This window comes from Zoogloea sp. JDB1, assembly GCF_056724025.1.
On record NZ_CM161496.1, the window covers coordinates 3,337,501 to 3,565,909 of the forward strand.

194 protein-coding genes, 4 tRNA genes, 2 rRNA genes, 11 pseudogenes and 3 other annotated features (2 of these 214 running past the window's edge) are annotated in these 228,409 nt (G+C 63.9%); of the genes and pseudogenes, 119 read left to right on the forward strand and 92 right to left on the reverse strand.

What is annotated here, in order from left to right:
• Positions 1–964: ribosomal RNA gene (locus tag AC1PPK_RS15015) — 23S ribosomal RNA — on the forward strand (it extends 1,919 nt beyond the left edge of the window).
• A 116-nt stretch (positions 965–1,080) separates the two neighbouring features.
• Positions 1,081–1,193: ribosomal RNA gene (gene rrf / locus AC1PPK_RS15020) — 5S ribosomal RNA — on the forward strand.
• A gap of 257 nt (positions 1,194–1,450) precedes the next feature.
• Here the strand turns inward: rrf and AC1PPK_RS15025 are convergent.
• Positions 1,451–2,673, reverse strand: a protein-coding gene (locus AC1PPK_RS15025; protein WP_481113787.1) for an IS3 family transposase whose coding sequence is annotated in 2 segments (ribosomal slippage) — positions 1,451–2,391 and positions 2,391–2,673 — 1,224 coding nt in all. Because the reading frame shifts where the segments join, the coding sequence is not laid out codon by codon here.
• Positions 2,279–2,395 (reverse strand) — a sequence feature (AL1L pseudoknot). (Overlaps the previous gene by 117 nt.)
• 51 nt (positions 2,674–2,724) lie before the next feature.
• On the opposite strand from AC1PPK_RS15025, the pseudogene AC1PPK_RS15030 reads away from it, so the two are divergent.
• Positions 2,725–2,862 (forward strand): annotated as a pseudogene (locus tag AC1PPK_RS15030) (transposase); the annotation flags it as partial.
• A gap of 146 nt (positions 2,863–3,008) precedes the next feature.
• Here the strand turns inward: AC1PPK_RS15030 and lysA are convergent.
• Complete coding sequence (gene lysA, locus AC1PPK_RS15035) at positions 3,009–4,259, reverse strand: diaminopimelate decarboxylase (protein ID WP_481113849.1); 1,251 nt, start codon at positions 4,257–4,259, stop codon at positions 3,009–3,011.
• Between the two features lie 18 nt (positions 4,260–4,277).
• Here lysA and AC1PPK_RS15040 point away from each other — a divergent pair, with 18 nt between their 5' ends.
• The 5 genes and pseudogenes from AC1PPK_RS15040 to AC1PPK_RS15060 form a co-directional block, all read left to right on the forward strand.
• Positions 4,278–5,261, forward strand: a complete 984-nt coding sequence (locus AC1PPK_RS15040) for a LysR family transcriptional regulator (RefSeq protein WP_481113850.1) — start codon at positions 4,278–4,280, stop codon at positions 5,259–5,261.
• A gap of 23 nt (positions 5,262–5,284) precedes the next feature.
• Positions 5,285–5,554 (forward strand): annotated as a pseudogene (locus AC1PPK_RS15045) (transposase); the annotation flags it as partial.
• A gap of 221 nt (positions 5,555–5,775) precedes the next feature.
• Positions 5,776–6,798, forward strand: a complete 1,023-nt coding sequence (locus AC1PPK_RS15050) for an IS110 family transposase (RefSeq protein WP_481113851.1) — start codon at positions 5,776–5,778, stop codon at positions 6,796–6,798.
• Between the two features lies 1 nt (position 6,799).
• Positions 6,800–7,126, forward strand: a complete 327-nt coding sequence (locus AC1PPK_RS15055; RefSeq protein WP_481118273.1) for a hypothetical protein — start codon at positions 6,800–6,802, stop codon at positions 7,124–7,126.
• Between the two features lie 3 nt (positions 7,127–7,129).
• A pseudogene (locus AC1PPK_RS15060) lies at positions 7,130–8,046 on the forward strand (transposase); the annotation flags it as partial.
• A gap of 484 nt (positions 8,047–8,530) precedes the next feature.
• On the opposite strand, the gene AC1PPK_RS15065 reads toward AC1PPK_RS15060, so the two are convergent.
• A tRNA-Leu gene (locus AC1PPK_RS15065) sits at positions 8,531–8,615 on the reverse strand.
• Between the two features lie 141 nt (positions 8,616–8,756).
• Between AC1PPK_RS15065 and AC1PPK_RS15070 the strand changes: the two are divergent.
• A pseudogene (locus AC1PPK_RS15070) lies at positions 8,757–9,512 on the forward strand (IS110 family RNA-guided transposase); the annotation flags it as partial.
• An 8-nt stretch (positions 9,513–9,520) separates the two neighbouring features.
• Here AC1PPK_RS15070 and AC1PPK_RS15075 read toward each other — a convergent pair.
• A protein-coding gene (locus AC1PPK_RS15075) for an IS5 family transposase (protein WP_481113852.1) occupies positions 9,521–10,272 on the reverse strand; the annotation gives its coding sequence in 2 pieces (ribosomal slippage) (positions 9,521–9,945 and positions 9,945–10,272; 753 coding nt in all).
• A 607-nt stretch (positions 10,273–10,879) separates the two neighbouring features.
• Between AC1PPK_RS15075 and hemB the strand changes: the two genes are divergently transcribed.
• Positions 10,880–11,890 (forward strand): porphobilinogen synthase, encoded by a 1,011-nt coding sequence (gene hemB, locus AC1PPK_RS15080; RefSeq protein WP_481113853.1) that lies wholly within the window; start codon positions 10,880–10,882, stop codon positions 11,888–11,890.
• Positions 11,891–11,910: 20 nt separating this feature from the next.
• Here the strand turns inward: hemB and AC1PPK_RS15085 are convergent, their stop codons facing one another.
• The 7 genes from AC1PPK_RS15085 to AC1PPK_RS15115 all read right to left on the reverse strand — a co-directional run bounded on the left by AC1PPK_RS15085 (position 11,911) and on the right by AC1PPK_RS15115 (position 16,992).
• The gene (locus AC1PPK_RS15085; RefSeq protein WP_481113854.1) at positions 11,911–12,411 is read right to left on the reverse strand and encodes a C40 family peptidase; all 501 of its coding nucleotides are present in this window, start codon (positions 12,409–12,411) and stop codon (positions 11,911–11,913) included.
• A 25-nt stretch (positions 12,412–12,436) separates the two neighbouring features.
• Positions 12,437–12,874, reverse strand: coding sequence for a D-aminoacyl-tRNA deacylase (dtd, locus tag AC1PPK_RS15090; protein WP_481113855.1), 438 nt, complete (start codon positions 12,872–12,874; stop codon positions 12,437–12,439).
• Positions 12,871–13,578, reverse strand: a complete 708-nt coding sequence (locus AC1PPK_RS15095) for an SIMPL domain-containing protein (protein WP_481113856.1) — start codon at positions 13,576–13,578, stop codon at positions 12,871–12,873. Before AC1PPK_RS15095 ends, dtd begins: the two co-directional genes overlap by 4 nt.
• A 139-nt stretch (positions 13,579–13,717) precedes the next feature.
• A complete protein-coding gene (locus AC1PPK_RS15100; RefSeq protein WP_481113857.1) occupies positions 13,718–14,518 on the reverse strand; it encodes a DUF2189 domain-containing protein in 801 nt (266 codons plus the stop codon).
• A 55-nt stretch (positions 14,519–14,573) separates the two neighbouring features.
• Positions 14,574–15,416, reverse strand: a complete 843-nt coding sequence (locus AC1PPK_RS15105) for an alpha/beta fold hydrolase (protein ID WP_481113858.1) — start codon at positions 15,414–15,416, stop codon at positions 14,574–14,576.
• Positions 15,417–15,430: 14 nt separating this feature from the next.
• Positions 15,431–16,735 (reverse strand): O-acetylhomoserine aminocarboxypropyltransferase, encoded by a 1,305-nt coding sequence (locus tag AC1PPK_RS15110; protein WP_481113859.1) that lies wholly within the window; start codon positions 16,733–16,735, stop codon positions 15,431–15,433.
• 32 nt (positions 16,736–16,767) lie between these two features.
• Positions 16,768–16,992 (reverse strand): DUF465 domain-containing protein, encoded by a 225-nt coding sequence (locus AC1PPK_RS15115; RefSeq protein WP_481113860.1) that lies wholly within the window; start codon positions 16,990–16,992, stop codon positions 16,768–16,770.
• A 168-nt stretch (positions 16,993–17,160) separates the two neighbouring features.
• Between AC1PPK_RS15115 and AC1PPK_RS15120 the strand changes: the two genes are divergently transcribed.
• Both AC1PPK_RS15120 and greB read left to right on the forward strand, forming a co-directional pair.
• Complete coding sequence (locus AC1PPK_RS15120; RefSeq protein WP_481113861.1) at positions 17,161–17,394, forward strand: DUF3567 family protein; 234 nt, start codon at positions 17,161–17,163, stop codon at positions 17,392–17,394.
• Between the two features lie 97 nt (positions 17,395–17,491).
• Positions 17,492–18,046 carry a transcription elongation factor GreB gene (gene greB, locus AC1PPK_RS15125; RefSeq protein WP_481113862.1) on the forward strand — a complete coding sequence of 185 codons (555 nt, stop codon included), beginning with the start codon at positions 17,492–17,494 and terminating at the stop codon, positions 18,044–18,046.
• 47 nt (positions 18,047–18,093) lie between these two features.
• On the opposite strand, the gene AC1PPK_RS15130 is transcribed toward greB, so the two are convergent.
• Positions 18,094–19,806, reverse strand: coding sequence for an ATP-binding protein (locus tag AC1PPK_RS15130; RefSeq protein ID WP_481113863.1), 1,713 nt, complete (start codon positions 19,804–19,806; stop codon positions 18,094–18,096).
• A gap of 171 nt (positions 19,807–19,977) precedes the next feature.
• Between AC1PPK_RS15130 and htpG the strand changes: the two genes are divergently transcribed.
• Complete coding sequence (gene htpG, locus AC1PPK_RS15135) at positions 19,978–21,894, forward strand: molecular chaperone HtpG (RefSeq protein ID WP_481113864.1); 1,917 nt, start codon at positions 19,978–19,980, stop codon at positions 21,892–21,894.
• 151 nt (positions 21,895–22,045) lie between these two features.
• Here htpG and AC1PPK_RS15140 read toward each other — a convergent pair whose 3' ends face one another.
• From AC1PPK_RS15140 to glcD, 5 genes are all read right to left on the reverse strand, one after another.
• Complete coding sequence (locus AC1PPK_RS15140; RefSeq protein ID WP_481113865.1) at positions 22,046–22,492, reverse strand: universal stress protein; 447 nt, start codon at positions 22,490–22,492, stop codon at positions 22,046–22,048.
• A gap of 14 nt (positions 22,493–22,506) precedes the next feature.
• Complete coding sequence (locus AC1PPK_RS15145) at positions 22,507–24,168, reverse strand: L-lactate permease (RefSeq protein WP_481113866.1); 1,662 nt, start codon at positions 24,166–24,168, stop codon at positions 22,507–22,509.
• Between the two features lie 80 nt (positions 24,169–24,248).
• Positions 24,249–25,466, reverse strand: coding sequence for a glycolate oxidase subunit GlcF (gene glcF / locus AC1PPK_RS15150; RefSeq protein WP_481113867.1), 1,218 nt, complete (start codon positions 25,464–25,466; stop codon positions 24,249–24,251).
• Between the two features lie 39 nt (positions 25,467–25,505).
• Positions 25,506–26,573, reverse strand: a complete 1,068-nt coding sequence (glcE, locus tag AC1PPK_RS15155; RefSeq protein WP_481113868.1) for a glycolate oxidase subunit GlcE — start codon at positions 26,571–26,573, stop codon at positions 25,506–25,508.
• Complete coding sequence (glcD, locus tag AC1PPK_RS15160) at positions 26,573–28,072, reverse strand: glycolate oxidase subunit GlcD (RefSeq protein ID WP_481113869.1); 1,500 nt, start codon at positions 28,070–28,072, stop codon at positions 26,573–26,575. The genes glcE and glcD overlap by 1 nt, the downstream gene beginning before the upstream one ends.
• Before the next feature lie 222 nt (positions 28,073–28,294).
• On the opposite strand from glcD, the gene glcC reads away from it, so the two are divergent.
• On the forward strand, positions 28,295–29,110 hold the full coding sequence (glcC, locus tag AC1PPK_RS15165) for a transcriptional regulator GlcC (protein WP_481113870.1): 816 nt from the start codon (positions 28,295–28,297) through the stop codon (positions 29,108–29,110).
• A gap of 37 nt (positions 29,111–29,147) precedes the next feature.
• On the opposite strand, the gene AC1PPK_RS15170 is transcribed toward glcC, so the two are convergent.
• The 3 genes from AC1PPK_RS15170 to hemP form a co-directional block, all read right to left on the reverse strand.
• Entirely contained in the window at positions 29,148–29,807 is a 660-nt protein-coding gene (locus AC1PPK_RS15170; protein ID WP_481113871.1) for a TetR/AcrR family transcriptional regulator, read from the reverse strand.
• A gap of 177 nt (positions 29,808–29,984) precedes the next feature.
• Complete coding sequence (locus AC1PPK_RS15175; RefSeq protein WP_481113872.1) at positions 29,985–30,215, reverse strand: (2Fe-2S)-binding protein; 231 nt, start codon at positions 30,213–30,215, stop codon at positions 29,985–29,987.
• Between the two features lie 202 nt (positions 30,216–30,417).
• The gene (gene hemP, locus AC1PPK_RS15180; protein ID WP_481113873.1) at positions 30,418–30,693 is read right to left on the reverse strand and encodes a hemin uptake protein HemP; all 276 of its coding nucleotides are present in this window, start codon (positions 30,691–30,693) and stop codon (positions 30,418–30,420) included.
• Between the two features lie 135 nt (positions 30,694–30,828).
• On the opposite strand from hemP, the gene AC1PPK_RS15185 reads away from it, so the two are divergent.
• Complete coding sequence (locus AC1PPK_RS15185) at positions 30,829–32,736, forward strand: ATP-binding cassette domain-containing protein (protein WP_481113874.1); 1,908 nt, start codon at positions 30,829–30,831, stop codon at positions 32,734–32,736.
• 6 nt (positions 32,737–32,742) lie between these two features.
• On the opposite strand, the gene AC1PPK_RS15190 is transcribed toward AC1PPK_RS15185, so the two are convergent.
• Entirely contained in the window at positions 32,743–33,630 is an 888-nt protein-coding gene (locus tag AC1PPK_RS15190) for an HDOD domain-containing protein (RefSeq protein ID WP_481113875.1), read from the reverse strand.
• 150 nt (positions 33,631–33,780) lie between these two features.
• Between AC1PPK_RS15190 and AC1PPK_RS15195 the strand changes: the two genes are divergently transcribed.
• The 5 genes from AC1PPK_RS15195 to AC1PPK_RS15215 all read left to right on the forward strand — a co-directional run bounded on the left by AC1PPK_RS15195 (position 33,781) and on the right by AC1PPK_RS15215 (position 39,436).
• On the forward strand, positions 33,781–34,788 hold the full coding sequence (locus tag AC1PPK_RS15195) for an oxidoreductase (RefSeq protein ID WP_481113876.1): 1,008 nt from the start codon (positions 33,781–33,783) through the stop codon (positions 34,786–34,788).
• A gap of 27 nt (positions 34,789–34,815) precedes the next feature.
• Complete coding sequence (locus tag AC1PPK_RS15200; protein ID WP_481113877.1) at positions 34,816–35,997, forward strand: GGDEF domain-containing response regulator; 1,182 nt, start codon at positions 34,816–34,818, stop codon at positions 35,995–35,997.
• Between the two features lie 84 nt (positions 35,998–36,081).
• Positions 36,082–37,977: a propionate--CoA ligase gene (locus AC1PPK_RS15205; RefSeq protein ID WP_481113878.1), complete on the forward strand. Its 1,896-nt coding sequence runs from the start codon at positions 36,082–36,084 to the stop codon at positions 37,975–37,977.
• 71 nt (positions 37,978–38,048) lie between these two features.
• Positions 38,049–38,444, forward strand: coding sequence for a hypothetical protein (locus AC1PPK_RS15210; protein ID WP_481113879.1), 396 nt, complete (start codon positions 38,049–38,051; stop codon positions 38,442–38,444).
• Positions 38,441–39,436, forward strand: a complete 996-nt coding sequence (locus tag AC1PPK_RS15215) for a CapA family protein (protein ID WP_481113880.1) — start codon at positions 38,441–38,443, stop codon at positions 39,434–39,436. Before AC1PPK_RS15210 ends, AC1PPK_RS15215 begins: the two co-directional genes overlap by 4 nt.
• Here the strand turns inward: AC1PPK_RS15215 and moeA are convergent.
• The 6 genes and pseudogenes from moeA to AC1PPK_RS15245 all read right to left on the reverse strand — a co-directional run.
• Entirely contained in the window at positions 39,433–40,680 is a 1,248-nt protein-coding gene (gene moeA / locus AC1PPK_RS15220) for a molybdopterin molybdotransferase MoeA (protein ID WP_481118227.1), read from the reverse strand. The genes AC1PPK_RS15215 and moeA overlap by 4 nt on opposite strands.
• 510 nt (positions 40,681–41,190) lie before the next feature.
• Positions 41,191–41,595, reverse strand: coding sequence for a hypothetical protein (locus AC1PPK_RS15225; RefSeq protein ID WP_481113881.1), 405 nt, complete (start codon positions 41,593–41,595; stop codon positions 41,191–41,193).
• Between the two features lie 6 nt (positions 41,596–41,601).
• The gene (locus AC1PPK_RS15230; protein WP_481113882.1) at positions 41,602–42,012 is read right to left on the reverse strand and encodes a tellurite resistance TerB family protein; all 411 of its coding nucleotides are present in this window, start codon (positions 42,010–42,012) and stop codon (positions 41,602–41,604) included.
• A gap of 46 nt (positions 42,013–42,058) precedes the next feature.
• A complete protein-coding gene (locus AC1PPK_RS15235) occupies positions 42,059–42,487 on the reverse strand; it encodes a hypothetical protein (RefSeq protein WP_481113883.1) in 429 nt (142 codons plus the stop codon).
• Positions 42,484–44,124 carry a hypothetical protein gene (locus tag AC1PPK_RS15240; protein WP_481113884.1) on the reverse strand — a complete coding sequence of 547 codons (1,641 nt, stop codon included), beginning with the start codon at positions 44,122–44,124 and terminating at the stop codon, positions 42,484–42,486. The genes AC1PPK_RS15235 and AC1PPK_RS15240 overlap by 4 nt, the downstream gene beginning before the upstream one ends.
• A 16-nt stretch (positions 44,125–44,140) precedes the next feature.
• Positions 44,141–44,764: pseudogene (locus AC1PPK_RS15245) on the reverse strand (IS110 family RNA-guided transposase); the annotation flags it as partial.
• A 129-nt stretch (positions 44,765–44,893) separates the two neighbouring features.
• On the opposite strand from AC1PPK_RS15245, the gene AC1PPK_RS15250 reads away from it, so the two are divergent.
• From AC1PPK_RS15250 to AC1PPK_RS15265, 4 genes are read left to right on the forward strand one after another with little or no spacing between them, the layout of a single operon-like run.
• Positions 44,894–45,643 carry a TetR/AcrR family transcriptional regulator gene (locus tag AC1PPK_RS15250; RefSeq protein ID WP_481118228.1) on the forward strand — a complete coding sequence of 250 codons (750 nt, stop codon included), beginning with the start codon at positions 44,894–44,896 and terminating at the stop codon, positions 45,641–45,643.
• Positions 45,624–46,943 carry an ABC1 kinase family protein gene (locus tag AC1PPK_RS15255; RefSeq protein ID WP_481113885.1) on the forward strand — a complete coding sequence of 440 codons (1,320 nt, stop codon included), beginning with the start codon at positions 45,624–45,626 and terminating at the stop codon, positions 46,941–46,943. Before AC1PPK_RS15250 ends, AC1PPK_RS15255 begins: the two co-directional genes overlap by 20 nt.
• Before the next feature lie 13 nt (positions 46,944–46,956).
• Complete coding sequence (locus tag AC1PPK_RS15260; protein WP_481113886.1) at positions 46,957–47,379, forward strand: hypothetical protein; 423 nt, start codon at positions 46,957–46,959, stop codon at positions 47,377–47,379.
• Positions 47,380–47,423: 44 nt separating this feature from the next.
• Complete coding sequence (locus AC1PPK_RS15265; protein WP_481113887.1) at positions 47,424–48,140, forward strand: transglutaminase-like domain-containing protein; 717 nt, start codon at positions 47,424–47,426, stop codon at positions 48,138–48,140.
• A gap of 34 nt (positions 48,141–48,174) precedes the next feature.
• Here the strand turns inward: AC1PPK_RS15265 and AC1PPK_RS15270 are convergent, their stop codons facing one another.
• On the reverse strand, positions 48,175–48,468 hold the full coding sequence (locus AC1PPK_RS15270) for a hypothetical protein (RefSeq protein ID WP_481113888.1): 294 nt from the start codon (positions 48,466–48,468) through the stop codon (positions 48,175–48,177).
• Between the two features lie 569 nt (positions 48,469–49,037).
• The gene (locus AC1PPK_RS15275; protein ID WP_481113889.1) at positions 49,038–49,376 is read right to left on the reverse strand and encodes a hypothetical protein; all 339 of its coding nucleotides are present in this window, start codon (positions 49,374–49,376) and stop codon (positions 49,038–49,040) included.
• 896 nt (positions 49,377–50,272) lie between these two features.
• Between AC1PPK_RS15275 and AC1PPK_RS15280 the strand changes: the two genes are divergently transcribed.
• Positions 50,273–51,256 (forward strand): IS5 family transposase, encoded by a 984-nt coding sequence (locus AC1PPK_RS15280; protein WP_481113890.1) that lies wholly within the window; start codon positions 50,273–50,275, stop codon positions 51,254–51,256.
• Between the two features lie 136 nt (positions 51,257–51,392).
• Here the strand turns inward: AC1PPK_RS15280 and AC1PPK_RS15285 are convergent, their stop codons facing one another.
• Positions 51,393–52,193 (reverse strand): FRG domain-containing protein, encoded by an 801-nt coding sequence (locus tag AC1PPK_RS15285; protein ID WP_481113891.1) that lies wholly within the window; start codon positions 52,191–52,193, stop codon positions 51,393–51,395.
• Positions 52,194–52,403: 210 nt separating this feature from the next.
• Between AC1PPK_RS15285 and AC1PPK_RS15290 the strand changes: the two are divergent.
• Positions 52,404–52,993, forward strand: a pseudogene (locus AC1PPK_RS15290) (transposase).
• A 12-nt stretch (positions 52,994–53,005) separates the two neighbouring features.
• On the opposite strand, the gene AC1PPK_RS15295 reads toward AC1PPK_RS15290, so the two are convergent.
• The 3 genes from AC1PPK_RS15295 to AC1PPK_RS15305 all read right to left on the reverse strand — a co-directional run bounded on the left by AC1PPK_RS15295 (position 53,006) and on the right by AC1PPK_RS15305 (position 56,817).
• Positions 53,006–54,561, reverse strand: a protein-coding gene (locus tag AC1PPK_RS15295; RefSeq protein WP_481113585.1) for an IS3 family transposase whose coding sequence is annotated in 2 segments (ribosomal slippage) — positions 53,006–54,132 and positions 54,132–54,561 — 1,557 coding nt in all. Because the reading frame shifts where the segments join, the coding sequence is not laid out codon by codon here.
• Positions 54,562–55,410: 849 nt separating this feature from the next.
• The gene (locus AC1PPK_RS15300; RefSeq protein ID WP_481113892.1) at positions 55,411–55,899 is read right to left on the reverse strand and encodes a hypothetical protein; all 489 of its coding nucleotides are present in this window, start codon (positions 55,897–55,899) and stop codon (positions 55,411–55,413) included.
• Between the two features lie 297 nt (positions 55,900–56,196).
• Entirely contained in the window at positions 56,197–56,817 is a 621-nt protein-coding gene (locus AC1PPK_RS15305; RefSeq protein ID WP_481118229.1) for a transposase, read from the reverse strand.
• Positions 56,818–57,040: 223 nt separating this feature from the next.
• Between AC1PPK_RS15305 and AC1PPK_RS15310 the strand changes: the two genes are divergently transcribed.
• From AC1PPK_RS15310 to AC1PPK_RS15345, 8 genes are all read left to right on the forward strand, one after another.
• On the forward strand, positions 57,041–57,514 hold the full coding sequence (locus tag AC1PPK_RS15310; protein ID WP_481113893.1) for a 4Fe-4S dicluster domain-containing protein: 474 nt from the start codon (positions 57,041–57,043) through the stop codon (positions 57,512–57,514).
• 10 nt (positions 57,515–57,524) lie between these two features.
• Positions 57,525–59,372, forward strand: a complete 1,848-nt coding sequence (locus AC1PPK_RS15315; protein WP_481113894.1) for an aldehyde ferredoxin oxidoreductase family protein — start codon at positions 57,525–57,527, stop codon at positions 59,370–59,372.
• Positions 59,373–59,483: 111 nt separating this feature from the next.
• Positions 59,484–60,770, forward strand: a complete 1,287-nt coding sequence (locus tag AC1PPK_RS15320) for an NAD(P)/FAD-dependent oxidoreductase (protein ID WP_481113895.1) — start codon at positions 59,484–59,486, stop codon at positions 60,768–60,770.
• The gene (locus AC1PPK_RS15325) at positions 60,767–61,018 is read left to right on the forward strand and encodes a MoaD/ThiS family protein (RefSeq protein WP_481113896.1); all 252 of its coding nucleotides are present in this window, start codon (positions 60,767–60,769) and stop codon (positions 61,016–61,018) included. The genes AC1PPK_RS15320 and AC1PPK_RS15325 overlap by 4 nt, the downstream gene beginning before the upstream one ends.
• 3 nt (positions 61,019–61,021) lie before the next feature.
• Positions 61,022–61,333, forward strand: a complete 312-nt coding sequence (locus AC1PPK_RS15330; RefSeq protein ID WP_481113897.1) for a hypothetical protein — start codon at positions 61,022–61,024, stop codon at positions 61,331–61,333.
• 18 nt (positions 61,334–61,351) lie between these two features.
• Positions 61,352–62,056, forward strand: coding sequence for an ABC transporter permease (locus tag AC1PPK_RS15335; protein WP_481113898.1), 705 nt, complete (start codon positions 61,352–61,354; stop codon positions 62,054–62,056).
• The gene (locus tag AC1PPK_RS15340; protein WP_481113899.1) at positions 62,053–62,808 is read left to right on the forward strand and encodes an ATP-binding cassette domain-containing protein; all 756 of its coding nucleotides are present in this window, start codon (positions 62,053–62,055) and stop codon (positions 62,806–62,808) included. The genes AC1PPK_RS15335 and AC1PPK_RS15340 overlap by 4 nt, the downstream gene beginning before the upstream one ends.
• A complete protein-coding gene (locus AC1PPK_RS15345; protein WP_481113900.1) occupies positions 62,790–63,605 on the forward strand; it encodes an ABC transporter substrate-binding protein in 816 nt (271 codons plus the stop codon). Before AC1PPK_RS15340 ends, AC1PPK_RS15345 begins: the two co-directional genes overlap by 19 nt.
• Positions 63,606–63,611: 6 nt before the next feature.
• Here AC1PPK_RS15345 and AC1PPK_RS15350 read toward each other — a convergent pair whose 3' ends face one another.
• Complete coding sequence (locus AC1PPK_RS15350; RefSeq protein WP_481113901.1) at positions 63,612–64,220, reverse strand: xanthine phosphoribosyltransferase; 609 nt, start codon at positions 64,218–64,220, stop codon at positions 63,612–63,614.
• Positions 64,221–64,277: 57 nt separating this feature from the next.
• Positions 64,278–65,618, reverse strand: a complete 1,341-nt coding sequence (locus AC1PPK_RS15355; protein WP_481113902.1) for a TAXI family TRAP transporter solute-binding subunit — start codon at positions 65,616–65,618, stop codon at positions 64,278–64,280.
• A 263-nt stretch (positions 65,619–65,881) separates the two neighbouring features.
• Between AC1PPK_RS15355 and atzF the strand changes: the two genes are divergently transcribed.
• The 14 genes from atzF to AC1PPK_RS15425 all read left to right on the forward strand — a co-directional run bounded on the left by atzF (position 65,882) and on the right by AC1PPK_RS15425 (position 78,122).
• Positions 65,882–67,708, forward strand: coding sequence for an allophanate hydrolase (gene atzF, locus AC1PPK_RS15360; protein WP_481113903.1), 1,827 nt, complete (start codon positions 65,882–65,884; stop codon positions 67,706–67,708).
• Between the two features lie 25 nt (positions 67,709–67,733).
• Complete coding sequence (locus AC1PPK_RS15365) at positions 67,734–68,858, forward strand: BMP family ABC transporter substrate-binding protein (protein ID WP_481113904.1); 1,125 nt, start codon at positions 67,734–67,736, stop codon at positions 68,856–68,858.
• Positions 68,859–68,861: 3 nt separating this feature from the next.
• Complete coding sequence (locus tag AC1PPK_RS15370) at positions 68,862–69,908, forward strand: ABC transporter permease (RefSeq protein WP_481113905.1); 1,047 nt, start codon at positions 68,862–68,864, stop codon at positions 69,906–69,908.
• Positions 69,901–70,836 carry an ABC transporter permease gene (locus AC1PPK_RS15375; RefSeq protein ID WP_481113906.1) on the forward strand — a complete coding sequence of 312 codons (936 nt, stop codon included), beginning with the start codon at positions 69,901–69,903 and terminating at the stop codon, positions 70,834–70,836. Before AC1PPK_RS15370 ends, AC1PPK_RS15375 begins: the two co-directional genes overlap by 8 nt.
• A gap of 31 nt (positions 70,837–70,867) precedes the next feature.
• Positions 70,868–71,551: a biuret amidohydrolase gene (gene biuH, locus AC1PPK_RS15380; protein ID WP_481113907.1), complete on the forward strand. Its 684-nt coding sequence runs from the start codon at positions 70,868–70,870 to the stop codon at positions 71,549–71,551.
• Positions 71,552–71,555: 4 nt separating this feature from the next.
• On the forward strand, positions 71,556–73,145 hold the full coding sequence (locus AC1PPK_RS15385; protein WP_481113908.1) for an ABC transporter ATP-binding protein: 1,590 nt from the start codon (positions 71,556–71,558) through the stop codon (positions 73,143–73,145).
• Between the two features lie 13 nt (positions 73,146–73,158).
• The gene (locus tag AC1PPK_RS15390; RefSeq protein ID WP_481113909.1) at positions 73,159–73,839 is read left to right on the forward strand and encodes a cysteine hydrolase family protein; all 681 of its coding nucleotides are present in this window, start codon (positions 73,159–73,161) and stop codon (positions 73,837–73,839) included.
• Positions 73,836–74,219 carry an oxalurate catabolism protein HpxZ gene (gene hpxZ / locus AC1PPK_RS15395; RefSeq protein WP_481113910.1) on the forward strand — a complete coding sequence of 128 codons (384 nt, stop codon included), beginning with the start codon at positions 73,836–73,838 and terminating at the stop codon, positions 74,217–74,219. The genes AC1PPK_RS15390 and hpxZ overlap by 4 nt, the downstream gene beginning before the upstream one ends.
• A 4-nt stretch (positions 74,220–74,223) precedes the next feature.
• Positions 74,224–74,958, forward strand: coding sequence for a GntR family transcriptional regulator (locus AC1PPK_RS15400; RefSeq protein WP_481113911.1), 735 nt, complete (start codon positions 74,224–74,226; stop codon positions 74,956–74,958).
• A 108-nt stretch (positions 74,959–75,066) separates the two neighbouring features.
• Complete coding sequence (locus tag AC1PPK_RS15405) at positions 75,067–76,041, forward strand: tRNA dihydrouridine synthase (RefSeq protein WP_481113912.1); 975 nt, start codon at positions 75,067–75,069, stop codon at positions 76,039–76,041.
• Positions 76,042–76,050: 9 nt separating this feature from the next.
• Positions 76,051–76,746, forward strand: a complete 696-nt coding sequence (gene trmB, locus AC1PPK_RS15410) for a tRNA (guanine(46)-N(7))-methyltransferase TrmB (protein ID WP_481113913.1) — start codon at positions 76,051–76,053, stop codon at positions 76,744–76,746.
• Entirely contained in the window at positions 76,743–77,456 is a 714-nt protein-coding gene (locus AC1PPK_RS15415; protein ID WP_481113914.1) for a UPF0149 family protein, read from the forward strand. The genes trmB and AC1PPK_RS15415 overlap by 4 nt, the downstream gene beginning before the upstream one ends.
• Before the next feature lie 3 nt (positions 77,457–77,459).
• Positions 77,460–77,792 carry a YkgJ family cysteine cluster protein gene (locus AC1PPK_RS15420; protein ID WP_481113915.1) on the forward strand — a complete coding sequence of 111 codons (333 nt, stop codon included), beginning with the start codon at positions 77,460–77,462 and terminating at the stop codon, positions 77,790–77,792.
• Positions 77,793–77,888: 96 nt separating this feature from the next.
• On the forward strand, positions 77,889–78,122 hold the full coding sequence (locus AC1PPK_RS15425; protein ID WP_481113916.1) for an RNA-binding S4 domain-containing protein: 234 nt from the start codon (positions 77,889–77,891) through the stop codon (positions 78,120–78,122).
• 179 nt (positions 78,123–78,301) lie between these two features.
• Here the strand turns inward: AC1PPK_RS15425 and AC1PPK_RS15430 are convergent, their stop codons facing one another.
• Positions 78,302–78,685, reverse strand: a complete 384-nt coding sequence (locus AC1PPK_RS15430; RefSeq protein ID WP_481113917.1) for a YchJ family protein — start codon at positions 78,683–78,685, stop codon at positions 78,302–78,304.
• Positions 78,686–78,876: 191 nt separating this feature from the next.
• Here AC1PPK_RS15430 and AC1PPK_RS15435 point away from each other — a divergent pair, with 191 nt between their 5' ends.
• The 4 genes from AC1PPK_RS15435 (at position 78,877) to AC1PPK_RS15450 (ending at position 86,435) form a co-directional block, all read left to right on the forward strand.
• Complete coding sequence (locus AC1PPK_RS15435; RefSeq protein ID WP_481113918.1) at positions 78,877–81,423, forward strand: sensor histidine kinase; 2,547 nt, start codon at positions 78,877–78,879, stop codon at positions 81,421–81,423.
• A gap of 7 nt (positions 81,424–81,430) precedes the next feature.
• A complete protein-coding gene (locus tag AC1PPK_RS15440) occupies positions 81,431–81,817 on the forward strand; it encodes a response regulator (RefSeq protein ID WP_481113919.1) in 387 nt (128 codons plus the stop codon).
• 216 nt (positions 81,818–82,033) lie between these two features.
• Entirely contained in the window at positions 82,034–84,643 is a 2,610-nt protein-coding gene (acnB, locus tag AC1PPK_RS15445) for a bifunctional aconitate hydratase 2/2-methylisocitrate dehydratase (RefSeq protein WP_481113920.1), read from the forward strand.
• A gap of 166 nt (positions 84,644–84,809) precedes the next feature.
• The gene (locus tag AC1PPK_RS15450) at positions 84,810–86,435 is read left to right on the forward strand and encodes a methyl-accepting chemotaxis protein (protein WP_481113921.1); all 1,626 of its coding nucleotides are present in this window, start codon (positions 84,810–84,812) and stop codon (positions 86,433–86,435) included.
• Positions 86,436–86,611: 176 nt separating this feature from the next.
• Here AC1PPK_RS15450 and AC1PPK_RS15455 read toward each other — a convergent pair whose 3' ends face one another.
• Positions 86,612–87,493 (reverse strand): LysR family transcriptional regulator, encoded by an 882-nt coding sequence (locus tag AC1PPK_RS15455; protein ID WP_481113922.1) that lies wholly within the window; start codon positions 87,491–87,493, stop codon positions 86,612–86,614.
• Between the two features lie 157 nt (positions 87,494–87,650).
• Between AC1PPK_RS15455 and AC1PPK_RS15460 the strand changes: the two genes are divergently transcribed.
• Positions 87,651–88,799 carry an FIST N-terminal domain-containing protein gene (locus AC1PPK_RS15460; protein ID WP_481113923.1) on the forward strand — a complete coding sequence of 383 codons (1,149 nt, stop codon included), beginning with the start codon at positions 87,651–87,653 and terminating at the stop codon, positions 88,797–88,799.
• A complete protein-coding gene (locus AC1PPK_RS15465) occupies positions 88,792–89,940 on the forward strand; it encodes a histidine kinase (RefSeq protein WP_481113924.1) in 1,149 nt (382 codons plus the stop codon). The genes AC1PPK_RS15460 and AC1PPK_RS15465 overlap by 8 nt, the downstream gene beginning before the upstream one ends.
• Here the strand turns inward: AC1PPK_RS15465 and AC1PPK_RS15470 are convergent.
• Together AC1PPK_RS15470 and AC1PPK_RS15475 are read right to left on the reverse strand one after the other, a co-directional pair.
• Complete coding sequence (locus AC1PPK_RS15470) at positions 89,897–92,551, reverse strand: sensor domain-containing diguanylate cyclase (RefSeq protein WP_481113925.1); 2,655 nt, start codon at positions 92,549–92,551, stop codon at positions 89,897–89,899. The genes AC1PPK_RS15465 and AC1PPK_RS15470 overlap by 44 nt on opposite strands.
• Before the next feature lie 120 nt (positions 92,552–92,671).
• On the reverse strand, positions 92,672–93,619 hold the full coding sequence (locus AC1PPK_RS15475; RefSeq protein ID WP_481113926.1) for a TetR/AcrR family transcriptional regulator: 948 nt from the start codon (positions 93,617–93,619) through the stop codon (positions 92,672–92,674).
• Positions 93,620–93,952: 333 nt separating this feature from the next.
• Between AC1PPK_RS15475 and AC1PPK_RS15480 the strand changes: the two genes are divergently transcribed.
• The 12 genes from AC1PPK_RS15480 to AC1PPK_RS15535 all read left to right on the forward strand — a co-directional run bounded on the left by AC1PPK_RS15480 (position 93,953) and on the right by AC1PPK_RS15535 (position 109,025).
• Positions 93,953–94,987, forward strand: a complete 1,035-nt coding sequence (locus tag AC1PPK_RS15480; protein ID WP_481113927.1) for a branched-chain amino acid ABC transporter permease — start codon at positions 93,953–93,955, stop codon at positions 94,985–94,987.
• Positions 94,984–96,837, forward strand: coding sequence for a branched-chain amino acid ABC transporter ATP-binding protein/permease (locus tag AC1PPK_RS15485; protein ID WP_481113928.1), 1,854 nt, complete (start codon positions 94,984–94,986; stop codon positions 96,835–96,837). Before AC1PPK_RS15480 ends, AC1PPK_RS15485 begins: the two co-directional genes overlap by 4 nt.
• Entirely contained in the window at positions 96,837–97,595 is a 759-nt protein-coding gene (locus AC1PPK_RS15490; protein ID WP_481113929.1) for an ABC transporter ATP-binding protein, read from the forward strand. The genes AC1PPK_RS15485 and AC1PPK_RS15490 overlap by 1 nt, the downstream gene beginning before the upstream one ends.
• 108 nt (positions 97,596–97,703) lie before the next feature.
• Entirely contained in the window at positions 97,704–98,846 is a 1,143-nt protein-coding gene (locus AC1PPK_RS15495) for an ABC transporter substrate-binding protein (protein ID WP_481113930.1), read from the forward strand.
• Positions 98,847–98,862: 16 nt separating this feature from the next.
• Positions 98,863–100,731 (forward strand): feruloyl-CoA synthase, encoded by a 1,869-nt coding sequence (locus tag AC1PPK_RS15500; protein WP_481118230.1) that lies wholly within the window; start codon positions 98,863–98,865, stop codon positions 100,729–100,731.
• 40 nt (positions 100,732–100,771) lie between these two features.
• Positions 100,772–101,542 carry a crotonase/enoyl-CoA hydratase family protein gene (locus AC1PPK_RS15505; protein ID WP_481113931.1) on the forward strand — a complete coding sequence of 257 codons (771 nt, stop codon included), beginning with the start codon at positions 100,772–100,774 and terminating at the stop codon, positions 101,540–101,542.
• Entirely contained in the window at positions 101,539–102,798 is a 1,260-nt protein-coding gene (locus AC1PPK_RS15510; protein ID WP_481113932.1) for a thiolase family protein, read from the forward strand. The genes AC1PPK_RS15505 and AC1PPK_RS15510 overlap by 4 nt, the downstream gene beginning before the upstream one ends.
• A 50-nt stretch (positions 102,799–102,848) precedes the next feature.
• On the forward strand, positions 102,849–103,616 hold the full coding sequence (locus AC1PPK_RS15515) for an SDR family NAD(P)-dependent oxidoreductase (RefSeq protein ID WP_481113933.1): 768 nt from the start codon (positions 102,849–102,851) through the stop codon (positions 103,614–103,616).
• A 10-nt stretch (positions 103,617–103,626) separates the two neighbouring features.
• A complete protein-coding gene (locus tag AC1PPK_RS15520) occupies positions 103,627–104,046 on the forward strand; it encodes an acyl-CoA thioesterase (RefSeq protein ID WP_481113934.1) in 420 nt (139 codons plus the stop codon).
• Between the two features lie 204 nt (positions 104,047–104,250).
• The gene (locus AC1PPK_RS15525; protein WP_481113935.1) at positions 104,251–105,597 is read left to right on the forward strand and encodes a porin; all 1,347 of its coding nucleotides are present in this window, start codon (positions 104,251–104,253) and stop codon (positions 105,595–105,597) included.
• A 58-nt stretch (positions 105,598–105,655) separates the two neighbouring features.
• Entirely contained in the window at positions 105,656–107,443 is a 1,788-nt protein-coding gene (locus tag AC1PPK_RS15530; RefSeq protein ID WP_481113936.1) for an acyl-CoA dehydrogenase, read from the forward strand.
• A gap of 13 nt (positions 107,444–107,456) precedes the next feature.
• A complete protein-coding gene (locus AC1PPK_RS15535) occupies positions 107,457–109,025 on the forward strand; it encodes an acyl CoA:acetate/3-ketoacid CoA transferase (protein WP_481113937.1) in 1,569 nt (522 codons plus the stop codon).
• Here AC1PPK_RS15535 and AC1PPK_RS15540 read toward each other — a convergent pair.
• The 6 genes from AC1PPK_RS15540 to AC1PPK_RS15565 form a co-directional block, all read right to left on the reverse strand.
• Positions 109,022–109,642 (reverse strand): DVUA0089 family protein, encoded by a 621-nt coding sequence (locus AC1PPK_RS15540; RefSeq protein ID WP_481113938.1) that lies wholly within the window; start codon positions 109,640–109,642, stop codon positions 109,022–109,024. The genes AC1PPK_RS15535 and AC1PPK_RS15540 overlap by 4 nt on opposite strands.
• 160 nt (positions 109,643–109,802) lie before the next feature.
• A complete protein-coding gene (locus AC1PPK_RS15545; protein ID WP_481113939.1) occupies positions 109,803–110,417 on the reverse strand; it encodes a LysE family transporter in 615 nt (204 codons plus the stop codon).
• A gap of 55 nt (positions 110,418–110,472) precedes the next feature.
• On the reverse strand, positions 110,473–110,736 hold the full coding sequence (locus AC1PPK_RS15550) for a PAAR domain-containing protein (RefSeq protein WP_481113940.1): 264 nt from the start codon (positions 110,734–110,736) through the stop codon (positions 110,473–110,475).
• Positions 110,737–110,761: 25 nt separating this feature from the next.
• Positions 110,762–111,931 (reverse strand): hypothetical protein, encoded by a 1,170-nt coding sequence (locus AC1PPK_RS15555; RefSeq protein ID WP_481113941.1) that lies wholly within the window; start codon positions 111,929–111,931, stop codon positions 110,762–110,764.
• 302 nt (positions 111,932–112,233) lie between these two features.
• A complete protein-coding gene (locus AC1PPK_RS15560; RefSeq protein WP_481113942.1) occupies positions 112,234–114,387 on the reverse strand; it encodes a T6SS effector phospholipase Tle3 domain-containing protein in 2,154 nt (717 codons plus the stop codon).
• Positions 114,388–114,405: 18 nt separating this feature from the next.
• Positions 114,406–117,129, reverse strand: coding sequence for a type VI secretion system Vgr family protein (locus AC1PPK_RS15565; protein ID WP_481113943.1), 2,724 nt, complete (start codon positions 117,127–117,129; stop codon positions 114,406–114,408).
• Between the two features lie 165 nt (positions 117,130–117,294).
• Here AC1PPK_RS15565 and AC1PPK_RS15570 point away from each other — a divergent pair, with 165 nt between their 5' ends.
• The 3 genes from AC1PPK_RS15570 (at position 117,295) to AC1PPK_RS15580 (ending at position 120,691) form a co-directional block, all read left to right on the forward strand.
• Positions 117,295–118,200: a LysR family transcriptional regulator gene (locus tag AC1PPK_RS15570; RefSeq protein WP_481113944.1), complete on the forward strand. Its 906-nt coding sequence runs from the start codon at positions 117,295–117,297 to the stop codon at positions 118,198–118,200.
• Between the two features lie 144 nt (positions 118,201–118,344).
• On the forward strand, positions 118,345–119,535 hold the full coding sequence (locus AC1PPK_RS15575) for a 4-hydroxybenzoate 3-monooxygenase (RefSeq protein WP_481113945.1): 1,191 nt from the start codon (positions 118,345–118,347) through the stop codon (positions 119,533–119,535).
• A 235-nt stretch (positions 119,536–119,770) separates the two neighbouring features.
• On the forward strand, positions 119,771–120,691 hold the full coding sequence (locus tag AC1PPK_RS15580; protein WP_481113946.1) for a helix-turn-helix domain-containing protein: 921 nt from the start codon (positions 119,771–119,773) through the stop codon (positions 120,689–120,691).
• On the opposite strand, the gene AC1PPK_RS15585 is transcribed toward AC1PPK_RS15580, so the two are convergent.
• Complete coding sequence (locus tag AC1PPK_RS15585; RefSeq protein ID WP_481113947.1) at positions 120,651–121,004, reverse strand: Rieske 2Fe-2S domain-containing protein; 354 nt, start codon at positions 121,002–121,004, stop codon at positions 120,651–120,653. The genes AC1PPK_RS15580 and AC1PPK_RS15585 overlap by 41 nt on opposite strands.
• A gap of 223 nt (positions 121,005–121,227) precedes the next feature.
• Here AC1PPK_RS15585 and AC1PPK_RS15590 point away from each other — a divergent pair.
• The 8 genes from AC1PPK_RS15590 (at position 121,228) to cydX (ending at position 126,115) form a co-directional block, all read left to right on the forward strand.
• A tRNA-Arg gene (locus tag AC1PPK_RS15590) sits at positions 121,228–121,304 on the forward strand.
• Between the two features lie 87 nt (positions 121,305–121,391).
• Positions 121,392–121,468: transfer RNA gene (locus tag AC1PPK_RS15595), tRNA-Arg, on the forward strand.
• 88 nt (positions 121,469–121,556) lie between these two features.
• Positions 121,557–121,633, forward strand: a tRNA-Arg gene (locus AC1PPK_RS15600).
• A 153-nt stretch (positions 121,634–121,786) separates the two neighbouring features.
• Positions 121,787–122,800: a YeiH family protein gene (locus AC1PPK_RS15605; protein WP_481113948.1), complete on the forward strand. Its 1,014-nt coding sequence runs from the start codon at positions 121,787–121,789 to the stop codon at positions 122,798–122,800.
• A 306-nt stretch (positions 122,801–123,106) separates the two neighbouring features.
• Positions 123,107–123,289 carry a cytochrome oxidase putative small subunit CydP gene (gene cydP, locus AC1PPK_RS15610; protein WP_481113949.1) on the forward strand — a complete coding sequence of 61 codons (183 nt, stop codon included), beginning with the start codon at positions 123,107–123,109 and terminating at the stop codon, positions 123,287–123,289.
• A complete protein-coding gene (locus AC1PPK_RS15615) occupies positions 123,279–124,832 on the forward strand; it encodes a cytochrome ubiquinol oxidase subunit I (protein ID WP_481113950.1) in 1,554 nt (517 codons plus the stop codon). Before cydP ends, AC1PPK_RS15615 begins: the two co-directional genes overlap by 11 nt.
• An 11-nt stretch (positions 124,833–124,843) precedes the next feature.
• On the forward strand, positions 124,844–125,986 hold the full coding sequence (gene cydB / locus AC1PPK_RS15620) for a cytochrome d ubiquinol oxidase subunit II (protein WP_481113951.1): 1,143 nt from the start codon (positions 124,844–124,846) through the stop codon (positions 125,984–125,986).
• 12 nt (positions 125,987–125,998) lie between these two features.
• On the forward strand, positions 125,999–126,115 hold the full coding sequence (cydX, locus tag AC1PPK_RS15625; RefSeq protein WP_481113952.1) for a cytochrome bd-I oxidase subunit CydX: 117 nt from the start codon (positions 125,999–126,001) through the stop codon (positions 126,113–126,115).
• 17 nt (positions 126,116–126,132) lie between these two features.
• Here the strand turns inward: cydX and AC1PPK_RS15630 are convergent, their stop codons facing one another.
• From AC1PPK_RS15630 to asd, 7 genes are all read right to left on the reverse strand, one after another.
• Positions 126,133–127,377 (reverse strand): cystathionine gamma-synthase family protein, encoded by a 1,245-nt coding sequence (locus AC1PPK_RS15630; protein WP_481113953.1) that lies wholly within the window; start codon positions 127,375–127,377, stop codon positions 126,133–126,135.
• A gap of 181 nt (positions 127,378–127,558) precedes the next feature.
• Positions 127,559–128,902 carry an MFS transporter gene (locus AC1PPK_RS15635; protein ID WP_481113954.1) on the reverse strand — a complete coding sequence of 448 codons (1,344 nt, stop codon included), beginning with the start codon at positions 128,900–128,902 and terminating at the stop codon, positions 127,559–127,561.
• A 95-nt stretch (positions 128,903–128,997) separates the two neighbouring features.
• Positions 128,998–129,636 (reverse strand): maleylacetoacetate isomerase, encoded by a 639-nt coding sequence (gene maiA / locus AC1PPK_RS15640; RefSeq protein WP_481113955.1) that lies wholly within the window; start codon positions 129,634–129,636, stop codon positions 128,998–129,000.
• Positions 129,637–129,639: 3 nt separating this feature from the next.
• A complete protein-coding gene (locus AC1PPK_RS15645; protein ID WP_481113956.1) occupies positions 129,640–130,350 on the reverse strand; it encodes a fumarylacetoacetate hydrolase family protein in 711 nt (236 codons plus the stop codon).
• A gap of 35 nt (positions 130,351–130,385) precedes the next feature.
• A complete protein-coding gene (locus AC1PPK_RS15650; RefSeq protein WP_481113957.1) occupies positions 130,386–131,441 on the reverse strand; it encodes a cupin domain-containing protein in 1,056 nt (351 codons plus the stop codon).
• 34 nt (positions 131,442–131,475) lie between these two features.
• Complete coding sequence (locus tag AC1PPK_RS15655) at positions 131,476–132,678, reverse strand: 3-hydroxybenzoate 6-monooxygenase (RefSeq protein WP_481113958.1); 1,203 nt, start codon at positions 132,676–132,678, stop codon at positions 131,476–131,478.
• A 128-nt stretch (positions 132,679–132,806) separates the two neighbouring features.
• Positions 132,807–133,679 (reverse strand): archaetidylserine decarboxylase, encoded by an 873-nt coding sequence (gene asd / locus AC1PPK_RS15660; protein WP_481113959.1) that lies wholly within the window; start codon positions 133,677–133,679, stop codon positions 132,807–132,809.
• Positions 133,680–133,735: 56 nt separating this feature from the next.
• Here asd and AC1PPK_RS15665 point away from each other — a divergent pair, with 56 nt between their 5' ends.
• On the forward strand, positions 133,736–135,394 hold the full coding sequence (locus tag AC1PPK_RS15665) for an aminotransferase class III-fold pyridoxal phosphate-dependent enzyme (protein ID WP_481113960.1): 1,659 nt from the start codon (positions 133,736–133,738) through the stop codon (positions 135,392–135,394).
• A gap of 50 nt (positions 135,395–135,444) precedes the next feature.
• Here the strand turns inward: AC1PPK_RS15665 and AC1PPK_RS15670 are convergent, their stop codons facing one another.
• Positions 135,445–136,038 carry a hypothetical protein gene (locus AC1PPK_RS15670; protein WP_481113961.1) on the reverse strand — a complete coding sequence of 198 codons (594 nt, stop codon included), beginning with the start codon at positions 136,036–136,038 and terminating at the stop codon, positions 135,445–135,447.
• 236 nt (positions 136,039–136,274) lie between these two features.
• On the opposite strand from AC1PPK_RS15670, the gene AC1PPK_RS15675 reads away from it, so the two are divergent.
• On the forward strand, positions 136,275–137,054 hold the full coding sequence (locus tag AC1PPK_RS15675) for a glycine-rich domain-containing protein (protein ID WP_481113962.1): 780 nt from the start codon (positions 136,275–136,277) through the stop codon (positions 137,052–137,054).
• Between the two features lie 83 nt (positions 137,055–137,137).
• On the opposite strand, the gene AC1PPK_RS15680 is transcribed toward AC1PPK_RS15675, so the two are convergent.
• Both AC1PPK_RS15680 and AC1PPK_RS15685 read right to left on the reverse strand, forming a co-directional pair.
• Positions 137,138–137,605 carry a cyanophycin metabolism-associated DUF1854 family protein gene (locus tag AC1PPK_RS15680; protein WP_481113963.1) on the reverse strand — a complete coding sequence of 156 codons (468 nt, stop codon included), beginning with the start codon at positions 137,603–137,605 and terminating at the stop codon, positions 137,138–137,140.
• 10 nt (positions 137,606–137,615) lie between these two features.
• Positions 137,616–139,934: a cyanophycin metabolism-associated ABC transporter gene (locus AC1PPK_RS15685; protein ID WP_481113964.1), complete on the reverse strand. Its 2,319-nt coding sequence runs from the start codon at positions 139,932–139,934 to the stop codon at positions 137,616–137,618.
• A gap of 227 nt (positions 139,935–140,161) precedes the next feature.
• Here AC1PPK_RS15685 and AC1PPK_RS15690 point away from each other — a divergent pair, with 227 nt between their 5' ends.
• Both AC1PPK_RS15690 and cphA read left to right on the forward strand, forming a co-directional pair.
• The gene (locus AC1PPK_RS15690) at positions 140,162–142,357 is read left to right on the forward strand and encodes a cyanophycin synthetase (protein ID WP_481113965.1); all 2,196 of its coding nucleotides are present in this window, start codon (positions 140,162–140,164) and stop codon (positions 142,355–142,357) included.
• A 73-nt stretch (positions 142,358–142,430) separates the two neighbouring features.
• Positions 142,431–145,007, forward strand: coding sequence for a cyanophycin synthetase (gene cphA, locus AC1PPK_RS15695; protein ID WP_481113966.1), 2,577 nt, complete (start codon positions 142,431–142,433; stop codon positions 145,005–145,007).
• Between the two features lie 33 nt (positions 145,008–145,040).
• Here the strand turns inward: cphA and AC1PPK_RS15700 are convergent, their stop codons facing one another.
• The 9 genes from AC1PPK_RS15700 to AC1PPK_RS15740 all read right to left on the reverse strand — a co-directional run bounded on the left by AC1PPK_RS15700 (position 145,041) and on the right by AC1PPK_RS15740 (position 158,321).
• Positions 145,041–146,561 carry a glycerol-3-phosphate dehydrogenase/oxidase gene (locus tag AC1PPK_RS15700; protein WP_481113967.1) on the reverse strand — a complete coding sequence of 507 codons (1,521 nt, stop codon included), beginning with the start codon at positions 146,559–146,561 and terminating at the stop codon, positions 145,041–145,043.
• On the reverse strand, positions 146,558–148,048 hold the full coding sequence (gene glpK, locus AC1PPK_RS15705; protein ID WP_481113968.1) for a glycerol kinase GlpK: 1,491 nt from the start codon (positions 148,046–148,048) through the stop codon (positions 146,558–146,560). Before glpK ends, AC1PPK_RS15700 begins: the two co-directional genes overlap by 4 nt.
• A 90-nt stretch (positions 148,049–148,138) precedes the next feature.
• Positions 148,139–149,107, reverse strand: a complete 969-nt coding sequence (locus AC1PPK_RS15710; protein ID WP_481113969.1) for a metallophosphoesterase — start codon at positions 149,105–149,107, stop codon at positions 148,139–148,141.
• A 27-nt stretch (positions 149,108–149,134) separates the two neighbouring features.
• Positions 149,135–149,965, reverse strand: a complete 831-nt coding sequence (locus AC1PPK_RS15715) for a hypothetical protein (RefSeq protein ID WP_481113970.1) — start codon at positions 149,963–149,965, stop codon at positions 149,135–149,137.
• Positions 149,966–150,105: 140 nt separating this feature from the next.
• The gene (locus AC1PPK_RS15720; RefSeq protein ID WP_481113971.1) at positions 150,106–152,088 is read right to left on the reverse strand and encodes a sigma-54-dependent Fis family transcriptional regulator; all 1,983 of its coding nucleotides are present in this window, start codon (positions 152,086–152,088) and stop codon (positions 150,106–150,108) included.
• A 431-nt stretch (positions 152,089–152,519) separates the two neighbouring features.
• On the reverse strand, positions 152,520–153,023 hold the full coding sequence (locus AC1PPK_RS15725) for an acetone carboxylase subunit gamma (protein ID WP_481113972.1): 504 nt from the start codon (positions 153,021–153,023) through the stop codon (positions 152,520–152,522).
• 23 nt (positions 153,024–153,046) lie between these two features.
• Positions 153,047–155,371 carry a hydantoinase B/oxoprolinase family protein gene (locus AC1PPK_RS15730; RefSeq protein ID WP_481113973.1) on the reverse strand — a complete coding sequence of 775 codons (2,325 nt, stop codon included), beginning with the start codon at positions 155,369–155,371 and terminating at the stop codon, positions 153,047–153,049.
• Positions 155,372–155,400: 29 nt separating this feature from the next.
• A complete protein-coding gene (locus AC1PPK_RS15735; RefSeq protein WP_481113974.1) occupies positions 155,401–157,548 on the reverse strand; it encodes a hydantoinase/oxoprolinase family protein in 2,148 nt (715 codons plus the stop codon).
• 251 nt (positions 157,549–157,799) lie between these two features.
• On the reverse strand, positions 157,800–158,321 hold the full coding sequence (locus AC1PPK_RS15740; RefSeq protein WP_481113975.1) for a hypothetical protein: 522 nt from the start codon (positions 158,319–158,321) through the stop codon (positions 157,800–157,802).
• 887 nt (positions 158,322–159,208) lie between these two features.
• On the opposite strand from AC1PPK_RS15740, the gene AC1PPK_RS15745 reads away from it, so the two are divergent.
• The 4 genes and pseudogenes from AC1PPK_RS15745 to AC1PPK_RS15760 all read left to right on the forward strand — a co-directional run.
• A complete protein-coding gene (locus AC1PPK_RS15745) occupies positions 159,209–163,063 on the forward strand; it encodes an nSTAND3 domain-containing NTPase (protein WP_481113976.1) in 3,855 nt (1,284 codons plus the stop codon).
• A 261-nt stretch (positions 163,064–163,324) separates the two neighbouring features.
• Positions 163,325–164,017 (forward strand): annotated as a pseudogene (locus AC1PPK_RS15750) (ISAs1 family transposase); the annotation flags it as partial.
• Between the two features lie 53 nt (positions 164,018–164,070).
• Positions 164,071–165,293, forward strand: a protein-coding gene (locus AC1PPK_RS15755) for an IS3 family transposase (RefSeq protein ID WP_481113787.1) whose coding sequence is annotated in 2 segments (ribosomal slippage) — positions 164,071–164,353 and positions 164,353–165,293 — 1,224 coding nt in all. Because the reading frame shifts where the segments join, the coding sequence is not laid out codon by codon here.
• Positions 164,349–164,465 (forward strand) — a sequence feature (AL1L pseudoknot). (Overlaps the previous gene by 117 nt.)
• Before the next feature lie 42 nt (positions 165,294–165,335).
• Positions 165,336–165,764, forward strand: a pseudogene (locus AC1PPK_RS15760) (ISAs1 family transposase); the annotation flags it as partial.
• A gap of 108 nt (positions 165,765–165,872) precedes the next feature.
• Here the strand turns inward: AC1PPK_RS15760 and AC1PPK_RS15765 are convergent.
• Complete coding sequence (locus tag AC1PPK_RS15765; protein WP_481113977.1) at positions 165,873–166,604, reverse strand: hypothetical protein; 732 nt, start codon at positions 166,602–166,604, stop codon at positions 165,873–165,875.
• 659 nt (positions 166,605–167,263) lie between these two features.
• A complete protein-coding gene (locus AC1PPK_RS15770) occupies positions 167,264–168,418 on the reverse strand; it encodes an SH3 domain-containing protein (protein WP_481113978.1) in 1,155 nt (384 codons plus the stop codon).
• Between the two features lie 630 nt (positions 168,419–169,048).
• Between AC1PPK_RS15770 and AC1PPK_RS15775 the strand changes: the two genes are divergently transcribed.
• Both AC1PPK_RS15775 and AC1PPK_RS15780 read left to right on the forward strand, forming a co-directional pair.
• On the forward strand, positions 169,049–169,315 hold the full coding sequence (locus AC1PPK_RS15775) for a hypothetical protein (protein ID WP_481113979.1): 267 nt from the start codon (positions 169,049–169,051) through the stop codon (positions 169,313–169,315).
• A gap of 296 nt (positions 169,316–169,611) precedes the next feature.
• Positions 169,612–169,965: pseudogene (locus tag AC1PPK_RS15780) on the forward strand (transposase); the annotation flags it as partial.
• A gap of 154 nt (positions 169,966–170,119) precedes the next feature.
• On the opposite strand, the gene AC1PPK_RS15785 reads toward AC1PPK_RS15780, so the two are convergent.
• Entirely contained in the window at positions 170,120–170,890 is a 771-nt protein-coding gene (locus tag AC1PPK_RS15785) for a helix-turn-helix transcriptional regulator (protein ID WP_481113980.1), read from the reverse strand.
• Between the two features lie 91 nt (positions 170,891–170,981).
• Here AC1PPK_RS15785 and AC1PPK_RS15790 point away from each other — a divergent pair, with 91 nt between their 5' ends.
• Both AC1PPK_RS15790 and AC1PPK_RS15795 read left to right on the forward strand, forming a co-directional pair.
• Positions 170,982–171,749 (forward strand): class I SAM-dependent methyltransferase, encoded by a 768-nt coding sequence (locus tag AC1PPK_RS15790; protein ID WP_481113981.1) that lies wholly within the window; start codon positions 170,982–170,984, stop codon positions 171,747–171,749.
• Between the two features lie 445 nt (positions 171,750–172,194).
• Positions 172,195–173,460: a hypothetical protein gene (locus tag AC1PPK_RS15795; protein WP_481113982.1), complete on the forward strand. Its 1,266-nt coding sequence runs from the start codon at positions 172,195–172,197 to the stop codon at positions 173,458–173,460.
• Here the strand turns inward: AC1PPK_RS15795 and AC1PPK_RS15800 are convergent.
• The 9 genes from AC1PPK_RS15800 to AC1PPK_RS15840 form a co-directional block, all read right to left on the reverse strand.
• Entirely contained in the window at positions 173,448–173,840 is a 393-nt protein-coding gene (locus AC1PPK_RS15800; protein ID WP_481113983.1) for a hypothetical protein, read from the reverse strand. The genes AC1PPK_RS15795 and AC1PPK_RS15800 overlap by 13 nt on opposite strands.
• Positions 173,841–173,855: 15 nt before the next feature.
• The gene (locus AC1PPK_RS15805) at positions 173,856–174,545 is read right to left on the reverse strand and encodes a hypothetical protein (RefSeq protein WP_481113984.1); all 690 of its coding nucleotides are present in this window, start codon (positions 174,543–174,545) and stop codon (positions 173,856–173,858) included.
• A gap of 75 nt (positions 174,546–174,620) precedes the next feature.
• Positions 174,621–175,733, reverse strand: coding sequence for a TIGR03118 family protein (locus AC1PPK_RS15810; protein WP_481113985.1), 1,113 nt, complete (start codon positions 175,731–175,733; stop codon positions 174,621–174,623).
• Positions 175,734–175,843: 110 nt separating this feature from the next.
• Positions 175,844–176,509, reverse strand: a complete 666-nt coding sequence (locus AC1PPK_RS15815; protein WP_481113986.1) for a TorF family putative porin — start codon at positions 176,507–176,509, stop codon at positions 175,844–175,846.
• Between the two features lie 73 nt (positions 176,510–176,582).
• Positions 176,583–177,797 carry a S8 family peptidase gene (locus AC1PPK_RS15820; protein ID WP_481113987.1) on the reverse strand — a complete coding sequence of 405 codons (1,215 nt, stop codon included), beginning with the start codon at positions 177,795–177,797 and terminating at the stop codon, positions 176,583–176,585.
• Positions 177,794–178,417 (reverse strand): zf-HC2 domain-containing protein, encoded by a 624-nt coding sequence (locus AC1PPK_RS15825; RefSeq protein WP_481113988.1) that lies wholly within the window; start codon positions 178,415–178,417, stop codon positions 177,794–177,796. The genes AC1PPK_RS15820 and AC1PPK_RS15825 overlap by 4 nt, the downstream gene beginning before the upstream one ends.
• Positions 178,414–179,016 carry an RNA polymerase sigma factor gene (locus AC1PPK_RS15830; RefSeq protein WP_481113989.1) on the reverse strand — a complete coding sequence of 201 codons (603 nt, stop codon included), beginning with the start codon at positions 179,014–179,016 and terminating at the stop codon, positions 178,414–178,416. The genes AC1PPK_RS15825 and AC1PPK_RS15830 overlap by 4 nt, the downstream gene beginning before the upstream one ends.
• Before the next feature lie 158 nt (positions 179,017–179,174).
• Complete coding sequence (locus AC1PPK_RS15835) at positions 179,175–179,702, reverse strand: hypothetical protein (RefSeq protein ID WP_481113990.1); 528 nt, start codon at positions 179,700–179,702, stop codon at positions 179,175–179,177.
• Positions 179,703–179,711: 9 nt separating this feature from the next.
• Entirely contained in the window at positions 179,712–180,050 is a 339-nt protein-coding gene (locus AC1PPK_RS15840) for a hypothetical protein (RefSeq protein ID WP_481113991.1), read from the reverse strand.
• 659 nt (positions 180,051–180,709) lie between these two features.
• On the opposite strand from AC1PPK_RS15840, the gene AC1PPK_RS15845 reads away from it, so the two are divergent.
• Genes AC1PPK_RS15845 through AC1PPK_RS15865 form a run of 5 tightly spaced genes read left to right on the forward strand, consistent with a single transcriptional unit; the run spans position 180,710 to position 185,513 of the window.
• A complete protein-coding gene (locus AC1PPK_RS15845) occupies positions 180,710–181,723 on the forward strand; it encodes a sulfate ABC transporter substrate-binding protein (RefSeq protein ID WP_481113992.1) in 1,014 nt (337 codons plus the stop codon).
• Positions 181,723–182,559: a sulfate ABC transporter permease subunit CysT gene (cysT, locus tag AC1PPK_RS15850; protein WP_481113993.1), complete on the forward strand. Its 837-nt coding sequence runs from the start codon at positions 181,723–181,725 to the stop codon at positions 182,557–182,559. The genes AC1PPK_RS15845 and cysT overlap by 1 nt, the downstream gene beginning before the upstream one ends.
• The gene (cysW, locus tag AC1PPK_RS15855) at positions 182,559–183,452 is read left to right on the forward strand and encodes a sulfate ABC transporter permease subunit CysW (protein ID WP_481118231.1); all 894 of its coding nucleotides are present in this window, start codon (positions 182,559–182,561) and stop codon (positions 183,450–183,452) included. Before cysT ends, cysW begins: the two co-directional genes overlap by 1 nt.
• 4 nt (positions 183,453–183,456) lie before the next feature.
• Positions 183,457–184,566: a sulfate/molybdate ABC transporter ATP-binding protein gene (locus AC1PPK_RS15860; RefSeq protein ID WP_481113994.1), complete on the forward strand. Its 1,110-nt coding sequence runs from the start codon at positions 183,457–183,459 to the stop codon at positions 184,564–184,566.
• Positions 184,566–185,513: a CysB family HTH-type transcriptional regulator gene (locus AC1PPK_RS15865; protein WP_481113995.1), complete on the forward strand. Its 948-nt coding sequence runs from the start codon at positions 184,566–184,568 to the stop codon at positions 185,511–185,513. Before AC1PPK_RS15860 ends, AC1PPK_RS15865 begins: the two co-directional genes overlap by 1 nt.
• A 72-nt stretch (positions 185,514–185,585) precedes the next feature.
• Here the strand turns inward: AC1PPK_RS15865 and AC1PPK_RS15870 are convergent, their stop codons facing one another.
• From AC1PPK_RS15870 to AC1PPK_RS15880, 3 genes are all read right to left on the reverse strand, one after another.
• Entirely contained in the window at positions 185,586–186,248 is a 663-nt protein-coding gene (locus AC1PPK_RS15870) for an RBBP9/YdeN family alpha/beta hydrolase (RefSeq protein ID WP_481113996.1), read from the reverse strand.
• A gap of 169 nt (positions 186,249–186,417) precedes the next feature.
• Complete coding sequence (locus AC1PPK_RS15875; RefSeq protein ID WP_481113997.1) at positions 186,418–187,677, reverse strand: putative Na+/H+ antiporter; 1,260 nt, start codon at positions 187,675–187,677, stop codon at positions 186,418–186,420.
• A gap of 71 nt (positions 187,678–187,748) precedes the next feature.
• A complete protein-coding gene (locus tag AC1PPK_RS15880) occupies positions 187,749–187,997 on the reverse strand; it encodes a hypothetical protein (protein WP_481113998.1) in 249 nt (82 codons plus the stop codon).
• A gap of 189 nt (positions 187,998–188,186) precedes the next feature.
• Here AC1PPK_RS15880 and AC1PPK_RS15885 point away from each other — a divergent pair, with 189 nt between their 5' ends.
• From AC1PPK_RS15885 to AC1PPK_RS15910, 6 genes are all read left to right on the forward strand, one after another.
• Entirely contained in the window at positions 188,187–188,987 is an 801-nt protein-coding gene (locus tag AC1PPK_RS15885; RefSeq protein ID WP_481113999.1) for an MOSC domain-containing protein, read from the forward strand.
• 196 nt (positions 188,988–189,183) lie between these two features.
• Complete coding sequence (locus tag AC1PPK_RS15890) at positions 189,184–190,152, forward strand: cytochrome c3 family protein (RefSeq protein ID WP_481114000.1); 969 nt, start codon at positions 189,184–189,186, stop codon at positions 190,150–190,152.
• Positions 190,145–190,759: a cytochrome b/b6 domain-containing protein gene (locus AC1PPK_RS15895; RefSeq protein ID WP_481114001.1), complete on the forward strand. Its 615-nt coding sequence runs from the start codon at positions 190,145–190,147 to the stop codon at positions 190,757–190,759. The genes AC1PPK_RS15890 and AC1PPK_RS15895 overlap by 8 nt, the downstream gene beginning before the upstream one ends.
• A gap of 47 nt (positions 190,760–190,806) precedes the next feature.
• On the forward strand, positions 190,807–191,157 hold the full coding sequence (locus tag AC1PPK_RS15900) for a c-type cytochrome (RefSeq protein WP_481114002.1): 351 nt from the start codon (positions 190,807–190,809) through the stop codon (positions 191,155–191,157).
• 79 nt (positions 191,158–191,236) lie between these two features.
• Positions 191,237–192,220: a DmsE family decaheme c-type cytochrome gene (locus tag AC1PPK_RS15905; protein ID WP_481114003.1), complete on the forward strand. Its 984-nt coding sequence runs from the start codon at positions 191,237–191,239 to the stop codon at positions 192,218–192,220.
• Positions 192,221–192,235: 15 nt separating this feature from the next.
• On the forward strand, positions 192,236–194,365 hold the full coding sequence (locus AC1PPK_RS15910; RefSeq protein ID WP_481114004.1) for an MtrB/PioB family decaheme-associated outer membrane protein: 2,130 nt from the start codon (positions 192,236–192,238) through the stop codon (positions 194,363–194,365).
• A gap of 101 nt (positions 194,366–194,466) precedes the next feature.
• Here AC1PPK_RS15910 and ettA read toward each other — a convergent pair whose 3' ends face one another.
• Complete coding sequence (ettA, locus tag AC1PPK_RS15915) at positions 194,467–196,131, reverse strand: energy-dependent translational throttle protein EttA (RefSeq protein ID WP_481114005.1); 1,665 nt, start codon at positions 196,129–196,131, stop codon at positions 194,467–194,469.
• A gap of 70 nt (positions 196,132–196,201) precedes the next feature.
• On the reverse strand, positions 196,202–197,956 hold the full coding sequence (locus AC1PPK_RS15920; RefSeq protein WP_481114006.1) for an ABC transporter transmembrane domain-containing protein: 1,755 nt from the start codon (positions 197,954–197,956) through the stop codon (positions 196,202–196,204).
• Between the two features lie 94 nt (positions 197,957–198,050).
• Between AC1PPK_RS15920 and AC1PPK_RS15925 the strand changes: the two genes are divergently transcribed.
• Together AC1PPK_RS15925 and AC1PPK_RS15930 are read left to right on the forward strand one after the other, a co-directional pair.
• On the forward strand, positions 198,051–198,452 hold the full coding sequence (locus tag AC1PPK_RS15925; RefSeq protein WP_481114007.1) for an MAPEG family protein: 402 nt from the start codon (positions 198,051–198,053) through the stop codon (positions 198,450–198,452).
• A 4-nt stretch (positions 198,453–198,456) separates the two neighbouring features.
• Complete coding sequence (locus AC1PPK_RS15930; RefSeq protein WP_481114008.1) at positions 198,457–199,497, forward strand: extracellular catalytic domain type 2 short-chain-length polyhydroxyalkanoate depolymerase; 1,041 nt, start codon at positions 198,457–198,459, stop codon at positions 199,495–199,497.
• A 52-nt stretch (positions 199,498–199,549) separates the two neighbouring features.
• Here AC1PPK_RS15930 and AC1PPK_RS15935 read toward each other — a convergent pair whose 3' ends face one another.
• Positions 199,550–200,326 carry a ferredoxin--NADP reductase gene (locus AC1PPK_RS15935; protein WP_481114009.1) on the reverse strand — a complete coding sequence of 259 codons (777 nt, stop codon included), beginning with the start codon at positions 200,324–200,326 and terminating at the stop codon, positions 199,550–199,552.
• A gap of 101 nt (positions 200,327–200,427) precedes the next feature.
• On the opposite strand from AC1PPK_RS15935, the gene AC1PPK_RS15940 reads away from it, so the two are divergent.
• Both AC1PPK_RS15940 and AC1PPK_RS15945 read left to right on the forward strand, forming a co-directional pair.
• Positions 200,428–201,354 carry a LysR family transcriptional regulator gene (locus AC1PPK_RS15940; RefSeq protein WP_481114010.1) on the forward strand — a complete coding sequence of 309 codons (927 nt, stop codon included), beginning with the start codon at positions 200,428–200,430 and terminating at the stop codon, positions 201,352–201,354.
• Between the two features lie 82 nt (positions 201,355–201,436).
• Positions 201,437–203,224, forward strand: a complete 1,788-nt coding sequence (locus tag AC1PPK_RS15945) for a M61 family metallopeptidase (protein WP_481114011.1) — start codon at positions 201,437–201,439, stop codon at positions 203,222–203,224.
• A gap of 22 nt (positions 203,225–203,246) precedes the next feature.
• Here the strand turns inward: AC1PPK_RS15945 and AC1PPK_RS15950 are convergent, their stop codons facing one another.
• The 4 genes from AC1PPK_RS15950 to lexA are packed head-to-tail and all read right to left on the reverse strand — an operon-like array spanning position 203,247 to position 207,421.
• The gene (locus tag AC1PPK_RS15950; protein ID WP_481114012.1) at positions 203,247–204,599 is read right to left on the reverse strand and encodes an MATE family efflux transporter; all 1,353 of its coding nucleotides are present in this window, start codon (positions 204,597–204,599) and stop codon (positions 203,247–203,249) included.
• A gap of 36 nt (positions 204,600–204,635) precedes the next feature.
• Positions 204,636–206,093 (reverse strand): Y-family DNA polymerase, encoded by a 1,458-nt coding sequence (locus AC1PPK_RS15955; protein WP_481114013.1) that lies wholly within the window; start codon positions 206,091–206,093, stop codon positions 204,636–204,638.
• A complete protein-coding gene (imuA, locus tag AC1PPK_RS15960; protein ID WP_481114014.1) occupies positions 206,029–206,793 on the reverse strand; it encodes a translesion DNA synthesis-associated protein ImuA in 765 nt (254 codons plus the stop codon). Before imuA ends, AC1PPK_RS15955 begins: the two co-directional genes overlap by 65 nt.
• A gap of 25 nt (positions 206,794–206,818) precedes the next feature.
• On the reverse strand, positions 206,819–207,421 hold the full coding sequence (gene lexA, locus AC1PPK_RS15965; RefSeq protein WP_481114015.1) for a transcriptional repressor LexA: 603 nt from the start codon (positions 207,419–207,421) through the stop codon (positions 206,819–206,821).
• Between the two features lie 400 nt (positions 207,422–207,821).
• Between lexA and AC1PPK_RS15970 the strand changes: the two are divergent.
• The 5 genes and pseudogenes from AC1PPK_RS15970 to AC1PPK_RS15990 all read left to right on the forward strand — a co-directional run.
• Positions 207,822–208,322, forward strand: a pseudogene (locus AC1PPK_RS15970) (peroxiredoxin); the annotation flags it as partial.
• Positions 208,288–208,767: an FKBP-type peptidyl-prolyl cis-trans isomerase gene (locus AC1PPK_RS15975; RefSeq protein WP_481114016.1), complete on the forward strand. Its 480-nt coding sequence runs from the start codon at positions 208,288–208,290 to the stop codon at positions 208,765–208,767. The pseudogene AC1PPK_RS15970 and the gene AC1PPK_RS15975, both read left to right, overlap by 35 nt.
• A gap of 99 nt (positions 208,768–208,866) precedes the next feature.
• Complete coding sequence (locus AC1PPK_RS15980) at positions 208,867–210,882, forward strand: ABC transporter ATP-binding protein (protein ID WP_481114017.1); 2,016 nt, start codon at positions 208,867–208,869, stop codon at positions 210,880–210,882.
• An 876-nt stretch (positions 210,883–211,758) separates the two neighbouring features.
• A complete protein-coding gene (locus tag AC1PPK_RS15985) occupies positions 211,759–212,103 on the forward strand; it encodes a GFA family protein (protein WP_481114018.1) in 345 nt (114 codons plus the stop codon).
• A 105-nt stretch (positions 212,104–212,208) separates the two neighbouring features.
• Positions 212,209–212,733, forward strand: a complete 525-nt coding sequence (locus tag AC1PPK_RS15990) for a P-loop nucleotide/nucleoside kinase family protein (protein WP_481114019.1) — start codon at positions 212,209–212,211, stop codon at positions 212,731–212,733.
• Positions 212,734–213,448: 715 nt separating this feature from the next.
• Here AC1PPK_RS15990 and AC1PPK_RS15995 read toward each other — a convergent pair.
• A protein-coding gene (locus AC1PPK_RS15995; protein WP_481113787.1) for an IS3 family transposase occupies positions 213,449–214,671 on the reverse strand; the annotation gives its coding sequence in 2 pieces (ribosomal slippage) (positions 213,449–214,389 and positions 214,389–214,671; 1,224 coding nt in all).
• Positions 214,277–214,393: a sequence feature (AL1L pseudoknot), on the reverse strand. Its footprint overlaps the gene before it by 117 nt.
• 156 nt (positions 214,672–214,827) lie before the next feature.
• Positions 214,828–215,435: pseudogene (locus AC1PPK_RS16000) on the reverse strand (transposase).
• Positions 215,436–215,637: 202 nt separating this feature from the next.
• On the opposite strand from AC1PPK_RS16000, the gene AC1PPK_RS16005 reads away from it, so the two are divergent.
• The 6 genes from AC1PPK_RS16005 to AC1PPK_RS16030 all read left to right on the forward strand — a co-directional run bounded on the left by AC1PPK_RS16005 (position 215,638) and on the right by AC1PPK_RS16030 (position 221,549).
• A complete protein-coding gene (locus AC1PPK_RS16005; RefSeq protein ID WP_481114020.1) occupies positions 215,638–216,267 on the forward strand; it encodes a DUF6928 family protein in 630 nt (209 codons plus the stop codon).
• A gap of 352 nt (positions 216,268–216,619) precedes the next feature.
• Positions 216,620–218,086, forward strand: coding sequence for a group II intron reverse transcriptase/maturase (gene ltrA, locus AC1PPK_RS16010; RefSeq protein ID WP_481114021.1), 1,467 nt, complete (start codon positions 216,620–216,622; stop codon positions 218,084–218,086).
• 535 nt (positions 218,087–218,621) lie between these two features.
• Positions 218,622–219,158: a GrpB family protein gene (locus AC1PPK_RS16015; protein ID WP_481114022.1), complete on the forward strand. Its 537-nt coding sequence runs from the start codon at positions 218,622–218,624 to the stop codon at positions 219,156–219,158.
• Positions 219,159–219,309: 151 nt separating this feature from the next.
• Positions 219,310–219,819: a transposase gene (locus tag AC1PPK_RS16020; protein WP_481114023.1), complete on the forward strand. Its 510-nt coding sequence runs from the start codon at positions 219,310–219,312 to the stop codon at positions 219,817–219,819.
• Positions 219,820–220,488: 669 nt separating this feature from the next.
• Positions 220,489–220,779, forward strand: coding sequence for a hypothetical protein (locus AC1PPK_RS16025; protein WP_481114024.1), 291 nt, complete (start codon positions 220,489–220,491; stop codon positions 220,777–220,779).
• 18 nt (positions 220,780–220,797) lie between these two features.
• A protein-coding gene (locus tag AC1PPK_RS16030; protein WP_481113852.1) for an IS5 family transposase occupies positions 220,798–221,549 on the forward strand; the annotation gives its coding sequence in 2 pieces (ribosomal slippage) (positions 220,798–221,125 and positions 221,125–221,549; 753 coding nt in all).
• Positions 221,550–221,977: 428 nt separating this feature from the next.
• Here the strand turns inward: AC1PPK_RS16030 and AC1PPK_RS16035 are convergent.
• Positions 221,978–223,675 carry a transglycosylase SLT domain-containing protein gene (locus AC1PPK_RS16035; RefSeq protein WP_481114025.1) on the reverse strand — a complete coding sequence of 566 codons (1,698 nt, stop codon included), beginning with the start codon at positions 223,673–223,675 and terminating at the stop codon, positions 221,978–221,980.
• A 213-nt stretch (positions 223,676–223,888) separates the two neighbouring features.
• Between AC1PPK_RS16035 and AC1PPK_RS16040 the strand changes: the two genes are divergently transcribed.
• On the forward strand, positions 223,889–224,845 hold the full coding sequence (locus tag AC1PPK_RS16040) for a diguanylate cyclase (protein WP_481114026.1): 957 nt from the start codon (positions 223,889–223,891) through the stop codon (positions 224,843–224,845).
• Positions 224,846–224,853: 8 nt separating this feature from the next.
• Here AC1PPK_RS16040 and gloB read toward each other — a convergent pair whose 3' ends face one another.
• Complete coding sequence (gloB, locus tag AC1PPK_RS16045; protein WP_481114027.1) at positions 224,854–225,615, reverse strand: hydroxyacylglutathione hydrolase; 762 nt, start codon at positions 225,613–225,615, stop codon at positions 224,854–224,856.
• A 36-nt stretch (positions 225,616–225,651) separates the two neighbouring features.
• Here gloB and AC1PPK_RS16050 point away from each other — a divergent pair, with 36 nt between their 5' ends.
• The 3 genes from AC1PPK_RS16050 to dnaQ are packed head-to-tail and all read left to right on the forward strand — an operon-like array spanning position 225,652 to position 227,601.
• Positions 225,652–226,422, forward strand: coding sequence for a class I SAM-dependent methyltransferase (locus AC1PPK_RS16050; RefSeq protein ID WP_481114028.1), 771 nt, complete (start codon positions 225,652–225,654; stop codon positions 226,420–226,422).
• Positions 226,409–226,879 carry a ribonuclease HI gene (gene rnhA, locus AC1PPK_RS16055; protein ID WP_481114029.1) on the forward strand — a complete coding sequence of 157 codons (471 nt, stop codon included), beginning with the start codon at positions 226,409–226,411 and terminating at the stop codon, positions 226,877–226,879. Before AC1PPK_RS16050 ends, rnhA begins: the two co-directional genes overlap by 14 nt.
• Positions 226,876–227,601 (forward strand): DNA polymerase III subunit epsilon, encoded by a 726-nt coding sequence (dnaQ, locus tag AC1PPK_RS16060; RefSeq protein WP_481114030.1) that lies wholly within the window; start codon positions 226,876–226,878, stop codon positions 227,599–227,601. Before rnhA ends, dnaQ begins: the two co-directional genes overlap by 4 nt.
• Positions 227,602–227,682: 81 nt before the next feature.
• Here the strand turns inward: dnaQ and AC1PPK_RS16065 are convergent, their stop codons facing one another.
• Positions 227,683–228,409, reverse strand: partial view of an NAD(P)/FAD-dependent oxidoreductase gene (locus AC1PPK_RS16065; RefSeq protein ID WP_481114031.1) — the 3' portion only. The gene runs 380 nt beyond the window's last position; only the last 727 of its 1,107 coding nucleotides appear in the window; the start codon falls outside the window, past its right edge; the stop codon is at positions 227,683–227,685.

Sequence of the window (228,409 nt, forward strand, 5' to 3'; positions counted from 1 at the left end):
CTTGTCGGGTAAGTTCCGACCTGCACGAATGGCGTAACGATGGCCACACTGTCTCCTCCTGAGACTCAGCGAAGTTGAAGTGTTTGTGAAGATGCAATCTCCCCGCGGCTAGACGGAAAGACCCCATGAACCTTTACTGTAGCTTTGCATTGGACTTTGACGGGACTTGTGTAGGATAGGTGGGAGGCGATGAGACTGGGACGCTAGTTCCAGAGGAGCCGTCCTTGAAATACCACCCTGGTGTCGTTGAGGTTCTAACCTAGGTCTGTGAATCCAGATCGGGGACCGTGCATGGTAGGCAGTTTGACTGGGGCGGTCTCCTCCCAAAAGGTAACGGAGGAGTACGAAGGTCACCTAGGTACGGTCGGACATCGTACTGATAGTGCAATGGCAAAAGGTGGCTTGACTGCGAGACCGACAAGTCGAGCAGGTGCGAAAGCAGGTCATAGTGATCCGGTGGTTCTGTATGGAAGGGCCATCGCTCAACGGATAAAAGGTACTCTGGGGATAACAGGCTGATTCCGCCCAAGAGTTCACATCGACGGCGGAGTTTGGCACCTCGATGTCGGCTCATCACATCCTGGGGCTGTAGCCGGTCCCAAGGGTATGGCTGTTCGCCATTTAAAGTGGTACGTGAGCTGGGTTTAAAACGTCGTGAGACAGTTTGGTCCCTATCTGCCGTGGGCGCTGGATATTTGAGGGGGCCTGCTCCTAGTACGAGAGGACCGGAGTGGACGGATCTCTGGTGTACCGGTTGTGACGCCAGTCGCATCGCCGGGTAGCTAAATCCGGAAGAGATAACCGCTGAAAGCATCTAAGCGGGAAACTCGCCTCAAGATGAGATATCCCTGGGAACTCGATTCCCCTGAAGGGTCGTTGAAGACCACGACGTTGATAGGCTGGGTGTGGAAGCGCAGTAATGCGTTAAGCTAACCAGTACTAATTGCCCGTGAGGCTTGATCCTATAACCTTGCAAAATGCAAGGCGAACACCGCGCAAAGCGCAGTCACATACCCCAAAGAACACTTCTTCCCTTTGACGCTTCGACCGCGAAAACGCGGCAAGCGGTACAAGTTATAGTCTGACGACCATAGCGTCTTGGAACCACCCCTTCCCATCCCGAACAGGACCGTGAAACAAGACCGCGCCGATGATAGTGCACAACCGTGCGTGAAAGTAGGTCATCGTCAGACTTACCCATCAAAGCCCCCGCGCACTACTGCGCGGGGGCTTTATGTTTTTAAAGCTCCGAAACAAAGCACCCTCAAAGAAAAAACATCTCCTCCGTAAGCGTAAGCCCCCGGCCATCCCATCTTCCGCCAGACCCGTAGCTCGCTAAACACGTCATCAGCGGTTCACTTGCGTTCGTCTCCTTGAACCCTACCTGACGGAGTCTCGCTCCGCCGTTTCCTGAATCGCCCCGGGTTTCGCGGAGGCCATTTGGTTTAAGTCAGGCCATGACAGCCTGAGCGGTTTGACTGCGGTGATAGTTTGCCTCAGCTTCAGCCGGCGGCATGTAGCCAATAGGGGCGAGCAGCCGATGATGGTTGAACCAGGCCACCCACTCGAGGGTTGCCAGTTCCACCGCTTCAGCGCTTTTCCAGGGCCCGCGACGATGGATCAACTCTGCTTTGTAGAGTCCGTTGATCGTCTCGGCCAAGGCGTTATCGTAGCTGTCCCCCTTGCTGCCAACCGACGTCTCGATGCCCGCCTCGGCGAGTCGCTCGGTGTAGCGGATGGACACGTATTGCGACCCTCTATCCGAATGATGGATCAGGGCATCCCGCTGGGGCTGGCGTGCCCATAAGGCTTGCTCCAGTGCGTCCAGCACGAACTCGGTGTGCATGGAGCGGCTGACGCGCCAGCCGACGATGTAACGGGCAAACACATCGACGACGAAGGCGACGTACACGAATCCCTGCCAGGTCGAGACATACGTGAAGTCCGAGACCCAGAGCTGATTCGGGCGCTCGGCCACGAACTGCCGATTGACCCGGTCCAGCGGACAGGGCACAGCGGGATCGGCGCGGGTCGTGCGGACGGCGCTTCCACGCCGGGCGCCGACAAGTCCCTCGGCCCGCATCAAACGCTCGACGGTGCAGCGAGCCACCTCGATGCCTTCCCGCTGCAACTGCCGCCACACCTTGCGCACGCCATACACCCGCAGATTGGCCTGCCAGACCCGCTGGATATCCCCGATCAAGCGTTCGTCGCGCAGCGCCCGGGCGCTACGCAGATCAGGGTTGCGCCGACGTGCCGCCCGGCGTCGATACGCCGACGGGGCAACCTGCAAGACCTTGCAGATCGGCTCGACCCCGAGACGCTCCCGGTGCATGTCGATGAAGTCGTGGGTCACTTGTTGCGGCGGTCGAGCTCCGCCTGCGCGAAATATGCGCTAGCCAGGCGCAGGATCTCGTTGGCCCGTTTCAGCTCCCGAACCTCCCGCTCCAGTTCCTTGATCCGTGCGGTCTCGGCACTGCTGACCCCGTCCCGCTGTCCGGTATCCCGCTCGTGCTGCCGAACCCAGGCGTGCAGTGTCTGGGCCGTGCAACCGATCTTCGCTGCAATCGACTGGATCGCTGCCCATTGCGACGGGTGCTCACTGCGCTGCTCGAACACCATCCGCACTGAACGCTCACGTACTTCCGGGGCGTATTTCGTTGTCTTTTTCATGGCTCCATCTTCTCAAGAGTAGGAGCCTCCGCGAAACCCGGGGCGATTCAATACAAGAATCGCAACTTGATCGAGCGCTTTTTCTGCCGCATCAAGCAATTTCGCCGCGTCGCCACACGTTACGACAAACTCGCCGAACGCTTCGCCTCTTTCGTCGCAATCACTGCCGCCGTCATATGGCTGGCATGATTGTCAACAGACTCTAGCGCAGTGTGCGCAAGGAGTAGAGCAGGTTGTGTGTGGTTCGCACGGGTGGCGCCAAGAACCATGTCGCAATCAGTCAAAACGTTCTACCGCCGCCTCAGGTTACGTTGCCAAGGCCATTGTGTGCTGCCTTACACCGCCTCCAGCGCGAGCAACTCAGCAACCGTCTGCCTTCGTCGAATAAGCCGGGGCTCACCATTTTCCATCAGCACTTCGGCAATCAGCGGGCGCGCGTTGTAGTTCGATGACATGGAGGCGCCATACGCACCGGTGTCGTGCAACACCAGCAGATCTCCCACCTGCGCCTGCGGCAAGGATCGGTGCAACACCACGCCACCGTCTCCCTGCGTAAACACATCTCCCGACTCGCACAGAGGTCCGGCAACCACCGTGTCAAACTGCAGGCCATTAACCGCTGTGCCATCAGAGTGGATCAACTCCATGCCGTGGTAGGCGCCGTATAGGGCCGGGCGAGCCAGATCACTGAAGCCGGCGTCCACCATCACAAAATGGTTGGCGCCCTGTTGCTTCGTGGCGCGTACCTCGGTGACCAGCACGCCGGACTCGGCCATTAAATAGCGGCCCGGTTCTATTTCCAGTTTCACTGGGTGCTCCAGCAGTTGTTCCACGGCATGGCGCGCTGCATCCCATAATGAAAAGTAGTGGGCCGTATCAATCGTGGGTTCACCGGCCTGGTAGGGAACGGACAGACCGCCGCCCGCGGAGATGGCGTGCAGGTCCAAACCCTGCGCATTCACTACCTTTACCAGCTTCAGCATGGCACCGCACACTTCCTGCAAGTGCGCGTAGTCCACGCCTGAGCCGATGTGCATGTGCAGGCCCTGCAAGGCCAGGCCGTTGGACTTGATCTTTTCGCAGGCGCGTACTAGGTCGCCATGCCAGATGCCATGCTTGCTATGCTCGCCACCGGTATTTGTTTTCTTGGAATGGCCATGCCCGAAACCTGGGTTGATGCGTAGCCACACCGGGTGCCCCGGGTTGACCGCACCCAATTGGTCCAGCATGTCCATGGAGCCGCAGTTCACGGGAATATTGAGTTCCACCACGCGCGCAAGCGTAGCGCGGTCCAGCAGATCGGCCGTGAACACGATGTCTGCGTGCCCGTTGTGCAAGCTCGGCGTAAAACCACCAGCCAACGCGCGTTCGATTTCACCCAAAGACACCGAGTCCACCGCTGCGCCCTGTTGCTTCATGAGGCGAAGGATGTGTGTATTGGAGTTGGCTTTCTGAGCGAAACGCACTACGTCAAACAACCGCAGAGCGGCAATTTGGCGCGTAATGGTGTCGGCATCATAAATCCACAGCGGGGTGCCGAACTGCTGGGCCAAAGGAGCGATGGTGGCGGGAGTAAAAGGGTTCATGAGGGGATGATCCCCTGCATGGTCAATTCAATCAATGCTATTCTTTTTGTGAGGCTATTCAATATTGATATGAATTTAACTCATCGCCAGCTGACGATGTTTCGCGCCATCATGCTGCACGGCAACCTGGGGCGTGCCGCTGACGCGTGCGCGTCAAGCCAGCCCACTTTGAGTCGCGAGCTGGGGCGTCTGGAGCAGTTACTGGGGTTTAACCTTTTTGACCGGGTGCGGGGCCGATTACGCCCTACCGTGCGGGCACTTGCGCTGATGCAGGAAGTAGAGCGCTCGTTTATAGGCTTGGAACAGATCGCAGCGCGCGCCACCGAATTGCGCACGCAAGCGACAGGTCGCTTGCGCATTGCGTGTTTGCCGGCATTGGCCCATGCCTTGGTACCCCGCGCACTGGTATATCTCTCACATGCACATCCTGAACTAGGAGTCAGCGTGCATCCCTTAGAGTCGCCCTGGCTGGAGCAAGCCATGAGTGAACAGCGTTTTGACCTGGGACTGAGTGAAACCCAAGAGGCACCTGCTGGAGTTGCCTTGCAGCCCTTACTGAAAGTCAATGAAGTGGCTGTTTTGCCACGTGATCACAGCCTGTGCAGCAAGGCGCGACTGCAACCACGCGACTTTACAGGCGAGCGCTTTATCAGTCTCGCGGTTGGCGACCCGTATCGAACCGCCATTGATGCGATGTTCGAGGACGCTAAAGTACATCGCGCAACCCTGCTTGAAACCACGAGCGCAGTGGCCGTCTGCGCCATGGTGCGTCAGGGCCTGGGCGTTGCCATCGTAAACCCGTTCACTGCACTGGAACTCAGCGGACCGGACCTCGTAGTGCGGCCGCTTACCGTTGCCATCGGTTACCAGGTGAATATGCTTCTTCCGGAAATCGCAGCTCCGCACCCCCTGCAGGGCGTTCTCGCAGACACCGTCCGCAAAGCCTGTGCCGCCTTGAACTGTAGTGGTCCAATCCCCCCAGACACCCCGATAGGCGGATGATGTCCCCTTTCGAGGAAACACCGATGAAACGCAGTCGTAGAACCTTTGAACCGAGCTTCAAGCTCGAAGTCGTCAACACCGTCAAGAACCAGGGCCTCTCGGTCAGTCAGGTTACCAAAGATATGAACCTGACTGAATCCATCGTGCGGCGCTGGGTTCAGCAGGTGGACGAAGAACTGGCCGGGCGCCCCGGGAAGGGTTTGCTGCTCACGCCCGACCAACAGCGCATCCGACAGCTTGAGGCCCAACTGCGCCAACTCAAGGAAGACAATGAGATCCTAAAAAACGTCTTTCGCGGCGGCGCCCCGTCCCGATGGAAAGAAACACGGGGGATGCCTACACTGGCCTGAGCCAGACCGTGGCCGTCAGCTTTTGGAGGCTTTCGTCCCCGTCAAAAAACTTGGCCCGTGGGGAATCAGCGGACCCAGCTGTGGTGGCGCCTCTCGTGCGACCCCGTTTAGGAAATTGATTTGAACCGCTCCCCTGTCTGGCGCCTTGCCTACAGGAGGTTGCCATGTCCAAGAAAGCCAAGGCGCTCGGCTTGCCCATCGTCAATGACCGGGCGGCGGGCATCGACATCGGCTCGCGCATTCAGGTCGCGGCCGTACCGCCGGAGCTGAGCGACGATCCGGTGCGAACATTCCAGAGCTTCACGGGCGACATTGAACGCATGGCCGATTGGCTGGTAGCGCTGGGGATCAAGACGGTGGCGATGGAGTCCACGGGCGTTCACTGGATTCCCGTGTATGAAGTCCTTGAAGATCGCGGACTGACGGTAGTGTTGGCCAACGCACGCGACTGCAGGGCTGTGCCTAGACGCAAGAGCGGCGTCAATGACGCCCAGTGGCTGCAACGACTACATGCCTGTGGCCTGCTGCGTGCCAGCTTCCGGCCGACGCGCGAGATTGCGGCATTGCGTGCCTACATGCAGATCCGCGAGCGGCATCTCGAATACGCCGCGGCGCACATGCAGCACATGCAAAAGGCGCTAATCCACATGAACCTGCAGCTGCACCACGTCATCAGCGACATCAGTGGAGTGACCGGGCTGAGGATCGTACGCGCCATCGTTGCCGGCGAGCGCGATCCCGACGCCCTCGCGAGCCTGCGTGATGTCCGGTGCCGCGAAAGCAGGGAAACGATTCGCGCGGCCATGGTGGGTAACTACCAGCCCGAGCATGTGTTCGCGCTGTCCCAGCGCCCTGACATTGTTCGACTTCTACCAAGATCGGATTGCAGACTGCGATGCGCAGATCGAACGTACGCTGCAGATGTTGTGCGCAGACAACGTCGTACCCTTCGAGCCCTTGGCCAAGCCACGCCATCGCACCAAGCAGATCAACGCCCCGAAGTTCGATGCGCGAACTTTGCTGTACCAACTTACGGGCATGGACCTGACCCGCATCCATGGGATCAGGCCGAGCGTGGCGCTGGCCTTGATTGCCGAATGCGGAACGGACATGAGTCGATAGCCCACGGAGAAGCACTTCACATCGTGGCTGACGCTGTCACCGGGCTGCAAGATCAGTGGCGGTAAGGTGCTGTCGTCACGCACCCGCAAAAGCAACAGCCGGGTGGCTGCTCGACTGCGGTTGGTGGTCACCACCGTAGGGCGCACCGAAACCGCGCTTGGGGCGTTCTACCGTAGGTTGGCATCGCGTATCGGCAAGGCGAAGGCTCTGACGGCCACGGCGCGCAAGATTGCCGTTCTGTTTTACCGGGCGATGTGCTTCGGAATGCAATACGAAGATCCTGGCGCCGAGCATTACGAGCAGCGCTACCGTGAGCGGGTCCTCAAGCAGTTGCAATGTCGCGCCGCCCACTTCGGTTTCTCCCTGAAGCCAGTCGAGGTGGGTGTTTCTTAGGAAGTCCGGAACATTGAAGCCGCCCGGCACGCCGGGGCGCGTCTTGACGCGGCCTGCAAGGTGGCGGGCATCACGCTGTGTACGCTGCAGCGCTGGAAATGTGGAGATGGCCTCGCGTGCGGTGACCTCAGACCAGCAACCTTGCGCCCCCGGCCTGCCCATGCGCTCACCGAGGCGAAGCGGGCCAGACGACGCATCGGGGGCGCGCTAAAGCCCCCGCAGCCTCCCGCCCGCCGAGCACCCACATCGCCACTGCACCGCGCCAGGTGTGGTGCTGGGACATGACCTATCTGCCGGCCACGGTAGCCGGGCGCTGGTTCCATCTGTATCTGATCCTGGATCTCTACAGCCGCAAGATCGTCGGCTGGGAGGTGCACGGCACCGACGCCGCCGAACACGCCGCCCATCTGGTGCGTCGCACGGCGCTGGCCGAAGGGATTGCCGCCCTGGCGGACAAGCCCATCCTGCACGGCGACAACGGCGCGACGCTCAAGGCCACCACGGTGCTGGCGATGCTCCACTGGCTGGGTATCAAGCCTTCCTACTCGCGGCCCCGGGTCAGCGATGACAATGCTTACGCTGAAGCGCTGTTCCGCACGGCCAAGTACCGGCCCGCGTTTCCGGCAAGGGGATTCGAGGATCTGGAAGCCGCCCGATCCTGGGTCAGCGGTTTCGTGCAGTGGTACAACGTCGAGCACCGCCACAGCGGCATCCGCTACGTGAGCCCGGCCCAGCGCCATGCGGGCGAGGATCACGCGATCCTGGCGGCGCGTCACGCACTCTATGCCCAGGCCCGAGCGCGCCATCCTGCGCGCTGGACGGGCAATACCCGGGACTGGTCACCCATCACCGTGGTGACTCTCAATCCCGAGCGAGACGTAGTTGTTGCCATGGGGAATAAACAGCAAAGAGCTGCATGAATCAGGCGACAACTAGCTTGACGCGCGCCGCAGGCCCTAATTGCTTGCTTCGGCTCGCTGTGTGCATGCGCCGTTCCTGCTGCGCTCGGATAACGGCCTGCGCTTCACCGCAGCTACACAGCACTGGTCAAAAGCTATGGCCTGAAGCAGGAGTTCCTACCCCTCCTTACACCCCGCAGCAGAACGGGCTGGTGGCGCGGATCATCCGCCCTCGAGGAGCAATGCATCCACCGGCACCACTTTGAAACCCTACAACACGCGAGCTGCGTGATCGGCGGCTGGATCCTGTTCTACAACCGCCAGCGGCCCAGCAGGCTCTGGATATTAAGACACCCGCTAAGGCATCCGCTTTAGCGGCATGACCTGTGCTTGATTTGCCGGGGCTAATAAAGAGAATGCCCTCGTCACGACAATCGCGTGCGATCAGCGCGCTTGAGTTTCAAGCCACAACCCGTCCCCAGGTTGGGGTAATTTCGCTCCCAATTGGTGCGGGGCAAGGGACTCGAACCCTCACGCCTTGCGGCGCTGGAACCTAAATCCAGTGCGTCTACCAATTCCGCCAACCCCGCAATTCAGGGCCGGGAGTGTATCCGAAGGTATTCGTAAGTGCAAATGCCAACTTTGTGGGTTGGTAGTTATCGGAATCAATGAAATGGGCGCCTGCATCCGATACGGCATTGCAGTGCCAGAGTGGCAGCGCGGATTACTGAGCGCGCAAGTTTGAGGGCTTCGGGCATACCGCCAAACCGATGTTGCCGCAATTCGTGAGGCCACACGTGAAGAGCAACAAGAACGATGCGGCAGATGCCGAGGCAATCTGCGAAGCGGTCGCCAGGCCAAACATGCGCTTTGTCCCTATAAAAATGCGTCGAGCAGCAGGCGGTGCTCTCGCTCCATCGGGTTCGCCAAGGCTTCATTGTCGCACGCACCGCCTCAGCCAACCAGATCCAGGGATTGCTGGTCGAGTTCGGTCTGGTGCTTCCAACAGGACTCTGTGCGTTACGCAAACAGCTACTGGTGCTTCTGGACGGCGTCGGTGATCAAGTGTCAGAAGTGTTCCGGCGCCTGCACGAACATCTGGTGGAACTGGACCGACAGGTTGGCGAACTCGAGGTGCAGATCATGCAATGGCACCGTAGCTGGATCCAGAGTCTGCGCTTGGAGGAGATCCCAGGTGTCGGACCGCTGACCGCCACTGCGCTGATAACCTCGATTGCGGATGCCCCCAGCGATACGGTCAGCAACTGACCGTATCGCTGGGGCTTGCCCCATGCCAACATTCCAGCGGCGGTAAGCCGACACTGCTGGGCATCAGCAAGCGCGGCGATGTGTATCTGTGAACCTTGCTGATCCACGGTACTCAGGCCGCTCTGTCGGCTGCAAAGTGACACGCAAAGTTGAATTCCTGGCTCGGCAAGTTGTTTGAGCGACGAAATCCGAATGTGGCCGCCGTCGCCCTAGAGTCTGTTGACAATCATGCCAGCCATATGACGGCGGCAGTGATTGCGACGAAAGAGGCGAAGCGTTCGGCGAGTTTGTCGTAACGTGTGGCGACGCGGCGAAATTGCTTGATGCGGCAGAAAAAGCGCTCGATCAAGTTGCGATTCTTGTATTGATGACGATCGAAATGGCGTTGGACACGGCGATGGCTGCGCGGCGGGATGACGGCCTCGATGCCTTGATCGGCGAGATGCCGGAGGATGGCATCGGTGTCGTAGGCCTTGTCCGCACTGAGCGACGCGGGCTGTAGCCCCCCCAGCAGGGGCAGAGCCTGTGGGCTGTCGCCGGCTTCGCCGCCGGTTAAACAGAAGCGGGCGAGCGATCCGAGCCCCTCCACCAGGGCGTGAATCTTTGTACTCAATCCGCCGCGGGATCGCCCGAGCGCTTGATCGCCTTTTTTTTGAGTGCGCCGGCTGCATGCTGGTGGGCACGCACAATCGTGCTGTCGATGAAGACCTCTTCAAAATCCGCATCCTGGGCCAGCTGGGCGAAAACACGATGCCACACGCCGCTGCGCGACCAGCGCGCAAAGCGCTGATAGACACTATTCCAGGGGCCGAACTGCGGGGGCAGATCGCGCCACGGACTGCCTGTCCGAGCAATCCATAACACCGCCTCAACAAACAGCCGGTTATCTGCCGCCGTGCGCCCTGGATCGCTGGCCTTGCCTGGCAGCAACGCGGCTATCCGCTCAAACTGATCGTCACGCAACCACACACGTACCATCCTGACTCTGCCGAAAAGTCAGGATATGACCACAACTTGCCCGCAGTGAACAGCCCCTCGGCAAGTCATTGAATGTGCACGGCGAATTGACAAGCACACGCCATCGGCATTTGCAGAACAGTAATTGTCAACAGACTCTAGGGCGGAACTGGCTCAAGGGATCGGAAGGCGATGTGCTGCACCCGGTACTGTGTGCTGCCAGGTACAACCTGCGCTGGCTGATGCGGGCGGTGGTCAGCGGCGAGCGTTCCAGCCCGCCAGGCAGGTTGCTGGATGTGGCGAATTGAATATTTCAGGGGCGACTAGATATGTTCTTAAGTGATAGCTGTGTTGGTGAGCGAGAAGATATGTCAGCTGTTGGGCTTCGGCTTAGAATTCTGTTTGTTCAGGCGGAGCCGCGCCTCAAGGCAGAATCTGGGTGCGTGGCGAAATAAAAAACCCCCGGCAAGGGGAGCGCCGGGGGTCGAAAAATGCCTTGCTTGCTCAAGGCACCCGCTCAGGGAGGTATAGCGGGAGACGGTTCAGCACCATCTGTTTATTAGTGTAGAGGCCGGGGGAGAAAGTTCCTGCGGCATTTCGTTTCTGGATGTAAGTACTTGAGATCTTTATGAGACCAGTTCAGTCTGTATTTCCGGCAATCCGAATGCGTCGCATGCGAAGGGATGAGTTCTCCCGCAAGCTCATGCGTGAGCATCGCTTGTCCGCCGACGATTTGATCTACCCGGTCTTTGTGCTGGAAGGGCAGGGCATCGCACAGCAGGTGGCATCAATGCCTAGCGTGTCGCGCATGTCGCTCGACAATCTCCTGCGTGTTGCCGAAGAGGCCGTTCAGCTGGGCGTGCCGGCGCTGGCATTGTTCCCAGTCATTGAGGACGGCAAGAAGAGCCTGGGCGCGGAGGAGGCCTTTAACCCCGACGGCCTGGTGCCCCGCGTTGTCAGCGAGCTGAAGCGTCGTTTTCCCGAACTGGGTATTATTACCGACGTGGCCCTCGACCCGTATACGGTTCATGGTCAGGACGGCCTCATCGACGCGAACGGTTATGTGCTCAACGACGAAACGCTGGAAGTGCTCGCCCGTCAAGCGCTGTGCCACGCGCAGGCCGGGGCTGACGTGGTGGCGCCGTCGGACATGATGGACGGCCGGATCGCCCGTATCCGCGCCGAGCTGGACGGCGCGCAGCAGATCTACACGCGCATCCTGGCCTACTCGGCCAAATATGCGTCGAGCTTCTATGGGCCGTTCCGCGATGCGGTCGGTTCTGCTGGCAATCTTGGCAAAGGCAACAAATACACCTACCAGATGGATCCAGCCAATTCGGACGAGGCCATCCGCGAGGTGGCGCTTGATATCGCCGAAGGTGCCGACATGTTCATGGTCAAGCCCGGTATGCCTTACCTGGATATCGTGCGGCGCGTGAAGACGGAGTTGAAGGTGCCGACCTACGCCTACCAGGTGAGTGGTGAGTACGCGATGCTGAAGGCGGCGGCGGCCAATGGCTGGCTGGACGAGAAGGCTTGCGCGATGGAGTCGCTGCTGGCATTCAAGCGGGCTGGTGCCGACGGCATCCTGACCTATTACGCGCTGGATGCTGCGCGCTGGTTGAAAGAGAGCGAGTAAGTGCCGGTGCCCGGAGGGCGTTAGCTCCCGGGCATCAGGGTCCGGGCGCCTTCGAAGCGTTCCGCGAAGTAGCGGTTGTCGAGACGGTCCACGCGGACCTTTCCCTTGCTGCTGGGGGCATGGATGAACTTGCCGTCACCGAGATAGATGCCCATGTGGGAATAAGAGCGGCCAAGGGTGTTGAAGAACACCAGGTCGCCTGGCTGGATGGCACCGGATGAAATGGGGCGCGTACGCTCGGCGATGCCGGCCGCGTTGTACGGCAGTTTGCGTCCACTGACCTGTTCGACGATGTAGCTGACCATGCCGCTACAGTCGAGCCCGGCGGACGGGTTCTTGCCTCCGAAGCGGTAACCGGTGTCGAGCAACCCCAGTGCGTAGAGCACGACCTCCTGGGCATCAGTGGACTGGGACAGGGTGATCCAGTTGCGGTTTGTCGGGGCCGACGGCCGGGAGTAAGGCGAGGACGAATCCAGTGGTCGCTGCGGCGTCTGGCTGCAGCCAGCGAGTACGGCGAGCACGAGAAGCAGGCAGGGGTATGCCCGTTCAGGCGATGAGGCGAAAGGTAACCGGGCCATTGTTAACTAGGGATACGTGCATGTCTGCCCCGAACTCGCCGGTTTCCACGCAAGCATGGCGGCTGCGAGCCAGGGTCACGACTGCATTGAAAAGTTCTTCGGCGACGTCGGGTGCGGCGGCGGGCGTGAAGCTGGGGCGGGTTCCCTTGCTCGTGTCGGCCGCCAGCGTGAATTGGGATACGAGCAGCAGGCCGCCCCCTGTGTCCGTAAGAGAACGGTTCATTCGCCCTTCGCCATCGGGAAAGACGCGATAGCTCAGCAGGCGCTCCACCATCCGATGGACGTTGGTCAACGTGTCTGCTTTCTCAACGGCGACCAGGGCGAGGAGTCCCGGACCAATCGTCCCCACGGTACGCTCCTCCACCGTCACGCGGGCTTCCAGGACGCGTTGAATCAGCGCGATCATTCCAGAAGTTCGATCTGCCCGTTGACTGATACGCTGACTGCACTGTCGCCGGCTTCGATAGGCGCAGGCACGGCTTCGGCGGCCATCATGCTGGAGCTACGGGCGAGCGGCATGATGGGCTTCTGCTGGATGCCGCCGGTGTTGACCGAGAGGTGCTTGATCTTCCACTTCTTGTTGAGCGTGCTTGCGACCAGTCTTGCCCGTGCTTCGAAGGCAGTGAGTGCATCCACGATGGCCTGCTCTCCGATCTTCTTCCATGTTTCGGCGGAAGGGGCGGCATTCAGCCCGCCGATGACCATGCTTTGCTGGAGCCTGCCGAGGAGTTCAGAGAGGGCCGCAGAGTCATTGGCCTCGAGGAGAAGCGTCGAGCGCATCCGCCAGGCTTCGATATTACGCACGTTCTTGCCATAGACAGGGTAGGTCATGTTGCCTCCGGTGCGAACCTTCACTGCCTGGTAATTGCGGGCCGTCTGCAGCGCTTGGGCGACGACCGAATTCACCTTGCGGGCCAGTTCTCCAGGGCTGGTCTCGGTGGTTTCGTAATAGACCTGGGCCCGGAACTGGTCGTTGGGGGCAGGACGGCTCGCCTCGACCGCGATATCTGCTGTCGGCAATGCCGGAGGCGTGCTTCCGTCGGTCGCTTGAGCCGAGGCAATAGAGAAAAACAGGGCCAGGCCTGCGGGAAATAAACAGGTTATGCGCACGGGAATATTCTCCGGCCACGATTGAATGGTAAGAAATCCCGGCTATTTCGCCACAGGCCAGACCGATTGGCAAAGCCCGTGTGCTTGTTCAGCACTGACAATGGCGGAGAGTGTCGCTGAAAAGCACAGGGTTCGCGTGTCAGCTGTGCGGCAGGGGCGCCACCAGTTGTCGGTAGGCGTGCCACGTGGCATGCCCGACGATGGGCATCAGTACGACGAGGCCAAGGTGAAAGCTCAGGAAACCCAGGATGGTCAGGCTGACGATCAGCGCAGCCCAGATGAGTAGCGGAAGCGGATTGAGGGCCAGGGCCCGGATGCTGGCGATCATCGATGTGACCGCGTCCTGGTTGCGGTCGAGCATCAGCGGAATGGACACCACGCTGACCGCAAACACGAGCAACGCAAAGATGGAGCCGACGCCGAAATAGACCAGCAAGAAGTCAAGGTTCTCGAAGGACAACACCTGCCCGAGAAAGCCGGACAGATTCGGGAGCTCCTGAGTATAGAAGATGGCGAAGATTACAAGGGATGCGCGCGCCCAGATCAGGAAGATGACGGTCAGCACAGCGGCAAAGACAGCCAGGTTGCCGGCATTGCGGCGCCACACCATCAGGGTCGGGGTCAGCGCGCATTGCTCGCCGAGTTCCCGGCGTCGAGAGAGTTCATAGAGCCCCATTGCAAAGAACGGGGCGAGGAGGAGAAAGCCGGTGGAGACCGCGGAGGTGTATTGGTAGGCGTGCTCGAAGACGAAGGTCAGCAGCAAGCCCATGGCTGCAAAGCAGAATCCGTAGAACAGGCTGGCGACAGGGCAGGCCTTCAGATCTCCGAAGCCCTGCGCTATCCACTGGAATGGCGCACCTGCACTGATTGTGCGTAAGGTTGGAAAGGGCAGCGCAGCGGCGGCCTGTTCGTCGTCCGGGGGGATGTCATGCTGAGCCATGCTTTGTCTCCGTTATGGTTATTGGAACTCAATGGCCTGCAGCAAACGGATCAGTTCATGTTGGGGGCTGTCCGGTTGCGTGGGAAGAATTGACAAAGGCCCACAAGGCATCGAGCACTTGACCGGGGGCTTCGGACATCATCGCGTGGCCGGCGTCCGGCAGCACGACCCTGGTGAGCGGGATATCCTTGTCGAAGGCCGCGGCGAGCGGTGCGATGGCCTTGGGAGGCGTCATCCGGTCCTGAGCCGAACTCAGCAGTAGGGTTGGACAGCGAACCTGTGCCGCGGCGTCGAAGCCCGCAGCATAGGCATTGCACGCAGCCATGTCGGTATGCAGCACGCCCGGCGCCTGGCGCTGCATCAGGCGCTCATTGAGTGCGGTGAGGTTCATGCCGGGAATGCTGCTGGCACCAGTCTGGCTGTGTGGCGCGAAGGACCATTGGTTGATCAGTGCATGGGCCTTGTCCCGGTTCGACAGTGTGGCATCCAGCAGGGCGGGGGCTACCGGCATCGGGGCAACGGCGCCGACAAGAGCCAGTCGGCTTACCAGTGCGGGAGCCGTGGCGGCTACCTGCAGCGCGATCAATGCCCCCATGCTGTGACCGATTACGACGGGACGCTCAGTGCCGAGCTTGTGCGCCAGGGTAAGGATCCACCGGGCCAGGCCTTCAATGCTCTCCAGCGCGGGGCCGTTGGTGCGGCCATGGCCGGGCAGGTCAGGGGCAATGACATTCCAGCCGTGGTGGGCAAAGTAGCGGGTCTGCAGCGTCCACACACTGTGGTCGTGCCCGGCGCCATGGATGAACAGGGCTGTGGGGCGGTCGCGCTCCAGGCGCTGGCCGCCGGTGTAGCAGAAGGTGATGTGGTCGGTCAGATGACCGGACAGGTTGAGTCTCATGCGTGCTTCCGGAATCAGGCCAGGACTTTCTGGACGGCGTACAGCGCACGGTCCACATCTTCGATCAGGTCGGACACACTTTCGAGACCGACGGAGAGGCGGATCGTTCCTTCCGTGATGCCCGCCGACAGTAGTGCATTGCGCGACATGCGGAAATGCGTGGTGCTGGCCGGGTGAATGGCAAGTGATTTTGCGTCGCCGACATTGGCCAGGTGGGAAAATACCCTGAGTGTCTCGATGAACGCTGCGCCTGCCTTGCGCCCGCCCTTGAGGCTGAAGCTGAACACGCCACCACAGCCCTTCGGCAGCAGTTGTGCCGCCAGTTGATGGTCGGGATGGCTATCGAGCTCGGGCCAGGAGACGGATTCCACCAGCGGCTGGGCTACGAGATGGGAGACCAGCGCCCGCGCGTTGGCCACGTGGCGCTCCATCCGCAAACCCAGGGTTTCCATGCCCTGCAGGATCTGGAAGGCATTCATCGGCGACAGGCAGGCGCCGAAGTCGCGCAGGCCTTCCCGTCGTGCGCGCAGCAGGAAGGCGGCAACGGGGGACTCCTCAGCGAAGTCCATGCCATGGAAGCCTTCATAGGGTTCGGTGAGCGTCGGGAAATGGCCGCCGGAGGCCTCCCAGTTGAAGTTGCCGCCATCGACCAGTAGGCCGCCAATCGCAACCCCGTGGCCGCCGAGGAATTTGGTGGCGGAATGCACAACCAGGTTGGCGCCGAGATCCAGCGGACACTGCAGCATCGGAGTAACCAGCGTGGCATCCACCAACAGGGGAATACGCGCGTCACGGGCGATCTGTGCCAGTTCAGGGATGTCGAGCACTTCCAGGCCCGGGTTGCCGATCGCTTCGCCGAACAGCAGGCGGGTTTCCGGACGGATGGCCGCCCGCCAGCCCTGGTGATCGCCGGGGGCGACGAAGGTGGTTTCAATGCCGAAGCGGGGCAGCGTGTAGGCAAGCAGGTTGTTGGAGCCACCATACAGCGCGCGGGACGCAACGATGTGGCCACCGCTGCCCATCAGCGTCGTGATGGCCAGCAGCAACGCTGCCTGACCACTCGCGCAGGCAATCGCGCCGATGCCGCCGTCGAGGGCGGCGATGCGCTCCTCCAGCACCGCATTGGTGGGATTGGAGATACGCGAATAGACATGCCCGGCCCGTTCCTGGTTGAACAGCGATGCGGCGTGCTCACTGTCCTCGAAAACGTAGCTGGTGGTGAAGTGGATCGGGGTGGCCCGGGAATGATGAACGGGGTCGGGCGTCTGGCCAGCGTGCAGGGCCAGTGTGTCGGCCCCGGCATTGCGGTGAATGGACATGCGGTATCTATTCTGGGATGGGAGGGCTGGTCTCAGGCCGGTTCGTCCGGGTCGATGAGGCGCTGGATGATGGCAATCCGGTCCTTGACCAGCAGTTTGCGTTTCTTGAGGCGACGCAGCAGCAATTCGTCGCCCGGAGGGGGGGCCGACGAGATCTGGGAGATGACCGCGTCGAGGTCTCGATGCTCTGTGGTCAGGGTCGCCAGCCGGGATGCGAGGCTGGTAACGTCGGCGCTGGGTTCGTTGCTGTCGTTCATGCCTTGTCTGAATGAGGTAAGCGCACGGCTGCGAGCGGTTTCGATGGAATCTTAGGCTCGGGGGGCGGGAATTACAACGGCGTTGGGGAACTTGAAGTGCCGGAATGTGTTCCCATCTTCAGTAGCACGATGCCCAAAAGGCAAAACCTAGCTATCGGGAGGCCTGTCATGAACGTGGTGCTCAACAATCCTGTCCTGTATGTAGTCGATTACCCCAACCTCGATGCGGTCGAGGTGATCGACAAGCGGCGTGGCCTCGGTGCCTTGTTCCGCGACGAGGCGGCCCAGCGCTTCCGTCGGGAACTGCGCGACGTGGCGTCGTCGGCCACCGAAATGGACGATTTCGAAGTCTGGATCGCTGACTACGGTTCGCTGATGAACCAGCCGGCGATTTACCACTGACGCGTTCCTGATGCAGGGTGGGTCGGGAGGAGTCGCTTGCCAGTAAGGCAGGCGGCTCCTACTATTGCCCACCGTTTTGTTTCCGGAGTGTTTCAGGGTGAATAAGGCCTTCGTCAAGGAAAGCGACCAGGACGAGGACGACGAGTCCGCTCCCGGTGTGCCCAGCCTGCCGCCCGGTACCCGCAACTACATGACCCGCAACGGTTTCGAGCGGCTCAAGGCTGAGCTCGATGAACTCGTTCGCGATGAGCGCCCCAAGCTGGTCGAGACGGTGCGCTGGGCCGCGTCCAACGGCGACCGTTCGGAGAACGGCGACTACATCTACGGCAAGAAGCGCCTGCGGGAGATCGACCGTCGTATCCGTTTCTTGATAAAGCGTCTGGAAGGTGCCACGGTGGTCACACCGTCCGAGCAGGAGAATACCGAGCAGATTTTCTTCGGCGCGACGGTCACTGTCTGTGATGTGGACGGTGACGACGAGAAGACCTACCAGATTGTCGGTGTGGACGAGGCGAATGCCTCCGAAGGCCGAATCAGTTGGATTGCGCCATTATCCCGCGCCTTGCTGAAGGCCCGGGAAGGGGATGTGGTGCGCTTCGCCAGCCCGGCGGGTGTTCGCGAAATCGAAGTGGTGGAAATCCGCTACGAGTGAGGCTGGGGCTGCCTCTATCTATATGAAGGCGATGGCGGTAGTGGTGCTTACCCCATCTGCTTGATGCGCGGGCGGCGGACAATGGCCGGGCTGCGCGGGAGCGTGAAGAAGACCGTCGTGCCGGCGCCCGGCGCCGACTCGACCCAGATCGTCCCGCCGTGGCGTTCGATGATGCGGCGTACGCTGGCCAGGCCGATACCCGAACCTTCGAAGCCGCCCCGTGCATGCAGTTGCTGGAAGGGCTCGAAGAGCTTGCCAGCATGGGCCATGTCGAAGCCGATCCCGTTGTCGGTCACATAGAAGAGTTGTTCCTCCCCGTGGGGTCGGCCGCCGACCTGGATGATCGCCGGGGCGCTGTCGCGGGAAAACTTCCAGGCGTTGCCCAGCAAGTTCTGCAAGGCATTGCGGATCAGTGTTGGATCGGCGTCGATGCTGAGCGCGTCTTGAACGTGGAACTGCACCGGGCGCCCCGGTGTGGTGGTGGCCAGTTCATCGAGAATCTCCCGCGCAATGGCGCTCACGTCGGTCGGTGCGATCTTCAGCGCTTGCCGCGACACGCTGGCGAGTTTCAGCAGGGCGTCGATGAGTTCCCCCATCCGCAGACTGGCCCGGCCGAGGCGGGCGATGTAGTCGCGTCCAGTTGCATCGAGGCGTTCGCCGTAATCCTCGGCCAGCGCATGGGCAAAGCCGTTGATTGCGCGCAGTGGCGCACGCAGGTCATGGGAGATTGAATAGCTGAAGCTCAGCAGCTCCCGGTTGGACTGTTCCAGTTCTTCGGTGCGCTGGCGCACCCGTTCCTCCAGCGATGCATTCAGTTCGGCAAGGGCCTCGCGTTCGGCGTCGCGCAGGCTGGCGACGCGGTGCAGGCTGAAGGCCAGCGCGCCGAGGAGGGTTAGCATCAGGCTGGCCGCGGCCACGATGTAGCGCCGATGGATGTAGAAGTCGGTCAGCGCGACTTCGACGGGCCGGCTCGCTGCGATGATCAGCGGGCGGTCGGCCAGACGGCGGTAGGCACGGATGCTGTCCACCGGGTCCGTGTCGCTGGCGCCGGTCAGCACGAGGCTGCGGGCGTCGGCGGCCGTGCCAGGTGATGGCCACGTGGCCGTGGTGCCGATCAGTGCATCATTTTTGGGGTGATGGATCAGTACGACCTGTCGGCTGGCGTGGATCACGAGGATTGTGTCCCGGTCGGATAGCCCCAGCTCCCGGTATACGGCCCCGAAATAGGCATGGTTGATGGCCGCGCCGGCGGTTCCGAGGTATTTGCCGGCCGCATCGAAGATCTGGCGGGTCAGCGGGGTGCTGACGCGGCTGCCGACCTGGTTATGTCCGGGGCTGCCGATATCGAAACCATCCTTCAGTACTGGCGGCATGCCCGGCTTGTCTGGAGCAGCCCCTTCCTGCTCGGTAGGCTCCAGCTCGCGGGCGTCTGCAGCAAGGCGTCCGTCCTCGCGCTCGACGAACAGGGTCTCGGCTTCCGGCAGGTGGGGGGCGCGCTGCCGCAGCAAGGCCTGCAGCTCCCCCTGGCCGAAGGCGTCGATGCCGCCGCGCAGTGCAACCAGGCCGGCAATTTCGTTGATGGCGCCCTCCGCCTCGCCAAAGGTGCGCGCGATGTGTTCCTCGAGCACGCGGGTCAGGCTCAGTAGCTCGGACTCCGAGCGTCGCAGCACCTGGTCGTGGTCATAACGGATGAGCGAAGTGGTGACGCCGACGATGAGGGTGGCGAGCAGCGCGAAGGCGATCCAGATGGCCAGTCGCAACCAGCGCAGCGAACTTGCCGCGACGGGGGGATCTGCCCGGGACGCTGCGGGCTGCGACGATGAAAGCGCTGAGGTGGGCAATCGGGAGTGTTCCATCCGTTGGCAGGGACTTGAAAGTCAGCGGGGCATACCCATATGGGGATCGTTAACGGTTCTTATGGAGCAAGCTTTATGACTGTCGATACGTCCGCGCAAACCTTGAACTTCCAGGCTGAGGTCAAGCAACTGCTGCACCTCATGATCCATTCTCTGTATTCGAACCGGGAGATCTTCCTGCGGGAGCTGGTTTCGAATGCCTCCGACGCCTGTGACAAGCTGCGTTTCGAAGCCCTCGAGAACGGTGGGCTGTTCGAGAACGATGCCGAGTTGAAGATCCGCGTGGGCTACGACAAGGCGGCCCGCACGTTGACCATCGTCGACAACGGCATCGGCATGAGCCGTGACGAGGTGGTAACCAACCTGGGCACCATCGCCAAGTCCGGCACCAAGGAATTCTTCGGCAAGCTGACCGGCGACCAAAAGAAGGACGCCCACCTGATCGGCCAGTTCGGCGTCGGTTTCTACTCCGCCTTCATCGTCGCCGACAAGGTCACCGTGCGTACCCGTCGCGCCGGCCTGGGCGCCGATGCCGCGGTGCTATGGACTTGTTCGATGACCGGCGACACCGCCGGCGAATATACCGTCGAAGCCATCGAGAAGGCCGGCCGCGGCACCGAGATCACCCTGCACCTGCGCGAAGACCAGGACGATCTGCTGTCCAGCTGGAAGCTGCGCTCGATCATCCAGAAGTACTCCGACCACATCCTGCAACCCATCGTGATGAAGAAGGAGCAGTGGGACGAGGAGAAGAAGGAGCAGGTCCTCACCGACGAAGACGAGACTGTAAACAAGGCCAACGCCCTGTGGGCGCGCGCCAAGTCGGACATCACCGACGAGGAATACACCGAGTTCTACAAGCACGTCGGCCACGACTACGAAGAACCGCTGGCGTGGACCCACGCCAAGGTCGAAGGCCGCCACGAGTACACTCAGCTGCTTTACGTGCCCGGCCACGCCCCCTTCGACATGTGGGACCGTCAGGCCCGCCACGGCGTCAAGCTCTACGTGCGCCGCGTCTTCATCATGGACGACGCCGAGAAGCTGATGCCCATGTACCTTCGCTTCGTGCGCGGGGTGGTGGATTCCAACGACCTGCCGCTCAACGTGTCCCGCGAGATCCTGCAGGAATCCAAGGACATCGACACCCTGCGCGCCGGCTGTACCAAGAAGGTGCTGAGCCTGCTTGAAGACCTCGCCGAGAATCAGAAGGACAAGTACACCACCTTCTGGAAGGAGTTTGGCCAGGTACTGAAGGAAGGGGTCGGCGAGGATCACGCCAACAAGGACAAGATCGCCGGCTTGCTGCGCTTTGCTTCCACGCATGCCGACACCACCGAGGAAGTCGTGTCGCTGGCCGACTACATCGGCCGCATGAAGGAAGGCCAGGACAAGATCTATTACGTCACTGCCGACAGCTTCAATGCTGCCAAGAACAGCCCGCATCTGGAGATCTTCCGCAAGAAGGGCATCGAGGTGCTGCTGCTTTCCAATCGTGTCGACGAATGGGTGGTCGGCAACCTGACCGAGTTCGACGGCAAGCAACTGGCCTCCGTCGCCAAGGGCGGCCTCGACTTGGGCAAGCTGGAAGACGAAGCGGAGAAGGCCGCCGTCGAGAAGGAAACCGGCGAGCTGAAGGATCTGCTCGACAAGATGAAGACCAGCCTCGGCGACAAGGTGAAGGAAGTCCGCGTCACCCACCGCCTGACCGATTCGCCCGCCTGCCTGGTGGCCGACGAGCACGACATGGGGATGAACCTGGCGCGCCTGATGAAGGCTGCCGGCCAGAACATGCCGATCTCCAAGCCGATCCTCGAGATCAACCCGGCCCACCCGGTGGTGCTGCGCCTCAAGTACGAGGACAAGCAGTTCGAGGACTGGGCCGCGGTGCTGTTCGACCAGGCCCTGCTGGCCGAAGGCGGCACGCTGGACGATCCGGCGAGTTTCGTGAAGCGCATCAACCAGCTGATGCTGGCGATGAACGCTGCGTGATGAGTGGGGCGGAATCGTTCCGCCCGCCGAGGGGGCTGAATACGTGACGGGCGACTGAGTTCGTTCCCACGGAGGCAGTTTCCGATTGCTTCATCAGAAATATGGCGGGCCGCAAGGCCCGCCATATTTCTGCCTCGAGCCCGTGAAGGACTTAGCGCACCAGCAGTAGCGAAGTCTTCGCCAGCCGGGTCAGATTCTCCGCGACGCTGCCAACCAGCAGGCGGTCCATGCCGTGGCGGCCATGGGTGCCGGCGACAATCAGGTCGGCGCCCCAGTTCCGGGCTGCGTTGACGATCTGTTCGGCGGTCCGCTTGTTTTCCGACTCGATCAACAGGCGCTCGGCGGTGATGCCGGCGGCGGTGGCCTTGGCAACTGCCTCGTCCAGCACCGGACCGGCGACCTGGCGCATCTCATCCTTGATCTTGTCGGCGTCGATAAAGGTACCGATGCCCATCGCGTGCTGGACCAGCGGCGCCTCGTCGAGGGCGTGGGCCACGCACAGGGTGGCGCCGGACAGCTTGGCCAGCTGCACGGCTTCGTCGAGGGCCTTGCGGGCGGTGTCGCTGCTGTCGATGGCAACCAGAATGCGCTTGTACATGAGGACTCTCCCGATCACTTGATGACGAGGGCGCTGAATGGCCAGACGTAGGCCTGCAGCGTCACGAAGATACCCACCAGGCAGGCGAGGGCGATGGAGTGGAAGAACACGTAGCGCAGGATGTCACCTTCGTGGTTGAACCAGCGCGTTGCCGTCGAAGCCACCACGATGGACTGGGCGTCCACCATTTTGCCCATCACGCCGCCGGCACTGTTGGCCGCTCCCATCAGATTGGGGCTCAGGCCGAGCTGTTCCGCCGCAACCTTCTGCATGCCGCCGAAGAGCACGTTGGAGGCTGTGTCGGAGCCAGTCAGCGCGACGCCGAGCCAGCCCATCAAGGTCCCGAAGAAGGGATACAGCACGCCGGTGGAGGCGAAGGCCAGGCCCAGCGTCGTGTCGAGGCCGGAATAACGGGTCAGCGTGCCGAGAGCCAGCATCAGCACGATGGTGATCAGCGAGTAGCGGACCAGCCAGATCGTCTTGCCGTAGGTGCGCAGCAGCGGCAGTGGGTTGTACTTCATTGCGAGGCCACCGACGATGGCTGCCACGAAGATGCCGGTACCAGTGGCGGACAGCAACCCGAAGACATATTCCGCGCCTTCCTTGGTCGGTGTGGCAACGACCGGCGGAACCTTCTCGATCAGCTTGTGCAGACCTTCGATCGGGAACTTCGGGGCGTAGATGCCGTTGAAGTAGGCCTTCACGGCCGGCAGCCCCCAGATGAAGACGAACACCGTCAGGATGAACCAGGGCATCCAGGCGCGCACCACATCGCCGCTGGCGTGGCGGGCGATCGGCGTGGTGGGGGTAGCCTTGCCGCCGTCCTCCTCATGGCCGCGCAGGGAGGTGGAACGCCAGATCTCGGTGGGCTGCCAGACCTTCATGAACAGCACCAGGCAGATCATCGAGCACATCGCGGCGATGACGTCCACCAGCTCCGGGCCGAAGAAGTTGGAGACGATGAACTGCGGGATCGCGAAGGTGACGCCTGCGACCAAGATGGCGGGCCAGATCTGCAGCATCCCCTTGCGCCCGGCGAAGGCCCAGATCAGCCAGAACGGGATAAGCACCGAGAAGAACGGCAGCTGGCGGCCGACCATCGCCGACACGGCCATCACATCATAGTTGTGGACCTTGGCCAGCGTAATGATCGGTGTGCCGAGGGCGCCGTAGGCTACTGGGGCGGTGTTGGCAATCAGGGACAGGCCGGAGGCGGCCAGGGGCGAGAAGCCGAGGCCGATCAGGATGGCCGCGGTTACCGCTACTGGTGTGCCGAAGCCTGCCGCACCTTCGAAGAAAGCGCCGAAGGCGAAGGCGATCAGCAGCAGTTGCAGGCGCCGGTCTTCGGTGATGCCGGCGATGGAGTCCTGCAGGATCTTGAATGATCCGTTCTGCTCGGTGAGCTGATGCAGGAAGATGATGTTAAGCACGATCCAGCCGATCGGCAGCAGGCCAGTGAGGCCGCCCAGGAAGGCCGCCTTGCCGGCCATTTCGGCCGGCATGCCGTAAGCAAAGATGGTGATCAGCAGTGCGCTGGCTAGGCCGGCCGCTGCTGCAATGTGGGCCTTCAGGTGCAAGAAGCCGAGGCCAATCAGCATGACCGCTACCGGGATTGCAGCGACCAGCGTACTCAGCAGCATGCTGCCGAGCGGGTCGTACGTCTGTTGCCAAACCATGGTTTTGTCTCCTCTTTTTGGTGTGGTACTGCGGGTGCTGCAAGTCCGGCCGGACTCCGGCGGCGGCGCCGGGTTTGGGTTCAGGGCAGGGCGTCCTCGACGATCTCGATCCAGTGGCGGACCTCGGTGCGTCCGGCGCCATCCAGATGCATCTGGCAGCCGATGTTGGCGGTGGCGATCAGTTGTGGCTTGCCGCTCTCCAGCGCGTCCATCTTGCGGTCGCGCAACTGGCGGGACAGCTCGGGCTGGGTGATTGAGTAGGTGCCGGCGGAGCCGCAGCACAGGTGTCCATCGGGCACGGCGGTGAGTGAGAAGCCAACGCGGCGCAGTACGCTTTCCACGGCGCCGCCGAGCTTCTGGGCGTGCTGCAGCGTGCACGGGCAGTGGAAGGCGAGGCGCTTGTCGGCGCGTACGCCGAGCTTTTCCAGCGGCTCGCGGGCGAGTATCTCGACTAGGTCTTTGGCCAGTGCGCTGACCCGCGTGGCTTTGTCCCGGTAGGCCGGGTCGTCACGCAGCAGGAAACCGTATTCCTTGACGAAGGCGCCGCAGCCGCTGGCGGTCTGCACGATGGCTTCGGCACCGGCCTCGATGGCCGGCCACCAGGCATCGATGTTGCGGCGAGCCCGCTCCAAGCCTGCGTCCTGGGCGTTGAGGTGGTAATCCACGGCGCCGCAGCAGCCGGCCTCCGGCGCCGGCTGGATGGAAATCCCCAGGCGGTCGAGGATGCGCGCCGCGGCGGCATTGGTATTGGGCGATACGCCGGGCTGCACGCAGCCTTCGAGCATCAGCACGACGCGGCTGTGCCGCGTGGTGGGGCGGGGCTTGGGGGCGTACTGGTGGCGGGGCAGCTTGTCGGCCACCGCGGCCGGCAGGAAGGCACGCAGCGCCGAGCCGATGCCGAGGGCGGCCTTGACGCGCCCCGGGTTGGGGACGATTGCGCGCAACGCCAGGTTGCGCAGGCGCTCGCCGGTGCCGCGCGGCACCAGTTCCTCGACGGTGGCGCGGCCGATGTCGAGCAGCTTGTGGTATTGCACGCCGGACGGGCAGGTGGTTTCGCAGTTGCGGCAGGTGAGGCAGCGGTCCAGGTGGGTGCGGGTGCTCTCGCTGACCTCGCCTGTCTCGAACATCTGCTTCATGAGGTAGATGCGGCCGCGGGGACCGTCCAGCTCGTTGCCGAGGAGCTGGTAGGTGGGGCAGGTAGCATTGCAGAAGCCGCAGTGCACGCAGCTCCGCAGCACGTTTTCGGCCACTTCGGCCCCGTAGCGGTGACGGGCCGCTTCGCTCAGGTTGGTTTGCATGGCGTGTCTGGTCCGGAAATGGGGAAGGCGCGGTGGCGCTTACAGCCTGGCGTACATGCGGCCGGGGTTGAAGATGCCCTGCGGATCGAGTTGGGCCTTGAGCTGACGGTGATAGCGCATCAGCGCGTCGGGCAGCGGCGGCAGCGGGCCGTCGGTGACGCCGGGCGTGTAGCAGTCGGCGTGGCCGCCGGACGATTCGGCGAGGGTGCGCAGTTGCACGGCTTCGGCCGTCGACTTGAGCCACACCTGGGCGCCGCCCCAGTCGATCAGCGCGTCGCCCGGCAGATCGGCCGGCGTGCGGTTGTTGCCCACCGCCAGGCGCCACAGGGGGCGCGGGTCCTTGAAGAAACCGAGCTGGTGGTTGCGCAGCGCATCCCAGAAGTCCGCCGACACTTCTTCGCCACCAAGGAGTTCGCGAGCTGCCTTCACGGAGCTCTCGCCGCCCTCCAGACGCAGCAGCGTGGTGCCGCCGTCCTGGCAGGCGCCGCCGATCGGCAGGGACTGCTGGCCCCATTCGGCGAACTTGCGCAGTGCCCGTGGGCGGTCCATCTCGAGGCGCAGCGTAAGGCTGGCTCGGGGTTTGGGCAGGACCTTGAAGGACACTTCGGTGATCAGGCCGAGGCAGCCGAGGGTGCCGGTCATCAGGCGGGAGACGTCGTAGCCGGCCACGTTCTTGATGACCTCGCCGCCGAAGCGCAGATGCTTGCCGTGGCCGGTGACGATGCGGCAGCCGAGCACGAAGTCGCGCACCGAGCCAACCCATGGGCGGCGCGGGCCGGACAGGCCGGCGGCGACCATGCCGCCGACGGTGGCGCTGCCGGTGAAGTCGGGTGCCTCGCAGGGCAGCATCTGGCCGCCGGCGTCGAGGGCTGCGTTGAGTTCTGACAGCGGCGTGCCGGCGCGGGCGGTGATGACCAGTTCGGCCGGATCGTAGCTGACGATGCCCCGGTGGCCGCGGACGTCCAGTGGTGTGCCGGTCACCGGGCGGCCGTAGAAGGCCTTGCTGCCGCCTCCGGTGATGGAGAGTGGCGTACCGGCCGCCAGGGCGGCCTGGACCTGGGTCAGCAGGGCTTCGGCCTGATCGGCGTCGTGGGTGGGCTCGCTCATCAGAAACGCTCCAGTTCGGGGAAGGGCAGGTGGCCGTGGTGGACGTGCATCGCACCGAACTCGGCGCAGCGGTGCAGGGTCGGGATGTTCTTGCCGGGGTTGAGGAGGCCGGAGGGGTCGAAGGCTGCCTTCACTGCGTGGAAGAAGGTCAGCTCGTCACTGTTGAACTGCACGCACATCTGGTTGATCTTCTCGCGGCCGACGCCGTGTTCGCCGGTGATGGTGCCGCCCACCGCGACGCACAGTTCGAGGATCTTGCCGCCGAGCGCTTCGGCTCGCTCGAATTCGCCGGGCTGGTTGGCATCGAAGAGGATCAGCGGGTGCATGTTGCCGTCGCCGGCATGGAACACGTTGGCGACCCGCAGGCCGTATTCGACCGACAGCTCGGCGGTGCCCTTCAGCACTGCCGGCAGCTGCTTGCGCGGGATGGTGCCGTCCATGCAGTAGTAGTCCGGCGACATGCGGCCGACGGCCGGGAAGGCGTTCTTGCGACCGGCCCAGAACTTGATGCGCTCGGCCTCGTCCCGCGCCAGCTGCACGTCGGTGGCGCCGGCAGTGGCGAGTACCGTCCGCACGCGCTCGATGTCGTCCTGTACGTCGGCGTCGACGCCGTCCAGTTCGCACAGCAGGATGGCCTCGGCATCGACCGGGTAGCCGGCGTGGATGAAGTCTTCGGCGGCCTGGATCGCCAGCTTGTCCATCATCTCTAGACCGCCGGGGATGATGCCGGCGGAGATGATGTCGGCCACCGCCTTGCCGGCCTTTTCGACGGAGTCGAAGCTGGCCATCAGCACGCGGGCAACCTGGGGCTTGGGCAGCAGCTTGACAGTGACTTCGGTGACGACACCGAGCAGGCCTTCCGAACCGGTGAATAGCGCCAGCAGGTCGAAGCCGGCGGCGTCCAGCGCATCACTGCCGAAGGTGACGCGTTCGCCTTCGATGGTCAGCACTTCCACCTTCAGCAGGTTGTGCACGGTCAGGCCGTACTTGAGGCAGTGCACGCCGCCGGCGTTCTCGGCCACGTTGCCGCCGATGGAGCAGGCGATCTGCGATGACGGGTCCGGCGCGTAGTAGAGGCCGAAGGGTTCGGCGGCCTGGGAGATGGCCAGGTTGCGCACACCGGGCTGGACGCGGGCGAAGCGGCCTTCCGGATTCACTTCGAGGATGCGGTTGAAGCGCGCCATCACCAGCAGCACGCCCTGTTCCAGTGGCAGCGCGCCGCCGGACAGGCCGGTGCCGGCACCGCGGGCGACCACCGGCACGTGCATGCGGTGGCATAGCTTGAGCAGGGTTTCCACCTGGTCGAGGCGCTCGGGCAGCACGACCAGCAGCGGCGTGGTGCGATATGCGGACAGGCCGTCGCACTCGAAGGGCTTGAGGTCTTCGCGGGTATGCAGGATCTCCAGATTGGGCATGGTGGCGCGCATCGCGGCCAGCAGTTCGGCGCGGTCCACGTGATGGAGTTCGCCGTCGATCTTTTCGTCGTAGAGGATGTTCATGGCAGGCGGCCTTGACGGTTCCGGTTCGGTTTTGCGCTCATCTCGGGGCGGCTACATGGCTCGGCCGAGTGCTCGGGATGGGCGATACTAGGTTTCGAAGACACTGAAAACAAAGCACTTTTAAAGTGGTCGTACCAGTTTTTTTGAATACATGATTTCCCTTATTGAAAGATAAATCCTTTGAATTCAATGTGATTGAGTAATCAGGGGAGACATGTTGCAGTGCCTGAATCAACTGGTACGACCACTTTGAAAAACGTCGCCGGCGACCCTTTTGAGGTCGCAGAACGCAAGCAGGTGGCCGATTTGGTCGCCGAGCGGATCGAGCGGCTGATCATCGACGGCATCCTGAAGGTGGGGGAGTTGCTGCCGTCGGAGCGGCGCCTGTGCGAAAAGCTGGGCACGTCGCGGACGGCCCTGCGGGAGGGGCTGCGCGTGCTGCGCGGACTGGGCATCATCGATACCCAGCACGGGCGTGGGTCCTATGTGGCGCGCCTGTCCGCCGATCGGGACATGACGCCGCTGATGCATCTGTTCAATTCCCAGCCGCGGACCTTGTACGATCTGCTGGAGGTACGGGTGATCCTGGAGAGCGAGGCGGCGCGTCTGGCTGCGCAGCGCGGGACGCCGGCGGATTTCCTGCTGATCCGGCGGCGCTACGAGGAACTACAAAGCCTGCAGGTGCAGGGGGAAGGGGTGACGCTGGAAGAGCGTGCCCGCGCGGACCATGCCTTTCATCGGGCTATCAACGATGCTTCGCATAACCCGGTACTGGTGCATACGCTGCAGTCCCTGTCGGACCTGATGCTTAGCAGCGTGCTGGCGTCGGTGAGCAATCTCTATCACCGTCCAGTCCACAAGCGGATGCTGGATCGCCACCACGAGCGGATCTACCGGGCGGTGATCGACAGGGATTCCGACAAGGCTTACCGGGCTGCCTGCGCGCACATCAACAGCTTGCGCGATACGTTTCTGGAGATCGAGCAGGAAGAGCAGCGGCTGGTGCGGGCGTCGATGCGGCTGGGGGCTGATCGCTAGGACGCACGTCCGTTGGCGGGTGGTCAGCGCCCGCTGGTCAGGCCGCTTGCGGATGTGGAGTCAGCAGTTCGCACAGCATGTCCACGTGGGTGCTGCGCGCCTCGCGCGACTGGATCGGCACGACGGCGGCTGCCGAGAGTTGCTGGAACAGTTGATGAATGACCGGCGACAGGATCAGCCAGGGGTGATGGACTACGGTGCTGTCCCGGCACAGGCCGCGCTCCACGCAGCGGCGCAGCAGGCTGCCCAGCTGCACGTGCAGGTTGTCCACGGTGTTCTGCCGCCACAGGGTCACGATGTCGGGTAGGCGGTGGCCTTCGGTCAGCAGCAAGCGGGCGGTGGCGCGCAGGGTGGCGTCGCCCAGGTGGGTGTGCAACTGGTCAACCAGCTGTTCGACCAGGCTGCGGATATCGGTGGCGGATTCCAGCAGCGCGTCCACGTCCAGCGTCGGGGCTGTCAACGAGCGGCGCAGCAGTGCTTCGAAGACTGCATCCTTGCCGGAGAAGTGAGCGTAGAAGCCTCCCTTCGAAAGGCCAGCCCGGTTGGCGATGTCGTCGACGCGCGTGGCGCTGTAGCCGTGGGCCGAAAATTCTGCCAGGGCTGCGTCGAGGATCAGGGGGATTCGGGTGGCGGGGGTGAGGCGCTTGCGCGGATGGCTGGCGCCAGTGTCGTTACTGGGTGTGTTGCCGGTGGGCATGTCGCTGGGCCCGGATGAAATTTGATGGGCCCATAAAGATAACCGATATACCCCTCGGCGGCTACGGGGTTTATGCGATCCGCTTAAAAACTTTTTGGTCGTCAGGTGCAGCGAGACGCCTTGAAGGCCGATTTGTGCGTCCGCCCAGATGAGCCAGGCGGCGCGGCGAAGCCGGACTCAGGCGGCGATCAGCAACTGCGGGTAGGCGGAATCGGCAACGCTGCTGCATGCGGAGGCACAAGCCTGCTCCACGGCGCCATCGAGACACTGCTTGGCGCACTGGGCGCAACGTCCACATTCCTCGGTCACGCCAAGCTGCTGCCGCAGGTCGCGCAGACGCCGCGCTCCGCCCTGAACGGCGGTTTCGATGTGCTTTTCAGTCACGGCACGACAGATGCAAACGTACATTGTCTTCTTTCCTTCACACCCGGATTGCGGGTTGCTCAGACGATCGGATAAAGGCGCAACACGAGGCTGGCTGCCGCAACACACCCCGCAAGCCCAACGCACAAGAGGGCTGCAAGGCCAGTGGCAGACAGTGGGCGCTGGCCGGTGGGTTCGGTCCAGTGGCCGGGGAGACCATCGTGGTGGCGGAGTCGGGCGGATGTCGTCATTTCGTCAGTATCAGTTTGCCGGCACGTGTGGCTCGAAGTGCATAAATCATGCCTTCATGCTCGATGAACACGCAGTTGCGGTCGTTGAAGAGATCCTTGCTCCGGATCGGCACCTCGAACTGGCCTACATCGGCTTCGAGGGCTGCGTCGCAAGACGGGTGCTGGGCCGGAGCGTTAAGATTTTCCACTTGGACACGAATGCTAATGAGAACGGTTCCTATTAAATATCTGAGAATCGTTTTCGTCAACAGGCTTGTGAAGAAAATCTGCATTACGCGGTTTCTGCGTCGCATCGCGAACAGCGACCGTGGGGTTTCCGTGCTGTCGGAGCCGGTCGTTTCGGTGGCGGAGGGCGGCGGCGGGGTAGAATCCAGCCCCTTCCGCAGTCTTGATTACTTATTTGCACCATGCCGCTGATCACCCTTGACGATGCCTGCCTCGCCTTCGGCCACGTTGCCTTGCTTGATAAGGCCAGTTTCCAGCTCGACCCCGGCGAGCGGGTTGCACTGATCGGCCGTAACGGTAGCGGTAAATCAAGCCTGTTGAAGGCGCTGGCCGGGCAGGCCATGCTGGACGACGGGCGCCTGTGGCGGCAGCCGGGCGCGCGTATCGCCTATGTGCCCCAGGAGGCGGACTTCCCGCTGGAGCGTACGGTGTTCGAGACCGTGGCCGATGGCCTGGGCGACGTGGCCCGCCTGCTGGTGGACTATCACGAGGCCATGCTGGCTGTGGCTGACGACGCCAGCGCGGCCAACCTGGCGCGGCTCGAAGAACTGCAGCACCGCGTCGAGGACGCCCAGGCCTGGCGCCTGGAGCAGCGTGTCGAACAGATTCTGGCCCAGCTCAAATTGTCGGGCGAAGCGATCGTCGGCAGCCTGTCCGGCGGCGGTATCAAGCGCGTGGCACTGGCCCGGGCGCTGGTGGGCGAGCCGGAAATGCTGCTGCTCGACGAGCCGACCAACCACCTGGACATCGACGGCATCCTGTGGCTCGAAGAACTGATCCGCGATTTTCCGGGCGCGGTGGTGGTCATTACCCACGACCGGGTCTTCCTGAACCATGTGGCGACGCGCATCGTCGAGCTGGATCGCGGCATCCTGAGCAGCTTTCCCGGCCGCTTCAGCGACTACCAGACGCGCAAGGCCGATCAGCTGGATGCGGAAGACAAGGCCAATGCCCGCTTTGACAAGCTGCTGGCGCAGGAAGAGGTGTGGATTCGCAAGGGCGTCGAAGCGCGGCGGACCCGCAACGAAGGCCGCGTGCGGCGCCTGGAGGCCCTGCGCCGCGAGCGCAGCGCCCGCCGTGACCGTTTTGGTAACGTCAAGCTGGCGCTGGACCGGGGCGAGAGCAGCGGCCAGCTGGTGGCCGAGCTGACCCATGTGAACAAGCGCTTCGGCGAGCGGCAGATCGTCCGCGATTTCTCGACGCGCATCCTGCGCGGCGACCGCATCGGCCTGATCGGCCCCAACGGCGCGGGCAAAACCACGCTGTTGAAGCTGATCCTCGGTGAGCTCGAAGCGGATGACGGTACGATCAAGCGGGGCACGCGCCAGACGGTAGCCTACTTCGACCAGCTGCGCGCGCAGCTCGACCCCGAGGCGCCGCTGACCGAGGTCATCAGCCCGGGTTCCGATTATGTGGAAATCGCTGGCCACCGCACCCACGTCATCGGCTACCTGGAGGATTTCCTGTTCTCGCCGCAACGGGCCCGTTCGCCGGTCAAATCCCTGTCGGGTGGTGAACGCAACCGCCTGCTGCTGGCCCGCCTGTTTGCCCGTCCGGCCAATGTGCTGGTGCTTGACGAGCCGACCAACGACCTGGACATCGAAACCCTCGACCTGCTCGAAGACCTGCTGGCCCAGTACGACGGCACCGTGTTCCTGGTCAGCCACGACCGGGCCTTCCTCGACAACGTGGTGACACAGGTGATCGCCGCGGAGGGCAACGGCAACTGGAAGGAATACGCCGGCGGTTACGAGGACTGGCTGCGCGTGCGTCCCGCGCCCGAAGGCGCCAAACCGGCTGCCGCACCCAAGCCGGTCCAGCCGAAGAAGGAGGAACCCAAGCCGCAGGCAGCGAAGCCGGCCAAATTGAGTTGGAAGGAACAGCGGGAACTGGAAGCCTTGCCGGACCGCATCGCGGCGCTGGAGGAGGAGCAGGGCACCATCCAGGCCCGCCTCAACGACCCGGCCATTTACCGGGACGCCCCGCAGGAGGTGCCGGCCCTCAATACCCGTCTGCAGGTGCTGGAGGGTGAGATCGAGGCTGCCATGCTGCGCTGGGAGGAACTGGAGTCCCGCGGCGCCGGCAAGTGAGCGCGCTCAGAGGGGCGGCGGCATTGCCCCGAGCGGATCGCCGCCCGCCGCGAGCAGGGGCTCCACGGCTTCGTGCGGCACGGACAGCCGGCTGAGCAGTGTCTCCCGATTGATGTGCAACAGCTCGGTGATCGCGCTGAGGTCGTCGGGAATGGCCGGATCGTCCCACCCCTGCGCCGTGTGGCGGGCCAGGCTGTTGGCCAGTTGAACGGTACGCACGCGCGGATTCTCGATCTGCCGCTCGTCCAGCATGGACACCAGCAGTTCCGGCAACCGCCAGTGATGGACCAGGGCCAGCTGCAGCTCGCGCGCCGAGAAGTTGAAGATCGACTTCTGGGCGGATGAGGAGCGCAGGCTCCGGTCGATGTGCTGCATCTCGTACACCTGATAGGTCAGCTTTGGCGCCAGAGACCAGCACAGAATCTCCGTGCCCTCGGCGAGCAGCGCGGCGACGGTGATCTCATCCACGTCCAGGTCATGGCGCACGATGGCCCAGTCGCGCGCGTAGCGGGCGGCCCGGCGGGCCCGACTGATCACCTTGAGCACGCCGACAAGAGCCTTCGGATACGCAGCGAGCTGGTCTTCAATTGTCGGCAGGTCGGAGAACTGACGCAGGAAGGGCGAGATGCCCATCATCATGATCGCCCGCTCGACGGTGGTGATGTCGTGATTCTGCCGGGAGCGTCGGTTTTCCTCGAGGTGGATCAGCACGCGCAGCGTCATCATTGGATCGCTCAGCACCAGCGCGGCGACCGTGCGGCCGTTGATGTGATCCTCCCTGCTACGCATCGTCTGCAGTTCCTTGACCGTGTGCTTGAGGACAGGCAGGGGCTGTTGGCTGAAGAACGCGATGTAGGCGTCCAGGGTCTCGAAGGGGACGTTGATCAGGGCCATGTCGGTGCTCCTGCGGGCGATGAATCCATTTACGGCATTTTGCATGCGGTATTGAGGCGTGGCGCGGCTGGGCGTCAAGTTGGCAGGGCTATAATCGACCGATAACCAACATGAGGCGCCATTCCGGTGTCCGGCAACGAGGAGAAACGCATGACCGTCACCCTTTCCCCCTTCAAGGCCTATGTGATCCGCCAGGACGAGAACCGCAAGGTTTCCGCCGCGATGGAAGCCCTCGCCGCCGATGCGCTCGACGCAGGCGAGGTTCTAATCAAGGTGGCCTATTCCAGCGTGAACTACAAGGACGCCCTGGCTGCGACGGGCGCCGGCAAGATCATCCGTCGCTTCCCTTGCATCGGCGGCATCGACCTGTCGGGTACGGTGGTGGAAAGCAGCGATCCGCGCTTCAAGGCGGGTGACGAGGTCATCGCGACCAGTTTCGACATCGGCGTGGCCCATCACGGCGGTTACGCGGAATATGCGCGGATCCCGGCCGGCTGGGTTGTGCCGTTGCCCGCCGGCTTGAGCCTCTTCGATGCGATGGCCCTCGGCACCGCCGGCTTCACGGCCGCGCTGGGCATCGTGCGCATGGAGGACAACGGCCTGCGTCCAGAGAACGGCCCGGTGATCGTCACCGGAGCCAGCGGCGGCGTCGGTGGCCTGGCCATCGACATGCTGGCCGGGCTCGGCTACCACGTGGTCGCGCTGACAGGCAAGGCGCATGAAGAGGCCTATCTCAAGGACCTCGGGGCCGCCGAGATCCGCCTGCGCGACACCATCGACCCGGCCAAGACGCGCCCCCTCGACGCCGGCCTGTGGGCCGGTGCGGTGGACAACGTGGGCGGTGACATCCTGACCTGGGTGTTGTCTACGATGAAACAGGCCGGCACGGTGGCGAGCATCGGCAACGCCCAGAGCATCGCCCTCAACGCCACGGTGTTTCCGTTCATCCTTCGTGGGGTCAGCCTGCTCGGCGTGGATTCCGGCTACATCGGCTTCCCGACCCGCAGCACTGTCTGGCAGCGCCTGGCGTCCGACCTCAAGCCGCGCCACCTTCACGAGATGACCCGGACGGTGCCGTTTGCCGATCTGCCCGGCGTCTTCGACGACTTCATCGCCGGCAAGGTCAAGGGGCGCACGGTGATTGCCGTTAACCCTTAAAGATTCATTCATCCAGCGAGTCCCAGCATGAGCGACGACAGCGAGCAGACCCTGCCACGGGTCTTGATCATCGACGATTCCCGGATGGTGCGGGCTTCCATCATCCGGCACATAAGGGACCGCTTCGAGGTGCGCGAGGAGGCTGACGGTGAAGCCGGCTGGCAGACCCTGATGGTCGATCCGACCATCCAGGCCGTCATCACCGACATCGGTATGCCCAACCTGGACGGCTACGGTCTGCTGGAGCGCATCCGCGGCTCGCGCATCTCGCGCATCAACACCTTGCCGGTGGTGGTGATCTCCGGCGACGACGAGCCCGATGTGCGCGTCCGCGCCAAGAGCGCGGGCGCCACCGACTTCATCTCCAAGAGCATCGGCAACGTGGAGTTGCTGGCCCGCCTGGAGGCGCTGACCCAGCTCGCCCGCACCCAGCGGGACCTGGAAGAGAGCCGGGCTGCGTTGGCCAGTGCGAGCCCGGTGGACCCCAGCTCCGGCCTGGCCACGCCGTCCTACCTCCATTACCACGCGGCGCAGGAACTCTCTCTGGCCCAGCGCCGCCACGCCGATGTATCGGTGATGGTCATCGAGATCGACCATTTCGACGCGCTGGTGGCCCGTTACGGCGCCCACGTGGCACAGCTGGTCAACCGCAAGCTGTCGAAGATCCTCGCCACCAAGCTGCGCCAGGAAGACACCGTCGCCGAACTCGCACCGGCGCGCTTCGCGGTGGTGTCGCCGAGCACCAACATGAACGGGGCCTGCGCGTTTGCAATGCGCCTGCGGACGGCCTTCGACCATATTGTGATGACCTACCGGGAGGAGCGCATCCGCATCCAGATCACCATCGGTCTGGCCGCGACGACCCCCGGCGCCGTGCAGACCGTCAGCCACCTGATCGGCGTGGCGATGGAGCGCATTGCCAGCGGGCGTGCCGCCGGCGGCAACCGGGTGGTCGGTGCCGACGGCGAAGTCACGCAGGACATGGTTGTCGAACAGCCCGTGCGTGCACAGGTCAGCATCGACCAGCTCCTGGCGCGCCTGCGTACCACCGGATTGGACGCAAGCCTGCGCAAACAACTTCCCGATGCCATACGGACGCTCTTACCGCTGCTGGAATTGATAGAATCCGAGCTTCCTTCCGGCCTGCCGCTGGCAGCCCTCGCCCGCGCCGCAGAAACCGGATCGAAGATGGAACAGAAAAACGACTAAGGGACAGACGCTGCAACGGGCGGACGTACTGCTCCCACAAATATGAAAATGGTTTGGACTATTCAAGAATAGGGAGAGGATCCGATGGCTACATACAAGGAATTTCACAAGCGCTCGATCGAAGACCGCAATGGCTTCTGGGGCGAGCAGGCCGAGCTGGTGCACTGGAACAAGCAGCCCAGCCAGATCTACGATTTTTCCAACCCGCCGTTCGTCAAGTGGTTCGTCGGCGGTGAGACCAACCTCTGCTACAACGCGGTAGACCGTCACGCCGAGACCCATCCGGATCGCAAGGCGCTGGTCTTCATCTCCACCGAAACCGACCAGGAAAAGGTCTACACCTTCTCCGAGCTGCGCACCGAAGTCATGCGCATGGCGGCGATCTACCAGAGCCTCGGCGTCAAGAAGGGCGACCGCGTGCTGATCTACATGCCGATGATCGCCGAAGCTTGCTTCGCGATGCTGGCGTGTGCGCGCATCGGCGCGATCCACTCGGTGGTGTTCGGCGGTTTCGCTTCCCACTCCCTCGCAACCCGCATCGACGATGCCAAGCCGACCGTCATCGTGTCCGCCGACGCCGGCATGCGCGGCGGCCGTCCGGTCCCCTACAAGCACCTGCTCGACGAAGCCATCAGTCTGGCCGAACACAAGCCCGCCAGCGTGCTGATGGTCAACCGTGGCCTCGACAAGGACATGGCCATCGTCGAAGGCCGTGACGTCGACTACGCCACCCTGCGCGAGCAGCACCTCAATGCCGAGGTTCCGGTGACCTGGCTCGAATCCTCCGAACCCAGCTACATCCTGTACACCTCCGGTACCACCGGCAAGCCGAAGGGCGTGCAGCGCGATACCGGCGGCTACGCCGTGGCGCTGGCCGCGTCCATGAAGCACATCTACTGCGGCAACGCGGGCGAGACCTTCTTCTCCACCTCCGACATCGGCTGGGTGGTCGGCCACAGCTACATCATCTACGGCCCGCTGATCGCCGGCATGGCCACCGTGATGTACGAAGGCACGCCGCTGCGCCCCGACGCCGGCATCTGGTGGAAGATCTGCCAGGATCACGAAGTCACCGTGATGTTCAGCGCGCCGACCGCGATCCGCGTGCTGAAGAAGCAGGACCCGGCCTTCCTCAAAAAGTATGATCTCTCCAAGCTGCGCACCCTGTACTGCGCCGGCGAGCCGATGGACGAAACCTCCCACCAGTGGATGATGGACGAGCTGGGCATCCAGGTCATCGACCACTACTGGCAGACCGAAACCGGCTGGGCGATGCTGTCCCTGATGCCCGGCGTCGAGCACCACGAAGTGCAGCTCGGCTCCCCCGGCTTCCCGGTGTATGGCTACGACGTGCGCCTGTTCCGCGATGACGGTTCCGAGTGCGGCCCCAACGAAAAGGGCATCGTCGGCGTCGTGCCGCCGCTGCCGCCCGGCTGCCTGTCCACCGTGTGGGGCGACGACAAGCGCTTCGTGTCCACCTACTTCACGCTGTTCCAGGAGCCGCTGGTCTACTCCAGCTTCGACTGGGGCATCAAGGACGACGCCGGCTACTACAAGATCCTCGGCCGTACCGATGACGTGATCAACGTCGCCGGCCACCGCCTGGGCACCCGTGAGATCGAGGAAGCGGTGCAGTCCCATCCCGCCATCGCCGAAGTGGCGGTGGTTGGCGTGGCCGACCAGCTCAAGGGCCAGATGCCGATGGCCTTCGCCGTGGTCAAGGACCCGGCCATCATCGACACCCCGGAAAAGGTCGCCGAGCTCGAGAAGGCCGTCATGAAGATCGTCGACGGCAGCCTCGGTGCCATCGCCCGTCCGGCACGCGTGCACTTCATCTCCGGTCTGCCCAAGACCCGCTCCGGCAAGATGCTGCGCCGTTCCATCCAGGCGCTGGCGGAAGGCCGCGATCCGGGCGATCTGACCACCATCGAGGATCCTTCGACCCTCGAACAGATCAAGGCGGCCCTGGGCGCGAAGTAAGCCTGGCCTGCAGTTGATCCATGGAGCCGACCGGTCATCAGCCGGTCGGCTTTTTTATTCACGGGTGCCCCATGCGTTTTCCGTTCATCCTGATGTTCGCCGTCGTGCCGCAGCTGGCCATTGCCGCGCCACGCATCGTGTGCCACGCCGAGTACGACGGCACGCCCCAGGACGTTTCATTCGCGGCGGCGAGCACGCCCTACACCGTGGCGCCGCGTCCGATCTACGACGATTTCCAGCTGCGCGTGGTCCTGCGCGACAAGCCCGCCGATCTGGCCGGCGTGCGAATCCAGGTGTTCTGGAACCGCAAGGACGAGCCGGTGATGATCCAGGAGGCTCGCTATCCGTGGCCACCACGGCCGGTGGGGCAGCGCTACGGTTTCACCGGGCTGCAGCGTATCTACGAACCGTACCGTGATGGCGAACTGAGCTACTGGTGCGAAGTGACGAAGGAGGGCACGCGATGAAAAAGTGGCTGGCATCCGCCGCCGTACTGGTGGGCCTGTGTGGCGTAGGGCTGCGCGCGCAGGCCGAAGAACTGCGCATCCTGTTCGCCGGCGACATCATGCTCGCCGACGGACCCGGCAAGGCCATTGCCGCGGGGCGCGATCCGCTTGCCGCGGTGGCGCCACTGCTGGCCGGCGCGGACTACCGCATTGGCAACCTGGAATGCGCGGTGGCGAAGGATGGCGTACCGATGGCCAACAAACCCTACGTTTTCCGCGCCGAGCCGGATGTGGTCAAGGTGCTGCAAGGGCGCTTCGACGCGGTGGCGGTGGCCAACAACCATGCCGGCGATTTCGGCAAGGCGGCCTTCGTCGAAACGATGGATCACGTCGCGGCGGCAGGTATCAAAGTGGTCGGCGGCGGCCGCAATCTCGTCGAGGCACACAAACCCCTGTGGATCGAGGCCAAGGGCCTGCGCATCGCGATCCTCGCATACAACGAATTCAAGCCGCGCTCCTTCGAGGCCGGCGCCGCCACGCCCGGCATCGCATGGAGCGAGGACAGCGAGGTGATCTCGGACATCCGTGCCGCCAAGCGGGCCGGCGCGGACCTGGTGATCCCCTTCATGCACTGGGGCTGGGAGTACGAGCCGGAACCCGGCGAGCGGCAGCGGCGGCTGGCGCGCCGGATGATCGATGCCGGCGCGGCGGCGGTGGTCGGCGGCCATCCCCACGTCACGCAGGGGGCGGAGGTCTACAAGGGGCGGCCGATCATCTACAGCCTCGGCAACTTCGTCTTCGACGGCTTCGATTTCCCGGAAGCCCAGACCGGATGGCTGCTGCAGTTCAGCGTGGATCGCCACGGCGTACGGCGCTGGCACACGGTGGAGGCGCACATGGACGGAGAAGGCCTGCCCACACTGGCGCCCGATGCGCTGACCCCCTGCGGTTCGCGGGGCGACCGCCACATACGCCAGTGCCGCGGCGGCGGTGAACTGGCCGCAAAACCCTAAACCAGCCCGTCGAACAGCTGGACGTGGACCGCGTCGCCGGCCGCCACGTCGCCCTGGTTCTCGTCCAGCACGATGAAGCAGTTGGCCTCCGACATGGAGCGCAGGATGCCCGAGCCCTGTTTGCCGGCGGGGCGGACCTTCCATTCGCCGGCTTCCTCGAACAGGCGGCCGCGCAGGAACTCCCGGCGGTTCGCCAGCTTGCGGATCGCCTCGCTGCAGATCACGCGGGTCAGTGGGCGTTCCGGCAGCGGATCGAGGCCGGCGATCTTCAGCAGCGCATCGACGACGAACTGGTAGTAGGTGACCATCACCGCCACCGGGTTGCCCGGCAGGCCGAACATCCAGGTCTCGCCGATGCGTCCGAAGGCCATCGGCCGGCCGGGCTTGATGTCGATTTTCCAGAAGCTCACTTCGCCAAGGCGCTGCATCAGCGCGCGGATGAAGTCCGCCTCGCCGACCGACACGCCGCCGGTGGTCAGCACCACATCGGCACAGGCCGCCGCGTTGCGGAAAGCGGTTTCGAGGGCCTCCGGCTGGTCCGGGACGACGCCCATGTCCACGATGTCGCAACCCAGCTTGGCGAGTGCTCCGTACAGCGTATAGCGGTTGGAGTCATAGACTTCGCCCGGCGCCAGCGGCCGGCCGATGCTGGCCAGCTCGTCGCCGGTGGAGAAGAAGGCCACCCGCAGGCGCCGATGGACGCTGACCTCGGCCAGCCCGAGGGAGGCCACCAGCCCCAGCTCGGCCGGGCCGACGAGCTTGCCGCGGGGCAGGGCGACGGCGCCCTCGGCCAGGTCTTCGCCGGCCCGCCGCACGTTCTGGCCACGGCGGATGCCGGGCGGCACCACGATCGCGTTGCCGTCCCGGCGCGCCACCTCCTGCACGACGATGGTGTCGGCACCGAGGGGCATCACCCCGCCGGTCATGATGCGCACCGCCTGGCCGGGGCCGACGAGGCCGGAAAAACCACGGCCTGCCAGCGCGGTGCCAACCACCTGCAAACTTACGTCGGCATCGGCCTTCAGATCGTCGGCGCGTACCGCATAGCCGTCCATCGCCGAATTGTCGTGGGCCGGCACATTGCACGGCGCCACCACGTCTTCGGCCAGGATGCGCCCGAGGGCGGCGCGGATTGCCACGCGCTCCCAGCCGGCTAGCGGCTGGACGCGTCCGAGGATGATGCGCCGAGCCTCGGCGGCGGTGATCGACTTGCGGCTGTCGGAGCCGCTACAGCCTGCGTTCATGTCCATCGCGCATCTCCTGCTGGGGAGGTGAAATTAATAGCACATTGGATGGCTGCGTGACCATGCGGCGTCGCGCAAGGATTTTTTCATATGAAAAAAATTTTCTGTCGGCTGAAAAAATCGATTTTTCAGGCGAAAAAATGATCGGGTGGCGTCACTGGAGAGCTTTGTCATATGACGAAATGCCCGAGCGCCGCCGCTTGATTGATTTTTCTTCGTAACGGAATCGTCTGGCGGCGTGAAAAAACCATTATTCCGTGCCGCTGGAGGATTCTGTGGCGTGAAGAATGGCTTCTGCTATATGAAAAATCGGGATTTTCACGTGAAAAAATGAATATTTGGCACCACTGAATCATTCCGTGGTGCCGGAGAATGTTCTTTTCACGAGGTACAAGCTGCGTGGGCGGCCGTCAGGACAGTCCGGATACGCAGGGCATCCGGCGGAATTGGGCCTATCTCCACGCCCCGCCCGAAGGGTTGACGATCCCCATCTGCGTAAATAGTGTCCGTTTAGAACAGCTTTCTTGTCAGCGAAAAATACAATTTATCCGCATCTTCAGCGGTCTGAGTAAATCCCAACTTTGTGAGCCACCTTATCCCTCGCGCATCATTTTTCTTGGCTTCCGAATTGACCACTCCGTATTTTTCGAGAGCAGGGTACAGAATGGATCGGATGTAAGGTCTCGGATTCCACTGTTTTTGGTACTCTGGTGCAATAGATGTGTGTATCTCGGCATCTCTTTGGATTATCGCGCCAACAACAGCACCAGAAAGAAAAACAGGGTGGATTAACCAGCCTTGTCTTTCAAGCTCTGAAAGCACTAGCTCCGCTGGGCAGGTTGCCTCGGACCCTTTTAGTAGTTGCTCAACTGCTAAGATCCGGACATCTTTTAAGGAGTCCTGGTGCGCAGCCATCGAATTTCAAGATGAAGTAGAAAGCCCGGCAAGATTAAACCCCTTGAAGTACAAAGGCAGCATTTCTCTCATCCATGACGTTGCTTCGGCAATGTAAGATGCGTCTAAGCCAAATCGAGTCCCAATTTTATTAATCAAGAGCTCTTCGTTTTTGTGATATTTGTTATCGGATAGGACTAAACCAAGCGTTTCAAGGAATACGACACGCCGAGTAATTTCGCTCTTTTCAGAGAATGAATTAAGGATTTCATCCTCGTCAAGAGTAGGGGCAAAATCCGTGGGGAGGCCCATGAGCGTGCAATAGCCACCAATTAACGCTTGCTCGCTTTCGTGAATTTCGTCGTCGCAACGCGCAGCAATCATAAGCAGAGAAAGAAGGCTTTCTTTTTCTTGATATGTCAGCAAAGGAAAAAACAAGATGGTCGCCTCGTCAGATTACGGAAAAGTAGGGCCGCGATGAAAATTAAATTTCCAGAACACCACTGCCGCTCTCAAAGAGTCGCCCAACTTCCGCGACACCGTTGAGGGGATTGGTGGCTACGATTCCTTGAATCGTACTCAATGCTTCAGTTGCCACCGAATCCTGATTGTTCTCCATAGCCTTGTCCAGTCTCAATAAGACCTCTTCGATAGTTTCTTTTCTCAGTCCGAATTCTCTTGCTAAGTGAGCTTCTAACAGCTCCTTCTTTGCGTCGATTGCAACCTGAAACTTATGCAGATCCGCAGATATTGCATGTCTCTTTGTCTCCTCTTGCTCTTTTGCAAGCGCGTATTCCTTTTTAGCGTCCAGAATAGCCTTGGCAAGATCCAAAAGGCCTGCGCTTTCATTGCCCGATGGCGCCTTCCCCTTTTGGGGCGCGGGGCGATTCTTAATCGTCTTGAGTTCGTTCATGCTACGCCATCCAATTTAGAGTCAGTGGCAATGTGCCTCAAAGCGGCCTCGGACTCGTCACTGGGATGCCCTGAGTCATCGAAGACTTTTACTCTCATCAAGTTTGCAAGTTCGCGGACGAAGTGTGCACAAAGTGCGATGGTATTCTTGTCGGCAGTGCTGCAAGCGTTGTAATCAACGTTTCCGTGGGCGTCTTTGTTGGCGTTGTAAGCCTCGTAAAGGCGTGGGAGTATGTTGCTCGAACAGATGGATGATAGTTTTACCAAGGCTCCTTCAATTTCACCGATCCGTTGATCGATGCCATTGCGCAGGATGGATATCTGGTAACTGGCTTTGCCAATTTCCTTCTTCGTATTAGCGTAGTGTTCGTGCGCTTCTGTTAGAGCCTTTTCGGAATTTTTTGCGTAATTCCAAGACAATACGATTGCAGCAGGAAAAACTGTAATACCCCCGAGTACGGCATTCCCGAGTGCCATTCCGCCACCGCCTGCAGCTAGCGATCCACCTCCAAGGGCAGCTAAGGTCGCATTTGTCGCAGCGGCGCCACTCAACGAAGAGATCGCTGTTCCCGTAGACGCGATGCCGAACTGCGCCATGAAAGCGAGCGATCCAGTGGACGCTGCCTGCATCAAGCTCATACCCTGATCGAGTTGATTGAGCAGATCTTTGGCAGAAAGAGTAGCCTTTTCAAGTTTTTTAACTTCAGCCTTGGTGAACAGCTTGTCGAGATCCGTATCATCAAGAAAGTCAGTAGACTTTTCTTTAGATTGAGTAATCCTTTTAAAGACGTCGATAGCAAGGGTGATCTGCTCGGAATAAATGGCAAGCTTCACAATGTTGAGCTTTTCGAGCTTTGAAACGGTATCTGCCTTTTTTGCATCGAGTTCATCCATAATTTCCGCGAACTCGGATTTTGCCTTGCTAATTAATTCGTCGGCTTCGTCGAAGTTATTGAATGCGGTGACGATATTTGAGCCGGTATAAGCAGTAGCGCCAACAATAGCTGCTGCAACACCCTCTGTCCCCAGGAAGCCTACCGTTGTACTCACAGCGCTAGCTGCAAGCGCTCCTGCAGAGGATGCCGCGGTAGTAACGGCGGTCCCGACTGCCGTACCGGCAAGGGTCGAACCGGCAGCACCAACTGCTGATGTAACAGCTGCGGCAGCTTCCAGGGCCGCAGCACCTGTAGCCGTACTCCCAATAGCAGTTGCAGCGGCCGATCCGGCCGTAGTGATAAGACCTGTTGCCGCAGAACCAACCGTTGTAACGCCGGCACCAACAGATGCGGCTGCGCCAACAATTGTGGATGCGGCAGCGGAGGCTGCGCTCCCTACGGCAGTGCTGCCAATTGCGGCACCCGCGACTGACGCTGCTCCAGCAACAGCGCTTCCAGCGGCTGCCGCAGCTCCGGCAGCCGCTGTACCTGCCGCCGCCGCTGCTCCACCTACGGTTGCTGCGGCGCCAGCTACGGCCGTGCCAGCTGCTGCTGCACCTGATCCGATCGCAGCCACAATAGGCCCCAAGACAGCGATGACTGGCATACCCACTTCTCCTATTTTGTTTTTGAGAGCGAGATGATTGTATGCCGATCCGCTTCTGACCCTGCGCAAAGTAGTTCCATCTGTGATTATTTTCATATCGCATTCACCCCTCTGTCGCCTTGCCACCGTTGGAGTGCTGCCGTGGGACAAGCCCCAGCCATGCGGCCAGTTGTCGGCCGTTCTTGAAGCTGTGCGCATCCGTGATCGAGGTCACCAGTGCCGTGGCCGTCAGCGGTCCAACGCCCGGAATCTTCTCGAGGCGCTGACTCTGGATGCAGCGGCGGTGCCATTGCCGGATCTGTACCTCGAGTTCGCCAATCTGCCGGTCCAACTCCGCTAGGTGTTCGTGCAGGCGTCGCACCAGACGCCGGAACGCGTCTGGCACCTGATCACCGACACCATCAAGAAGTACCAGTAGCTGTTTGCGCAACGCGCAGAGTCCTGCGGGAAGCACCAAGCCGAACTCGGCGAGCAAGCCCCGGATCTGGTTGGCCTGGGCAGTGCGTGCGACAACGAAGCCTTGGCGAACCCGATGCAGTGAGAGCACCGCCTGCTGCTCGACGCTTGCGACAGGGACAAAGCGCATATTTGGCCGGGAGACCGCTTCGCAGATTGCCTCGGCATCCGCCGCATCGTTCTTGTTGCCCTTCACATTGGGCTTTACGAACTGCGGGGACATCAGCCTGACGGTATACCCGAAGCCCTCAAACGTGCGCGCCCAGTAACGTGCGCTTCCCGTTTGCCAGTTATTTCGATCCAGCCCAGCTTTTCGGGAACGGGGGGACTTGTTAAAGTGAAAATGCAGTTTACAAATTCGTATTTGATGTTAGTTTACGAATAGTGATTTCACTTTAGAGTGGCCGTGATGAAGATCAATGAGCAGGAAAAGGAACGAACCCGGGAGCGGATCCTGGAGGCGGCGGTCGATGTGGTTAGCGCCAAGGGCTTCCGCGCGGCGTCGATGCGCGAGATCGCGCAGCGGGCCGGGGTGGGCGATGCCACCATCTACAATTATTTCCCTAGCAAGGAAAAACTGGTCTATGGCTACTGCGAGCAGGTGCAGCGGCGAGTGATGGCCGGCTTGCAGGGGATTGCCGATTTCCACGAATACTCGCTGGTCGAGCAGTTGCAGCAGCTGGTCGATCTGGAACTGCAAACCTGGCTGCCAGCGCGCGAATTCCTGCGCGAGGTGTTCGAGCTCAGTTTTCAGGCGCCGGGTGCTGCACACGAGCTGCTGGCGGTAAGCCGCCAACTCAACCAGCACATGGTCGTCGACCTGCTCGACGCCGCCATCGAGGCCGGCGAGATTCCGGCGCAGCCCTACAGCGAATTGCTGCCGCGCCTGTTCTGGGATTTTCAGACCGGCATCCTTGCCTACTGGCTGAAGGACGATTCGGAAGGCTTCGCCAACACCACGCAACTGCTCGATCGCAGCATGGAAATTGTCGGCGGCATCCTGCATCTGGGGCTGATCGGCAAAGCCTTCGATCTCGTCTCCTTCCTTTTCCGCAGCCATGTGCTGAGCCATCTGGAGAGCTTTGCCAGCCTGCGTCAGGCGGCAATGGCGACGAAACGGCGCTTCATGGCCGGCAGCGATGAAACCCGCCCTGCCTGAGGGGCGCCTGGCGCGCGCCGGGGTGGCCGGCAAGGCGGCGGTAAAGGTTGGCCTGGGCCACCTCGGCCACGGTCTGAAGCGGCCTTTCCTGTCGCCGGCGCAGCAGGCGGAGGAGCGCACCGCGCTCGACGAGCGGCATGCCCGCGTGCTGTTCGAGGCGCTGACCCAGTTGCGCGGCACGGCCTTGAAGGCGGCGCAGATGCTGGCCATGGAGGTGGAATTGCTGCCGGAGGCTTACCGCCGCGAACTGGAAAAATCCTGCCACCAGGTGCCGCCGCTCAACCGCGTGCTGGTGCGCAAGGCCTTGCAGCAGGCGTTTGGACAGGCCCCGGAAGTGCTTTTCGCCCAGTTCGAGAGCGAGGCTTTTGCCGCCGCCAGTCTCGGGCAGGTGCATCGCGCCCGGCTGCACGACGGCCGGGCGGTGGCGGTGAAGATCCAGTATCCCGGCATCCACGTCGCCATCGACAGCGACATGACCCTGTTGCGCCAGTTGGCGCGCGGCTTGCCCAATGCCGCACTGATCCAGCAGTCGCTGGAAGAAATCCACGCCCGCCTGCGCGAGGAAGTTGATTACCGGGCGGAAGCGGCGCAGACGGCGTGGTTCGCCGAACGCGCGGCCGGCGACGGCATTGCGCTGGTGTCGCCGGTCCCGGAACTATGCAGCGAACGCGTGCTGACCACGGAAATGGCCGACGGACTGCACCTCGATGCCTGGCTGGCCGGCCAACCGTCGCAGGCGGCGCGAGACCGCGCCGGGCAACAGTTCTACGACTTCTTCGTCGATTCCACCCGGCGTCTGCACCGTCTGCACGCCGACCCCAATCCCGGCAATTACCTGTTTCACCCCAATGGTAGCGTGACCGTCATCGATTTCGGTTGCGTGCGCGAGATTTCGCCCGTGTTTGCCGAAGCCCTGCCTCAACTGCTGCAGGCCTATGCCAACGACGATTCCACGGCGCTGTTCGCCACCTATCGCCGGTTGGGTATGGAACACCGCGGCGATCATGATCAGGTCTATCGCGACATCCTGCGCCCCTTCGGCACCTGGCTGCTCGAACCGATGCAGGCCGAGAGCTACGACTTCGCCACCCATGCCGACTACACCTGGCACGGCCAACAGCTCATGCACAAAATGAGCGGCCTCAAGGGCCTGGACCGGCTGGCCGACGAATTCATCTATTTCGACCGCACCTTTTACGGCCTGTGCAAGCTGTTCGAGCGCCTTGGCGCTCGCGTGCGCATGCGCCATCACTGGTTTGCCGGGGAGAGCGGGGCGCTTGCAGCGTCCGCGGTTGTTTAGCGAGGGTTTTGCCATGTACAACATCTGGCTGATCGGCGGCGCCGTTCTCAGTGGTATTGCCGCGCTGCTGCATGTCCTCATCGTCTGGGGCGGAGCCCCCTGGTATCGCTTTTTCGGGGCCGGCGAGGACATGGCCAGCGCCGCAGCAGCCGGCCAGCTTTATCCGGCTGTCGTCACGCTCTGCATCGCTCTGGTGCTAAGTGCCTGGGCGGCCTATGCTCTGGCCGGAGCTGGCGTTCTAACGGCGCTGCCCAGGCAGAAAGCGGCGCTGGTGGCGATTACCGCCATCTATCTGATGCGCGGCCTCGCCATCCTGCCCTTGCTGGTTTTTGCCAGCCAGCAGGCGACGCCGTTTCTGGTGTGGAGTTCGCTTATCTGCCTTGGCTACGGCATCGTGCATCTAATCGGCGTCGCCCAGGTGTGGACGCGGTTGTGAATCGGCTCGCCATCCGTCGCGCGCCTTGGGTGGCAGTGGGTTGAATGCGCATCCCGGATGTCCTTGAGACCTTGCAGGGGCAGGGCGCCTTTCGTTCGGAAGAGGCGGCCTGTGTCGCCATCCACGATTTCGTGCGCGATGAAATCGCCTTCGGCTTTACTGCCGGCTTTGAAGGCGTCACGCCCGACCACACCTTGGCGCTTCGGCGCGGTCACTGCAATGCCCAGGGCGACCTGTTCTGTGCCTTGCTGCACGCCGCCGGCATTCCGGCCAGGCTGCGCTTCGTGGCGCTCGACAAGCGTGTGCTGTTCGGTGCTGTACCTTTGCCGGTCTACTACTGTCTACCGGCGAGACTGTTTCACGCCGTCAGCCAGGTGCGGGTGGCCGGGCGTTGGTGGCATACCGACAGCTATCTCTTTCAGCCGGCAATGCTGCATCTTCAGAAACAGCGTCTGGCCGAATCGGGGTTGGCCGTCGGTTTCGGCCTGACAGCCGCCGCCAGCGGCGACTGGGACGCCCGGCAGGACAGTTTTTCCCAGGCAAATGCCGGCGACCTTGACGACAGCAACCCGGTCTTTGCCACGCTGGCCGAAGCATTGGCCGCCCGGGCCGGCAACAACCGCCTGCTCGGCATTCATTTCAATCGCTGGCTTTCGCTGGTGCCGCAGGGTTTGCATCGTTTTGCCGAGGGCTATCTCAACAGCCGGCTGCCCTTGCCGGAGCCATCCGGAATAGGTGATGGTGCCGTCCTGCGCAGATGACGGAAGCGGCCATTGCTCATCATGAGCGGCTGACCTACATTAGCTCAGCGGGCGGCGGAGCCGTCCGCTGGAGCGAAAGGTTGGGCATCACCCGGAGAGCAAGCTGCTCTACCAGCGAAGGTGTCCCCCGCAGTGAAAGCCCGATGTAGGTTTCTGCCACAGCCTCGATCTCCCCTTTGGGCAGCTTGATCTGATAGACGGTCATTTCTTGGCTACCGCCCAACGTCCATTCCTTGTCAGTGATCGAACCGCCCAGAGCCTCGATCTCGGCAGCAAGTCGATCGAACAACGCGTCGTCGTATTCGGAACCAAGCACGATCTCGATCATGGTGCTGCCCAACGTTTGAGTTCACCGGACTTGCGCGGCTTTATGCGCCAGGTCCGGTGGAATGATGGGTTGGGCCACGGACAGTAGATTCGTGAAGGCAAATTGGCTAAATGAAGGGCTGCACGATAAGCCACACAAAGCGCCGGAACCCGAGCCGCACCCACAAGCGCACCGGGAACCACGAACGGCCGCATTTAATATTCCCTTGAACAGTAACGGCACGTATTGCCAACAAAGGGCGTAACCGTACCGCTCGGAGTGATGGTTGCGCTGGCTTTGCAATGTGGGCAAACCAAAACGGCGAACCCAGCAACTGCAAAACAGATGCCAAAGATCAAGGCAACAACACCGGCCAAAGCCTGGGTTGATGCCGGCAAAACGGCAACTAGGACGCCAGCCAGACCGAGAGTTGCTGTTACGCAAGATAGATATAACAGCATGGCTTTCGTTCGTAGGCGCATGACTTTACTGTGAGGCCCAACGTGGAGGTGAGAGGCTACGGTCCGCCATCTCCGGCACGGCGTCCCAGCGGCGAAGCCGCGTCTCGACCGTAGTGTTAGCCGTCAAGCTCATAAATGCACCTTTATCTCTCGGACTGTGCAAGACAGGATGGCTCCGAGCTCATTGAGTTGGGAGCGCGATAGGCCAGCGCAGTTCGGGTTTGCCGCTTCGGCAATATATCTCGCGAAACCAACCTGCCACGGAGACGCCATTTCATTTAAGGATACAGACGCGCCGCAGCACGGAGCTTTCAGTTCCAGTGATGCGAAATGTGTTTCGGCGGCGTCGGACATTGCGTCGTACCACCAGGATTCGGCGTCGTTGCCGCAGGATGGGCAAGAAACGCCTTCCCAATTACCACCGGCATCAACGAATTGAATTTCGTCAAGAAAGCGAGATTCGATCATTTCGGCATCAGGAAGCACAGAGCGCAAGAAGGCTTCTGCGTCGGAGGCCGCAGCCCGCTCAGGCAGGAGTGTGGGCTCACTTGGTATGTAGCGGAGATATGAGTCGGACATGACGGCTAACGTTTGACGTGAGGTGCCGCCGCAGCGGCGAAGCCGCGAAGGGAACCCACAAGCGCAGCTTGTGGGTGGTCCCTCTCGACGGAATAGTTAGAGTGCTGGGCCATCAGCTGATTTTTTCAAAGGTCGCGTGAGACTCTACCCACTTACCTTGCCGACGATCTTTCCATGTCTTTGACTCAGGCTCGAAATCGCAGAGCTCGATGTGAACTGTGCCGCGCTTCTCCCAAGAGCTGCCAACATGCCTAAGCTCAAGGATTACGATGTCACCTGCGCAATCATCAACCACGATCTTCGAATCTAACCGAACAACGGCAGCATCTTCTTTGTTTTGGCCGGGGATGAATCTAACGAGATGACCATCAACATGGTCTTTTCCCGAGAGCCATCGAGGCTCGTAATCGTACCCACCACTTAAGCGAATTTTGTTTCCGATGCTCAGTTTCGATGAAAACATCATTGCGCTCTAACGTCGTAGCTCAGCCGACGGGAAAAAGCGCAGCTTTTGACCGGTCGGCTGCAGCGAATGGTTAAACATCACCGTTTCCCTCTGCTTTTGGCTTGTTCCTCTCAACGATCTCGATAAGGACCCTTTTGACTTTCATGAGACCATCGACTGCATCGTCAAGCGGCATCGGCGTACCACGGCTCAGTACAAATGCAGCGGCCATATTGTCGCCGCCAATGATTAGGGAGCCACTGATTTATTCCCCGCCCCCCGGCACACGAGCACACGCGAGATAATCCCGCAGTGCCTTCCCTTTACGAGACCTTGATCGATGCAATCGAGCTTTTCTGACCTGGAGTACGCCGCGAAGAAGAAGCTGACGCGGCGCGATCGCTTTCTTGCCGGGATCAACACGGTGACGCCTTGGGCGGCGCTGGAGGCCGAGATCGAGCCGTTCTATCCGAAGGGTGAAGGCCGTGGGCGCCCTCCGATTGGCCAGGCGCGGATGCTGCGCATGTATGTGGCCCAGCAGTGCTTCGGGCTCTCCGACGAGGGGATGGAGGATGCACTCTACGACAGCCAGGCGATCCGGGGCTTCGTGGGGATTGATCTGTCGCGGGAGTCGGCGCCGGACGCAACGACGCTGCTGAAGTTCAGACGGCTGCTCGAAACCCACGGGCTCACGCGCAAGATCTTCGAGGCCATCAATGCCCATCTGGCCGAACAAGGCCTGATCCTGCGTGAAGGAACGATTGTCGATGCCACGCTGATCGCGGCCCCGCCATCGACGAAGAACAAAGCGAAGGCGCGCGACCCGGAGATGCACCAGACAAAGAAGGGGAACAACTGGCACTTCGGCATGAAGGCTCACATCGGCGTCGATGCACAGTCGGGACTGGTGCATACGCTGGTCACGACAGCCGCCAACACCAGCGACATCAGCCAGGCCCATGCCCTGCTGCACGGCAAGGAGCACACCGTGTTCGGTGATGCGGGTTACCAAGGCGTCGAGAAACGCCCCGAGAACCAGGGCAAGACCGTTGAATGGCTGGTGGCGATGAAGCGCAGCGTGCGCAAGGCCCTGCCCGCCGATGCGTTGGGTCGGTTGCAGGAGCGCTTCGAGAAGCTCAAGGCGAGCATCCGGGCGAAGGTGGGGCATCCCTTCCACGTGATCAAGAACCTCTTCCGGCATCGCAAGACCCGCTACCGCGGGCTGGCAAAGAACGAGGCGCACCTGTTCTCGCTGTTTGGCTTCGCCAATCTGCTGCTCGCCCAAAGGCGCATGCCGGCGATGCATGCCCGAGGTGCGTCCTGAGCGGTGAAATCGGAGGCATGCTCCTCGAAAATCGGTCTTTTGATGCCTGGCGGTCAGCATGTTTGAATGGACTTGGCCGGAAACTCGCTCGGGAGAGGCTGGGCGGGGATTTCTTCAGCGTCTCCCTTAGAAAGGGTTAGGCGTCACTTTGCTTGGCAATGCGGAATGACGAGAGATCACGGGCTAAGTTTTGGAGATCCGGATAGATGTCACCTTTGCGGAACCCGCACACTGCTAGTTCATTTGCCACCGAATGCACACCGGCAGCGGCGACTACGATCTTCTTCAGGGGGCGTCCATTTAGAGGGAGCGCATCAAGCGGAGTAGATGTGTTGTGAATCGTGAACGCACCTTGCTGAACAAACATTCGCATATCGGTTTCAGATGCCAACACGGCCTGAATTACTTCGTCTTCAACGCCGCCATCGTGGTAGAACGCGCCCTCAATTAGGTCGCGGCATTTGCCGGAATCAATTGTGACGGTGAACTCGCCGCGCTGTTGCAATGCATTCAGAGTGTAGGGATCAAGAGCCCAGACGCATGCATCGACAGCCTTGACACTTGGCTCGTACAAGTAGCGCTCGATGGCGAAGTAGCATGCGATGAGCGGTGACCGCGACCAGTCGAGCAGGCGCGTGGGTACGCCGTAGTGTTGCATTAGGGAGATCCAGCCCGGCACATCCTCAAAACTCGGTGTATGACCGTGTCGCATGCCCGCGCGAGAGCGAAAGGTGTGGGCCAAGTGACGTTCAAAGCGGCCCGCCTGCTGTCGGTTGCCGCCTTGCCGGTAGATGCTCGGTAGTAGACCCCATTGAGCATCATGCTGGCCTCTGTACCAGTACGTCTGATTCTCGCGGAGCGTGTCTTCCGCGACGACAGCGATCAACTCGCCAAGGGACTTCACTGTGACAGTTTCAACTGCTGGCGAAGCGGTCATTGTCTTGATCCTGCAAGAGAGCCTGGGACGCACCCGGTCGGGTGACGCCTAACGTCTGAACTCACCGGCCCGCGCTGCTTTTCGCGCAGGTCCGGTGGAATGACTACAAAAGGACTTCCCCCACCCGCCCGGTGGGCTTGCCACCCGGCATCCAAGTGCCAAGATTGAATTGCTTAAGCTCAATCTGAAACGGCGAGGAGGGAAGTCAAAATGGATACTACGACTGTTGGTGTGGATCTGGCAAAGAACGTCTTCGTGGCCTGCGTGGCGGACTGCACCGGTCGGATCGTGGAACGGCGGGAGTTCAACCGATCGGGCTTTCTGACGTGGCTCAGCACGCTGCCGACGGGCACAGTGATCGGTATGGAAGCGTGTGGCAGCGCCCACCACTGGGGCCGCACGGCGCAGCGTCTGGGCCTGGCGCCGCGCCTGATGGCTGCCGAGTTCGTCCGCCCCTACCGCAAGCGCCAGTCGGTCAAGAACGACAGAGCTGATGCTGAGCGTGGCTCGGCCTCGCGCCCAGTCAGTCGGGCAGCGGGGGCAAGACGAAGCTTGGTCGGATCACGCGGCGAGGGGACGACTACTTGCGCACCCTGCTTGTGCAAGGTGCGCGTAGCGTCTTGGCGGCGACGCTTCGAAAGCAGCGGCGGGAATCTCCTGAAAAATTGACTCGTCTGCAACAGCGGATCGTCGTGCTCAACGGACGGATCGGCTACCACAAGACCTTGGTCGCCATCGCCAACAAGCACGCCCGGCAACTGTGGGCGGTGCTGGCCAAGGGCCGGCGCGCGTCAAGCTAGTTGTCGCCTGATTCATGCAGCTCTTTGCTGTTTATTCCCCATGGCAACAACTACGTCTCGCTCGGGATTGAGAGTCACCACGGTGATGGGTGACCAGTCCCGGGTGTTGCCCGTCCAGCGCGCAGGATGGCGCGCTCGGGCCTGGGCATAGAGTGCGTGACGCGCCGCCAGGATCGCGTGATCCTCGCCCGCATGGCGCTGGGCCGGGCTCACGTAGCGGATGCCGCTGTGGCGATGCTCGACGTTGTACCACTGCACGAAACCGCTGGCCCAGGATCGGGCGGCTTCCAGATCCTCGAATCCCCTTGCCGGAAACTCGGGTCGGTACTTGGCCGTGCGGAACAGCGCTTCGGCGTAAGCATTGTCATCGCTGACCCGGGGCCGCGAGTAGGAAGGCTTGATACCCAGCCAGTGGAGCATCGCCAGCACCGTGGTGGCCTTGAGCGTCGCGCCGTTGTCGCCGTGCAGGATGGGCTTGTCCGCCAGGGCGGCGATCCCTTCAGCCAGCGCCGTGCGACGCACCAGATGGGCGGCATGTTCGGCGGCGTCGGTGCCGTGCACTTCCCAGCCGACGATCTTGCGGCTGTAGAGATCCAGGATCAGATACAGATGGAACCAGCGCCCGGCTACCGTGGCCGGCAGATAGGTCATGTCCCAGCACCACACCTGGCGCGGTGCGGTGGCGATGTGGGTGCTCGGTGGGCGAGAGGCTGCGGGGGCTTTGGCACGCCCCCGATGCGTCGTCTGGCCCGCTTCGCGCAGGAGGCGGTGGAAGGTCGATTCGCTGGCCAGATAGACGCCTTCGTCGGCCAGCATCGGAACGATGCGCGCTGGCGGCAGGTCGGCAAAGCGGGCGTCGTTGGCTACCTGCAAGAGCGCATGCCGCTCCGCCTCGGTGAGGGCGTGGGCAGGCCGGGGGCGCAGCGTTGCCGGTCTGAGGTCCCCGCGCACGAGGCCGTCCTCACGTTTCCAGCGCTGCAGCGTACGCAGCGTGATGCCCGCCACCTTGCAGGCCGCGTCAAGACGCGCCCCGGCGTGCTGGGCGGCTTCAATGTTCCGGACCTTCATCCGGCGATCTTCCAGGCCGATCATGCGTCCTCGTCCCTGTCCTTCGGAAAGATCGCCTCGAGCTTTTTTGAAAGCACCAGCAGGGCTGCCGCCTCCGCCAGGGCCTTCTCCTTGCGGCGCAATTCCCGCTCGAGCTCCTTGATGCGACGCCGATCCTGCTTGGTCTGCAAGGGACTGGCACGGGCCTCCTCGGGTGTTGCCAAGGCTTGCGTGGCTGCCTGACGCCATTGGGCTAGATCCTGCGGATAAACCCCGTGCTCCCGGCACCAGGCATTCCGGGCCGTCTCATCGAGGGCCGCGGTGGTGAGCACCGCCTCGAACCGGGCCGCCGCTGTCCAGGCCCGCTCGCGAGCGGGCCTGGACAGCGCATCACTGCGCCAACGCTCCAGCGTCGCTACGCCCACGCCGATCTCACGCGCAACGGCCTCCACCGTCGCGCTCTCCGGCGGCAACAATCTCGCCACCGCCCTATCCTTGAATTCCTGTCCGTATCGCGCCACGTCGTTCTCTCATCATCGCCCCCGAATTTAGGATTCTATCGAGGCGACAACTATTCTGACGCGGGGGGGGGCGAGTCCTACAACCCACAGGCCTGGCAACGGGGCTGAGCACAACCGAGCAATGGCAACTGCACATCAGCGAGAGACGAACAGGTCAGACCGACCAGCAGAGAGCCTGGCTAACCTGATGGCGGATCAATGAGAGAAACGGCTGATCCCTGTTTCCCTGATCCCGCCGATGAACGATTGAGGCCTGCTGGTGCGGTTAGTCGCATGGCCCCGGGGCGAGACCCGATCAAGGCCGATTAGAGAGAGGCAGTCTGTCTGTCCGATCCGTTGCGTGTGTGCAGGCGTCAGGAAACAAAAGCAGGGAGGCAGGAAAGGAAAACCGGCCTGGCGGCCGGTCATTGGAAAATGGTGCTTGACGGGGAAGTCCTTAGAGCCATGTTAGAGGTTTTCACGAATCGACTTTCTGTTCTCTGGTTCCCAGTAACCACCACTGCCGTGATACGTCTCGGCATGTAATGAAAACAACTCACCGCATGAACTACAGCGGAAACGATAGCCAACAATGTCGTCCCACTGCTCCCCTTTGGCCAGGGCCGCAAATGTGACTTGCGAAATTGGATCGGGGTTGGGCTCCTCTGTGATAGTGCCGTCATCGAGGTTTTGCTTCGCGATTTGAATTGCTCGGCGCAACTCATGAGGCTGCCGAATTGCAAACCGCACGCAAAGGTCTTTGCACTTCTCGCATGACATGGACTGGAGGCCTCTAACGTTCACGCTCGCCGGACGGCGGACAGCGAAGCTGGCCGGCGGTCCGGTGGAGCGGATTGTTGGGCCAACACATTAAAATTCTTCAATGTCTCCCCCTCGCGAGATGTACTCCTCATGGAGGTCATAACAAATCTGGATGAAGAGTTCTTGGATAACGTAATTTTCTAGCGATTGGACATCGATACAAGTCGCCAACTCTTCGACTCCTTGCGAAATCCCGTCAGTAAGGTCCGTGAAAGCCGCAGCCGCAAGATCAAATAATTCTCTTAGTTCATTCACAGTCGGCTCATACAGAATTCCGTGCGCGAATCTATTCCGTATTTTGTTGATTCGCGTCAGCACCTCGCGCTGCTTGCCGGTGATTGTTCCCACGTCTGCATTGAGAGCAAGAAGCTTAGCGTGGCTCAACTCATCCGAGATCCGACCTAGCGCGGGGTCGTAAATCGTAATCAACTTCCTCAAGAGGTACTCGATTGCTAAATGCCCCGAAAGAAACACGGCAAGAATCGGCCGTTCCTCAACCGTGCGTTGATATAGGTCAGTGAAGGTCTGAACGCTCATGCTCCTGAAGCCTAACGTTGTATCTATGGACTCCCCCGATTTTGCAAGATGAATGTGTTGTTGGTTTGATGGACAAGCCTGCAGGAATCTATCCGGCCTACTATGGCACCCGTCGGCGCCGGCCCTGATGACATACGCACCACGGAAGCCTCATTAGTTAAACGGCCTGGCGCGGCCAACAACGTTATCAGGCTCTTTCCGTGTCGGTTTGATCCGTCATTCCATCAACACTTTCGCTCGCAAACCTACGGTGGGAAATCACTGGTACTGCGGTTGAAGATCGACAGCCTCTATGGTTCAGGCGGCCACTCGGTACTCGGTTCCCCGAGCCAGCATCGCCCAGATGATCCGGGCATTCCTGGCTGCCAAGGCAACAGCAGCCAAATTGTTGCATGCTCTCGATTTCAGGGCCTCGGCCCAGCGGCTTTTCCTGTCCTCCTTGCCGGCCGTCAGGCGCAAGGTTGATCTCGTGCCGTGAATCAGCAAGGTCCGCAGCACCACATCCCCTCGCTTGCTGATGGCGCCAAGCCGGGTCTTGCCGCCGCTGGAGCTTTGCCGGGGCGTGAGCCCCAACCAGGCGGCAAACTGCCGCCCGTTCTGCATGTTGGGCCGGCCCACGGCTTCGCAGATCGCTTCGGCAGCGTTGGCGTCGTTCTTGCCGCTCTTGCGGTAGGGGCTGACGAATTGCGCCGCCATGAGCCGCGCATCGTGCCCCAGTTTGATCAGTTCCCGAGCCCAGTAGTGGGGTCCGGCGCAAGCTTCGATTCCGATCAGACACGACGGCAGGCTGACGAAGAAGGTCAGGACTTCGCCGCGGGATAAGGTCCTTTTGCAGACCGGTTTGCCGTGGCTATCGACACCGTGGAGCTGGAAGACGGATTTGGCAATGTCGAGACCGATGCGGACAAGCTGTTTCATGGCACTTCCTCCTGGTTTCACACCCGCAGCTCCAGCCTTGCCGCGCCGCGCATTGACTTCGCGACACTCCGGCGTATTCTCAAAAGACACGCGGCCCATTTCGGGTGGGCCATGGTGGGAGATAGAGCCCGGCGGATGTTTGAGGCGCTCCACGGAGCGAACCTTCGGCCCAGTAGTGGCCGCACTGGCCGGTTCACGATCCATCAGGAGGAGGAATCGTTCGATGTGGAAATCTCTGCACATTGATCCCAAGAAGTGCACCGGCTGCCTGCAATGCGAGATGGCATGTTCCGTGGAGCACACCGGGGTCATCAATCCTTCCAAGTCGCGCATCAAGGTCTTCAGCTTCGAGACCGAGGGGCGCAAGGTGCCATATACCTGTACCCAGTGCACCGAGGCGTGGTGCCTCAACGCCTGTCCGGTGGACGCGATCCGCGTCGATGCGGCGACGGGCGCCAAGCAGGTCTTCGACGACGTCTGCGTGGGCTGCAAGGTGTGCACCATCGCGTGCCCCTTCGGCACCGTCAATTACAACCAGGACACCGGCAAGGTCCAGAAGTGCGACCTGTGCGGCGGCGATCCGGCCTGTGCGACGGCGTGCCCGACCGGTGCGATCACCTATATCGACGCGGACTGGACCGGCCTCGACCGCATGCGGGCGTGGGCTGCCAAGGCCAACACGGCCGTCACGGAATAAGGAGGCGACCATGGGCTGGAACAGGAAAGTGCTGCGCGTCGACCTCAGCGCCGGCACCTGCAAGGAAGAACCGCTCAACATGGAATGGGCCGACGAATACCTTGGCTCCCGTGGCTTGGCGACCAAGTACCTGGTGTCGGAGATCGATCCGAAGGTCGATCCGCTGTCGCCGGACAACAAGATGATCATGTCCACCGGGCCGCTGACCGGCACGATGGCGTCCACCGGCGGGCGCTACACGGTGGTCACCAAGGGCCCGCTGACGGGCGCCGTGGCGTGCTCCAACTCCGGCGGCTTCTTCGGTGCCGAGATGAAGTTTGCCGGCTGGGACATGATCATCTTCGAGGGCCGTTCGCCGAAGCCGGTGTATCTGTATGTCGAGAACGACAAGGCCGAGCTGATCGATGCGAGCGACCTGTGGGGCAAGAGCTGCTGGGAGACCGAGGAGGCGATCAAGCATCACCACCAGGACCCGCTGATCCGCGTGTCGTCGATCGGCCTGGCCGGCGAGAACCAGGTGCTGTTCGCGTGCATCGTCAATGACCTGCACCGGGCCGCCGGGCGTTCCGGCGTCGGCGCGGTGATGGGCTCGAAGAACCTGAAGGCGGTGGCCCTGCGCGGCACCAAGGGCGTGTCCGGCATCAAGGACATGAAGGCCTTCATGAAGATCACCAGCGAGAAGAAGAAGATCCTCGCCGACAATGCGGTGACTGGCCAGGGCCTGCCCAAGTACGGCACCCAGGTGTTGATGAACGTCATCAACGAGATCGGCGCGCTGCCGACCCGCAACCACAAGGACGTGCAGTTCGAGGATGCGGGCAAGATCTCCGCCGAGGCGATGCACGAGAAGCGGCCCACCGACGGCAAGCCGCAGCTGGTCACCAATGCGGCCTGTTTCGGGTGCACCATCGCCTGCGGGCGCATCGCCGAGATCGACAAGGGCCACTTCACGGTGGTCAACAATCCCAAGTACTGGGGGGCCTCCGGCGGCCTGGAGTACGAAGCGGCCTGGGCGCTGGGCGCCGCCAACGGTGTTGGCGACCTGGAGGCTTTGCAGTACGCCAACCTGCTGTGCAATGAGCAGGGCATGGACCCGATCTCCTTCGGCGCCACCATCGGCGCGGTGATGGAGCTCTACGAGATGGGCGTGCTGACCAAGGAGCAGCTCGGCACCGAGGCGCCTTTCGGCTCCGCCGAGGCATTGGCGCGCCTGGCCGAGATGACCGCCCGCGGCGAGGGTTTCGGCAAGGAAATCGGCCAGGGCTCCCGGCGGCTATGCGCCAAGTACGGCCACCCGGAACTGTCGATGACCGTCAAGGGCCAGGAATTCCCGGCCTACGACGCCCGAGGCATCCAGGGCATGGGCCTGGCCTACGCCACGTCCAACCGGGGCGCCTGCCACCTGCGTGGCTACACGGTGGCGTCGGAAGTGCTGGGCATTCCGGTCAAGACCGATCCGCTCACCACCGACGGCAAGCCGGAGCTGGTGAAGGCCTTCCAGGACGCGACGGCGGTGTTCGACGCGGCGGGGATCTGTGTGTTTACGTCCTTCGCGTGGACGGTGGCCGACGTGCAGCCGCAGATCGAGGCGGCCTGCGAAGGCGACTGGTCGATGGAAAAGCTCAACGCGATGGGCGAGCGGATCTGGAACATGGAGCGCCTCTTCAACAACGCGGCGGGCCTGACCAGCAAGGACGACAACCTGCCGCCGCGCCTGACTACCGAGCCGGCCAAGACCGGTCCGGCCAAGGGCCTGGTGAACGGTTTGGCGACGATGCTGCCGGAGTACTACAAGCTGCGCGGGTGGACGCCGGACGGGGTGCCGACCGCCGAAACCCTGGAGCGCCTGGGGCTCTGACGAGCGGGATGGCGGGGCAGGCGTTCCGCCATCTTTCTGTCCCTTCCTGTGTCCTGCGCCGACGCCGCCTCGCGGCACGCGTCGGCGCGATCCTGAACCGAGGATTCCCCGATGAAACACCTGATCCTGGGCAATGGGCCGGCGGGCGTGGTGGCCGTCGAAGCCCTGCGCCGTGCCGCGCCGCGCGACGAGATCGTGATGGTCGGTTGCGAGAACGAGCCGTCCTATTCGCGGATGGCGATTCCTTACCTGCTGGAAGGCAACATCGACGAATCCGGCACCTGGCTGCGCAAGACGCCGGACCACTTCGACAAGCTCGGCGTGCGCCAGCTGAACGCGCGGGCGGTGGCGCTGGATACCGCGCAGCAGCGGGTGCTGTTCGCCGACGGGCACTTCGAGAGCTACGACCGCCTGCTGGTGGCGACCGGCTCCCACCCGGTGCGCCCGCCGATTCCCGGCGTGGATTTGCCGGAGGTGCAGACCTGCTGGACGCTGGCCGACGCGCGGGCGATTGCCGCCCATGCCAAGCCCGGCGCGCGGGTGATCCAGCTCGGCGCCGGCTTCATCGGCTGCATCATCATGGAGGCGCTGGCCAAGCGCGGCGTGGAGTTGACCGTCGTCGAGATGGGCGACCGCATGGTGCCGCGCATGATGACGCCCAAGGCCGGCGGCATGATCAAGCGCTGGGTGCAGGAGCAGGGCATCCGCGTCGTCACGTCGGCGGGGGTTGAGCGCATCGAACGTGGCGATGCCGGCGGCGCCCCGCTGACGGTCAAGCTGTCCACCGGCGACCTGCTGCCCTGCGACCTGCTCATCGTCGCGGCCGGCGTGGCGCCCAACATCGCCTTCCTGGATGCGACGCCGGTGCATGTGGCCAAGGGCGTGCTGGTGGATGCGCGCATGGAGACTTCGGTGCCGGGCGTCTTCGCGGCCGGCGATGTGGCCGAGGCGCCGGACCTGTTCACCGGCGCCCATCTGGTGTCGGCGATCCAGCCCAACGCGGCCGACCAGGCCCGTGTGGCAGCGGTCAACATGGCCGGCGGCGATGCGCGCATGCCGGGCGTGCTGGCGATCAACGTGCTCGACACCCTGGGGCTGATCTCCACGTCCTTCGGGCAATGGTGGGGCGAGCCGGACGGGCAGGGCGTCGAGCATGTGGACGAGGCGGCATACCGCTACCTCAGCCTGCAATTCAAGGACGACGTGCTGATTGGCGCCACTTCCATCGGCATGACCCAGCACGTGGGTGCGCTGCGGGGGCTGATCCAGGGCAAGCTCAAGCTAGGCCCGTGGAAGGACGTGCTGCTGCACGCGCCACAACGCTTCTTCGAGGCCTACCTGGCGGCGACCCAGCCGGACTCGGTGGCCCGTCATCACCCGGTGGCCGCCTTCGCATGAGAGTCGTCTTCAAGCTGTTCGCGTCGCTGTCCGACTACCTGCCGGCCGAGCGGCGCGGCAACCGCATCGAGCTCGACGTGCCGTCCGGCACGACGGTCGGCGACCTGATCGCGCGTTATCAACTGCCGGAGAAGAGCGCGCATCTGGTGCTGGTGAACGGCCATTACGTCGCGCCCGCCGGGCGCCCCGAACACGCGCTGCAGGAGGGCGACGAACTCGCCATCTGGCCGCCGATTGCCGGAGGCTGATGCTTGCTGCGGGGGGAGGATGTGTGCGCGCCGGAGGGCTTCGTGCGGGAGGTCGGCGCGACGCCGGCGGAGTTTGAACGGGGCCTGCGGCTGGCTTTGCCGGATGGCGTCAGTGCGCTTGAACCGGGCCGGCTGCGCGCCGACGACGGCCGCGCTGTGCTGGAGGTGGAACTCAGCGAGATGCCGGAGCGCTGCATCGGCCTGTTCCGCCTGCCAGTGCTGCATGCGCGCCTGCGCTTCACGGCGGGCGACCCCGCCGCGCGCGCGGCGCTGCTGGCCCGCATCGATCTCGCGATGCAGCGCGGCGGCGGCTGAGCCGGTATCTTTCTGCGCATGAACGGACTCACGCAGGCCTTTGCCGATGCCTTCGCCTTGCTTGCCGGTTTCGACCAGCGGGTTGCCGGGATCGTGCTGCTGTCCCTGCAGGTCAGTGGGTTGGCGGTGCTGTTCGGCACGTTGGTCGGCCTTCCGCTGGGTGCCTGCCTGGGTGTCGGGCGCTTTCCCGGCCGGACGGCGCTGGTGGTGATCCTCAACGGCTGCATGGGCCTGCCGTCGGTGGTGGTGGGCGTGGTGGTCTATCTGATGCTGTCGCGCTCCGGGCCGTTGGGTGGGTTGGGCCTGCTGTATTCGCCGACGGCGATGGTCGTCGCCCAGAGCCTGCTGGTGGTGCCGCTGATGGCGGCCATTGCCCGGCAGGTCGTCGAGGATGCCTGGCGGGAATACGAGGAGGAGCTGACGGCGATGCGTTTCGGCTGGTTCGACAGCGTGCGCGTGCTGCTCCACGACTGCCGCCATTCCCTGCTGGTGGCGGTGCTGGCCGGGCTGGGGCGGGCCATGTCCGAGGTGGGCGCGGTGATGATCGTCGGCGGCAACATCGACCGCTCCACCCGCACGATGACCACCGCGATTGCGCTGGAGACCAGCAAGGGCGACCTGCCACTGGCCATCGCGCTGGGCCTGGTGCTGCTGTCGGTGATCCTGTTGCTCAACGGTCTCGCCCACGGGCTGCGGCAATGGGCGCTGAGGCGTTACGCATGAGGGCGGCCGACCTGGCACCGACGCCATCCCTGTTTCCGCTGCGCATCCACGAACTTTGCTGGCAGGCCGGCGGACGCCGGGTGCTCGACGGGCTGAGTATGGAGCTGGGCGGCGAGGGCATCACGATCCTGCTCGGCCCCAACGGGGCGGGCAAGAGCGTGTTCCTTCGGACCCTGTGCGGGCTGCTCGAAGCGGACAGTGGCGAAATTGAATGGGGCGAGTGGGGCGCAGGGGCCCGTCCCGAGTTCGGCGTGGCGATGGTTTTCCAGCAACCGAAGATGCTGCGCGATTCGGTGCTCGGCAACGTGGAGCTGGCGCTGCGCCCGCAGCGTGTGCCGGCGGCGGAGCGGCGGCAAAGGGCCCGTGCGGTGCTCGAACGGGTCGGTCTCGCTCATCGCGCCGACGACGGCGCCCGTGGCTTGTCCGGCGGAGAGCGTCAGCGCCTGGCACTGGCGCGGGCCTGGGTGACGCGGCCGCGCCTGCTGCTCCTCGACGAGCCGACCGCCAGCCTTGATCCGTCCTCGGTGGAGGCCATCGAGCGCATCGTGCGGGAGATCCGTACCGAGGGCACGCGCATCCTGATGACCACCCACAACCTCGGCCAGGCCACCCGGCTTGCCGACGACGTGGTGTTCATGGACGCCGGCCGTGTCTGCGAGCACGCGCCGGTCCAGCGTTTCTTCGCCCGCCCGGCCTCCCAGGCCGCGCGGCTCTACATCCAGGGAGAACTACCATGGCGTATGGCGTTTTGAAGTTCCTCAGATCTGCTGTGCTGGGCCTGGCGGCGCTGGTTTCGGCGGCGCAGGCCGGCGAAACCATCGTGGTGGCGTCCACCACATCCACCGAGCAGTCGGGGCTGTTCAATTTCATCCTGCCGATCTTCGAGAAGGAAAGCGGCATTGCCGTGAAGGTCGTGGCCCTCGGCACCGGCCAGGCGTTGGACGTGGGCCGGCGCGGCGACGCCGATGTGGTGCTGGTGCACGACCGGCCCGCCGAGGACAAATTCGTCGCCGACGGCTATGGCGTCGAGCGTAAAGACGTGATGTACAACGACTTCGTGCTGGTCGGCCCGGTGGCCGACGTGGCGGGCGTGAAAGGGGCGAAGGATGCGACGGACGCCTTTGCGCGCATCGCCCGCAAGGGCAGTCTGTGGGTGTCCCGCGGCGACCGCAGCGGCACCCATTCTGCCGAACTGCGCTTCTGGCAGTCGGCGGGCGTCGACCCGAAGGGGCAGGGCTGGTACAAGGAGGCTGGCTCCGGCATGGGGCCGACGCTGAACATGGCGGCCGGCATGGGCGCCTACACGCTGGCCGATCGGGGCACCTGGGCCAGCTTCAAGAACCGGCAGGACCTGACCATCCTGTACGCGGGCGATCCCAAGCTCTACAACCCCTATGGCGTGATGCTGGTGAACCCCGTCAGACATCCGCACGTCAGGAAGGCAGCTGGCGAGCAGTTCATCGCCTGGCTCACGTCGGCGGACGGCCGGCGGGCGATCTCGGCCTATCGCATCGGCAACGAGCAGCTGTTCTATCCGCTGTCCAAGTAACTGGACTTACTCTGCCGGTTGCGTCAGGACGGCGTGGCCGTGCTCCAGGCGCTCCACCTGGGCCAGCGTCGACACCGGCACGCCCAGCGCCTCGATGTGCTCGCGGCCCTGCTTGAAGCGCTTTTCCACCACGAAGCCGGCGCCCAGCACCTCGGCACCGGCTTCCCGCACCATGTCGATCAGCGCGGTGGCAGTGCGGCCGTTGGCGAGGAAGTCGTCCACGATGACGACCCGCTGGCCGGCCTTGATGTAGCGCTGGGAGATCACCAGCCGGGTGTGGCCGCCCTTGGTCGGCGACGGGATGATCCGCGAGATCGCCGGCGCTTCAACCTGCGGCGAATACTTTTTGGCATACACCAGCGGCACGCTGAGGGTCTGCGCGACGATCAGCGCCGGCGCGATGCCGCTCGCCTCGGCGGTGAGGATCACGTTGGGCTGGAAGAAGGACAGGCGCCGCGCCAGTTCGTGGGCCAGTTCGAAGATGAAGGCCGGCTCGATGCGGTGGTTCAGGAAGTGGTCGATGCGCAGGATCTGGCCGTTCTCGACGGTGGCTTCCTTTTCGATGCGGTGGACCAGCGGGGCGTAGGGGGCGGTGAGATCGAGATGGGGACTCATGGTGTGGCTCATATGCGTCGTGTCGGCGGTCGGATGGCCGCCTGCACGACGAGTTTATCAATTGGACTTTCCCGAGCCTGTGGCAGTTTCCGCAAGGCGTTGCAGACGGCCACGCACCAGCGCGATGTGTTCGCGCAGGGTGTACAGCTCGGTGCTGAAGGCGAGGGGCAGTTTGCGGTGCAGCGCGTGCTGCTCGATTCGGTCGACACGCAGGATGAAGGCGTCGATGGCGTCCGCGTTGTGGGTAGCGGTGGGGGCCTGGTCGAGTTCGTTCTCCAGGTATTTCAGCTCGCCGTACCAGCGGTAGATGCGGGAGCGGATGCGCCAGTTGTAGATACCCGGCAGCACCTTGGAGAGGGGAATCACCACCGCCACCAGCGGCAGCAGCATGACGGTCAGGCGGTCGATCAGCACCGCCAGCCAGAACGGCAGGTAGCGCTGCAGGAAGGGTGGGCCGCTCTCGTAGAAACGGCGTGCCGACGGGTGCAGCGGCAGCGCGTGATCCTGCGGCGCCGGGAAGGCGCCGGCCGCCTGCAGCAGGCCCGACGCGCTGTGGATCTCGCGGGCGTGCTTGAGGAGCAGGGTGACGATGGCCGGATGGATGTCGGCCTTGACCACCAGATTGGCGGTGGCGGCGAGCAGGTGGATGTCCCTGGCCGGCCGGTCGCTGGCAATGTCGATGGCGCCGCGGGGCAGGGTGACCGTCAACAGGTGCGGAAAGTGGCGCACGTAGCCTTCCGCCTGGACGAAATCGAGCAGTTTGATGCCCTCCGTGTGGAGCAAGGCCTCCACCACCGGCGCCTGCGGCGCGCCGACCACGAAAAAAGCATCCACGTCGCCGCGCTTGAGGGCGTCCACCGCCTCCATGCCACCAATGGCCACCAGCGTCGGGTCGTGGGTGGCGAAGCCGTTGGCGGACAGGAGTTGCAGCGCGAAGAGCTGGGCGCCGCTGCCCTGTACGCCGACGGCGATCTTCTTGCCCTTCAGTTGAGTCAGTCGCTCGTAGTCGTCCCTGCCCCGGTAGAACACCCACACCGGCTCCAGGTACATGCTGCCGAGAGTCGCCAGATCCTCTGATTCCGGTTCATTGGCGATGCCGCCCTGCACGAAGCCCGCGTCTACGCTGTCGTCGGTCTTCAGGCGCATCAGGTTCTCGACGGCGCCGGTGGAGGGGCGCAGCTCCACCTCGATGCCTTCCTGGGCCAGCTTGGCCTTGTAGCGTTCACCGAAGAACTGGTAGGCGCCCCCAGCGGCGCCGGTGCTGATGACGATCTTCTTCGGTGGCGCGGGCCGCACGAACTGCCAGGCCAGTACGAAGGCGGCGATGACCAGTGCGACGGCCGGCAAGGCGAGGACGAGGAGGTCGCGACGGCTGCTGGTGGCGGTCAGGCGGCGCATGGGGAGCTCCTGTGGCGGCAGGTGGATTCAGGGGGCCGAATGTTACGCCTGTCCGGCGCACTGCGGCGGCCGGCGGTTTGCCGAAATGCACCGGGAACGTGCCTCGCTCCGGGAATTTCCCGTTGATGGTGCGCTGCCGCATGAGATGTCGTTTCACGCATGCTCGTAAGTTCATGATTCTTATGGAGAGGCGATCCGTGATTTAACTGGCATACATGCTGCTAACTTGGATTCTGTCTTGTATCCAAGTTTGGGTGCTTACCGTGAATGCCAGCCTGCCACGTGTATTGACGATCGATTCCCTGCTCGAAGGCTACCGGAGCGGGCATTTCCTTCCAGGCGGCCTGGTTCGTGCGCTGCTGGCACGGATCGCTGCCGCCGACGATCCGGCCGTGTGGATCAGCGTGGCGTCCCACGCCGATCTGCGCGAGCGGTTGGCGGATATGGATGCCAGCCTGCTGGCCGACCCGGTGGCCGCGGTGGCCCGCCGGCCGCTGCTCGGCGTGCCCTTCGCAGTGAAGGACAACATCGACGTGGCGGGCTTCAGGACGACCGCCGCCTGCCGCGAATTCGCTTACCTGGCCGAGCGCTCGGCTGACGCGGTGCGGCGCCTGGAGGAGGCTGGTGCCATCGCGCTGGGCAAGACCAACCTCGACCAGTTCGCCACCGGCCTGGTCGGCACCCGCTCGCCCTACGGTGCAGTGTGCAATCCCTTCCACCCGGACTACATCTCCGGCGGTTCGAGCTCCGGTTCGGCGGCGGCGACTGCGCTCGGGCACGTGGCTTTCGCGCTCGGCACGGACACGGCCGGGTCGGGCCGGGTGCCGGCGGGCTTCTGCAATCTGGTCGGACTCAAGCCGACGCCGGGGCTGATCGGTACCGGCGGCGTGGTGCCGGCCTGTCGCAGCCTGGACTGTGTGTCGATCTTCGCTCACACCGTCGCGGATGCCTGGCAGGTGTTGGCGGTCACCGCGGACGGGGCGGTTCCCGCCCATGGGCTCAAGCCACGCGGCATCGCGGTTGGCGTGCCAATCGGGCTGCAGGGGGAACTCGACGCGCAGGCCCGGAAGGCTTTCGAGGCGGCCCTTGCTGCGGTGCAGGGCCTGCCCGGCGTGAGCCTTGTGGATGTGGATCTGGAACCTTTCCACGCAGTGGCGGCGCTGCTCTACGACGGGCCGTGGGTGGCCGAGCGACGGGCTGCGCTGGGCGATTTTCTCGACACACCACATGCGAGCCTTGACCCGATCGTGGCGTCGATCATCGGCCGCGCCGATACCCAGTCCGCCGCCGATGCTTTCCGCGGTCGCTATCGGCTGGAAGCGCTGGCGCCGGCCTGCCATCAGGTCTTCGAGCAGGTGGACGTGCTGCTGGTGCCGACCACGCCGACCCACTACACGCGGCGGGAGATCGACCAGCAGCCCATCGAGCGCAACGCCTGGCTGGGGCGCTACACCAATTTCGTCAATCTCCTCGGCCTGTCGGCGTTGGCCTTGCCGGGCCCGTTCCGCAGTGATGGCCTGCCGGCGGGCGTCACCCTGATAGGCCCGTCCGGCGCCGATCATTTGCTGGCAGAAACCGGGCGCCGTTGGGAAAGCGTGCTGCATCGGCGACTAGGCCTGACCGAAGCGGCGCCGCCGCGCAAGGAGCAGCCCTTGCCGGCCCTGCCGCTGCGGGAGGCCACCGTGCAGGTCGCCGTGGTCGGCGCCCACCTGAGCGGTCTGCCGCTCAACTGGCAGCTCCTCGAACGGGCCGCCCGGCTGGTGGAGACCACGCGCACCGCGCCGCTCTACCGCCTGCACGCCTTGCCCGGCACCGTGCCGCCCAAGCCCGGGCTCGAACGGGTGAGCGGCGAGGGGTACGCCATCGAGGTGGAAGTGTGGGAGATGCCGCTGCGCCTGTTCGGCAGCTTCGTCGCCGAGATTCCGCCGCCGCTGGGCATCGGCACGCTGATCCTCGCCGACGGCCGGCAGGTGAAGGGCTTCATCTGCGAGGGTGCCGCCCTGGCCGGCGCCCAGGATATTTCCGCCAGCGGTGGCTGGCGCGCGCATCAGCGCGCGGCGGCGCCGCTTTCCGACCCGACCTTGTCCTGAACCCCCAACGAAAGAGAGAACAACCATGTCTCAAACCCGTTTCTCCGCCGGCCGTCGCGACATCCTCCGCATCCTCGGCACCGGTGCCGCGGCCAGTGCCTTGCCCTTCGGCATCGGCCTGGCCGGCGCGGCCGACAAGCTGGTGGTCGGCGTGATCTACGTCGGCCCGCGGGATGACTTCGGCTACAACCAGGCCCAGGCCCAGGCGGTGGCGGTGCTGAAGAAGATGCCCGGCGTGAAGGTGGTGGAGGAAGAGAAGGTGCCGGAGACGGTGGCCGTGCAGAAAACCATGGAGGCCATGATCAACCAGGACAAGGCCACCTTGATCTTCGCCACCTCCTTCGGCTACTTCGACCCCCACGTGCTGAAGATGGCCGAGAAATACCCGAACGTGCGCTTCGCCCACTGCGGCGGCCTGTGGACGGCGGGCAAGCACCCGAAGAACGTGGGCAGCTTCTTCGGCTACATCGACGAATGCCAGTACCTGGACGGCATCGCGGCGGCCTCGGCGAGCAAGAGCAAGAAGCTCGGCTTCATCGCCGCAAAGCCGATTCCGCAGGTGCTGCGCAACATCAACGCCTTCCTGCTCGGTGCGCGCTCGGTGGACCCGAAGGCGACGGTGAAGGTGATCTTCACCGGCGACTGGTCGCTGCCGGTCAAGGAGGCCGAGGCGGCCAACAGCCTCATCGATCAGGGCGTGGATGTGCTGACCTGTCACGTGGACAGTCCCAAGGTGATCGTCGAGACCGCCGAGCGCCGCGGCGTGTACAGCTGCGGCTACCACGCCAGCCAGGCCAAGCTGGCGCCGAAGGGCTACCTGACCGGTGCGGAGTGGGACTGGCAGACGCCCTACACACAGATCGTCAAGGCGACCCTCGACGGCAAACCGATGATCAATTTCCTGCGCGGCGGGCTGAAGGACGGCTTCGTCAGGCCGTCGCCCTTCGGGCCGGCGGTGTCGGCAGACGCCAAGAAAAAGTCCGAGGCGGTCAAGGCGGCGATGTTGAAGGGCGATTTCCCGATCTTCAAGGGGCCGTTGCTGGACAACACCGGCAAGACGGTGATCCCCGCCGGCAAGGTGCTCGGCCAGCAGGATCCCTTGCTGGAGAGCATGAACTATCTGGTCGACGGTGTGATCGGGCAGGTTTGAGCCATGGACGCCGCCATGAACCGCGCCATGCGCGCCGTTGCGCCGCTGGCGCCCTTTACCGCCGCGGCGCTGGCTGCCGCGCTGCTGTTCGCGGCCTTCCTGACGGCCCAAGGCTTCGAGGCGCCGGAGGCGCTGGGGCTGGTGGTGGAGGGCGCCTTCGGTTCCGCCTTCGCGTGGCAGAACACCCTGGCGCGCGCCGCGCCGCTGATGCTCACCGCGCTCTGTGTGGCCCTGCCGGCCCGCGCCGGACTGGTGATCATCGGCGGGGAAGGGGCGTTGGCGCTGGGTGCGCTGGCGGCGGCGATGGTGCCGTCCCTGACCGCCGGCTGGCCGGCCCTGCCGGTGCAGCTGCTGATGGCGCTGGCGGGCTTCGTGGCCGGCGGGGCGTGGATCGCCGCGTCGGCCTGGCTGCGCCACGTGCGAGGTATCAACGAGACCATATCCAGCCTGCTGCTCTCCTACATCGGCATCGCGCTGTTCAATTTCCTGGTCGAAGGCGTCTTGCGTGATCCGGCCAGCCTCAACAAGCCTTCGACGCCGCCGCTGCCCGACGCGGTGCTGATCGGTCCGCTACCGGGCCTGGAGGTACATTGGGGCCTCGTTTGGGGCGTACTGGCCTGCGCGGCGGCGTGGTTCCTGCTGAAGCGCACGGTGTTCGGCTTCTCGGTCGGCGTCGTCGGCGGCAATCCTCGGGCGGCGCTGATGGCCGGCCTGCCGGTCGGCACGCTGCTGATCGCTGCCTGCTTTCTGGGTGGTGGCGCGGCCGGAGTGGCCGGGATGCTGGAGGTGGCCGCGGTGCATGGCAGCGCCAATGCCTCGCTGCTGGCGGGTTACGGCTACGCCGGCATTCTGGTGTCCTTCGCCGCCCGCCACAACCCGCTGGGTATTGTCGCCGGGGCCATCCTGGTGGGCGGCATCGGCGCGTCCGGCAGCCTGCTGCAGCGGCGTCTGGACCTGCCCGATGCCGCCGTGCTGGTGTTGCAGGGTGCGCTGTTCGTGGCTTTGCTGGCTTTTGAAACCCTCAACCGGAAAGGAGCCCGCCGTGTCTGAAACCACTGACGGTCTGGCTTTCGGCAGTCTCGCGCTGGCCCTGCTCGGCGGCGCCTTACGGGTCAGCACCCCCTTCCTGTTCGTCAGCCTCGGGGAGTGCATCACCGAGAAATCCGGTCGCATCAACCTGGGCCTGGAAGGTACGCTGGTGCTGGGGGCAATGGGCGGCTACGGCGTCGCGCTGCTCACTGGTTCGCCGTGGTTGGGCGTGCTGGCCGCCGGGCTGTGCGGGGTGCTGATGGGCCTGCTGCACGGCGCGCTGTGCTCCCTGCCAAAGGTGAACGACATCGCCGTGGGCATCGCGCTGATGCTGTTCGGCACCGGGCTGGCCTTCTTCCTCGGCAAGCCATTGATCCAGCCCCAGGCTCCGATGCTCCCGTCCGTGGAGCTGGGGGCGTGGAGCGACAGCGAGCAGCTGCGCTCGGCGCTGCGCATCAACGTGCTCCTGCCCCTCGGGCTGGCGCTGGCGGGTCTGCTGCACTGGGGCTTCCGGTCCAGCCGCTGGGGGCTGGCCCTGCGCCTGGTCGGCGACAACGCGGCGGCAGCGCGGGCGCTGGGCTATCCGGTGGTTCCGATCCGTATCGGGGCGACGGCGGCCGGTGGTTTTCTCGCCGGGGTCGGCGGCGCCTTCCTGTCCCTGTATTACCCGGGCAGCTGGAACGAGGGGCTGTCCAGCGGGCAGGGGCTGATGGCGGTGGCGCTGGTCATCTTCGCCCGCTGGAGCCCCTTGCGCTGCGCACTGGCAGCGCTGCTCTTTGGTGCCGCCGGCGCCCTTGGCCCGGCGCTGCAGTCGCAGGGCATCACGGCCGGCTACTACCTCTTCAACGCGGCGCCCTATGTGCTGACCCTGGCCCTGATGGCGGCCAGCTGGACGCCGGGGCAGACCCTGGCCGGTGCGCCCGGCGAGCTGTCATTCACCCAGCGCTGAATCCACGACAACCCTGGCAGGAGCTTCCCGCATGACCGCTTTCCACCTCGAAGCCGATCCCTATCCCTGGCCCTGGAACGGCGACCTGACGCCGGCCAACACCGCGCTGATCATCATCGACATGCAGACCGACTTCTGCGGCGTCGGCGGCTACGTGGACAAGATGGGCTACGACCTGTCCCTGACCCGGGCGCCGATCGAACCGATCAAGGCGGTGTTGGCGCGCCTGCGCAGCCTGGGCTTCTTCATCATCCACACCCGTGAGGGGCACCGTCCGGACCTTGCCGACCTGCCGCCCAACAAGCGCTGGCGCTCCCAGCGCATCGGCGCCGGCATCGGCGACGCCGGGCCCTGTGGGCGCATCCTGGTACGCGGGGAGCCGGGCTGGGAGATCATCCCCGAACTGGCACCGCTGCCCGGCGAGGTGGTCATCGACAAGCCGGGCAAGGGCTCGTTCTACGCTACCGACCTGGAGCTGGTTCTGCGCACCCGCGGCATCAGCAACATCATCCTGAGCGGCATCACTACCGACGTGTGCGTGCACACCACCATGCGCGACGCCAACGACATGGGCTTCGAGTGCTTGCTGCTGGCGGACTGCTGTGGCGCCACCGACCACGGCAACCACCTGGCGGCGCTGAAGATGATCAAGATGCAGGGCGGGGTGTTCGGCGCGGTTTCGGATTCCAGCACCTTGCTGGCGGCGCTGGAGTAGGGCCATGGACGCGCTCACCCATACCCTGCTGGCCGCCGACGTGCAGGACCGCGGCGCAGCTGTCGAGGCCTACCGGGTCACCAAGCGCTTCGGCGCCCTGACCGCCCTCGACGAGGTGTCCCTCAAGGTGGAGGCCGGCAGCTTCCACTGCCTGCTCGGCGAGAACGGCGCCGGCAAGAGCACGCTGGTGAAATGTCTGGTCGGCTACCATCCGCCGGAGGAGGGCAGTTTCCTGGTGGATGGCCGCGAGCAGGCCATCCGCAGCCCGCGGGACGCCCAGCGCCTGCGCATCGGCATGGTCTACCAGCATTTCACGCTGGCGCCGGGCATGACGGTGGCCGAGAACCTGTTGCTGGCCCGCGGCGACCTGCCGCTGCATATCGACTGGCGACAGGAGAAGGCAGCTCTGGCAGCCTTCCTGGACAGCACGCCGTTCCGCCTCGACCTGAACGCGCGGGTGGCCGACCTGGCTGCCGGCGAGAAGCAGAAGCTGGAGATCCTCAAGCAGCTCTACCTGGGCCAGCGCCTGCTGATCCTCGACGAACCGACCTCGGTGCTGACCCCCACGGAAGCCGACGAGGTGCTCGGCCTGCTGCATGGCATGACGCGGGATGGGCGCCTGACGGTGATGATGATCACCCACAAGTTCCGCGAGGTGAGCGCTTATGGCGACAGTGTCACGGTGCTGCGGCGCGGCAAGCTCGCGGGCAGCGGCAGGGTCGGGGAACTGAGTACCCAGGACATGGCTGAGATGATGGTCGGCAGCGCGGTGTCGGTGGCCACTGCCCCACGCCGGCGGGCCGCCGATGCGGGGCGAACGGCCGGGGACATCCGCCTGGCGGTCGACGGCCTGTGCGCCGACAACGACCGGGGCATGGTGGCGGTGCGCGAGCTGGACCTTGTGGTGCGCGCCGGCGAGATCGTAGGTATCGCCGGCGTTGCAGGCAACGGGCAGAAGGAACTGGTCGAGGTGCTGCTCGGTCAGCGCAGCGCGCGCGGTGGTGCGGTGAGCGTGGATGGCGAAACCTACGGCGCAACGCGCGCCGAGCTGCGCCGCCACGGGGTGTTCAGCTTGCCTGAGGAGCCCTTGCGCAATGCCTGCGTGCCCAACATGAGCGTGGCCGAGAACATGGGGCTGCGGGACTTCGACATCGCGCCGTTCTCCGGCGGCTGGGCCAGCCTGCGGTTCCTGCGCCGCGGCGCGCTGACGCGCCGAGCGAAAGAATGGATCGAGGCCTTCGACGTGCGTCCGCCGGACCCGTCTGCGGCCATCGAGAACCTGTCCGGCGGCAACGTCCAGCGCGCCGTGCTGGCCCGCGAGCTGTCCGGCGCGGTGCGCCTGCTGATCGTCGCCAACCCGGTGTTCGGGCTCGATTTCGCCGCCACCGAGGCGATCCACCGCCGGCTCGACCAGGCCCGCAACGACGGTGCGGCGATCCTGCTGGTCAGTGAAGACCTGGACGAGCTGCTGGAGCTGTCCGACCGCATCCTCGTGATGTCGGAAGGGCGCATCGCTCACCAGGCGCTGGCCGGTTACGTGGATGTGGCGGAGATCGGCCGCTGCATGGCCGGGCATGGGGCGGGGGGCCACTGAGGAGATGAGCGCCATGATCCACATCGACGCACGCCCCTACGGCTTCAGCTTCGCGCCGACAAACACCGCGCTGATCGTCATCGACATGCAGCGGGACTTCATCGAACCCGGCGGCTTCGGCGAGAGCCTTGGCAACGATGTGTCGCTGCTGGCCGCGATCGTGCCGACGGTGGCTGTGCTGCTCGACGCCTGTCGGCGCCACGGCATCACGGTGATCCATACCCGCGAAGCCCACCGGCCCGACTTGTCGGACTGTCCGCCGGCCAAGCGGGGGCGGGGCGATGCGGCGCTGCGCATTGGCGATGCGGGGCCGATGGGGCGCATCCTGGTAACCGGTGAGCCGGGCAACGACATTCTGCCGGCCGTGGCGCCGCTGCCTGGCGAGATCGTCATCGACAAGCCGGGGAAAGGGGCCTTCTACGCTACCGCCTTGGGTGAGATTCTCCGGCTGAAAGGGATCACCCATCTGCTGTTCGCGGGCGTGACCACCGAGGTCTGCGTGCAGACCACCATGCGCGAGGCCAATGACCGGGGTTACGACTGCCTGCTGGTCGAGGACGCGACCGAAAGCTACTTTCCGGCCTTCAAGGCCGCCACCATCGACATGATTGTCGCCCAAGGCGGCATCGTCGGCTGGAGCGCGCCGCTGGCCGCGCTGACGGCCGCCCTCGAATCCCCGAAAGCGAATCCATGAGCGCGCCCGCCATCAACCTTCCCCATGTGGTCGCCGAACTGGGCGCTGTTTTCGAGCGTTACGAAAGTGCGCTGATCGCCAACGACGTGGCGGTGCTCAACGCGCTTTTCTGGGACAATCCGCTCACCGTGCGCTTCGGCATCGCCGAGATCCACTACGGCGCCGATGCCATCCGTAAGTACAGGGAGCAGTTCGTTCCCCCTCCCAACATGCCGCGACAACTCCGCAACCTGGTGATCACCACCTTCGACGAGAACTTCGCTACTGCCGACGTGGAATTCCTGCGGGACGGCGATCCGGTCGGCCGCCAGAGCCAGACCTGGGTGCGCTTCCCGGAAGGCTGGCGGGTCGTCTCGGCCCACGTGAGCATGCTGACCTGAGCCCATGGGCAACACCAGCCGACCCAAGGAAAACGCCCTCGCCAACCGGATCTACCAGCAGTTGAAGGACGAGATATTCTCCTTCCACCTGTTGCCGGGGGACCGCTTCACAGAGACTCAGGTGGCCGAGCGCTACGGGGTGTCGCGTACGCCGGTGCGCGGCGCGTTGTACCGGCTGGAGCGGGAGGGCTTCCTGCAGGTCTATTTCCGCAGCGGCTGGTCCGTCCGCAGCATCGACTTCGAGCGCCTGGACCAGCTCTACGACCTGCGCGTCGTGCTCGAGGACGCGGCGGTGAGCCGCATCTGCGAGGCGCCACAGACCGTGGACCTGTCGGCGCTGACCGAGGTGTGGCTGGTCGATCCCGCGGAACGTTTCACCGACGGCAATCGCGTCGCTGCGCTGGACGAAGCATTCCACCAGGGCCTCGTGCAGGCCACCGGTAACCGGGAAATGGCTGCCGTGCATCAGGACGTCACCGAGAAGATCCGCATCGTGCGCCGCCTGGACTTCACCAATCCGGCGCGCATCCAGGCGACCTACGACGAGCACGCCCAGTTGCTGCGCCTGCTGATCCAGCGTAAGGCGGCCCAGGCGAGCATCCTGCTGCGCTCCCACATCGAGGCCAGCAAGGCCGAGGTGCGCAAGATCACGCTGCACAACCTGCATGCGGCACGGCAGCAGAATCTTGCGCAGGGGCAGACCGCAGCAGCGGTGGAGGAGCAGGGCGCCGGCCACTGACCGGGCGGCGGCCTTTCTTCTCCGCCAAGGGCTTGAAAAACCTGGGATCGGCTCGCCGATTCGCCGTAGAATCGCGCCCTTCGACCGTGAGCAGTGTGTGTGAAATAGATGGGAAGACTGTTGCTTGCGCCCATGGAGGGGCTGGCCGATTACCTGCTGCGCGACGTGCTGACCAAGGTGGGCGGCTACGACGGCGCGGTGACGGAGTTCGTCCGCGTCTCCGGCAGCCTGCTGCCCCATCGTACGTATCGCCGCATCAGCCCGGAGATCGACAACGGCGGACGGACTTCCGGCGGCACGCCGGTGGTGGTCCAGTTGCTCGGCAGCGATCCGGCTGCTTTGGCCGAGAACGCCGGGCGTCTGTGCGAGCTGTCGCCGCCGGGCGTCGATCTCAATTTCGGCTGCCCGGCCAAGACCGTCAATTCCCACGGCGGCGGCGCCATGCTGCTGGCCGATCCCGAATGTCTGTACCGAATCGCCGGCGCAGTGCGCCGCGCGGTGCCGCGGCACATTCCCTTCACCGCCAAGATGCGTCTTGGCGTGGAGGACACCTCCCTGGCGCTGGACTGTGCGCGGGCGCTGGAGGCTGGCGGTGCTGAAGGCCTGGTGGTACACGCCCGCACCAAGCGCGACGGTTACCGTCCGCCGGCCCATTGGGAGTGGATCGCCCGCATCCGCGACGTGGTGAAGCTGCCGGTGGTGGCCAACGGCGAGGTGTGGAGCGAGGACGACTGGCAGCGCTGCCGCGCGGTGAGCGGCGCGGAGGACGTGATGCTCGGCCGCGGCGCGGTGTCCGACCCCTTCCTGGCGCGGCGCATCGCCGCCGGTGCCGAGGTGCCGGCCGACCGGGATGCGGAGTGGAGCGAGCTGCTGCACCTCATTGGCGACTTCTGGGAACGCGTGCAGCTGAAGGTCGAGTCGCGCCACGCGCCGGGGCGCCTGAAACAATGGATCAACATGCTGCGGCGCAATTTTCCCGCCGCCGAACTTCTCTACCAGGACCTGCGCGCCCAGCCCGAGTGCCGGGCCATCGATCACGTCCTGCGACGCCATGGCGTGCCGCTGCTGCAGGCCGCCGCCTGATTCATACCGATGTACGCCAATTCAAAGATTCCCGAGAGCGCCCAGCAGGGCGTCCATGAACATCTCGTCGAGCGGGTGGCCAAGCACGCCAGCTGCGAGTTCCGCAAACCCGTCCTCGACCACAACAAGGCGGCCTTCGAGGCCAGCCTGGCCGGCTGGGACGGCAAGGCGCCGCTGATCCTCGACTCCGGCTGCGGCGTGGGCCACAGCACCATCCAGCTGGCGCGGGCCTTTCCCGACCACTGGGTGATCGGCGTGGACCAGTCGGAAGACCGCCTGAGCCGCAAGAAGCCCTACCCGGACGCGCTGCTGCCGAAGAACATGATCTTCGTGCGCGCCGACCTGGTGGACTACTGGCGCCTGATGGCGGATGCCGGCATCCGCCTGACGCGGCATTACATCCTCTATCCGAACCCGTGGCCGAAGATCGGCCACCTGGCGCGGCGCTGGCACGCGCATCCGGTCTTCCCCTTCGTGCCGCGCCTCAGCGGACGCCTGGAGTGCCGCAGTAACTGGAACATTTATGTGGAAGAATTCGCCATTGCGCTGGGGCTGCTGATCGGCCGCCAGCTGCCGTGGGAGTCCTTCGAGGCGCCGTCGCCGCTGACCCCTTTCGAACGCAAGTACCGGGATTCCGGCCAGACCCTTTACCGGTGTGTGGTGGAGCTCGATCCCCAACCGACCCTGGAGGAAAACCCGCAATGACCACCGCCCAATCCATGCCGCTGACCGAAGAGGAACTCGAGCAGCTCGAAGAACTGCTGGTGTCGGACGAAGTGCCGGCCGACTGCATGAACATGGAGATGCTCGACGGCTATCTCGCAGCCATCGTCGCCTCCCCGCTGCCGATCCCTGTGGAGGACTGGCTGCCCGCGGTGTGGACCGCCGAAGAGGGCGAGGTGGGCTTCGGCTCCGGCGCGTCCCTGCAGAAGGCCATCGAGCTGGTGCTGCGCTACTACAACGACCTGATCGAGATGATCGGTGACGAAGAGGGCGACGAGGAAGGTGAAGCCGAAGGCTGGCAGCCGTTCTGCTACGCTCAGGGTGGTGACGACGACCCCGCCATCGGCGAGGAATGGAGCAACGGCTTCGAGCAGGGCTTCGAGATGTGGCCGTCCGAGTGGCCGGACAAGGTGAGCGACACATCCATCGCCGAGGCGCTGCTGGAAACCATCCTCGGGCCCGAAGAAGCAGTGGCAGTCCAACCCGACACAGAAGCGCAGCTGGCCGAGCTGGAAGAGAAGGGCTTCGCCGTCCAGCACCTCTACCAGAACTGGCGTGCGCTTGGCTTGCCGGCACCGGAACAGGTGGCCGTCAGCGCCGCGACGGGCGCTGCCAAGAGCAGCCCGGGCCGCAACGAGCCCTGTCCCTGCGGCAGCGGCAAGAAGTACAAGAAGTGCTGCGGGGCCGACTGAGCCGTGGCTGACCCGTGCCTGAGCTGTGGCGCCTGCTGCGCCAGCTTCCGGGTGGATTTCCATATCGCCGATCTGGAAACCACGCCCGGCGGCTGCGTGCCGGTGGCGCTGACGGTGCCGCTGACCGCGACCCTGGTGCGCATGCGTGGCACCGATGAGGCGGAGCCGCGCTGCATCGCGCTGGCCGGCGAGGTGGGCAGCGAAGTGAAGTGCACGATCTACGAGAAGCGTCCTGGCCCGTGCCGGGATTTCGCGCCCTACGCGGCCCTCAACATCGGTGACGCAGGCTGCGCGCGGGCCCGGCGGAGGCATGGCCTTGTGCCGCTCGGCGAGTGAATCAGATCCCGTTCAAGCCGCTTGGCGGCGCGATCGGGCTCTGACACAATCCCTGCCGACAGCAACATTTCCTTAACACACGCAAGGGGTGTCACCATGACCATTCGTTTCTCCGTTGAAGGCGAATTCATTCAGCTCGACCAGCTCCTGAAGGCCGTGGGCCTGTGCGGTTCCGGCGGCGAGGCCAAGCAGCGCGTGGCGGACGGCGACGTATTCGTGGACGGGGATATCGAGAACCGCAAGCGGGCCAAGCTGAGGCCAGGCCAGCGTGTGGACTTTGCCGGTGAAACCATCGAGCTGATTTCTGCGGATGTCTTGGCGGCCGTGTAAAAGCCAGGGTTCCGGTCTGACAAAGGGGCGAGCGAATCGCCCCTTTGTCGTTTGTGCCCGCCGAATTTCGCGGGCAGACCCGTCGAGGCGTTTCGCCTTATCGCCTCAGCGTTCCGGACGCCGACTCGATGTGAATCCAGACGATGTGGTGCGCGGAGAGGAGGGCGCTCCCGTCGATTTCAGCGCGGATGGATGTCCCCATCCGTATACAGCCAGCGCCCGTCGATGAGCACGAAGCGGCTGGTTTCGTGCAGCCGGTGGGCTCGGCCGCCGATCTTGTTGCGCGCCACGAATTCGACGATGGCGTGCTCCACATCCTGTTGCTGGTGGCGTTTTACCTCCAGCCCCAGCCATTTGATGGGAGGGTCGTCGGCGAGGTGCAGGTCGGCGGGCAGGAAGTCCGGATGCCAGGTGGCGCGCAGGTAGGCTTCGTTGCCGAGCGTGAACGCGGTATAGCGGGAGCGCATCAGGGCTTCGGCTGTGGGGGCAGCTACGCCGCCGTCGATGTAAGGGCCACAGCACGCGGTATAGGGGCTTTGGGAGCCGCAGGGGCAGGAGGACATGGGCGCGGAAGCTTCATGGGCAGGGCTCGCTATTCTCGGCGGGACTCCGCATCTGCGGCAAGGCGTATGGCAAGCTGTTTTCCTGTTTGAGATTTTCGGTGCCGGGCCGATAAGTCCCGAGGAACAAGAAATATCCGATCGATGATGGGGGCCGGCGGTCCTGGAGCGACACGCCGGCAATGGGGAGAGGTATGGCGTTCGGGGCATGGATGAAGGGGATCCGCGCCAAGTTGATCGCGATTTTCGTGGTCATCAAGGTGGTTCCATTGGTGTTGTTGGCCTTGCTGGCGTGGAGCATGGCGCAGAGGCTGGGTCAGAGCGTCAGCGGACAGGCGGAGTCCATGGCGGAAGCGATGCTGGCAACCGTCAAACAGGTGGGCGACGCCGCGACCGGCGATGCCATCCGTGCCCTCGACGATCGGGCCCGGGAGGGGATGGAGCGGTTGACCACCGATACGGCGCGGGCGGTCGCGGCTTTCCTCTATGACCGGGATTCCGATCTGCGGCAGGCCGCCGAGTTGACGCCCGATGCAGAGGCCTATCGGCGCTTCCTGGCTCATCGCAGCCGTACGCTCTACGGGCACGGCCGCTGGCAGCTGTCCGCGGACAAGACGCGCTGGGAGCCCGTCGAGCCTGAGACTCCCGACGCGAAGCTGGCCGCCGATCCGCGCCAGGCGCTGGGCGACAATGCCAAGGCCTTCAGCGCCCGGGCGCCCGAATTCCTCGGTATTCCCGAGCAGCGTCCGCTGTTCGTGGAGATGAGCTTCGTCGATCTGCAGGGACGGGAGCGCGTCAAGGTCACGACGGGAAGCTTGACCCAGCCCGGCCTGCGGGACGTGAGCCGCCCGGAGGGCACTTTCCTCAGGGCCGAGCATTACTGGCCGGAGCTCAAGCGCCTGAAACCGGGCGAGATCTACGTTTCGGATGTCATCGGGGCTTACGTAGGCAGCCGGGTGATCGGTGCCTACCTGCCGGAGAGCGCCCGCAAGGCTGGTGTCGACTTCATGCCGGAGGAATCGGCCTATGCGGGTACCGAGAACCCGGTCGGCAAGCATTTTCGCGCCATCGTGCGCTGGGCCATGCCGGTGGTGCAGGGCGGCAAGGTAACAGGTTACGTGACGCTGGCGCTGGATCACGACCACATCCGCCAGTTCACCGACCGCATCAGCCCGACGGACCGGCGTTACACGCAGATCAGCGACGCCATCGTCGGCAACTACGCCTTCATGTGGGATCACAAGAGCCGGGCGATCTCTCATCCGCGGGACTACTTCATCCCCGGTTACGATCCCACCACCGGCAAGCCGGTAGTGCCGTGGCTGGACCAGTCCCTGTATGAAGCCTGGCAGGCATCCGGCCAGTCGGCGCAGGAGTTCCTCGCTGGCGTGAAGCCTTTCGACGGACAGTCCCTTAAGAAGAAGCCGGCCTCCGCGCAGATCAAGGCCGGCACGGTGGCGCTGGATTGCCGGTACCTGAACTTCTCTCCCCAGTGCGCAGGCTGGAATCAGTTGACGGAGAAGGGGGGCTCAGGCTCTTTCGAGATCTTCTTTTCGGGCTTGTGGAAACTCACCACTGCTGCGGCCATTCCCTATTACACCGGCCAGTACGGCAGGACGCCGCAGGGCTTCGGTTTTGTGACCATCGGCGCCAATGTGGATGATTTCCATCGTGCAGCGACTGAGTCGGCCAAGCGCATCGGTGCCACCATTGCCGAGCGGGACCGGGACTTCCAGAACCGCCGCCAGGGCCTGCTCGAATCCATCGGGCGCAATCTGGCCGAAACGGCGACGGCGCTGGGGCTATCCACGCTGATGATGGGGGGCGTGGTGATCGTCGTCGCGATCTGGATGGCCCAGTTCATCACCCGGCGCATCACCGACATGGTCCAGGGGCTCGGTCGTTTCGAGAAAGGGGATATGTCCCACCGGCTGGACGTGCGTTCGGATGACGAGATGGGGCAACTGGCCCGCTCCTTCAACCGCATGGCCGACACTGTGCAGGAATCCTTCCAGCGCTCGGAGGAGGCGCGCAGCAAGGCGGAGGAGGCCTACCGGCTGAAGTCGGAGTTCCTCGCCAGCATGTCCCACGAACTGCGCACGCCACTGAATGGGATACTCGGCTATTCTGAATTACTGAGCCTGGAGCTGACGGAACCTGACCAGCGGGAGTTCGCGGCCACCATTCATAGTTCCGGCGAGCACCTGCTCAATATCGTCAATGATATTCTGGACCTGGCCAAGATCGAGGCCGGTGGAGTCGAGCTCAAGCCGTCGGATGTGGACGTGGGGCGTCTGGCCGGTGAACTGGTGGCTGCACACCGGGCTCATGCGCGGGCGAAAGGGCTGGAGATGGAACTGGATCTGGCCCCCGATCTGCCGGAAACGGTCCATACCGACGTCCTGCGGGTGCGTCAGGTGCTGAACAACCTGTTGAACAATGCGGTGAAATTCACCGAAAATGGCAAAATCGGCCTGCGGGTCAGCCGGGACGGTAGCCGGCTGGCCTTTGCGGTCTTCGATACTGGCCGCGGTATCCCGCCCGAAGCGCTGGAGCTCATCTTCGAAAGGTTCAGGCAACTGGATCATTTCGTGACCCGCGATCACGGTGGTTCGGGCCTCGGCCTCGCCCTGGCACGGGAACTGGCCCTGCTTCTGGGAGGCAGCCTGTCCGTAGTGTCAAAGCTCGGCGAGGGCTCGACCTTCATCCTTCATCTTCCTGTGCAGGAGCCCGGCTCCTGATTCATCCATGAGCGAGCAGTCTCCTGAGCAAAAGAAAGTCCTCGTTGTCGACGACAACGCCATCAACCGGCGTATTGCGGTTGCCTTCCTGACACGGCTGGGCTTGCAGACCCAGGAGGCGGCGGACGGCCCCACGGCGCTGGAGCGCCTCAATTCGGGGAGCTTCGATGTCGTGCTGCTCGACATCAGCATGCCGGGCATGTCCGGCCAGGATGTGCTGGCAGTGCTGCGGGCCGACCCCCGCCTCAGCGGGCTTCCCGTGATTGCCTATACTGCCCATGCATTGCCCGACGAAAAGCAGCGCCTGCTGGACGCAGGCTTCGACGAGCTGCTGATCAAGCCGATCACCTTCAAGGCCGTCGAGGACGCTTTGGTCGCCTGTTTCAGTCGGTAAGTACGTACGGTGCGGAAAGTGTAACCGGCCTGCAAAATTGGATTGGTGCAGCCGCACAATCCTCAGAGAAATAAAATATAATATATATAAGACTTGGCCCTGGTCATTCATAACAATGGTGCCAGTCCGTTAGGGAGAGGCGCTCCGGGCCTGTACCGGCCGGTCGCACGCGTCAGCACCACAGTCACGTAACCACCGTCTAGGAAGGATTTATCCATGCTTGAAGCCTACCGCCAGCATGTTGCCGAGCGCGCAGCCCTCGGTATCCCGCCGCTGCCCCTGTCGAAGCAGCAAACCCAAGCTCTGGTCGAGCTGCTGCAGAACCCGCCGGCCGGCGAAGAAGCTTTCCTGGTGGAGCTGCTGACCTACCGTGTTCCTGCCGGTGTGGATGACGCTGCCAAGGTGAAGGCCGAATTCCTGGCCAAGGCTGCCAAGGGCGAACTGTCCGTGGCCCTCGTGTCCCGCGCCAAGGCCACCGAACTGCTGGGCACCATGCTCGGCGGTTACAACGTCAAGCCGCTGATCGACCTGCTGGGCGACGCCGAAGTCGGCACCGTGGCCGCCGAAGGCCTCAAGAAGACCCTGCTGGTCTTCGACTTCTTCCACGACGTCGCCGAGCTGGCCAAGGGCGGCAACGCCAACGCCAAGGCCGTGATCCAGTCCTGGGCCGACGCCGAGTGGTTCACCTCCCGCCCCGAAGTGCCGGCCAGCCAGAAGCTGACCGTCTTCAAGGTTACCGGCGAAACCAACACCGACGACCTGTCGCCCGCTCCCGATGCCTGGTCCCGTCCGGACATCCCGCTGCACGCGCTGGCCATGCTGAAGAACCCCCGTCCGGGCATCGAAGCCGACGAGCCGGGCAACCGCGGCCCGCTGAAGCAACTCGAAGGCCTGGCCGCCAAGGGCAACCTGATCGCCTACGTCGGTGACGTGGTCGGTACCGGTTCTTCCCGCAAGTCCGCCACCAACTCGGTGCTGTGGTTTACCGGCGAAGACATCCCCTACGTTCCGAACAAGCGTTTCGGCGGCGTCTGCCTGGGCTCCAAGATCGCCCCGATCTTCTTCAACACGATGGAAGATGCCGGCGCTCTGCCGATCGAAATCGACGCCGGCCAGATGGACATGGGCGACGAGATCGAGCTGAAGGTCGATGGCGCCACCGGCAAGGTCACCGCTCTCAAGAACGGTGCCACCATCGCCGAATCCCAGCTCAAGACCCTCGTCATCCTCGACGAAGTCCGTGCTGGCGGCCGTATCCCCCTGATCATCGGCCGTGGCCTGACCGCCAAGGCCCGCGAAGCCCTGGGCCTGGCTCCGTCCACCCTGTTCCGCCTGCCGCAGCAGCCGAACGATCCGGGCACCGGTTACTCCCTGGCCCAGAAGATGGTCGGCCGTGCCTGTGGCCTGCCGGAAGGCAAGGGCATCCTGCCGGGCACCTACTGTGAGCCCAAGATGACCACCGTTGGCTCCCAGGACACCACCGGCCCGATGACCCGCGACGAACTGAAGGATCTGGCCTGCCTCGGCTTCTCCGCCGACCTGGTGATGCAGTCCTTCTGCCACACTGCCGCTTACCCGAAGCTGGTGGACGTCAAGATGCACCGCGAGTTGCCGACCTTCATCTCCACCCGTGGCGGCGTTGCGTTGCGTCCGGGAGACGGCGTGATCCACTCCTGGCTGAACCGCCTGCTGCTGCCGGATACCGTCGGCACCGGTGGTGACTCCCACACCCGCTTCCCTATCGGCATCTCCTTCCCGGCCGGTTCCGGCCTGGTTGCCTTTGCCGCCGCCACCGGCGTGATGCCGCTGGACATGCCGGAATCGGTGCTGGTCCGCTTCAAGGGCACGATGGCTGACGCCACTGCTCGCGGCATCACTCTGCGTGACCTCGTCAACGCGATCCCGCTGTACGCCATCAAGGCCGGCCTGCTGACCGTCGAGAAGAAGGGCAAGAAGAACATCTTCTCCGGCCGCATCCTTGAAATCGAAGGTCTGCCGGATCTGAAGGTCGAACAGGCCTTCGAGCTGTCCGATGCCGCCGCCGAGCGTTCCGCCGCTGCCTGCGCCGTGGCCCTGAACAAGGAGCCGATCGTCGAGTACATGCGTTCCAACATCACCCTGATGAAGTGGATGATCGCGGAAGGCTACGAAGACGCCCGCACCCTGAAGCGCCGCATCAAGTCCATGGAAGACTGGATCGCCAACGGCACGCTGCTGAAGGCCGACGCCGCCGCCCAGTACGCTGCCGTGATCGAGATCGACCTGGCCGACGTGACCGAGCCGATCCTGGCCTGCCCGAACGATCCGGACGACGTCAAGGTGCTGTCCGAAGTCGCCGGCGACAAGATCGACGAAGTGTTCATCGGCTCCTGCATGACCAATATTGGTCACTTCCGCGCCGCGGGCAAGGTGCTGGACGGCAAGTCCGATATCCCGACCCGTCTGTGGATCGCTCCGCCGACCAAGATGGACGCCCTGATCCTGACCGAAGAAGGCTATTACAGCGTCCTCGGCAAGGCCGGCGCCCGCATGGAAATGCCCGGCTGCTCCCTGTGCATGGGTAACCAGGCACAGATCCGCAAGGGTTCCACCGCAGTGTCCACCTCGACCCGTAACTTCCCGAACCGCCTGGGTATCGACACCCGCGTTTACCTGGCTTCCGCCGAACTGTCCGCCATCGCAGCCCTGCTGGGTCGCCTGCCGACCGTTGCCGAATACCAGGAAAAGGTTCAGGCGGTTAACGCCAAGGCGGCCGATGTCTACCGCTACATGAACTTCGACCAGATCCCGGCCTTCGTTGAAGTCGCCGATACCGTCGAGGTCTGATGTCCAGCAGATAGGCCTCGTTAGGTCCTTGAAAACCCGCATCGTTGCTGATGCGGGTTTTTTTTGATTGCCGATCGTGAATTGTTAGCGCCTTTGAGAGCTAACTCATTGATGAAAGAAGAAAATTCTGCCAGAGTAAAAATCCATCAATCATTACCACAAAAGCATGCTTTCGAGCCTGAAAATCCGCTACCGACTGGCCTTGCTCGTCCTCGGGGCGTTGTTGTTGATGCTTGCGACAGCTGGCTATGGCCTGATGATCCTGCGCGGCTCGATCCTCGAAGACAAGCGCATCGAAACGCGAGAAATCGTCGACCTTGCCTACAGCATCGCCGAGCACTATGGCAAGCAGGCGGAGAGCGGCAAGCTCACCCAGGAGGAGGCGCGGGAACGGGCGCAGGTCGAAATTGCCGCGCTACGCTACGGGGGAGGCAATTACTTCAGCCAGTACGACACGACATACCGAATGGTCCGGCATCCCTTCAAGCCGGAACTGAACGGGAAGGATCAGAGCCAGCTGAAGGACAGTACGGGCAAACGCATCGTCTATGAACTGGTCGAGGCCGCGAGGCGCGGCCAGGGCGAGTTTGTCGAATACCTGTGGCCGCGTGCGGCCGACAAGACCCCACAGCCCAAACTGGCGACGGCCCGGCTGTATGCGCCGTGGGGGCTGGTGGTAACTTCCGGCATCTACATCGACGACGTCGATACCCAGTTCCTCCGGGCTGCCGGGGTGATCGGCATCGGTATCGCCTGCGGCATCCTGCTGCTGGTGATCCTCTCCTGGTTCATCGCAATCAGCATTGCCCGGCCCTTGACCCAGTTGAGCGACGGCATGCACCAGGCTGCCGCCAGCGGCGATCTGAGTCGGGCGATCGACGTAGGCAGCGGTGCCGAGATCGGCGCCATCGCCCGAGCCTTTAATGCTCTGCAGCAGAAATTTGGAGAGATCATTCGCGACATTTCCTCCAGTTCGCAACAGGTCCTTGCTGCCTCCGAGCAATTGACCAACAGCATCCAGCGCATCGAGCAGAGCAGCACGCGGCAAAGCGATGCCGCTGCGTTGACGGCCAGCACCATCGAGGAGGTCAGCCAGAGCATTGCCAGCACGACCAGCAGCCTGCAGCAATTGACCGGGATTGCCGGCTCATCACGGCAATTGACGCTGGAAGGACGCAGCGTCGTTGCCCAGGCCTCAAGCGAAATGAGCCGCATTGCCCAATCGATCTCCGGCACCGCCCAGGCAGTCGACCAACTCGGCGAAGAATCCCTCCGCATTTCGGACATCGTCGCCGTCATCCGCGAGATTGCCGATCAGACCAACCTGCTGGCGCTCAATGCTGCCATCGAGGCGGCCCGCGCCGGTGAGTCAGGCCGTGGCTTCGCCGTCGTCGCCGACGAAGTGCGCAAGCTGGCTGAAAGAACCGCCCAGTCAACCGGTCAGATCACCAGCATGATTGGCTCAATCCAATCGCGTACCGAGCAGGCGGTCAAGGAAATCGGTCTGGTTTCGAGCATGGCGCTGAACGGCGTGACGCTGGCGGAAAAGGCCGGCGATTCCGTTACCAGCATCAACGGCAGCGTCGGCGAAGTCAGCCAGATCGTCGCCGACATCGCCCGTGCCGCCGAGGAACAGCACACCGCCAGTGCCTCGATCTCGGGCCATATCGAAGACATCTCCCGGCAGGCCTTCGAGAACACCTCAGCCATCCACGACGTTGCTCGGGCTGCACAAAGCCTGGAGGCAATGGCGGTAAAAATGCGCGAGCGCATCGCCCGCTTCCACGTCTGATCGCCTGGCTAAAGATCGGCACCACTATTTGGCCAGCCGGCTCGACAAGCACAATCCGATGCTGTCTGGTGCCGTTCGGACAAGTGGATGGACGAAGGGGGTGACGAGGGTGTTTGGAAACCGGTCTCTCATCGACCACGCCCTCCTGGTAAAAAGCCGCTATCTGCCCCGGGCGTCTATTCTCCCAATCGTAGCGCTTCCACGAGCAATGCCTCGGCCATCGGCGAGCGCGGCTGGTGGTTGAGCAGGAGAAGGCCGGTGGCCCATTCCACGACCGGTTCGCGCAGATCGTAGGCACGGATGCCGTTGGGGACACCGATCAGATCGAGCACGGCGCGTGGCACGATGCTCGACCAGTGGCCGGCGCCCACGTGGGCCAGGATGCTGACGATGGAGTCCGTCTCCAGCGTCGGCCGCGGCTTGTGGCCGATGGTCGCGAAGACGCCGTCGATGGTCTGGCGGTTGTGCATGTTTGGGGGCAGCAGGCACAGGGGTAATTCAGCGGCCTCCTGCCAGGTCACCCATTCGCGACCTTCGAAGGGGCCATCGGCGGGCGTGATCAGCACGTGGTTCTCGCACCACAGCGGCGTGGCCGACAGGTCGCCGGTCGCCGCTTTCAGGTAGGTGATGCCCCCATGCAGCTCGAAGCTGCGCAGCCCAGTGAGGATCTGCTGGGTGCTCATGGACAGCACTTCGATGTCCACATGCGGGTGGTGGCGCGCAAAGGGGGCGATGAGGGCGGCGACTGCGGTGAGGGCGGTGGGAATCACGCCCAGCCGGAGCTTGCCCGACAGGCCGTCCTGTAGCTGGGCGAGTTCCTGGCGCAGCCCTTCGGCCCGGGCGGCCATCTGGCGTGCACATTCGAGCACCCGTTCGCCCTCCGTCGTCAGTCCGGAGAATTGCTGTCCCCGCTCGACAATGGTGACGCCCAACTCATGCTCCATGTCGCGGATGGCAGCCGACAACGTAGACGTCGACACGTGGCAGGCTTCGGCGGCGCGGCCGAAGTGCCGTTCCCGGGCGAGGGCGATGAGGTAGAGGTATTTGCGGGCGATCATGGGGTGATGTTGGCTGCGGGATGGGTCAATTATCGCCCAGTGTGGCGGTTCGCGACTGTAGCGGGGGGCGCGTAATACGCTCTTCCCAAGCCCCGCTGTTTTCGGCAGAGTGCTGCGACGGGGACTCAAGGCCCCGCACCGTCGAGAGAGAGCCCTCATGGACGTCGTTCACGCCTGTTGTTCTGCCCAGTCCTGTGCCGTCGATGCCGCTGCAGCCGTGCGTGAGTTTCACGCCGGTGTCGTGCAGCCGGACATGTCGGCCGTGATCTTCTTCTGTTCGAGCCACTACGATCTGGATGTGCTGGCGTCGGAGATGTGCGCCTGTTTCCCAGGCGTCACCGTGGTGGGCTGCACGACCGCGGGAGAGATCGGTCCGGTGGGATACCGGGACTGGAGTCTTTCCGGTGCAAGTTTTGCCGGTGCGCACTTCTCCGTGCAGGCGGGCTTGCTGAGCGGCCTTGCCGATTTCGACCTGGATGCGGGGCGACGCTTTGCCTATGCCTTGTACGACGAACTGGAGGTCCATGATGACCGACGCAACGGCTTTGCGCTGATGCTGGTTGACGGGTTGTCGGTGCGCGAGGAACTGGTTGCGCGGGCCTTCCAGGATGGCATCGGCAATCTGCCGCTGGTGGGTGGTTCGGCTGGAGACGATCTGCGCTTTGCGAGGACGCAGGTTTATTTCGATGGCGCCTTTCACGAGGATGCTGCAGCGTTGGTGGTGGCCCACACCGATTGCCCCGTCCATGTGTTCAAGACCCAGCATTTCGAGTGTCTGGATGAGCGTCTGGTGGTCACGGCCGCCGATGCGGGGCAACGGATCGTCAAGGAGATCAACGGCCTGCCAGCGGCCAGCGAGTATGCGCGGATTGCCGGTGTCGGCGTCAAGGACCTGCGTCCCGATGCCTTTGCGGCCGTGCCGGTGGTGGTGGTCATCAACGGTTCGGACTATGTGCGCTCGATCCGCAGCGTCAATCCGGATGGCAGCCTGACGTTCTACTGCGCGATCGAGGAGGGGCTGGTCTTTCGTGTGGCACGTGCCACCGATCTGCTGGCCGATGTGCAGGAGACCTTCCAGGGCATTCGCGACGCATTGGGAGAACCCCGGCTGACCCTCGGCTTCGATTGCGTACTGCGCAACCTCGAAATGGGGCAGCGCGGGCTCAAGTCAGCGGTGGATGAGATTTACCGACGGGCGAACAGCGTCGGGTTTTGCACATATGGCGAGCAGTTTTGGGGGGTGCATGTGAATCAAACCCTGACCGGGTTAGCGATTGGAGAATATCGGGAGCTTGGCCATGACTGAGCCTGTCGAGCTTCAAGGGGAAGACGCCATGAAGGCGGAGGTCATCCGTCTCAACAAGGTGGTGGCCGCACTGATCAAGCGTGCCGAGCAGTCCATGAACTCCCAGACCACCAGCTTCGGCATGTTCCAGAACACCTTGCTGCTCGAGCAGCAGGTCCGCCGGCGAACACAGGAGCTCGAGATCGCCTTGCGCAAGAACGAGGCGATGAATCGGGAACTGCAGCAGGCCAAGGCGCGCATGGAGCGGGAGATCGAGGAGCACAAGCTGACCCAGGCGGCACTGGAGGGTGAGAAGGAGGAGCAGAAGGTGCTGATCCGCCAGCTTGAGGATGCCCATGGCCAGTTGCTGCAGTCGGAAAAGCTGGCTTCCATTGGCCAGTTGGCGGCGGGCGTGGCCCATGAGATCAACAATCCGATCTGTTTCGTCAATTCCAATCTCGGCACACTCAAGGATTACGCCGCCAAGCTGCTGGACGTGCTGGCGGTCTATGAGTCCTGTGACGCGCGTCTGCAGATGGATCCGGAGGTGGCGGCCCGCCTGCAGCAGGCCCGACGTGCGGCGGACATCGATTTCCTGCGTGAGGACATGGCGCCGCTGATCGAGGAGTCGCTGGAGGGCACTGAGCGGGTCCGCGTGATTGTGCAGGATCTACGCGATTTCTCGCGGGCCGGGGAGAGTGTTCGGGAGTGGACCAATCTCCATGGTTGTATCGACAGCACCCTCAACGTGGTCCGCAACGAGATCAAGTACAAGGCCGACGTGGTGCGCGACTACGGAGAACTACCGTTGGTGGAGTGCCTGCCGTCCCAGCTCAACCAGGTGTTCATGAACCTGCTGGTCAATGCAGCCCAGGCCATCGCAACCCACGGCACGATCACCATCAAGACCTATGTCGATGGCGACACGGTGCGGGTTGCCGTCAGCGATACCGGCGCCGGTATCGCCCCCGAGATCCGGGCCCGGATCTTCGACCCCTTCTTCACCACCAAGCCGGTGGGCAAGGGGACCGGCCTCGGTCTGTCCTTGTGCTACGGAATCGTCGAGCGCCATGCCGGGCGCATCGAGGTTGACAGCACGCCGGGCTGTGGTTCCACCTTTACTGTCGTGTTGCCGGTGAGTCGTCCGACCCCCGCGCCTTGATCACTGCGGGAGTGGTAGCAGGGCGGGCCTGGGCTACCTGCCAGGTTCCGCGCCCGGCCTGCTTGGCGCTGTACATCGCGGCATCGGCGGCGGCGATCAGCTTGTCGGGGGTGTCGCCGTCAGTGGGGAAGAGGCTGAGCCCTACGCTGCATGAGACATCGACGACATGGGTGCCCAGGCGATGGGGCTCGTTCAGCACCGAGACGATCTTTTCGGCTACCCGGTTGGGCAAGTCCGCAATCTGCAGATCGGGCAGTACCGCGATGAATTCGTCTCCGCCCAGACGGGCCACGGTGTCCTCGTCGCGCAGGCAGTTTTCCAGGCGGCGGGCGACCTGGCGCAGCAGTTCGTCGCCGGCTGCATGTCCGTACGTGTCGTTGATCGGCTTGAAACGGTCCAGGTCGACGAACAGGACCGCCACAGATGTCTGGTTGCGGTAGGCGCGGGCGATGGCCTGCTGGAGGCGGTCCTCGAGGCGCTTGCGGTTGGCCAGGCCGGTGAGTGGGTCGAAGTTGGCCTGGCGCCACACCGCGTCGGCCTCGCGCTTGCGGTCGGTGACGTCGCTGAACAGGCCGACGTAGCGCTTGCCGCGGCCGAGCCGTTCCGGCACGACGTTGATGCGCAGCCACGAGATGTAAAGGCGGCCATCCTTGCGGCGATTGCTGATTTCGCCCTCCCAGCGTCCGTCCTGTTCGAGGTGCTGCCATAGGCCGGTGTAGAAGGCTTCGTCATGGATGCCTGAGGCGAGTACGGACGGCCGCTTGCCGACCACCTCGGCCTGCGTGTAGCCGGTGAGGATCGTGAAAGCCGGGTTCACCGCGATGATGCGGCTTTCCGAGTCGGTGACGATGATGCCTTCGCTGGCCACCTCGAAGACGGATTCGGCGACGCGCAGGGACTCCTCGGCATCAACCAGCTTGGTGATGTCGGAGAAGGAGAGCACCGCCGCGGCCCCCTGCGTGGCACTGCCGACATGCAGCGGGCGGCTGCTGACGGTGATCCAGACGCGCTTGCCGTCCAGGTGCTGCACGCTATAGAGCTGATGGTCGACGAACTCGCCGCGGGCTGCGCGCGACGACGGATAGTCGGCGAGAGCCAGTTGCGTGCCTTCCGCGTCGTACATCAGGTAGCCGCGCGAGTGCATCTCCGCTGCGCCGACGCCGAGGATGGCGAGGGCGGCCTCGTTCCACGCCGCGACCCTGCCGTCCCGGCTCATGACGCTGATGCCGTCGGCGACCGTCATGAACAGGTTGCGATGCAGATCTTCGCTTTCGGCGAGGCGACACTCCAGTTCGCGGCGGGCAGTGACGTCATGGACGATGGCGTACAACATTGTCCTGCCGTCCACCTCCACCGGTCCCGAATACACCTCCACGTCCCGTTCGCTGCCGTTTGCCAGGCGATGGTGGGCGGTGAAGAAGGTGCGCTCCTCGCGCAGGGCCCAGAGCATCTCGAGGCGATCCTGCTCCGGCGCCAGCCGGTTGAGATCGCTCATGCGCAATTCGAGCAGGGTTTCCCGCGGGTAGCCGTAATAGCGTATGGCAGCCGGGTTGGCATCGACGATGCGGCCGTCCTGCGGATCGATGACCAGTTTGACCGACGCGTTCTTTTCGAAAAAGGAGCGATGGCGGCGCTCGCTGGCCACCAGGGCTTCCTGCTGGCGGGCTGCGCGGTGGAGCAGGTGTGAGACGACTCCTGCCAACAGCAGGACGATGGCGCTGCCAACGGCGGTCCGGAAATGGGAGCGATCGATGTCTGCATTCAGGCGTGCCAGCGACACATTCTCGTCGAGGCCTACATTGACGACTACCGGGTAGTTGTTCAGGCGATGCCAGGCATAGGTGCGGGCGATCGTGTCGAATGCGGCTGTCGTCCGGAAAGTGCCCTGCGCCGGCGCGTCGCTACGGAGGAAGGGGCGGTCGGCTGGCAGGCGCTTGCCCATCGCCTCGAGTAGTCGCGGGGTACGGACAAGATAGCTGCCGTCGGTACGGAACAGGGAGACCACATTGAGGCCGCTCTGTTCGATCTGCTGATGGCCGTCTGCGAGGTACTGGGGGGCGAGCGACAGGACCATGACACCGGCGAATTCGCCGTTGTGGCGGATGGGGCGGGTGAACTGGATGGACCACACCCCCGAAGCGCGGCCCAGGACCGGGTGGCTGATGAACAGGCGATCGTCCGGCGTAGCCAGGTGGGCGCGGAAATGTTCCCGGTCGCCCAGGTAGGTTCGTTCGGAGCGGCCGACGCTGGTTTTCCGGAGGTAGCCGTCGGGGGCGATCACGGCCACCTGCACGATGGCGTTAGGGGGGAAGCTCTCGCGAATCGTCCGGATGGTTTCGTCGATGTCGCGCCCGGCCGCGTATTCATCGCGCAGGTGGCGCAGCGCCAGGTCGATGCTGCGGATGGTGGTTTCCGTATGGGCGGCGACAGAGTCCGCGAGTTCGACCGCACGCAGGTTGATCTGCGCCAGTGCCTCATCATGCAACTGCTCGTAGAAGGCTTCCACGCGCCACCAATAGATGCCGACCGCCCCGGAGGCCAGCGCCAGCGTGAGCCATGCGAGTATCGGCAAGCGCCTGGCCCGTAGACGCGGGATACGGAGATTCAGCACGGGGCACTCCAGGCGCCGGGCACTGGGCGGGGCATCGAATGGGAAGGGGCTGCTGGCACGGAGTCAGGGCGTCAGAATTCGGCCCCTGATTATAAATAGGCTCTATTTCTATGCCTTAAGTTATACATGCCCGTCGTGAGTAATTTCCGGCCCGACGTGCTCCGGGCCGTCCTGCGGTGCGAGGGGCGCCACGCCGTCGCGGATCATGTCGAGCATTGCCGACGCGATCTGGGCTGGTGTGCGTTGCCCCGGGCGGTACCACAGGTAGACCCAGTTCATGCTGCCCAGCAGGGTCAGGCGCAGCAGGCTGGGGTCGACGCCGGGGCGCAGGGGCAGGGCGTCGATCAGTTCGCGGAAGACCAACTCGTATTCGTCGCGGAAGGGCTGGATGCGCGCCTGGAGGCTTTCATTGCCGATGAGGGCCAGGTTGGTGCCGGTGATGCGGTCCACCGGCGAGCCGTCGGTCATCCCGTGCACGTGCACTTCGCAGGCGCGCCGCAGGCGTTCCCATGGATCGGTGATCCCTTCGCCGGCCGCCTTGGCACGCTTCAGCACGCGGCGGAAGCCCTCCCGGTGAACGGCGATGTAGAGCTCTTCCTTCGACGGGAAGTGGTGATAGATCGAGCCTGGCAGCAGGCCGACGCGGCTGGCAATGTCGCGGATCGAGGTACGGTCGTAGCCGGCAGTGCTGAACAGCTCGGCCGCCGCGTTGATGATGATCTCGCTGCGTTCCAGCGGTTCGTCTGCCGTCGTGCCTCCGTCTCCGCCGGGATGGAGCAGGCGGGCGGTGACGGAGTTGCGTTCGAGCAGTTCGCGCTGGCTGTCGGTCAGCGCCTCCATGCCTTTGGCCGAGTCCGCGGCCAGCGCGTTGAGGCGCTTCACGGTGGTTTCCAGATCGTGCTTCTGCCAGATGTAGCGCACCCCCGACGGGGAGATGCGGTAACCCTGTTCCTGCAGCCGCCGGGCGACGGCCGCCTGCCCGAGTTCGGGTTCGCTGCGCGCCAGTTCGAGAATTACCGTTTCGCTGTCCTGCGCGGGCGCAGTGGGTGTTGCCTGCTGTGTTGCCATTGATCCTGCCTTTCCTGTCCCCATCAGTCTAAACCAGCCGCCGGCAGAGCTGCCGCGGGAGGATTTCCCCGTCACCGAAATTTTAACTAATTAGTTATCCAAGTGTTTGACAGGGTAGTTAGTCGACGTTAGAGTGGCATCACGCTGCAGGCATAAGGCAGCGCCCACCGGAAAAGAGCAGCACAAGCTGCCGTCCGGTTCCACTTACAGGAATGTGAGGAGACAACAGATGTGCCCGAGACCGAGCTCTCAAGCTCCGGTTTCATCGGTTCCCCTGCGGGGTCGGGCGTGGCGCGGCATGGTCCGCGGCGCCGGCAGGTCGGGGAGGCTTTGATGGAACTGGACATTGCGCTGATCCTGACCCAGGACGGCATCACCACCGGCGCGGTGTATGCGCTGCTGGCCCTGGCGCTGGTACTGGTGTTCGCCGTGACCCGCGTCATCTTCATTCCCCAGGGCGAGTACGTGGCCTACGGGGCCCTCACGATGGCCATGCTGCAGCAAGGGAAGGTGCCGGCGACCCTGTGGCTGCTGGTCGTCCTCGGCGCGTTGGCCGCTGGGCTGGATGCCTGGAAAGTGCTGCGCGGCGGCAGCCGGGCCGGGCTGGCCGCCAGCTTCGGCTGGTGTCTCGGCTACCCGCTGGCGCTGGCCGCACTGCTGTACGCGCTGCCGGCCAGCCAGTCGGTGCTCGTGCAGGCGTTGCTGACGCTGGCGATCCTGGTGCCCCTGGGGCCGCTGGTGTATCGGCTCGCCTTTCAGCCGGTGGCGGAGGCGCCGGTGCTGATCCTGCTGATCGTCTCGGTGGCGATCCACGTGGCGATGGTCGGCCTCGGCCTGCTGTTCTTCGGCGCCGAAGGGGCACGCACATCGGCCTTCTCCGATGCCCAGTTTGCGTTGGGTAGCCTGACCGTCAGTGGCCAGCAGGTGTGGGTGGTCGCCGTGTCGGCGGCGCTGATCGGCGGGCTGTGGCTGTTCTTCGAGCGCAGCCTGTACGGCAAGGCCCTGCGCGCCACCGCCATCAACCGCAACGGCGCACGGCTGATGGGCTTCTCGCCGGTCTTCGCGGGCAAGCTGACCTTCCTGCTGGCGGCCTTCATCGGCGTGCTGTCGGGCATCCTGATCGCGCCGCTGACCACCATCTACTACGACACCGGCTTCCTGATCGGGCTCAAGGGCTTCGTCGCAGCCATTGTCGGCGGCCTGGCCAGCTATCCCATCGCCGCAGCCGGCGCGCTGCTGGTCGGCGTGCTGGAGTCCTTCTCGTCCTTCTGGGCCAGCGCCTACAAGGAAGTCTTCGTTTTCACGCTGATCATCCCGGTGCTGATGTGGCGCTCCTTCACCAGCCACCACGTGGAGGAGGAAGAATGAACGCGCCCATCCGCAATGCAGCCGTGACGCTGCTGCCCACCACCGCTCCGGCCCCGGCCACCCGTTTCGCCCTCAGCCTGCCGCTCGCACTGTTGGTTGTGCTGGCGGTGGCGCCCGCGGTGCTGCCCGAGTTCTACGTGACCCTGCTCAACTACATCGGCCTGGCGGCGATGGTGGCCCTCGGCCTGGTGTTGCTGACCGGCGTCGGTGGGCTGACCAGCTTCGGCCAGGCGGCCTTCGTCGGCATCGGTGCCTACACCACGGCGGTGCTCACCACCAGCCAGGATCTGCCGGCCTGGCTGGCTTGGGCGTCGTCGCCCTGGGCGGCGCTGGTGGTCGGCCTGCTGCTCACCGCTACCGTGGCGCTGATCCTCGGCTCCCTGACCCTGCGTCTGTCCGGCCACTACCTGCCGCTCGGCACCATCGCCTGGGGCATCAGCCTGTACTTCCTGTTCGGCACCATGGACACCCTGGGTGGACACACCGGCGTCACCGGCATCCCGCCGATCAGCCTGTTTGGCTGGGAGCTGGACGAGGGCCGCGAGCTGTTCTACCTGATCTGGGCCTTCCTGCTGGTGGCTGCGCTCACTACTCGCAATCTGCTGGATTCCCGCGAAGGGCGGGCGATCCGTGCGCTGAAGGGCGGCATGGTGATGGCCGAGGCGATGGGCGTGAATACCTCCCGCTCGCGGATGATCATCTTCGTGATCGCCGCACTGCACGCTGCCGCCTCGGGCTGGCTGTATGCCCACCTGCAGCGCTTCGTGAATCCGTCGCCCTTCGGCGTGCATGTGGGCATCGAGTACCTGTTCATGGCGGTGGTCGGCGGTGCGGGACAGGTGTGGGGGGCCATCGTCGGCGCCGGCGTGATCACCCTGCTCAAGCAGTGGCTGCAGGACTGGCTGCCGACCCTGCTCGGTGCGTCCGGCAACTTCGAGACGATCATCTTCGGCCTGCTGATGGTGCTGGTGCTGCAACGGGCGCGGGAAGGCCTGTGGCCGCTGATCGCCCGCCTGGCGCCGAGCCGCGGTACGGTGCGCCACGTGGATGCTGCCGCCGAGCCGCTGCCGCGCAAGCCGATGCCGACCGCCGGCGAGGTGATCCTCGAAGCGAAGAACGTGACCCGGCGTTTCGGCGGCCTCGTCGCCAACAACGACATGAACCTGCACGTGAAGGCCGGCGAGATCCTGGCGCTGATCGGCCCCAACGGTGCTGGCAAGAGCACCATGTTCAACCAGCTGTCCGGCGTCGATACGCCGACCTCCGGCGAGGTGCTGTTCCGCGGCCAGTCCATCGCCGGCCACGATTCGCGGGAAATCGCCCGCCTCGGCATGAGCCGCAGCTTCCAGCATGTGCGCCTGCTGCCGCGGATGACGGTGCTGGAAAATGTCGCCCTCGGTGCCCACCTGCGCGGCAGCCGCGGCGTGCTGCCGGCCGCCTGGCGTCTCGACCGGGACGAGGAGGCCCGTCTGCTGCGCGAGGCCGCCTGGCAGATCGAGCGCGTCGGCCTCGGCGAGTTCATGCACGCCGAAGCCGGCAGCCTGGCCCTCGGCCAGCAGCGCATCCTCGAGATCGCCCGGGCGCTGGCTTCCGACCCCTGCCTGCTGCTGCTCGACGAGCCGGCCGCCGGCCTGCGCCTGAAGGAGAAGCAGGCCCTCGGCGAGCTGCTGGTCAAGCTGCGCGGCGAAGGCATGGCGATCCTGCTGGTGGAGCACGACATGGACTTCGTGATGGGCCTGGTGGATCGCGTGGTGGTGATGGAGTTTGGCCAGAAGATCGCCGAAGGCCTGCCCGACGAGGTGCAGCAGAACCCGCGCGTACTGGAAGCCTACTTGGGGGGAGTGGAGTGATGAACACGACGACCCGCAACGTGCTGGAAGTCAGCAAGCTGTGCGTGGCCTACGGCAAGGTCGAGGCGCTCACCAACGCCAGCCTGCGCGTCGGGGAAGGGCAGATCGTCACGGTGATCGGGCCCAACGGAGCCGGCAAGACGACGATGCTGTCGGCGATCATCGGCCTGCTCGAATCAAAGGGCCAGGTGCGCTTCGACGGTCAGCTGGAAGTGGCGCCCGACGTGGAGCGCCTGGTGGCCGGCGGCATGAGCCTGGTGCCGGAAAAGCGCGAGCTGTTCGGTGAGATGAGCGTGGAGGACAACCTGGAGCTGGGCGCCTTCCACCGCTACCGCAGCGGCGATCGCAAGTACAAGGACACGATGGAGGAAGTCTTCGGCCTGTTCCCGCGCCTCAAGGAGCGCCGCAGCCAGGCCGCCGGCACGCTGTCTGGCGGCGAGCGGCAGATGCTGGCGGTGGGCCGCGCGCTGATGGCCAAGCCCAAGCTGCTGATGCTCGACGAGCCCAGCCTGGGCCTGGCGCCGCTGATCACCCGCGAGATCTTCCGCATCATCGCCGAGCTGCGCCGCCGCGGCGTATCGATCCTGCTCGTCGAACAGAACGCCCGCGCCGCACTGGCGGTGGCCGACTACGCCTACGTGCTTGAAACCGGCGCGGTGGCGATGGAAGGTCCGGCCGAGCAGCTGCGCGACGACCCGCGGGTCATCGAGGCCTACCTGGGCCTCGGCGGCAAGCACCAGGACATGCTGGCGACGTGACCGGCAAGTAAAAGGACAACAGCAAACCAAACCGAAGCCGGGCGCCAAGACCCGCTCACCGAGAAACCACGCCCCGGCGACGGGGCACAAGAGACCAAAGGAGCAACAATGAGGATGAAGAAACTCGCAGTCGTGTTTTCCGGTGCCGCACTGCTGGCCAGCCAGGCCGCGCTGGCCGACATCACCGTCGGCGTCTCCCTGTCGTCCACCGGGCCGGCGGCGTCCCTCGGCATTCCGGAGAAGAACGTCTTCGCGATCCTGCCGACCAGGATCGCTGGCGAGAACGTGAAGTACATCGTCCTCGATGACGCCACCGATCCGTCGGCCGCGTCGAAGAACGCCCGCAAGCTGGTGTCCGAGGACAAGGTAGACGTGCTGGTCGGTTCGGCCAGCACGCCGGCTTCGGTGGCCATCGCCGAGGTGGCCTTCGAGAGCAAAACGCCGCAGATCGCCATCTCGCCGGTCAACGTGCCGGCCGACAAGAACGTCTGGGTCTTCCGCACGCCGCAGAACAACGCGCTGATGGCAGGCGCGCTGGTGGACAACATGAAGGCCCGCGGCGTGAAGAGCGTCGGCTTCATCGGTTTCTCCGACGTGTATGGCGAGGACTGGCTCAACGTCGTCACGCCACTCTTGGTCCAGGCCGGCATCAAGCTGGCGGCGGTCGAGCGCTACGCCCGCAACGACACCTCGGTCAGCGGCCAGGTGCTCAAGCTGGTGTCGGCGCGGCCCGACGCGGTGCTCGTCGCGGCCTCCGGCAGCCCGGCGGCGCTGCCGCAGACGGCGCTGGTCGAGCGCGGCTACAAGGGCCAGATCTACCAGACCCACGCGGCGGTGAACCAGACCTTCCTCAACGTCGCCGGCAAGGCTGCCGAGGGCGTGATCATGCCGGTCGGCCCGGTGGTCGCCGCCAAGCAGATTCCCGACAGCCATCCGTCGAAGAAGCTCGGCATCGAGTTCGTGCAGAAGTACGAGGAGAAGTATGGCGCCGGCAGCTTCGTGTCTTTCGCCGGCCATGCCTTCGACGCCTATCGCCTGATCGAGGCGGCGGTGCCGGTGGCCCTCAAGAAGGCCAAGCCCGGCACGCCGGAGTTCCGCAAGGCCCTGCGTGACGCGCTGGAAAGCAACAAGGAAGTGGTCGCCACCCACGGGGTATACAACATGAGCCCGACCGACCACTTCGGCCTCGACCAGCGCGGCCGGGTGCTGATCCACGTGGTCGGCGGCGCGTATACGCTGCTCACCAAGTAAGGATGGGGCGATGAACATGCTGAATGAAATCACCGATCTCAGCCGGCCGATGTTCACGGAGCCGCTGGTGCTGATCGAGGCCCGCGCCGACGGCACGCGCATCCTGCGTTCCGGCATCCCGCTGCCCGATACCTACGCGCGCTGCGTCGGCGAGTGGCTGGAGCACTGGGCCCGTGTCACCCCGGAGCGGATGTTCCTCGCCCAGCGCGGTGCCGACGGGGCGTGGATCGAGGTGAGCTACGGCGAGGCGCGCCAGCGGGTGGTGCGCATTGCCAGCTGGCTGCTCGGCCAGAACCTGTCGCCGGAGCGCCCGGTGGTCATGCTGTCGGACAACTCCATCGAGCACGCACTGCTGATGCTGGCCGCGATGCACATCGGCGTGCCGTCCTGCGCGATCTCGTCTGGCAACTCGCTGCTGTCGAAGGACCACGCCAAGCTCAAGGGCAACATCGAGCTGCTGCGCCCCGGCGTAATCTACGCCGACCCGGTGGAGCGCTTCCTGCCGGCCATTGACGCGACCCGCCACCTGCACAACGGCGTGGTGGTGGCCGGCGGTGGCAGCGCGCGGGTGGATGGCACGATCCCCTTCGCCGAACTGGAGGGCGAGGCCAACGAGGCGGCGGTGATGTCGGCCTTCGCGCGCATCACGCCGGACACCATCGGCAAGTTCCTGTTCACTTCCGGCTCGGTCGGCACGCCGAAGGCCGTCATCAACACCCAGCGCATGATGTGCTCCAACCAGAAGGCCAAGGAGCTGATGTGGCCGGTGCTGGCCGAGGAGCCGCCGGTGCTGATGGAGTGGCTGCCGTGGAGCCACACCTTCGGCAGCAACCACAACTTCAACATGGTGCTGCGCTGGGGTGGTTCGCTGTACATCGACGAGGGCAAGCCGACGCCGGCCCAGATCGCCACCACCGTCGCCAACCTGAAGGAAGTTTCGCCGACGGTGTACTTCAACGTGCCGCGCGCCTACGACATGCTGGTGCCGCTGCTGCGCGAGGACAAGACGCTGCGCGACAACTTCTTCCGCCGCCTGAAGTTCATCTTCTACGCCGGTGCCGCGCTGCCCAACCACCTGTGGAGCGCGCTTGAGGATCTGTCGGAGGAGTCCACCGGCAAGCGCATCCTGATGGTGTCCTCCTGGGGCGCCACCGAGACCGGGCCGATGGCCACCGACTGCCACTTCCGCGCGGTGCGCTCCGGCGTGATCGGCGTGCCGGTGCCGGGCACCGCGCTGAAGCTGGTGCCCGCCGCCGACAAGATGGAGGTGCGGGTCAAGGGGCCCAACGTCTTCCCCGGTTACTGGCGCCAGCCGGACGTCACTGCTAAGGCTTTCGACGACGAGGGCTACTACATGATCGGCGATGCGGTGGAGTTCGTCGATGTGGTGCGCCCGGCCCTCGGGTTGTTCTTCGATGGCCGCGTCGGCGAGGACTTCAAGCTCCTCACCGGCACCTGGGTGCACGTGGGTTCCCTGCGGGTGGCCGGCATTGATGCGCTGAAGCCGGTAGCCCAGGACATCGTCGTCACCGGCCACGACAGGGACGAGATCGGCTTCCTGGTCTTCCCGAACATCCCGGAGTGCCGGACTCTTTGCCCGAACCTGCCGCCCGACGCGCCGGTGGAGCAGGTGCTCACCAACCCGGCGGTGCTGTCCCGCATTCGTCAGGGTATGGCGATGATGAAGAACCTGGGCGGCGGCACCTCCACCTATCCGGCGCGGGCGCTGCTCGTTGCCGAACCCCCGTCGGTGGAAGCCGGCGAGATCACCGACAAGGGCTACATCAACCAGCGCGCAGTGCTCAACCGCCGCGCCGACCTGGTGGCCTACCTCTACGCCGACGTGCCCGACAAGACCGTCATCACGGTGCACGGCGCGGTGTAGGCAGCGCCCGGACCGACAAGAACGACAAAAGGAAACAGCAATGAGTGAACAACTCGTCAAGACGTCGCAGGATGGCGTCATCTACACGATCACCCTGGCGCGGCCAGCCAAGCGCAACGCGGTGTCCGACCGCCTGCTGCGGGCGCTGGACGAGGCCCTGACGGCGACACCCGAAGGTACCCGGGCGATCATCCTGGCCGGGGAGGGCGACCACTTCTGCGCCGGCCTCGACCTTTCCGAACACCAGCACCGGGAGCCCTTCGGCGTGATGCAGCACTCCCAGTGGTGGCACCGCATCTTCCACCGTATCCAGCACGGCGGTATCCCGGTGATCGCCGCGCTGCACGGGGCGGTGATCGGCGGCGGACTGGAACTGGCCACCGCGACGCACATCCGCGTGGCCGAGCCGAGCACCATCTACCAGCTGCCCGAAGGCCGCCACGGCATCTTCGTCGGCGGCGGCGCATCGGTGCGCGTGGCCAAGATCATCGGGCCGGGCCGCATGTGCGAAATGATGCTGACCGGCCGCATCCTCGACGCGGAGGAGGGCCAGCGCCTGGGCCTGTCCCACTACGTGGTCGGCAAGGGCGAGGCGCTGGCCAAGGCCCAGCAGCTCGCCGCCCGCGTCGCCGAGAACGCCCCGATGGCCAACTGGGCGATGTGCTCGGCCATCGCCCGCATCGACAACATGGCCACCGACGACGGCTTCTTCGTCGAATCCCTCACCGCCGCCCTGACCCAGACCAGCCCCGAAGTGGCCGGCCGCATCGGCGAATTCCTCCAGCGCAAAGGACAAGGACCCCGCACATGAGCACCAATGCTTTCGCCGCCTCCGAAGCGGCCGCCCTCGGCACCACCTATGACGACATCTGGCTGGTGGCCGGCCAGCGCACTCCGTTTGCCGATTACGCCGGCCCGCTGCGCGATGCTTCCGCCACCGACCTGGGCATTTGCGCCGCCCGCGCGCTGTTTGCGAAGAGCGGCATCCCGGCCAGCGAGGTGAACGCCATCATCGCCGGCAACATGGCCCAGTCGAGCTTCGACGCCTACTTCCTGCCGCGCCACATCGGGCTGTATTCGGGCGTCAATCCGCTGGCCCCGGCGCTGCTGGTGCAGCGCCTGTGCTGCACCGGCTTCGAGACCATCCTGACCGCCGCCGACCAGATCACCCTCGGCAAGGCCAGCGTGGTGCTGGCGGTGGGTACCGAGTCCATGTCCCGCAACCCGGTGGCGGCCTACACCCACCGCGCCGGCTTCCGCATGGGCCAGGTGGATTTCCGCGACTTCCTGTGGGAAGCGACCAAGGACACCGCGCCCGGCATCGGCATGGGCGACACCGCCGAGAACCTGGCGCGCCGCTACGGCATCGGCCGCGAGGAGGTGGACCGCTTTGCCGAGCAGAGCTTCGCCCGCGCCTGCGCCGGCTGGGAGAGCGGCTGGTTCGCCGACGAGGTGACGGCCGTCGAGAACGCCACCTGGGAGCTGGAGGGCTACAAGCCGCGCGGCATCAAGCTGGCCGACCGGCTGGCGCGCTTCGAGCGGGACGGCCACGTGCGCCCGACCTCCTTCGAGACCCTGAACAAGCTCAAGCCGGCCTTCGGCGGCGTGCAGACCGGCGGCAACAGCTCGGCCATCGTCGATGGCGCGGCGGCGGTGATCGTCGCCCGCGGCGACTGGGTGCGCGCCCACGGCCTCAAACCGCTGGCCCGCATCGTCGGCGGCGCGGTGGTCGCGGTGCCACCGGAAATCATGGGCATCGGTCCGGCGCCGGCCATCCGCGCGGCGGCGGCCAAGGCCGGCATCACCGTCGGCGACATCGGCCGGGTGGAGATCAACGAAGCCTTCGGCGCCCAGTACCTGGCCTGCGAGCGGGAACTGGGGCTGGACCGGGACAGGGCCAACGTGCATGGCGGCGCCATCGCCATCGGCCATCCGCTCGGTGCATCGGGCGTGCGCCTGACCCTCACCGTCGCCCGCGAACTGCGGGAGGCCGGCCAGCAGTACGGCGTGTCGTCCGCCTGCGCCGGCGGTGGGCAGGGCGCGGCAGTGCTGCTGGAAAGCGCCTGATCGCCGCCGTAGGAAGACATCGCCCCAAAAAACATACGGAGACACAGCCAATGCAGCTTCACAACCATACCTTCATCGTCACCGGCGGGGCCTCGGGCCTTGGCGAAGCCACCGTGCGGGCCTTCCACGCCGCCGGCGCCAATGTCGTGATCGCCGACCTGAACGCCGAGCTCGGCGACCGGCTGATTACCGAACTCGGCGAGCGCGCCGCCTTCCAGCGCACCAACGTGGCCGCCGAGGCCGATGCCCAGGCCGCCGTGGCGCTCGCAGTCAGCCGCTTCGGCGGCCTGCACGGGCTGGTCAATTGTGCCGGCATCGGCAACGCCGCCAAGGTGCTCGGCAAGGACGGGCCGCTGGCGCTGGACGCCTTCGCCAGGGTGGTGAACGTGAACCTGGTGGGCAGCTTCAACATGATCCGCCTGGCCGCCGATGCGATGAGCAAGGGCGAGGCCGGCCCCGATGGCGAGCGCGGGGTGATCATCAACACGGCCTCCGTCGCCGCCTACGAAGGGCAGATCGGCCAGGCTGCCTACGCGGCATCGAAGGGCGGCATCGTGGCGATGACGCTGCCCATCGCCCGCGAGCTGGCGCGCTACGGCATCCGCGTGGTGACGATTGCGCCGGGCCTGTTCATCACGCCGATGATGCATACGCTGCCGGCCGAGGTGCAGGCCTCGCTGGGCGCCTCGGTTCCGTTCCCGCCGCGCCTCGGCCAGCCGGCGGAATACGCGGCGCTGGCCAGGCACATCGTCGAAAACGTGATGCTCAACGGCGAGACGATCCGCCTCGACGGCGCCGTCCGCCTGGCGGCGAAGTAAGGAGGCGACGATGGCCCGCAGCCACACCCACCGCCTGCGCATCGCCTTCAGCGACTGCGATCCGGCGCAGATCGTGTTCTTCGCCAACTACTTCAAGTGGTTCGACACGGCCAGCCGGGAGTTCTTCACCGCCTGTGGCGTGCCGAGCTGGCGTGACACCACCGCCGAGCGGGGCATCATCGGCACCCCGCTGGTGGATGCCCAGGCCAAGTTCATGAACTCGGCCACCTACGGCGAGGACATCGCGATCGAGTCCTCGGTGGAGGCCTGGAACACCAAGAGCTTCGTGATGCGCCACGTTGCCCGCCGCGGCGACACGGTGCTGTGCGAAGGCCGCGAGGTGCGGGTCTTCGCCCGCCAGGACCCGGAAGATCCGCTGCGCATCCGCGCAGTGCCGATCCCCGAGGACTACCGGGCGCTATGCACCTAGCCGGCTGACCCAACGCCGGGTAAGCCCGGCCTGCTCCCTATCTGATGCGCCCGCTGGGGCCGCGCCGCCGACCTTGCCCGTCGCGGTCCGGCCCGGAGCCGGTGCGTCCTAAGGATTCATGGAATGGCGACTGTCGCCCCGTGAAGGCGCCCGTACGGGCAAAACCATGCCGGCCTCGATGCCGGACCAAGGAGGAGACCCACGATGAAAACAATAAACCGTCACACCGCACAAACCTTCAGCACCTGGCAGCGTCCGCTGGCCGTGGCCGTGCTGGCCGCTTGTGGCCTCGGCGCCAGCGTACCGGCTCTGGCCGATGCGGAGAACGACGCGCTGAAGCGCGAAGTGGCCGAGCAGAAGGTGCTGATCCAGCAGATCCTCGGTGAGCTGCAAAGCCTGCGTGCCGCCCAGGCGGCTGCGCCCGCAGCGGCACCGGCCGCAGCCCCCGCGACGGGTGTCGGCGCCAAGGTTGCCAGTCTGGTGCCGGGCGCACCGCAGCTCAGCTTCTACGGGGTGCTCGACGGCGGCTACGAGCACATCGGCAACGTGCAGCAGGGCACCAGCAAGGGCAGCCTCAACCGGCTGCCGAGCGTCACTGGCACCATCGCGTCGCGGGTCGGCGTGAAGGCGGTGAAGGACCTCACCGAGGGCTACAAGGCCATCGGCGTCGCCGAGGCCGGCTTCAACATGGACGATGGCTCGCTGGGCCAGGGCGGCCGTTTGTTCGGCCGCCAGCTGTACGCGGGCATCGACACGCCGATAGGCACCTTCACCTTCGGCCGCCAGTACTCCATGCTGCTGTTCGGCATGGACAGCTCCGACCTGCTGGGCCCCAACATCTACGGCCTCGGTTCCTTCGATTACTACCTGCCGAGCGCCCGTTTCGACAACAGCATCGCCTGGCGTGGCACCTTCTCCAAGCTGTCGATGGGTATCAACTACAGCGCCGGCCGCGACACCAAGGGCGGCACGCCGTCGTCCGGCACCTGCGCCGGCGAGATCGCCGGCAACGCGGACTCCTGCAAGGGCTGGTCGGCGATGATCCGTTACGACGACGAGCGCTTCGGCGTGGCGGCGGCCACCGATGTGCAGCACGGCGGCACCGGCGCCACCGCGTCCTTTTTCAACGGTACCGCGGCGATTCCCTTCACGAATTCCGGCGACACCGATACCCGCACCGCGTTGGGCGGCTACGTGAAGCTGGGCCAGGGCAGGATCGGCGTCGGCTGGCTGGGCCGCAAGGTGGATGCCGCCGCGGCGCAGGTGAAGTCCGACATCTACTACGTGGAAGGCGCGCACCCGATCACCACCCGTATCTCGGTGGATGGCAGCTTCCAGCGCATCCTCAACAAGGACCAGGAGCGGGACGGCAGCCTGATCGTGCTGCGCGGCTTCTACTCCTTTGACAAGGACTTCTCGACCTACCTGCAGCTGGCCCATATCGACAACAGTTCCAAGGCCCAGTACGCGGCGTCGGTCGGGGCCGGCATTTCGCCGCCCGCCGGCGGCTCGCAGAATGCCAGCATGATCGGCCTGCGCTACCGCTTCTGATCCCTTCAACCTGAAACCCGGGGCCCGCAATGGCGGGCCCGGCTGTGGAGACGCCACCATGACCGACTATCAAGCCCCCCTGCGGGACATGCAATTCCTGATGAAGGCGCTGGCCGGACTCGATGACATCGCCCGCCTGCCGGGTTGCGAGGAGGCCAGCGAGGACCTGGTGAACGCCGTGCTGGAAGAGGCCGGCAAGTTCGCCGCCGGCGTGCTGGCGCCGATCAACCGCCAGGGCGACCTGCAGGGCTGCCGGCTGACCGAGGACGGCCGGGTGATCACCCCCGACGGCTGGGCCGAGGCCTACAAGCAGTTCGCCGAGGCCGGCTGGATCGGCCTGTCGCTGCCTGTCGAACACGGCGGCCAGGGCTTGCCCAAGCTGCTGTCTACTGCGGTGTGGGAGATGTGGTTCTCCACCAACATGGCCTTCACGATGCTGCCGCAGCTCAACGTGGGGCAGGCCGAGGCGCTGCAGATTGCCGCGTCCGACGAGCAGAAGGCCCTGTGGCTCGGCAAGGTGGTGAGCGGCGAATGGGCGGCGACGATGAACCTCACCGAGCCCCAGGCCGGCTCCGATCTGGCCGCCACGCGTTGCCGCGCCGAGCTGGGCGAGGACGGCAGTTATCGGCTGTTCGGGCAGAAGATCTTCATCTCCTACGGCGAGCATGAGCTGACCCCCAACATCGTGCACCTGGTGCTGGCGCGCCTGCCGGACGCGCCGTCCGGCGTGAAGGGCCTGTCCCTCTTCATCGTGCCCAAGTACCTGCTCGACGCGGACGGCCAACCCGGAGCGAAGAACGACGTGCGCTGCATCTCCATCGAACACAAGATGGGCATCCACGGCAGCCCGACCTGCACCTTGAGCTTCGGCGATGCCGGCGGCGCAGTCGGCTGGCTGGTCGGCCAGCCGAACCGGGGCCTGGAAACCATGTTCATCATGATGAACGAGGCCCGCTTCGGCGTCGGCGTGCAGGGCCTCGGCCTTGGCGAACGGGCCTACCAGTACGCGCTGGCCTACGCCCGCGAGCGCGTGCAGGGGCGTGACGCGGTGAGCGGCGAAGCGGGGCGGCCGATCATCCATCACCCGGATGTGAAGCGCATGCTGCTTGGCATGCGCGCCCGCGTGATGGCGATGCGCGGCCTGCTGTACACCGCCGCCGGCTGGTTCGACATCGCCAACCACAGTCTGGACGTAGCGGCGGCCGGCAAGGCCCGGCGCTACGTGGACCTGCTGATGCCGGTGGCCAAGGGCTGGTGCACCGAGGTCGGCAACGACGTGTGCGATGAGGCAATCCAGGTCTTCGGCGGCATGGGCTTCGTCGAGGAGACGGGCATCGCCCAGTTCTTCCGCGACGCTCGCATCATCACCATTTACGAAGGCACCACCGGTATCCAGGCCAACGACCTGGTCGGCCGCAAGATCCTGCGCGAGAACGGCGAGACCCTGCGCGAGTTGATCGCCGAACTCCGCGACGGCGCGGCCTTGCTGCGCGGCGATGATTTTGCGGCGCTGGCCGACGGGCTGGACGCCGCCGTCGCTGCGCTGGAAGGCACGACGGATTGGATCCTCGCCAATGGCAAGACCCGCCTGGCCGATGTGCTCGCCGGCGCGGTGCCCTTCCTGCACCTGCTCGGCAGCGTGATTGGCGCGTGGCAGATGGGGCGCATGGCGCAGGCAGCACGCCGCCAACTCGCGGCCGGCGAAGGCGACGCGGCCTATCTGCGCAGCCTGGTGGAGCTGGCCCACTTCTATTTCGCCACCGTGCTGCCCGAAGCCGCCGCCCGCGCCCACACCGTGCAGACCGCCGGCCCGGCATTGTCGGCCTTCAGCGAAGCCGCCTTCTGATAAGGAAAAATTCATGACCACCCGTTTCATCGAGGCGGGCGACGTCGCTCGCCTGATTCCCAACGGCGCCACCGTGTTCTGCACCGGCATGGGCCTGGCCGGTTTTCCGGAGGAGGTCGCCAAGGCCATCGAGGCGGCCTTCCTTGCCACCGGCCATCCGCGCGACCTGACGCTGTATCACTCCACGGGTGTAGGCAACGGCAAGGACCGGGGCATGCACCATTTCGCCCATGAAGGCCTGATCAAGCGCCTGGTCGGTGGGCACTTCGGTGTCGGCGGGCCGAACCTGATGAAGCTGATCATGGAGGAGCGCATCGAGGCCTACAACCTGCCGCAGGGCGTGCTGGCCCTGTTGCCGCGCCAGGTGGCGGGGCGCCGGCCGGGCTTCATCACCAAGGTGGGGCTGGGCACCTTCGTCGATCCGCGCATCGAGGGCGGCAAGGTGAATCGCAGGACCGAGGAAGACCTGGTGAAGCTCATCGAGATGGATGGCGAGGAATGGCTGCAGTTTAAGGCGCCGAAGGTGGATGTCGCGCTGATCCGCGGTTCGGTGGCCGACGAGAAGGGCAACATCACGATGGACCGGGAGGGCGTGCTGCTCGAGAGCCTGTCGGTGGCCCAGGCGGCGCGGGCCAGCGGCGGCATCGTGATCGCCCAGGTGGAGCATGTGGTGCGCGCGGGTTCGCTGCACCCCAAGCAGGTGAAGATCCCCGGCGTGGTGGTGGACTACGTGGTCGTCGGCAAGGCGGAGAACCACCTGCAGACCATGGCGACCTACTTCAACCCGGCCTATGCTGGCGACATCAAGGTGCTGCGCGGCTCCACGCCGCCGCTGCCGCTGGACCCGCGCAAGGTCATCGCCCGGCGGGCTGCAATGGAACTGAAGGCCGGTGCGGTGGTGAATCTGGGCATCGGCATGCCGGAAGGTGTCGCCGCGGTGGCCGCCGAGGAACACGTGGATCAGCTGATGTCCCTGACGCTGGAGACGGGCCCGATCGGCGGCGTGCCGGCGGGCGGCTTCGACTTCGGCCACGCGCTCAATGCGGAGGCGGTCATCGAACAGCCTGCCCAGTTCGACTTCTACGACGGGGGCGGCATCGACGTGGCCTTTCTCGGTCTCGCGCAGACCGATGCGGCCGGGAATGTGAATGTCAGCAAGTTCAACGGCCGGCCGGTGGGTTGCGGAGGCTTCATCAATATCACGCAGAACGCCCGCAAGGTGGTGTTCTGCGGCACCTTCACGGCGGGCGACCTAGAAGTGGAGATTGCTGACGGCCGTGTGACGGTGGTCCAGGAAGGCGGGCACAGCAAGTTTCTCGAACAGGTGGAGCAGATCACCTTCAGCGGCCACTATGCCCAGGGCATCCGCCAGCCCGTGCTGTACGTGACCGAGAGGGCGGTGTTCCGGCTGACCGAAGAGGGTATGGAGCTCGTTGAAATCGCGCCGGGCATCGATCTGGAGCGGGACGTGCTCGCGCATATGCGCTTCCGGCCGATCATTCGCGATCTGACGCTGATGGACGCGGAGATCTTCAAGCTGGAGTGGGGTGGGTTGGCCGGATTGCTCGGGGAGCGCGGCTAGCGGCGGCGGGACAGGTAATAGCGGATCACTCCGAACACGACGCCGGCGATACCGAGTAGCAACAGGGTTCCCGGCTCGGGTGCTCCGTTGGAGCGGTCGGGTATGCCGACGTTAAGCCTGTAAAAAGTGGAGCCAAGAGTGCCTGGTTGCCCAAGACTGCTGAAACCGTCACCCAGGGTACCGACGCCGGTGTTCTCGGCAATGGACATATTGGCGAAACTACCGAGAGCGACCGTGTAATCACCGGGGGTGAGGGCGAAACTCAAAGCGAAGTCGCCGCCGGTGGAAAAGGCCTGAACGTAGTTCGAGCCGAAGAAGCCGGCAGCGTTGCCGCTGCCGCTGAACAGGCTGAAGTAGGGATCGACCCCCCCGCCGGCAAAGCCAAGGCTGGTGAAGCTGACGGTCCCACTGGTGGCGACGTTGAAAGTGTACAGCGCGACGTTATTTGCAATCGCTGCGTCGGTGCTGAATTGGGGGGCGCCCAGATCGCTGCCCGCGAGGGCCGCATTGCCTGGATCGTTGAGCTGACCGGAAAAACTGTAGTCGACGGCGAAGGCTTGCGGGTTGACGCAGAGCAGCGCGAGGGCAAGGCAGGTAGGAAGGCCGGAGTATTGCATGGGTGTCTCCGTGAGACCGGGCCGGCACAAGGTGGATCATGTGCGGTGCGGTCACACGCATGCATCATACGTGCCTTGAAATTAAGCTTTTTTAATTCAATGGCTTGGCGTTATGCAACGCGCTGGTGAGTCCAGGCGTGTAAGAAAAATCGACAACGATTCAGCGTGTTACGGCCAGTTTGATGCCGAAGGCGATCAACATGCTGCCGGCCAGCTTCTCCAGCGCACGGGACAGGGTTGGGCTGCTTCGCAGCCGTTCGGCGAGAAAATGGGTCAGCAGCACCGCGATGAGGCCATACAGAAAAGTCAGTGTGGCAATGCTCAGGGCCATGATGCCGTAGGTGGCGAGGCCCGGATTGCGTGCTGGATCGATGAAGAGTGGAAAGAAGGCCATATAGAAGACAATGGCTTTCGGATTGAGTAGCGTGATCAGCAGCGCCTGGCGCAGGTAATGCCGCGGGCGGATGTTGAGCACCGGCGCCTGCCCGGGTTTGGCGAGCAGCATCCGCATCCCCAGCCAGGCCAGGTAGGCGGCACCCAGCCATTGCACGGCCTGGAAGGCCAGCGGATTCATCGCCAGCAGGGCGGCCACGCCGCCCACCGCGAGCCACATCAAGACCTGGTCGCCGAGGATCACGCCGCAGGTTGCGGCCAGACCACCGCGGATGCCGCCTTTGCCGGTGGACGTCATCAGCGCCAGATTGCCGGGACCGGGAATCAGCAGGAAAAGAATGATGGCGAGGACGAAAGCAGGGTAGTCGGTAATGCCGGGCATGGTGGCCGTATTCGAGAGCGATGCGGAGCGGGCATTGTACGGACGCAGGACGGCATCAGGTGCGCCCGCTGCTGCTCTGTGTGGAGATCAGCCTCGCCCCACAACTGGTCCTGTGACCGTCGAAGGCCACCGGGATGCCGTCGCTCAGTACTTTCGGATCACCTTCCGCAATCACGCAATTTTCGTGGCCGCGCATCGGGCATATGCAGCGATCGCCCACCCGGGCGACGCTTCTGCCCATCACCCGGTGGGACGGACTGGCCTGCACCACACTGCCGCCATGGCTGGTGGGATCGCCAAGTCGGATGACGCCTTTCATTGCAACCTCCGGGAGTGAGGAGTGTTCAATCGGAGAATCCCTGCGGGTACGTGGCCCAGTCCGCGTCCTTGCGCAGCCCCCACCAGGGCAGGTAGGCGTTGCCTTCTCCACGGGCGCGGAACCAGTCGCGGTTGGGATCGAAGACGCGCGGCCGGGCCGGCGGGGTGACGACGACGGCGCTGAGGCGGTCGGTTTCGGTGGTGCCGAGCACAAGGACCGGCTTGCCTTTCTGGTGCGTCCACGCGATGGCCAGCGCGACGTTGGTCAGCGCGGTGCCGGCACGCATGTCGCCGAGCAGCTTGGGCGTGTTGAAGGTCTGGGTGGCGAAGTCGAATTCGGGGTTGAGCGTGCCGAGGGCATGGCCGACTTGTGCCAGCCGACGTCCGGCCGCATCGGAACCGAAACCGGCGTCGTGGATGACGTGGCCGAGGGCTGGGATTGTCGTGTCGGCCTGCGTCGCTGCATCGCGGATGGCGGCTTGCCAAGCTTGGAGTTGGCGGGACGCGTCGGGCTGGGTTTCGAAGTCCTCGCTCTTGTGGACTGTCGGGTAGCCGATCCACGCGAGCGGTTCGCGCTTGGTGTCGAAGTCGGGGCCGGCGAGGACGAGGAGGACGCAGTTCTCGGTCATCTGCTCGTCCTTGGGGTGATCCGGGGAATCCCAGGTCATCGCCCAAACGGATTCCTTGGGGTGCGTTTTGAGGTAATCGAGGGCGGCGGTGAGGGAGGTGAAACCGACGCTGGCGCCGCCGACGGAGATGTGTACGTCGGCGGGGACATCTCGGGTGGAGAGATTGGGGTTGAAGAATTCGAATTCTGAAGTGATTGCTTCTTGCGCGATTTTGGCCGCTTCATTGGGAGGTAGGAGGGGCGTATCGGGAAGCGCAAATTCGATATGGATGCCGGCAAGTTCACGCCAGTCTTTTGGGGAGCGTGGCTGAACGCTATAAAAGTACTTCGGGTTCATGACGTAGGGGCGACCGAAAGGCGGGAGAATTCGACGCACATAGCCCCCGAAAAAACTGGAAAAGGAAACCTTGTTGCCCATATTCCAGACAATGGCGGCTACGGGCTGAACAGTAGAAAAAGAAGTGGGGTCTGTTCGGACCATGTCGTCGTTTTTATTTGGTCGTGCTAATCCCTGTGTCCATAGTAGTTGCCACTCGGTCGGGTAATCCCGCCGCACGAGCGGATTCATCCACTGCACGCCAACAATTTGAGCTCTGAACGCGATAGCGTTTCTGTCTGATCCTGATATGGCGAGGTCTGGCGGAGCTGCTGTTGCTGTGCTAACGATTTCAGTTGGTGACCACTTGAAAGCCATTGCACTTAGAATGATAGGGGCAATTAAGAGGCGAAGCATAATCTCCTCGATATTCCACGTATGAGCGGATGTTTTTGTGTCTTGATTCCAGGCTAGCAATATGGCGACAGCCAGCGTAGTGAGAAAAATGCAAGCCGAAAGAGCTATTTTTCGGCGCCTGTTTGCGAAAAAAATTCTCATTGCTGATAGGAGCGTGCCGAGGATTGTGTGGTGCGCTCATCAATGATTGTTAATGGCATTAGGGCTTCTGGATCAGAGTTTGCCCATAGGTGGATATCTTGACGTTTCATTGTGCCGCTCATGAAGTACTCCGATAGATTGGCGTGGGGGTGGTGTTGATCAATGAGACCAGGGAGGTAGCGCCAATCCGCTTCCACTCGTAATTCCTGAAGTTGATCCTGGGTTAATTTGCACACTCCAATCGCAACGTCGTAAGCCATCGCCTTCTCCGCGTGCATGGGGTTGGTGACAATCGTCGAATGGTCTGTTGCATTCTGATCAACCGATTCGGACAAAAACGTTTTGATCTTGGCGCTGCGCCATTGCTTGTGAGCTTTGCTGGCCTGCGCCGGGTCGTCTTCGCCAATGACCCGATTGCTTTCATCGGCCAGTCCTTCGCGCCGAGCTCGCATGCGCAGGCGGGCGCGGTCTTCGTAGCGCATCTGGGCTTCGGAATTGGCGTCGCCCATTGGGCGGTCATCCATCGAGCCATCCTTCGTTTTCAAGGTAGTGTGGGAGTCGTAGGGGTCGTGAGCGGCCTTCTCCGCCTGGGGCTTCTGCGCATTCCGTGAATTGCCACCCGGGTCATAGCCCTCATCGAACTGCTCGCTGACCTGGCCGAAGCGGCGAGCTTGGGGGGTGAAGGGCTCGGGCAGTGGGGGCGCATTGATCGGAATGACCCAGTTTTCCTCCGGGTTGGCATTGACTGGGAGCTTGAAGAGATCCACGGCGCTGAGGAGCCAGCAGGTTGCGACGGTCATCGTCTTGCCGAGCAGGCTCGTGTTGGCGTCGAGGCCGTGGCGCAGGGAGAAGCGGGCGGAGGGCGAGGGGGGATGCCAGAAACCATCCTTGCCGTCTTTCAGTTTCTTGTTCCAGCGGTCGTTCAGGTAGTGGTAAGCGGAAGATTTGCCGGGCGGTGCGCCGACTGAATAGCCTTGGGCGAAGACACGTTGGCTGAATACGTCTTTCCCGTTGCATGCCTCGATTTCTTTTGCGTGCATACCGAGCCAACCGATGCCCTGTACCGGTGTTGCCGAGATGACCTGATCGTGGGGGCAGCAATACAGCGTGACCCGGCCGTAGGTGTGCTCCTTGAAGCCGTGAGTCTTGCGGTCCGTTTCTGCCTTGTATGGGGTTCCGACCGGGCAGTTCTCGTTGGCCATGGCCTTGTCGATGCTGGCTGCATCCTGCTCCTTGCTGGCGCGGGCATGCAGGATCCCGAAGTAGTGGGCCAGCGTCGCGCTCCGGGCTGCCGAGGTCTGGCGTCCGCTCGTCTGGTTGTTTGTGCTGATGGTGTAGCGCTGGGTCCAGTGCTCGGCGAAGTTATCGGGCCGCAGGCTCAGCGGCGGATTGCACAGGATGTAGTTGTCGGCAACGGCGTCGCCGAGGCGTTCGCCGAGAAATGCTGCGGCGATGCCGACCATGTTTCCCTGGCTGTGGCAGACGATGGTGACCGGGCAGTCCGCCTGTTTGGCGCGGATTGATGCGACCAGCTTGGCGAGCCTGAGCGCGGCGAAAACGTAGTAGCTGCGCGGTGGGCAGGCGAAGACGTCACGGCCCGGAACGGGGTTCACGTGCTGGGCTGTGAGCCACAGGAACAGGCGGTCGTTGGTGCCTTCGCTCCAGAGGTCGGGCAGACTGGTGCAGCCGTTGGCGAAGGGGCCACCGCCCCAGTAGTCCTGCTCGTTGAGCCAGATGTTGGAGCCGAAGGTCTTGAGGTCTTCCTTGCTGGCCTTGTAGCCCCAGCGGAAGCGGATCACGGGAGACCAGTGAGTTTGCGAAGTCTCGATGAAGTTCTTGGCACTGCGCTTGGGGCTGATAAACCCGTCAGGAGTTAGTTCCGCGGTATATCGAACCTCCCTCAACTGCCCAGCCTCCGGCCCTTGACACGCCAGTTGCTCCGACTGCCGGGCCAGCCGCTTGTTGAGCCCCTTGCACAGGCCTTCTTCGCTGGCGTCGAACCATTCGCCGTCCGAATTGACGCCATGCACGAAGATCACTACACCAGGCAGCGGGAGGGGGTTGGGGATCTTCTTCTGGCTGTGGTTGGGGTTGGTGAAGAACTGGCCGGTGGCCAGGGGCTGGGGCGTGTTGAGTCCGGGGGCAATCATGGCGAAGGACAGGGTCGGTTATTGGTCGGGGGCGAAGAACTGCACGCTGATTTGCTCAAAGGTGCTGCCCTCGAGGGCGGAGGTCTTGCCGGCGGCATCCGTGTGGCCGGACAGGGTGCTGCCGTCGGGGCGGGTGATCGAGTAGGGGATGCCGCTGATGGGCTGGCCGTCGGTAGCACGGACCAGCACGGGTGTGCGGCCAAGGTCGCCGGCGGAGAACTTGGGCAGGTCGGTTTGGCCTGAGGCGCTGCCGGACCATTGGTGGCTGGAGGCCTTGACGGTGAAAGCACCGGGGCAGCCCAATTCGATACGGCCGCCGGCCAGCTTGATGTAGGCACCGCCGGATTCGGCGAGAAGGATCTCCTCGGCGGCCATGACCTGCACCTTGCCTTCGCTGGCGGAGAGTTTCAGGTTCTGGCTGGCATTGACCTGGGTGTCGCCGTGCTGGGACTGGAGTTCCAGCTTGCCGTGGTGGGCGAGGATCTTGATGCCTTCCGATTGGGCGAACATCGCGATGCCCTTGCCGGTGTTGAGAGTATGGCGGCCGGCGCAGGCCGACTGAAGGTGCTGACCGGCGACGATGTCCACATTCTTGCCGGCATGGGCCACTACGGCCTCAGGGCTGTTGAAGTAGACGCCGGCTGGGGCGCTGACGGCGACCAGCGGCTTGCCACCGCCGGCTCCGCCCCTGGCGGTGTTGGAGCCAGCCTCCCAGTTCTTCAGGTCGTCGTGGAGCTGGCTGTGGGGCGCGTTGTCATTGGCCTTGCCGCCGTGCTGGGCGGCGTAGTCGCCGATTTGTTTGAAGAAATCCAGCTGTTCTTCCATCAGGCTCAGCAGCTCCTGCCGGTCCAGCTGGGCGCCGGACGCCTTGAAGCGCGACCAGGCGGACACGAGCAGACCCTTGGCGGCGCGGAGGGCGCCGGCCGCGTCCGTGGCCAGCTCGAAACCTTCGCCGCGGGCTTCGGACTGCCCGTCCTGGCGCGGCTTGCCGAGCCAGCCGAGGTTGAGCTGGCTGGTGGTGTAATCGGACGACAGTTGGGCGCTGATCTGTGCCGAGGTGTCGTCGAAACGCAGCTGGTTGTGGCCGCTGCCCTTGATCTCCTTGCTGCGCAGCCCGTACAGCGCACTGTTGGCGGGCAGGCTGCCGTAGCCGGAGAAGCGCGGCGGCTCGTGGGTACCGTTGTAGGCCGCGCCGAGGACAATCGGTCTGGATGGGTCGCCTTGCAGAAAGCCGATCAGCACTTCCGAGCCGACGCGGGGCCAGAAGGCCGCGCCGTAGGCATTGTCGGCCCACGGATGCATGACCCGGATGCGTGCGGAATCCCGCGGCGTTCCTGAAGTGCCGTAGCCGTTGGGATGATCCTCCGGACGCGCGAAGGGGAAGCGCACGGCAACCCGCCCCTGGTCGTCCACATCGATCTCGCTGCCTTCCGCGCCCACCACGATGGCGCTGAGGATGCCGATGGGAGACACATCGGCAGCTGAGTGAAAGGGGACGACGGCGACGTCCTGCTGCACGCATTCGAAGCGGTTGTAGTAGATCGGCGCCTCTGCCCGCTCTTCTGCGTTGCCGTCGTTGCCGGGAATATTCCAGCCCTCGGCGAGGCGGCGTTCCAGCGCCGGATCGAGAGGAATGTTGTTACGGGCGTAGAGCTGGAGCCGGGTGAGCGTGAACTTCCGCCGATCGCGGGGCCAGGCGTCGATCTCGGGGTGTTCGCTCAGCCCGAAGACGGTGGCGTGGGCGAACTGGCGGACCACCGATTCGCCGCGCCAGCCCGAGGCGGCGAACTCGTGGGCCAGGATGCGGGCACGACCCATTTCGTCGTAGTGGGTGCTGTCGGCGGCCTGCTGCGGTGCGTCGTAATGGTAGTCGGTCAATGTGCCGGCCAGCGCATTGCCGGCCTTGCCTTGCTTGAGCACCGTGGGCTGCACGTTCTCTGAGGCTCGGACGGACTTGTAGTCAAAGCTGGCGCGGGTGATGGAGGAGGGTGCCTGGGTCCGCCAGGCGCACCAGGCGACGACGGTGTCGCGTTCCTCGGTGGCGTCGGCACGGTGGAAGCGCACGGTGCCGGCGGGGTTGTCGGGAAAGGCGCCGGGTCGGTCGGTGAGCAGCAGCGTGTGCTGCGGGACATCCTTGTCCAGTGCGAACTGGAAGCTCCAGGCGATGCCTTCCTGGCGCCACAGGCGGGTGAGGAAGGCATGGTCGCTTTCGCCTGCCTGCAGTGTGAAGGCGCGCTTCGGGTAACTCTTCTGGAGGCCGGTGATGACGAACTTGAAGGCCTGGGCGAGGAGCGTGTTGCCGCGGATGTGTTCGGCGAGGATCTGCTCGGTGATCTCGACGACCGAGGTTTCGCAGAACACCCGCCAGGTGCTGCGCCGGCGGAGTATGGCGAGGGCGTCCTCGAAGACCAGTTCGATGGCCGTTGCCGCACCGTCGGACAGGCGTTGTTCGGCGGAGGTGACGATGCCGCTGATCAGCCGGCGTCCGCCGCGGTCGTCACCGATGGTCGCTGCAACGGGAAGGCCCAGCAGCTCGGTCAGATCGATCCGGTTGTCATCGGCCAGGCATTGCAGGCGATAGCGGACGCCGTCGCAGATGGCCTCCTCGCCGGCGAACTGGTAAGGCACCAGGCGCTTGACGGCTGCTGCTGCGTCGTCGGGAAACCGCAGCCTCAGGATGGAGTTTGCCTGGCTGAGAGCGTTGAGGAGGCTGGACAGGGCCGATGCGAGAGGAGATGTCATGAGCGCTCGATGTCATCAGTGCCGTAAAGCCTGTCTTTTTAGGTTAATGTCATTTTCATGTCAACATGACATGTGTATTTTTCGATCTGCCAATGGCACATTTCGGTCGACCGTGACGGCCCTGCAGTAAGATGGGCGCTCTGTGCCGAGAACCAGCTGCCGCCCATGAACCCCCTCGACGCCCGCCTGCTCAGCGTCTTCGACGAAGTCTTCAAGTCCCGTAGCGTGAGCCGTACGGCGGAGACGCTGAACATGGGGCAGCCGGCGGTAAGCATCGCGCTGGGCAAGCTGCGGGAGCAGTTTGGCGATCAGTTGTTCGTGCGCACTGCTGGCGGCATGGAGCCGACGCCGCTGGCTGAGTCGCTGATCGAGTCCGTACGCGAGGCCTTGCAGGCGCTCGACCGGGTGTTGGGGCAGCGCACCGAGTTCGACCCTTCTCAATCGAGCCGCTGCTTCCGGATCTGCATGACGGACATCAGCCAGCTGGTGATCATGCCGGGCTTGTGGCGGCGCCTGCGCGAGGTGGCGCCACGGATACAGATCGAGGTGCTACCCCTGTCGCCGGATACGTCGGACTTGCTCGAGAGCGGGCGGGCCGATCTGGCGATTGGTTTCATCCCGCAGTTGGAGGCGGGCTTCTACCAGCAGGCCCTGTTCCGCCAGCACTATGTGTGCATGGTGAGCGCAGACCATCCGCGCATCCGCGACGGCCTGACTCCCGAACAGTTCGAGGCAGAAGAGCATGCGCTGGTCAGCACCCAGGGCACCGGCCACCTGATCGTGGACCAGGAACTGGCCCGCCAGGGAATCCGCCGGCGGGTGGCCTTGCGGATTCCCAATTTCGTCGGTGTGGCCTTCTTCATTGAGCAGACCGAGTTGCTGCTGACCATTCCCAGGCGCCTCGGTGAAGTGCTGGCCGGGCGCGGGCGTTTCCGCTGCTTCCCGGTGCCGTATCCCTTGCCGGAATACTCCGTGCGCCAGCACTGGCACGAGCGCTTTCACAATGACCCGGCCAATCGCTGGCTGCGTGGCCTGGTTGCCGACCTGATGTGCGAAGCCGGGCCGGTCTGAGCTGATTTTCGCTGCGGCGATACCCTCCGGCCGCAGTCGTTCCAAAAGTGCAATTTGTACTGCTGATTCGTCCATTCAAGCGATCTATGTCTGTCCGTAACCTGCGTCCTGTCGAACACAACAACTCTGACAGGAGACAAGGACATGACGAAGACCCAGGTTGGCATCATCGGTGCAGGCCCGGCGGGGCTGCTGCTTTCCCACATGCTGCATCTGCAGGGCATCGAGTCGGTGATCGTCGAGCAGCGCTCGCGGGAGGACATCGAGGCGACCATCAAGGCCGGCGTGTTGGAACATCCCACCGTCGAACTGCTCAAGGAACTGGGCGTCGGCGAGCGCATGGTGCGCGAAGGTTATGTGCATAACGGCATCGAGCTGTCCTTCGGCGGCAAGCGCCACCGTATCGACCTGCCCGAGCTGACCGGCGGCAAGTCGATCACTGTCTATCCGCAGCATGAGGTGATCAAGGATCTGGTGGCGGCGGTGCTCGCCAACGGCACGACCATCGAGTTCGGCGTGTCCGACGTGAGCCTGAATGGCATCGACGGCACGCAGCCGTCCATCCGTTACGCCAAGGATGGCGAGGCCCGCGAGATCCAGTGCGACTTCATCGGCGGCTGCGACGGCTTCCACGGCCCGTCCCGCCAGGCGATCCCGGCGTCCATCCGCCAGGAACACCTGAAGGTCTACCCGGCCGGCTGGTTCGGCATCCTGTGCGAGGCCCCGCCGTCCAGTGACGAACTCATCTACGCCCAGAGCGACCGCGGCTTCGTGCTGGTCAGCACGCGTACGCCGGACGTGCAACGCATGTATTTCCAGTGCGATCCCAACGACAGCGTCGACAACTGGTCCGACGACCGCATCTGGGCTGAATTCCGTGCCCGCCTGGCCAACGACGACGGCTGGCAGCTGAAGGAAGGTCGGATCTTCCAGAAGGGCATCATCGCGATGCGCAGCTTTGTCTGCGAGACGATGCAGCACGGCCGCCTGTTCCTGGCCGGCGACTCCGCCCACATCGTGCCGCCGACTGGCGCCAAGGGCCTCAACCTGGCGGCCGGCGACGTGGTGCTGCTCAGCAAGGCGATCGTCGATTTCTACCGCCGGGACGAGCGGGTCGGCCTTGACAGCTACAGCGTCCGGGCGGTCAAGCGGGTGTGGCGCGGCGAGCACTTCAGCTGGTGGATGACCAACATGCTGCACGACTTCGACGGCGAGGACACCATCACCCGGCGCTTCCGCCGTTCGCAGCTGGAGTACACCGTCAGCTCCCGCGCGGCGGCGGCATCGTTGGCGGAGAACTACGTTGGGTTGCCGTTCGAGGGCTGGCAGAGCTGATTGGCATCTGATCTGCGACAGGCGGGCCATAGCAGAATTGTCTAGCTGCTAGTGGGCCCGCGTACTGTCGGCGGGATGGAGGCGGCGTCATAATCGGCGCCAGTGTTGGCGTCGTGCCGCTTCCGGAGTCCCGTGATGCATCTCTTTCCGCATTTCCCCGCGTGGCATTCGGGTTTCGTGCTGTACGGCGAGGCCGGCCGGACGCCGGCGAACCTTCTTCCCTGAGGCGCTACGCATGGACATGCGCGTCAGGTCCCGCTTCGTTGCGCCCAAGCCGCTGATCCCGAGCTTCACTTTATATGGTGAAGCGGCCGAGCCGGTGCGCGAGCTTCTCCATATTGAAGAGATCCAGTCCCGCAGCCGCATCCACGACTGGGAGATCCAGCCCCATCTGCACCACGGCCTGTACCAGGTGGTATGGATCACCGAGGGAGCGGCAAGCGTCGCGCTGGATGCGGGGCGCCAGGAGGTAACGGGGCCGGTGGCGGTGATCATTCCGCCCGGTACCGTGCATGGCTTCCGCTTCGCGCCGGAGACCCAGGGCCGGGTGCTTACGCTGGGTGGCCACTTCCTGGTCGAAGGGGAACTGGATACGGTCGGAAAAGCCCTGCGCGAACTGTTCGCCGGGCCGCGCGTGTTGTGCTTCGATGCGGAAGACCCGGTGGTAGGGCGGCTGGATGCACTGCTGCGGGAACTCAACGCCGAATTCATGAGCCCGGGCATGGCCGGCTCGCCGCCCTTGCGTTGGCTATCCCAGACCATCGTCTGGCACCTGGCCCAGGCCGGCGCCCGCTTGCAGGCGTTGGGGGAGGGGAGTCCGGTAGCGGTGCATCAGGCGCTGTTCACCCGCTTCGTGCTGCAGGTCGAAGCCCATTACCTGGAGCACTGGCCAGTGGCCCGCTACGCCAGCCAGCTAGGTGTGAGCACCCCGCGCCTCAACCGCCTGACCCGTGCGGAGTGCGGTGGCAGCGCGCTGGACGTGATCCACGAGCGTTTGACCCGCGAGGCCTGCCGGCTCCTTCTGTATACAACCGAGCCGGTCACCGGCATCGCGGCCAGCCTGGGCTTCGACGATCCGGCCTACTTCTGCCGCTTCGTCAAACGCCGCACGGGGCTCAGTCCGTCCCGCTACCGCCAGTCCCACACAGGGCGTTGACTGCGCTGGCGTCGGTGTCCACCCACACCATGCCATCCTCGAATTTCATCGCGTACTCCGGGATCTGGCAGCCGGTGGGCGACAGGCCCTGTCCGTTGCGGGCGTCGAAGACCCAGTTGTGGGACGGACAGACCAGCGTACGGCCATTGAACATACCCTTCGACAGCGGAAAGGTGCCGTGCGGGCAGATGCCGTCGAAGGCGCGCGGCTGACCGCCGTCGGCCCAGACGATCAGGATTTCCTTGGCGCCGGCCATGCACGGCACCATTTCACCTTCGTAGAGATAGCTCTGCTTGCAGACGGGGACGAACATCTTGCGCTCCTTGGGGCGTGGGATCATCGACAAGGGCTGGCGCAAAAAACGGGGCGTGGTGTCGCAAACCCTCCGTTTTGATCGCGCAAAAGCCCGGCTGCAGACAGGTACGCAAGAAGGACGCCAAAGGGGGAATTTCGGGGCGCTGAAGAGAAAGACATCAAACTGCAACGAAAGGCTTCCAATTTCTCCGAAGCTATGTATAATGCCGGTCTTTCGCAGCGCGCCCGTAGCTCAGTTGGATAGAGTACTTGGCTACGAACCAAGGGGTCGTGGGTTCGAATCCTGCCGGGCGCGCCAGTTTTACCAGAATCGCTTCGATGCGGTTCTGTTCAGTCGGGAAGCAATGTCTTCCGCCGGGTCTCCGGTTGACTGATTGTGAAGTGTGCGCCCGTAGCTCAGTTGGATAGAGTACTTGGCTACGAACCAAGGGGTCGTGGGTTCGAATCCTGCCGGGCGCGCCAGTTTTGCCAGAGTCGCTTCAGTGCGGCTCTTTCAACCGCAGAGGCAATGGCCTCACCGGGTTTCCGGTCGGTTGAGCGTGTGAGTGTTGCGCCCGTAGCTCAGTTGGATAGAGTACTTGGCTACGAACCAAGGGGTCGTGGGTTCGAATCCTGCCGGGCGCGCCAGATTGAAAAGGGACTGCAGAAATGCAGTCCCTTTTCGCATTGCACGTACGATTCTGTATATCTATTTTACAGATGTATTTATTCTAAATAATCCATTTTATCTAATATATTAGTTGACGCTAATATCTCGGCTCTACATCGAGGACAGCGTCAATGAATCTCTTCGCATATCTCAACACGCGCGTGTCATGGCTGATTGGACTTGGCCTGTGCATGTTCCTGGCTGCGATGGCTTACACGGTCAGTCGGCTTGGTTTCATCGGTCGTCTTGGCATCGGGCCGCTGACACTGGCGATCCTGTTCGGCGCGCTGCTCGGCAACGGCTTGCCGGAGCGTTTTCGGCAGCGCTTCACCCCTGGCGTATTGCTGGCACAAGGGAGGGTGCTGCGGACGGGTGTTGCCCTCTACGGGTTCAACTTGAGCGTTCAGCAGATCATCGGCGTCGGTTCCCGTGCGCTGCTGACCGATCTGCTGATGATGACGAGCACGCTGCTCGTTGGCTGGTTGGTGGGAACCCGTTGGCTCAAGCTCGATCCGCACACCGTGATCCTTACCTCGGCCGGAAGCGCGATCTGCGGGGCGGCGGCAATCCTGGCTACCGAGCCGGTTGTAGGCGCGCAGCCCCACAGGACCAGTGCGGCGGTCGGCACGGTTGTCCTGTTCGGCACCCTGGCAATGGCGCTCTACCCCTGTCTTCAGCGCTTCATCCACTGGCCGGCGCAGACGTTTGGCGTCTATGTAGGCGCGACGGTGCACGAAGTGGCCCAAGTGGTAGCCATTGGCAATGCGGTGGGCGGCGGTGCTGAAGACACCGCGGTGATCGTCAAGATGTTGCGGGTGATGATGCTGGCCCCGTTCCTGTTTGGTGTGAGCCTGTTTCTGAGGTGTCGTGGGGAGGGCATCTCCGGAGGTGTGCGTGTGCCGTGGTTTGCGCTGGGCTTCGTGGCCGTCGTGGGCCTGAATTCCTTGCAACTGTGTTCTCCGGCGCAGATGGAGACGCTGCGGGCTGCCGACACCTTGCTGCTGACCGTGGCGATGGCGGCTCTTGGCCTGGAAACCCGTCTCGCGCGCATCCGCAAAGCTGGCAGCGGGGCGCTGTTGCTCGGTGCGATCCTGTTCCTGCAACTTGTGGTCGGCGGGGCGGCCGTCGTGTGGCTGCTGGGGTGAGCTTTGCGGAACCGCTGTGGCTGGATGGGGCTCGAACCAGGTGCGGCCCGGAAGTCTCGGGACACAACGAATACGTCCGTGTCATGGTGGTTTGACCTGCTGTCGAAATGCTGCCAGATACTGCCATTGAGCAATTCATGACTGCCAATGGCTGTCGCGGCAGCCTCGAGGCAGGGGCCGGTCTGCGACCAATCGTCGCGAAAAGTCGAATTCAAGCCTTTGTTGTAAAAAGACTTTGTCGAAATTCGGCAGAATGGCACGACGCTTGATAAGCAAAGTCTGATTTTCCAACAAGGCAGTCGAACCATGACCCCAACTGACTCATTCCTGTTACGCCACCTGGGCTGGATCCTCCTCGCCAAGGCCATTGCGCTTGGCGCCCTGTGGTGGTTCTTCGTTCACGACGCAAAGGTGCCGGTCGATCCGGCGGCCATGTCTGCACATCTTGCCGGCCCCATGGCTGGCCAGGGAGGCAGTCATGGTCACTGAGCAAGTGGTCGATCTTTCCCGCCTTCAGTTTGCCGCCACGGCCCTCTACCACTTCCTTTTCGTACCGCTGACCATCGGCATGGTGTGGCTGCTGGTGATCATGGAGTCGGTCTACGTGATGACCGGCAAGCAGCTCTACAAGGACATGACCCGCTTCTGGGGCAAGCTGTTCGGCATCAACTTCGCGCTGGGGGTCACCACCGGCATCACCATGGAGTTCCAGTTCGGCACCAACTGGGCCTACTACTCCCATTACGTCGGCGATATCTTCGGTGCGCCGCTGGCCATCGAAGGCCTGATGGCCTTCTTCCTCGAATCGACGATGATCGGCCTGTTCTTCTTCGCGTGGGACCGGCTTTCCCGCAAGCAGCATCTGCTGGTGACGATCCTGATGGCCGTGGGCACCAATCTGTCGGCGCTGTGGATCCTGATCGCCAACGGCTGGATGCAAAACCCGGTGGGTGCGGAGTTCAGCTACGTGACGATGCGCATGGAGATGACCGACTTCTGGGCGCTGCTGTTCAACCCGGATGCCCAGGCCAAGTTCGTGCATACCGTGTCGGCCGGCTACGTGACCGGGGCGATGTTCGTACTGTCGATCTCGTCCTGGTACCTGCTCAAGGGGCGTGACGTGGAGTTCGCCAAGCGCAGCTTCGGCATCGCGGCGGCCTTCGGCTTCGCGTCGGTGTGTTCGGTGATCGTGCTCGGCGACGAGTCGGGCTACACCGTCGGCGAGGCTCAGCAGACCAAGCTTGCCGCTATCGAGGCGATGTGGGAGACAGAGCCGGCGCCGGCCTCGTTCAATCTCGTTGCTATCCCCAACGAGGCGGAGATGAAGAACGACTTCGCCATCGAGATCCCGTGGGTGATGGGCATCATCGGCACGCGTTCGCTGAGCAAGCAGATTCCAGGCATCAAGGAGATCAAGGCCAAGAACCGGGAGCGCATTGTCGCCGGTATCGGCGCGGTGACGGCCCTCGAAGCCTTGCGCCGCGATCCGGACGACGTCCACGCCCGCGAGGCCTTCGAGCGGCACAAGGCCGACTTGGGCTTTGGCCTGCTGCTGAAGAAATACACTGCCGACGTGGGCCAGGCGACGCCGGCAATGATCGACCGGGCAGTTAACGACACAGTGCCGCGCGTGACGCCGATGTTCTGGAGTTTCCGCCTGATGGTGGCTTTCGGTTTCGGCATGCTGGCCCTGTTCAGTCTGGCCCTGTGGTACTCGGTGAAAGGAACCTTTGCCGACAAGCCCTGGCTGTTGCGCTGGGCCGTGTATTTCCTGCCGGTGCCGTGGTTGGCCTGTGAAGTGGGCTGGTTCGTCGCCGAATACGGGCGCCAGCCGTGGACGATCTACGGCGTGCTGCCGACCCATCTTTCCGTTTCGACTCTCAGCGTGGAAAGCCTGTACGGGTCGCTGGCCGGCTTTGTCGGCTTCTACACGGTGCTGCTGGTCGTCGAGATGTACCTGATGACCCGCTTTGCGAAGCAGGGCCCCGGCAGCCTGGGGACCGGTCGTTATGCCAACGAGGCCCACGCCTGAAGGAGATCCACATGTTGCTCGATTACACGACTCTCAAACTGATCTGGTGGCTGCTCGTCGGCGTGCTGCTGGTGGGCTTCGCGATCATGGACGGCCACGACATGGGCGTCGGCACGCTGCTGCCCTTCGTCGGCCGCGACGATGTGGAACGGCGGGTCATCATCAATACCGTCGGGCCCCACTGGGACGGCAACCAGGTGTGGTTCATCACCGGCGGTGGAGCGATCTTCGCGGCCTGGCCGCTGGTCTATGCGACGGCTTTCTCCGGCTTCTATTGGGCCATGCTGGCAGTGTTGTGGGCGCTGTTCTTCCGGCCGGTGGGTTTCGATTACCGCAGCAAGATCGACAACCCGACCTGGCGGCGCACCTGGGACTGGGGGCTGTTCGTCGGAGGGGCGGTGCCGCCGCTGATCTTCGGTGTGGCCTTCGGTAATCTTTTCCTCGGCGTGCCGTTCAGCTTCGATGCGCAGCTGGTGTCCACCTATTCGGGCTCGTTCTGGGAATTGCTGAGTCCGTTCGCGCTGCTGTGCGGCGTGGTGTCGTCGGCGATGATCTGCTTCCACGGTGCGATCTACCTGGCCCATCGCACCCAGGGTGAGCTCCAGTGGCGTGCCTTGCGGGGGGCCGGCTTCTTCGGCGGTCTGATGCTGCTGGCTTTTGCTGCAGCCGGTGTGTGGCTATGGATGGGCATTCCCGGCTACGTGATCCAGTCCGCACTGGATACCGCGGCCCAGCCGAACCCCCTCGCCAAGACCGTCGTCCGCGAAGCCGGTGCGTGGTTTGCCAATTACCGGCATTACCCGCTGACCTTGGCGTTGCCGGCCGTAGCCTTTGTCGCAGTACCGGCAGCCCAGGCGCTGGCGCGCTCGGGGCGCACGATGGCGGCGTTCTGGGCCTCGGCGCTGGCCATCGTGGGGGTCATCGGCACCGCGGGGGCTGCCTTGTTCCCGTTCATCCTGCCGTCGTCCATCGATCCCAACGCCAGCCTCACGGTATGGGACAGCGTGTCCAGCCAGCTCACCCTGACCATCATGCTGGTGGCGACCGTACTGTTCATGCCGATCATCATCATCTACACCGCCTGGGCCTACCGCGTCATGGGCGGCAAGGTCACCGCCGCCTACGTGCGGGAAAACAGCCATTCGGTTTATTGAGGAGAAGGACAGATGTGGTATTTCGCCTGGATTCTGGGAATCGGCTTCGCGGTGCTGCTGGCCATCCTCAACGCCCTGTGGGCTGAGCACGAGGAGAGCCGTCGTGCCGGGAGGGGTTCCTCCCGGTAATCGACAGTTTTTCTCAATCAAGCCAGCGCGCGCTCGAAGTCGGCGATCAGGTCGGCCTCGTCCTCGAGGCCGACCGACAGGCGGATCAGGCCTTCGGCAATGCCCATCGCGGCGCGCGCTTCCTGGCCCGCCTCCCAGAAGATGGTCGGCGCGACCGGGATGATCAGCGTGCGCGTGTCGCCCAGCCCGGTGGCCTTGATCGGCAGGCTGAGGCGGTTGAGTACGTCCACCAGCGTCGTCGGGTCGCTCAGTTCGAAGCTGAGCAGCCAGGAACCGGCCGCGAAAAGGCTCGTGGCGCGCTCGTGGTTGGGGTGCGACGGCAGGAAGGGGTAGTGGACCGCATCGATCTTCGGATGGCGTTCGAGCCATTGCGCCAGCGCGAGTGCCGTGCTGCTGGCTCGCTGCACGCGTAGGGCGAGGGTTTCGCTGCCGACACTGATGCGGTGCGCCTGTTCCGACGACAGGGTGGCGCCGGTATCGCGCAGGCCTTTCTTGCGGATCTGCACTAGGCCCCAGGCTTTGGGATCGCCCTTGCGATAGGCCGGAAAAATGTTCGGATAGGGAGTCCAGTCGAACAGTCCGGTATCGGTGACCGCGCCACCGAGGGCTTCTCCATGACCGGCGATGGTCTTGGTCAACGAATTGATGACCAAGCTGGCACCAACGGCACGGGGTCGGAACAGCGCCGGGGAAGTGATCGTGTTGTCGACCACGAAGATGAGCCCGCGCTGGCGGCACAACTCACCGATGCCTGCCAGATCGGCAATCTGGGTCCGCGGATTGGCAATCGTCTCGACGAAGACCATGCGGGTTTCCGGCCGGATGGCGGCGGCAACCGCCTCGACGGAACAGGCATCGACCTTGTCCACCGCGACGCCCAGGCCTTCCATCGTGCCGAGGAGGCTGTTGGTATTGCCGAAGATGTAGCGGCTGGCGACGAGGTGGTCACCGGCGCGCAGCAGCGTGAGGAAGACTGCCGAGATGGCGCCCATGCCTGTCGCGAAGCACACGGTGCCCACGCCGTTTTCCAATGCGGTGATCTTGGCTTCGAGGGCGGCCGTCGTCGGCGTGCCCTGGCGGGCATACTGGTAGCCGCCCTTGTAAGTACCCTGGAACGCGCCGATCAGATCCTCGACCCGGTCGAAACCATATTGCACCGAAGTGTGGATCGGTTTGTGGATGCCGCCGTGCTCGACGCCGAAGCGGCGATCGGAATGGACGTTGTCGGTGGTCAGCGCGTGATTGTCAGGAGACGATTTCATTTCTCAAAGCTCAATGGGGTTGTGGCGGGTGCCCACCTGAGGAGCGCCGGAGTGACTGGGTCGCCAAATTCCCGGCCGCTCCAAGTTCCCGATTCGGGTGAACACCATAAGGATGCCTGATCGCCACGCCCTCGTCGCCTGGAAATGTATCGAGACACTGCTTGTCGGTACTTGCCTCCTGTCAGGCCGTCGTCGGCTGGACGGCCTGTTGCCGGCTGCGCTGGAGCCCGAACATCAGCATCGTCAGGCCGGCGATTACCGCCGGCAGGCCGACGATCATGAACACCGACGACAGCGGCAGGTTCATCGTCAGCATCGCGCCGCCGCCCACCGAACCGAGTACCGAGCCCATCCGCCCGACGCCGTTGGCCCAGCTGACGCCGGTGGCGCGGCAGTCCGTCGGGTAGAAACCGGCGGACAGGGCGTTGGCGCCGACCTGGGAGCCGGACACGCAGAAGCCGGCGCAGAACACCGCCAGGCCGGCCAGCACGGGGTTACCGGAGAGGCTGCCGATTGCCGTGACGAACAGCCCGGCGAGCATGTAGCTGGTGGCCAGGACCCGGTGCGGCGTGACCCGGTCCATCAGCCAGCCGAGGACGATGGCGCCGACCGTACCGCCGACCTGGAACATCGTGGTGACCAGCGAGGCGGTCTTCAGGGAGACGCCGGTGCTCTTGAGGAAGGTCGGTAGCCAGCTCGACAGCAGGTAGATCACCAGCAGGCTCATGAAGAAGGTCAGCCACAGCAGGAGGGTGCCGCGCAGCAGATCCGGCCGGAACAGGTGGCTGACCGGCATGCCCGCGGGCTTGTGGTGGCTGACGATGAAGCGAGCACCATCGAAGTCTTGGGCCGGATCGATGCGACGCAGTGTGGCGGCCACACGATGGAAGCCCTTGTTCTCCATCACCAGGTAGCGCACGGATTCCGGCAGGCGCCAGACGAGCGCCGGCAGTAGCGCCAGCGGCAGCACGCCGCCGAGCATGAGTACCGAGCGCCAGCCGTAGGCCTCGACGAGATGAGCCGAGGCAAGCCCGCCCAGCGCAGAGCCGACCGTGAAACCACAGAACATCGCCGTGACGAGGAAGGCGCGGCGCTTGTCAGGGCAGAACTCGGAGGTCAGCGTCACCGAATTGGGCATCGCGCCGCCGAGGCCAAGGCCGGTCAGGAAGCGCCACATTACCAGTTCGGTGGCCGAGCCCGAGTAGGCCGACAGCAGGCTGGCGACGCCGAAGAACAGCACGCAGGTAATCAGGACGCTCTTGCGCCCGAAGCGGTCGGCAAGGGGGCCGAAGAGGAAGGCGCCTGCCATCAGGCCGGCCAGGCCGGCGCCGAACAGTGGCGCGATGTCGCCCGGTGTCAGTTGCCATTCAGCGCGGATGGCTGGCGCCAAAAAGCCGATGGCGGCGGTGTCGAAGCCGTCGATGGCGACAATCAGGAAGCACAGCACAATGATCAGCACCTGGTAGGGACTGAGGGCGTGGTAGGCGATGAAGTCCGTGACGTTCATGGTGCGCGCGTGGTTCATTTTTTGTCTCCGTCTCGTTTTGGGTGGGCGTGCCGGGGCATCCGCGATACCGGGCGGTATCGCGGTGCGCGCTCTGTTTGTCGTTGTGGGTGGGTTTAGCCGGCGTCGGGCTGGACGGCCGGCGCTGCGCGGCGGAAGGCGTCGAGCTGCTGGCAGGCCGCGTCCACGGCCTGGATCAGCGGCCAGCGGGCCAGGTCCGCCTTGAAGCGGCGGGCGCTCTCCACCTGGGGTACCAGGTACACATCGGCCAGCGTCGGCGTGTTGCCGTAGCAGAAGGCGCCGCGCTGCGTATCGGCGGCCAGCAGGGCTTCCAGGGCGTCGAAGCCGGCGCCGATCCAGGTGGCGCACCAGGCGTTGATGGCGGCCTCGTCGCAGTGCAGCGTGTGGCGCAGGTATTCCAGGATGCGCCGGTTGTTGATCGGGTGGATGTCGCAGCCGACGATGGCCGCCAGAGCTCGCACGCGGGCGCGGGCGTCGGCGTCTTTCGGCAGCAGCGGTGGCTCGGGATGGCGTTCTTCCAGCCACTCGATGATGGCCGGCGACTGGATCAGAACTTGCCCGTCGGCTTCCAGCGCCGGCACCAGCCCTTGCGGGTTGAGGGCCTTGAAGGCCGGCCCCAGGTGCTGCTCGGTGCGCAGGTCTACCGGCAGGTACTCGTAGTCCAGCCCCTTCAGGTTCAGCGCGATGCGCAGCCGGTGCGAGGTGCCGCTGCGGAAGAAGTTGTGCAGCTTCATGGCTTACTCGGGGGCGCCGACGGTCAGGTGGATGTCGCCGACGCCATCCACATGGCCGGTGATCACGTCACCCGGCTTCACCGCGCCAACGCCTTCCGGGGTGCCGGTGTAGATCAGGTCGCCCGGCTCCAGGTGGTAGAACTGGGACAGGTTGACGATCAGCTCGCGAATGTTCCAGATCAGCTTGGAGAGATCGGAGGACTGCTTGGTCTGGCCATTGACGGCCAGGCTGATGGCGCCCGCTTCGAGCACGCCGCGTTCGCCGGCCGGCACGATCTCGCTGCACACAGCGGACTTCTCGAAGTTCTTGCCCAGGTCCCACGGACGGCCCTGTTCGCGGGCCACCAGCTGGAGGTCGCGGCGGGTCATGTCGAGGCCGGCGGCGTAGCCGTAGATCAGCTCGCCGGCTTCGGCCTCGGTGACGCGGAAGCCGCTGCGGCCGATGGCTACCACCAGCTCCATCTCGTAGTGGTAGTTCTGCGTGCCGGCCGGGTAGGGCACGGTGGCGCCGGATTCGACGAGGGTGGATGGGTCCTTGATGAAGTAGAAGGGCCGCATCGTGGCCTTGTCCACCGGGCGCTCCATCTCGATGGCGTGGGCGTGGTAGTTGCGGCCGACGCAGAAGATGCGCTTGACGGGGAGGCGCGCCTCGCTGCCCTGCACGGGCAGGGAGAAGACGGGTTGCGGGTTCCACAGGTAGGTCTGCTGGGTCATGTCTGTTTTCCTTGGTATGGGGTGTGTGAGGTGGTTCAGCCGCGGTTCTCGAAGACGCCGAGCTTGCGGTGCAGCGGCGTTTCGTCGGCGATGAAGACGAAGGCTGGGCTGTTGCTGGAGCGGTTGGAGAGACGCACGGGGGTGTAGCCGGGGGCGCAGCAGGTGTCGGCCTCGGCGAGGGCGAAGCTGTTATCGCCGATGGCGACGTCGATGCCGCCCTCGATCAGGTGGAAGACCATCGCCGGCGAGCGCACTGGCAGGCTGAGCGTCTGGCCCGGGCGCAGCATCAGCGCGTAGAAGCCGAGGATGTTCTCGGCGTCGGTGCCGGTCTCGGGATTCACGTAGCTGACTTGCACGGCTTGTAGCTCAGGCTGATCGGCGGCCAGCGCCTCCAGCGCGGCGCGGGCTTCGACCCACGGGTAGCGCAGCATCGGGTAGGCCTTGTTCGAGCGCTCGAACACCTGGGTTGGCACCACGCCGCCGCGGGCGTAGCTGCGGTCGCCGCGGCCGGGCTTGACGGCCTGGGGTTCGCCGTCGATGTGGTAGGAGGCCTCCATGTAATACACCAGCGGCAGGTCCAGCACGTCCAGCCACACCACCGGACCGTCGCCGTCGTGGCCGTGCTCGTGCCACAGGCCGGTCGGGGTGAGGATCAGGTCACCACGGCTCATCGGGCACTTCTCGCCGTCCACCGTGGTGTAGGCGCCTTCGCCTTCGACGATCATCCGCACCGCGTTGGGGGTGTGGCGGTGGGCCGGCGCCCATTCGCCGGGCAGCAGCAACTGCATGCCCAGGTACATCGCCGCGCTGGCCTGCATCTTCTCGAGGCCGTGGCCGGGGTTGGCCAGCACCAGCACGCGGCGCTCGGCCTTCTCGATGGGGGTCAGCTCGCCGGCCTTCATCAGCAGCGGGCGCAGGGTTTCATAGGGCCAGTGGATCGGCCGGGTGTTGGGCTGCGGCTTGCCGGCGGGCAGTACCGCGCGCAGGCTCGGCCACAGGGGCACGAGGTTGAGGCGGGCGAGGTCCTCGCGGTAGTCGAGGGGCAGGTCTTCCAGACGCCCCAGGGTGTCGAAACGGCTTTGGTCTTGCATGGTCGGTTTCCTGTTTGGGTTCGAATGGATGGGCTCAGTCTTTGGCCAGGCAGTTGTCGGCGTTCCAGCCGTACAGCCATTCCATCGCGTCGTAGAAGCGCTCGGCGCTGCGCCCCTTCCACAGGTCGTTGCGCACCAGGCGCTCGACGCCCTTGGCGTGGTAGATGCGGCCCATCTCGCGGGACGACAGCACGATGCGGGCGGTGCGGGCCACGCGGGAGCGCTGGTAGAGGTCGAAGGCCTTGACGAAGTCGTTGTCGTGGACGCGCAGGGCTTCGCCGAGGGTGACCGCGTCTTCCATCGCCATGCAGGCGCCCTGGGCCATGTACTGGGTGGTCGGGTGGGCGGCGTCGCCAAGCAGGGTCACGCGGCCGAAGGTCCATTGGCCGATCGGCTCGCGGTCGGCAGTGGCCCAGCGCTTCCAGCTCTTGGGCAGCTCAATCAGCTGGCGGGCCTTAGGGCAGATGCCCTGGAAGTAGCTCTGAACCTCCTCGGCGCTGCCTTCGGTGACGCCCCATTCCTCCTGCTGGCGGCTGTGGAAGGTGACCACCACGTTGTATTGCTCGCCACCGCGCAGCGGGTAGTGGACCAGGTGGCAGTTGGGGCCGACCCAGATGCTGGCGGCGTTCCACTGCAGGTCTTCCGGGAAGTCCTTCTTGTCCACAACCGCGCGGTACACCACGTGGCCGGTGACGCGGGCCGGATCGCCGACGAATTGCTCACGCACCACCGAGCGCACGCCGTCGGCGCCGATCAGCGCGATGCCGCGGTGGGCGTTGCCGTGCTGGTCGTACACCGTCACGCTGTCGGCATCCTGCTCGATGCGGCTGACGTGGGTGGAGGTCAGGAACTCGACGCGGCCGGTTTCCTGGGCGCCTTCGAGGAGGGACATGTGCACATCCACCCGATGGATCACCGCGTAGGGATTGCCGAAACGCTTGCGGAAGGCCTCGCCGGTGGGGATGCGGCCGACGACACTCTCGTCGAGGGCGTCGTGCATGACCATGTAGTCGGTATACACGGCGCGGCCGCGGGCCTTGTCGCCGACGCCGAGGGCGTCGAAGGCGTGGAAGGCGTTGGGGCCGAGCTGGATGCCGGCGCCGATCTCGCCGATCTGCGCGGCCTGTTCGAGCACCTTCACGGAGAAGCCCCGGCGGGTCAGGGCGAGGGCGGCGGCGAGGCCGCCGATGCCGCCACCGGCGATGATGACCGGCAGCGCGTTGGGGGTGGTGTTCATGGCGTCTCCTGATTTGATTTGATGTAGATCAAGTGTGGAAGATGCCAACTATTTTGAAAATGCAATTTATATAATAGGCTGATTTCCTTTATCGAATAGTTGTGGGATTGGATTCACGCTATACGCGCTCAAGCCACGTCTGGACGGCGCAGCAGCGGTTCGCCCATGCGGATCGGGCTGCCTTCGCCGATGCCCGCGCACAGGCTGAAGCCCTTCGGCGCGAAGACGATGATCGTCGAGCCGTGCTGGAACCAGCCCATCTCCTGGCCCTTGGCGAAGCGGGCGGTGGCGGGGATTTCGTTGGGACCGCGGTAGCGGATGTGCAGCAATACATCCAGCCAGTGCAGGCGGATGCTGGCGACGAGGATCGCCGCCACCGGTACCAGGGTCAGCGGGGCGCCGTCGGTGAGGCGGGTACGGATCACCGCCCGCTCGTTCTTGCAATACAGGCGCTCGACCCGCTTGAGGGCTGGCGGATTGACGTTCCACACGTCGCCGGAGATGTAGGTGACGTGCTCCACCTGCAGGTCCGCCGGGGAATGGAAGCGGTGGTACATGCTCGACTTGAGGCGCAGCGTCACGTAGTTGCCGTCCCGGTAGGTGTCCACCAGCGCCGGGTCGCCGAGCAGGTCGATGAGCGGGTAGGGCGCACCCTTGGCCTGCAGGGCGGTGACGCCGTCGAGCGAACCGCAGGCGCCGACGATGGCGTCGCAGGGACTGCTGAGCACCGCCGGGTCGGTGGCTATGGTCCGCGCGCCGTCCTTCAGCTCCCGCGTGAAGCAGTCGTGCATGCTGCGGAATTCCTGCTTCTTCGCTTCCGACAGGTCCAGGTCGGCGAAGGCTTTCCATATGGCGATGGATAAGCGGGCGACGAGGGGATGTTCGATCTTGCTGAACCAGCCGACGAAGCGGGTCAGCAGCGCACGCGGCAGGCGGTTGGTGAGCAGGAAGTTGAGGTCTTCCTGGTTCGTCAGGCGGGCGAGCAGGCTGGGGTTTTTCATGGTTTTGTAACTGGGGTCGGTTAAATCATTCATCTTTCAGTTGTGGAGTGCACTACGTGGAAGATGCATTGGTATTGGCTGGGTTCGGGGCGCTGGCACTGCCCGGTCTGGTTCTGAAGGCGAAGCGCCGGCTGGAGCTGTCGAAGGGCAAGCACCCGTCGCTGGCGGGGCACGCCAAGATGTCCCGCCGGGTGGCAAAGCTGCTGCCCTTCTACGAGTACGACGAGGCGGTGTTCTTCTGCAGCGACGACGCGCCGGCGGAGGTCGAAGCGAAGCGCCGGGAAGCCTTCTTCCGCCTCGCCGAGCTGTACCGCACGCGTTTCGCGGCCAGCGCGGCGATGAGCGCCGAGACCCAGGAAGGCGTGTCGGACATGCAGTTCACCGGCGCCTACCGGGTGCCCTTCCAGTACAGCCGGCTGGTGCGCCAGCACCTCAAGGGCGGTTCCTTCGTGAAGGCATCGAGCGGCGTGACGGTCACCGATCTGGACGGCAACGTCTTCTACGACCTGACCGGCTCCTACGGCGTCAATGTGTTCGGCTACGACTTCTACAAGGACTGCATGGCCCGCGGCGCGGCGCGCGTGGAAGCCCTCGGCCCGGTGCTCGGCGCCTACCATCCGCTGCTCGCCTACAACGTGCAGCGCCTGAAGGCGATCTCCGGGCTGGATGAGGTGTCCTTCCACATGTCGGGCACCGAGGCGGTGATGCAGGCGGTGCGGCTGGCCCGCTACCACACCGGCCGGACCCACCTGGTACGCTTCTGCGGCGCCTACCACGGCTGGTGGGGCGACGTGCAGCCGGGTGTCGGCAACCCGGTGGCGGCCAACCAGACTTACACCCTGAAGGACATGCACGAGGACGCGCTGCGCGTGCTGCGCCGGCGCAAGGACATCGCCTGCGTGCTGATCAACCCGCTGCAGGCTCTGCACCCCAACGGCGCGGCGCCGGGGGATTCGTCGCTGGTGGACAGCTCCCGCAAGGCGGGCTTCGACCGGGCGGCCTACACCGCGTGGCTGAAGCAGCTGCGCCAGGTGTGTACCGAGCGCGGCATCGTGCTGATTTTCGACGAGGTCTTCGTCGGCTTCCGGCTGGCGCCGGGCGGCGCGCAGGAATACTTCGGCGTACAGGCCGACATGGTCACCTACGGCAAGACCCTCGGGGGCGGCATGCCGATCGGCGTGGTGTGCGGCCGGCGCGAACTGATGAAGCGTTTCCGTGACGAGCGTCCGGCGGACATCTGCTTCGCCCGCGGCACCTTCAATTCCCATCCCTACGTGATGGGCGCGATGGCCGAATTCCTGGAGCGTATCGAGACGCCCGAGGTGCAGGCTCTCTACGCCGGCCTCGACGAGCGCTGGAACAGCCGCGCCGAACGCCTTAACCTGCGCCTCAAGGCCGAAGGCTTGCCGGTGCAGGTGGCCAACGTGTCGTCGATCTGGACCGTCTTCTACACCCGCCCGAGCCGCTACAACTGGATGTTGCAGTACTACCTGCGGGCCGAAGGCCTGGCGCTCAGCTGGGTCGGGACGGGCCGCTTCATCTTTAGCCTCAACTACACCGACGCGGACTTCGAGGCCGTTGCCGATCGTTTCGTCGCTGCCGCGCGGCAGATGGAGGCGGACGGCTGGTGGTGGAATGACGGCAGCCTGACCAACAAGGGCATCCGCCGGCGCATCCTGAAGGAGATGCTGAGCCATCGCTTTCTCGGGAAGTAGACGTGAAAACGCCGCTCCGCCCGCAGGGGCTGGAGCGGCGCCGGAAGGGCTTACGCCGCCTGGCGGGCGCGCAGGTCGCGCAGCAGGTACAGCGGTGCCTTGTGGTACAGCTTGATGTCGTGGTACGGGTCGGTGAGGATCTTGGTCAGCCACACCAGCCCGGTCTGCACGTCCTTCAGGAAGAACAGGTGGACGGTGCGGAACAGCAGGCCGCTGACGCCGAGGCCCAGCCACATCAGGCCCAGGTGGTCGATGAAGCCGCCGACATTGGTGTGGGCTTCGAACAGGCCGAACATCGTCGGGTTGAGCCACAGGGCGACCGGGATGAAGGCCCAGATCGCCAGCAGTACGACCTTGCGCTTGAGGTTGTAGCCGACCTTCACGGCTTCCTTGTAGTCGTTAGTGACCTGGTTTTCTTCGTCGTAGCCGAGGGGCTCGAAGAAGAAGTGGCCGGATTGGCGGGTGACCATGGAGATCAGCCAGCCGATCAGCGCCGCCTTCACCGGATCGACGAACACCAGCGAATACGCTACCAGGAAGCTCACCGCACTGATGAAGTGCAGGGTCTGGTTCATGCGGCTGTGGTGGTAGAAGCGATGATCGTCCCACCGCTGGATTTCAAGGGCGCGCAAAAAATTCTTCATGGACTCTCCTGGAGGGCGAACGACCCGGAATTGATTGGAATAGCTCGAAATGGGGTCTTCAAGGCAAGACTAAGAAGCGCGGGTTACGGGGCGGCTGCGGTTTTGTTAAGGAACGGTGATGCAGATTAACGATATGGCATGAAAATACGGCCGGCTGTCGATAGAATCCTCTGCGGTGCTCTGGGAGGCGCGTGGCGATGGAAACGGTAAAAGGGAGCAGGCGCGGCGGGACGATCGTGGCTACGCTGGTGCTGGCAGGGCTCGCACTGGCGGCGGGCAGCGGCGCATGGCGCCACGGGCTGCCCAAGCTGTTGCTGGTTGGGGGCTTGCTCGGCGTGCTGGTGATCGTCTGGCGGAGATGGCGTCGGAAGGTGAGGGAGCGTTTCCTGGACGCTTTCCGGTTTCCGGCCAGTCTCGGCCGCAAGCTCGGGCAGACCTATCCCCATCTCAGCACCGAGCAGGTAGACCTGGTCACCCGCGAGCTGCGCAGCTTCTTTCGCGCAGCCAATGCGGCCCAGGGGCGCATGGTGTCCATGCCGAGCCAGGCGGTGGACGTAGCCTGGCACGAGTTCATCCTGTTCACGCGGGGTTATCGGCAGTTCTGCGCCCGTGGGCTGGGGCGCTTCCTCGACCATACGCCGGCCGAGCATATGGTGACGCCGGTGTCGGCTCAGCAAGGCCTGCGACGCACCTGGCTGCATGCCTGCCGTTTCGAAGGCATCGATCCCAACAAGCCGGACCGGCTACCAATGCTCTTCGCGCTGGATGCGCTGCTGCAGATTCCAGATGGCTTCCACTATGTGCTTGATTGTTCCGGCGTGGAGAACGCGCTGGGCATCCCGGCCTATTGCGCCAGCGACATCGGATGCGGCGGTTCCTGCGCAGCGGATGGAATCGGAGATTGCGGCTCTGGGCACGGCGGTGGCCATGGACATGGCGACGGCTCCGCCGACGGTGGCTCTGGTGGGGATGGGGGAAGCGGTTGCAGCAGTTGTGGAGGAGGGGGCGGCGACTGACTGGGTCGGGCGCCGGTCGGCCTCCGTTTGATACTGGCTGGCGCAGCCTGGCGGATGAGCCAGGCTGCGCCGGATGGAGCAGATTACAGGAAGCGGTCCAGCAGCCGCTTGCTGTGGGCGTCCAGCCCGTAGCGGTCGCGGATCAGGAAGTGGATGCCGCGGCTGTCGGCAATTAGCAGGGCCGGCGGGGTGAGACGGCGGATGTCTTCCTCGCCTTTCAGCACCATGCTGGTCGGGCCACGGTCGGTCTCGATCTCCCAAGTGCTGGGGGTGGCAAAGCTGGACACGCTGTGGATACGCTGGATCACCGGCATGAACTCGCGGCTGGCCATCTCTTCCTCGAGCAGCTTGCGCGGCTGCTCGGGCAGATCGGCGAGGCGGTCGATCCAGGCGACTTCCTCGCCGTCGCCGTTGATCAGGCCGATGCTCTCGGCCGGGGCAGCGATCGGGAAGGCGCGTACCGGGGTGATCAGCTGGGCCTTGCCGGTTTCGTCGATGAAGACAAGCTGGCCGAAGGCATTGCGTTCCAGCGGGATGTTTGGCGTGGGCATGGCGTGATCTTCAGGCAGGGGTGTGGGCGCGGTGGAAGGGGACGCGGGGCTTTTCGGCGGCGAGGGCGCCATCGTCCAGTTTGCGCGTCTGGGCTTCGTAGAGGCGGAAGTAGGCGCCCTGTTTTTCCATCAGTGCTTCGTGGTTGCCGATCTCGACGATCTGGCCACGGTCGAGCACCACCAGCCGGTCGGCCTTGCGCAGCGTGGACAGGCGGTGGGCGATGGCGATAGTGGTGCGGCCGCGGATGAGGTTTTCCAGTGCGGCCTGGATTTCCATCTCGGTCTCGGTATCCACCGCCGAGGTGGCTTCGTCGAGGATCAGGATGCGCGGGTCGATCAGCAGCGCGCGGGCGATGGAGATGCGCTGGCGCTCGCCGCCGGACAAAGCCTGGCCGCGTTCGCCGACCAGGGAGTCGTAGCCTTGCGGCAGGCGCAGGATGAAGTCGTGGGCATGGGCGGCGCGGGCGGCGGTGATGATCTCTTCGCGGGTCGCGTCGGGTTTGCCATAGGCGATGTTCTCGGCGATGGTGCCGAAGAACAGGAAGGGCTCCTGCAGCACCAGACCGATGTTGCGGCGGTACTCGGCGACCGGCACCGAGCGGATGTCCATGCCTTCGATGCGGATGGCGCCGTCGGTCACGTCGTAGAAGCGGCAGATCAGGTTGACCAGCGTGCTCTTGCCGGAGCCTGAGTGCCCGACCAGGCCGATCATCTCGCCCGGCGCGATGTTGAGGTCCACGCCGCGCAGGATGGTACGGTTGCCGTAGCGGAAGCCGACCCGTTTGACCTCGATGGCGCCGGTGACCTTGGGCAGGTGCTGCGGATTCGCCGGGTCGGGCACGCTGGAAACGTGGTCGAGGATATCGAAGATGCGCTTGGCGCCGGCGGCGGCCTTCTGCGTTACCGAGACGATCCGGCTCATGGAGTCAAGGCGGGTGTAGAAGCGCGAGATATAGGCCAGGAAGGCGGCCAGCGTACCGACGGTGACGGATTTTCCTGATACCAGCCAGATGCCGAAGCCCCACACGATGAGCAGGCCGATTTCGGTCATCAACGTGACGGTGGGCGAGAACACCGACCACACCTTGTTCACCCGGTCATTGACCGCCAGGTTGCGGGCGTTGGCCTCGCGAAAGCGCGAGACTTCGCGCTTTTCCTGCGCGAAGGCCTTCACCACCCGGATGCCCGGAATGGTGTCCGCGAGCACGCTGGTGACTTCGGACCACACCCGGTCCACCTGTTCGAAACCGTAGCGCAGCTTGTCGCGCACGGTGTGGATCAGCCAGGCGATGAAGGGCAGCGGCACCAGGGTGACGAGGGCCAGCCACGGGTTGATCGACACCAGGATCACCGCGGTCATCGCGATCATCAGGCAGTCGGTGGCGAAGTCGAGCAGGTTCATCGACAGGAACAGGCAGATCCGGTCGGTCTCCGAGCCGATGCGGGCCATCAGGTCGCCGGTGCGCTTGCCGCCGAAGTATTCCAGCGACAGGCCCTGCAGGTGCTCGTAGGTGGTGGTGCGCAGGTCGGCGCCGATGCGCTCGCTGACCAGCGCGAGGATGTAGGTCTTGGCCCAGCCGAGGCCCCAGGCGAACAGCGCGGCGACCAGCAAGCCACCCAGCATCATCGTGACCCGGTGGGTATCGATGGGCTGTCCGTTCTGGAAGGGGATCAGCACCTCGTCCATCAGCGGCATGGTGAGGTAGGGCGGCACCAAGGTGGCGGCCGTCGATATCAGCGTAAGGATGAAGCCGGCCAGCAACTGGCTCTTGTAGGGTTGGGCGAAGCGCCACAGGCGGAACAGGGTCCAGGTGGACGGCGGGGTGTGGATCTCGCGGGCGCAGGTTGGGCACTCGTCGGTGCCCGGCGGCAGCGGCGCGTCGCAGGTCGGACAGGTGAGCGGTTCGGGTGGAGTCGGCTCACGGCCGGCCAGCACGCATTCGAGCTGGGCGTGGAAACGGTCGGCCAGGTTGCGGGCGGCCGGATCCTGGGCCAGCGTGAAGCGCCAGCCGGCCAGTTTGCCGTTGCCGTCCACCAGGTCGAGGCTGGCCACGCCGGCGTGGTCGCGGTGGCGCAGGGCCATGCCACTACGGAAGGTCCACACCTGCCAGTCCTTGGCCTGCAGGTCCCAGGCCAGCAGGCGGCGGTCGGTCAGGGCTACCAGGCCGCTGCGAAACTGCAGCGTGGCGTCGAGATCGAGATTGAGGCTGGCCAGAACCTTTTCACCGGCCTGCAGGGCCTTGTCGAGGAGGGGGCGCCAGCTGTCGGGCACGGCCGGTCCGAGGTAGTCGGAATAGGCGGAAGGAAGGACGGAGGACTCTGAATTCATCTCGGCGACGCGATTAGGCCCCAGAAGAGGGCCAGCGTAGGGCAAAATTGCGCCCGAAGTTTACTGACTCGTTACATGCGCGTATACCCGGCGGGTGGCCAGACGCATCGCCGACCCGTTAATTTTTCCTTCAGGTAATCCTGGCGGCTGCGTCTGCGTTAAGGGGAGATTGCGTTTCCGTTGCTGAGTGCCGTAAACAGGCCCGTTACTTCCGAAGTGTCCCGTCCATGACCAATAAAACGATCGAATTCCTCAATGTGCTCCACCTGCGGGGACCGAACATCTGGACCTATCGCTCAGTCCTCGAAGCCTGGGTCGACATCCACGACCTGGAAGACTGCCCGTCCAATGTGATCCCGGGTTTCTATGAGCGGCTGACGGCGATGCTGCCGACCCTCATCGAGCACCGTTGCAGCATCGGTGAGCGGGGCGGCTTCCTCAAGCGCCTGCGGGACGGGACCTGGCCGGGACACATCCTTGAGCACGTCACGCTCGAGTTGCAGAACCTTGCCGGCATGTCGGGTGGCTTCGGCAAGGCGCGCGAAACCTCGCTGCGCGGCGTTTACAAGGTGGTGATCCGCGCCTGGCAGAAGGACGTGTCGATGGCCGCCCTCAACATGGGCCACGACCTCCTGATGGCGGCCATCGAAGGCCGGCCCTACGATGTGGACGCCGCCGTGCTGCGCCTGCGCGACCTGGTAGACAAGCACATGCTCGGCCCGAGCACCCGCTGCATCGTCGAGGCCGCCGCCGACAAGCAGCGCCGCATCCCCTACATCCGCCTGCTGTCCGAGGGCAATCTCGTACAGCTCGGCTACGGTGCCCGCCAGCGCCGCATCTGGACTGCCGAGACCGACCGCACGCCAGCCATCGCCGAGAGCATCTCCCGCGAGAAGGACCTGACCAAGACGCTGCTGGAATCCTGCGGCGTGCCGGTGCCGGAAGGCCGCATCGTGACCAGCGTCGAGGACGCCATCGAGGCCGCCGAGGACATCGGCTTCCCGGTGGTGGTGAAGCCCAGCGACGGCAACCATGCCCGCGGCGTGTTCACCAACATCCGCACCCCGCAGGAAGTGGCGGACGTGTTCCCGTTGTCGGCCGCGGAAGGCTCCGAGGTGATGGTCGAGCGCTTCGTGAAGGGCGCCGAGCACCGCCTGCTGGTCGTCGGCGGCAAGATGGTCGCCGCCAACAAGGGCGACATGGTGTCGGTGATCGGCGACGGCGTGCACAGCATCGACGCACTGATCGAGACCCAGATCAACTCCGACCCGCGCCGTGGCGTCGAGCACGAGTTCCCGCTGTACCTGATCAAGCTGGAAAACTACCCGGCCGCCCAGATGGAAGTGGCGCGCCAGGGCTATACCGGCGCCTCGGTGCCGCCGGAAGGCCAGGAGGTGATGATCGTCCGCACCAGCAACATGGCCTTCGACGTGACCGACGAAGTGCATCCCGATACCGCCGAGCTGGCTTGCCTGGCAGCGCGCATCGTCGGCCTCGACATCGCCGGCGTGGACCTGGTCTGCGAGGACATCTCCAAGCCCCTGAGCGAGCAGCAGGGCGCCATCGTCGAAGTCAATGCCGGCCCGGGCCTGCTGATGCACATCAAGCCGGGTGTCGGCCAGCCGCGTCCGGTGGGTGAGGCGATCGTCGATCACCTGTTCGAGAAGGATGCTGACGCGCGCATTCCTATCGTCGGCGTCACCGGCAGTCGCGGCAAGACGCCGGTGGCCCGCCTGATCGCCCACCTGTCCCGCCTGTCCGGCCAGTACACCGGCCTGGCCTGCTCCGAGGGCGTGTTCCTCGACGGTCGCCAGGTGGAAACCGCCGAAGGCACCAACTGGGATGCCGCCGAGCGGGTGCTGATGAACCGCTCCGTCGAAACCGCGGTGTTCGAGAACGGCTGCCGAAGCATCCTCGGCGATGGCACCGTGTACGACCGCTGCTCGGTGGGCGTCGTCACCAACATCGATCCGGAGCTCCACTACGGCGAGTTCTACATCGACTCTCCGGAAAAGGTCTGGAACGTCTTCCGCACCCAGGTGGACCTGGTGCTGTCCAGCGGTGCGGCGGTGCTCAACGCCGAAGATCCGGCGGTCGTCGAGATGGCCTCCCTGTCCGACGGCGAGGTGATCTTCTATGCGGTCGATCCCAATGCCGAGGCCGTCGTGCAGGCCCGCAGCGAGGGCCGTCGCACGGTCTTCGTGAAGGACGGTGCCATCGTGCTGGCCACCGGCGAGCAGGAAGATCCGGTCGCCCGCCTGGCGAAGATCAAGCTGCTGGCCGATGGCGGCGGCGACGAACCGGGCGTGCTGTCCAACCTGCTGGCCGCGGTGGCGGGTGCCTGGGCGTTGGGCGTGTCGCCGGCGATGATCCGTGCCGGCGTCAAGCCCTACGATCCCAAAGCGCCGCTGCGCAACGACTGAGCCGCCACTGAACAATGATGAAGGGCTGCCCGACGTTGGTGGCCCCTGAGAAAAACGACAAGGACTGTTATCCATGGAAGTCTCACGCATCCGGGCTCTGCGCGGCCCCAATCTGTGGAGCCGGCACACCGCGATCGAAGCCATCGTGACCTGCACCGAAGCGGAGTGCGACATCGACTCCATTCCGGGTTACGAGACTCGGCTGCGCAACCTCTTCCCTGAAATGGGCTTCCTCGAGGCCGACGGCCACATGGGCGCCAGCTCCGTGGCTCAGGCGCTGGAACTCGCCGCCCTCGGCCTGCAGGCCTGCGCCGGTTGTCCGGTGACCTTCAGCCGCACCGCCAAGACCATCGAGAAGGGCGTCTTCCAGGTGGTGGTGGAGTACACCGAAGAAAAGGTCGGCCGTCTGGCCTTCGAACTGGCCACCGAGCTGTGCCGCGCCGCCGAGACCGACGGCCCCTTCGACCTGGCCGGCGCGCTGGCCCGCCTGCGCGAACTGGACGAGGACGTGCGCCTCGGGCCGTCCACCGGGTCCATCGTGCAGGCCGCCGTTGCCCGGGGCATTCCCTATCGCCGCCTCACTGAAGGCAGCCTCGTGCAGTTCGGCTGGGGCAGCAAGCAGCGCCGCATCCAGGCCGCCGAGACCGACCTGACCAGCGCCGTGGCCGAGGCTATCGCCCAGGACAAGGAACTCACCAAGAACCTGCTGCGCGCCGCCGGCGTGCCGGTGCCGCTGGGCCGCTCCGTGACCAGTGCGGAAGACGCCTGGCAGGCTGCCAAGGAACTCGGCGGCCTCGTCGTTGTGAAGCCCCGTGACGGCAACCAGGGCAAGGGCGTGGCGGTCAAGCTGCGCACCAAGGATGAGGTGATGAACGCCTTCCGCGTCGCCGAGGAGATCAGCGACGACGTGCTGGTGGAGCGCTACCTGCCGGGCCACGACTACCGCCTGCTGGTGGTCGGCGACAAGCTGATCGCCGCCGCCCGCCGCGAGCCGCCGCTGGTCATCGGCGATGGCCAGCGCACCATCCGCGAGCTGGTGGACCACGTGAACAGCGATCCGCGCCGTGGTGTCGGCCACGCTACCTCGTTGACCAAGATCCGCTTCGATGAGATCGCCGTTGCTACCCTCGCCAAGCAGGGCTACGAGGCCGGTTCCGTGCCGCCCAAGGGCAAGCGCGTGATCCTGCGTAACAACGCCAACCTGTCCACTGGCGGCACCGCCACCGACGTGACGGACGACGTGCACCCCGAAGTCGCCGAGCGGGCGATTGCCGCGGCCAAGAACATCGGCCTCGACATCTGCGGCGTGGACGTGGTCTGCGAGAGCGTGCTGGAGCCGCTGGAAGCCCAGAGCGGCGGCATCGTCGAAGCCAACGCGGCGCCCGGCCTGCGCATGCACCTGCAGCCGTCCTACGGCAAGGGCCGCCCGGTCGGCGAGGCCATCGTCGCCAACATGTTCAAGCCCGGTGAAGACGGCCGTATCCCGGTCATCGCGGTGGCTGGCACCAATGGCAAGACGACCACCGTGCGCCTGTCCGCCCACATCCTCGGCGTGGCCGGCAACCGGGTCGGCATGACCAACTCCGACGGCGTCTACGTCGGCAAGCGCCGCATCGACACCGGCGACTGCAGCGGCCCGCGCAGCGCCCGCAACATCCTGCTCCACCCTGACGTGGATGCTGCGGTGTTCGAGACCGCTCGTGGCGGTGTGCTGCGCGAAGGCCTGGCCTTCGACCGCTGCGACGTGGCGGTGGTGACCAACATCGGCATGGGCGACCACCTGGGCCTGTCCTACATCAGCACCGTCGAAGACCTGGCGGTGGTGAAGCGGGTCATCGTGCAGAACGTGAAGTCCAGCGGTACTGCGGTGCTCAACGCCGCCGACCCGATGGTCGTCAAGATGGCCAGTGCCTGCCCGGGCTCGGTGCTGTTCTTCGCCGCCGACCAGTACAACCACGTGCTGGTCACCCACCGAGTGCAGGGTCACCGGGTGGTCTTCGTGGACGACGACGCGATCGTCGCGGCCCAGGGTAGCGAGGAGTTCCGCGTGCCGCTGGCCGGCATCCCGATCACCCGCAACGGTGTTATCTCCTTCCAGGTCGAGAACGCCATGGCCGCCATCGCCGCCACGTGGGCGCTGGGCGTTCCGCCGGAGACCATCATCGCCGGCGCCGCGAGCTTCGTGAACGACGCCGCCAACGCGCCGGGCCGCTTCAACGTGTTCGACTACAAGGGCGCCACGCTGATCGCCGACTACGGCCATAACCCGGATGCCATCCTGGCGCTGGTGCAGGCCGTCGAGAGCATGCCTGCCAAGCGCCGCTCGGTGGTCATCAGCGGTGCCGGCGACCGTCGCGACGAGGATATCCGCGAGCAGACCCGCATCCTCGGCAAGGTCTTCGACGACGTGGTGCTGTACCAGGACGACTGCCAGCGCGGCCGTGCTGACGGCGAGGTGCTGGCGCTGCTGCAGGAGGGGCTGGTGGGCGCACCGCGCACCAAGAGCATCTGCGAGATCCGCGGCGAGTTCACGGCCATCGACAGCGCGCTGCAGAAGCTCGAATCCGGCGACCTGTGCCTGATCCTCATCGACCAGGTGGAAGAGGCGCTGGAACACATCGCCAAGCGCATCGCAGAGACGAAGGCCTGATCGTCCCGGCCTGAATCCCTTCAGGCCACGCCTTCAGCGGAAGCCTTCTGCCAGCCGGCGGAAGGCTTCCGTCATTTCGTCAGTGCGTTCCGTGCTCCAGCCCAGCTCATCGGCGAGGATCGCCGCGACCGCTGGTGCAGCTTCGATGGCCGCCGTAGCGTCCACGAACAGCGCCCGATGGCGGCGGGCCAATACGTCCTCCACGTCGCGGGCCTGTTCCTCCCGGGCGGCGAAGCGGACTTCCGCTTCGCTGAGGGACAGCGCCGGGTGCAGCCGGTGTCCCGCGCCGGGCAGGGCGTCCACGGCGGTGCGGTCGGTGCCGAACACGTCGTCGGACGGCGCCGCCGGGCTGCCGTGAAGAATCAGGCTGCGTGTCCGGCAGGGGCGGGCCGGCAGGCCGGCGACGGCTGCGGCCTGGTCGATGATCTCCTCGCCCATGCGCCGGTAGGTCGTCCATTTGCCGCCGGCCACCGATACCAGCCCGCTCGGTGCGACCTGGATCACATGCTCCCGCGACAGGTTCGACGTGTTGCCGCTGCCGCCGATCAGCGGGCGCAGGCCGGCGAACTGGCTGCGGATATCGCTGCGTTGTGGCTTGCGGCGCAGATAGCGGGCCGCGGTGGCGAGGATGAAGTCCACCTCGCCGTCCAACGGCCGGGGTTCCAGCGGGATGTCCGGCCGCGGCGTGTCGGTGGTGCCGAGCAGCAGCTTGCCCTGCCAGGGGATGATGAACAGCACACGGCCGTCATCGGTGCGCGGCACCAACAGTGCCGCGTCGCCGGGCAGAAAATCCCGGTCGAGCACGATGTGTACGCCCTGACTGGGATTCAACTGGGCCGCGCTCGTCGGGTCGTCGAGGCGCCGGATGGCGTCAGCCCACACGCCGGCCGCATTGACGACGACCCGCGCCGATAGCGCGAAGGCTTCACCGCTTTCCGTGTCCTGCGCGGCGACGCCGACGACGTGCCCTCCCTCATGGCGCAGCCCTGTGACCGGCAGCCGGTTGAGCGCCAGCCCGCCCAGATCCAGCACCGTGCGCATCAACGTGATCGCCAGCCGGGCGTCGTCGAAGCGGGCGTCCATGTAGGCGATGCCGCCAACCAGCCCGTCTTCGCGCACGCCGGGCAGCGCGCGGCGGGTTTCCTCTACCGACAGCGGACGGCTGGCGCCGAGGCTGTGAGTGCCGGCCAGCCAGTCGTAGGCGGCCAAACCGACGCCGAGCTGCAGGCGGTCCCACTGGCGGTAGATGGGCACGACGAAGCGCTGGGGATGGACCAGATGCGGCGCGTTGGCGAGCAGGAGGGCCCGTTCGGACAGCGCCTCGTGGACCAGCCCGATGCGCCCCTGGGCCAGGTAGCGGACGCCACCGTGCACCAGCTTGGTGGACCGGGAGCTGGTGCCCCTGGCGAAATCGTGGGCCTCCAGCAGCAGCGTCGAATAGCCCCGCGACGCGGCATCGACTGCGCAGCCGAGGCCGGTGGCGCCGCCACCGATTACCAGCACGTCCCAGCGTGGTGTCTGGCGCAGGCGGTCGAGCAGAGCTTCGCGCATCATGCCGCGGCCCATCCGCGGGCGCGCTCCACGGCCCGGTGCCATTCGGCGAGGCGTGCGCTGCGCTCGTCCTGGCTGCAGGCCGGCTCGAAGACCTGCTCCGCCTGCCAGTGAGCGGACAGCTCTTCGGGGCTGTGCCACACGCCGACCGCCAGACCGGCGAGATAAGCCGCGCCGAGGGCGGTCGTCTCGGTCTGCCGTGGGCGGATCACTGGCACGCCGAGCAGGTCGGTCTGGATCTGCATCAGCAGGTCGTTGCGCGCCGCGCCGCCGTCCACCCGCAGCTCGGTCAGCGGGCCGGCGCCGTCGCGGTTCATGGCGTCCACCAGGTTGACCGTCTGCAGCGCGATGGCCTCCAGCGCGGCACGGGCGATGTGGGCCTTGCCGCTACCGCGGGTCAGGCCGACCAGCGTGCCGCGAGCGTAGCCGTCCCAGTAGGGGGCGCCGAGGCCGGCGAAGGCCGGCACCAGCACCACGCCGGCGGCGTCCGGCACCGAGGCGGCGAGAGCCTCGATGTCGGCCGCCCGCTGGATCAGCCCCAGCCCGTCGCGCAGCCACTGCACCACCGCGCCGCCGATGAACACGCTGCCTTCCAGCATGTAAGTGGTCTGTCCACCGATGCGCCAGCCGAGGGTGCTGAGCAGGCGATGGCTGGACTCGACCGGTTGCGCACCGGTGTTGAGCATCAGGAAGCAGCCCGTGCCATAGGTGTTTTTCGCCAAGCCGGGCTGCAGGCAGGCCTGGCCGAAGGTGGCGGCCTGCTGGTCGCCGGCCAGGCCGCCGATGGGAATCGCGCCGCCGAAAAGGGCGGGATCGGTTGTGCCCAACACGCCGCTGCTGTCCACGACTTCCGGCAACAGCGTGGCGGGAATGTCGAACAGGGCCAGCAATTCCTCGTCCCAACGCTGACGGTGGATGTCGAAGAGCATGGTGCGCGAGGCATTGCTCGGGTCGGTGACGTGCAGCCGGCCGCCTGTCAGTTGCCACACCAGCCAGCTGTCGATGGTGCCAAAGGCCAGCTCGTCGGCGGCGGCGCGGCGTCGCGCGTCCGGTACGTGGTCGAGCAGCCAGGCCAGCTTGGTGGCGGAGAAATAGGCATCCACCTCCAGGCCGGTCTTCGCGCGGATCAGCGCCGCATGTCCGTCTGCACGCAGGGCTTCGCAGGTGCCCACGGTGCGGCGGTCCTGCCAGACGATGGCTGGTGCGAGCGGCCGGCCGCTGGCCCGCTCCCACAGCACGGTGGTCTCGCGTTGGTTGGCGATGCCGATGGCCGCTACGTCGGCACCGGTCAGCCCGGCCTTGCTCAGGGCCTGGCGAGCACAGTCGAGCTGGGTCTGCCAGATCTCCAGCGGGTCGTGCTCGACCCAGCCCGGTTGTGGGTAGGACTGGCGGAATTCGAGCTGGGCGCTGCCGAGGGCCTGGCCCTGCGCGTCGAAGACGATGGCACGGCTACTGCTGGTGCCCTGGTCGAGGGCGAGGAGGCAAGACATGGCGCGGGCCTTTACAGGAGGCGGAGGCTCCAAATCTAGCCCACTCGGCGCCGAAGTTGAACGGACTTGTATGCCGATGGGCAGGTGCGCTCAGGGAGCGCAGCAGAAATGGGCGTCGTTCAGCCGGGTTTCCCCGTTCCAGCGATACGCCACCAGCGGACCGCCGTTGCCGGCCGAGTAATCGACGCAGGCGGCGTTCGGCGCGAGCACGTGGGGTTGCCCGGTCATCCAGTAATGGCCGAAGAACACCGGCCGCGGGTCCTGGTTGTCGATGCGGGCGTAAGCGGGGATCGGCGTGTCCGGCAACTGACTGCGCAGTTGCTCCTGCACGAGGGCAGCACGCCGGCAGGTGATGGCCTCCCGGTCCCACCAGCAGATGCGCATACGGTGGCGTGCGATGCCGTCCTTGTCTTGGTACGAGACGCCGTCCGGCAGCGCGATCTCCAGTCCTTTGGTGAGGATCTCGGCAGCACGGAACAGGCTGGGTTCGGGGGTATCCGTCACGGAGTCGTCGTCGGGCTCGCGGGTGGCGTCAGGAAGGGCTGTCTGCAGCAGACGGCCTTTCTCGACGTAGCCTGTGCTGTTCAGCCAGTCCATCAGCCCCTGGTGCCAGCAGGCGTGCACGACGCGGATGCCCGGTAGTTCCAGCCACAGGGGTAGGGTCCGGAACCACCCGATGAGCTCGGCGTGCAGGGCCGGGTCGTGCTCCACCTCGTCGAGGAAGCGCTGATGCTGGATGCGGTTCTTGTGTCCCCAGCGGGCGCTGTAATGGCGGCGCAGGTATTCGCCTGGATGCAGAGGGTCCGGCGTGTGCCAGGCGATGGCGTTGAGTTCGTGGTTGCCCATCACCGCCAGCGCCGCGCCGCTTTCCTCCATGCCGCGGGCGATGCGGACGGTGCGCAGCTGCTGCGGGCCGCGGTCGATGAAATCGCCGACGAACACGGCCGTGCGCGACGGGTGGCGCCACACGCCGTCGCGCACGTGGTAGCCCATGTGCTGCAGCAGGGCTTCGAGCTTGTCGGCCTGGCCGTGAATGTCGCCGATGACGTCGTACCCCACGGTGGCTCCTCGAACGTTGCGCTGGCTTCAGCAGCCGCTGCCGTCCGGACGGCGGCTGAAGCCGAAGCTGCCGCCACCAAGGCTGGGCGGTTGGATGCAGATCATCAGCGCCAGGGACTTGGCGGATTTCACGATGTCGGGCGGGAAGGCCGAGAAGGGGATTGCCCGCTCTACCACCGATTTCACGAAGGCGATCTCGTCCTGCTGGTCGCCGGCGTTGACGACCTTGAAGCTCTTCAGCGAGCCGTCCGGGTTCAGGCGCACCTCGATGGAGGCGTTGCGGATGCCGCGGGTGCGCGGGTCGTTCTTCACGAAGGCGGCGCTGCGGTTGAGCTTCTTGACCAGCGCGTCCATGTAGAACTCGAGGCTGAAGGGATCTACCGGCGGGCTGTTGGGGATGCGCTCGACCAGATCTTCCAGGCTGCTCGAACTGCGCCCGCGAGACTCGCGCATCTGCTCGCGGCCGATCTCGCGGGCCATCGCCATGGAGCGCTCGGCGAGGGTCGGCGGCGGTGGTGGCGGCTTCTTCGCGTCGCGGGCCAGATCGTTGAGGAAGTTGTCCATCTCCTCCTTCTGGGCCACGCTCCAGGTCGGTGCGGGTTCGGCGCTCCGGATGGCCGGTGCGTCCGACTTGCGGGCGGTCAGGATGCGGGGACGGTTCTCGGCCGCCTTGGTCTTCGGCTTTGGTGCCTTCTGCGTCTTGCGTGGCTCGGCTTCGGCGACCTTGACCGGCTGTTTCGGGCGCGGCCTGATCTCCGAACGGGGGGCCGGCGGCGGAGCGAGGCGGGCTTCCAGCCTGGGGCTGTCTTGTGTCTGCTCCGGAGGGTTCAGCTTGACCAGCAGCAGAAGGCCATGCACGAACAGAGACGTCGCGATCGCCAGCTGGAGGGCGCGCGAGGACCTGGATTGGGGCGAGTCGAACATTGGCCGGATTTTAGTCCGGCCAGCGGCAGGGCGGGCTGCTTTTTACACAAACCGCCCCGTTTGCAAGCCTGCTGTCAGGCACTGGTGCGGGCGCGCTCCCGGTCCACCTCCAGCCCGTAGCGCTTGAGCTTGAGATACAGCGTGCTCTTGGCGATATTGAGCTGGCGTGCGGCCCAGGTGAGGTTGCCGCCGGTGGCGGCGATAGCGCGGCGGATCAACTCCAGCTCGCCGTCGGCGATGCTGCAGATCCGCGAGCCACCGCTGGCGGCTGGCGCTGGAACCTCGATGTCCGACAACTCGGCGGGCAGGGCATCGGCGTCGATCTCCGGCCCGTCGCTCATCAGCACCATGCTCTCCACCGCATTGCGCAGTTCGCGCACGTTGCCGGGCCACGCATAGGCCTGCAGACGTTCCAGGACGCCGACGCCGAGCGGGCGTTCGGGCAGGCCGTGCTGGGCTGCGAAGCGGGCGAGGAACAGGTCCACCAGCAGCGGAATGTCCTCCCGCCGTTCGCGCAGCGGCGGCAGATGCAGGGTCGTGACGGCGATGCGGTAATAGAGGTCCATGCGGAAGCGGCCGGCGGCGACCTCCTCGCGCAGGTTGCGGTGGGTGGCGGCGACCAGGCGGAAGTTCACCTTGCGCGGGGCGTTTTCGCCGAGGCGGTGGATCTCGCCTTCTTCCAGCACCCGCAGCAGGTGGGGTTGCAGATCGACAGGCATCTCGCCGATTTCGTCGAGGAACAGCGTGCCGCCATCCGCCGCCTCGATCTTGCCCATCATGCCGCCCTTGCGCGCGCCGGTGAAGGCGCCTTCCGCATAGCCGAACAGCTCGCTGGCCAGCAGCTCCCGCGACAGTCCGCCGCAGTTGAGGGCCACGTAGGCGCCGCCGGCGCGCTGGCTGGCCTCGTGAATGCCGCGGGCAAATTCCTCCTTGCCGACGCCGGTCTCGCCGAGCAGCAGCACCGGCACCTTCGAGCGGGCCAGCTGGCGCGCCTTGTCGATGGCCGACAGCAGCGTCGGGTTGCGGCTGACCAGGGACGCGAAATTGCGCACCTTGGCCGGGCTGTCGGGCGGCGTACAGCTCGGCGCGGCCTGCTGGATGGAGGCCGGGCGGGTGCCGCGGGCGAGGGGCATGATCAGCAGCGTGCCGAGGCGCAGGCCGTGGCTCGTCACCGGCACCAGCCAGTCGTTGTTCATCCATTCGGGCAGCGGGCCGACTGGACCGTCGGCACCGAGAGCCATTTCCGGCAGGCGTGCTGGGGCAGACAGGTCCATGTCGCCACCCCGCGCAGCGACGGCGGTGGCGGTGTGCTCGTTGATCTTCACCGGCACGCCGCGCCGGTCGAAGAGGATCAGGCCGTCGGCGGCGCTGGAGCCCCAGCGGCCCATCGCCCCTTCCAGCAGGCGGCAGCGAAGCTCCATCTCCCGCGCGGCCAGGCGGCTCTCGATGCGGCTGGCGGTGGTGACGGCGAGGGCCAGGCTTTGGCGGTTATAGGTTTCGGACAGGCCGGAGACGTCGATCACGCCGACGATCTCGCCGCTCTGGGGATGGCGGATCACCGCTGCCGAACAGGTCCACAGCTTGATGCCGGCACAGAAGTGCTCGGCCGAATGGATCTGCACCGGCTGGCCGACGGCCAGCGCCGTGCCGATGGCGTTGGTGCCGCAGATGCGCTCGCTCCAGTTGACGCCGGGAATCAGGCGGATCGATTCGGCGGTATCCACCGTCGGCGTGTCGCCCTCCATCGTGAGGATGGTGCATTGGGTGTCGGCCAGCAGCATCATCGTGCCGCTCTCGGCGAGGAAGTCCCGCGCGTAGGCCATCACCGGTGCGCCGGCCTCCAGCAGTTCACTGTTGCTTTCCCGCAGCGCGTACAGCGCGTGTTCGGGCAGGGGATCGGGGGCGTAGCGGCGGTCCGGGTCTACGCGGGCGTCCTGGCAGCGTCGCCAGGAACGGTCCACCAGGGTCCGCAGGGTGTCGTTGCGGGCGGCGTCGCCGCTCAGGAAAGATTCCCAGGCGGCCATCACAGCGGCGTTGTTACGCGGATTGGAGAACACATGTCCCTCCGTGCGGTATTTTTCTCACGTCTTCCTCCTTTGGTTGCGTCCCGTTTGCGGCGGACCGCTATCGATGGATGCGGCCGTTTTAAGGGTGGGTTCTGCGCGCGGACGGGACGGGTGGCTTGGGTCTGTACTGTGCCTCCGATCTGGAATTGCCAATCAAGAAATGGAACTGCCGATCTGGAGATTAGCAAACGTGGTGCCATTTTCCGCAATTCGCTGCAGGCGAGGCTGGGCAAGGAGCGGGTGGCGGGGAGGGCAGGCGGTCGCCTGTCCGGGCGTCCGGTTTTCGTACGTTCGGCGCGGCGTCCGACTCATTTTCGGACGCTCGTCCGAGACGCGCCGGCCGACAGGCCGAGCGCATCGCAACAACAAAAAAGCGGGGCCAGCCGTCACGGCTGAGCCCCGCAAAGCGCTTGCAACCCGGCTTAAGCGCGTTCCGGCACCGGCAGGCCCATCCAGTCCTTGTAGAAGGCCTCAATGTCCGGCTCGAAGTCATGGATCACCGGGTACCACGGGGTCGGTGCTTCCACGTCGTGCATGGTGCCGCAGGTCGGGCAGTAGTACTCGCGATACACCTGCCACTGGGTATCCGGCGCCATCAGTTTGGGATAGACCTCGGTCATCGCCTCCTCGGTGTCGCGCACATAGATGGCGGCGTGGAGCTTCCAGTTCTCGCGGTAGTCGGCGAAGACGTGGCCGCAGTCGCACTGGGTGACCCATTCCTTGGTCTTGGCGGACTGAACGATGTAGAGGTGCGGGCCGAGGGGCAGGACGATCTTGTCCTTGAACCCGACCTTGGCCTGCAGGGCCGCGACGTACTGCTCGAAGCGGCTGTGGTCCTTGGGCATGGACAGCATGCGGAAGGTGGTTTCCCAGTCGAGCGTACCTTCGACGAGGTGGGCGACCTGCTCGTTGGTGTAAGTAGACATGTTCGGACTCCTTGATTCCGTGATTACTCTTCGACCTGGACGACGGTGGTGACGTCGGGCAGCAGGGACAGATCCATGCGGTGCTTGGATCCGTAGGACGGCACGCCCAGCTCCTCCTCGCGCACCAGCCAGTCGGCCGGCAGGTTCCAGAAGTCCTTGAACTGCTGGGTGAACTTCTCGGACAGCGCGAAGCTGGTGGCGAACATGTGCTGGACCTGGATGGAGGCGTGCTTGTTGAGGATGCGTTCGCGTTCCTCCTTCATCCATTCACGGGTCGGCAGCGCGCGGGCCAGGCGTTCCTTGCGGATCACGGCGCGGCGGGCCTGGGTCTTGGCAGCATCCACGGTGAACACGCCCTTGGCGTCCTGGGTGAACACCGCGCCATAAACCTTCTCGGCGTACTCGGGCAGCAGGAACTTCTGGTTGAGGTCGCCCTCGATGGCCTTCGGCTCGCGGTCGATGGGGTCGCCGAAGCCGGGGCCGCCGCGCAGGTAGTTGAGGTAGAGGTCGTGGTTGGCGTAGCAGTCCTCCGTGGTAATGCACTGCTTGTCGCGCTTGACCGTGGCGGTGGCGTCCAGGTGGCGCTCGTAGTCCGGGTTGGACGGATCGAGGTCGCCGCCCAGCGGCAGGCTGTCGCCGATGGCGATGCGGTTCTCCAGCCCGGTCTTGTGGGCCTCGAAACGGTAGCCGGTGGCCGACGGATAGCCGCCCATCAGGCCCCAGTCGCTGTTCATGAAGCCGTTGCCCATGAAGAACATGGTCCAGTCCTGGGCGTTCCACACCATGCGCAGGGTCTCGAAGCCGCAACCGCCGCGGTACTTGCCGTAGCCGCCGGAGTTGGCCTTGACGTTGCGACCCAGGTAGAGCAGCGGTTCGGCCATCTCCCAGATCTCGATGTCGCCCATGTCGCCTTCCGGGTTCCAGATCGCGGCGGCGTGGTTGAGGCCGTCCTTCACTGCGCAGGCGCCGGTGCCGCAGCTCGATGCTTCGAAGCTGTTCACCGCGTGGATCTCGCCGTCCTGGTTGATGCCGCCGCCCTGCAGCCAGTTGGAGGTGTTGGCGTTACCGGCGTTAACCTCTTCCAGATAGCCACGGCTGAAGTAGGACTGGCCGAGGCCGCGCCACAGGGCCGCCCAGCCGGACACCAGGAAGTGCCAGGCGTAAGCGTGGCCGGTGCGGCGGTCGTCCGGGTTGCACCAGGTGCCCTTGGGCAGGCGGAACTCGGTGGCGTAGTAGGCGCCGTCGTTGATGCGCTGGGTCGGCACCAGGGTCTGGCACATCATCACCCAGATGCCGGAGGTGAAGGCCACCTGGTGGGCATTAAAGGTATGCCAGCCCCAGCGGCTCGCGCCCTCGAAGTCGAGGCGCCACTTGCCGTCCGGTTTGATGGTCATCTCGCACGGCGAGTGCATGATGGAATCGAGCTTGGCGAAGGCGTTGGAGACCTGCACGTCCTCGTGCTTGTAGGGCACATCGACGAAGGACACCTTGCGGTACTTGCCGGGCAGGGTCATCGCCTTGATGCGGCTCATCAGGCCGCGGCGGCCTTCCTCGATGACTTCATAGGCGAACTTCTCGTAGGCCTCGATGCCGTCGGCGCGGATCACGTCCTCCACCAGCTCGCGGATCATGTGGCAGCCGGCGATACGGGTCTTCTCGTCGAGGATCCAGTACTTCGGTGTGCGCACCGAGCGCTGGGACTCATGCAGCCAGTCGCGCAGCGGCTCGTCGTTGATGCCGGTCTTGCGGCAGGTGATCATGTAGCCGTCGCCGAAACGCTGGGTCTGGCCGGTGGACATGGAGCCCGGCGTCACCGAGCCGGTGTCGATCACGTGGGTCACGCCGCCGACCCAGCCGATCAGCCGGCCTTCCCAGAAGATCGGCACGATGGTGGCGATGTCGCAGGGGTGCACATTGCCGATCGAGCAATCGTTGTTGGTGAACATGTCGCCGGGATTGATGCCGGGGTTGGCTTCCCAGTTGTTCTCGATCATGTACTTGATCGCCGCGCCCATCGTGCCGACGTGGATGATGATGCCGGTGGAAGTCAGCACGCAGTCGCCGACCGCGTTGTAGAGCGTGAAGCAGAGTTCGCCTTCCTGCTCGACGATGGGGCTGGCGGCAATCTTCTTGGCCGTTTCGCGGGCATGCACCAGGCCGCCGCGTAGCTTGGAGAACAGCTTCTCGTAGCCGATCGGGTCGCTGTCGCGGAACTCCAGCTTCTCGATACCGTTGTAGCAGCCGCTGGCCTGGGTGCGCTCGATGATGCCGTCGCGGAACTGTTTAAGGGTCTGGCCGTTCTTCAGCAGGTCGGCGAAGCCGAGCTCATTCTTGTTCATCATGTTCATGACGATGTCTCCTCAATGGTGTGTGTGGCCTAGCGGACTTCCTTGAGATGGAAAAGGCGGTGCTTGTCGATCGTGGTCGCGAAGCCGTCCGGCACGACAAAGGTCGTTGCATCGGACTCGATGATCGCGGGGCCCACGATGTGGTTGCCGGCCTTCAGGCTTTCCATCTTCCACAGCGCCGCATCGACCCAGCGCTTGTGGCGGTAGAAGGGGCGGGTGCCCAGGTAGGCGCTCTGCGGCGGGGTGGGGCCGGCGTCCTCGTCTTCCGGCAGCACCGGCTTCTGGGTCACCACGGTGCCGCGCAGGATCGCGCCGGTGATCGAGAAGCCCAGCTCCGGCGAGCGCGCCGAGCTGGCATACACACGGCCATAGGTGTTCTCGAAGGCATCGACGATCTGGTTCCAGTCGGCGGCGCTGGCAGCGGTAGCCACCGGCGAGACGATTTCCAGGTCGTTGAGCTGGCCCATGTACTGCATCTTGTAGCCGGGGATCAGCAGCACGTCCTCGGCCTTGTAGCCATTGAGCACGAACTCGTCGATGACCTTCAGCGCCAGTTCGGACCAGGCGTCCTGCAGCGTGCGGCAGGCCGCTTCCTTGTCCGCATCGGGAGCGAGCTGGGCGACGCCCAGGTCCACCGACTTGTCGTAGCGGTACTCGAAATCCGCGCAGGCGCAGCCGAAGGCCGAGAAGCCCGCCGCCCAGGCCGGCACCACCACGTCCTTGAAGCCGACGCCCTCGGTGTAGCCGTAGGTATGCACCGGACCGGCGCCACCGTAGGAGAAGCAGGTGAATTCGGCCGGGTTGTAGCCCTTGGCGCTGATGTTGGCGCGCAGGTACTCGGACAGGGTCAGATCGAGCAGCTCGATGACGCCGGCTGCCGCATCCTCGACGGAGAGGCCGAGCGGATCGGCGATCTGCGCCTTGATGTGGTCGCGGGCGCGCTGCACGTCGAGCTTGATCGCACCGCCCAGGAAGTTGTCCGGGTTGAGGTAGCCGAGCACCACGTGGCAGTCGGACACCGACACCGTATCCAGACCGCTCTCCGGCCAGCAGGTGCCAACCCGGTAGCCGGCGCTGTCCGGGCCGAGCTTGATCGACTTGCTGTAGGGGTCGAGGCGCACGAAGCTGCCGGCGCCGGCACCCACCGAATCCATCGCCACCAGCGGCAGGGACAGCACCAGGCGGGCCATGTCCGGGTCGGACTTGATCGCGAAGTTGCCCTTGGTGATCAGCGCCACGTCGAAGCTGGTGCCGCCGATGTCGGAGCAGGCGATGTTCTCGTCGCCCAGGTATTCGCCGAGCAGCTTGGAGCCGATCACGCCGCCAATCGGGCCGGAAACGATGGTGCGGGCCAGTTCCTTGGCCTTCCAGCTGATCGTGCCGCCGTGGGTGGCCATCACGCGCAGGTCGAACTTGGCGCCATGCTTCTTGAAGCGGTCGCTGACCTTCTTGAGCGTCTGGCGGGACGGCTCGGCACCGTAGGCCTCCAGGATGGTGGTGTTCATCCGGTGGCTTTCCTTGCGGGACGGGTAGTAATCCACCGACGCGAAGACCGGGATGTCCACCTTCAGCTTGGCCAGTTCCTCACGGGCAATGTCGCGGGCACGGGTCTCGCTGGATTCGTTCTTGTGGGACTGCAGCAGGCAGATCACGATGGCCTGCGCACCGGCGGCGATCAGCTCGCGGGTAGCCTGGCGGACTTCCTCCTCGCGCAGCGGGATGACGACCTTGCCCTGCACATCGGTGCGCTCGGTGACGCCGCGGGTGCGGGAGACCGGCACCAGCGGCTCGTCGTAGCGGTGGGTGTTGAGGTGGATGCGGTCTTCCAGCGCGTAGCCCAGATAGCTCTGCAGGGCGCGGCCCATGGAGTGGATCTGCTCGAAACCCTTGTTGCAGATCAGGCCCACGTCGAGGCCCTTGCGCATCAGGATGCGGTTGAGCATGGCCGTGCCGGAATAGACGCAGGTCGCCAGTTCCGGATAGACATCGTCCACCGTACGGTTCCAGTGGGCGAGGGCGTCTTCCGACGAGTTGAAGATGGCCAGCGATTCGTCGGCCGGATTGCTCTGCGCCTTGCCGACGACGAAACGTCCGTCGGCCCGAACGAAGAAGGTGTCGGTCATCGTGCCGCCGGCGTCGATGCCCATCACCTGAACCTGTGATTGTTGGACTTCCATTGTTGTCTCCATTTCTCCTTGGTTTGGACTGGTGCCGCATTCCGCTGCACCCCGGGGCGAGCCGCTGTCCCCGCAAGAGATAGGGCAACGCTTGTGCCAGGCCAGACAGAAAGGAGATAGAAGACTGAAAGTAAAGGAGTTTTAGATTCAGGCCGACTGCCGGAAGGGATGGGCTGGCGGATGAATCGGCGACCGGGAATCGGACGTTCGTGCAGGAGTCGGACGTCCGGCCCGCGGTCGTGGAAGGGGGATTACTGGCTGCACCACTCGCCGCGTTCGCCGCTGCCATCGCGGGACTGGCGCTCGGTGAGGCTCATCGTCGAGCGGACCTTGCCGGTGCCGGTGTCGAACAGCGCGTCGAAGCGCGCCGGCTCGTTCCACGCATCGCAATACCGCCATTCCCACACGCGCTCGTTGCGCGCGGGGTAAGTCACGGTCCAAGGGCGATAGGGAGGCCCGATCTCCCGCATCACCGCATCCTCGTCCATGCCCGGCTGGATGCGCGCGAAGTGCTGCATGTCGAGCACGTTCTCCACGCTGCGTACCCGGCCGTCCGTATCCGCAATGCCCATCCAGGTCTGCATCCCCATCGGCGACGTGGTGAAGGCCAGCCGCTCGCCGCCGCCGTCCGCCGGCCAGCGCTTGGCGGGCGGCCCGAAGCGCGTAACGAGTTCATCGACGGTCGCGACATTCGCCGGAAAGCGCGGGCCGGCGCAGGCGGAGAGCAGGGCGGCGAGAGGGGCGCCCAGTAGAACGGCAGGCAGGGAGTTCATGATCGGTGCGCGGTTGGAAGCGAAAAGGAACGTGCACTGTTTATGATGCCCGCGGCGGTCAGCATGTTCCCCGGTGCTGTTTGATGATGACTGCGTGCACATGAAACACGCCAGACCGCGCAGCATGTATGCCGACGTGAACATGAGAAGAGGCGCGGTCAACATTCGATGCTGCCGCCGTCGCATCGATCAAGGCGGACGCAACATGTCATGCAGCGCGCGGATATTTCGATATTGGGGCGGCGTGATTCGATGGTGCAGGCGTCACATGAAATGTGGCGCCCTTCCAGAAAGGGTGTGCACCGGGCAACATCGAATGGTGGCAGGGGAATACTCAATGTTCACGATGCAGGATCGAATGTTCACGCCGGAGTATTCGATGCAGCATCGGCAACATGATCCACTTGGGGTGATGGATGCTGATGCGATGCGGGTTCAAACTCCAGGCGTCGTTGGGATATTCAATCGTTTGGGGTAACGACGAGTTCTGGAGTTGAGAGGTCGTGTGGCCTGGATACTCGATGGCAGGATATCGGCCGGAGCGGCCAGCCACCTTGGCTGTCGGATTAGTCCGCTAAGCGCCTCAAAACTGCCGTATTGATATCGAGATTCGACTGGCAGCCTCCTGAAGCCGGAATGAATCAATCAGTTCCTTCGGAATGGTGGGCAGCTTCGCTGCCGGTTGCTCCTTGTCAACATGTTATGCCTCACACACAAAAATTCGGACAGGCTCGCTCCTTTTCAAGAAGCTACCATTTGGGCTTTGGAGACATCTAGCGAAAGCGGTCACTGGCGGGCAGACAATTCAATCTCCGCTTCCAGCTTAACTCTGCAGTTACATTTACTCGGCCGTTAGTAAGCGCCGATCCATTTGAAGTTCTAAGATCATGTCAATCGAAATTATCGGCCCCGAACGTTATGAGTTCCAGTACCACGTCACACTGGAGCTTGTGCTCCGATTCTGGGCCCACGATGTGCGTGCTGTCGTTGACAGCGGCGGTGAGGATTCGACGCTCCACGTCGTGCTTGATGGCAACCATGTAGAGCTGGAACTGCAGGTCAAAGGCGCCGAGCGTCACACCAAGGCTGTCGACGAAGCAGTGTTACGTGAGTACCTTGCGCACTTTCCAAGCCGACTTTCGACAGGCTGCTTGCTTGAAAGGCTTTTGAAACAGCCAAGCAAGTTGGTGCTTCTAGTCTGCGCTCAGCGTGCCATGGACTTTGCGTCACCTCTGACAGTTAGGCCGAACTGGCGCGGAGAGGCCCACCGGAAACCACCACTGTCCGCAGGTTCGGCGCGGTCGTTGTTGGCTCAAGTCGTTGCATCTACGCCCGTCAAAAACACGGAACTAGAACGCGACAGAGCAGCGGCTTTCTCCGCCCTCGGGCAGACGACCCCCGCGACCGAGCTCAATGATGCATTCAAGCGCTTGGTCTTGCAGGACAACGTAACGAAGGAAAACGTCATGGCTCGCCTGTTTGACCACTTACGCGACCTTGGGGTGCCAAATGACAGAGCGGAAGGCACGCTCCTTCAGATGCTGCAACGAGTGCGGGACAGCAAGGGGTCAGGGAAAGATGTGGTGCTAGCGCTCAAGGATGTACTGAATGCTGAGGTCGCTTCTTCGGTTCGGCCCAGCAACTATGTGCCTCGCGACGCTGAACAACTTTGGGTCGCAGAGCTTACAGCCCAACGCGCTCTGTTACTCTCGGGGTCGCCTCGCTGCGGCAAGACTGACGCTGCAAAGTGGGTCGCTGGCGCCTTGCAAGAGTTGGGTTTTGAAGTCTTGCGCACTAGCTTGGTTGACGAGGCCGAACGTATTCTCCTAGACAGACGTCGCGCCGAAGTTCTGGTCGTCTTGGACGACCCTCTTGGCTCCGACTTCGAAGCAAATTCGAAGGCCGGGCAGGCGCTGAAAAGCCTCGATTGGCTCATTCGAGGGCTTGAGCCAAATCGGCGCTTGGTAGTGGCGCAATCGCAAGAAGTACTTCTTGCTGCTAGAGCCACCGATTCTCTAGAGAAGGTGCAAACCGGAAACCTGCCCTGGCATGACTTGGGTGTATATCCGTCAGGATTTTTGCTACGGGTCTGGGACGTGCAGTCGCAGTGCAATCAGGTCTCGGATGAGGTGAAGGACGCAGTGGCGTCCGCCATTGCAAGCGGAGAGATTGACGTACCAGTCGGCGTATTGACGCATGTGGCGGCCTACCATCAACAGTTGCAGGGCGCAGACGTGGTACGTCAGGCACAAAGCTTGGCAAGCGAATCCGCTATCGAGTTCGCCATGACCCTGCGCTCCAGTGGAGCGCAGGAAGTGGTGCGTGCGTTGGCCATAGGCTCCACGGCAATAGAAACTTCCGCGGACAGTGAACTGGCATTCATCTTGGGAGAAGGGCTGGAGCTCAAGAGGCCGGTTCCGTACGAGTTCTTGAACTTATCACCTGACAGTCCTCTCCGGGCTCCTGTCGCAGCGCCGACCTATGCCGAAGAACCAACTTTGCCAGTGAGCGCAAGGCAGTGCCTCACCAATTTGGAGCTGCACCGCGTGCTCCGCCGCAAAAAGGCGAACCACTTCGAATTCTCCCATCCGTACTACCGTGCGGCTGCTCGTGCTGTCGTGAGACAGGCGGTATCGATGGAAAGGGACGATGTGCTCTCAGCGATAAGGAGAGGGCTCTTCGCGCCTTCGCCAAGTACGTCGGTCGCAACAGCCAGAAATCTCTGGTGGCTGCATCGTGACCTGGAAGAGTCTCTCGGTCTTGGCGAGTCCCTGGTCGATTTGGCGGAGGGTGGGCTTCATTGGCACTTTCCGACCACCCGAGATCTCTGCTACGAATTTCTGCTTGACGTCGTCAAATCTGAACCCGAGAGATACTTGGAGAGGCTTCAGTATTGGGTCAACTCTATTGGCCGTATCGAGCTCGAGGATGTCGTCTGGGATTGTGGTGAGCCATTCTTCCCGGTCGATAACGACCATACAAACCTGTCCTTCCTAAGAACGATACCCGCTGCAAATGAAGAACGCGTGCGCCAGACAGTAGCAAAACTTTGCGCGGGTAATGCGCTTCCAAACCCTGGGAGCGCGGTGGAAGCGCTGCGCTTCTTCAAGGCTCAACCGAGCCAGCTTGAACCCGACGTACTGCTTCGACTGCTGGGCTTCTCCGAAGGCCTAATTCGAGCAGAGGCGGCCTATACCTGGTTACTCGTCGAGCGGGCGGATGACGATGAGATTCTGGAGCGACTCCGACGCGATACGCATCCGTCCGTTGTGGGTCGAATGCTAGATGCGGTTACCAAGGGGTGGAACACCGTCGGTTCGGACCGAAAGGCGAAGCTGGCTGCACTGCTACGAGCGTCTAGCGCTGAACCTGAGACCGCTGCAATCGTAGTTTCACGACTGCTGGCCCACTTCTACGCAGACAATGACAGGGCCTGGAGCAGCGATAGGGTACTACAGCCATGGGCTCTCGTCGGCGAAGTTCTAGCCCCCGCTCTTAGAGTCTTTCCCAGCTCGTTTCGCATGGCAGGGGAGCGTCTGTACGACGTCTGCAATACGGCGCTTGCCTATTTATCCTCGTCGTCTTCTGAGGCTGTGGTCAATGCTTGGATCGACTGGCTGCATATTCGAATCGCCGCTGGGCACCTACCTGACGACTACATGCTTGGTCTGGTGACGGGCTTGCTCGATGCGCCGGCGTTATCTGCAGAGGACAGGCGAGCGACCATTGAGAGGCTGCTCGCAGTGCCAAGCACCGGCGCAGCCTTGGTCTTTGTGGCCAATCTTGTGGCGCGCTGGAATGACCTGCGTGAGGACGAACGCTCGATGGTCATGAAGCTTTTGGCCAATGGACGCGATGATGATGTATGGATGAAGGCTGCAGCACTCACACAAAACTGTGTTCCCACAGAAATTCAGGAGCTGCTTCTTGGTGCAACTGATGGGTTCCATATGCCGGCAGCCCAACTCATTGACCACATGCCCCCCGCGTTGCTGACTGCCTGTGTGCGCATGCATAGAGGAGCGCCGCAGCCTCTGTGGTACCTAGGCCATCACCACGACAACTCGCCAACTTGGAAGGGTGTTATTCGGCAATTGGCTCGAATGCCGAATCATCCTCTATTTGAAGATTGTCTCGACGAACTCTTCAGTCTCGAACGTAGGTACGGTGAAGAGGAGCTCAGTCAAGTGATTCGCGAGCTGGATGCATCTGGTCGTGAACGTGTGTTCAACCTCCTTTTAGGCTGGAAGACGGAGGTAGTTGGCGAGTGGCATCAGCGAGAGTTTGACCTCCTGCTCAAGCTGGCTCCCAGTGACGACTCCCGTGCTGAGATGATTAGCCGCATGGTGGAAAAGTCCGATCGAATCATCGAAACGATAGAGGACATCAACGAATGGTCGCACCGCTTGGATACCCGGGAGGCGCTCGAGAATGCCTTCAAGAACGACTTCGGGATTCGTCAAATGTGGAACGCATTAGCGAAACTCGATGTAAGGGCGACTACTGAGATTAGAATGGAAATTTCTAATCTTCTGACATCGATGGTCGAGGAGTTTCCTCCCAGACTTCCCTCCACTCATTGGGATGTGAATGGATACCTGAACGCGCTTGGTGTGGAGGGCGATTTCTTAGGAAGAGCTGCGAGTGTGCGCGAGAAGGCGATCGCAGACTTCCTGGAACTGCGTAGCTCGAAGGTGAGCCCTCCGGCTGTATGCTTGCCAGATTGGATTGGCCCCAGGTGAATCGCCTATGCTGTGATAGGCAACTACGAAAGTCCGTTTTTCGACGGAAACCTGCCGCGCGATCCGTCGCACGTCGATGGCGGCTATGGCCCAATGTTGCCGTTCAGCTTTGAGGAAAGTTGTTGTTCAACGTAGATGTGAGGGCAGGGCAATCGCACCTATTTTGCATAGTGAAACGCCCCTCTTAAAACGCAACAAATTCGTGACGTGACTGTTCACCGCGGCCCAAATTGTGTAGTTTCCTGCCTTTTTGGGCATCCGATGAAGATGAGAAACGTCATGCCGCTGACGCAGGTATTCGTCTCGATCTCCGACCCGCGCAGTGCGCGCCATACCCGCCACGACCTGGCCGAATTGCTGACGGTGGCGGTCTGTGCGGTGCTCTCGGGCGTGGACGACTTCGTCGACATCGAGTTGTGGGCCGAAGCCAAGCTCGACTGGTTGCGCGGGTTCATCGCGCTTGAGCACGGCATCCCGTCTCACGACACGATGGGGCGCGTGTTCGGCATGATTGCCCCCGACGAGTTCGAATCCGCCTTCCGACGCTGGGTCGGCATGGTGGTGCCCGCATTGGCCGAAGAGACGGTTGTCGCCATCGACGGCAAGACCAGCCGGCGCACGGGCAGCAAGACGAAAGCCGAGGCCGCTCCGCTGCATCTGGTTAGCGCGTTCGCCGCCGGCATGGGCGTTGTATTGGGCCAAATGGCCACCGACGAGAAGTCCAACGAGATCACCGCCATTCCGGAACTGCTCGCCAAGCTGGCACTCGAGGGCTGCGTGGTGACGATCGATGCGATGGGAACGCAGACAAAGATCGCGCGCACGATTCGCGAACGGGGCGCCCACTACGTGCTGTGCGTGAAGGAGAACCATCCGAATCTGTACGATTCGATCCTGTTCGCCGGCCTCGATCCCCGAGCCCCCCTGAGGCCCCATTCCACACACGAAACCACGACCTGAATCGCCCCGGGTTTCGCGGAGGCTCCTACTCTTGAGAAGATGGAGCCATGAAAAAGACAACGAAATACGCCCCGGAAGTACGTGAGCGTTCAGTGCGGATGGTGTTCGAGCAGCGCAGTGAGCACCCGTCGCAATGGGCAGCGATCCAGTCGATTGCAGCGAAGATCGGTTGCACGGCCCAGACACTGCACGCCTGGGTTCGGCAGCACGAGCGGGATACCGGACAGCGGGACGGGGTCAGCAGTGCCGAGACCGCACGGATCAAGGAACTGGAGCGGGAGGTTCGGGAGCTGAAACGGGCCAACGAGATCCTGCGCCTGGCTAGCGCATATTTCGCGCAGGCGGAGCTCGACCGCCGCAACAAGTGACCCACGACTTCATCGACATGCACCGGGAGCGTCTCGGGGTCGAGCCGATCTGCAAGGTCTTGCAGGTTGCCCCGTCGGCGTATCGACGCCGGGCGGCACGTCGGCGCAACCCTGATCTGCGTAGCGCCCGGGCGCTGCGCGACGAACGCTTGATCGGGGATATCCAGCGGGTCTGGCAGGCCAATCTGCGGGTGTATGGCGTGCGCAAGGTGTGGCGGCAGTTGCAGCGGGAAGGCATCGAGGTGGCTCGCTGCACCGTCGAACGTCTGATGCGGGCCGAGGGACTTGTCGGCGCCCGGCGTGGAAGCGCCGTCCGCACGACTCGCGCGGATCCCGCTGTGCCTTGTCCGCTGGACCGGGTCAATCGGCAGTTCGTGGCCGAGCGCCCGAATCAGCTCTGGGTCTCCGACTTCACGTATGTCTCGACCTGGCAGGGATTCGTGTACGTCGCCTTCGTCGTCGATGTGTTTGCCCGCTACATCGTCGGCTGGCGCGTCAGCCGCTCCATGCACACCGAGTTCGTGCTGGACGCACTGGAGCAAGCCTTATGGGCACGCCAGCCCCAGCGGGATGCCCTGATCCATCATTCGGATAGAGGGTCGCAATACGTGTCCATCCGCTACACCGAGCGACTCGCCGAGGCGGGCATCGAGACGTCGGTTGGCAGCAAGGGGGACAGCTACGATAACGCCTTGGCCGAGACGATCAACGGACTCTACAAAGCAGAGTTGATCCATCGCCGTGGCCCATGGAAAAGTGCTGAAGCGGTGGAACTGGCAACCCTCGAGTGGGTGGCCTGGTTCAACCATCATCGGCTGCTCGCCCCTATTGGCTACATGCCGCCGGCTGAAGCTGAGGCAAACTATCACCGCAGTCAAACCGCTCAGGCTGTCATGGCCTGACTTAAACCAAATGGCCTCCGCGAAACCCGGGGCGATTCAACCCAGGATCACGGGCGCATCGAAGTACGCCGATGCCGGGCCTATGAGGGCGTCGGCCGGCTCTACCAGAGCGACGCCTGGCAGGATCTGGCCAGCTTTGCGGTGCTCGAACGCGAGCGCACGGTCGGTGGCCACACCAGCACCGAGCGCCTCTTCTACATCAGCAGTCTGCCCGCCGATGCCGAGCGCATTGCACGGGCCGTGCGCAGTCACTGGGAGGTGGAGAATCGGCTTCACTGGTGTCTGGATGTGCAGTTCAACGAGGATCAGTCACGCGTACGCAGCGGCTACGCCGCCAACAACCTGGCCATCGTCCGCCACATCGTCATGAACCTGCTGCGACTCGATACGACGCGCAAGGCCAGCATCAAGTCCAAGCGCATGCTCGCAGCCACTGTCGATGCGTTTCGCGCCCAGTTGCTGGGGGTATGACGTTAAGGTGCGATTGCCCTGGATGTGAGGGGCCGCTGGAGTGCGAAGCGCGGAGGTTACCAACAAGCGTAGCCTGTTGGCTGTCCCGCTCGATTGACGGGGTGGGCGTCATACGTGCAGCCATCGCAACTGAATTTTCCCTTCTGAGCCACCGGCAACTTGAACTTGGAACGAAGCGGGGCGGTAATGAAGTGTGGCGCCTCCTATTGGCGGTGGCAGGAGCCCTGGCGCGAGCGTGTCAATTGAAGGAGGGGTGTGTCCTGGATAGAGGCTGAGGAATATGAACTGCCCTCTGAGACCAAACACGAACCCTCCAATCTGTCCGTCACGGTGAATTGGTACAACCGAAATCTCGCCGGCGCGGTGCTTATACTGAGTTGCAGGGAAAAGAAAATAGGCCCCCATTTTTGCGCAGAGGATCTCGTCTCCAAACGCTACTGCGAGAAGGTATGGGCTTGGCCATCCGGGCTTGGATTCACTCATGCCATAGCCTATGTGTAGGTTGCCACCAACGCTGAGGTTTACGGCGGTTTTTACTAGCCACCGCTCTAATAGAATACCATTCAAGAGAAACTCACTGCCGCCTGCCTCGAAGGCATCGATAGCTTGCTTAGCGGCAGCATCTGCGTCTGAAAGGTCATTGTTGTGCTTCTCGCATAGAAACCTTCTTTGAAGAGAGTTGATACCAACGCACTTCTCTTCGCCCATGCACCAATCGAAGCCAGACACGTGAACGGTCTGACCGTGAAACAGACTCTTCGAAAGCAGGTGTTCCTTCGACATGCCGCGATCACAGTCAGCACGATAGCGTGCCCAGCAGTGTGAATAGTCAGAGTTCATGACGCGCAACGCCTGAGGTAAGCGGCGGCGTAGCCGTCCACTTGAATGAAATGTTATATTCTCGCGCTTGCTGGATTTGGAGACTAGCGGTCGTATTTGAACTTGACGTTGTAATTTATGTGCAACCGAACATGATTTGAGCCGACGGAATCGACGAGCATATCAGTAATAGGCAGCCAGCCGGCCTCTTGCAAGAGTAACGTCTGGTTGGTAGGGACTGATCCGCAGCTACCGATGCTGTCAGCCGCACGGCTCTGGCTCCGTCAGAGCAAGGGTGCTTGGGCCATGGCGGACCCAATTCGTCAAAGATAGCTCTTCCTCCATGCTTAGATTGGTAGAGGAACACAGCGTTTCCGCACGCAGAGCAGACCATAGGAACCGTGTAGCTGTGGCGGGTATTTTCCGTCGAAAAGAGATCTGCGGTGACATGACTCTCTTTGGAGAGTTTGCTTGGCTGACAGAATTCGCACATGCAATACGGCGGATGATTATGACCTCGAGGAGACATTGGCTTTCTTCCGAGGCGTACAAGAGACCGCTACCGACCCAAAGCCGACGCTCTGGACTTGAGGAAGCGGACGTTCAAAGTTTGAAATCACCGGCCTACGCGGCTTTTCGCGCAGGTCCGGTGCATTGATTGGTTGGCGCTCTGGTTATGCTCACCGGAATTTTCCTAAGTACCTAGAAAACACCCAACCTTGGATAGCCACCTCGGTTTCGTCGTCAGACCAAGCGACTAGCGACCAATCCTTTCGCCGTTCAATCAGCATCACCACTTGACCGAACTGTAGGCGCCCAAGGGATGGCGATTGGGCTGATGGATTAGTGCGCACATCGAGGTATTTCCTCGACACTAGCCGGTATGCGTCCAATGCGCCAATGTCGCTGGTAAACGCAAGCACATGCTTTCGAATTTTCTTCGCGACTTCTCGTTTCTCTGCACCCAGGGATTCTTTGATGTAATAGTCCGTGATCGGGTTGATAATAGAAAATATTAGCGCAACGATTATTGGATAGATGAGCAGCGATAAAAACTTTTCGAGAGGAGGATTCTTTAAGGCGCGAATTTCTGCAACCAGCGTTGCAACCACAGTCTCAATTTGTTCGGACGATCGGTTGAACGTTCTATCGACAATCTCGTTTGCAATCTGCTGGACTTCAGAACAACTCAATGTGGTGGAATCTAGCGTAACCGTGTTATCAGCATTTACTGTGATACCGCCATCAACCGTGGCGTGAGCCAGGGGCCATTCTTGTTGTGATATTTTCTTAAGAATGTTTTCCAGGCCCAGTGCTTTGAGCCCGTCGCTTATCTCCCGCATTGAACTCTGGGTTGCTTTCATGGCCTCCTGATATTCCTTCAAGGGGTCTTGAAGTCGGAACGCCTTAATCGCTTCGCGAATCTCTTTCATCGGGTCATGAAGGTGAATGGCCTTCATAGCTTCCCGATACCCCTTCAACGGGTCTTGAATTTGGATCACCTTCATCGCTTCACGAATTTCTCGCATCGGGTCGTGAAGTTGAATGGCCTTGATGGCATCCCGATACTCCTTCAAAGGATCTTGTAAATGCAGCCCCTTTATTGTTTCGCGAATATCCTTCATTGGGTCAAGATGTTGAATAGCCTTTAAAGCTTCCCGATATTCCTTCAAGGGATCTTGAAGTTGGAGCGCCTTCATCGCTTCGCGAGCTTCTTTCATCGGGTCATGAAACTGCATGGCATCCATAGCTTCCCGATACACCTTCAATGAGTCGTGAAGCTGTAGTGCCTTCATTACCTCAGGCATTTCTCGTGAGTGGTCGTGAGTTTTCATCAATCGATAACTATGTAAAAGGGCGGAGGTGTTGCGTCTCGCATTGATCCTTCCCAAGTGTCAGGCGAATGCGAAAAGCATCATACCGTACGCCCAGATGCTAGGCAGTAGGTCTGCTCCTGGCTGACTCCTGCCGCCCATTGTTGGCCATGCAGGAACGTCCTCGCAGCGGAGCAGTTCACAATTTTCAGATCTGGCAGACAGCGCGAGGGTTTGACGATTTCGTCATTCATGCCATCAACACCGTCTCTTGACGCCCCCGCAACACGCAGCCGATACTCCCGCCCGTCGCTGAAACAACAGCGACCGGGTTTCGCAGCCCGGTACAGCAAGGCGGACAACAGCCGCGCCGCGGCTATTTTTTTGTCCGTACACCCTTGGTGCGTCCAAGCTCAATGGCGGGCCGGGTGGGGAGGCTTCGGCCTGCCGGTTCCTTGTTGCCGGTCTGCGAACCCCGCTTTGGCCCGCCCCCCGTTTCGCAGCGGATGGCGGATCAGTCCATCAACAAGGAGTCCGCACCATGGTCGTTTCCACCCTGGCGTGCGTCGGTTCGCACGCGTCCATTCGTAATGCCGTCGTAATTGTTCCGCTTCTTCCGCGCCGGGAACGGGGCGAGGGGAGGGCGCCGCGATGAATACGCCGCTCAGTTTCCCCGCGCCGGCGGGGTCGTTCTACCGGTTGGCCGAGGAGGCCAATGCGCTGGCCATCGTCGATCAGCTTTCCGCCCGTCAGGTGCAGTTGCTGTCCTTGCTGGCCATGACCTATGGCGATGCGGGGGATGCCTTCCGGCGCATGAATCCGACGCTACAGGACAATTACCTGTGGGCCTGCTCGATGCTGGCGCAGGAGATGCGGGATCTGTTCGAGGCGCTGAGGGCTGCTGAAAGAGGGGCTTGATCGGCAGGAAGGCGGCGCACATATCTCGTCGCCGCCTTCCTGATTGGTGCTTGAAGCCTGGATTTCCGACTTTTCGGCAGGGACAGGATGGTAGGTGTGTGGTTGTGTGACGATCAGTTTGCGCGAATAGCCGCGTTGCTGCCGATCAAGGCGATGATCGAGGAGAACCCATCCTTTGGTTGCCGGACCGTGGCGCATCTGCTGGGTCGGTACGGTCGGTACAGGTATGGAACATTTACCGATCCAGCACGGCGTCACTGACGTGCATTATTAACGACCCGGGCAGCCCGGCGGGGCACGGCAAGGAGCACAGCGTGTTCGGCGATGCGGGTTATCAAGGCGTCGAGAAACGCCCCGAGAACCAGAGCAAGACCGTTGAATGGCTGGTGGCGATGAAGCGCAGCGTGCGCAAGGCCCTGCCCGCCGATGCGTTGGGTCGGTTGCAGGAGCGCTTTGAGAAGCTCAAGGCGAGCATCCGGGCGAAGGTAGAGCATCCCTTCCATGTGATCAAGAACCTCTTCCGGCATCGCAAGACCCGCTATCGCGGGCTGGCAAAGAACGAGGCGCACCTGTTCTCGCTGTTTGGCTTCGCCAATCTGCTGCTCGCCCAAAGGCGCATGCCGGCGATGCATGCCCGAGGTGCGTCCTGAGCGGTGAAATCGGAGGCATGCTCCTCGAAAATCGGTCTTTTGATGCCTGGCGGTCAGCATGTTTGAATGGACTTGGCCGGAAACTCGCTCGGGAGAGGCTGGGCGGGGATTTGTTCAGCGTCTCCTTAAGCAAAGCTGCGTATATCCGTGCCAGTCAGTTCGGGGCTAGGCAGACCAGCTTGATGTCCTGTTGCAAAGCAACCAGCAGGGTTGTTTGCTTGAATTTCAATTCACCCAGCACAGGGTGGTTGAACTGACGTTCCCCACCCTCTCGATGCAACACATCGTGCTTTCGCCAATAAAAGACAAACAACTCGCTATCCCGGCACAACCGCTCCACTAGAGACTTCATGGCTGCATCACCCGGACGGCGATTGAAGTCAGCTCGAAACTCGGCGACGAGCCGCTGGGCTCGGATTTCCCAATCGGCGATAATTTTTCTTGCGACCGGGGAGAGAAACACATATCTGAGCAAACTCCGATCCTCTGATACCTGATCCAGCCAGCCGACAAACAGATCTGCTGCAGCCTGATTCCAGGCCATGGCAGTCCAGGTATGGTCAAGCAGATACGCTGGTGCAGACATTAATCCGGGCAACTCGACCAGTGAAGGCAAAAGGTCGTCAACGTTCTCATTTTTTAACTTCGGATCCTTTTCCCCGGCTAAATCAAAAAGCGATGCCCGCTCCGCCGCGGACAGTTGCAGTGCTTCGGCAAGGCGAGAAAGGGCAGTAACGGAGGCTTTTACTTCGCGGCCTTGCTCCAGCCAAGTGATCCAAGTGACGCCTAATCCAGCCGCATCGGCCAATTCCTCTCGTCTTAGTCCAGGCGTACGTCGGCGGCCTCCCGTTTTTGGCGGAGATAAACGTTCACGATGAGCTCGGATAAACGCACCGAGCATTTGCCGCTGATCTGCTTCGTTCATAGCGCTTTTTATACCAGGATAACTGCTCTACTTGTAATGGGATATTGTGGACCAGACAATGCTGTCTCGCCCTTTCATTTTCGGAGTCTCCATGAAAACCGATACTCATAACGCTGTTGTCATCGAGCAATACACCTCACGGGCCAATGCCTATCTCTCCAGCGCAGTGCATGCACAAGGGGATGACCTTGAACTCATGGCAAGCTTGATCGGGCAACGCCCGGATGCCGTCTCCTTGGACATGGGCTGTGGTGGCGGACATGTGGCTTTCCGAATGGCCGGCCTGGTCAATAAGGTTGTCGCCTACGATCTCTCGGACGCTATGTTGGCAACGGTCGCCGCAGAAGCGCAAAGGCGCGGTCTGAGCAACATCGTCACCAAGCAAGGCGCAGCCGAGGCGCTTTCGTGCCCTTCAGAGTCATTTGACGTCGTCGCAAGCCGCTATAGCGCGCATCATTGGCATGCATTTACCAAAGGCTTGGCCCAAATGATGAGGGTCATGAAGTCCGGAGGGATCGCGATCTTTATGGATGTCGTTACACCCGGTGTGCCCCTACTCGATACCTGGCTGCAGAGCATGGAACTTTTGCGAGATCCCTCGCATGTCCGCAATGCCTCTCTGGATGAATGGAAATCTTCGTTGGCATCCGTTGGTTTCCAAGTGGGTCAAGTGTCGAAATACAGGCTACGATTGGAATTCATGTCTTGGATAGAGCGGATGAATACTCCTGAAGCCCACGTTACCGCTATCAGATCTCTACAACGCCGTGCTTCCGCAGCGGTGACCGATTACTTCGAAATAGGGGGTGACGGTAGCTTCACCGTTGATACGGCACTTATCGTAGCCCACAAGGCCTAGGATCCAGCCGCGAATGTCCGCATTCGCGGCTTGCCAACGACTGTTCAGGGGGTGATAGCTCCAGTTCGCCGAATGTGAAGCTGTCGTTCGCGGTCGCCTCACGGACGAATGGCAGGTGACCGGCGCTTTGCGGCCTGACTACCGTCAGCAGTCCACCGACTGTAATGGCCGAGAGGCTGCCGTTGATGTGACAGGCTCTTCTTCGGCCTCTGATCAGGATCGGTCGGTTATCCGCCAGCTACTTGCCGTTAAGCCACTGATGACGGTCAATGTCAGCCTTCGATATCGACGTAGGACGGCATCCGACCCGAAGCGAAAAATGGCCAAACTTCGAAAGTGGACGTTCAACATCCAAGGCAGGCCTTGCGCGGTTCAGTGCCCAAGGGCCTGGGCTTACAGCCGCGCTCGGACTATCATGCCGTACTCATAGACCAGGGAGGGGCAAATGAGTATAGGCACGCCGATTGTCTTCACCGAAGGCATGGAAAAGCGAGTGTTCACGCCGCTATCCGGCATTTCGGTTAGGCGCGACGACCCCAACTCGTTCGATGAAAGCCTACTTCAGGAACTCATCGATGCGACCCCCAACGTGTTGCCGGTACGCGAATACCTGCCATCCACCACAAGCCTGTTTTCACTGGGCAGAGAAGTCTCCCTCGATCTGGGCGGCTTCCTCGGGCGTATCGACAATCTGCTGGTAACCAATGACGGTTATCTGGTCATTGTCGAAACCAAGCTCTACCGAAACCCCGAAGGCATCCGTGAGGTCATTGCCCAGACCCTCCAATACGGGATGGCCGTCGGCCAGATGCCCATCATGGAATTGGAAGGACGGATCAAACGCTGCCAATCTCCCTCACTTCGTCCAGACGAGAGCATCCGCGATTGCGTGTCTCGTCTTGCCGGCGAGCAAAGCCAGGCTGCCGTATTGTCTGATGACTTCGATGAAGCTCTCGAGCGCCATCTACGCCGAGGCGAAATCCTGCTGCTCATCGTTTCGGATGGGATTCATGTTGGGGTCGAGCGGGTAACGCACTGGCTCAACGAGCAGGGCAACAGTTCCCCTTTCAAATTCGGCCTGATTGAACTGAAGTTTTACACCCACGGCTCCCAGCGACTGGTGATTCCCCGCACGGTACTTAAGACCCGCGAAGTATCCCGGCATGTGGTGGTGGTCGATATTCGCCCCAACACCCCGGTCACAGCCAGCGCACAGGTGACTGACGAATACCAAGGTACATCCGGTGGGCGGGTACAGGAATCCAGAACGGTGAAGGCCGCAGCCCTCCCCATGACCAGGGGACAGTTGCTGAAACAAGTTTCCCCCGATGATCTACCTGTTGTCGCCGAACTGATCGAACAGATGGAGAGCCTTGGATTCGATCAGCGGGGTTCCGCCAGCTACCTCCAGTTCGGTTTCACCTACCCAACCGATGGTGGCGAGTTCCATCCCTTGGCTTATCTTGGCTCCGGAGCACTCTGGACTCAGTTGCTGAAGCCCCTGCGTGACCTCATCGGCGAGGAAGCCGTTCTGGAGTTCCACCGAGAAGCTAACCGATTCGGCACCTTCTACAAGCCGGAACAGATCGACAAACCCGAAAGCATGGGCAGCGCCGTGAAGTACCTCCTGTTTCATGGACAGGCCATTGGATACGCCGCGTTTCTTGATGCCTACCGCAGCAGGCTAATCGGGCTACTTCAGGGGACTTGAGGTGGCAAGGTGGCGCAGAACACCTCTTCGGCTCCCGCCTGCGTCATCCCCAGTTTTTCTACGGCCCGTCGAGCTGACATCAGGCACAAGGCCGAATCATCCACACCCGCCATGATTTCCTCATGCAACTTGCTATCCGACACCTTGCCGGACGTCCGAGGTGGCTGAACCGCTTGAGCCGCGCTGCCGTTCTCGGGTGGAATGAAGGCGACGCAGGCCGAGCAGCTCTGTTCTCCCCGCGGATGATCCTGGTAATGGAAGGCGATTTTGGAGGCCTTGCCGGCCAGGGTTGGCTTGGCGAGGAAGTAGATCGGGAGTGACAGCAGCAGGGCGGAGCCCTGTTTGAGCAGCGTACGGCGGCCGGGGCTCGTGTTTTTCATGTCCGTTTCTCCGCGTCAGAACATGAACCAGCCGAGCAGGAGCAGCGTGTTGTCCCTGGCATTGCGGCCGAATCCATCGTAGTTGTTGGCGGCGCCATTGAACTTGCGGTAGGCGGTGTATTGCAGCGTCAGGCGCATGTCCCGCCGGGGCAGGTAATTCAGTTCGCCGATCATTCCCGTGCTATCCGGGCTGCCCTTGGTGCTGCCGCCGATGGGCTCTCCGGTGTTGTAGACGTCCTGCACGGTGGGGTTGTTGTGCAGGGTGATGCCGTACAACAGATCTTGCCCGCCGGCCTCGAGCTGGTTGGCGTAGCGCAGATCCACGTTGTCGATGCCGCTGTGGTGGGCGACGCCGTCGTAGGACCACTGCGAGAACACGCCGAGGTGTTCGGCGAGTTTGTCCGACAGGAACAAGCTGGCTTGCTGCAGCACGATGTTGCCGTCCTTCCGGAACGCGTCGGGCGTATTGGCGTCGCGGTGGGCGGTGGATGTTCTCGATACCTGCAGCATGCCGGCTATTGGCAGCATGCGCTTCTCGCCAAGGGTATAGGCGTTCAGCTTGAACTGCCGGCCGGTCGGGGTCAGTTCCGGCCAGCTCACATGGCAGGTCATGCAGTCGAAGCCGGTCTGGCGGGCAAAGCTGGGAACCGCCCGGGCCGGGGCCGCAACGGTGCAGCAGAGCAGCGCAAGGAGCAGTGCGGCCAAGCCCCGGCAGCCAGCCAGCCAGCAGGGCGGTGTCTTGCTTTGACATGCGGCACCTCTGCGAAGAGTCGGCAGGCCCTACTTCACGTCGATCCGGCCGTAGGCACCGTGGGCTTCATCACCCGGCCCGGCGGTGAAGAAGAGGGTGTTTGTCGGTTGGTTGTTGAGTCCGTTCCCGAAGGCGATGGCCCACAGACCGTCGATCACGATGGGTTGTCCTTCAGCTTTGCCGAGCGTGCCCTGGAAATTGCCGGTGACGGGATCGAACGCATTGATCTTGCCGTCGCCGAAATTGCTCACCAGCAGGTCGCCGCTGAACCTGCCGAAGTTGGCCGGCGCCATCGCCATGCCCCACGGGGCGTTCAGGGCTCCGCCCGGCGACACCAGGCGCTTGATGAAGGTGCCGCCGCTGTCGTAGGCATCGATCAGGCCCAGTCCGGCGCCGCCGACTTCGTCGTGCGCAGCGCTGTCCTGGAGGGCGTAGGCAACATAGATGTTGCCGCCGATGGCCTGGATGCCGAAGGGCGCATAGCCGGCGGGCATGGCCGGGTCGGTGAAGCTCCCGGGCAGGGAGGCGGGATTGAAGCTGGCGTCGTAAACGTCGATGCGATTGTTGTGGAAGTCGGTCGCGTAGATGTAGTTGGCGCCTCCGAAGGCGGAGATCGCCAGCCCTTTGTACACCGTACTGCCGGCCCCCTTGTCGATGACCGTCACGGCGTGGGTGCGGTCAACGGCTGGTGACCATCCGGCGATGGTGCCGCCCTCTCCGGCGAAGATGAAGGCGCTGGCGCCGGACAGCCCGGCCTGGCTGATCATGAAGCCCTGCGTCGGGTTGAAGACGATGCCGGTCGGTGAGGCGGACCCGGTCTGTCCGGCGGGGATCGAAACCACCAGGGACTGCGGAACGCCGTTCCCGTCGTAGAGTGTCGAGGTCGATGTGCCGTTGTTGGCCACCCACGCGAAGCCGGTCGGGTTGAAGGCCAGGCCCCAGGCATTGACGAGGTTGGGATCGATCTGACGGGTGTTTGTGCTGCCATAGCCCGGTGTCGTGGCCATATCGACTACCAGGCTGGTTGCCGTATAGACGGTGCCCACGGGAGGCATGTGACCGCCGCCGCCACCGCACGCCAGCAGTCCGATAGTGGCCGCGACGGCCGTCACGAAGCCCTTGATCTCACGTTGTGCTTTCATGGTGTTTCCCCTCCAAGAAGTCAGGAGCGACTCCTGTGTCCGGTACATTCCCGGGAGGGGCTGAAGGGTTTCCGGTGATGACGAAAATATTCGTCCCGGCAAGGTTCGTCTCAGAACGCGTAAGACGTACTCAGCATGAACGTGTGCGATGTGCCTTGGTCCGCGTTGTCGTAGGCAGACCGTGGTGTGCGTTGCTGTACGGCGATCCATGCCAATTGCACGGTCCAGTCGCCGCTGTCGAGATTCAGCCCGATACGCAGATCGTTGCGTGAGCTTGGCGCGCTTGCGACCGTTCCAGTCAGCGCATGCAGATGCCCGGCATGGGTCGTGAGGTGCAGGTGTTCGGCGAGCGGGTAAGCGCTGTTGAGTTCGGCGTAGAGGGTGTGTTTCAACTCGCCGAAATAGCTGGGGGCGTAATACAGACGGGCGCTGAGCCTTCTCGACGAGAGACCGACGAAGCCTTCCGCGTAGTCGTAGCCGGTGGCGTGCCTGAAGTGTGTGTCGGCGATCCCGCACTCCCAGCTCAATCCCGGCTGCCAGCGCCTGGCATAACCGGTGTAGGCAGTGAACTGGGTTCCTGTGCCATCGCTGGGAAAGGCGACCTGGGAGGCAAACAGTCCGGCGTAGCCGCCCTCCTGGCCGTTGTAGTCCAGGGTCAATTGGGGCACGGGCCGGCCCCTGCTCAGGGAGACTCCGCGGAAGCGGTAGTCCGAAGCCAGCGTGGCACTGCCGCCGAGCTGCGCCATTGCGGCGGGCGCGAACAGCAGGGCCAGCACCGCCACGCTTCGGCGTGGCGGGGACATATGCGTCAGCGCTGCCCCGAAGGCGTCCGGTGGCGGACTCATGGGCTCATGGCAGGCTTGGCAATACCATCATGGTCGTACAGGCGCACAGGCAGCTCCCGGTGGTGCGGGCGACCGCCGCACAGGCGTCGATGGTACCCGCCTGGGCCAGTATCGCGCGAGCTGCAGGTTGGCCGGGCCGCAATTCCTCCAGCAAGGCAAGCAGGCCGGATACGTGGGCGGCTGCGAAGGATGCCCCGGATACGAACGTCCAGCGCGCACCGGGGGCCGTGCTGGGGATGTCCTGTCCCGGGGCACGCAAACAGTCCGTTCCGGTGGCGCCGACATGATCCGCGGCCACCGCAATAACGCCGTGATGGGAGGCCGGGAATCCACCATCCGGATGCAGCGGATCGATTGCGGCGACAACGGTGATGCCGCGCTCCAGCGCCAGATCCAGCAGGTGCGCAAGCAGACGGTCAGGCGGCCCGCTCAGGCTCAGGTTGATCACCTGGGCTTGGTGAGACAGTGCGAAATTGAGTGCCTTGCCGAGAGTAAAGCTGTTGCATACGGTCCGGGTAGGGGTTTGTTCCCAGCAGGCACGCAATGCCATCAGACGGGCGTCGGGGGCGACGCCCTCTATGCCGACACCGTTGCCGGCCCGTGCCGCGATGATTCCGGCTACGGCCGTGCCGTGGGTTTCCGCTGCATAAGCCCTTTCATCGACGAAATTTTCCTTGATGATGACCTGGCCCGCGAGGTCGGGATGTATATCATCGATGCCGCTGTCAATGACCGCCACCCGTACATCGCGTCCGGTCGTGCGTCGATGCAACTCGTCCAGGTGCCACAGTTGGGCGCCGGGTTGTGTTGGGAACAAGGGATCGTGTCTCTGTTGGGCCAGGTACACGCCCATCGGTTGTGCCCATTCCACGCGTGGATCCTGGGCCAGATGCAGGAGGGTCGGGCCGGGAGTGGCCATGGAGGGAAGCTCCATGACGTAGCAATCGATGCCCAGTTCCTCCATCGGCCAATCGGTTATCAGCTTCAGACCATAGGTGTCGGCCAGATCGCGGGCGATGCGGAGACGTGCCCGGTGTCCGCTGCGGTCCGCATAGGTGCCGCCATAGTTGGCGTCGGCGCGAAAGTGCGGTGGTGGCATGTGCAGCATGACCAGAATCTGACGTTCGCCGGCGATGTCCGCCTCCGGCCCGCCGGCCATACCAAGGGCCGGGGCCAAGCTCCACACCAGGCATAGCCATAGGCACAGCTTGACCATCATCGTACTCCGGCGAGCGGCTCGGCCAGGGTCACGGCGTGCTCCCGCCGCAGTGTCTTGACCGCGAGGGGGACGTCCGCCGCACTCAGCACATAGCCGCCCGAGAGGGTCGGCCCATTGACGATTCGCGTATTGCTACCACGCAGGATGCGCCGCAGCTCCGCTTCAGGGGTGGCTTCCCTGAAGGTGATGAGGAGCTTGCCGCTCGACGTCACGGGGGTACCCAGGGTTTGGTATGGCGCCGGAGCTTCGGAGGTTCGCCACAGTGCGACGGAGAGCAGCGCGATGGCGAGGCTTTGTGCGCCGAGGGCCCACGGCAGCCAGCTGCTGTGCAGGCTCAGCCACGCAAAGCGCTGGGGGGATGACCGGGAGTCGGGCCCAAGCCTGTCGCTCATGGCCGCGAACGCTCGCTCCACATCGGGCTCTGCGAAGCGTGATGGCTCACCCATCCGGAGTAGCTGGCGCTGCCAAGCGAGATCGGCCTGGCACTGCTGGCAGCCCTCGATATGCCGGCGGACCCGTGCCTGTTCTGCTGCGGACAGACCATCGACCAGCAGCCAGGGCAGCAGCTTTTCTACATTCCGGTGCTCGGAGGTTTCCAGTTCTATGATGTTTCCGTTCATGAGCCTGGCTCCAGTTGCTCCGCGAGGAGAGTCTTCAGCCGGCGACGGGCATGCAACATGCGCGACTTCACCGTATTGACAGGGCAATCCATGATCTCGGCGATCTCTTCGTAGCGCATGCCATGATAGTAGGCAAGATTGACCACTGTGCGCTGCTCAAGCGGGATCGCATCGAGCGCAACACCTACCAGTTGGCTCAACTCATGCCGATCGAGCATGGCTTCGGGTTGAAGACAGGCCTCCCCCGCATACAGATCCGGGTCGGCATCGATCGGTGCATCCCAGGTCTTGAGCGCTTTCAGTGCCTTGCGGTAAGCGATGGCAAAGATCCAGGTGGACACCTTGCAGCTTTGATCGAAGCTGTCGGCACGGCGCCATACGGTCCACATCGTGTCGTTGACGATCTCCTCCATGAGTAAGGTATTGCGCAATATCCGATCCAGGAAACGCGTCAGCCGGGGAAAATAGAGACGATAGAAGGCCTCGAACGTCTGTCGGTTTCCCTCGCGGATCCCCGCCAGCATTCGCAATTCGTTCGCGTTGTCCGAAAGACGTATCCGATTTTCGGTGTGCCCCCGGCTCGTGCCAGTTTCCAGCATCCCGATCGCTCCATTGACGACGGTGGATTCCCTCTGCGCCTGCTTTGGTTTACTGGAAGTGGAAGTTTTTTGGCTTTGGTATAGAACATCTACCGATCCAGCACAGCGTCACCGCCGTACGTGTAGCTTTCGCAAGAATCGGACGCTGCGGTACGTTATTAACGACCCGGGTAGCCCGGCGGGGGAGGCGGCGGGTAATAGCCGGGTTGTGGCGCAGAAGGCGGGGCGGAATAGCGCTGTTGCGGTGCCGCGGCCATCGGTACTTGATCGCCCTTTGCATACATGCACTGGATATAGGCATGGTCATAGCTGCGTTGGGTGCCGTAGGCTGAGCTCTGGGCCGCGCCGGAGCCGGCCGCGCTGCCAAGTAGCAATCCTGCGCCGGCGCCTGCCCCCGCTCCGTTGTGACCACCTATCGCCGCGCCGGCGAGCGCACCGACTGCAGTCCCGACCACTGCGCTTTTCACGCCCGCATCCGTGGCTGCCTGATTGGCATCGCGACCGCCGATCTGGTAACTCGCGTACTGGCGACACTCGGCATCGTCGGCCCGGAACTGATCGAAAGTCTTCCCGTTACCCGGGAGTGCCATGACGCTCGGCCCATTGGGCATCGTGACGCATCCGGCAAGCAATAGCAGCGGGAGGCCGATCGCAAGAGTGGCTTTGAATGTTTTCATGATGATCATCCTCTCTGGTCAAGGTTGTGCGGGAGGTTGAGGCTGAACCTGCTGCCAACCACCGGGGCAATCTTTGACGTAGGGATAATAGGCGTTGGCCGCCGCGCAGAAATACCAGACATTGGCCGCCGGAGCCGGCGCCGCTTGTTGCTGGATATACACCGGAGGAGCCGTGCGCTCGATGACGACCGGCGGTGAGTAGGGGGGATAGTAGTAGTAGGGGGGGTAATACGCCGGCGCATAAAGAGGGACACCGATCATTACACCCACGTGGGCATGGCCGCGGTCTGCCCAGGCCGGATTCGCGCTGGCGGCGCCAAGCACAACCAGTGCGGCAAGCAGTTTGAGAGTTTTCATTTGAAGCTACCCGCTAGCGTTGAAGAGCTAAACACCCCATCGGACGTGTGTCCGGCATGGGGCAACCGTAAAAAGGGATTCAGTTTTTGTCCTGGCCGATGCGGTAGGTCCCGCCAATGTTCCAGACGCTTGTTGCCCCACTGAGCCTGGTCTTGATGGGTGAAGGTGTGCGCTGGCCCCTGGGTTGCAGGGCTTTCATCGGCAAAGGAGACAGACGGCAACCCCGCAGAGACCAACATGCAGCCAACGGGAAGGGTCGAGAGAACTAATCTCGGGGCAGGCATGCCGGTCTCCTGTTGTTCGTTGGCTTGATTGAAATTCTAGGCCTGTGCCTCTACAGCATGCGCTTTACAATGATGAGTAATTGTAATTCCGTGGTTTCAGAACTCTCGTGGATTGAGGCCGAACGGTAGATTTACGCGCGCTCTTGGGATTAGAGGCCGCATCCATGCGCCGGAAAACAGCGCCGGCGTTGCCCCGTGTCATGGCGAGGATCAGAGATCCAAGGCAAGGCCTTGTGCGTGCTTCTTTATAACGCACAAATCTGTCTCTTCCGTTCTTATTGCACTCCCAGGAATATACAAAGCCATTTTTATTGGTTTGGTGCATCGCGACTCCTCCCTAGACTCGGGTCCTGACTCGATAAACAGGAGAATTCCATGTCCCCGACCCGTACCGTGCTGCGTCCTGTACTGGCCTTGCTGGCTGGCCTGATGGTCTTGCCGGCGGTGCCGGCCCTGGCCGATGCCACGCTTCTGAATGTTTCCTACGATGTGTCGAGGGAGCTTTACAAGGACATCAATCCGGCCTTCATCGCCCAGTGGCAGCGCACGGCGAAGGAGAAGCTGACGATCAACCAGTCCCACGGTGGTTCGAGCAAGCAGGTGCAGGCGGTTGCGTCGGGCCTGGAGGCGGACGTGGTGACGATGAACCAGACGCCGGACATCAACGTGCTGGCCAGGCAGGGCCTGGTTGCGGCCGATTGGCAGAAGGCCTTCCCGCACGGCGCGGCGCCTTACACGACGAACACCATTTTCCTGGTACGCAAGGGCAACCCGAAGGGCATCAAGGACTGGTCCGACCTGGTCCGTCCGGGCCTGCAGGTGATCGTGCCGAACCCCAAGACCTCCGGCAATGGCCGCTATACCTATCTGGCAGCGTGGGGCTATGCGCTGCAGAAGACCGGTAGCGACGCCGGGGCGCGGGACTTCGTGACCAAGCTGTTCGCCAATGTGCCGGTGCTGGACGGCGGTGGCCGCGGGGCGACGACGACCTTCACCCAGCGTGACATCGGCGACGTGCTGATCACCTTCGAGAACGAGGCGGTGCTGATCGATCAGGAAGTGGGCGGCGACAAGTTCGACGTGGTCTATCCGTCCCTGTCCATCGAGGCTGCCGCGCCGGTGGCGGTGGTGAGCAAGGTGGTGGACAAGCGCGGCACGCGCAAGCAGGCCACGGCTTATCTGAACTTCCTGTTCTCACCGGAAGGCCAGGAGATCATCGCGAAGCACCACTTCCGCCCGGTCGATCCGGCAATCCTGAAGAAGTATTCCAGCCGTTTCCCGGCTGTGAAGACCTTTACGGTGGAAGGCAAGCTGGGTGGCTGGGATGCGGTGCAGAAGACCCATTTCGCCGACGGTGGCGTGTATGACCAGATCGTGGTGAAACGCTGATGGCTGCGTCGAATTCGACCCGGGTGCTGCCGGGCTTCGGCCTCAGCCTCGGCTATACGCTGAGCTGGCTGTCGCTGATCGTGCTGATCCCGCTGGTGGCGGTCTTCCTGAAGGCCGGCTCCCTCGGTGCCGATCACTTCATCGCCGCGGTGTCGTCGCCGCGAGTGCTGGCGTCCTATCGCCTGACCTTCGGTGCGTCGCTGATCGCCGCGCTGATCAACACCGTCTTCGGCCTGATGCTGGCGTGGGCACTGGTGCGTTATTCCTTCCCCGGCAAGCGCCTGGTTGATGCGCTGGTGGATCTGCCGTTCGCACTGCCGACGGCGGTGGCCGGCATCGCGCTGACCGCGCTTTATGCCAAGAACGGCTGGGTCGGCAAGCTGCTGGAGCCGCTAGGCATCCAGGTGGCCTTCACACCGCTGGGCGTGCTGGTGGCGCTGATCTTCATTGGCCTGCCCTTCGTGGTGCGTACGGTGCAGCCGATCCTCGAGGATCTGGACACCGAGTACGAGGAGGCGGCGGTGAGCCTCGGTGCGAACCGTTGGCAGGCTTTCCGACACGTGGTCTTTCCGACCGTGCTGCCGGCGCTGATGACCGGCTTCGCGATGGCCTTTGCCCGTGCGGTGGGGGAATACGGCTCGGTGATCTTCATCGCCGGCAACATTCCGCTGGTGTCCGAGATCACGCCGCTGATGATCATTACCAAGCTTGAGCAATACGACTACGCCGGCGCCACCGCCATCGCCGTGGTCATGCTGCTGATTTCGTTCGTGCTGCTGCTGATCATCAACGGTCTGCAGGCATGGACTGCCAAACGTACCGGGAGGGAACGCTGATGTCCGGCGCTGCTGCTGTATTGCATGGGTCGGCGGATCACGCCGCCCGATTCGAGTCGAAGGCCGCCACGCGCGAGCCGGCGCTGGTGAAGTGGGGCATCCTGGCGGTGTCGCTGACCTTCTTCGGCATCTTCCTGCTGCTGCCGCTGATCACGGTGTTCGTGGAGGCGCTGCGCAAGGGTTGGGATGTGTACTTCGCCGCGCTGATCGAGCCCGATGCGTGGGCGGCGATCAAGCTGACGCTGACCGCGGCGGCGATCTCGGTGCCGCTCAACCTGGTGTTCGGCGTGGCCGCGGCCTGGTTGATCACCAAGTTCGAGTTCCGCGGCAAGCATCTGCTGATCACCCTGATCGACCTGCCGTTCTCGGTGTCGCCGGTGGTGTCGGGCCTGATCTACGTGCTGGTCTTCGGTGCACAAGGCTGGTTCGGGCCGTGGCTGTCGGAGCACGACATGAAGGTGGTCTTTGCGGTGCCGGGGATCGTGTTGGCTACGGTCTTCGTGACTTTCCCCTTCGTGGCCCGCGAGTTGATTCCGCTGATGGAAGCCCAGGGGCGCGACGAGGAAGAGGCCGCCGTGGTGCTCGGCGCGCGGGGCTGGCAGACCTTCTGGTACGTGACCCTGCCCAATGTGAAATGGGGCCTGCTGTATGGCGTGATCCTGTGTAACGCCCGCGCGATGGGTGAGTTCGGCGCAGTGAGCGTGGTGTCCGGCCACATCCGCGGTCAGACCAACACGATGCCGCTGCACGTGGAGATTCTTTACAACGAATACCAGTTTGCCGCCGCCTTTGCGGTGGCCTCCCTGTTGGCACTGCTGGCGCTCGTGACCCTGGTCATCAAGACCTGGGTGGAGCATCAGGCCGGCAAGTCGAGCCAGCAATCCGAGGAATGAGATCATGAGCATCCAGGTTCAGAACATCCGCAAGGAATTCGGCAGCTTCACTGCCCTCAACGACGTGTCGCTGGATTTTCCCACCGGCGAACTGGTGGCCCTGCTCGGCCCGTCCGGCTGCGGCAAGACAACGCTGCTGCGTATCATCGCCGGGCTTGAGTCGGCGGACAGCGGCAAGGTGCTGCTGGATGGTGCCGACGCCTCCGATACTCATGTGCGCGAGCGTCAGGTGGGCTTCGTGTTCCAGCATTACGCGCTGTTCCGCCACATGACGGTGTTCGACAACGTGGCTTTCGGCATGCGCATGAAGCCGCGTGGCCAGCGCCCGTCGGAAAGCGCGATCAAGGCCAAGGTGACCGAACTGCTGAAGCTGGTGCAGCTTGACTGGGTGGCGGACCGCTTCCCGTCGCAGCTGTCCGGCGGCCAGCGCCAGCGGATCGCGCTGGCCCGTGCGCTGGCGGTGGAACCGCGCGTGTTGCTGCTCGACGAGCCTTTCGGCGCGCTGGACGCCAAGGTGCGCAAGGAGCTGCGCCGCTGGCTGCGTCGCCTGCACGACGAGCTGCACATCACCTCCATCTTCGTGACCCACGACCAGGAAGAAGCGCTGGAAGTGGCCGACCGGGTGGTGCTGATGGACCACGGCAAAGTGGAGCAGGTGGGCACGCCGGAAGAGGTGTACCGCCATCCGGCGTCGCCCTTCGTGTATGGCTTCCTCGGTTCGGTGAACCTGTTCCACGGTCGCGTGGATGGCCAGAAGGTGCATGTGGGCGACGACGTGCTGGCGCCGGGCAAGGTGGATCTGGCCCACGGCTCCGAGGTGTTTGCCTTCGCCCGTCCGCACGAGTTGAACATCGTCGTCAATCCGCAGGAAGCCGGCGGCGTGGCGGCCAGGATCAGCCGCATTCTGGCCTTCGGCGTGACGGCCCGCGTGGAACTCGACGGGCTCAACGGTTCGACCGGCCAGCTGTTCGAAGTCGAAGTGACCCGCGACGAGGTGGAGCGCCTCGGCCTGGAGGAAGGGCAGACCGTGCGTCTGGTACCCTCGCGCCTGCGGGTTTTTGAACGCAATGCAGATAAAAATGGCGCCGAACAGGCGCCCAACTGGGTGATCTGATGAATTTCCAGCAACTGCGCATCATTCATGAAACGGTGCGCCGCAATTTCAACCTGACGGAGGTGGCCAATGCGCTGTTCACCTCCCAGTCGGGGGTGTCCAAGCACATCAAGGATCTGGAGGACGAACTGGGCCTCGAGCTGTTCATCCGCAAGGGCAAGCGCCTGCTCGGTCTGACCGAGCCGGGGCAGGAACTGGTCCATATCGTGGATCGCATGCTGATGGACGCCCGCAACATCAAGAGCATTGCCGACCAGTTCAGCAACAAGGACCACGGCCAGCTGACCATCGTCACCACCCATACCCAGGCGCGCTACGCGCTGCCTCGGGTGGTGACCCAGTTCAAGCAGGCTTTTCCGAAGGTGCATCTGGTGCTGCACCAGGCCAGCCCGACGGAAATCGTCACGATGCTGCAGGACGGCCGCGCCGACATCGGCATCGCCACCGAGTCGCTGGCCGGCGTGGCGGATTTCGTGTCCTTTCCGTACTACGGCTGGCATCACTCGGTGATCGTGCCGGTCGGCCACCCGCTGGAGTCTGTCGAGCCGCTGACGCTGGAGGCGGTGGCCGAGTACCCGGTCATCACCTATCACGAAGGCTTCACCGGCCGCGCGAAGATCGACGAGACCTTTGCCAAGGCTGGCCTGACGCCGGACGTGGTGATGTCTGCGCTGGACGCGGATGTGATCAAGGCCTACGTGGAGCTGGGGCTGGGCGTCGGCATCGTCGCGTCGATGGCCTACGACGGGCATCGGGACCAGGGCCTGAAGATGCTGCCGAGCAGCCATCTGTTCGAGGAGAACGTGACGCGCATCGCGGTACGCCGCGGCCACTTCCTGCGCGGCTTCGCGTACCGCTTCATCGAGCTGTGCTCGGAGGAGCTGACCGAGAGCGTGGTGCGTTCGGCCCTGCGGCCCGAGAAGGATGGCTACGCCGGCGAGTTCTGATTCCGGCTATTCCGATGGATTGCCGGTGCAAAGAAACAGCCCCGCTGCGTGCGGGGCTGTTTCGTTTCCGGGCTAAGGGCGTCCGCGTGTGCCGTGGCGCAGGCGGGCGAGGGCGCCCTGGCGGCCCCGGCGTACGAGGCTGATGTCGTCGATGCTGCCGAGGGGCAGGTCTTCGGCGGAGGCCTTCAGCGCGTGCAGCAGTTCGAGGCCGCGTGGCCACGGGCCGTGGCCGGAGTCCACGTTGATGTGACCGGCGGCGCCGATCTCCACCAGGTGGCTGCCCCAGCTGTCGGCCCAGTAGGCGGCGGAGGACAGGCGCACCCACGGATCGTTGGTGCTGGCGACGACGATGCTCGGAGCGCCAATGGCATCGCGGGGAATCCAGCGGCCCAGGCCTTCGTCCTCCGGATAGCTGTCCTCATCCCGCAGGCCGAAGGGCGTGAAGCGTTCGGGATCGGCAGGTGCGACGAGCAGCAGGCCGGCCACCCGGTTGAGGCGGTCGCTGGCTGCGACGACCGAGGCGAGGCAGCCGAAACTGTGGGCGACGAGCCAGACCGGGCCGGGGGAGGCGTCGATCTCGTCGCGGACGGTCTGTGCCCAGCGGGCCAGAACCGGGCTTTCCCAGTCGATGCCACGGACCCGGCGGGCGTCGGGAAGCTGGGTCTCCAGCCAGGTCTGCCAGTGGGCTGGGCCGCTGCCGTGAAAGCCGGGAACGATGAGGGTGGTGTGGTGCATGGGGCGCTTTCCGGTGCAGAACGGCGCGGGCGGAGCGGCTTGGAGACCACTTCGCCCGCATTCTGCTGCCTGTGTCACGTGTTTTATGGGATGGGGGCAGTCTAGGCAGCAGCGGCGGCAGACTGAACCAAGAAAAACGTGGAAGCTTATTCGGCGCGCAGGATTGCGCTTACAGCAACAGGAAGGCGCTGCCCGCCACCAGGGTCGGTAGCAGCGCGGCGAGGAGCAGTCCGCCAGCGTTGATCGACTCGTCGTCGAAACTGCCGCGCAGGATGGCGCTGCCTGCGGGGTTGGGGGCGTTGGCGATGATGGTGAGTCCGCCGCCGGTCACGGCGCCGCTGACCAGCGCGTACTTGAAGGTATCGCTGAGCCCTTCGACGAGGGAGCCCAGGTAGGTCAGTGCGGCGTTGTCGGTAACGGCGGTGAGGGCGGTCGCGCCGACGAAGACTGCGTCGCTGCTCATGCTCATCAGCAGTGGCTGCAGCCACCATTGCTGCTGTCCGCCAAGCACGACCAGACCGGCCAGGAAGAAGGCCACCAGCAGGCCTTCGCGCAGGATAAGGCGATCCTGATGGTGGGCGTAGGCATCGGCGATGCCCAGGAAGAAGAGGAACAGGCCGAGGAACACCGCCGGATGGTGAGCGGACACGACGATGCCGCACAGGAACAGCAGGTGCACCAGCGTCAGCGCCATCGGAACGCTCTGCGCGTCGGCTTCGCTGGCCGCGGGGCGAAGGACGGCCAGTTCCCGGCGGAAGGCCAGGGTGGCGCCGAGGGCGTTGATGCCAACGGCAAGCGCGGCCTTCCAGCCGAACTGGCTCAGCATGAAGTGGGTGTCCCAGCCCCACTTGCCGGCAACCATCAGCACCGGCGGGGCGGCAAAGGGCGTCAGCGTGCCGCCGATGGAAATGTTGACGAACAGCACGCCGAGGGTCGCGTACTTGAGGCGGGTGGACAGGCCGCGGCTGAAGAATTCGTCGCGCAGCATCAGCGCCGCCAGTGTCATGGCTGCGGGTTCGGTGATGAAGGAGCCGAGCAGCGGCACCAGCGCGAGCACCGTGAAGTAGCCGGCTGCTGGGCCGGGCAGCGGCACGGCGCGGGCCGTCAGGCGGACGAGTCCGCTGGCTGCATGCAGGATGGGGCGTGTGCCGGCGACGACCATGATCGCGAAGACGAACATCGGCTCGGTGAAATTGCGCGATTCGATGTAGGCAAGGGCCGGCTGCGCGCCGTCGATGGAGAGCATCGCCAGCATCAGGACCATCGCCCAGGAGCCGAACACCACTTCCACCTCGCCGAGCAGATGCCAGATGCCTGCGTGTGCGGGGCGCGTATGGGCCAGGTGCTCGAAGAAGCGGGTGGAGAAGGTATGCAGGATGGCGACCGCGAAGAGGGCCGCGCCGATGAGCTGGATGGCGCTGGGCGTCATAGGATCAAGGCAAGGTGTTGGAAGTCGTGCTCATGCAGAGCCCATGCCCATGCACTTGGTTCCCGCATCCGTCAGCGGCGTGCGCGGCCACGGGGCGGGGTGAAGGGCTTCGCGGCAGCCGGCTTGCTGTATTCCTTGAAGACGCGCTTGGCATCCTGCTCGGCGCGCAGCTGGGTGCAGATGGAGGGATCGTCGTCGTGGCCGCTGAAGTAGCCGTCGGCCTGGGCCTTCATGACCAGCTGGATGGCGGCCTGTTCGGTGAGCTTGTAGCGCTCGAAGAGGAGGGTGGCGACTTCGTCCAGGTGTTCTTCGTAGGTCATGGGAGGCAGGGCCGCCGGGCGGCAATCGGTTACGGGCCGCTATTTTAAAGCGCCCGGGCGATCCGTGTCCGATTGCCGCTGCAGGAGCGCAGCCGGGATAATCGGCGCGATCCGCCGACAGGCCGCTTCGACGGCCTGCCATTCCGATCCCGCAATCCGGGTATCCAAGTCCAACAGAGAGAAAACATCATGACCGACAATCCACTGATCCTGTCCGCCCTCTATCGTTACCCGGTCAAGTCCATGCGTGGCGAGCGTCTCGACGCCAGTCCGGTGAGCCCGATCGGCCTGCCTTTCGACCGTAACTGGATGATCGGTGATCCCAACGGGCGCCTGATGACCGGCCGGGAGTATCCCGAGCTGGTGTTGATCGACGCTGCACCAGCGGCGGACGGCGTCCGCCTGTCGGCGCCTGGGTACGGGCCGCTGTTCGTCCCCAATACGGCTTTCACGAAGCCGCATCCGGCGACGGTGTGGAGCGACACGTTTTCGGCATGGCACGGTGCGGACGAGGCCGACGACTGGATCTCGGCCTACGTGGGCGCGCGCCTGAAGTTCCTGTGGATCGGTGCCGAGACGTCCCGGCATTTAAGAAATGACGTAGACGTGCCGCTTTCATTTGCTGACGGCTTTCCGCTGCTGCTGGCCACTCAAGCCTCGCTGGACGATCTGTCCGCACGGGTCGGGCGTCCGCTTGAGATGGAGCGCTTCCGGCCAAACCTGGTGGTGACGGGGTGCGATGCCTTTGCGGAGGACGGCTGGACACGCCTCCGCATCGGCGGGGCGATGTTCCGCATCGCCAAGCCCTGCGAGCGCTGTGTGTTCACCACCGTCGATCCGCACACCGGGCGGAAGGGGCTGGACCAGGAACCCCTGCGTACGCTGGCTCAGTATCGGCGGACGCCGGCCGGGGTGATCTTCGGACAGAACGTGATCGCCGAGGGGCATGCCGACCTGCAGGTTGGCATGCCGGTCGAGATTCTCGAGTGACGGATGTCATGGAGAAAACTTGACAAGGGGGTGGGGAAACACCTATTCCGGAGAGCATGCCGGTGTCGCATAAATGCTTACAGAGTCGCGCCAGACCTTGATCTTGATCAAGGTGAGTGCATTTCATGTGTATCGAAATGTTCTGACAAAACGGGACGCACCGATAATTCGACGGTCGGAATTCAGAGGAAATCACGTGTTTGCCAATTTCAAGAACAAGCTGTGCGGCGCCCTGGCCTTACTGGTCATGCTGACTGCCACGGCATTTGCCGACGACCCCCCCCCAACGCCGGAAGAGCTGGCCAAGATCAAGACGGCCAATGCCGAGTGCCTGACCTGTCACTCGGAAGCAGGGCTCAAGAAGCCGCCCAAGGAAGGGCTGGATCTCAAGAAGCTGCGTAACTACCTCGTCGATCCGGATACCTTTACGGCATCCGATCACGGGCAGATGGCGTGCAGCAAATGTCATGGCGATGGCTACGACAAGCATCCCCACGACGCCAAGGCCAAGGAAGGTCTGAGCGAATGCCAGGATTGCCACGCCCGCAAGGCGATGCGCATCGAGCGCCAGTTCGACAAGTCGGTGCATGCCGAGCATCTCAGCGACAGCTTCACCTGTTCGACCTGCCACGATCCGCACGTGATGACGCTGGCTGCCAAGCTGCGCGACCCGCACAAGATCGTGGCCCAGGACAACAAGATCTGCCTGGACTGCCATGATTCCGACCTGGCCTTTGCCAAGATCGCACCGGAGAAGAAAAAGCGTCCGCCCATCGACGAGATCCACAGCTGGCTGCCCAACACCCGTCTGCACTGGCAGGCTGTGCGCTGCATCGAATGCCACACGCCGACGGAAGACAAGCTGTCCCTGTCCCACGAGATCCTGAACAAGGACAAGGCCGAGAAGAAGTGCGCCACCTGCCACAGCGCCAACACGTCGCTGAATGCGCGCCTCTACCGTCACCTGGCTAAAGAAGAGCAGAACAAGTATGGCTTCCTCAACAGCGTGATCCTCAGCAATTCGTATGTGGTGGGAGCGACCCGCAACCCATCCATCGACTGGATCGTGATCGGCCTGTTCGTCGCCACCGTCGTCGGCGTGATCGGCCACGGCCTGGTCCGCATCATCACCACCCGCATGCGCAGGAGCAAGAACCATGACTAATCGCGTTTTCATGCTGCCCCTGTGGATCCGCCTGTGGCACTGGAGCAATGCGCTGGCGATCATCGTGTTGGCGGTGACCGGGGTGAGCCTGCACTTTTCCAACCCCGACCTCCCGCTGGTGGAGTTCTCTCTGGCTGCCCGCATCCACAACGTGGCTGGTGTGTGCCTGGCCGGGCTGTACGTGGTCTTCGTGGTCGGCAATATCGTCACCGGCAACTGGTGGCAGTACGTGCCGAAGCCACCCGGCATCATCGGCCGCTGCCTCAAGCAGATGCAGTACTACGGTTCAGGCATCTTCAAGGGCGAGAAGGAGCCCTTCCCGCCGACCCCCGAGGTCAACTTCAACGCGCTGCAGGCGGTCACCTACTGGTCGATCATGTACCTGGTGCTGCCGGTGGTCATCGTTACCGGACTGATCTTCCTATACCCGCAGTTCGCCCCCGACCGCCTGTTCGGCCTCGACGGCCTGCTGCCGATCGCCCTGGTCCATTACCTCGGCGCCGCGGTGATCGTGCTGTTCGCGGTCAGCCACATCTACCTGGGCACCATGGGGCCCAAGGTTTCCAGCCTCTTCAAGATGATGATCAGCGGCTGGTACGAACACTGATTTCCCGTTCCAACTCAAGCAATAAACATCCTCAAGGAGAGTCGCACATGAAATCCAAACTGACTGCAGTGCTGATGTCCGGCCTTTGCGCATCCGGCCTGATGCTGTCCGCCCAAGCCTTCGCCTTCGATGCCGATGCCGCCCAGGCCCTGGCCAAGAAGGAAGGCTGTACCAAGTGCCACGCGGTAGACAAGAAGAAGGAGGCCAAGTCCCTGACCGAAATCTCCAAGTCCTTCAAGGGCAAACCGGATGCGGAAGCCAAGCTGCTGCATCACCTCACCTCCGGCGAGATGGTCAAGTTCGATGATGGCAAGGAAGAGGAACACAAGGTCCTCAAGACCAAGGACAAGGCCGAGATCAAGAATCTAACCGACTGGATCCTGTCCCTCGGCAAGTAAACCGTTCGGGTGGGATGCCCGACTTGCAGGGCATCCCGGACAACGCAGGTAGTACCAGGTAGTACCAGGGAGAAACAACATGAAATTTCTGCGACAGCTGATCGCCTCATGCATGGTGCTTGGGGCGTTGGCGGGCAGCACCGCCGTGCTGGCGGCCGATGCCCCGACGAGCGGCGGCAAGCCGCCCGCCAAGGATCTCGTGCTGAAGGGCGATGCCAAATGCACGTCCTGCCACGACGAGAGCGACGAACCCAAGCTGCTCCACATTGGCAAGACCAAGCACGGCAGTCTGGCCGACGGCCGTACGCCGAGCTGCACCAGCTGCCACGGTGACAGCGACAAGCACGTTAACAACCCCGAAAAACTGAAGGAACGCCCGGCCACCGACCGCAGCTTCGGCAAGTCCTCGAAGCTCAGCGCCGATGAGAAGAGCGCAGCCTGTATCACCTGCCACCAGGGCGGCAAGCACATCAACTGGAACACCAGCGCCCACGCCAACCGGGACGTCTCGTGTACCTCCTGCCACCAGGTCCATGCCGGCAAGGACAAGGTCCGCGACAAGCGCACCCAGGCGGAAGTCTGCTACACCTGCCACAAGCAGCAGCGCGCCGAGGCCAACAAACCGTCGCACCACCCGATCCCCGAAGGCAAGATGACCTGCTCAGACTGCCACAATGCGCACGGTTCCGCCGGTCCGAAGATGCTGGTGAAGGACTCCACCAACGCCACCTGCTACACCTGTCACGCCGAGAAGCGCGGCCCCTTCGTGCATAACCACCAGCCGGTCGTCGAGGATTGCGGCAACTGCCACAACCCGCACGGCACCACGGCGGACGCGATGCTCAAGGCACGCCAGCCCTTCCTGTGCCAGCAGTGCCACGGCGAATCCTCGCACCCGGGCAACATCCCGGGCGTGCGCAGCAACATGCCCAACGCGGTCAGCACCAATATCGGTCCGGGCATGGCCCAGGCACGCGGCTGCATGAATTGCCATACCAACATCCATGGCAGCAACAGCCCCAGCAATGCGACGTCCAGCGGCCCGTTCCGCTTCTTCCGCTGAGCGAGGAGGATGATCATGAGCAAGCATCTGAATTTCCGGCAGACTGCCATCGTCATGGCTTTGTCGGCGGTGTTTCCGGTCGCCAGCGTGTGGGCGGATGAAGTCGAGGAGCTGACCAGCCCCAACAAGACCGAGGCGGCGCTCAACCTGCCGTACTACAGCGCGGTGAACCCGCTGTACCGCCAGTACAGCGGCGTGAACAACGAAGGCTTCAACGGCAACGTGGACATCGACGTGGTGCGCCGCGACGAGGAAGCCAAGTGGTTCAAACTGAACGCCCGCAATCTCGGCCTGCGCACCCAAGAGCTGAGCATCCGCTACGAGAAGCAGGGCGACTGGTCACTGGGCCTTAGCTATGACCAGATCCCGCGCTACGCTCCTTATGACGTGACGACGGCGGTGCAGGGCGTCGGCCGCAACACCATCGTGCAGCCCAATATCGCCAGCACGGCGGTGTCCGCCAACAATCCGAACGCCTACGACGTCACCCTCAAGACCGAGCGCGACATCACCACGTTGACCGCCAGCAAGTTCGTTGCCGAGGGGCTCAAGCTGGGTTTTTCGTTCAAGAACGAGGACAAGACCGGTACGCGCATGGACGGCGTGCGCGGCGTGGCTGGCTCTGGAACGCCCAACCTGTACAGCGGCTTCCTGTTCTCGCCGGAGCCCATCGACCAGAACCACAAGCAGTTCGAGGCCACGGTCGATTACACCACCGAAAAGTACCAGCTCACCGGTGGTTATTACGGCAGCTTCCTGAGCACCAAATACAGTTCGCTGACCGTGGTGCCGGGCACCAACACGGCGTTGGTGGCGACGGGCCTGTCGCCGATCGCGCTGGCGCCGGACAACTCGGTGCAGCAGTTCTACGTGAATGGCGCCTACAACTTCACGAAGGACACGCGGGCGAGTCTGAAGGTGTCCTATTCCGAAGGCCGCCAGGACGACACCTTCCTGAGTGGGCAAGCCACGCTGCCGGGCATTGGCGCAAACCTGATGGGTGTGGTGCGGACCACCGAAGTCTTCTCGTCGATCACCTCGCGGATCAACAAGGACCTCAAGCTGCTGGCCTCCTGGCGCTACGAAGACCGGCAGGACAAGACGCCGATCCGTCTATTCGCCACCACGACGAGCGCCGGCGTGACGACCAATTACTACAACAACCCCGAGTCCCACGTGGCCAACTGGGGCAAGCTCGAAGCGGATTACCGGATCGGTGGCGGCTACAGCGTGACCGCCGGTTTCGATTATTACGACAAGAGCAGCCTCGAGTGGGAGCGCCACCGGGTTTCCGAAACCACGTCCCGGCTGGCCTTGCGCAAGACCATGAGCGAGACGGTGAATGGCACGCTGTCGCTGGCCCACTCCGAGCGCACGGGGTCGGACTGGCTCGGTGCCAGCGCGCCTCCTATCTATCCGGTGTACCTGGCCGACCGCAATCGCGACAAGGTCCGCGGCATGCTCGACTGGAGCGCGACCGAGAGCCTGAACCTGCAGCTTGCGTATGAAGCCTATTTCGACGACTACCGCAAGAGCACCTACGGCCTCGACAAGGGCAAGGGGCAGGTGCTGTCCCTGGACGGTACCTATGCAGTCAGTGACATCTGGAAGCTGAACGCCTGGTATTCAAAGCAACTGGGCGAGTCGTCCCAGAACATGCAGGGCGCGGCGTGTACGACGGGCAACAACAGCAACTGCACGGTCAATACCTTCCGCACCGGCACGCTCATTCAATGGGATGCGACGCTCAAGCAGAACTCTGACCAGTTCGGTCTGGGTGTGAATGGCAAGGTGAAGATGGTGGATGTTGGTGCCCAGTTCCTGTACTCCCAGGACACCAACAAGCAGTTGATCGGCAACCTGCCGGCTACCACCTGCACCAACGCAACCTGCACGACGACAGGGGTCGTGGCGTCGGGCATGGGTGTGCTGCCGGACACCAAGTACACGCAGAACACCCTCAAGCTGAACGCAACCTACCCGGTCAGCAAGCAAACCCGCGTGCGCCTGGACTACATCTACGACCTGCGCAAGATGGACGACTACACCTGGTCCCAGTGGGTGTATGCGGACGGCACCAAGGTTTTCGTGAAGCCGGATCAGGTCACGCAGATCATCGGCCTGTCGCTGCTGCATTCGTTCTAAGCGTTTCCTGAAGCGCCAAACAAAGAAGCCCCCGGCACACTGCCGGGGGCTTCTTCCTTTCGTGGGGCCAAATGGCTGGCGCCCTACGGGGCGTGCATGGATCAGCGGCTGATCGGCTTGTAGCGGATCCGCTTGGGCTTGGCGCCTTCCTCACCCAGGCGCTTGCGCTTGTCTTCCTCGTATTCCTGGTAGTTACCGGCGAAGAAGGTCCATTGGGAATCGCCTTCGGCAGCCAGGATGTGGGTACAGATCCGGTCGAGGAACCAGCGGTCGTGGGAGATGATCAGCGCGCAGCCGGCGAATTCCAGCAGCGCATCTTCCAGCGCCCGCAGGGTTTCCACGTCAAGGTCGTTGGACGGTTCATCGAGGAGCAGCACGTTGCCGCCGCTCATCAGCGTCTTGGCCAGGTGCAGACGGCCGCGCTCGCCGCCGGACAGGTTGCCGACGAGCTTCTGCTGGTCGCCGCCCTTGAAGTTGAAGCGGCCGATGTAGGCGCGGCTGGGCATCTCGAACTTGCCGATGGTCAGGATATCGGCGCCGCCGGCCAGTTCGTCGAAGACCGTCTTGCTGCCGTCCAGGCAGTCGCGGGACTGGTCCACGTAGGCGATCTTGACCGTGGGTCCGATCACCACGTCGCCGGAGTCGAGTTTGTCCTGGCCGGTGATCATCTTGAACAGCGTGGATTTACCGGCACCGTTGGGGCCGATGATGCCGACGATGGCGCCGGCCGGGATGCTGAAGTTCACCTTGTCCATCAGCAGCTTGTCGCCGAAGCCCTTGGACACGTCGGTGAATTCGATGACCTTGTCGCCGAGGCGCTCGCCGACCGGGATGAAGATTTCCTGGGTCTCGTTGCGCTTCTGGTATTCGACCGAGGACATTTCCTCATAGCGGGCGATACGGGCCTTGCTCTTGGCCTGGCGCGCCTTGGGGTTGGAGCGCACCCACTCCAGTTCCTGCTTCATGGCCTTGATGCGGGCGCCTTCCTGCTTGGCTTCCTGCTCCAGGCGGGCTTCCTTCTGCTCCAGCCAGCTGGAGTAGTTGCCCTTCCAGGGGATGCCGTGGCCGCGGTCGAGTTCAAGAATCCACTCGGCGGCGTTGTCGAGGAAGTAGCGGTCGTGGGTGACGGCCACCACGGTGCCCGGGAAGCGCACCAGGAACTGCTCCAGCCACTCGACGGATTCCGCGTCCAGGTGGTTGGTCGGTTCGTCCAGCAGCAGCATGTCGGGGCGTGACAGCAGCAGCTTGCACAGGGCTACGCGGCGCTTCTCACCGCCGGACAGGGGGCCGACCTTGGCGTCCCAGGGCGGCAGGCGCAGGGCGTCGGCGGCGATCTCGAGCTGGGTTTCCACGTCGGCGCCACTGGTGGCGATGATGTTCTCGTACCTGGCCTGCAGTTCGGCCAGCTTGTCGAAGTCGGCATCCGGCTCGGCGTAGGCGGCGTACACCTCTTCGAGCTTCTGCTTGGCTTCCATCACTTCGCCGAGGCCCGATTCCACTTCTTCACGGACGGTCTTGTCGGGGTCGAGCTGCGGCTCCTGGGGCAGGTAGCCGATGGACATGTTGGGCTGCCACTGGACTTCGCCGTCGTATTCCTTCTCGACGCCGGCCATGATCTTCAGCACGGTGGACTTGCCGGCGCCGTTGAGGCCGAGCAGGCCGATCTTGGCACCGGGGAAGAAGGACAGGGAGATGTCCTTGATGATCTGACGCTTGGGAGGGACGACCTTGCTGACGCGCAGCATGGACATGACGTATTGGGCCATCGGGGTACTTTCCGGAGATGCAAAAAATCGAAGCCGAGACTTTACCCGATGCAGGCGCGGGGCGCTGCCCTCAGGCGACGAATTGCAGCTTGGCGAGGTGGGCGTAGAGGCCGTCCAGGGCGATGAGTTCGGCGTGGCTGCCCTGCTGCACGATGCGGCCGTTGTCCATCACGACGATGCGGTCGGCCTTCTGCACGGTGGCGAGGCGGTGGGCGATGACGATGGTGGTGCGCTGGCGCATCAGGCCATCGAGGGCCGACTGGACCATGCGCTCGCTCTCCGCATCGAGCGCCGAGGTGGCCTCGTCGAGGAGCAGGATGGGGCGGTCGGCCAGGATCGCGCGGGCAATGGCGATGCGCTGGCGCTGTCCGCCGGACAGGCGCACGCCGCGCTCGCCGAGGTCGGTGCCATAGCCTTCGGGCAATTCGGCGATGAAGTCGTGAGCGAAGGCCGCCACGCAGGCGGTTTTCACGTCGACGAGGCTGGCGTCAGGGCGGGCGTAGCGCACGTTGTCCGTCACGCTCCCGGCGAAGATCACCGCGTCCTGGGAGACCAGCGCGATGCGCTGGCGCAGGGCCAGTGGGTCAGCGGTCGTGAGGTCGACGCCGTCGATGCTGATGTGACCCCGTTCCGGGTCGTAGAAACGCAGCAGAAGCTGAAAGACGGTGCTCTTGCCGGAACCGGACGGACCGACCAGCGCGACGGTCTCGCCCGGGCGCACCTGCAGGTCGAAGTCGTCGAGGGCCGGTGTGTCCGGCCGGGTGGGGTAATGGAAGCGCACGTCCTCCAGGGCGATGCGCCCTTCGGCAGGGCTGGGCAGCGCCATGGGAGTCTTGGGCGCCTGGATGGTCGGGATGGAGGAGAGGATCTCCATCAGCCTCTCGGTAGCACCGGCGGCCCGCTGCAAGTCGCCCCACACCTCGGACAGCGCACCGACGCTGCCGGCGACGATGGCCGCGTAGAACACGAACGCCGACAGTTCGCCGGCGCTGAGGCGGCCGGCCAGCACGTCGTGGCCACCGATCCACAGGATGAAGGCGATCGCGCCGAACACCAGCACCAGCACCGCCGCCACCAGGCGGGCGCGGTTGGCGATGCGCTGGCGGGCGGTGCCGAAGCTGGCTTCCACCAGCCGGCCGAAGTCGCGCCGGTCGGCGTCCTCGTGGCTGTAAGCCTGCACGATGCGGATCTCGTGGATGGTCTCGTCGATGCGGTTGCCGAGCTCGGCCACGCGGTCCTGACTTTCCCGCGCCAGGCGGCGCACGCGACGCCCGAACAGGATGATCGGCGTGACCACCAGCGGTACGCCGGCGAGGGTCAGCAGCGTGAGCTTGAGGCTGGTGGTGAACAGCATGACCAGCCCGCCGATCAGCAGCAGCGCGTTGCGTAGCGCGATGGACAGGCTGGAGCCGACGACGTTTTCGATCTGGGTGGTGTCCGACGTGAGGCGGGAGATCACTTCGCCGGTGCGCCCGGCCTCGAACCACGACGGCGGCAGACTCAATAGATGGTCGAAGACGCGTCGGCGCAGGTCGGCGGTGACCCGCTCGCCGAGCCACGAGACGTTGTAGAAGCGCAGGTAGGTGGCGGTGGCGAGCAGCGCGATGACGCCGAACATCGCCGCCAGGGTGCGGTCCAGCCAGGCCGGGTCGCCGGCCGAGAAGCCCTTGTCGATGACTGCCCGCAGTCCCTGGCCGACGGCGAGCATGGCGCCGGCGGCCACCACCAGGGCGATGGCGGCGATGACGACGCGGGAACGGTAGGGCGCAAGGAGCTGGAGCAGGGCGCGGGCGGGGTGGAGCGGCATGGGCTTGGGAGCGGGCATGGCGAAGTGAGGGCGAGAGGACCGACGGGATTGTAGGTGGCGGCATGATTGCCCGGTAAGCTAGGGCACTTCATTCACGGAAAATGTTCCTGCCATGTTGTCTGCTTCGCCTCTGACTGCCGGTGTCACCCTGTTGATTGTGTTGTTGATGTTCGGGACGGGTTTCGCCGTCGGCAAGGGGCGCCACAAGTACGGCATCCAGGCGCCGGCGGTGACCGGCCACCCGGTGTTCGAGCGACTGTACCGCGTGCAGATGAACACGCTCGAGTGGGCGGTGATGACGCTGCCGTGCCTGTGGATCTGCGCCGCCTATGTGAGTGATGCGCTGGCGGCGGGTCTCGGCGGCGTGTGGATCGTCGGGCGCATCTGGTACGCGGTGGGCTATGCGCGGGCGCCGGAGAAGCGGGCCGGAGGCTTTACCATCGGGGCGCTGGCCTTCGGCGCGCTGGGGCTGGCGGCCGGTGGTGGCGTGTTGCGGCATCTGATCGGTGCGTAAGTCGATGCGCGCTGCATTGGCTTTCTGGACCGGACTGGTACTGCCGGCTGCGGTAATGGCTGCACCGCCATTGCCCGCCGTTGGCGCGAAGGTGGACGAGGTCACGGTGTCGGGCATCTCGTCCGGCGGCTACATGGCGGTGCAGTTCCAGGTGGCCTGGTCGCGGCTCGTCAAGGGCGCTGGCATCCTGGCGGCGGGGCCGTATGACTGCGCGGAAGGGAGCATCCGGCGTGCGCTGATCAACTGCATGTCGCCGCAGGGTTGGGCGCCGCCGCCGACGCTTGCCGAGAGTCGCGGGCGCATGGAGGCCCGTGCCCACAGCGGTCTGATCGATCCACCGGCGGGGCTTGCCGACGACAAGGTGTGGGTGTTCAGTGGCGGCGGGGATCGGACTGTTGCCCGCCCGGTGGTCGATGCGCTGGTGGCCTTCTACCGCCAGTGGGTGCCGGCTGCGGCGCTACAGGTGGTGAGCCTGCCGAACGCGGGGCACGCGATGATCTCCGTCGCTGACGCCCATCCGAATGCCTGTGCGACGTCTGAGCCGCCTTACATCAACCGCTGTGGCGATTTCGACGCGCCCGGCGAGCTGCTGCGCAGCCTGCTGGGGCCGCTGCAGCCGCGCGTCCGGGCGGACGCCGCGGCGCTGCAGGCCTTCGACCAGCGTCCCTTCATCGACGGCCCCGCGGTCGATGCGGGGCTGGCCGAGCAAGGCTATGCCTATGTGCCGCGCAGTTGCCGGGCTGGCGGCTGTGCTGTGCATGTGGCTTTCCACGGTTGCCTGCAGGGCGAAGACCAGATCGGCCGGCGTTTCGTCGAGGGGGCCGGCTACAACGAGTGGGCCGAGGCGAACCGGCTGATCGTGCTGTATCCGCAGGTGGCGGCGCGTAGTGGCCTGGCCTCGGGTTCGTGGCGCTGGCTCTACAACCCGAAGGGGTGCTGGGACTGGTGGGGCTACGGATCGCCGGATTACGCCACGCAGAAGGGGCCGCAGATGATCGCGGTGCGGCGCATGCTCACCCGGCTGGCCGAACCGGCGGGGCGGTAAACGACAAAGTCCGGCCGGAGCCGGACTTTGCTGGGGTTGGGCGTGCTTGTTATTACTTTTCGACGAAGGCCCGTTCGATCACGTAGTCACCGGGGGCGCCGATGTGCTCGGAGATCTTGAAGCCAAGGCCGTCGAGCATCTTGCAGCAGTCGTCGAGCATGGCCGGGCTGCCGCAGATCATCGCGCGGTCCTGGGCCGGGTCGATGGTCGGCAGGCCGGTGTCTTCAAAGAGCTTGCCGGTGGTGATCACTTCGGTCACGCGGCCCTGGTTGCGGAACTCCTCGCGGGTCACGGTGGGGTAGTACACCAGCTTGCTGCGCACTTCCTCGCCGAAGAATTCGTTCTGCGGCAGTTCCTGCTCGATGAACTCGCTGTAGGCCAGCTCGGACACATAGCGCACGCCGTGCAGCAGGATGACCTTTTCGAAGCGCTCGTAGGTTTCCGGATCCTGGATCACGCTCATGAACGGGGCGAGGCCGGTGCCGGTGGAGAACAGGTAGAGGTTGCGGCCGGGCAGCAGATCGGACAGCACCAGGGTGCCGGTGGGCTTCTTGCTGATCACGATCGGGTCGCCCGGCTGGAGGTGTTGCAGGCGGGAGGTCAGCGGGCCGTTGGGGACCTTGATGCTGAAGAACTCCAGATGCTCCTCGTAGTTGGGGCTGGCGATGCTGTAGGCGCGGGTGAGCGGGCGACCTTCCACTTCCAGGCCGATCATCACGAACTGGCCGTTGTCGAAGCGCAGGCCGGCGTCACGGGTGACCTTGAAGCTGAACAGGGATTCGTTCCAGTGATGGACGGAAAGGACGGTCTGGGTGCTCAGTTTGCTCATGGCGGCGATGATGGATTGGATTGCGGTAGTGCAGCAATTTTAACCTGCCTGTAAGATCGGTAAAATGGATTGTATCTATATACATATTCTGTTTTGCAGATATGAAATACACCTTACGTCAGCTGGAGATCTTCGTCGCGGTGGCGCGCCAGGAAAGCGTGTCGCGGGCAGCGGACGAACTTGCCCTGTCCCAGTCGGCGGCGAGCACGGCACTCGGTGAATTCGAGCGCCAGTTCGACACCCAGCTGTTCGACCGCATCGGCAAGTCCCTGCGCCTCAACGAGCTGGGGCAGGTGCTGCTGCCCCACGCGGTGCAACTGCTCGAACATGCGGTGGAGATCGAATCCCTGCTGGCCCGGCAGACCGACTTCGGGCCCCTGCAGATCGGTGCAACGCTGACCGTCGGCAACTACCTGGCGACGCTGATCGCCGCCGATTTCCTGCGCCGCCACCCCAGCGCGCAAGTGAAGCTGAAGGTGCACAACTCGACGACCATCGTCGATCAGCTGCTTCATTACGAGCTTGATCTGGGGCTGATTGAGGGCACCTGCCGGCACGCCGACTTGCTGGTGGAACCGTGGGTGGAGGACGAACTGGTGGTCTTTTGCGCGCCTTCGCATCCGCTGGCGAAGGCGGGGCGGATCGGCGTCGACGAGCTGGCCGACCAGGACTGGATCCTGCGCGAGAGCGGTTCTGGGACGCGGGAGACCTTCGACCAGGCGCTGCGCCATTTCAATGGCGAGCTCAAGGTGCGCCTGGAGCTGGAGCACACCGAGGCGATCAAGCGGGCGGTGGAAAGTGGTGTGGGCATCGGCTGCATTTCCCGCTTGGCGCTGCGCGAGGCTTTCCGGCGCGGCAGCCTGGTACCGGTGGAGACGCCGGAACTGGACCTGCGCCGCCAGTTCCAGTTCGTCACCCACAAGCGCAAGTACGTGACCGCCGGTATGCGTGAGTTCATCGTCCTGTGTCGTCAGATGACGGCCGGCGCCGCGCGCAGCGACCTGATCGATCTGCCCTTCATCCCCTGATGACGGGTGCGTTGGAGGCGCGCCAGGCGCCGTGTGGCGAGTAGAATCACGGCTCCGTCACATTTCCGCCCAGATCGACTCCATGCCTTGCTCCGTCCGGTTCACTATCCAGGCCGCACAGCCGGCCGCCCATCTGTTCGACATCACCCTGCGCATCGAGCGCCCGGACCCGGCAGGGCAGGTTCTCAGCCTGCCAGCCTGGATTCCCGGCAGCTACATGATCCGCGAGTTCGCCAAAAACATCGTGAGCCTGAGCGCCAAGGCGGGCGCCCGCCATCTGGCGGTGGTCAAGCGGGACAAGCACACCTGGGTGTTACCGGCGGGGCTGGACGAACCGGTGACGGTGAACTACACGGTGTATGCGTGGGATCTATCGGTGCGCACCGCACACCTGGACCAGACCCACGGCTTCTTCAATGGCACCAGCGTCTTCCTGAAGGTGCATGGCTGCGAGGCGCAGCCCCACTTCGTGGACATCCGTCCGCCGCGGGGCCTGAAGGATGCGGGTTGGCGCGTGGCCACCAGCCTGCCGGAAGCGGCCGGGGAAGCCGGTGCGGCGGAGCGCTACGGTTTTGGCCTGTACCGGGCGGACAATTACGACGAGCTGATCGACCACCCGGTCGAGATGGGCACGTTTTCGCTCGCCGAATTCGACGCCTGCGGCGTGCCCCACGCGGTGGCCATCACCGGACGCCACGATTGCGATATGACGCGTCTGGTTGCCGATCTCAAGCCGATCTGCGAGGCGCAGATCAGGTTGTTCGGCGAGCCGGCGCCGATGGACCGTTACGTGTTTCTGACCATGGCGGTGGGCGACGGCTACGGCGGCCTTGAGCACCGGGCATCCACCGCGCTGCTGTGCAGCCGTAATGATCTCCCTTACGCCGGCATGGACGAGGCGACCGAGGGCTACCGGCAGTTCCTTGGCCTGTGCAGCCACGAGTACTTCCACACCTGGAACGTCAAGCGCATCAAGCCGGCGGCATTCGTGCCCTACGACCTGACGCAGGAAGGCTACACACGCCTGCTGTGGGCCTTCGAAGGCTTCACGTCCTACTACGACGACCTGATGCTGGTACGCAGCGGGCGAATCTCCGCCAAGGATTACCTGGCGCTGCTGTCGAAGACCGTCACGCAGGTGCACAAGGGCTGCGGCCGCCGCAAGCAGAGTGTGGCGGAGTCCTCCTTCGAGGCGTGGACCAAGTATTACCGCCAGGACGAGAACAGCCCCAACGCCATCGTCAGCTATTACACCAAGGGTTCGTTGGTGGCCTTGTTGCTTGACCTGCGTTTGCGCGCGGACAGCAAGGGCGCCCGCAGCCTGGACGACCTGATGCGCACCCTGTGGCAGCGCCACGGGCTCACCGGCGTCGGCGTCGAAGAGGAGGGCCTCTTCGCGCTGGCGGCAGAACTCGGCGGGCCGGCGCTGGGGCGCTGGCTGCGGGAACTGGTCGAAGGCACCGATGAGCTCCCGCTGGATGTCTGGCTCAAGCGGCTTGGCCTGACCCTGACGTGGGAGGTGCCGAACAGCAGTCCGGGCCTGGGCGTGCGCACCACGGCCGACGGCGATGCGGTCAAGCTGGCCAATGTCTACGACGGCGGTGCAGCCCAGGCGGCCGGCCTGTCGGCGGGGGATGTGCTGGTCGCGCTGGATGGCCTCCGCGTCACCAACGCCAACCTGGACAAGCTGCTGGCCCGCCGGCTGGCCGGCGAGACGATGCATGTGCATGCCTTCCGGCGCGACGAGCTGATGGCGTTCGAGGTGGAGCTTCAGGCCGTGCCGGCGGACACCGCCAAACTGGCCTTTGCGGAGCGCAGCTCGGGCCAGGCCAAGGCCTTGCGCGAGGCCTGGCTGACGGCCACAGTCTGAGCGCGCAGCGCGCTCCCTTCGTTCAGAGGCGCCGCGCCACGCGGTACAGGTAGGCGCTGAACAGCACGGCCGCGGCGATGTTGCTGAGCACCGTGGCCTGCCAGAAACCTGCCACGCCCTGGGGCGGCAGCATGTTGCCGATGCCGTAGAAGGCCAGACCGTAGCCGCCGGCCAGGCCGATCCCCCAGAAACACAGGGTGTGTACGAGCATCGGGCCGAAGGTGATCTTGTAGCCGCGCAGCGCATGGGCGGCCACCGTCTGGATGGCGTCGAAGAGCTGGTAGAGCCAGATGTAGATCAGTAGGGAAATGCCGAGTTGCTGAACCTGCGGGTCAGACGTGTAGGCGGCGAAGATCGGCTCGCGGGCGAGCCAGATGACGGTGGCGACCGCAGTGGACAGGCCCGCGCCCAGGATGACGCCGACCTTGGCCGCATGGCGTGCGCCGCGGCCGTCGCGGGCGCCGACGGCCTGGCCGACCAGCACGAGGGTGGCGATGGCGAGCGCCAGCGGGAGCATGTAAATCAATGCTCCCAGGTTGCCGACGATGCGGTGGCCGGCGACCACCGAGGCGCCCAGTTTGGCGACGAGCAGGGCGATCAGCGTGAAGGCGGTGATCTCCACGAAACTCGAGAAGCCCATCGGCAGGCCTAACCGTAGCAGATCCGAGAGTACCCGTGGATGCGGAGCCTGCCAGTGGGCAAAAAGCCGGTAGCGGGCATAGGCCGGCGATCGAGCCATGTGGAAGAGCGCGCTGACCAGCGCCAGCCAGCCGACGACCGCGCTGGAGACCGCACAGCCGGTGCCGCCCAGAGGAGGCATTCCGAGATGGCCGTTGACCAGCGCCCACGACAGCGGGATGTGCACCGTGGTGGTGACCAGGCTGATCACCATCAGCACCCGGCTGTGCCCCAGCGCATTGGTGAAGGCATAGAAGGTGCGGTAGAGCAGCACCGCCGGCAGGCCCCAGGCGATGGTGCCCAGGTAGGCACGGGCGCGGGCTTCGATCTCGGGGCTCATCTCGCTGAATTGCATCAGCCAGTCCGGCCGGGTGAGCAGCAGCACACCGGGAACGGCCAGCAGCAGGGCCAGCCAGAAGCCCTGCTGGAGGGTCGGGGCGATGTCCTGGTGGCGCGCCGCGCCGACGTGATGGGCGACGGTGGGGGAGACGGCCTGCAGGATGCCGACCAGCAGCATCACGATGGAGATGTAGATGCCGCTGCCGACCGCGACGGCGGCCAGATCGGTGGTGCCATAGTGGCCGCTCAGGACGGTGTCGCTGACCATCTGGGTCATGGACGACAACTGGGCGACGAGCACCGGCCAGGCGAGCTCGAGGATGCGCCGGGCGAGGGGGGATGAGGAGGGCGATTTCATGAGCCGCGTAGTCTAGCCCAGCCGTGTCGACGGCTCTCAGGCGAAATGGCCGTGGAGATACCAGTAATGGGGCGCGACGCCGTCCCGAAAAACCCAGGCCAGGCCGCCATCCTGACTGCGGGCGACGAAGTAGTCCCGGCGTACTGTGGCCTCGGGCCCATCCCACCAGCCGGATGCGATGCGTTCCGGACCGGCGAGGAGCGTCCACGGCGGCGGGGCCGGAATCGGTCGGGGCTCCGGCAGCAGCCATAAGGGGCGCGGCGAAGCCGGCAGCGGCGGCGGTTCTTGGCGGCCGCGGCTGCGGTCCGGCGACTGGGGTTCGACCCAGCGCCAGGCCTTCTCGGGGCGGTGGTCGGGATGGGAGGCGAGGCAGCGCACAGCCTGGTCGCCGAGACGGGCCCGCAGGGTGGCCAGCAACAGGCCCGCATCGCCCGGCTGGCCGTCATCGCCCTGGAAGAGTTCGCCGGCGGGCGGTGCCAGCGGACGGGGTTCGTCGGCGGTGAGGCGCAGGGCGTCGACGGCGGCCGGCAGGGGCAGGCGGTTCAGGTGCTCGCGGGCCAGCAGCTGGCAGCGCTGCATGTCCTGGGAGAGGGTGCCCAGCACGATTTCCAGCGGCGCTTCCGGCGCCTGGCTGTTGCGCTCGAATTCCAGGACCAGCGTAAAGCGTTCGATGCCGGCCTGGCGGGCGTCCAGCCAACCGGCCAGGCCGGCGAGCAGGCGGCGGGCGGCGAACAGCAGGGTGTCCACCTGATCGGACGGAGTCGGCAGCGGCAGGCGGGACGCATAGCGTTCGGGCGGAGAGAACCACGGACGCGGATCGGGGATGCGCCCGTAAGCCCGGTCGAGGGCGTCGGTGACCGCCTGGGCGTGGCGCCGGGCCAGACCGTGGCGCGGCAGGCGGCACACCTCTCCCAGGCTGGCATGGCCGGTACCGGTGAGCAGGTCCAGGCTGTCGGGGCTGACCGGCGTGCCGTCGGCGAGGGCGATCAGCGGCAGCGGATCGAGCCGCGCCGCCAGTGCTTTTCCGGCGTCATCCCCAGCGCCGAAACGGGCCAGCCAGCGGGCCGCCAGCGGTGTCTGTGCAACCGCCAGGCGGGCGTGGAAACCTAGTTCCTCGATGCCCTTGGTGATCTGCCGGCCCAGTGGAACGAGCCCACCGAACAGGCGCAGGCAGGTTTCCACCTCCAGCAGGATGGCGTGGGGCGGGTCGAGGCTGATGGCCGGGGTGAAACGTCCGGCCCAGGTGGCTATGTCGATCAGCGCCGCGTGCTCGAGGGCGGGCTGCCGGTTGACCAGGCACAGCTCCGGCGCTATGGCCAGTGCGCTGGCCCGCCCAAGCCCTGGCTCCACGCCGCGCGCCATTGCCGCCGGATCCGCGGCCACCACCCGCCGGCGAGGGTGGCCATCGAGGACCGCAAGCGGGGCGGCCTCACTGCGCCCCCGCGTGAAGACCTGGAGGGGCAGATCGGGGAGGTAAAGGGCGCACCAGAGCATGCTTGCCGGAGGGGGAGGAGGGCTGCTGCGGATCGATCGTTGCCGTCGAAGGATGTTCGAGGCCGCCGTCGGGCCGTGTGCCACCGCCTGGCCACGGGAGTTCGAGCGCCAGGGGGGCGGCCAGTTGCGGCCCGCGGCGCTTGAGGATGCGGATCCCGAGGCCGCCGCGGCAGGGGCTGAGGGCCAGCCGCAGGACGGCTGGCGAGGGTTGATGGGCCGCGCTTTCTGGGCGGAGCAGGATCAGCGGCGTGCCGCTTTCCTCGGCGGCCAGTTGCAGGCGGCGCAGGGCGCCCATGTCGGCGTCGGCCAGCCATAGCAGGACCACCTCGCAGCTGCGGGAGTCGAGGGCCTGGCGGGCCGCCCAGCGGGCGTGGGCCGGACTCTCGGGCTGGACGATGAGCAGGCGTTCGAGGGGAACCCCGGCCGCCGCCAGGGCCGGCGCATAGGGCAGGCCGGGCGGGGCGATGCAGGCCGCCCAGCGCCCTGCCGGCACGTTGGCGAGCAGGGGCAGCAACAGCCCCAGTTCACCGACGCCATTGCGGGGCAGCAGCAGTTCGCTCAGCGCGGCGAGGGGCCAGCCGCCACCGGGCAGGACTGCGTCGAGTGCGGCATGGCCGGTCGGCCGCCCCGGCAGGGCCGGCGTGGCCAGCCGGTCGCCGCGCCAGACAAGGTTGTCCAGGGATAGGGCGGGGGCGGCCATGGCGTGGTTCAGGCGATGCCGGTGGTCAGAAACTGTCGTTGCGGATCAGGCCGACGGCGATGCCTTCGATCTCCAGCTGGTCGTTGCGGGTGTCCACGACGATGGGTTCAAAGTCCGGATTGGCCGGCAGCAGCTCGACGATGGGGCCTTTGCGGGCCAGGCGCTTGACGGTGACTTCGTCCTCCACGCGGGCGACGACGATTTGCCCGTCCCGGACTTCGGTGGTGCGATGGACGGCCAGCAGGTCGCCGTCGAGGATGCCGGCGTCGCGCATGCTGAGGCCGCGCACCATCAGCAGGTAATCGGCGCGCGGGGAGAACAGGCCCGGATCCACCTGGTAGCGGCCTTGCACGTGCTCGGCGGCGAGAATGGGGCTGCCGGCGGCGACCCGCCCGATCAGTGGCAGGCCGAGGGCTTCCTTCAGGCGGATACCGCGGGCGCGGCCTTCTTCCAGGGAGATGACGCCCTTGGCGGCCAGGGCACGCAGATGGGTTTCCGCCGCGTTGGGGGAGCGGAAGCCGAAGGCGGTGCAGATCTCGGCCCGGGTCGGCGGACGCCCTTCCTGCTCCACGGTGTCGCGGATCAGCTGGAGGATTTCCTGTTGGCGGGGGGTGAGATTGTCGGACATTGAGGGCTCCTGTGAGTCTTGTGTAATTTTATACAGGTTGCGACGGATGGCAAGCCGGGCGTGCCTTTGCCAACCGGGAGCCGAGCCTCGGGAAGCGTGACAAACTGCGGGCTCCGGGCATAAATGACTTGAGCCTCCGCCCCCGGTGGACTATCCATTCAAGAGCATGCCTTCTCCTGATTGATGCAGGTGTGGCAAGCTGGCATCCGGAACACCAGCCAACAGATTTCGTAGACAAGGCACGCCACATAGATAGATTTCACCCCAACCCGCACGGGTTCGCGAGAGCCCAGCCCCCGGAGGAGAGATGCCCATGTTCGTCGGCCCGCAACACGCTTCGGGTAGAGTTCTCAGCGCTGCTCGGTTAGAATCCTCCGACTCGCCCGCGTCGCCTTCTGAAGGCTCGCCCGCTCCGCTCTTTTCCCTGCCCGATGCCGACATGGAGATGTTCGATCTGGCGTCGGTGCTGGGTTCCAGACACGTAGTCCTGTACTTCTATCCCCGTGACAACACCCCCGGCTGCACGCGCCAGGCCATCGATTTCAGTGACCACGATGCCGACTTCGAGCAGGAACACTGCATGGTGATCGGCATCAGTCCCGACGACTGCCTGACCCATGCCGATTTCCGCGACCAGCACGGCCTGTCGGTGGAATTGCTGTCCGACGAGGACGGCGAGGTCTGCCGGCTTTACGGTGTGTGGCTGTCGGCGGTGGTGGATGGGGTCGCCAAGCGCAGCGTGCGTCGCTCGACCTTCATCATCTCCAGTGACGGGGTGGTGCAGCATGTGCTGCACGATGTGAATCCGCGCGGCCATGCCGCCGAAGTCTTCCAGCTGATAAAGCAACTCAACTCAAGGAATGTAAATGGAAATCGCCAAGAACACGGTCGTCACGCTTGACTACAAGGTTACCGACCCGGATGGCAACGTGATCGACGACGGCCAGCATCCGCTGGTGTACCTGCATGGCGGTTACGACGGCATCTTCACCGTGATCGAGGAGGCCCTGCACGGCAAGAACGCCGGTGACAGCCTGAAGGTCAAGCTGCAGCCGGAAGACGCCTTTGGCGAATACGACGAAGAACTGGTGCTGGTGGAAGAGGCTAGCCTGTTCCCCGACAACATCGAGGTCGGCATGTCCTTCGAGCGTGTCGGCGAAGATGGCGAGGACGAAATGGTCTACCGCATCACCGACATCGCCGACGGCAAGGTCGTGGTGGATGGCAACCATCCCCTCGCCGGCACTGCGCTGGTCTTCGACATCACCGTCAAGAGCGTGCGTGCAGCCAGCGCCGAAGAAATCGGCCATGGCCATGTCCACGGTGATGGCGGCCATCACCACTGATGAGACGGGTGGTCGGCAGGTCGGTTTCATTCCGGCTCCGGCCAACCTGAACTCGCTGAACGGGCCGCTCTGCGGTCCGTTTTTTTTGGAATGAATGGATTGGACTCGGACAATCAGGCGCTGTTGCAGGTGAATGGCCTGCAGGTCGAACTGCGGAACGCCGGCAAGCGCGTCCGCCCGGTGGATGGCATCAGCTTCGAGGTGGCGGCGGGACGCACGCTGGCGCTGGTCGGCGAATCCGGCTGCGGCAAATCGATGACGGCGCTGGCCTGCATGCGGCTGTTGCCGAGCGGAGGCCGGATCTCGAACGGGAGCGTCAGGCTCGGCGGCGAAGTGTTGCAGAGCCTGCCCGAAGTGCGGATGCGCGACATCCGGGGCCGCCGGCTGGCGATGATCTTCCAGGAGCCGGCCACCAGTCTCAATCCTGTGATGACGGTCGGCGATCAGATCGGCGAGGTGCTGGTCCGCCACCGGGGCATGCACGGCAAGCCCGCCTGGGACGAGGCGGAGCGCCTGCTCGACGCGGTCGGCATTCCCGACGCGCGCCGACGTCTCGGCGAATACCCTTTCCAGCTGTCCGGTGGCATGAAGCAGCGCGTCATGATCGCCATTGCGCTGGCCGGCGACCCGGAGGTGCTGATCGCCGATGAGCCCACCACGGCGCTGGACGTGACCATCCAGGCCCAGGTGCTGGACCTGCTCGCCGACCTGCAGGCCCGACGCGGCATGGGCATGCTGCTGATCACCCATGACCTGGGCGTGGTGGCGCGCATGGCGCACCGGGTCGGCGTGATGTACGCCGGCGAACTGGTGGAGACCGGCGAGCGGGAGGACTTCTTCCGCGCGCCGCTGCATCCGTATTCCCGCAAACTCTTCGCGGCCCTGCCCACCCAGGCCCAGAGGGGCAAAGCGCTGGAAACCATCCGCGGTCAGGTGCCGCGCCTTGGTACCCATCGGCAGGGCTGCCGTTTTGCCGACCGCTGCCCCCAGGCACAAGACCTGTGCCGCCAGGTGGAGCCAGCCATGTACACCGTCGGCCACCAGACCGTGCGCTGCCATCTGTACGATCCGGCCGCGCCGATTGGCTGGCTGCCGGAGTCGCCGGCCGGCGTCGAATCCGCTGCCGCGGGCCCGGCCACAGTCGGCGGGGCGCTGGAGGTCGAAGGCCTGCAAGTCCATTTTCCGGTGCGCAAGGGCTTGTTCCGCCGGGTCGTCGGCTACGTGAAGGCCGTGGACGGGGTGTCGTTGAAAGTACCGGCCGGGGAAACCCTGGCCCTCGTCGGCGAGTCGGGCTGCGGCAAGACCACCGCGGGCAAGGCGCTGCTCAGCCTGCTGCCGGCCACCGGAGGCTCGGCCCGCTATGGCGGCCACGAACTGCTCGAACTCAGCCCCCGTGAGTGGCAGCCCCTGCGGCGGGATCTGCAGATGATCTTCCAGGACCCCTTCAGCTCCCTCAATCCGCGCATGCGGATCGGCGAGATCCTGGAGGAGGGGATGGTGGCCCTCAAGGTGGAAAAGACCGCCGAAGCGCGCGCGGCCAGGATCGACGCCCTGCTCAAGCGGGTGGGCCTGGACCCGGCGATGCGTGATCGTTTTCCCCACGAATTCTCGGGCGGGCAGCGCCAGCGCATCGCCATTGCCCGCGCGCTGGCCGTATCGCCGAAGCTGATCGTCTGCGACGAACCGACCAGCGCCCTCGATGTGTCGGTGCAGGCGCAGATCCTCAACCTGCTGCGGGAGCTGCAGGCCGAATACGGCCTGTCCTACCTGTTCATCACCCACAACCTGGCCGTCGTGGATTATCTCGCTCACCATGTGGCGGTGATGTACCTGGGGCGGATCGTCGAGCAGGGGAGTGTGGAGGAAGTGCTGAGAGCGCCCAGCCACCCCTATACGCGCATGCTGCTGGCGGCAGTGCTGCGGGTCGATGGCCGCGAGGTGGGGGTGGTGCCCGTAGCCGGGGAGAACCATGGGGATCTGCCGTCTCCGCTGGCCCCGCCCACCGGCTGCCATTTCCATCCCCGCTGCAGCCAGGCCATGGACGTGTGTCGTCAGGCCTATCCCGGGGAGACCCGGCAGTCACCGACCCGTGTCGTACGCTGTCATTTGTACTGAAAAGAGGGACTGAGCAGCCTCCGAACCTGTCCCGACCATCCGGAAGCTCCTCGCGAGGAGCCCGGCGAATGTCCTGCCCTGTCCGGGAAGCTCTCGCGAGCCCCTCCGGGACAGACCACCCCTATCCCGCCGATACTCCTGCCCTATCCGAAAGCTGCTCGCGAGGCCCACCGGGATAGAGACCGACCATCCCGGAGCTCCTCGCGAGCAGCCCGGAGACAGACCCGTCCTATCCCTCGTACTCAATCGAGGGTCTCCGACATAGGACGGACTACCCCGGTCGGGGTCGCGAGTACCTCCGGGAGGGTCGCGAGTACTTCGGAGGAGGTCGCGAGTACCTCCGAGGGGGGCGCGGGCCCATGCGGCGGGGAGACGAGTGAAGGCAAGCATGCCCGACGTGCAGGTCTTCGCCGCGCGATGGGCGCAAAGACGAGGAAGCGATCAATCCGGCTGGCCCGCGGCTTCGATAGGATGGTGTGGCCCGTCGGATTCATGCGCCGGAAGACATCGCCCGCATCGCCATAGGTCATGGCCAGCAAGGACAGCAACTGCACTTGGCGGGCGGAAAGCTGATTGCCAGATTTGAAAATTGTGAACTGCTCCGCTGCGAGGACGTTCATGCATGGCCAACAATGGGCGGCAGGAGTCGGCCAGCAGCGGAGGGTTGCGTCCCGATCCAGATAGCAGCCATTAGGGCAAGGAAGTAGGCTGTTGCTTTTTCTGCTGTGTTAATTTGCGTTCAGCATAGTCTGAAATTTTGAAAAATAACTTGCCGGCCGTGTTATCCGGCAGAACTGTCGCCAGAAAAAATTGGGTGTCATCATCCACGCAGCTCATCTTCCCGCCGCTGTTTGCAATATACAAAGGAGTCCACAAGTGAAATACAAAGGTAGCTGTCACTGCGGTCAAGTAGCCTTCGAGGTCGAGGGTGAACTTACGCAGGTTATAGAGTGCAACTGTTCAATTTGTTCAAAGAAGGGCGCGCTTCAGTGGGGCGTTTCACCGACAAGTTTTCACCTGCTCACGTCTTCGGAAAAGGTAGCCACCTACACATTCGGCGGGCAAACCATTAAGCATCGCTTCTGCCCAACGTGCGGGATTCATACGTTTGCCGAAGGTGTTCTCTCGGGCAGGTCAATGGTCATGGTCAACGCCCGTTGCCTTGAAGATGTCGAGTTGTCGTCGCTTCCCGTTAAGCACTTCGACGGTCGCTCGCTGTAGTCCGTCATGATGCCCACCCCTGCAATCCACCGGTCTTGCGCATAAAACCGCGCAAGACCGGTGATCTTGAACGTTAGCCGTCTCACCACGCGCAATGCATTTGCCATGCCCACCGTCCACCTAATTGAAGGCCCAGTCGGTTCTGGAAAGTCCACTTTCGCTGCTGTGCTGGCATCGCGTACTAACGGCGTCCACATTGCGCTTGACGAGTGGTTTGCAAACCTATTTAGTCCTGACCGTCCCTCTGGAGACTTTGTGCCTTGGTACATTGAGCGGAAAGAGAGGCTAGTTGATCTTATCTGGTGCCACAGTCAGCGGCTTCTCGCGTCGGAGAAGGATGTCATTCTTGAACTCGGACTTATTCAGCATGCGCCGCGTGTTGAGTTTTGCCGCAAAGTACAAGACTTAGGCTATGTCCCGCTCATTTACGTGCTGGACGCACCAATTGATGTCCGGCGCGAACGAGTACGCCTGAGAAATACTGAAAAGGGCGCAACGTTTTCGATGGTAGTACCAGATCACGTATTCGAGATGGCGAGTAGCCTTTGGGAGGTGCCTGATGAAATCGAATGTGAAGAGTTTGAGGTTCAATTCGTTGAACCTCTTCAGCTTACCCCAACCGACGGCTAACCCGGCGGTGCAGGGGACGCTGCGCGATAAGGCCGCGCAGCGTCCCTGACCTTGAACGTTATGCCGAAATGGTCTCAGTCTGCTTTCGACTCCTTATTCTTGCTGCAGCAACAGCTCTATGCGCGTGCTCCCGGGCTCCCGAGATGGCCGTGCTTTCGCGTGCCACCTCGCCCGACGGCACATGCACTGCCGAGGTCCGCGAGGTGGTCTATGGCCCTCACTTTGGCGGCGAGTCCCCTGCCATCGAAGTCTGGGTCGTTCGCAACGGCCGTTCCGCGCGCGTCCTGCAATTGCCCGAGGAAGGAAGCGAGGTTGTCCCGAGATGGGTTGGTTCTGCTCAGTTGGTGCTCCGGGTCAAAGGCCCCGGCGTCACGACGGACGTGAAGGCGTCGTCTCTTGGCGTTCTCATCGCGCTGGAGAGAACTTGAGCCGCCACCTGCCTAACAGTGCTCTAAGGACTTCCCCGTCAAGCACGATTTTCCAATGACTGGCCGCCAGGCCGGTTTTTCTTTCCTGCCTACCGCTTTTCCTTCCCTGGCACTGCACGCACTCGACGGATCGGACAGACAGACTGCCTCTCTCTAATCGGCCTTGATCGGGTCTCGCCCGGGGCCATGCGACTAACCGCACCAGCAGGCCTCAATCGTTCGTCGGCGGGATCAGGGAAACAGGGATATGAATCGCCCCGGGTTTCGCGGAGGCCATTTGGTTTAAGTCAGGCCATGACAGCCTGAGCGGTTTGACTGCGGTGATAGTTTGCCTCAGCTTCAGCCGGCGGCATGTAGCCAATAGGGGCGAGCAGCCGATGATGGTTGAACCAGGCCACCCACTCGAGGGTTGCCAGTTCCACCGCTTCAGCACTTTTCCATGGGCCACGGCGATGGATCAACTCTGCTTTGTAGAGTCCGTTGATCGTCTCGGCCAAGGCGTTATCGTAGCTGTCCCCCTTGCTGCCAACCGACGTCTCGATGCCCGCCTCGGCGAGTCGCTCGGTGTAGCGGATGGACACGTATTGCGACCCTCTATCCGAATGATGGATCAGGGCATCCCGCTGGGGCTGGCGTGCCCATAAGGCTTGCTCCAGTGCGTCCAGCACGAACTCGGTGTGCATGGAGCGGCTGACGCGCCAGCCGACGATGTAGCGGGCAAACACATCGACGACGAAGGCGACGTACACGAATCCCTGCCAGGTCGAGACATACGTGAAGTCGGAGACCCAGAGCTGATTCGGGCGCTCGGCCACGAACTGCCGATTGACCCGGTCCAGCGGACAAGGCACAGCGGGATCCGCGCGAGTCGTGCGGACGGCGCTTCCACGCCGGGCGCCGACAAGTCCCTCGGCCCGCATCAGACGTTCGACGGTGCAGCGAGCCACCTCGATGCCTTCCCGCTGCAACTGCCGCCACACCTTGCGCACGCCATACACCCGCAGATTGGCCTGCCAGACCCGCTGGATATCCCCGATCAAGCGTTCGTCGCGCAGCGCCCGGGCGCTACGCAGATCAGGGTTGCGCCGACGTGCCGCCCGGCGTCGATACGCCGACGGGGCAACCTGCAAGACCTTGCAGATCGGCTCGACCCCGAGACGCTCCCGGTGCATGTCGATGAAGTCGTGGGTCACTTGTTGCGGCGGTCGAGCTCCGCCTGCGCGAAATATGCGCTAGCCAGGCGCAGGATCTCGTTGGCCCGTTTCAGCTCCCGAACCTCCCGCTCCAGTTCCTTGATCCGTGCGGTCTCGGCACTGCTGACCCCGTCCCGCTGTCCGGTATCCCGCTCGTGCTGCCGAACCCAGGCGTGCAGTGTCTGGGCCGTGCAACCGATCTTCGCTGCAATCGACTGGATCGCTGCCCATTGCGACGGGTGCTCACTGCGCTGCTCGAACACCATCCGCACTGAACGCTCACGTACTTCCGGGGCGTATTTCGTTGTCTTTTTCATGGCTCCATCTTCTCAAGAGTAGGAGCCTCCGCGAAACCCGGGGCGATTCAATCAGCCGTTTCTCTTTTTGATCCGCCATCAGGTTAGCCAGGCTCTCTGCTGGTCGGTCTGACCTGTTCGTCTATCGCTGATGTGCAGTTGCCATTGCTCGGTGACTCAGCCCCGTTGCCAGGCCTGTGGGTTGTAGGACTCGCCCTTCGCCAGCACCGCCCACAGTTGCCGGGCGTGCTTGTTGGCGATGGCGACCAAGGTCTTGTGGTAGCCGATCCGTCCGTTGAGCACGACGATCCACTGTTGCAGACGAGTCAGCTTTTCAGGAGATTCACGCCGCTGCTTTCGAAGCGTCGCCGCCAAGACGCTACGCGCACCTTGCACAAGCAGAGTGCGCAAGTAGTCGTCCCCTCGCCGCGTGATCCGACCAAGCTTCGTCTTGCCCCCGCTGCCCGACTGACTGGGCGCGAGGCCGAGCCACACTCAGCATCAGCTCTGTCGTTCTTGACCGACTGGCGCTTGCGATAGGGGCGGACGAACTCGGCAGCCATCAGGCGCGGAGCCAAGCCCAGACGCTGCGCCGTGCGGCCCCAATGGTGGGCGCTGCCACACGCTTCCATACCGATCACTGTGCCCGTCGGCAGCGTGCTGAGCCACGTCAGAAAGCCCGATCGGTTGAACTCCAGCCGTTCCACGATCCGACCGGTGCAGTCTGCCACGCAGGCCACGAAGACGTTCTTTGCCAGATCCACACCAACAGTCGTAGTATCCATTTTGACTTCCCTCCTCGCCGTAAAGAATGAACTTCAGCAATTCAATCTTGGCACCGAGATGCTGGGTGGCAAGCCCACCGGGCGGGTGGGGGAAGTCCTTTTGTAGTCGTCCAAGCCGACGCCGCTTCGCGGCGCGGCTTAACTCAGGCGTCGGGCCGCTTTAACCTACAGAGGGAACTGATCTATGGGCGCGAAGACTTGGATGCTCGTACTTGCAGACTCGAATGCACGTGAAGCACTCGCTGCCGAGCCTTCTTTGGACCGGGAGGCAACCCAGAAGCTGGCCGATACTCTCTTCCCTGGCGAGAAGCTCGAACCAATTGGGGATGGCGATCTTTCCTACACATGTCCGCCAGACAATGAAGTGCATATAGGCTGCTTTCAGGGAGTATCGGTGGTCGCAGCGAAAGAATTCGGCATCGATTACCCCTCAAAGCTGCCCCAGAGGTTCATCGCTGCTGGTGGCAACGGAACAGTCACGCTTCACGCTATGCACAGCGTGGTTGATTGGTTTGCGTACGCGACGTGGGCAAACGGAAAGCTAGTGCGTTCCCTGAGCCTGTCCCCGGATAGCGGCATCATGGAGGACATCGGACTGCGCTGGCATTTTGAAAAGCCGTACTGGTCTGGAGAGCATCCCGCTGTTGATAGTGAAGAAGAAAAAGACAGTTACCCGTTTCCGTTTCACCCTCTGGAACTCGGGGAGGCAACTTTGAAGGAGCAGTTCGGCTATCAGCTTGAGGGCTATATCGATTCCTCCCTGCTTGAGCCTGAGTCAATTCCTTTGGTTCGCTACAAGCGTTCCCGCTCGCCGTGGTGGAAGTTTTGGTGACGAGGCCCAACCCATCAATCGAGCTGACCTCGCGCGAAAAGCCGCGCGAGGCCGCTCATTTCAGACGTGTGCGCCGGGCATGGCGCGTTACTTCGTCGGTGTAAGTCCGATGGCCAGGTTTTCGCAGAGCCGAAGGCAAGGAGAAGGGCAAGGGCGTCGTCGCGAGGCGGGGTCTGAAGGAAGCTCAATCCGAAACTGTGGGGCGATGAACAAAAACCGGATATGAGGCGTGATGTACCTGGGGCGAGCGGGCACGTGACCGCGAAGCCCTCCATCTGCGGTTGGGGTACATTTTGTAAATCCGGCGTCTATGCAGTGAAGGTAACGTGTCTTACCCCGGGAGACCTCCCCGGTGCTTCAGAAGATCGAAGCTGGGCGGCTGGTAACGGCCGCTGAATACCGTGGAGGAGTCAGCAGAGGGCATAGTAGGCGGGCTGCCCCTGCCGAAGGCCCGAACGATGAGAGAGAAAGGACCACGGTGAAGAGTGACGGGATTGCATCTGACCACCTGCCTCGGCAGGCTGCGGCGCTGCCGCAGGATGAACTCGTCGCTGGATTACCGGGACGCCCGGACTCGATTCCATCCCAAGCGTTGCTGGCCCAAGTGTTGGAGCGGGCCAACCTGCAACGCGCTTTGAAGCAAGTGCGCCAGAATAAGGGCGCGCCGGGCATCGACGGCATGACTGTTGATGAACTGCCGGAGTACCTGAAACAGCACTGGCTGGAAATTCGAGTGCAACTGGAGGCGGGGCAGTATCGACCGCAACCGGTCAAGCGCGTGGAAATCCCCAAGCCGGACGGGAAGATGCGCAAACTGGGCATCCCTACCGTGCTGGACCGTTTCATACAGCAAGCCATTGCCCAAGTGATCTCGGCGCAATGGGAACCGCACTTCCACCCCAACAGCTACGGCTTCCGACCGGGGCGCTCAGCCCATGAGGCAGTACGTCATGTGCAGGCGTGCATCCGGGCGGGCTATGGCTGGGTGGTGGATATGGACCTGGAAGCCTTCTTTGACCGGGTCAATCAGGATCGGCTCATGGTGCGGCTGAAAAGCCGTTGCCCGGACGCCGATCTGCTACGCCTGATCAACCGCTTCCTCAAGGCCGGCGTGAGTGTGGAGGGCAAACTCGAACCCACTCATACGGGCGTGCCGCAAGGCGGTCCTCTGTCGCCGGTCTTGGCCAACGTGGTGCTGGATGAACTGGATTGGGAGCTGGACCGACGCGGCCACTGGTTTGCCCGATATGCTGACGATGCCAATATTCTGGTGAAGAGTCAGCGGTCGGGAGAGCGGGTGATGGCGAGCGTGGCACGCTATGTCAGTGACTCACTGCGGCTCACAGTGAATCCGCTGAAAAGCGCGGTGGATCGGCCCATAAACCGCAAGTTTTTGGGCTTCACGGTCAGCCGCAACGGTGCCAAGCTGAAGGTGGCGGACAAGCCGCTAGAGAAGCTCAAGGACCGGGTGCGGGAACTGACCCGCCGTACAAGAGGCACCAGTTTGAAAGTGATCGTGGCAGAGCTGAGAGAAACCCTGCTTGGCTGGAAAGCATACTTCGGCATCGCCGAGGTGTTGAGCCCTCTACGCGACGTGGACAAATGGGTACGGCGCAAGTTGCGCTGCTACATCTGGAAGCAATGGGGATCGGCCGGCTACCGGGAACTACGCAAGCGCGGGGTCTCCGTGCGCGAAGCGTGGAACACCAGCAAGTCGGCCCATGGCCCGTGGCGGTTATCGAAGACACCGGCATTGACCGTTGCACTGCCACTGCGCTTCTTCGAATCACTGGGACTACCGAGCCTTGCGCCCCGGTAGGAATTCAACTCATCGAACCGCCGGATACGTGACCCGTACGTCCGGTGGTGTGGGAGGGAGGAGCCGCGAGGCTTCTTCCTATCCCGATTGGGCGTCATTAGTCGCACTTCGCGGGAGTGTCTATAGGTGAGTCCTATCGTGTGTCCACAGCACGGCCCATCGCCGTCATGCCTCATTTGTAAGCATCTTCGAGAGCAATCCGGGTTGGGCTATTACGCTATCGAAGCAACCGACACAGAACCTGCGCAAGCGTGGTGCGAGGAATGCGACCGTCTATTGGCAAAGGAACGCGGCTGGACAGCTCTCGCAGATCAATGCGCCGACTGGCAACTCTTCTGTAGCTCTTGCTACGAGAATCGGTTGCGGGCAAATCATCTGCTCAGTTGGGTTGAGGGTACCTCACCAGATGACTGAGAGCATGACGCCCAACCTCTCGGCCAACCGGACCGCCTGCAAGCTGCGCTTGCGGGTTCCCTCCGTCCTTCGGGCTCCGGCGGCCGGTTACCGTGAACGTTATGCATCTTGAGGCAGTGCAGTGACGGAAGATGAATCTCTGGAGCGAGCGATACACGAGGACGTGGCGCTGTGCCCGTACGACCCTGAGTGGCCGTTTCTTTTCCTCGCTGAGCGTGAACGCCTCTTCTCGCTGTTTCCGTTGCTACTTCTCGATATCCAGCACTTTGGAAGCACCGCCATCCCAGGCATGTCCGCCAAGCCAATCATCGACATTCTGGCCGGCGTTGAATCAATGGCTGTGGCGGAGTCACTTGTCGAACCGCTCCTCAGGTCAAGCTACACCACATCGGCAGAGTTCAACGCAACGCTCACAGACCGGCGCTGGTTCATGCGCTGGGCCAACGGGCGGCGTACGCATCACCTTCACGTTGTCGTCCTCGGTGGTACCGAATGGCGCCAACGTTTGCACTTCCGCGATGTATTGCGCTCCGATCCAGAAATCTCAAATCGCTACTCACTTCTCAAGACTGAGCTTGCAGTTCAGCACAGAACAGATAGAGAGGCCTATACGCGTGCAAAAACGGAATTCGTACTTTCGGTGGTGCGAGACGCATAACATGGCGCTCAACCTAGCTCCCTTTGGTCGCTGGACGCTGCGCGATAAAGTCGCGCAGCGCCGGTTAGCTAATGAAATGGACTCCCCCACCCCGTAGCGTGACACTGAGGCCCAAGTAGCCATGGGGCTGAGATCACCAGGAGGAAGTGCCATGAAACAGCTTGTCCGCATCGGTCTCGACATTGCCAAATCCGTCTTCCAGCTCCACGGTGTCGATAGCCACGGCAAACCGGTCTGCAAAAAGACCTTATCCCGCGGCGAAGTCCTGACCTTCTTCGTCAGCCCCTACCGCAAGAGCGGCAAGAACGACGCCAACGATGCCGAAGCGATCTGCGAAGCCGTGGGCCGGCCCAACATGCTGAACGGGCGGCAGTTTGCCGCCTGGTTGGGGCTCACGCCCCGGCAAAGCTCCAGCGGCGGCAAGACCCGGCTTGGCGCCATCAGCAAGCGAGGGGATGTGGTGCTGCGGACCTTGCTGATTCACGGCACGAGATCAACCTTGCGCCTGACGGCCGGCAAGGAGGACAGGAAAAGCCGCTGGGCCGAGGCCCTGAAATCGAGAGCATGCAACAATGTGGCTGCTGTTGCCTTGGCGGCCAGGAATGCCCGGATCATCTGGGCGATGCTTGCTCGGGGAACCGAGTACCGAGTGGCCGCCTGAACCATACAGGCTGTCGATCTTCAACCGCAGTACCAGTGATTTCCCACCGTAGGTTTGCGAGCGAAAGTGTTGATGGGATGACGGATCGAACCGACACGGAAAGAGCCTGATAACGTTGTTGGCCGCGCCAGACCGTTTAACTAATAAGGCTTCCGTAGTGCGTATGTCATCAGGGCCGGCGCCGACGGGTGCCATAGTAGGCCGGATAGATTCCTGCAGGCTTGTCCATCAAACCAACAGCACATTCATCTTGCAAAATCGGGGGAGTCCATAGATAGATACAACGTTATGCGTGAAGAGGTCCGCGCTCTAGCTGCGCTAGGTCGCTTGCCAGCCGAGGAGGGCGTCGCCCTCGAATTGATTGAACGATACGAGATTGCTTTCAAGGCCATCTCGCGCCCTGTCAGTGATGAGGAAGCGCGGGCGCTCCTGGAAATTTTCGGCCCGGATGATTGCTTTGGGCTTGCTTGGTCTTTGCTCCATCTGGTCGAGACGGCACCTGGATGGCCATTGCGAGACGCAATTGGTCGCGCGGGTCCGCTGTGGGGAGAGGAGCTACGTATGCGCTGTATTCGTGCAGGAGTCTGGTGAGGTCGCCAAAGACAGCGCATAACCTACCATTGGAGCGGATCGTCTTTGGCGTCCGCTCACTTTCACGTTGAGAGGGCCATGGACGCCTGGGAGTTTGATGCACCGAAAGACTACTTGGCGATTTCGCTGCGCGAGATTGCTGAAGGTCGTTCGCCTATTCTCCATGTGAGTCACAACCTGAATGATGGCGCGTGGCAGTTTCTCGGCTGGGACACTCCTAAAATTGAAGATGCTGTCCGAGTCTGCCTAGAGTCTGTTGACAATTACTGTTCTGCAAATGCCGATGGCGTGTGCTTGTCAATTCGCCGTGCACATTCAATGACTTGCCGAGGGGCTGTTCACTGCGGGCAAGTTGTGGTCATATCCTGACTTTTCGGCAGAGTCAGGATGGTACGTGTGTGGTTGCGTGACGATCAGTTTGAGCGGATAGCCGCGTTGCTGCCAGGCAAGGCCAGCGATCCAGGGCGCACGGCGGCAGATAACCGGCTGTTTGTTGAGGCGGTGTTATGGATTGCTCGGACAGGCAGTCCGTGGCGCGATCTGCCCCCGCAGTTCGGCCCCTGGAATAGTGTCTATCAGCGCTTTGCGCGCTGGTCGCGCAGCGGCGTGTGGCATCGTGTTTTCGCCCAGCTGGCCCAGGATGCGGATTTTGAAGAGGTCTTCATCGACAGCACGATTGTGCGTGCCCACCAGCATGCAGCCGGCGCACTCAAAAAAAAGGCGATCAAGCGCTCGGGCGATCCCGCGGCGGATTGAGTACAAAGATTCACGCCCTGGTGGAGGGGCTCGGATCGCTCGCCCGCTTCTGTTTAACCGGCGGCGAAGCCGGCGACAGCCCACAGGCTCTGCCCCTGCTGGGGGGGCTACAGCCCGCGTCGCTCAGTGCGGACAAGGCCTACGACACCGATGCCATCCTCCGGCATCTCGCCGATCAAGGCATCGAGGCCGTCATCCCGCCGCGCAGCCATCGCCGTGTCCAACGCCATTTCGATCGTCATCAATACAAGAATCGCAACTTGATCGAGCGCTTTTTCTGCCGCATCAAGCAATTTCGCCGCGTCGCCACACGTTACGACAAACTCGCCGAACGCTTCGCCTCTTTCGTCGCAATCACTGCCGCCGTCATATGGCTGGCATGATTGTCAACAGACTCTAGAGGATATCGTCGCACTTGATGGCTCGGTGCGGGAGCTCGCGGCTTTGCCGTTCGGTTGGCATGCGTGGCGTCGCACAGCTGTCGAGCCGTGGATAAAAGAGCCCAATCCAAATGCTGAAAAATCAAATGCATAAGGGCGCTATTGGTTCCAACAGTGCAGTCAGCTGGACTGCTTCCACGCGGCGCGTCCTGGCTGGCTGCAACATACAACCGGTTGCCCCGGTTTCCTTCAGTCGTGCCGCTACTGGGCATTCCACTGCTTGGAAGATATGCCGGAATCCAGTCATGGATCTCCGGCTCTCTTGCCAGGGCTGGTGCATCTCCTTTTGAGGCGGACATCGCCAAGCTTTGGTGGGCGCGAGTTGCTGGCACCCGATATGCATTCCTGAGGCACCCGGCGGGCGCCGGTCTTCAATGATGCTTTTTGTCCTTGCCGGCGCTGTCCTTCGCGTCCTTGGACTTGCTGCCACCGTCCTTCTTGTCTGCCTTGTGGCCACCTTCCGCCTTGCTGTCAGCGGGCTTGTCCTTCCCGGCGGCTTTTTCCTTGCCTTGGGATTTTTCGTGGGTGGCTGGCTTCTCCTTGGCGGAGGGCTTGTCCTTGCCGGAGTCCTTTTCCTTTGCAGACGAAGCGGATTTGTCTTTTGCGGAGGATTTTTCGGAGGCGGGCTTTTCGTCCTGCTTGTCGGCGTCCTTGTTCTTCCCGTGCTTGCCGTGCGGGGCTTCCTTCTCCTGTTCCCTGTCCTTGGCGGGCGTGGCTTCGGCCCTGCCATGGGCGAACGGTTTGATCGGCGATCCGCCGACCGGCACCTTGCGTTCGATCACTGTCGCCCTGCCGTTGCGGCCGCGTATGACGGTGCGCTGGACGATGAAGCTGGGGGGCTCGACGGCACCGGCCTGGGGCTTGGTCGGCAGCATGTTGGCGAGGGTGATGCGCTCGCCGTCGCTTTCTGACGGTACGATCAGCGTGTAGCCGGTGCCGATGCGTGCCCGCGGTGACAGGCCATTGACCTGGCGCAGGCGGCTGGCGGAGATGCCCAGCCGGTCGGCGACGCCTTCGAGGGCTTCGCCTTCCTGCAGTTCGTAGGTCTTCCAGCTGGCGCTGGCCGGGTCGTGCTTTTCGAGGTTGCTGAGGAAGACGTTGACCTTGTTGGCGGGGATGATCAGCGACTGGGTGCCGTTGGTCGGCAGCACCGGGCGCTTGTAGCCGGGGTTGAGGGCGAGGATTTCCTCCACCGGCGTCTCGGCCAGGCGGGCTGCCGTCGCCAGGTCGAGGGGGACGCGGCTCTCGACGGTGGCGAAATAGGGCCGGTTGGGAATCGACGGCAGGGTGATGCCGAACAGCTCCGGCTGGGCCACGATGTTTTTCAGCGCCTGCAGCTTGGGCACGTAGTAGCGCGTTTCGCCCGGCATGTTGAGGTACTGGTACTCGGTCGGCTGGCCGGCAGCCCGGTTCTTGGCCACCGCCCGGCCCACCGCGCCTTCACCCCAGTTGTAGGAGGCGAGGGCCAGCTGCCAGTCGCCGTGCATCTCGTAGATGTACTGGAGGTAGTCCAGCGCGGCGTTGGTGGAGGCGATCACGTCGCGCCGCTCGTCCACCCACCAGTTCTGTTCCAGCCGGTAGGTCTTGCCGGTGGACGGCACGAACTGCCACAGGCCAGAGGCCTGGGCGGAGGACAGGGCCATCGGGTTGAAGGCGCTCTCCACCATCGGCAGCAGGGCCAGCTCGGTGGGCATGCCGCGGCGCTCCAGCTCCTCGACGATGTAGTAGAGGTAGCGCTGGCCGCGGCTGAAGATCTGGCGCAGGGCGGCGGGGCGGTTGATGTAGTAGATCTGCCGGTCGGTCACCAGGTCGGTGTTTAGGTCCGGCATCGAGAAGCCGCGGCGGATGCGTTCCCACAGGTCGTCGGGTTCCACCGTCAGATCGATGGTCGGCACCTTGACATGCTGGTCCCGGATCTCGAAGGTTTGCGTCGTTGGCGACGCGCCGTTCGCATCGAGCAGCAGCGACGGGGCCTGGGCCAGTTGCTGCGGCGCCTGGCCGTTGTCGGCGGCAAGCGAGGGCGCAACCCAGGCTAGAGAAAGGAGCAGCGCGATAACTCTTGGGGACATCAGGATTCGTCGCGCAAAAAACAAAGGCGGGATTCTAGCTGTCGGTGCGTAAGGGGGTCAAACCGCGCGCCGCGCCATTCCGCAACAAATCCTTGCGCACTGTAGGGTTGGGGGAACGCCATTACCAGCCCATTTAGGGCACAATCCGCCTGCAGGGAGCCGTGCCCGGCTCCTTTTCGACTTGATTCCCAACTTATAGTCCGAGAGCGTTCAGTGAAAGCGTTGTTGATCGAGGATACCCTGACCAGTGCGACGCTGGTGTCCCATCAACTGCGCAAGATCGGGATCGAGCCCATCGTCGCGCGCAATGGCGAGAAGGGCATCGAGATGTTCAAGCAGGAACGTCCGGACCTCGTTCTGCTCGATATCATCATGCCGGGCATGGACGGTTTCGAGGTGGCGCGGCGTATCCGCCAGCTGGAGCAAGCCGGCGAATGGACGCCGATCCTGTTCCTTACCGCCCGTACCAGCGACGAAGACCTGGAAAAGGGGATTGCCGTCGGCGGTGACGACTACCTGATCAAGCCGGTGTCGGAAACCGTGCTGGCGGCCAAGGTGCGGGCCATGCAGCGCATCGCCCAGATGCGTTATTCGCTGTTGGTACTGACCCGCAAGCTGGACGAGGCTAACCAGGAGCTCACCCGGCTGTCGTCCCTCGATGGCCTGACCGCCATTCCGAACCGCCGCCAGTTCGACGACACGCTGCAGTCCGAATGGCGCCGTGCCTGTCGGCAGGGGCGTCCGCTGGCGCTGCTGTTCTGCGACGTGGATTTTTTCAAGCAGTTCAATGACAGCTACGGGCATCAGGTGGGCGACGAATGTCTGAAGGCGGTGGCTCGCATGCTGAAAGGCAGCCTGCGCCGCCCGGCCGACCTGGTGGCGCGTTATGGCGGCGAGGAGTTTGCGGTGATCCTGCCGGACACCGACATTGCCGGTGCGCTGCAGGTTGCAGAAGCCATGCGGTCTTCGGTGGAGGGCCTGGCCATCACTCACCGCTATTCCCGTGCGAACAAGGTGGTGACCATCAGCATCGGCGCCGCGTCCGTGGTGCCCGGGCGCGGCGATATCAACTCGGCGATGCTGGTCAAGGCTGCCGACGACGCGCTTTACCAGGCCAAGCAGAGCGGGCGGAATCGTATCGCCGCGGCGGCGGCCGTCACACTACCGTAGGCTGACGCCTAAAAGCGGTTTTTCCATTCCCGGATGGCCGCGAATACCTCGACCGGCGTCGTGAGGGCGTGTCCGGCCTGGGCTTCGGCCTGGCGGATCACCGCCGGCGCGTCGCTGCGCAGGAAGGGGTTGGTGTCGAGCTCGCCAGCCAGCAGGAAAGGAACCGTCGGCTGATCCGCCGCGCGCAGCGCCTCACTCGCGGCGATGCGTGCGGCGACGGCCGTATTGCCCGGCTCGACGGCTGCTGCAAAAGCCAGGTTCGACAGCGTGTACTCGTGCGTGCAATAGACCCGCGTGTCGCCCGGCAAGGCGGCCAGCTTGCCGAGGGAGGCGTACATCTGGGCCGGCGTGCCTTCGAAGAGCCGTCCGCAGCCCGCGGCGAAGAGCGTGTCGCCGCAGAGCAGGGCGCCTTCACCGTAATAGCCCACGTGGCCAGCGGTGTGACCCGGAATGTCCAGCACCTTGAAGGACGCACCGATGCCCGGTAGGCGGACTTCACCGCCTTCTGCCACCGGATGGCTGATGCCGGCGATGTTCTCCCGCGCCGGCCCATATACGGGTACCGGCGAAGCGGCGAGCAGCGCCGGCAGGCCGCCGACGTGGTCGGAATGGTGGTGGGTGACGAGGATGGCTTCGAGGCTCAGGCCTTCGTCAGCCAGGTAGCGGAGCACCGGCTCGGCGTCGCCCGGGTCCACGACGACGGCGTGACTCTCGGTGCGAAGGACCCAGATATAGTTATCGCGGAACGCGGGAAGAGGGATAATCTGCATCCGGTTATTGTAGTCGCTCCAGGTTCGCATCCGATAATGTCCCCTCCCGAATCCTTCCCCGGGCTGCACGCGTGGCTTGAGACCCCGCTGGGACGCTACGTGATGGCGTGGGAGAAGGCGCGTTTCGACATGCTGGTGGCGGACATCTTCGGCTACCACGCGGTGCAACTGGGTCTGCCGGAGTTCGATCTGCTGCAGGCCAACCGGATGCCTTTCCGTTTCCGCGCCGGGGCGGGCGAGGTGCAGGTGGAGCTCGATTATGCGGCGCTGCCCTTTGCCGCGGGCAGCCTGGATCTGGTCGTGCTCCCGCATGTATTGGAGTTCGCCGCCAACCCGCACCAGGTGCTGCGGGAGGTGGAGCGGGTGCTGGTGCCGGAGGGGCATGTGGTGATCGCCGGTTTCAATCCACTCAGCCTGTTCGGCATGAAGCGGCTGCTGGTCAGGGAAACCTGTGCCTATCCGTGGCACGGGCAGTACCTGTCCTTGCGGCGCATCAAGGACTGGCTGGCCTTGCTCAGTTTCGAGGCCAATTGCCAGGCCTCGGGCTGCTTCGTGCCGGCGATGGAGCAGGAGAAATGGATTGAGCGCCTGGCCTTCATGGATGGTGCAGGCGACCGCTGGTGGCCGATTGGTGGCGGGGTGTACATCATCCACGCCATCAAGCGGGTGCAGGGCATGCGGCTGATCATGCCAAAGTGGGAGCGCAAGGCAGCATCGCGTGCGCTGGCGCCCCTCATTCAGAAAGCGGGCCCTCGTCGGGAGGGCTCGCAGAAAACCCTGGTCGAGAAAGATTTTGGACGAGATTGATATTTATACGGACGGCGCCTGTTCGGGCAATCCGGGCCCGGGCGGCTGGGGCGCGATCCTGCGCGCCGGCCCCCACGAGAAGGAACTGTGGGGCGGCGAGCCCGCCACCACCAACAACCGGATGGAGCTGCTGGCGGTGATCCGCGCTTTGCAGGCGCTCAAGCGCCCGGTTGCGGCCAAGATCTATACGGATTCCCAGTACGTGCAGAAGGGCATTTCCGAGTGGATCCACGGCTGGAAGGCGCGGGGCTGGAAGACCGCCTCCAAGGAGCCGGTCAAGAACGAAGACCTGTGGCGCGCCCTCGACAGCGAGGCGTCCCGCCACCAGCTGCGCTGGCTGTGGGTCAAGGGCCATGCCGGCCATCCGGAGAACGAGCGGGCCGATGCCCTCGCGCGGCGCGGTGTGGAGGCCGTGCGCAAGACAGGAAAGACAGTGGATACAGGAGCAGCAGCATGAGGCAGATCGTTCTCGATACGGAAACCACCGGCCTGGACTGGAAGAACGGCGACCGGGTGATCGAAATCGGTTGCGTGGAGCTGATCGACCGTAAGCTGACCGGCCGCCACTATCACGTGTTCATCAACCCGCAGCGGGAGATCGATGCGGGGGCGATCGCGGTGCACGGCATCACCAACGAATTCCTGGTGGACAAGCCGCTGTTCAAGGACATCGTTGCCGAGTTCGAGGAATTCGTCGCAGATGGCGAGCTGGTCATCCACAACGCGTCCTTCGACGTGGGCTTCCTGAACCATGAGCTGAGCCTGCTGCGCCGGCCCCTGCTTACGGCGATCTGCCCGAGCGTGATCGACACCCTCAAACTGGCGAAGGAGCAGAACCCCGGCAAGAAGGCGTCGCTGAACGCACTGTGCAGCCTCTACGAGATCGACAACACGCACCGGACGCTGCACGGCGCCTTGCTCGATGCGGAGCTGCTCGCCGACGTGTACCTGGCCATGACCCGTGGACAGGAAAGTCTGATCATGATGCTCGACGAGCCGGCTGCCCAGACGGACGACGGAGATGCCGGCGGGCCCATCGAGCGCCCGCCGCTGCAGGTGCTGCGGGCAACGCCGGAAGAGCTTGAAGGCCACGACAAGGTGCTCGGCGAGATCGCCAAGGCCAACAAGGGCAAGTGTCTGTGGTTGCCGCCGGCGCCGGCTGAGGCGCCCGCGGCCTGAAACTCGAGGAGATGTCGGGTTACCCCAGGTTTCTTCGCCCCCGTGGGAGGCGGTCTGGGCGCAGCCCAGCCCTGAGGGCGCTCAGTGCTGGTTCAGCGCGGCCAGCACCGCATCCGCCAGCGCCAGGCAGCTCGTGAGGCCTGGCGATTCGATGCCGAACAGCTCGACGAGGCCGGGCGCGCCGAGTTCCCGCGGGCCGAGCAGCATGAAATCGGCGGCGGCCTCCTCGGGGCCGTGGATCTTCGGTCGCACGCCGGCATAGGCGGGCTGTAGCGCGCCATCCGGCAGGGCCGGCCAGTAGCGGCGCACGGCAGGGTAGAAGGATTCCGCACGGGTCGATGTCACGCCGTAGTCCGGCGCATCGATCCATTCCACGTCGGGGCCGAAGCGGGCCTGGCCACCCAGGTCCAGCGTCAGGTGCACGCCCAGCCCGGCGGCTTCCGGGATTGGGTAGATCAGGTGGCGGAACGGGGCCTTGCCTTGCAGCATGAAGTAATTGCCCTTGGCGAAGTGAGCCTTCGGCAGGCGGGCTGCTGCCAGACCATCAAAACGGCGGGCGAGCGGTACCGCGCCCAGGCCGGCGGCATTGACGACGCCGCGGGCCTGCAGCTTCATCCCCGCATTGCCGCCCACCTCAAGCACAAAGCCATCCCCGTTGCGCTCGCCGCGCAGCACCGGGCTGTGGGTGGCGAGCGTGGCGCCGGCCGCTTCCGCGTCGCCGAGCAGGGACAGCATCAATGCGTGGCTGTCGATGATGCCGGTGTCTGGCGACAGCAGCGCGCCGACGCAGCGCAGTTGCGGTTCGAGC

Excerpts from the sequence above, each read along its gene's own strand:
- AC1PPK_RS15465 (WP_481113924.1), top strand. The coding sequence starts at position 88,792 with ATGACTGAGCCTGTCGAGCTTCAAGGGGAAGACGCCATGAAGGCGGAG.
- AC1PPK_RS15700 (WP_481113967.1), bottom strand. The coding sequence starts at position 146,561 with ATGATGCGCGAAGCTCTGCTCGACCGCCTGCGCCAGACACCACGCTGG.
- cydX (WP_481113952.1), top strand. The coding sequence starts at position 125,999 with ATGTGGTATTTCGCCTGGATTCTGGGAATCGGCTTCGCGGTGCTGCTG.
- AC1PPK_RS15795 (WP_481113982.1), top strand. The coding sequence starts at position 172,195 with ATGAGTATAGGCACGCCGATTGTCTTCACCGAAGGCATGGAAAAGCGA.
- AC1PPK_RS15405 (WP_481113912.1), top strand. The coding sequence starts at position 75,067 with ATGGGAAGACTGTTGCTTGCGCCCATGGAGGGGCTGGCCGATTACCTG.
- AC1PPK_RS15210 (WP_481113879.1), top strand. The coding sequence starts at position 38,049 with ATGCGTTTTCCGTTCATCCTGATGTTCGCCGTCGTGCCGCAGCTGGCC.
- AC1PPK_RS15325 (WP_481113896.1), top strand. The coding sequence starts at position 60,767 with ATGAGAGTCGTCTTCAAGCTGTTCGCGTCGCTGTCCGACTACCTGCCG.
- AC1PPK_RS15275 (WP_481113889.1), bottom strand. The coding sequence starts at position 49,376 with ATGATCGAATCTCGCTTTCTTGACGAAATTCAATTCGTTGATGCCGGT.
- AC1PPK_RS15280 (WP_481113890.1), top strand. The coding sequence starts at position 50,273 with ATGCAATCGAGCTTTTCTGACCTGGAGTACGCCGCGAAGAAGAAGCTG.
- AC1PPK_RS15725 (WP_481113972.1), bottom strand. The coding sequence starts at position 153,023 with ATGTCTACTTACACCAACGAGCAGGTCGCCCACCTCGTCGAAGGTACG.
- dtd (WP_481113855.1), bottom strand. The coding sequence starts at position 12,874 with ATGATCGCGCTGATTCAACGCGTCCTGGAAGCCCGCGTGACGGTGGAG.
- gloB (WP_481114027.1), bottom strand. The coding sequence starts at position 225,615 with ATGCAGATTATCCCTCTTCCCGCGTTCCGCGATAACTATATCTGGGTC.
- cydP (WP_481113949.1), top strand. The coding sequence starts at position 123,107 with ATGACCCCAACTGACTCATTCCTGTTACGCCACCTGGGCTGGATCCTC.
- AC1PPK_RS15515 (WP_481113933.1), top strand. The coding sequence starts at position 102,849 with ATGCAGCTTCACAACCATACCTTCATCGTCACCGGCGGGGCCTCGGGC.
- AC1PPK_RS15260 (WP_481113886.1), top strand. The coding sequence starts at position 46,957 with ATGTACAACATCTGGCTGATCGGCGGCGCCGTTCTCAGTGGTATTGCC.
- AC1PPK_RS16005 (WP_481114020.1), top strand. The coding sequence starts at position 215,638 with ATGCTCGTACTTGCAGACTCGAATGCACGTGAAGCACTCGCTGCCGAG.
- AC1PPK_RS15560 (WP_481113942.1), bottom strand. The coding sequence starts at position 114,387 with ATGATTGCCCCCGGACTCAACACGCCCCAGCCCCTGGCCACCGGCCAG.
- AC1PPK_RS15455 (WP_481113922.1), bottom strand. The coding sequence starts at position 87,493 with ATGATCGCCCGCAAATACCTCTACCTCATCGCCCTCGCCCGGGAACGG.
- AC1PPK_RS15435 (WP_481113918.1), top strand. The coding sequence starts at position 78,877 with ATGGCGTTCGGGGCATGGATGAAGGGGATCCGCGCCAAGTTGATCGCG.
- lysA (WP_481113849.1), bottom strand. The coding sequence starts at position 4,259 with ATGAACCCTTTTACTCCCGCCACCATCGCTCCTTTGGCCCAGCAGTTC.
- AC1PPK_RS15575 (WP_481113945.1), top strand. The coding sequence starts at position 118,345 with ATGACGAAGACCCAGGTTGGCATCATCGGTGCAGGCCCGGCGGGGCTG.
- dnaQ (WP_481114030.1), top strand. The coding sequence starts at position 226,876 with ATGAGGCAGATCGTTCTCGATACGGAAACCACCGGCCTGGACTGGAAG.
- AC1PPK_RS15830 (WP_481113989.1), bottom strand. The coding sequence starts at position 179,016 with ATGCTGGAAACTGGCACGAGCCGGGGGCACACCGAAAATCGGATACGT.
- AC1PPK_RS15430 (WP_481113917.1), bottom strand. The coding sequence starts at position 78,685 with ATGTCCTCCTGCCCCTGCGGCTCCCAAAGCCCCTATACCGCGTGCTGT.
- AC1PPK_RS15670 (WP_481113961.1), bottom strand. The coding sequence starts at position 136,038 with ATGAAGAATTTTTTGCGCGCCCTTGAAATCCAGCGGTGGGACGATCAT.
- AC1PPK_RS15225 (WP_481113881.1), bottom strand. The coding sequence starts at position 41,595 with ATGGCTGCGCACCAGGACTCCTTAAAAGATGTCCGGATCTTAGCAGTT.
- AC1PPK_RS15440 (WP_481113919.1), top strand. The coding sequence starts at position 81,431 with ATGAGCGAGCAGTCTCCTGAGCAAAAGAAAGTCCTCGTTGTCGACGAC.
- AC1PPK_RS16050 (WP_481114028.1), top strand. The coding sequence starts at position 225,652 with ATGTCCCCTCCCGAATCCTTCCCCGGGCTGCACGCGTGGCTTGAGACC.
- AC1PPK_RS15555 (WP_481113941.1), bottom strand. The coding sequence starts at position 111,931 with ATGAATCCGCTCGTGCGGCGGGATTACCCGACCGAGTGGCAACTACTA.
- AC1PPK_RS15510 (WP_481113932.1), top strand. The coding sequence starts at position 101,539 with ATGAGCACCAATGCTTTCGCCGCCTCCGAAGCGGCCGCCCTCGGCACC.
- AC1PPK_RS15880 (WP_481113998.1), bottom strand. The coding sequence starts at position 187,997 with ATGACCTACGAAGAACACCTGGACGAAGTCGCCACCCTCCTCTTCGAG.
- cphA (WP_481113966.1), top strand. The coding sequence starts at position 142,431 with ATGGAAGTCTCACGCATCCGGGCTCTGCGCGGCCCCAATCTGTGGAGC.
- AC1PPK_RS15785 (WP_481113980.1), bottom strand. The coding sequence starts at position 170,890 with ATGAACGAAGCAGATCAGCGGCAAATGCTCGGTGCGTTTATCCGAGCT.
- glcE (WP_481113868.1), bottom strand. The coding sequence starts at position 26,573 with ATGAGCGAGCCCACCCACGACGCCGATCAGGCCGAAGCCCTGCTGACC.
- AC1PPK_RS15255 (WP_481113885.1), top strand. The coding sequence starts at position 45,624 with ATGAAACCCGCCCTGCCTGAGGGGCGCCTGGCGCGCGCCGGGGTGGCC.
- AC1PPK_RS15250 (WP_481118228.1), top strand. The coding sequence starts at position 44,894 with ATGAAGATCAATGAGCAGGAAAAGGAACGAACCCGGGAGCGGATCCTG.
- hpxZ (WP_481113910.1), top strand. The coding sequence starts at position 73,836 with ATGAGCGCGCCCGCCATCAACCTTCCCCATGTGGTCGCCGAACTGGGC.
- AC1PPK_RS15105 (WP_481113858.1), bottom strand. The coding sequence starts at position 15,416 with ATGAGACTCAACCTGTCCGGTCATCTGACCGACCACATCACCTTCTGC.
- AC1PPK_RS15520 (WP_481113934.1), top strand. The coding sequence starts at position 103,627 with ATGGCCCGCAGCCACACCCACCGCCTGCGCATCGCCTTCAGCGACTGC.
- AC1PPK_RS15730 (WP_481113973.1), bottom strand. The coding sequence starts at position 155,371 with ATGAACATGATGAACAAGAATGAGCTCGGCTTCGCCGACCTGCTGAAG.
- AC1PPK_RS15320 (WP_481113895.1), top strand. The coding sequence starts at position 59,484 with ATGAAACACCTGATCCTGGGCAATGGGCCGGCGGGCGTGGTGGCCGTC.
- AC1PPK_RS15585 (WP_481113947.1), bottom strand. The coding sequence starts at position 121,004 with ATGTTCGTCCCCGTCTGCAAGCAGAGCTATCTCTACGAAGGTGAAATG.
- AC1PPK_RS15820 (WP_481113987.1), bottom strand. The coding sequence starts at position 177,797 with ATGATGGTCAAGCTGTGCCTATGGCTATGCCTGGTGTGGAGCTTGGCC.
- moeA (WP_481118227.1), bottom strand. The coding sequence starts at position 40,680 with ATGAACGCAGGCTGTAGCGGCTCCGACAGCCGCAAGTCGATCACCGCC.
- AC1PPK_RS15770 (WP_481113978.1), bottom strand. The coding sequence starts at position 168,418 with ATGAAAACTCACGACCACTCACGAGAAATGCCTGAGGTAATGAAGGCA.
- AC1PPK_RS15195 (WP_481113876.1), top strand. The coding sequence starts at position 33,781 with ATGACCGTCACCCTTTCCCCCTTCAAGGCCTATGTGATCCGCCAGGAC.
- AC1PPK_RS15990 (WP_481114019.1), top strand. The coding sequence starts at position 212,209 with ATGCCCACCGTCCACCTAATTGAAGGCCCAGTCGGTTCTGGAAAGTCC.
- acnB (WP_481113920.1), top strand. The coding sequence starts at position 82,034 with ATGCTTGAAGCCTACCGCCAGCATGTTGCCGAGCGCGCAGCCCTCGGT.
- AC1PPK_RS15545 (WP_481113939.1), bottom strand. The coding sequence starts at position 110,417 with ATGCCCGGCATTACCGACTACCCTGCTTTCGTCCTCGCCATCATTCTT.
- ettA (WP_481114005.1), bottom strand. The coding sequence starts at position 196,131 with ATGGCCCAATACGTCATGTCCATGCTGCGCGTCAGCAAGGTCGTCCCT.
- AC1PPK_RS15355 (WP_481113902.1), bottom strand. The coding sequence starts at position 65,618 with ATGCGCCGCCTGACCGCCACCAGCAGCCGTCGCGACCTCCTCGTCCTC.
- AC1PPK_RS15270 (WP_481113888.1), bottom strand. The coding sequence starts at position 48,468 with ATGATCGAGATCGTGCTTGGTTCCGAATACGACGACGCGTTGTTCGAT.
- AC1PPK_RS15120 (WP_481113861.1), top strand. The coding sequence starts at position 17,161 with ATGAACGTGGTGCTCAACAATCCTGTCCTGTATGTAGTCGATTACCCC.
- AC1PPK_RS15415 (WP_481113914.1), top strand. The coding sequence starts at position 76,743 with ATGACCACCGCCCAATCCATGCCGCTGACCGAAGAGGAACTCGAGCAG.
- AC1PPK_RS15800 (WP_481113983.1), bottom strand. The coding sequence starts at position 173,840 with ATGAAAAACACGAGCCCCGGCCGCCGTACGCTGCTCAAACAGGGCTCC.
- AC1PPK_RS16025 (WP_481114024.1), top strand. The coding sequence starts at position 220,489 with ATGGACGCCTGGGAGTTTGATGCACCGAAAGACTACTTGGCGATTTCG.
- htpG (WP_481113864.1), top strand. The coding sequence starts at position 19,978 with ATGACTGTCGATACGTCCGCGCAAACCTTGAACTTCCAGGCTGAGGTC.
- AC1PPK_RS15490 (WP_481113929.1), top strand. The coding sequence starts at position 96,837 with ATGAACACGACGACCCGCAACGTGCTGGAAGTCAGCAAGCTGTGCGTG.
- imuA (WP_481114014.1), bottom strand. The coding sequence starts at position 206,793 with ATGGCCGCCCCCGCCCTATCCCTGGACAACCTTGTCTGGCGCGGCGAC.
- AC1PPK_RS15690 (WP_481113965.1), top strand. The coding sequence starts at position 140,162 with ATGACCAATAAAACGATCGAATTCCTCAATGTGCTCCACCTGCGGGGA.
- AC1PPK_RS15535 (WP_481113937.1), top strand. The coding sequence starts at position 107,457 with ATGACCACCCGTTTCATCGAGGCGGGCGACGTCGCTCGCCTGATTCCC.
- AC1PPK_RS15550 (WP_481113940.1), bottom strand. The coding sequence starts at position 110,736 with ATGAAAGGCGTCATCCGACTTGGCGATCCCACCAGCCATGGCGGCAGT.
- AC1PPK_RS15215 (WP_481113880.1), top strand. The coding sequence starts at position 38,441 with ATGAAAAAGTGGCTGGCATCCGCCGCCGTACTGGTGGGCCTGTGTGGC.
- AC1PPK_RS15615 (WP_481113950.1), top strand. The coding sequence starts at position 123,279 with ATGGTCACTGAGCAAGTGGTCGATCTTTCCCGCCTTCAGTTTGCCGCC.
- trmB (WP_481113913.1), top strand. The coding sequence starts at position 76,051 with ATGTACGCCAATTCAAAGATTCCCGAGAGCGCCCAGCAGGGCGTCCAT.
- AC1PPK_RS15740 (WP_481113975.1), bottom strand. The coding sequence starts at position 158,321 with ATGAACTCCCTGCCTGCCGTTCTACTGGGCGCCCCTCTCGCCGCCCTG.
- AC1PPK_RS15305 (WP_481118229.1), bottom strand. The coding sequence starts at position 56,817 with ATGAAACAGCTTGTCCGCATCGGTCTCGACATTGCCAAATCCGTCTTC.
- AC1PPK_RS15170 (WP_481113871.1), bottom strand. The coding sequence starts at position 29,807 with ATGCCCACCGGCAACACACCCAGTAACGACACTGGCGCCAGCCATCCG.
- AC1PPK_RS15335 (WP_481113898.1), top strand. The coding sequence starts at position 61,352 with ATGAACGGACTCACGCAGGCCTTTGCCGATGCCTTCGCCTTGCTTGCC.
- AC1PPK_RS15885 (WP_481113999.1), top strand. The coding sequence starts at position 188,187 with ATGACCGACAATCCACTGATCCTGTCCGCCCTCTATCGTTACCCGGTC.
- AC1PPK_RS15940 (WP_481114010.1), top strand. The coding sequence starts at position 200,428 with ATGAAATACACCTTACGTCAGCTGGAGATCTTCGTCGCGGTGGCGCGC.
- AC1PPK_RS15500 (WP_481118230.1), top strand. The coding sequence starts at position 98,863 with ATGCTGAATGAAATCACCGATCTCAGCCGGCCGATGTTCACGGAGCCG.
- AC1PPK_RS15845 (WP_481113992.1), top strand. The coding sequence starts at position 180,710 with ATGTCCCCGACCCGTACCGTGCTGCGTCCTGTACTGGCCTTGCTGGCT.
- AC1PPK_RS15530 (WP_481113936.1), top strand. The coding sequence starts at position 105,656 with ATGACCGACTATCAAGCCCCCCTGCGGGACATGCAATTCCTGATGAAG.
- AC1PPK_RS15825 (WP_481113988.1), bottom strand. The coding sequence starts at position 178,417 with ATGAACGGAAACATCATAGAACTGGAAACCTCCGAGCACCGGAATGTA.
- AC1PPK_RS15175 (WP_481113872.1), bottom strand. The coding sequence starts at position 30,215 with ATGTACGTTTGCATCTGTCGTGCCGTGACTGAAAAGCACATCGAAACC.
- AC1PPK_RS15450 (WP_481113921.1), top strand. The coding sequence starts at position 84,810 with ATGCTTTCGAGCCTGAAAATCCGCTACCGACTGGCCTTGCTCGTCCTC.
- glcD (WP_481113869.1), bottom strand. The coding sequence starts at position 28,072 with ATGAACATCCTCTACGACGAAAAGATCGACGGCGAACTCCATCACGTG.
- glpK (WP_481113968.1), bottom strand. The coding sequence starts at position 148,048 with ATGTCTTGCCTCCTCGCCCTCGACCAGGGCACCAGCAGTAGCCGTGCC.
- AC1PPK_RS15185 (WP_481113874.1), top strand. The coding sequence starts at position 30,829 with ATGCCGCTGATCACCCTTGACGATGCCTGCCTCGCCTTCGGCCACGTT.
- AC1PPK_RS15895 (WP_481114001.1), top strand. The coding sequence starts at position 190,145 with ATGACTAATCGCGTTTTCATGCTGCCCCTGTGGATCCGCCTGTGGCAC.
- AC1PPK_RS15345 (WP_481113900.1), top strand. The coding sequence starts at position 62,790 with ATGGCGTATGGCGTTTTGAAGTTCCTCAGATCTGCTGTGCTGGGCCTG.
- lexA (WP_481114015.1), bottom strand. The coding sequence starts at position 207,421 with ATGTCCGACAATCTCACCCCCCGCCAACAGGAAATCCTCCAGCTGATC.
- AC1PPK_RS15540 (WP_481113938.1), bottom strand. The coding sequence starts at position 109,642 with ATGCAATACTCCGGCCTTCCTACCTGCCTTGCCCTCGCGCTGCTCTGC.
- hemB (WP_481113853.1), top strand. The coding sequence starts at position 10,880 with ATGAGACCAGTTCAGTCTGTATTTCCGGCAATCCGAATGCGTCGCATG.
- AC1PPK_RS15340 (WP_481113899.1), top strand. The coding sequence starts at position 62,053 with ATGAGGGCGGCCGACCTGGCACCGACGCCATCCCTGTTTCCGCTGCGC.
- AC1PPK_RS15745 (WP_481113976.1), top strand. The coding sequence starts at position 159,209 with ATGTCAATCGAAATTATCGGCCCCGAACGTTATGAGTTCCAGTACCAC.
- AC1PPK_RS15635 (WP_481113954.1), bottom strand. The coding sequence starts at position 128,902 with ATGAACCACGCGCGCACCATGAACGTCACGGACTTCATCGCCTACCAC.
- AC1PPK_RS15265 (WP_481113887.1), top strand. The coding sequence starts at position 47,424 with ATGCGCATCCCGGATGTCCTTGAGACCTTGCAGGGGCAGGGCGCCTTT.
- AC1PPK_RS15650 (WP_481113957.1), bottom strand. The coding sequence starts at position 131,441 with ATGCAAGACCAAAGCCGTTTCGACACCCTGGGGCGTCTGGAAGACCTG.
- AC1PPK_RS15775 (WP_481113979.1), top strand. The coding sequence starts at position 169,049 with ATGAATACGCCGCTCAGTTTCCCCGCGCCGGCGGGGTCGTTCTACCGG.
- AC1PPK_RS15475 (WP_481113926.1), bottom strand. The coding sequence starts at position 93,619 with ATGGCAACACAGCAGGCAACACCCACTGCGCCCGCGCAGGACAGCGAA.
- AC1PPK_RS15240 (WP_481113884.1), bottom strand. The coding sequence starts at position 44,124 with ATGAAAATAATCACAGATGGAACTACTTTGCGCAGGGTCAGAAGCGGA.
- AC1PPK_RS15735 (WP_481113974.1), bottom strand. The coding sequence starts at position 157,548 with ATGGAAGTCCAACAATCACAGGTTCAGGTGATGGGCATCGACGCCGGC.
- AC1PPK_RS15145 (WP_481113866.1), bottom strand. The coding sequence starts at position 24,168 with ATGGTTTGGCAACAGACGTACGACCCGCTCGGCAGCATGCTGCTGAGT.
- glcF (WP_481113867.1), bottom strand. The coding sequence starts at position 25,466 with ATGCAAACCAACCTGAGCGAAGCGGCCCGTCACCGCTACGGGGCCGAA.
- AC1PPK_RS15285 (WP_481113891.1), bottom strand. The coding sequence starts at position 52,193 with ATGACCGCTTCGCCAGCAGTTGAAACTGTCACAGTGAAGTCCCTTGGC.
- AC1PPK_RS15050 (WP_481113851.1), top strand. The coding sequence starts at position 5,776 with ATGTCCAAGAAAGCCAAGGCGCTCGGCTTGCCCATCGTCAATGACCGG.
- hemP (WP_481113873.1), bottom strand. The coding sequence starts at position 30,693 with ATGCAGATTTTCTTCACAAGCCTGTTGACGAAAACGATTCTCAGATAT.
- AC1PPK_RS15765 (WP_481113977.1), bottom strand. The coding sequence starts at position 166,604 with ATGAACTCTGACTATTCACACTGCTGGGCACGCTATCGTGCTGACTGT.
- AC1PPK_RS15875 (WP_481113997.1), bottom strand. The coding sequence starts at position 187,677 with ATGACGCCCAGCGCCATCCAGCTCATCGGCGCGGCCCTCTTCGCGGTC.
- AC1PPK_RS15565 (WP_481113943.1), bottom strand. The coding sequence starts at position 117,129 with ATGACATCTCCTCTCGCATCGGCCCTGTCCAGCCTCCTCAACGCTCTC.
- AC1PPK_RS15655 (WP_481113958.1), bottom strand. The coding sequence starts at position 132,678 with ATGAACACCACCCCCAACGCGCTGCCGGTCATCATCGCCGGTGGCGGC.
- AC1PPK_RS15680 (WP_481113963.1), bottom strand. The coding sequence starts at position 137,605 with ATGCCCACGCCAAACATCCCGCTGGAACGCAATGCCTTCGGCCAGCTT.
- AC1PPK_RS15300 (WP_481113892.1), bottom strand. The coding sequence starts at position 55,899 with ATGAGCGTTCAGACCTTCACTGACCTATATCAACGCACGGTTGAGGAA.
- AC1PPK_RS15840 (WP_481113991.1), bottom strand. The coding sequence starts at position 180,050 with ATGAAAACTCTCAAACTGCTTGCCGCACTGGTTGTGCTTGGCGCCGCC.
- AC1PPK_RS15925 (WP_481114007.1), top strand. The coding sequence starts at position 198,051 with ATGTTGTCTGCTTCGCCTCTGACTGCCGGTGTCACCCTGTTGATTGTG.
- AC1PPK_RS15315 (WP_481113894.1), top strand. The coding sequence starts at position 57,525 with ATGGGCTGGAACAGGAAAGTGCTGCGCGTCGACCTCAGCGCCGGCACC.
- maiA (WP_481113955.1), bottom strand. The coding sequence starts at position 129,636 with ATGAAGCTGCACAACTTCTTCCGCAGCGGCACCTCGCACCGGCTGCGC.
- AC1PPK_RS15930 (WP_481114008.1), top strand. The coding sequence starts at position 198,457 with ATGCGCGCTGCATTGGCTTTCTGGACCGGACTGGTACTGCCGGCTGCG.
- AC1PPK_RS15790 (WP_481113981.1), top strand. The coding sequence starts at position 170,982 with ATGAAAACCGATACTCATAACGCTGTTGTCATCGAGCAATACACCTCA.
- AC1PPK_RS15115 (WP_481113860.1), bottom strand. The coding sequence starts at position 16,992 with ATGAACGACAGCAACGAACCCAGCGCCGACGTTACCAGCCTCGCATCC.
- AC1PPK_RS15205 (WP_481113878.1), top strand. The coding sequence starts at position 36,082 with ATGGCTACATACAAGGAATTTCACAAGCGCTCGATCGAAGACCGCAAT.
- AC1PPK_RS15495 (WP_481113930.1), top strand. The coding sequence starts at position 97,704 with ATGAGGATGAAGAAACTCGCAGTCGTGTTTTCCGGTGCCGCACTGCTG.
- AC1PPK_RS15580 (WP_481113946.1), top strand. The coding sequence starts at position 119,771 with ATGGACATGCGCGTCAGGTCCCGCTTCGTTGCGCCCAAGCCGCTGATC.
- cysT (WP_481113993.1), top strand. The coding sequence starts at position 181,723 with ATGGCTGCGTCGAATTCGACCCGGGTGCTGCCGGGCTTCGGCCTCAGC.
- AC1PPK_RS15140 (WP_481113865.1), bottom strand. The coding sequence starts at position 22,492 with ATGTACAAGCGCATTCTGGTTGCCATCGACAGCAGCGACACCGCCCGC.
- AC1PPK_RS15385 (WP_481113908.1), top strand. The coding sequence starts at position 71,556 with ATGGACGCGCTCACCCATACCCTGCTGGCCGCCGACGTGCAGGACCGC.
- AC1PPK_RS15040 (WP_481113850.1), top strand. The coding sequence starts at position 4,278 with ATGGTCAATTCAATCAATGCTATTCTTTTTGTGAGGCTATTCAATATT.
- AC1PPK_RS15485 (WP_481113928.1), top strand. The coding sequence starts at position 94,984 with ATGAACGCGCCCATCCGCAATGCAGCCGTGACGCTGCTGCCCACCACC.
- AC1PPK_RS15910 (WP_481114004.1), top strand. The coding sequence starts at position 192,236 with ATGAGCAAGCATCTGAATTTCCGGCAGACTGCCATCGTCATGGCTTTG.
- AC1PPK_RS15370 (WP_481113905.1), top strand. The coding sequence starts at position 68,862 with ATGGACGCCGCCATGAACCGCGCCATGCGCGCCGTTGCGCCGCTGGCG.
- AC1PPK_RS15865 (WP_481113995.1), top strand. The coding sequence starts at position 184,566 with ATGAATTTCCAGCAACTGCGCATCATTCATGAAACGGTGCGCCGCAAT.
- AC1PPK_RS15350 (WP_481113901.1), bottom strand. The coding sequence starts at position 64,220 with ATGAGTCCCCATCTCGATCTCACCGCCCCCTACGCCCCGCTGGTCCAC.
- cydB (WP_481113951.1), top strand. The coding sequence starts at position 124,844 with ATGTTGCTCGATTACACGACTCTCAAACTGATCTGGTGGCTGCTCGTC.
- AC1PPK_RS16020 (WP_481114023.1), top strand. The coding sequence starts at position 219,310 with ATGAAACAGCTTGTCCGCATCGGTCTCGACATTGCCAAATCCGTCTTC.
- AC1PPK_RS16035 (WP_481114025.1), bottom strand. The coding sequence starts at position 223,675 with ATGTCCCCAAGAGTTATCGCGCTGCTCCTTTCTCTAGCCTGGGTTGCG.
- AC1PPK_RS15955 (WP_481114013.1), bottom strand. The coding sequence starts at position 206,093 with ATGCTCTGGTGCGCCCTTTACCTCCCCGATCTGCCCCTCCAGGTCTTC.
- AC1PPK_RS15975 (WP_481114016.1), top strand. The coding sequence starts at position 208,288 with ATGGAAATCGCCAAGAACACGGTCGTCACGCTTGACTACAAGGTTACC.
- AC1PPK_RS15810 (WP_481113985.1), bottom strand. The coding sequence starts at position 175,733 with ATGAAAGCACAACGTGAGATCAAGGGCTTCGTGACGGCCGTCGCGGCC.
- AC1PPK_RS15365 (WP_481113904.1), top strand. The coding sequence starts at position 67,734 with ATGTCTCAAACCCGTTTCTCCGCCGGCCGTCGCGACATCCTCCGCATC.
- AC1PPK_RS15905 (WP_481114003.1), top strand. The coding sequence starts at position 191,237 with ATGAAATTTCTGCGACAGCTGATCGCCTCATGCATGGTGCTTGGGGCG.
- AC1PPK_RS15310 (WP_481113893.1), top strand. The coding sequence starts at position 57,041 with ATGTGGAAATCTCTGCACATTGATCCCAAGAAGTGCACCGGCTGCCTG.
- cysW (WP_481118231.1), top strand. The coding sequence starts at position 182,559 with ATGTCCGGCGCTGCTGCTGTATTGCATGGGTCGGCGGATCACGCCGCC.
- AC1PPK_RS15400 (WP_481113911.1), top strand. The coding sequence starts at position 74,224 with ATGGGCAACACCAGCCGACCCAAGGAAAACGCCCTCGCCAACCGGATC.
- AC1PPK_RS15835 (WP_481113990.1), bottom strand. The coding sequence starts at position 179,702 with ATGATCATCATGAAAACATTCAAAGCCACTCTTGCGATCGGCCTCCCG.
- AC1PPK_RS15505 (WP_481113931.1), top strand. The coding sequence starts at position 100,772 with ATGAGTGAACAACTCGTCAAGACGTCGCAGGATGGCGTCATCTACACG.
- AC1PPK_RS15945 (WP_481114011.1), top strand. The coding sequence starts at position 201,437 with ATGCCTTGCTCCGTCCGGTTCACTATCCAGGCCGCACAGCCGGCCGCC.
- AC1PPK_RS15630 (WP_481113953.1), bottom strand. The coding sequence starts at position 127,377 with ATGAAATCGTCTCCTGACAATCACGCGCTGACCACCGACAACGTCCAT.
- AC1PPK_RS15605 (WP_481113948.1), top strand. The coding sequence starts at position 121,787 with ATGAATCTCTTCGCATATCTCAACACGCGCGTGTCATGGCTGATTGGA.
- AC1PPK_RS15235 (WP_481113883.1), bottom strand. The coding sequence starts at position 42,487 with ATGAACGAACTCAAGACGATTAAGAATCGCCCCGCGCCCCAAAAGGGG.
- AC1PPK_RS15920 (WP_481114006.1), bottom strand. The coding sequence starts at position 197,956 with ATGCCCGCTCCCAAGCCCATGCCGCTCCACCCCGCCCGCGCCCTGCTC.
- asd (WP_481113959.1), bottom strand. The coding sequence starts at position 133,679 with ATGAAAAACCCCAGCCTGCTCGCCCGCCTGACGAACCAGGAAGACCTC.
- AC1PPK_RS15425 (WP_481113916.1), top strand. The coding sequence starts at position 77,889 with ATGACCATTCGTTTCTCCGTTGAAGGCGAATTCATTCAGCTCGACCAG.
- AC1PPK_RS15645 (WP_481113956.1), bottom strand. The coding sequence starts at position 130,350 with ATGACCCAGCAGACCTACCTGTGGAACCCGCAACCCGTCTTCTCCCTG.
- AC1PPK_RS15390 (WP_481113909.1), top strand. The coding sequence starts at position 73,159 with ATGATCCACATCGACGCACGCCCCTACGGCTTCAGCTTCGCGCCGACA.
- biuH (WP_481113907.1), top strand. The coding sequence starts at position 70,868 with ATGACCGCTTTCCACCTCGAAGCCGATCCCTATCCCTGGCCCTGGAAC.
- AC1PPK_RS15870 (WP_481113996.1), bottom strand. The coding sequence starts at position 186,248 with ATGCACCACACCACCCTCATCGTTCCCGGCTTTCACGGCAGCGGCCCA.
- AC1PPK_RS15950 (WP_481114012.1), bottom strand. The coding sequence starts at position 204,599 with ATGAAATCGCCCTCCTCATCCCCCCTCGCCCGGCGCATCCTCGAGCTC.
- AC1PPK_RS15860 (WP_481113994.1), top strand. The coding sequence starts at position 183,457 with ATGAGCATCCAGGTTCAGAACATCCGCAAGGAATTCGGCAGCTTCACT.
- AC1PPK_RS15900 (WP_481114002.1), top strand. The coding sequence starts at position 190,807 with ATGAAATCCAAACTGACTGCAGTGCTGATGTCCGGCCTTTGCGCATCC.
- AC1PPK_RS15100 (WP_481113857.1), bottom strand. The coding sequence starts at position 14,518 with ATGGCTCAGCATGACATCCCCCCGGACGACGAACAGGCCGCCGCTGCG.
- AC1PPK_RS15480 (WP_481113927.1), top strand. The coding sequence starts at position 93,953 with ATGGAACTGGACATTGCGCTGATCCTGACCCAGGACGGCATCACCACC.
- AC1PPK_RS15525 (WP_481113935.1), top strand. The coding sequence starts at position 104,251 with ATGAAAACAATAAACCGTCACACCGCACAAACCTTCAGCACCTGGCAG.
- AC1PPK_RS15935 (WP_481114009.1), bottom strand. The coding sequence starts at position 200,326 with ATGAGCAAACTGAGCACCCAGACCGTCCTTTCCGTCCATCACTGGAAC.
- AC1PPK_RS15460 (WP_481113923.1), top strand. The coding sequence starts at position 87,651 with ATGGACGTCGTTCACGCCTGTTGTTCTGCCCAGTCCTGTGCCGTCGAT.
- AC1PPK_RS15570 (WP_481113944.1), top strand. The coding sequence starts at position 117,295 with ATGAACCCCCTCGACGCCCGCCTGCTCAGCGTCTTCGACGAAGTCTTC.
- AC1PPK_RS15685 (WP_481113964.1), bottom strand. The coding sequence starts at position 139,934 with ATGAATTCAGAGTCCTCCGTCCTTCCTTCCGCCTATTCCGACTACCTC.
- AC1PPK_RS15110 (WP_481113859.1), bottom strand. The coding sequence starts at position 16,735 with ATGTCCATTCACCGCAATGCCGGGGCCGACACACTGGCCCTGCACGCT.
- AC1PPK_RS15200 (WP_481113877.1), top strand. The coding sequence starts at position 34,816 with ATGAGCGACGACAGCGAGCAGACCCTGCCACGGGTCTTGATCATCGAC.
- AC1PPK_RS15190 (WP_481113875.1), bottom strand. The coding sequence starts at position 33,630 with ATGGCCCTGATCAACGTCCCCTTCGAGACCCTGGACGCCTACATCGCG.